At 57.1% G+C, this 230,686-nt stretch carries 161 protein-coding genes, 1 tRNA gene and 5 pseudogenes (1 of these 167 cut by a window edge); 65 read left to right on the forward strand and 102 right to left on the reverse strand.

Annotated features, from left to right (window positions below; translation table 11 throughout):
• Positions 1 to 1,843: 1,843 nt before the first annotated feature.
• Positions 1,844 to 2,158, reverse strand: a complete 315-nt coding sequence (locus E9954_RS25710; protein WP_136082173.1) for a sigma factor-like helix-turn-helix DNA-binding protein — start codon at positions 2,156 to 2,158, stop codon at positions 1,844 to 1,846.
• Positions 2,159 to 2,501: 343 nt separating this feature from the next.
• The gene (locus E9954_RS25715; RefSeq protein ID WP_136082174.1) at positions 2,502 to 4,715 is read right to left on the reverse strand and encodes a DUF5906 domain-containing protein; all 2,214 of its coding nucleotides are present in this window, start codon (positions 4,713 to 4,715) and stop codon (positions 2,502 to 2,504) included.
• Positions 4,716 to 5,319: 604 nt separating this feature from the next.
• On the opposite strand from E9954_RS25715, the gene E9954_RS25720 reads away from it, so the two are divergent.
• Together E9954_RS25720 and E9954_RS25725 are read left to right on the forward strand one after the other, a co-directional pair.
• Entirely contained in the window at positions 5,320 to 6,318 is a 999-nt protein-coding gene (locus E9954_RS25720; protein ID WP_136082175.1) for a hypothetical protein, read from the forward strand.
• Positions 6,233 to 6,970: an ISL3 family transposase gene (locus tag E9954_RS25725; protein WP_168442603.1), complete on the forward strand. Its 738-nt coding sequence runs from the start codon at positions 6,233 to 6,235 to the stop codon at positions 6,968 to 6,970. The genes E9954_RS25720 and E9954_RS25725 overlap by 86 nt, the downstream gene beginning before the upstream one ends.
• A 200-nt stretch (positions 6,971 to 7,170) precedes the next feature.
• Here E9954_RS25725 and corA (E9954_RS25730) read toward each other — a convergent pair whose 3' ends face one another.
• On the reverse strand, positions 7,171 to 8,229 hold the full coding sequence (corA, locus tag E9954_RS25730) for a magnesium/cobalt transporter CorA (protein ID WP_168442604.1): 1,059 nt from the start codon (positions 8,227 to 8,229) through the stop codon (positions 7,171 to 7,173).
• 144 nt (positions 8,230 to 8,373) lie between these two features.
• On the opposite strand from corA (E9954_RS25730), the gene E9954_RS25735 reads away from it, so the two are divergent.
• On the forward strand, positions 8,374 to 9,384 hold the full coding sequence (locus tag E9954_RS25735; RefSeq protein ID WP_136082178.1) for a DUF21 domain-containing protein: 1,011 nt from the start codon (positions 8,374 to 8,376) through the stop codon (positions 9,382 to 9,384).
• A 4-nt stretch (positions 9,385 to 9,388) separates the two neighbouring features.
• On the opposite strand, the gene E9954_RS25740 is transcribed toward E9954_RS25735, so the two are convergent.
• Positions 9,389 to 10,786 carry an alpha/beta hydrolase gene (locus tag E9954_RS25740; RefSeq protein WP_136082179.1) on the reverse strand — a complete coding sequence of 466 codons (1,398 nt, stop codon included), beginning with the start codon at positions 10,784 to 10,786 and terminating at the stop codon, positions 9,389 to 9,391.
• A gap of 228 nt (positions 10,787 to 11,014) precedes the next feature.
• Here E9954_RS25740 and E9954_RS25745 point away from each other — a divergent pair, with 228 nt between their 5' ends.
• Positions 11,015 to 11,557, forward strand: a complete 543-nt coding sequence (locus E9954_RS25745; RefSeq protein WP_136082180.1) for a lipid-binding SYLF domain-containing protein — start codon at positions 11,015 to 11,017, stop codon at positions 11,555 to 11,557.
• Positions 11,558 to 11,610: 53 nt separating this feature from the next.
• Here the strand turns inward: E9954_RS25745 and E9954_RS25750 are convergent, their stop codons facing one another.
• The 3 genes from E9954_RS25750 to E9954_RS25760 form a co-directional block, all read right to left on the reverse strand.
• Positions 11,611 to 13,578 (reverse strand): mechanosensitive ion channel family protein, encoded by a 1,968-nt coding sequence (locus tag E9954_RS25750; RefSeq protein WP_136082181.1) that lies wholly within the window; start codon positions 13,576 to 13,578, stop codon positions 11,611 to 11,613.
• 1 nt (position 13,579) lies between these two features.
• Positions 13,580 to 13,780: a hypothetical protein gene (locus E9954_RS25755; protein WP_136082182.1), complete on the reverse strand. Its 201-nt coding sequence runs from the start codon at positions 13,778 to 13,780 to the stop codon at positions 13,580 to 13,582.
• 67 nt (positions 13,781 to 13,847) lie between these two features.
• Positions 13,848 to 14,996, reverse strand: a complete 1,149-nt coding sequence (locus E9954_RS25760) for a cation:proton antiporter domain-containing protein (protein ID WP_168442605.1) — start codon at positions 14,994 to 14,996, stop codon at positions 13,848 to 13,850.
• 113 nt (positions 14,997 to 15,109) lie between these two features.
• On the opposite strand from E9954_RS25760, the gene E9954_RS25765 reads away from it, so the two are divergent.
• Positions 15,110 to 15,349: a hypothetical protein gene (locus tag E9954_RS25765; protein ID WP_136082184.1), complete on the forward strand. Its 240-nt coding sequence runs from the start codon at positions 15,110 to 15,112 to the stop codon at positions 15,347 to 15,349.
• Here E9954_RS25765 and E9954_RS25770 read toward each other — a convergent pair.
• From E9954_RS25770 to E9954_RS25835, 14 genes and pseudogenes are all read right to left on the reverse strand, one after another.
• Entirely contained in the window at positions 15,346 to 15,888 is a 543-nt protein-coding gene (locus tag E9954_RS25770; protein WP_136082185.1) for a porin family protein, read from the reverse strand. The two genes, E9954_RS25765 and E9954_RS25770, sit on opposite strands and share 4 nt — an antisense overlap.
• A gap of 121 nt (positions 15,889 to 16,009) precedes the next feature.
• A complete protein-coding gene (locus tag E9954_RS25775) occupies positions 16,010 to 16,675 on the reverse strand; it encodes a hypothetical protein (protein WP_136082186.1) in 666 nt (221 codons plus the stop codon).
• Between the two features lie 39 nt (positions 16,676 to 16,714).
• Positions 16,715 to 18,109: a DUF1214 domain-containing protein gene (locus E9954_RS25780; protein ID WP_222847318.1), complete on the reverse strand. Its 1,395-nt coding sequence runs from the start codon at positions 18,107 to 18,109 to the stop codon at positions 16,715 to 16,717.
• A gap of 172 nt (positions 18,110 to 18,281) precedes the next feature.
• A complete protein-coding gene (locus E9954_RS25785) occupies positions 18,282 to 18,806 on the reverse strand; it encodes an outer membrane protein (protein ID WP_136082187.1) in 525 nt (174 codons plus the stop codon).
• Between the two features lie 118 nt (positions 18,807 to 18,924).
• Complete coding sequence (locus tag E9954_RS25790; RefSeq protein WP_136082188.1) at positions 18,925 to 20,010, reverse strand: metallophosphoesterase family protein; 1,086 nt, start codon at positions 20,008 to 20,010, stop codon at positions 18,925 to 18,927.
• A 719-nt stretch (positions 20,011 to 20,729) separates the two neighbouring features.
• Complete coding sequence (locus E9954_RS25795) at positions 20,730 to 21,581, reverse strand: site-specific integrase (protein ID WP_136082189.1); 852 nt, start codon at positions 21,579 to 21,581, stop codon at positions 20,730 to 20,732.
• 37 nt (positions 21,582 to 21,618) lie between these two features.
• Positions 21,619 to 21,801, reverse strand: coding sequence for a hypothetical protein (locus E9954_RS25800; RefSeq protein ID WP_136082190.1), 183 nt, complete (start codon positions 21,799 to 21,801; stop codon positions 21,619 to 21,621).
• A gap of 69 nt (positions 21,802 to 21,870) precedes the next feature.
• A complete protein-coding gene (gene istB / locus E9954_RS25805) occupies positions 21,871 to 22,653 on the reverse strand; it encodes an IS21-like element helper ATPase IstB (RefSeq protein ID WP_136082191.1) in 783 nt (260 codons plus the stop codon).
• The gene (istA, locus tag E9954_RS25810) at positions 22,650 to 24,140 is read right to left on the reverse strand and encodes an IS21 family transposase (RefSeq protein WP_136078865.1); all 1,491 of its coding nucleotides are present in this window, start codon (positions 24,138 to 24,140) and stop codon (positions 22,650 to 22,652) included. The genes istB (E9954_RS25805) and istA (E9954_RS25810) overlap by 4 nt, the downstream gene beginning before the upstream one ends.
• 502 nt (positions 24,141 to 24,642) lie before the next feature.
• Positions 24,643 to 25,803: a Fic family protein gene (locus E9954_RS25815; RefSeq protein WP_136082192.1), complete on the reverse strand. Its 1,161-nt coding sequence runs from the start codon at positions 25,801 to 25,803 to the stop codon at positions 24,643 to 24,645.
• 393 nt (positions 25,804 to 26,196) lie between these two features.
• Positions 26,197 to 27,522 (reverse strand): annotated as a pseudogene (gene ltrA / locus E9954_RS33390) (group II intron reverse transcriptase/maturase).
• Between the two features lie 727 nt (positions 27,523 to 28,249).
• Positions 28,250 to 29,161, reverse strand: a complete 912-nt coding sequence (locus E9954_RS25825; RefSeq protein WP_136082193.1) for a nucleotidyl transferase AbiEii/AbiGii toxin family protein — start codon at positions 29,159 to 29,161, stop codon at positions 28,250 to 28,252.
• A complete protein-coding gene (locus E9954_RS25830) occupies positions 29,154 to 29,945 on the reverse strand; it encodes a type IV toxin-antitoxin system AbiEi family antitoxin domain-containing protein (protein ID WP_136082194.1) in 792 nt (263 codons plus the stop codon). Before E9954_RS25830 ends, E9954_RS25825 begins: the two co-directional genes overlap by 8 nt.
• Before the next feature lie 255 nt (positions 29,946 to 30,200).
• Positions 30,201 to 30,713 carry a DUF4143 domain-containing protein gene (locus E9954_RS25835; RefSeq protein ID WP_222847320.1) on the reverse strand — a complete coding sequence of 171 codons (513 nt, stop codon included), beginning with the start codon at positions 30,711 to 30,713 and terminating at the stop codon, positions 30,201 to 30,203.
• 317 nt (positions 30,714 to 31,030) lie between these two features.
• Between E9954_RS25835 and E9954_RS25840 the strand changes: the two genes are divergently transcribed.
• The 3 genes and pseudogenes from E9954_RS25840 to E9954_RS33555 all read left to right on the forward strand — a co-directional run.
• Positions 31,031 to 32,401, forward strand: a complete 1,371-nt coding sequence (locus tag E9954_RS25840; protein WP_136082196.1) for an ATP-binding protein — start codon at positions 31,031 to 31,033, stop codon at positions 32,399 to 32,401.
• A gap of 319 nt (positions 32,402 to 32,720) precedes the next feature.
• Complete coding sequence (locus E9954_RS25845) at positions 32,721 to 33,074, forward strand: hypothetical protein (RefSeq protein WP_136082197.1); 354 nt, start codon at positions 32,721 to 32,723, stop codon at positions 33,072 to 33,074.
• Positions 33,075 to 33,945: 871 nt separating this feature from the next.
• Positions 33,946 to 34,083: pseudogene (locus E9954_RS33555) on the forward strand (transposase); the annotation flags it as partial.
• 439 nt (positions 34,084 to 34,522) lie between these two features.
• Here the strand turns inward: E9954_RS33555 and E9954_RS25855 are convergent.
• The 5 genes from E9954_RS25855 to E9954_RS32900 all read right to left on the reverse strand — a co-directional run bounded on the left by E9954_RS25855 (position 34,523) and on the right by E9954_RS32900 (position 47,318).
• Positions 34,523 to 37,174 (reverse strand): hypothetical protein, encoded by a 2,652-nt coding sequence (locus tag E9954_RS25855; RefSeq protein WP_136082199.1) that lies wholly within the window; start codon positions 37,172 to 37,174, stop codon positions 34,523 to 34,525.
• A gap of 183 nt (positions 37,175 to 37,357) precedes the next feature.
• On the reverse strand, positions 37,358 to 38,539 hold the full coding sequence (locus E9954_RS25860; RefSeq protein ID WP_222847321.1) for an alginate lyase family protein: 1,182 nt from the start codon (positions 38,537 to 38,539) through the stop codon (positions 37,358 to 37,360).
• Between the two features lie 58 nt (positions 38,540 to 38,597).
• Complete coding sequence (locus E9954_RS25865; RefSeq protein WP_136082200.1) at positions 38,598 to 41,270, reverse strand: autotransporter outer membrane beta-barrel domain-containing protein; 2,673 nt, start codon at positions 41,268 to 41,270, stop codon at positions 38,598 to 38,600.
• A gap of 187 nt (positions 41,271 to 41,457) precedes the next feature.
• Complete coding sequence (locus E9954_RS25870) at positions 41,458 to 42,369, reverse strand: PEP-CTERM sorting domain-containing protein (protein WP_136082201.1); 912 nt, start codon at positions 42,367 to 42,369, stop codon at positions 41,458 to 41,460.
• A gap of 236 nt (positions 42,370 to 42,605) precedes the next feature.
• The gene (locus E9954_RS32900; protein WP_187357969.1) at positions 42,606 to 47,318 is read right to left on the reverse strand and encodes a hypothetical protein; all 4,713 of its coding nucleotides are present in this window, start codon (positions 47,316 to 47,318) and stop codon (positions 42,606 to 42,608) included.
• Positions 47,319 to 47,516: 198 nt separating this feature from the next.
• Here E9954_RS32900 and E9954_RS25880 point away from each other — a divergent pair, with 198 nt between their 5' ends.
• Positions 47,517 to 48,737, forward strand: coding sequence for an alginate lyase family protein (locus tag E9954_RS25880; RefSeq protein WP_136082202.1), 1,221 nt, complete (start codon positions 47,517 to 47,519; stop codon positions 48,735 to 48,737).
• Between the two features lie 478 nt (positions 48,738 to 49,215).
• Here E9954_RS25880 and E9954_RS25885 read toward each other — a convergent pair whose 3' ends face one another.
• The 4 genes from E9954_RS25885 to istA (E9954_RS25900) form a co-directional block, all read right to left on the reverse strand.
• A complete protein-coding gene (locus E9954_RS25885) occupies positions 49,216 to 49,599 on the reverse strand; it encodes a sulfatase-like hydrolase/transferase (RefSeq protein WP_136083041.1) in 384 nt (127 codons plus the stop codon).
• A 294-nt stretch (positions 49,600 to 49,893) separates the two neighbouring features.
• A complete protein-coding gene (locus E9954_RS25890) occupies positions 49,894 to 52,308 on the reverse strand; it encodes a glycoside hydrolase family 2 TIM barrel-domain containing protein (protein WP_168442607.1) in 2,415 nt (804 codons plus the stop codon).
• Between the two features lie 198 nt (positions 52,309 to 52,506).
• On the reverse strand, positions 52,507 to 53,289 hold the full coding sequence (istB, locus tag E9954_RS25895; RefSeq protein WP_136082204.1) for an IS21-like element helper ATPase IstB: 783 nt from the start codon (positions 53,287 to 53,289) through the stop codon (positions 52,507 to 52,509).
• A complete protein-coding gene (istA, locus tag E9954_RS25900) occupies positions 53,286 to 54,776 on the reverse strand; it encodes an IS21 family transposase (RefSeq protein WP_136082205.1) in 1,491 nt (496 codons plus the stop codon). The genes istB (E9954_RS25895) and istA (E9954_RS25900) overlap by 4 nt, the downstream gene beginning before the upstream one ends.
• A 408-nt stretch (positions 54,777 to 55,184) precedes the next feature.
• Between istA (E9954_RS25900) and E9954_RS25905 the strand changes: the two genes are divergently transcribed.
• Positions 55,185 to 55,541, forward strand: coding sequence for an IS110 family transposase (locus E9954_RS25905; RefSeq protein WP_136082206.1), 357 nt, complete (start codon positions 55,185 to 55,187; stop codon positions 55,539 to 55,541).
• Here the strand turns inward: E9954_RS25905 and E9954_RS32780 are convergent.
• The 6 genes from E9954_RS32780 to E9954_RS25930 form a co-directional block, all read right to left on the reverse strand.
• Complete coding sequence (locus E9954_RS32780; protein ID WP_168442608.1) at positions 55,538 to 55,675, reverse strand: hypothetical protein; 138 nt, start codon at positions 55,673 to 55,675, stop codon at positions 55,538 to 55,540. The two genes, E9954_RS25905 and E9954_RS32780, sit on opposite strands and share 4 nt — an antisense overlap.
• A gap of 621 nt (positions 55,676 to 56,296) precedes the next feature.
• Entirely contained in the window at positions 56,297 to 57,694 is a 1,398-nt protein-coding gene (locus tag E9954_RS25910) for an MFS transporter (protein WP_136082207.1), read from the reverse strand.
• A gap of 275 nt (positions 57,695 to 57,969) precedes the next feature.
• The gene (locus E9954_RS25915) at positions 57,970 to 60,261 is read right to left on the reverse strand and encodes a glycoside hydrolase family 3 N-terminal domain-containing protein (RefSeq protein WP_222847322.1); all 2,292 of its coding nucleotides are present in this window, start codon (positions 60,259 to 60,261) and stop codon (positions 57,970 to 57,972) included.
• 18 nt (positions 60,262 to 60,279) lie between these two features.
• A complete protein-coding gene (locus E9954_RS25920) occupies positions 60,280 to 62,028 on the reverse strand; it encodes an alpha-L-rhamnosidase-related protein (protein WP_222847323.1) in 1,749 nt (582 codons plus the stop codon).
• Between the two features lie 305 nt (positions 62,029 to 62,333).
• A complete protein-coding gene (locus E9954_RS25925) occupies positions 62,334 to 66,059 on the reverse strand; it encodes a BNR repeat-containing protein (protein WP_136082209.1) in 3,726 nt (1,241 codons plus the stop codon).
• Between the two features lie 81 nt (positions 66,060 to 66,140).
• Positions 66,141 to 67,163 (reverse strand): LacI family DNA-binding transcriptional regulator, encoded by a 1,023-nt coding sequence (locus E9954_RS25930; RefSeq protein ID WP_136082210.1) that lies wholly within the window; start codon positions 67,161 to 67,163, stop codon positions 66,141 to 66,143.
• Positions 67,164 to 67,870: 707 nt separating this feature from the next.
• On the opposite strand from E9954_RS25930, the gene E9954_RS25935 reads away from it, so the two are divergent.
• Positions 67,871 to 68,992: a site-specific integrase gene (locus E9954_RS25935; protein WP_136082211.1), complete on the forward strand. Its 1,122-nt coding sequence runs from the start codon at positions 67,871 to 67,873 to the stop codon at positions 68,990 to 68,992.
• 196 nt (positions 68,993 to 69,188) lie between these two features.
• Here the strand turns inward: E9954_RS25935 and E9954_RS25940 are convergent, their stop codons facing one another.
• From E9954_RS25940 to E9954_RS25950, 3 genes are all read right to left on the reverse strand, one after another.
• Complete coding sequence (locus E9954_RS25940) at positions 69,189 to 69,845, reverse strand: DUF1573 domain-containing protein (protein ID WP_168442609.1); 657 nt, start codon at positions 69,843 to 69,845, stop codon at positions 69,189 to 69,191.
• Between the two features lie 248 nt (positions 69,846 to 70,093).
• Positions 70,094 to 85,885, reverse strand: coding sequence for an immunoglobulin domain-containing protein (locus E9954_RS25945; RefSeq protein WP_136082213.1), 15,792 nt, complete (start codon positions 85,883 to 85,885; stop codon positions 70,094 to 70,096).
• 96 nt (positions 85,886 to 85,981) lie between these two features.
• Positions 85,982 to 87,319 (reverse strand): hypothetical protein, encoded by a 1,338-nt coding sequence (locus E9954_RS25950; RefSeq protein WP_136082214.1) that lies wholly within the window; start codon positions 87,317 to 87,319, stop codon positions 85,982 to 85,984.
• Positions 87,320 to 87,919: 600 nt separating this feature from the next.
• Between E9954_RS25950 and E9954_RS25955 the strand changes: the two genes are divergently transcribed.
• The 6 genes from E9954_RS25955 (at position 87,920) to E9954_RS25980 (ending at position 98,252) form a co-directional block, all read left to right on the forward strand.
• Positions 87,920 to 88,483: a hypothetical protein gene (locus tag E9954_RS25955; RefSeq protein WP_136082215.1), complete on the forward strand. Its 564-nt coding sequence runs from the start codon at positions 87,920 to 87,922 to the stop codon at positions 88,481 to 88,483.
• 12 nt (positions 88,484 to 88,495) lie between these two features.
• Positions 88,496 to 89,050, forward strand: coding sequence for a hypothetical protein (locus tag E9954_RS25960; protein WP_136082216.1), 555 nt, complete (start codon positions 88,496 to 88,498; stop codon positions 89,048 to 89,050).
• A 59-nt stretch (positions 89,051 to 89,109) separates the two neighbouring features.
• Complete coding sequence (locus tag E9954_RS25965; protein WP_168442610.1) at positions 89,110 to 89,961, forward strand: SIR2 family NAD-dependent protein deacylase; 852 nt, start codon at positions 89,110 to 89,112, stop codon at positions 89,959 to 89,961.
• A gap of 38 nt (positions 89,962 to 89,999) precedes the next feature.
• Positions 90,000 to 90,458: a M15 family metallopeptidase gene (locus E9954_RS25970; protein ID WP_222847324.1), complete on the forward strand. Its 459-nt coding sequence runs from the start codon at positions 90,000 to 90,002 to the stop codon at positions 90,456 to 90,458.
• A gap of 325 nt (positions 90,459 to 90,783) precedes the next feature.
• On the forward strand, positions 90,784 to 97,326 hold the full coding sequence (locus E9954_RS25975) for a hypothetical protein (RefSeq protein WP_136082219.1): 6,543 nt from the start codon (positions 90,784 to 90,786) through the stop codon (positions 97,324 to 97,326).
• Positions 97,327 to 97,343: 17 nt separating this feature from the next.
• Entirely contained in the window at positions 97,344 to 98,252 is a 909-nt protein-coding gene (locus E9954_RS25980) for a trypsin-like serine protease (RefSeq protein WP_246046751.1), read from the forward strand.
• Positions 98,253 to 98,478: 226 nt separating this feature from the next.
• Here the strand turns inward: E9954_RS25980 and E9954_RS25985 are convergent, their stop codons facing one another.
• The 5 genes from E9954_RS25985 to E9954_RS32785 form a co-directional block, all read right to left on the reverse strand.
• Complete coding sequence (locus E9954_RS25985; protein ID WP_136082221.1) at positions 98,479 to 99,177, reverse strand: hypothetical protein; 699 nt, start codon at positions 99,175 to 99,177, stop codon at positions 98,479 to 98,481.
• Positions 99,178 to 99,191: 14 nt separating this feature from the next.
• Positions 99,192 to 99,569: a hypothetical protein gene (locus E9954_RS25990; RefSeq protein ID WP_136082222.1), complete on the reverse strand. Its 378-nt coding sequence runs from the start codon at positions 99,567 to 99,569 to the stop codon at positions 99,192 to 99,194.
• 47 nt (positions 99,570 to 99,616) lie between these two features.
• Positions 99,617 to 100,090 (reverse strand): hypothetical protein, encoded by a 474-nt coding sequence (locus tag E9954_RS25995; RefSeq protein ID WP_136082223.1) that lies wholly within the window; start codon positions 100,088 to 100,090, stop codon positions 99,617 to 99,619.
• 19 nt (positions 100,091 to 100,109) lie between these two features.
• Complete coding sequence (locus tag E9954_RS26000; protein WP_136082224.1) at positions 100,110 to 101,507, reverse strand: hypothetical protein; 1,398 nt, start codon at positions 101,505 to 101,507, stop codon at positions 100,110 to 100,112.
• A 62-nt stretch (positions 101,508 to 101,569) separates the two neighbouring features.
• Positions 101,570 to 101,707: a hypothetical protein gene (locus E9954_RS32785; protein WP_168442611.1), complete on the reverse strand. Its 138-nt coding sequence runs from the start codon at positions 101,705 to 101,707 to the stop codon at positions 101,570 to 101,572.
• 1,139 nt (positions 101,708 to 102,846) lie between these two features.
• Here E9954_RS32785 and E9954_RS26005 point away from each other — a divergent pair.
• Positions 102,847 to 104,253 (forward strand): MotA/TolQ/ExbB proton channel family protein, encoded by a 1,407-nt coding sequence (locus E9954_RS26005; RefSeq protein WP_136082225.1) that lies wholly within the window; start codon positions 102,847 to 102,849, stop codon positions 104,251 to 104,253.
• Positions 104,253 to 105,470 carry a hypothetical protein gene (locus E9954_RS26010; protein WP_136082226.1) on the forward strand — a complete coding sequence of 406 codons (1,218 nt, stop codon included), beginning with the start codon at positions 104,253 to 104,255 and terminating at the stop codon, positions 105,468 to 105,470. The genes E9954_RS26005 and E9954_RS26010 overlap by 1 nt, the downstream gene beginning before the upstream one ends.
• A gap of 155 nt (positions 105,471 to 105,625) precedes the next feature.
• Here E9954_RS26010 and E9954_RS26015 read toward each other — a convergent pair whose 3' ends face one another.
• The 6 genes from E9954_RS26015 to E9954_RS26040 form a co-directional block, all read right to left on the reverse strand.
• Complete coding sequence (locus tag E9954_RS26015) at positions 105,626 to 106,780, reverse strand: S1C family serine protease (protein WP_136082227.1); 1,155 nt, start codon at positions 106,778 to 106,780, stop codon at positions 105,626 to 105,628.
• Positions 106,777 to 107,010: an exodeoxyribonuclease VII small subunit gene (locus tag E9954_RS26020; RefSeq protein WP_136082228.1), complete on the reverse strand. Its 234-nt coding sequence runs from the start codon at positions 107,008 to 107,010 to the stop codon at positions 106,777 to 106,779. The genes E9954_RS26015 and E9954_RS26020 overlap by 4 nt, the downstream gene beginning before the upstream one ends.
• 24 nt (positions 107,011 to 107,034) lie before the next feature.
• Complete coding sequence (gene xseA / locus E9954_RS26025) at positions 107,035 to 108,366, reverse strand: exodeoxyribonuclease VII large subunit (RefSeq protein WP_136082229.1); 1,332 nt, start codon at positions 108,364 to 108,366, stop codon at positions 107,035 to 107,037.
• Positions 108,366 to 109,145 carry a TIGR00282 family metallophosphoesterase gene (locus E9954_RS26030; protein ID WP_136082230.1) on the reverse strand — a complete coding sequence of 260 codons (780 nt, stop codon included), beginning with the start codon at positions 109,143 to 109,145 and terminating at the stop codon, positions 108,366 to 108,368. Before E9954_RS26030 ends, xseA begins: the two co-directional genes overlap by 1 nt.
• A 135-nt stretch (positions 109,146 to 109,280) precedes the next feature.
• Entirely contained in the window at positions 109,281 to 111,365 is a 2,085-nt protein-coding gene (locus E9954_RS26035) for a YfbK domain-containing protein (RefSeq protein ID WP_136082231.1), read from the reverse strand.
• A complete protein-coding gene (locus E9954_RS26040) occupies positions 111,362 to 111,934 on the reverse strand; it encodes an RNA polymerase sigma factor (RefSeq protein ID WP_136082232.1) in 573 nt (190 codons plus the stop codon). Before E9954_RS26040 ends, E9954_RS26035 begins: the two co-directional genes overlap by 4 nt.
• A gap of 169 nt (positions 111,935 to 112,103) precedes the next feature.
• Between E9954_RS26040 and E9954_RS26045 the strand changes: the two genes are divergently transcribed.
• The 3 genes from E9954_RS26045 (at position 112,104) to E9954_RS26055 (ending at position 115,992) form a co-directional block, all read left to right on the forward strand.
• Positions 112,104 to 113,198, forward strand: a complete 1,095-nt coding sequence (locus E9954_RS26045) for an AI-2E family transporter (protein ID WP_168442612.1) — start codon at positions 112,104 to 112,106, stop codon at positions 113,196 to 113,198.
• A gap of 1 nt (position 113,199) precedes the next feature.
• Positions 113,200 to 114,789, forward strand: coding sequence for a glycerol-3-phosphate dehydrogenase/oxidase (locus tag E9954_RS26050; protein ID WP_136082234.1), 1,590 nt, complete (start codon positions 113,200 to 113,202; stop codon positions 114,787 to 114,789).
• Between the two features lie 81 nt (positions 114,790 to 114,870).
• On the forward strand, positions 114,871 to 115,992 hold the full coding sequence (locus tag E9954_RS26055) for a sensor histidine kinase (RefSeq protein ID WP_136082235.1): 1,122 nt from the start codon (positions 114,871 to 114,873) through the stop codon (positions 115,990 to 115,992).
• Between the two features lie 132 nt (positions 115,993 to 116,124).
• Here E9954_RS26055 and E9954_RS26060 read toward each other — a convergent pair whose 3' ends face one another.
• Positions 116,125 to 117,693: a vWA domain-containing protein gene (locus tag E9954_RS26060; protein ID WP_136082236.1), complete on the reverse strand. Its 1,569-nt coding sequence runs from the start codon at positions 117,691 to 117,693 to the stop codon at positions 116,125 to 116,127.
• 268 nt (positions 117,694 to 117,961) lie between these two features.
• Here E9954_RS26060 and E9954_RS26065 point away from each other — a divergent pair, with 268 nt between their 5' ends.
• Complete coding sequence (locus E9954_RS26065) at positions 117,962 to 119,911, forward strand: leucine-rich repeat domain-containing protein (protein WP_168442613.1); 1,950 nt, start codon at positions 117,962 to 117,964, stop codon at positions 119,909 to 119,911.
• Here E9954_RS26065 and E9954_RS33725 read toward each other — a convergent pair.
• Positions 119,905 to 120,054: pseudogene (locus E9954_RS33725) on the reverse strand (magnesium chelatase subunit ChlI family protein); the annotation flags it as partial. The gene E9954_RS26065 and the pseudogene E9954_RS33725 overlap by 7 nt on opposite strands.
• 263 nt (positions 120,055 to 120,317) lie before the next feature.
• On the opposite strand from E9954_RS33725, the gene E9954_RS26075 reads away from it, so the two are divergent.
• Positions 120,318 to 120,701 carry a hypothetical protein gene (locus E9954_RS26075; RefSeq protein WP_136082238.1) on the forward strand — a complete coding sequence of 128 codons (384 nt, stop codon included), beginning with the start codon at positions 120,318 to 120,320 and terminating at the stop codon, positions 120,699 to 120,701.
• Here E9954_RS26075 and E9954_RS33955 read toward each other — a convergent pair.
• Positions 120,695 to 120,844, reverse strand: a pseudogene (locus tag E9954_RS33955) (magnesium chelatase subunit ChlI family protein); the annotation flags it as partial. The gene E9954_RS26075 and the pseudogene E9954_RS33955 sit on opposite strands and share 7 nt — an antisense overlap.
• A 351-nt stretch (positions 120,845 to 121,195) precedes the next feature.
• On the opposite strand from E9954_RS33955, the gene E9954_RS26085 reads away from it, so the two are divergent.
• The gene (locus E9954_RS26085; protein WP_136082239.1) at positions 121,196 to 121,588 is read left to right on the forward strand and encodes an IS110 family transposase; all 393 of its coding nucleotides are present in this window, start codon (positions 121,196 to 121,198) and stop codon (positions 121,586 to 121,588) included.
• Positions 121,561 to 122,178, forward strand: a complete 618-nt coding sequence (locus E9954_RS26090) for a transposase (RefSeq protein ID WP_136082240.1) — start codon at positions 121,561 to 121,563, stop codon at positions 122,176 to 122,178. The genes E9954_RS26085 and E9954_RS26090 overlap by 28 nt, the downstream gene beginning before the upstream one ends.
• Before the next feature lie 626 nt (positions 122,179 to 122,804).
• Here E9954_RS26090 and E9954_RS26095 read toward each other — a convergent pair.
• Entirely contained in the window at positions 122,805 to 124,133 is a 1,329-nt protein-coding gene (locus E9954_RS26095) for a KAP family P-loop NTPase fold protein (RefSeq protein ID WP_136082241.1), read from the reverse strand.
• 260 nt (positions 124,134 to 124,393) lie between these two features.
• Positions 124,394 to 125,929 carry a YifB family Mg chelatase-like AAA ATPase gene (locus E9954_RS26100; RefSeq protein ID WP_136082242.1) on the reverse strand — a complete coding sequence of 512 codons (1,536 nt, stop codon included), beginning with the start codon at positions 125,927 to 125,929 and terminating at the stop codon, positions 124,394 to 124,396.
• A gap of 212 nt (positions 125,930 to 126,141) precedes the next feature.
• Between E9954_RS26100 and E9954_RS26105 the strand changes: the two genes are divergently transcribed.
• From E9954_RS26105 to E9954_RS26115, 3 genes are all read left to right on the forward strand, one after another.
• Positions 126,142 to 128,172, forward strand: a complete 2,031-nt coding sequence (locus tag E9954_RS26105; protein ID WP_136082243.1) for a hypothetical protein — start codon at positions 126,142 to 126,144, stop codon at positions 128,170 to 128,172.
• 7 nt (positions 128,173 to 128,179) lie between these two features.
• The gene (locus tag E9954_RS26110) at positions 128,180 to 129,055 is read left to right on the forward strand and encodes a spondin domain-containing protein (protein WP_136082244.1); all 876 of its coding nucleotides are present in this window, start codon (positions 128,180 to 128,182) and stop codon (positions 129,053 to 129,055) included.
• 134 nt (positions 129,056 to 129,189) lie between these two features.
• On the forward strand, positions 129,190 to 131,610 hold the full coding sequence (locus tag E9954_RS26115; protein WP_136082245.1) for a hypothetical protein: 2,421 nt from the start codon (positions 129,190 to 129,192) through the stop codon (positions 131,608 to 131,610).
• Positions 131,611 to 131,624: 14 nt separating this feature from the next.
• Here the strand turns inward: E9954_RS26115 and E9954_RS26120 are convergent, their stop codons facing one another.
• The 3 genes from E9954_RS26120 to E9954_RS26130 are packed head-to-tail and all read right to left on the reverse strand — an operon-like array spanning position 131,625 to position 133,268.
• Positions 131,625 to 131,927, reverse strand: a complete 303-nt coding sequence (locus E9954_RS26120) for a hypothetical protein (RefSeq protein ID WP_136082246.1) — start codon at positions 131,925 to 131,927, stop codon at positions 131,625 to 131,627.
• A 14-nt stretch (positions 131,928 to 131,941) separates the two neighbouring features.
• Positions 131,942 to 132,721, reverse strand: a complete 780-nt coding sequence (locus E9954_RS26125) for an HD domain-containing protein (RefSeq protein WP_136082247.1) — start codon at positions 132,719 to 132,721, stop codon at positions 131,942 to 131,944.
• Between the two features lie 7 nt (positions 132,722 to 132,728).
• Positions 132,729 to 133,268 (reverse strand): hypothetical protein, encoded by a 540-nt coding sequence (locus tag E9954_RS26130; RefSeq protein WP_136082248.1) that lies wholly within the window; start codon positions 133,266 to 133,268, stop codon positions 132,729 to 132,731.
• A 245-nt stretch (positions 133,269 to 133,513) separates the two neighbouring features.
• Between E9954_RS26130 and E9954_RS26135 the strand changes: the two genes are divergently transcribed.
• Both E9954_RS26135 and aqpZ read left to right on the forward strand, forming a co-directional pair.
• On the forward strand, positions 133,514 to 134,494 hold the full coding sequence (locus tag E9954_RS26135) for an SEL1-like repeat protein (RefSeq protein ID WP_136082249.1): 981 nt from the start codon (positions 133,514 to 133,516) through the stop codon (positions 134,492 to 134,494).
• A 172-nt stretch (positions 134,495 to 134,666) separates the two neighbouring features.
• Positions 134,667 to 135,359: an aquaporin Z gene (gene aqpZ, locus E9954_RS26140; protein WP_136082250.1), complete on the forward strand. Its 693-nt coding sequence runs from the start codon at positions 134,667 to 134,669 to the stop codon at positions 135,357 to 135,359.
• Between the two features lie 551 nt (positions 135,360 to 135,910).
• On the opposite strand, the gene E9954_RS26145 is transcribed toward aqpZ, so the two are convergent.
• The 5 genes from E9954_RS26145 to E9954_RS26165 all read right to left on the reverse strand — a co-directional run bounded on the left by E9954_RS26145 (position 135,911) and on the right by E9954_RS26165 (position 139,896).
• The gene (locus E9954_RS26145; protein WP_136082251.1) at positions 135,911 to 136,243 is read right to left on the reverse strand and encodes a 4a-hydroxytetrahydrobiopterin dehydratase; all 333 of its coding nucleotides are present in this window, start codon (positions 136,241 to 136,243) and stop codon (positions 135,911 to 135,913) included.
• Positions 136,244 to 136,277: 34 nt separating this feature from the next.
• Complete coding sequence (locus E9954_RS26150) at positions 136,278 to 136,817, reverse strand: isochorismatase family protein (protein WP_136082252.1); 540 nt, start codon at positions 136,815 to 136,817, stop codon at positions 136,278 to 136,280.
• Between the two features lie 88 nt (positions 136,818 to 136,905).
• On the reverse strand, positions 136,906 to 138,255 hold the full coding sequence (locus E9954_RS26155; RefSeq protein ID WP_136082253.1) for a sigma-54-dependent transcriptional regulator: 1,350 nt from the start codon (positions 138,253 to 138,255) through the stop codon (positions 136,906 to 136,908).
• Between the two features lie 84 nt (positions 138,256 to 138,339).
• Positions 138,340 to 138,663, reverse strand: a complete 324-nt coding sequence (locus E9954_RS26160; protein WP_136082254.1) for a hypothetical protein — start codon at positions 138,661 to 138,663, stop codon at positions 138,340 to 138,342.
• Positions 138,664 to 138,723: 60 nt separating this feature from the next.
• Positions 138,724 to 139,896 (reverse strand): two-component system sensor histidine kinase NtrB, encoded by a 1,173-nt coding sequence (locus E9954_RS26165; protein ID WP_136082255.1) that lies wholly within the window; start codon positions 139,894 to 139,896, stop codon positions 138,724 to 138,726.
• Between the two features lie 82 nt (positions 139,897 to 139,978).
• Here E9954_RS26165 and E9954_RS26170 point away from each other — a divergent pair, with 82 nt between their 5' ends.
• The 4 genes from E9954_RS26170 to E9954_RS26185 all read left to right on the forward strand — a co-directional run bounded on the left by E9954_RS26170 (position 139,979) and on the right by E9954_RS26185 (position 146,073).
• Positions 139,979 to 140,284: a hypothetical protein gene (locus E9954_RS26170; RefSeq protein ID WP_136082256.1), complete on the forward strand. Its 306-nt coding sequence runs from the start codon at positions 139,979 to 139,981 to the stop codon at positions 140,282 to 140,284.
• 586 nt (positions 140,285 to 140,870) lie between these two features.
• On the forward strand, positions 140,871 to 143,231 hold the full coding sequence (locus tag E9954_RS26175; RefSeq protein WP_136082257.1) for a tail fiber domain-containing protein: 2,361 nt from the start codon (positions 140,871 to 140,873) through the stop codon (positions 143,229 to 143,231).
• Positions 143,232 to 143,242: 11 nt separating this feature from the next.
• A complete protein-coding gene (locus tag E9954_RS26180) occupies positions 143,243 to 145,636 on the forward strand; it encodes a tail fiber domain-containing protein (RefSeq protein ID WP_136082258.1) in 2,394 nt (797 codons plus the stop codon).
• Positions 145,633 to 146,073 carry a hypothetical protein gene (locus E9954_RS26185; RefSeq protein WP_136082259.1) on the forward strand — a complete coding sequence of 147 codons (441 nt, stop codon included), beginning with the start codon at positions 145,633 to 145,635 and terminating at the stop codon, positions 146,071 to 146,073. The genes E9954_RS26180 and E9954_RS26185 overlap by 4 nt, the downstream gene beginning before the upstream one ends.
• Positions 146,074 to 146,272: 199 nt before the next feature.
• On the opposite strand, the gene E9954_RS26190 is transcribed toward E9954_RS26185, so the two are convergent.
• From E9954_RS26190 to E9954_RS26205, 4 genes are all read right to left on the reverse strand, one after another.
• On the reverse strand, positions 146,273 to 148,042 hold the full coding sequence (locus E9954_RS26190; protein WP_136082260.1) for a cytochrome c biogenesis protein: 1,770 nt from the start codon (positions 148,040 to 148,042) through the stop codon (positions 146,273 to 146,275).
• Entirely contained in the window at positions 148,039 to 149,493 is a 1,455-nt protein-coding gene (locus E9954_RS26195; RefSeq protein WP_136082261.1) for a cytochrome c biogenesis protein ResB, read from the reverse strand. Before E9954_RS26195 ends, E9954_RS26190 begins: the two co-directional genes overlap by 4 nt.
• A 70-nt stretch (positions 149,494 to 149,563) precedes the next feature.
• On the reverse strand, positions 149,564 to 150,121 hold the full coding sequence (locus E9954_RS26200; protein ID WP_136082262.1) for a hypothetical protein: 558 nt from the start codon (positions 150,119 to 150,121) through the stop codon (positions 149,564 to 149,566).
• A 250-nt stretch (positions 150,122 to 150,371) separates the two neighbouring features.
• Positions 150,372 to 150,446 (reverse strand) — tRNA-Asn (locus E9954_RS26205).
• A 260-nt stretch (positions 150,447 to 150,706) separates the two neighbouring features.
• Between E9954_RS26205 and E9954_RS26210 the strand changes: the two genes are divergently transcribed.
• The 4 genes from E9954_RS26210 to E9954_RS26225 are packed head-to-tail and all read left to right on the forward strand — an operon-like array spanning position 150,707 to position 157,586.
• Entirely contained in the window at positions 150,707 to 152,203 is a 1,497-nt protein-coding gene (locus E9954_RS26210) for an NAD(P)-dependent oxidoreductase (protein ID WP_136082263.1), read from the forward strand.
• On the forward strand, positions 152,157 to 154,274 hold the full coding sequence (gene cobA / locus E9954_RS26215; protein WP_136082264.1) for a uroporphyrinogen-III C-methyltransferase: 2,118 nt from the start codon (positions 152,157 to 152,159) through the stop codon (positions 154,272 to 154,274). Before E9954_RS26210 ends, cobA begins: the two co-directional genes overlap by 47 nt.
• Positions 154,275 to 154,315: 41 nt before the next feature.
• Positions 154,316 to 155,539, forward strand: a complete 1,224-nt coding sequence (locus E9954_RS26220; protein ID WP_136082265.1) for a M20/M25/M40 family metallo-hydrolase — start codon at positions 154,316 to 154,318, stop codon at positions 155,537 to 155,539.
• 37 nt (positions 155,540 to 155,576) lie between these two features.
• Complete coding sequence (locus E9954_RS26225; protein ID WP_136082266.1) at positions 155,577 to 157,586, forward strand: ATP-dependent DNA helicase; 2,010 nt, start codon at positions 155,577 to 155,579, stop codon at positions 157,584 to 157,586.
• A gap of 133 nt (positions 157,587 to 157,719) precedes the next feature.
• Here the strand turns inward: E9954_RS26225 and E9954_RS26230 are convergent, their stop codons facing one another.
• From E9954_RS26230 to parS, 12 genes are all read right to left on the reverse strand, one after another.
• Positions 157,720 to 159,882 carry a S8 family serine peptidase gene (locus tag E9954_RS26230; RefSeq protein ID WP_136082267.1) on the reverse strand — a complete coding sequence of 721 codons (2,163 nt, stop codon included), beginning with the start codon at positions 159,880 to 159,882 and terminating at the stop codon, positions 157,720 to 157,722.
• Between the two features lie 69 nt (positions 159,883 to 159,951).
• Complete coding sequence (locus tag E9954_RS26235) at positions 159,952 to 160,119, reverse strand: hypothetical protein (RefSeq protein WP_168442614.1); 168 nt, start codon at positions 160,117 to 160,119, stop codon at positions 159,952 to 159,954.
• Positions 160,120 to 160,415: 296 nt separating this feature from the next.
• Positions 160,416 to 162,431, reverse strand: a complete 2,016-nt coding sequence (locus E9954_RS26240) for a S8 family serine peptidase (protein ID WP_168442615.1) — start codon at positions 162,429 to 162,431, stop codon at positions 160,416 to 160,418.
• Positions 162,432 to 162,610: 179 nt separating this feature from the next.
• Positions 162,611 to 162,859, reverse strand: a complete 249-nt coding sequence (locus tag E9954_RS33960) for a phenylalanine--tRNA ligase subunit beta-related protein (protein ID WP_407947777.1) — start codon at positions 162,857 to 162,859, stop codon at positions 162,611 to 162,613.
• A complete protein-coding gene (locus E9954_RS26250) occupies positions 162,759 to 164,717 on the reverse strand; it encodes a reprolysin-like metallopeptidase (RefSeq protein WP_136082271.1) in 1,959 nt (652 codons plus the stop codon). Before E9954_RS26250 ends, E9954_RS33960 begins: the two co-directional genes overlap by 101 nt.
• Positions 164,718 to 164,744: 27 nt before the next feature.
• The gene (gene pheT / locus E9954_RS26255) at positions 164,745 to 167,153 is read right to left on the reverse strand and encodes a phenylalanine--tRNA ligase subunit beta (RefSeq protein ID WP_136082272.1); all 2,409 of its coding nucleotides are present in this window, start codon (positions 167,151 to 167,153) and stop codon (positions 164,745 to 164,747) included.
• A gap of 141 nt (positions 167,154 to 167,294) precedes the next feature.
• Positions 167,295 to 168,590: a hypothetical protein gene (locus E9954_RS26260; RefSeq protein ID WP_136082273.1), complete on the reverse strand. Its 1,296-nt coding sequence runs from the start codon at positions 168,588 to 168,590 to the stop codon at positions 167,295 to 167,297.
• Positions 168,583 to 169,467, reverse strand: a complete 885-nt coding sequence (locus E9954_RS26265; RefSeq protein WP_136082274.1) for an ABC transporter ATP-binding protein — start codon at positions 169,465 to 169,467, stop codon at positions 168,583 to 168,585. The genes E9954_RS26260 and E9954_RS26265 overlap by 8 nt, the downstream gene beginning before the upstream one ends.
• On the reverse strand, positions 169,467 to 169,880 hold the full coding sequence (locus tag E9954_RS26270; RefSeq protein WP_136082275.1) for a GntR family transcriptional regulator: 414 nt from the start codon (positions 169,878 to 169,880) through the stop codon (positions 169,467 to 169,469). Before E9954_RS26270 ends, E9954_RS26265 begins: the two co-directional genes overlap by 1 nt.
• Positions 169,881 to 170,047: 167 nt before the next feature.
• Complete coding sequence (gene rpsD / locus E9954_RS26275; RefSeq protein ID WP_136082276.1) at positions 170,048 to 170,650, reverse strand: 30S ribosomal protein S4; 603 nt, start codon at positions 170,648 to 170,650, stop codon at positions 170,048 to 170,050.
• Positions 170,651 to 170,872: 222 nt separating this feature from the next.
• Entirely contained in the window at positions 170,873 to 171,334 is a 462-nt protein-coding gene (locus E9954_RS26280; protein ID WP_136082277.1) for an RES family NAD+ phosphorylase, read from the reverse strand.
• Positions 171,334 to 171,846 carry a type II RES/Xre toxin-antitoxin system antitoxin gene (gene parS, locus E9954_RS26285; protein WP_136082278.1) on the reverse strand — a complete coding sequence of 171 codons (513 nt, stop codon included), beginning with the start codon at positions 171,844 to 171,846 and terminating at the stop codon, positions 171,334 to 171,336. Before parS ends, E9954_RS26280 begins: the two co-directional genes overlap by 1 nt.
• Before the next feature lie 216 nt (positions 171,847 to 172,062).
• On the opposite strand from parS, the gene E9954_RS26290 reads away from it, so the two are divergent.
• Together E9954_RS26290 and E9954_RS26295 are read left to right on the forward strand one after the other, a co-directional pair.
• On the forward strand, positions 172,063 to 173,388 hold the full coding sequence (locus E9954_RS26290; protein ID WP_168442616.1) for an MFS transporter: 1,326 nt from the start codon (positions 172,063 to 172,065) through the stop codon (positions 173,386 to 173,388).
• 27 nt (positions 173,389 to 173,415) lie between these two features.
• Complete coding sequence (locus E9954_RS26295) at positions 173,416 to 173,982, forward strand: hypothetical protein (RefSeq protein WP_136082280.1); 567 nt, start codon at positions 173,416 to 173,418, stop codon at positions 173,980 to 173,982.
• 12 nt (positions 173,983 to 173,994) lie between these two features.
• Here E9954_RS26295 and ptsP read toward each other — a convergent pair whose 3' ends face one another.
• Positions 173,995 to 176,271 (reverse strand): phosphoenolpyruvate--protein phosphotransferase, encoded by a 2,277-nt coding sequence (gene ptsP / locus E9954_RS26300; protein ID WP_136082281.1) that lies wholly within the window; start codon positions 176,269 to 176,271, stop codon positions 173,995 to 173,997.
• 139 nt (positions 176,272 to 176,410) lie between these two features.
• Here ptsP and E9954_RS26305 point away from each other — a divergent pair, with 139 nt between their 5' ends.
• Positions 176,411 to 179,740 (forward strand): beta-ketoacyl-ACP synthase 3, encoded by a 3,330-nt coding sequence (locus E9954_RS26305; RefSeq protein ID WP_136082282.1) that lies wholly within the window; start codon positions 176,411 to 176,413, stop codon positions 179,738 to 179,740.
• 21 nt (positions 179,741 to 179,761) lie between these two features.
• On the opposite strand, the gene E9954_RS26310 is transcribed toward E9954_RS26305, so the two are convergent.
• From E9954_RS26310 to E9954_RS26325, 4 genes are all read right to left on the reverse strand, one after another.
• Positions 179,762 to 181,624, reverse strand: a complete 1,863-nt coding sequence (locus E9954_RS26310; protein ID WP_136082283.1) for a tetratricopeptide repeat protein — start codon at positions 181,622 to 181,624, stop codon at positions 179,762 to 179,764.
• Between the two features lie 14 nt (positions 181,625 to 181,638).
• Complete coding sequence (locus E9954_RS26315; RefSeq protein WP_136082284.1) at positions 181,639 to 183,468, reverse strand: SEL1-like repeat protein; 1,830 nt, start codon at positions 183,466 to 183,468, stop codon at positions 181,639 to 181,641.
• A gap of 14 nt (positions 183,469 to 183,482) precedes the next feature.
• Positions 183,483 to 184,796, reverse strand: a complete 1,314-nt coding sequence (locus E9954_RS26320) for an SEL1-like repeat protein (protein ID WP_136082285.1) — start codon at positions 184,794 to 184,796, stop codon at positions 183,483 to 183,485.
• Positions 184,797 to 184,977: 181 nt separating this feature from the next.
• On the reverse strand, positions 184,978 to 186,240 hold the full coding sequence (locus E9954_RS26325) for a tetratricopeptide repeat protein (RefSeq protein WP_168442617.1): 1,263 nt from the start codon (positions 186,238 to 186,240) through the stop codon (positions 184,978 to 184,980).
• 171 nt (positions 186,241 to 186,411) lie between these two features.
• Here E9954_RS26325 and E9954_RS26330 point away from each other — a divergent pair, with 171 nt between their 5' ends.
• Both E9954_RS26330 and E9954_RS26335 read left to right on the forward strand, forming a co-directional pair.
• Entirely contained in the window at positions 186,412 to 187,185 is a 774-nt protein-coding gene (locus E9954_RS26330) for an outer membrane protein OmpK (RefSeq protein ID WP_136082287.1), read from the forward strand.
• Positions 187,186 to 187,206: 21 nt separating this feature from the next.
• Entirely contained in the window at positions 187,207 to 188,502 is a 1,296-nt protein-coding gene (locus tag E9954_RS26335; RefSeq protein WP_136082288.1) for an NCS2 family permease, read from the forward strand.
• 109 nt (positions 188,503 to 188,611) lie between these two features.
• On the opposite strand, the gene E9954_RS26340 is transcribed toward E9954_RS26335, so the two are convergent.
• Positions 188,612 to 189,403: an SDR family oxidoreductase gene (locus E9954_RS26340; RefSeq protein ID WP_136082289.1), complete on the reverse strand. Its 792-nt coding sequence runs from the start codon at positions 189,401 to 189,403 to the stop codon at positions 188,612 to 188,614.
• 14 nt (positions 189,404 to 189,417) lie between these two features.
• Positions 189,418 to 190,026: a CPBP family glutamic-type intramembrane protease gene (locus E9954_RS26345; RefSeq protein ID WP_136082290.1), complete on the reverse strand. Its 609-nt coding sequence runs from the start codon at positions 190,024 to 190,026 to the stop codon at positions 189,418 to 189,420.
• A gap of 104 nt (positions 190,027 to 190,130) precedes the next feature.
• Between E9954_RS26345 and E9954_RS26350 the strand changes: the two genes are divergently transcribed.
• The 7 genes from E9954_RS26350 (at position 190,131) to E9954_RS26380 (ending at position 197,050) form a co-directional block, all read left to right on the forward strand.
• The gene (locus E9954_RS26350; RefSeq protein WP_136082291.1) at positions 190,131 to 190,394 is read left to right on the forward strand and encodes an AbrB/MazE/SpoVT family DNA-binding domain-containing protein; all 264 of its coding nucleotides are present in this window, start codon (positions 190,131 to 190,133) and stop codon (positions 190,392 to 190,394) included.
• Positions 190,395 to 190,582: 188 nt separating this feature from the next.
• A complete protein-coding gene (gene bioF, locus E9954_RS26355) occupies positions 190,583 to 191,746 on the forward strand; it encodes an 8-amino-7-oxononanoate synthase (protein ID WP_136082292.1) in 1,164 nt (387 codons plus the stop codon).
• Positions 191,747 to 191,995: 249 nt separating this feature from the next.
• Complete coding sequence (locus tag E9954_RS26360; protein ID WP_136082293.1) at positions 191,996 to 193,885, forward strand: carbohydrate-binding protein; 1,890 nt, start codon at positions 191,996 to 191,998, stop codon at positions 193,883 to 193,885.
• Between the two features lie 76 nt (positions 193,886 to 193,961).
• Positions 193,962 to 194,624 carry an alpha/beta fold hydrolase gene (locus tag E9954_RS26365; protein ID WP_136082294.1) on the forward strand — a complete coding sequence of 221 codons (663 nt, stop codon included), beginning with the start codon at positions 193,962 to 193,964 and terminating at the stop codon, positions 194,622 to 194,624.
• On the forward strand, positions 194,617 to 195,075 hold the full coding sequence (locus E9954_RS26370; RefSeq protein ID WP_222847326.1) for an ATP-dependent zinc protease family protein: 459 nt from the start codon (positions 194,617 to 194,619) through the stop codon (positions 195,073 to 195,075). The genes E9954_RS26365 and E9954_RS26370 overlap by 8 nt, the downstream gene beginning before the upstream one ends.
• A gap of 16 nt (positions 195,076 to 195,091) precedes the next feature.
• Positions 195,092 to 195,997, forward strand: coding sequence for a 30S ribosomal protein S6--L-glutamate ligase (gene rimK, locus E9954_RS26375; protein WP_136082296.1), 906 nt, complete (start codon positions 195,092 to 195,094; stop codon positions 195,995 to 195,997).
• 3 nt (positions 195,998 to 196,000) lie between these two features.
• Positions 196,001 to 197,050: a succinylglutamate desuccinylase/aspartoacylase family protein gene (locus tag E9954_RS26380; protein ID WP_136082297.1), complete on the forward strand. Its 1,050-nt coding sequence runs from the start codon at positions 196,001 to 196,003 to the stop codon at positions 197,048 to 197,050.
• Positions 197,051 to 197,056: 6 nt separating this feature from the next.
• Here the strand turns inward: E9954_RS26380 and E9954_RS26385 are convergent.
• Positions 197,057 to 197,782 (reverse strand): annotated as a pseudogene (locus E9954_RS26385) (carbon-nitrogen hydrolase family protein); the annotation flags it as partial.
• Positions 197,783 to 197,932: 150 nt separating this feature from the next.
• Between E9954_RS26385 and E9954_RS26390 the strand changes: the two are divergent.
• Positions 197,933 to 199,714, forward strand: coding sequence for an IS1634 family transposase (locus E9954_RS26390; RefSeq protein WP_136082299.1), 1,782 nt, complete (start codon positions 197,933 to 197,935; stop codon positions 199,712 to 199,714).
• On the opposite strand, the gene E9954_RS26395 is transcribed toward E9954_RS26390, so the two are convergent.
• Together E9954_RS26395 and E9954_RS26400 are read right to left on the reverse strand one after the other, a co-directional pair.
• Entirely contained in the window at positions 199,641 to 200,507 is an 867-nt protein-coding gene (locus E9954_RS26395) for a GNAT family N-acetyltransferase (RefSeq protein WP_136082300.1), read from the reverse strand. The genes E9954_RS26390 and E9954_RS26395 overlap by 74 nt on opposite strands.
• An 87-nt stretch (positions 200,508 to 200,594) precedes the next feature.
• Positions 200,595 to 200,960: an ion transporter gene (locus E9954_RS26400; protein ID WP_136082301.1), complete on the reverse strand. Its 366-nt coding sequence runs from the start codon at positions 200,958 to 200,960 to the stop codon at positions 200,595 to 200,597.
• Between the two features lie 198 nt (positions 200,961 to 201,158).
• On the opposite strand from E9954_RS26400, the gene E9954_RS26405 reads away from it, so the two are divergent.
• Together E9954_RS26405 and E9954_RS26410 are read left to right on the forward strand one after the other, a co-directional pair.
• Positions 201,159 to 202,316 (forward strand): MGDG synthase family glycosyltransferase, encoded by a 1,158-nt coding sequence (locus E9954_RS26405; RefSeq protein ID WP_136082302.1) that lies wholly within the window; start codon positions 201,159 to 201,161, stop codon positions 202,314 to 202,316.
• A gap of 1 nt (position 202,317) precedes the next feature.
• Positions 202,318 to 203,613, forward strand: a complete 1,296-nt coding sequence (locus tag E9954_RS26410) for a glycoside hydrolase family 1 protein (RefSeq protein WP_168442618.1) — start codon at positions 202,318 to 202,320, stop codon at positions 203,611 to 203,613.
• Here E9954_RS26410 and E9954_RS26415 read toward each other — a convergent pair.
• The 7 genes from E9954_RS26415 to E9954_RS26445 form a co-directional block, all read right to left on the reverse strand.
• Positions 203,600 to 203,812 (reverse strand): LapA family protein, encoded by a 213-nt coding sequence (locus E9954_RS26415; RefSeq protein ID WP_168442619.1) that lies wholly within the window; start codon positions 203,810 to 203,812, stop codon positions 203,600 to 203,602. The genes E9954_RS26410 and E9954_RS26415 overlap by 14 nt on opposite strands.
• 95 nt (positions 203,813 to 203,907) lie before the next feature.
• A complete protein-coding gene (gene corA / locus E9954_RS26420; RefSeq protein ID WP_222847327.1) occupies positions 203,908 to 205,038 on the reverse strand; it encodes a magnesium/cobalt transporter CorA in 1,131 nt (376 codons plus the stop codon).
• Positions 205,039 to 205,154: 116 nt separating this feature from the next.
• A complete protein-coding gene (locus tag E9954_RS26425; RefSeq protein WP_222847328.1) occupies positions 205,155 to 205,658 on the reverse strand; it encodes a sodium:calcium antiporter in 504 nt (167 codons plus the stop codon).
• 19 nt (positions 205,659 to 205,677) lie between these two features.
• Complete coding sequence (locus tag E9954_RS26430) at positions 205,678 to 206,535, reverse strand: mechanosensitive ion channel family protein (protein ID WP_136082305.1); 858 nt, start codon at positions 206,533 to 206,535, stop codon at positions 205,678 to 205,680.
• Entirely contained in the window at positions 206,532 to 207,350 is an 819-nt protein-coding gene (locus E9954_RS26435; RefSeq protein ID WP_168442620.1) for a DUF432 domain-containing protein, read from the reverse strand. The genes E9954_RS26430 and E9954_RS26435 overlap by 4 nt, the downstream gene beginning before the upstream one ends.
• Before the next feature lie 4 nt (positions 207,351 to 207,354).
• Complete coding sequence (locus E9954_RS26440) at positions 207,355 to 208,647, reverse strand: ATP-dependent 6-phosphofructokinase (protein ID WP_136082307.1); 1,293 nt, start codon at positions 208,645 to 208,647, stop codon at positions 207,355 to 207,357.
• Complete coding sequence (locus tag E9954_RS26445) at positions 208,644 to 209,555, reverse strand: mechanosensitive ion channel family protein (RefSeq protein ID WP_136082308.1); 912 nt, start codon at positions 209,553 to 209,555, stop codon at positions 208,644 to 208,646. The genes E9954_RS26440 and E9954_RS26445 overlap by 4 nt, the downstream gene beginning before the upstream one ends.
• A 116-nt stretch (positions 209,556 to 209,671) precedes the next feature.
• On the opposite strand from E9954_RS26445, the gene E9954_RS26450 reads away from it, so the two are divergent.
• The 9 genes from E9954_RS26450 (at position 209,672) to rdgC (ending at position 221,160) form a co-directional block, all read left to right on the forward strand.
• Complete coding sequence (locus E9954_RS26450) at positions 209,672 to 210,439, forward strand: methyltransferase domain-containing protein (RefSeq protein WP_136082309.1); 768 nt, start codon at positions 209,672 to 209,674, stop codon at positions 210,437 to 210,439.
• Between the two features lie 105 nt (positions 210,440 to 210,544).
• On the forward strand, positions 210,545 to 211,546 hold the full coding sequence (locus E9954_RS26455; RefSeq protein WP_136082310.1) for a transposase: 1,002 nt from the start codon (positions 210,545 to 210,547) through the stop codon (positions 211,544 to 211,546).
• Positions 211,547 to 211,555: 9 nt separating this feature from the next.
• A complete protein-coding gene (locus E9954_RS26460; RefSeq protein ID WP_136082311.1) occupies positions 211,556 to 214,171 on the forward strand; it encodes a DEAD/DEAH box helicase in 2,616 nt (871 codons plus the stop codon).
• A complete protein-coding gene (locus E9954_RS32905) occupies positions 214,168 to 215,112 on the forward strand; it encodes a helix-turn-helix domain-containing protein (RefSeq protein ID WP_136082312.1) in 945 nt (314 codons plus the stop codon). The genes E9954_RS26460 and E9954_RS32905 overlap by 4 nt, the downstream gene beginning before the upstream one ends.
• 44 nt (positions 215,113 to 215,156) lie before the next feature.
• A complete protein-coding gene (bioD, locus tag E9954_RS26470) occupies positions 215,157 to 215,867 on the forward strand; it encodes a dethiobiotin synthase (RefSeq protein WP_136082313.1) in 711 nt (236 codons plus the stop codon).
• Positions 215,864 to 217,111, forward strand: a complete 1,248-nt coding sequence (bioA, locus tag E9954_RS26475; protein ID WP_136082314.1) for an adenosylmethionine--8-amino-7-oxononanoate transaminase — start codon at positions 215,864 to 215,866, stop codon at positions 217,109 to 217,111. Before bioD ends, bioA begins: the two co-directional genes overlap by 4 nt.
• Before the next feature lie 84 nt (positions 217,112 to 217,195).
• Entirely contained in the window at positions 217,196 to 218,353 is a 1,158-nt protein-coding gene (locus E9954_RS26480; protein ID WP_136082315.1) for an ATP-binding protein, read from the forward strand.
• The gene (locus tag E9954_RS26485) at positions 218,350 to 219,996 is read left to right on the forward strand and encodes a TonB-dependent receptor plug domain-containing protein (RefSeq protein WP_136082316.1); all 1,647 of its coding nucleotides are present in this window, start codon (positions 218,350 to 218,352) and stop codon (positions 219,994 to 219,996) included. The genes E9954_RS26480 and E9954_RS26485 overlap by 4 nt, the downstream gene beginning before the upstream one ends.
• Before the next feature lie 63 nt (positions 219,997 to 220,059).
• On the forward strand, positions 220,060 to 221,160 hold the full coding sequence (gene rdgC / locus E9954_RS26490) for a recombination-associated protein RdgC (RefSeq protein ID WP_136082317.1): 1,101 nt from the start codon (positions 220,060 to 220,062) through the stop codon (positions 221,158 to 221,160).
• Between the two features lie 24 nt (positions 221,161 to 221,184).
• Here the strand turns inward: rdgC and E9954_RS26495 are convergent, their stop codons facing one another.
• The 6 genes from E9954_RS26495 to E9954_RS26520 all read right to left on the reverse strand — a co-directional run bounded on the left by E9954_RS26495 (position 221,185) and on the right by E9954_RS26520 (position 229,111).
• Positions 221,185 to 222,807, reverse strand: coding sequence for a GNAT family N-acetyltransferase (locus E9954_RS26495; RefSeq protein WP_136082318.1), 1,623 nt, complete (start codon positions 222,805 to 222,807; stop codon positions 221,185 to 221,187).
• Positions 222,808 to 223,398 carry a glycerol-3-phosphate acyltransferase gene (locus tag E9954_RS26500; RefSeq protein ID WP_136082319.1) on the reverse strand — a complete coding sequence of 197 codons (591 nt, stop codon included), beginning with the start codon at positions 223,396 to 223,398 and terminating at the stop codon, positions 222,808 to 222,810.
• 82 nt (positions 223,399 to 223,480) lie between these two features.
• The gene (locus E9954_RS26505; RefSeq protein ID WP_136082320.1) at positions 223,481 to 225,025 is read right to left on the reverse strand and encodes a B12-binding domain-containing radical SAM protein; all 1,545 of its coding nucleotides are present in this window, start codon (positions 225,023 to 225,025) and stop codon (positions 223,481 to 223,483) included.
• 51 nt (positions 225,026 to 225,076) lie between these two features.
• Complete coding sequence (locus E9954_RS26510; protein ID WP_136082321.1) at positions 225,077 to 226,693, reverse strand: FAD-binding oxidoreductase; 1,617 nt, start codon at positions 226,691 to 226,693, stop codon at positions 225,077 to 225,079.
• A gap of 3 nt (positions 226,694 to 226,696) precedes the next feature.
• Positions 226,697 to 227,887 carry a sensor histidine kinase gene (locus E9954_RS26515; RefSeq protein ID WP_136082322.1) on the reverse strand — a complete coding sequence of 397 codons (1,191 nt, stop codon included), beginning with the start codon at positions 227,885 to 227,887 and terminating at the stop codon, positions 226,697 to 226,699.
• Positions 227,888 to 227,896: 9 nt separating this feature from the next.
• Positions 227,897 to 229,111 carry an OmpP1/FadL family transporter gene (locus E9954_RS26520; RefSeq protein WP_168442621.1) on the reverse strand — a complete coding sequence of 405 codons (1,215 nt, stop codon included), beginning with the start codon at positions 229,109 to 229,111 and terminating at the stop codon, positions 227,897 to 227,899.
• A 226-nt stretch (positions 229,112 to 229,337) separates the two neighbouring features.
• Between E9954_RS26520 and E9954_RS26525 the strand changes: the two genes are divergently transcribed.
• Together E9954_RS26525 and E9954_RS26530 are read left to right on the forward strand one after the other, a co-directional pair.
• Complete coding sequence (locus tag E9954_RS26525) at positions 229,338 to 230,573, forward strand: beta-ketoacyl-[acyl-carrier-protein] synthase family protein (RefSeq protein WP_168442622.1); 1,236 nt, start codon at positions 229,338 to 229,340, stop codon at positions 230,571 to 230,573.
• On the forward strand, positions 230,570 to 230,686 hold the beginning of the coding sequence (locus E9954_RS26530) for an ATP-binding protein (RefSeq protein ID WP_136082325.1). Its footprint extends 2,394 nt past the window's final position; 117 of the gene's 2,511 nt are visible here — the first part of the coding sequence; the start codon lies at positions 230,570 to 230,572; the stop codon falls past the right edge of the window. Before E9954_RS26525 ends, E9954_RS26530 begins: the two co-directional genes overlap by 4 nt.

Genomic DNA, 230,686 nt, shown 5'->3' on the forward strand with positions numbered 1-230,686 from the left:
AGCGATGAAACGATGTGAAACGTCGTTTGGGGCCCCACACCCCCTACCCCCTCCCCTCGGGCGCGATTTGCCGCTACGCTGCCGTCTCTTCGAGCCAGCCTCACTGCGCAAGCTTGTGTCCAATGATTGGAAAGTTCCAATGGTTGGAAGTTTTTGGAAGGGGGCCCGGGGGAAACCTTTTTCCAATGTCTGGAAGTCCCACTTGCCCCGCAGGGTAGCCGCGGGGTGGCCTTTCCGAAGCGCGACGCTGGAGAATCGGAGAGCGAAGAACCGCCTCTCGGGCGGGGGCTTGGGGCGCGGACAGCGAGCCTGCGAGATGGACGCGCCAAGGCCGGGCGGGCGGGGGATGCGGTGGGTGTAGGCGTAAGCCGAAACCACGCGACCACGGCCGCCCCGCCCGACCGCCATAGCGCTATGTTGAAGGACCAGGAGGAAGGGGCCGGGGCGGGCGCGGTTTGGGCGTAAGCCGAAACCGTGACAGCTATGGGGCAAGGGGTGAGGCCGAAGGCCGAGGGGGAAGCGGGCGCCCCGCCGGGGGCTGCCCCCTTTTCCAGAGATTGGAAGTTTTCCGACGAAGGGCGCGGCACGTGTCGAGTGCGCGAGCCGTGCCAAGCCCGAAGCCTCCGAGCAACGCGAGAAGCAAGGCGGACTTAACAGAATGGGTTCTGTTTAAGCGAGCCGGGCGCAAGAAAGCGAAATGTGCGAAGCGAACGCATAATGCCGCATTATGCGACTTTGAGCGTTCCGAAGGATTCTGCGCCCGATAGCGAGCGGTTCCGCCGCCGCAGGTCAATGAGAGGGAACGCAGTGACCGTTGGAGCGCCCCGGCAAATTCCGGAAAGCGTATGCGTCGGAACTGCCGCCGGGGTGCGGCCGAAGGCTCCATAGCCCCGCAGGGCAGGCCGTAAGGCCCCCGGAGGAAGACCGGCCCGGGCGGCTGAAGGCGAGAAGGGAGTCTGCGACCGGAACGCCTTGAGCCGTTCGGATCAGCCGGGATTCCGGAGTGCTCTTGAAGCGCTTGAGCCGAATTTGCGTGGAGCTCCCCGTAGGGCTTGGCCGGGCGAGCTGGCGTAGCCTTGTTCGCCCGGCGAGCGGAACGCAAAGGCGGCTGAAGCGCGCCGTGGCGGGAGTAGCCGCCACCCACATCGCGCTGGCAAGGGAGAATTTGCGGGGGCCGGGAGCGTAGCTTGCGAAGCGGACGGACTGCGCAATTTCTTTCTTGCCCAGGGCGCGACGCACATCCCCCCGTTGCGGGGGGCTTGGGGGGGATCACCCGAAGCAGCGCGAGGTGGCGTTTGGGAACGAGTTTCCGCCCGGCGGAATGAGGTACGATTGAAGCCGGGGCGGAAGGGAGCGAGCAAATGACGCCTGGCGCTGCGGCGCGGGGTGGCGGGAGCAGCCGACACCCATACCGCGCTGACAAAGGAGAATTTGTGAAGGAAGCTGATTGAGGAGACCGGGAACGGACAGCGTACAGCGTAGCTGGCCGCTGGGAGTGGACGGGTCGACGATTGAAGCTGGATGAACAATTTCTTCTTTGGCTCAAGGCGCGGAGTACATCCCCCCGTTGCGGGGGGGCTTGGGGGGTACCCCGAAGCAGCGCGAGGTGAACTTTGTGGATGACGAGCCGGAAGGGAAAAGAGGAAATGTGCTTAGGGAGTCAGACCGAGCATCGTGCATGGAACATGCAAGCGATGCTTCGTTCTGACCCCGGCGCTTTCCTCTGCCCTGGAGGACCGGAAGGAGCAAAGGGCGCCTGGCGGTGCGGCGTAGATAAGCTGGAAACGTGAAATAAAAGCGGCATCGAACTTCCGCAGACCAACAGCATCAGCGCGCCCGGAGGTCACGCCCTACCCTTGCGACGGGATCGCTTAGCAACCTTTTCTGGAAAGAGAGGACGTAGTGCCGGCCAGTCGCGTAGTGCACGCTTGTGTCGCATCTCGGCGAGCTGGGTGGAGATACCGAGCTGTTCTCCAATCTCCCGATAGGTAGCGCCGAGAAAACGCAGCCCAACCACATCCCGCAACTCCGGATCGAGCATGAATACTCCCTTGATTAATTCGGTAAGCAGTTCAGCGGGGTAAAGTGCCCCCGGTGGGATTGGAGAATAAGCGGCAGATAATAATCCGGCTGCGGGTTGGGTATCGGTGTGTTTCATGATGGTCTCCTATGTTGAAGGTTATGTCAGCCGGAACTGACGTGATGTTGAAGCGGAGGGGCTCACAGCCTGACGTAAAACTGTGAAAACCGAAACGTCAGGAATGATGTCAGGCAGGAAACCCCTGCAAACAGGGCGTTCTGACATTCCTGACATTATTACTATTAATATATAAAGATATATAGAGGGAGGCTGAAACCCGCGCTGACGGCGTGAACCTGCAGAACCGGGAGTTCCAGAGACTTTTTTCAGCATGATGTCAGACGTCAGGACGTCAGTAGAACGGTGTAATGCTTCGCCCGGTCTATAGCGCCTGCCGTGGCGATACTGCCCTACCCAATGATTAGAATGGAACAACATTGGATTCCCCTCCGTTCATAAGGTTCTTGATATCGATGCACCACACTCGCTTGAACTCATGCCGCCGCTGTGTGATCGGATACCCCTGAGAAAAGAGTTTAGAGAGTTCCCGCCCTACCTGGCGGGTGGTGTATTTGGAAGCGATGCCGGCAAGGCCGTCGGTGTCGTTAAGCATCGCTGTCAAAAGATCTGTGGCGGAACCTTCCCAGGTGTCTTCCACCTGCCCCTCGAAAAACTTTAAGAGGACTTCGAGGAACGAATAGGCGCTGGATGAATGCCGGGCCGCTTCGAACAGGGAATCGTCACAATAGGTCTTCACGCCATAGCGTGTATCGCCGATGACTGCGTCCGGCGGTTGCCAGTCGAGCAGCCAACGTAGAAAGAACGGCAACTCTGCGGCAATGATGGATTCGACATCGCGCGGGAAGGTAAAGGTGTCTCGTTCCGCAATCCGGAAGAGGTTGATCTTGTCCCGATTGGAGAGATCGACGTCGGGCAGAATACGGATCGACTCGGGATCGGTATTGCACGTCACCACCACTCGGCCGTTCCATTCGATCAACTTGTCGACGCGGTATTTCTCGCGCACGGAAAAGGTGCGATTGGCGGCCATCTTCTTGATGAGGGCAGAGAACTTCAGATGGGACTTGTTATCCGTAAGCGGTACGACATCGTCGACCGCCCAAACGGCACTGGTGAAGAGATGGCTATTGAAGTTATCGTCTCCGGACAGGAATGAGCTGGCATCAATATGGCCGCCGAAGATGCGGGACAGGATCACATTGGAGAGCAGGGTTTTTCCAGTGTTTGGAACTCCGGCAAAGAAGGAGGCCTGCCCGGGGAGCATACGGCCGTCGAGCGCTGATTGATACCAGCGCTGCAGCCAGGCGTAGAAATAGTCGAGCTGTTCGGGTGGGTCGAAATAGCCACTGAAATAATCGTGCAGCCAGGGATAGGGGCAGGCACTGGGCGTTAGGGCCGGGGCATTAGGGGGCGATCCGAGGTCACGGCCCTCGGCTACAGTAGCCGGCGGGCCGCCGGCGGTACATTGCGGTGCGGATGATCCGGGGACACCGCCCCCGGCTACAACCTCTGCGGGTTGGAGGACATTGATGGTGGAGGTGTTGAGAACTCGGTCTGAACCGATCATAACGATGCCTTTGGGGCGGTGAACTAATGGAGCGGCGCAGGCGATGCGCTGGTGCTGAATAATACGCGTAAGTGCCTGCTCCACCTCGCTGTAATTTTCCCCGCGAGCGGGACTGCCGCGCAGGCCACGGTCGACCTTGAGGATCATGGCCATATCGGATTTGCAATAGGATTCCCAGTTGCCATCGGGAAGCTGCATCCAGCACTCGCGTCCATCAAAATAAATGTACGCAATGCTACCCCCGATCCGGTCAGCCACGAACTGTTTGACAAATTTTCTCCCCAGAATCGATGCCCACGGAACAAAGGCCTGCCCGCCGGTGAAACACTGCATCCCCGACTCGCGCACGATGGCCGCGGTCTCGTTGTCTGCATCGGGATCCCAAAAACGTGTACTACGTGCGCCAAAATCAAACAGCCCCTTCCAGCGACCGGGATACTGACGATGCACCTCTTCCTCAAGCACATCCATCGGAATGACCGGCCCCAGTTTGGGCCAGGCATAATTATGGGTAGATTCAATGGCCCACTGCATCATGAATGCGGAAGGGATTTCGTCATCTGACAACTTTTCCCAGTCGGTACCAGCCTCATAATACTTACAGGGATCTTCCAGGGCCTCGGCATCGAGTCCAACCAGCAGTTTGGAAAGCCGGAGTTTCTTTCTGATGTACCGCATGAGCTTTTTGGACAGCTCGTTGTTATGCAGCGGCAACGGGGATTCGAGTTTCCACAGCAGACGGGCCCCTCCGGAAAACGTGCGACAAATGTATTGAGGCCTGAAATCGGGACATCGCTCCAGAACGCTACCGCGCATGTGCTGATCAATGTTACCGTCATAATCCGCCACGATCCAATGAAGCATAACCGCCGGGTTGTTTTTGGAATCGATCCGGGCCCCGGCAACAAGACCTTCATAGCCGGAGTAGAACGTGTGCTCCACACTCGGGTTATTCCAACGGGCCTTGGGTGGTGCTTTAGTCGATATGTTCCAGGGAGAGCATTCTTTAGTTAGAGATGAGGCGAGGTTCGGTATTGAAAGTAGCATGGCATTCCTTTGGGTTCAGGCTTAGAAGGGACAACCCCCTTACCCAAAGTTGAATTTTCAAACGCTGAAAACCGGGCTGTCTGAACCTAACGAAACGACCTGAAACGGAATGATTTCATGAACAACACCATGAAAATGCGATGTTTAGATGCGATGCGAACGGCGAGAAGAGAATCATCAACGCTGCCGTCCTGTTGTCACAGAACCGTTTGAGTGGGACGCTGTTAATGAGATTCCACTATAGGGGCGTTTAAAGCACTTCTTCCAGAGAATCAACCTGTTCGGATCCTGCCCCGCAACCTAGGTGCCCAACCTTGACAACCCTCCTCGTCCCCATTAACTTTTTAGGATGAAATTGCTCTCAAGACCACCTTCCCGCGGCATGTACCCTAAACGACCCAGTAGCGCTATCAGATCATTCCTATACCGGTCACCTGCCTCTATTACCAGGTATGCGCTACTGTTTTTGGTGCTTCTCTCGGTGTTGTTGACCGGTTGCCGAATGCTTAATTCGGCGGCCACGGTGCCTCAGCGCACGGCCAATGTATTTTTCCCTGGAGGGCGATCGGTTCAACCTGATCCGGCGCACTTGCTGCAGAGCTTGATGAACTACTCGGATCGGTACAGCGCTCAAGTCAACCGGTCCGTGGATGAACTTACAGGTGTTGAAGGATCGCCCTTCGATGCGCGATCCGCCATCCAATTCAAGATCGATAACAGTCAGGCCACCCTGTCGATTGTTGCCAATGTGGATCCCTACGCAAGTCTGTTCGACATGGTCTCCTTCGTGACGCTGACACGCATGGTGTTGGAAGATCACTGGGTGACCGGTGAGAACGGACATCTATACGAGAATTGGCTCAACCGTACGCGTCGGCAGGAAACCAATCTCTGGGGAATCGTGGATCAGGTGCTTCGTCGGGAACAACAGGAGGAACTGCGGAAGGCCGTGGAGGACTACTACCGAGATAATCCGGATATCTGTCGCGCATTGCGGACTCAGCCACAGGAAATGGCATCCGCGATACCGAGAAGGGTGGGCTCCGTGGAGAACTCGCAGAATTTCTTTTCATTGGACCCGTTTGCGAGTCTCGATCCGGTCACCCGTGAGCTCACCGAGTCGCGGCTTTTCGCCAAACGGGCCACCTTCGTTCTCACACGCATGCCTGAATTGTTGCGGTGGCAAAGTGAGTTACTCCTGATGGATTCGACTGCACAGCCTGATGTCGCCCAAATGATCCGGAACTCAACGAGCATAAGCGAAAGCCTTGATCGGGCCAGCCGAGCGGTGGAAGCACTGCCTGATCACATCTCCTACGAGCGCGAAGCGTTGGTTCAGGCTCTGACAGATCAGCAGTCGGAACTCTCTGAGATCATCGAAACCGCCACCGCGATGTCGGAATCGATGACCGGTACAGTGACGAATACCATCAGACTAGTACAACTGTTCGGAGTCGGAGAGACCAATCTCGCTCTAGGCACGACCAGTACGAACAGCAATCCGTTTGATAACGGTGGTGTACCAGCTCGATGCCGGAGTACGTCGTCTAATTTACGTCGGCAAAAGCCGGACCACAAAAACACTGCTGAGATTCTTCTTTGAATTCGGTAAGGAACGCACTGCTGCGTTGAAGTTTATCTGCTCGGATATGTGGAAGCCGTATCTGAAAGTCATTGCCAAAAAAGCACCACAGGCACTGAACATTCTCGATCGGTTTCACATTGTCTCCCACCTAACCAAAGCGGTCAATCAGGTGCGGATAGAAGAAGTGAAGCGACTCAAAGACGAGGGCTACGATGAAAGTGTCCTTCGGCATACAAAATACTGCTTACTCAAGAACCCGGAAAACCTGACGCCGAAACAGGAGGCAAAACTCGACGACGCACTCAGCTATGATCTCAAGAGCGTGAGGGCTTATCTGCTCAAAGAAAGCTTTCAGCTTTTCTGGGACTATGACAGCCCGTACTGGGCAGAATGGTATCTGGATAAATGGTGCAAAAGAGCTATGCGTTCTCGGCTGGAACCAATCAAAAAATTCGTCAAAACAGTTCGTTCTCACCAGCCGCTGATCATGAACTGGTTCAAAGCAAAAAAGGCCTATTCATCAGGTATTGTCGAAGGAATGAACCGCAATGTGAATCTGGTAACGAGAAAAGCCTTCGGGTTTCGGAGCTATGAAGTGTTAAAAATCGCCCTGTTTCACACGGTGGGAGGGTTGCCGGAGCCGGAATCAACCCACCGATTCTGCGGATGAGGCTGTTTTATTAGGAAAAACCAATGCTTTCAGGGGTCCCTTAACCTGCATGAACACCTGACCCATTGGGCGCTAAGGATAAGTTACCAAGACAGGGGAATTAAGTGACCGGATAGTGTAGGCACTGCCATCCCGATATAGCTCGTAAAGATCCGGCAACTGAGGGCATTACCGGTATTGCAATCTGAAGGCAGTACGGCCTAAATCCATCTTTTACGCCTGAAAAAAATGAGCATGCTGACAGCCATGGCGATCATCACGGCCCAGGCAATACCGTACGCCCACGCTATTTTTAATTCAGGCATGTTTTCAAAGTTCATGCCGTAGACGCCCGCGATAAACGTGAGCGGAATAAAGATGGTGGCTATCACCGTAAGTACCTTCATGATTTCATTCATCCGGTTACTGACGGTTGTCATGTAGGTATTAAATGCCGACTCTGTCATGTCGCGCAGCATTTCCATCAGGTCAATGATCTGAATGGTGTGCTCATAGACATTCCGCAGATACGGCCCGAGCTTTTCGTCAACAAGCTCATGCTCCGAAAGTTCAAACCGGTTGGCGACTTCACGAAGCGGAAGCACGTTCTTGCGCAGCAGCATCATGGATTGTTTCAATTTATCGATATCCTGAAGCTGCTCGGGCCGGGCTTCGCCGATAGCCGAGGACTGTATCGTCTCTATCCGGCCACCCAGGTCCTCCAACATCGGGAAATATCCATCAACGATTACATCCATGATCGCATAGGCCAGATAGTCGCTTCCGCTTTTTCGAATGCGTCCCTTCCCGGAGAGAATGCGCTCGGCAACCGGGGCCAATACCGACCCATCCTGCTCGCAGAAAGACACGACCAGATTGTTACCGACGAACAGGCTTACCTGTTCTGAAGCAATGCTGTTATCAGCCGATTCGTGCAGCATGCGAAGGATCAGGAAAAGATAATCATCATGTTCTTCGAATTTGGAACGCTTGCCGGTGTTCAGTATATCCGCCAGAACCAACGCATGGATGCTGAATCGCTCTCCGATGCTCCTAAGCAATTCGACATTGCCCAATCCCGTGACATTGATCCACGTAATGGAATCGCGCGAAAGATATTCTTCGCAATCCCCGATGCTTCCGACCCTTTGCTCCGAAGCCTCTGCCTCTGTAAAATCAATAACATCGATACGGGTTTCCATTGCGTTCAGTCCACCAATATAAACCAACGATCCCGGAGGAAGCCCGGCCATTACTGAGCGCTTCTTAATCAACGCCATCCTACACCCCCATTCTTCTATGCTAATCAGAACCATACCTGTGCATATCATTCGGACAAGAGTAAAATACGTGCTGAAGACACAACTTGTGTTGACAGAACCACAACCAACCCCTAAGTCTTGGGGAAACCCGGGGAGGACGAGATGGCACCAGCTGCATTCACATGGATAGGGATACTCATTCTGATTATACAGTCGGGCACCTTCTCTGGGCTTAACCTTGCCATGTTCGGCATCAGTTCCCTGCGTTTAAAAACGCTTGCCAAAACCGGGAATAAAGAAGCGGCAGCCCTGATGGAGATGCGGAAGGACTCCAACTTTCTGCTCACCACTATCCTGTGGGGCAACGTAGGAACCAATGTCCTGCTTGCCATGCTTTCGGATTCGGTCATGTTCGGCGCTTTCGCCTTTCTTTTCTCGACCGTGGTCATCACATTCTGCGGAGAGATCATACCCCAGGCCTATTTTTCGCGACACGCCCTGCGCGTGGCCAGCCTGCTCTCCCCGGTGCTGCGCTTTTATCAGGTTCTGCTCTACCCCGTGGCCAAACCCTCCGCTGTATTCCTTGACAAATGGCTTGGTCAGGAAGGTATCGACTATATTTCCGAAAGAGAGCTGATCGAGGGCATTCGTCTACACATCAACTCCCCTGACTCGGAAATGAGCTCTGTGGAAGGCCTGGGCGCCATTAACTTTCTAAAGCTCGATGACTTGCTGGTGACGCAAGAGGGAGAGCCTGTTGATCCAGACAGCGTCATTCAACTGCCCGTATCTCAAGGACGACCCACGTTTCCCGACTACACGGCAGCTTCAGATGATCCGTTCCTGCGACAGGTTCAGGCGTCAGGCAAGCGCTGGATCATTATAGCGGGCGAGGAAGGTGCGCCATTATACGCACTCGATGCTTCAGCCTTCCTGCGCGCCGCCCTGTTCTCTTCCGGGAAAACAGATCCGATGGATCATTGCTGCGCTCCCATTGTGGTTTTCAACCGACAGACCAGCCTGGCCGATGTGCTGGGAATGCTGAAAGCGGCCCATCCGGATGACCGGCTTGAACATGATCTCATTCTGTTCTGGGGAGAAGATAAACGCATTATAACCGGGGCGGATCTGCTTGGTTATCTCATGCGCGGGATTACCAAAACAGCGGGTTGAGCCCTTAACGAGTGTCATTCATGTTGAGGGTGGGTGTTGACCCCGTTTCCCGCTTCATGCGGTCATATTTCGCGGCAAAGACCGGGTCTTCTTCTTTGATTGCATCCCAAAGGCGCGTGATATAATCAGGCGGGAATGAGTAGATAGGTGCGTCTTCCTGCATCACTAACCCGCGTTGTTTAGGAGTCAGGCCGTAATAGAGGGTCATCAGGACATCGCTGCTGACCCATGGGCTGCTCCTGAAATAACCGTGGCCTTTGCCCTTGGCTGATCCCTCTGCCTCGCTGACATTTACGAAGCTCAACCTGTCCTGTAGATCCAGCATGGCCTTACGCGATGCTGGATGCATCGCGTGGCCTCCAGCCCCCCACGTCTCACCCAGTCTTTCCTGGTGGGTCAGGAACCGGGCAAGTCCGAGCGCTTTGTCGGTAGGGGAAATATAAACCGTCATGTGCTGCACTACGTCGAGAATGCCATCCGCAATGTAGATGCCAAACGTATTCCTATCAAGATCGCTGCCGACAAGAATCACATTGCCGATGGGTACGTTTAAAGATCGTCGATCCTCTGGTCTCCCCTGATTCTTGAGCGCGAGTTGCTCCAGAACCCGCAGAACCAAACGGGTTCCGTTGCTGTAGCCAATGATGTGGATTTTCTCCACATCCGTCTGTTCGGCCAGTAATTCCAATAGCAGGCGCAGGTCGCGCGCAAACCCGACGGATGTATCACTGTCTTTGATGTAGGCAAACTTGCTGGGAGTCGAGGGCCAGGAATAGGCGATGAATGCGCCGTTGTAACCGAGAAAATGCCACAGCTCCGCCGATACCAGAATCGGATTTTCAAACGCCACTTTGTAGCCGTGCACATAGATGTACACATGCTTTTTCTTCGTATTGGAAAGTTGGCCGTTAACAGCAGCCACAAATTCAGGGGTTGCATCCTGAGGGCGTTCCGCTTCACTCAATACTTCTGTATCCACCCAAAAAGGCAGCGTATCCTCTATGACCCCCCATTCCTCAACGGTCGATATCTTGATCGGAAAGCGGTCAGCGCGCGACTTCAGCAAGGAAACTTCCCGGGCCATCTCCCAGGTAAAGTCCTTTTCGCCGAATTGAATTTCTGCCAGCCCTGCACGAAGTGCATATCCCGGTTCATTCAGATAAAACTTTTCTTTGTCTTTTTCGGTGCTGGGTTTTCGATCGGTGACGAACAGGATTCCGTTATGGGGTGCGGTACCGGGCTCTGGGGCTTCCGGCAGCGGATTGAGCAGTCCATCGCCATAGACGTCGGGCGCGGGCATGAGATCGATCTGGTCGACCGGCGGGCTCTTGCACCCGGCAAACAGCAGGACGCCCACCAAAACAGTCGGCACCAGGCTTGGAAGTCGACACCTATTCAACATGCACTTTCTCTCCCTAAAGTTGTGCCAGATGATAGGTAAATCCTGAATACAATGCAATGTTAATGAAATTGGGGGTTTCTGCTATTATATCGATGAAGAAACAATATCGCTGTAATTCCAATCCAAAAAAACTGTACAGGATTCCAAGGCAGGAATAGAGTTCCCTAAGTTTATTATGAGCGGCCATGAACGCTGTTCAATCAGGGAATACCCGTGACGGGAACAAACATGCTGAAAAGTTTCATCCTCATACTACTTATGTTCGCGGCGACGGGATGTTCCACGCTTACCGTTGATCGTCGTGCCGAGCTGGATCAGGAAGCGGTAGGGACTATCAATAAGCTGGCCGAAAACAATCCGGGTTTGGAACAGAAACTAAGCGATGCTTTGGGTTACGTGTTCCTGGGGTGCAGGACGATGAAGATAATTCCCTGGATCGGATGGGGTAGCGCGAAGGGTTTTGTCGTCGACAACGCGATCGGTAAACGAACGTATATCAAGGCTTCCAGGTGGGATGTCGGTGGTGGCTATGGCATACGCGACTACGATGTAATGATCGTATTATATGATCCCAAGCTCATGAAGAAAGCGTACACCGGAAAATGGAGCTTTGGTGCAGGAGCTGAGGCCACAGCGGGAACGGCAAGTGTGGAGGGCTCAAGCAGCCAGCTCGAACTCAACAAGAAATACGAGCTGTTCACTCTTTCCGAACGAGGAGCTTCCGTCACATGGACCGTGAACGCCATCCACTTCAAACCCTATAAAGACTGAGCACCACCGCGACTCGTGCGGCGCCACGTTGTGCGGCAGTTGCCTCTTTCATATTATTCCGGGCGTTCAATAGTAGGTGCCTGCGGCCAGGCCGCATGTCCAACAACGGTTCCGATCGTGAGCGGCCGTTTGTTATCACCGGCCAGGTGCAGCGTCTGCGTCGGGAAGGCAAAATCGATTCCCTCGGCGTTGAACCGTTCCTTGATCTGCGTGTTGATCCAGTCCGCGAATTCCTTGGAAGCCCAAAGTTCAGGCGGATGAAACCAGTAGTTGATCTCGATATTCAGGGAATCGGAGTTGAATTCGCTGAAATAGATTCGTGGCGGGAAGTCCGGCTGGTTGACCGCTTCGGCCGGATGAGGTTGCTGGCCGGGTGCATCCGCTTCTTTATCCGGCACGGTCAGGATTTCCTGCACGATCTGCACAGCACGACGAATCCTGTCCGGCGGAGTGTCGTAGGTGATGGCGATATCGAAGGTTCGGCGGATATAGGGCCGGCGACCGATGTTCTCGATCTCGATGGACGCCATCTTTTCATTGGGAATCACCATCAGGGGACCGGTCAGAAGACGAATCCGGGTAGACCGGAGGCCGATCGATTCCACATCACCTGTTTGTTCCAGTACTTTTAAACGCTCGCCTACCCGGTAGGGTGCATCGGCGAAAATCATGAAACTTGCGATAACGTTTTCGATCGTCGGCCGGGCTGCAAGCGCGATCGCCAGACCCCCGATGCCGACTCCGGTAAGGAGCGGCAGCAGGGAAACGCCGAGTCGGGAGAGGCCGTATACAAAAACCGCCGAGGCCAGGAAGAATCCCGTGACGCTGAAAACCGCCCGCAGATAGGATGCCTGTAATCCATCCGGGTCGATCTTTGGAGAAGAGATGATGCTCTCCGCAATGGAGCGCGAGATAGACAGGACGGTTGCCGAAACCAGCAGCCACCAGATCGGACCTAATACGATGATCATGGCCACCAGGACCGTGCCGCTGATATTGAGGTAATGATCCGTGAAAAAACGGATGATCAAAAGCGCCGCAGCAACGAGCACGTAGAACAGGATCTGCCTTCGCACACGGCTCAGGGGTGAGCGTAATGAGGCCCTTGTCACTAGCCATCGATAGGCTCTTATAGTCAGCATGTAGAAAAACAGGAAGAGGAGTGGAAGACCGATCCACTGCCATACGGTCATGGCAAGTAACCGCTGTCGCGACCAGTTCGGAAGCCAGTCCGCCCATTTCGGCGGCAGCAGCTTCCCCGGTGTACCGATATAGAAATCGAAAAAGCCTTCCGATACGGTAACTTCTTCCCTGTAGGGCAGATGCTTTGTCAGCTTGTAGAATCTCTTCAGATTATCAACCGTCTCGGGAGTGAACAGGTATTCTCCCTGACGCGGCCCTTCCTCGACACGGGCAATGACAATGGTCGTGTTGGGCAGTCGCCAGTGATAGGCGGGAGCCTGTTCCATCTCGATGGCTGCGGCATCAGGCACATCCTCCAATGGAGGAAGTTCAACCCGGTCCATAATTTCCTTCAGGCGCAAGGCGTTCTCATACGAAGCCTTTTGCCTAAGGGAGAGCGGGATTTTAGAGAGATTCAGGCAGGCAGCGGCCCTTTCCAGCTTTACCTGCGCAAGCCGGGCCCTCTCGCGTGCGGATTGAGGCGGGATCCATCCCGGAGCGGCCATATTTTCCTCGTGCGCCTCCATGAGCAGGTGATAGGAGCGGTTCATATTGGACATGAAGCTCGTTAGGGTTGCCCTCGGACTGGAGGTGTCCGGAGGCTTAAGCGGGTGCTGAGTCAGATCCTCGTCCGTCAGCAATACGCCTGGTGTGGATGCCGGTTTAAAAGGCGCCCCCACGGTGCGATGCGCAACCGGGCCAGCCAGGATCAACAGCACGCCCATCGACAGAATCATTTTAAACTGCATCCCTCTTGTCTCCATATTCATGGCCACCGCCCGTTTGTTCCTTTTTTCTGTACAACTACCCGGAGTCTGACTGGACATGCCGGCTGCCATTTCAGTTTCCTACCGGCAGGATCAGGATCGGTGCCGACATATGATCGGCGGCTCCGGCGATGCTGATCGACCATAGGGTGCGGACAAGCCTGAACTCCGTTTTTGTTTTCAAGTCGGCATCGTCGATCCAGAACCAATAGCCTCTGTATTTCACGGCGGGCGACTGGCTTTCCGATTTGCGGGCCGACAGCTTCATTTTCACGGAAGTTGCTCCGTCTTCCGGTTCAGTGCTGCAAATCCCACTGAAAAAATCATGATGGTGGTAACGATCAGGGAAAACACAACACGCGACAGGTTTTCCATGCCGGGAATTCCCATTGCATCGGAAGTGTGGCAAGCACCCCTGCGGCCAAACCCCGGGGAAGGCCCACCGTGAGCAGAAAAAACTGTTTGCGGGAAATCTGACTGCCACGCATTGCAAGTGCCACGGCAGGCATGCGGAAGGCTAACAGGAACAATGCAGCCAGGATCCCCAGTCCGATCAGGCGGGGTTCGGTTGGGAACAACAGCCCGATCAGGACAAAGAAAAAGGATTTAATCAGAAAGGTGATCTGTTGCTGAATGATGCGGCCGGTCTCCGTGCCTACAAAGACATCCGGTTGTGCTCCGGGAATGAGGCGGGGAACGATGAAGGCCGCATTGCCTACGGTCAACGAACTGGTAAGCACGGCGACGGCACCATTGCCCCCGGCCGAAACAGTTGTTCCGTATAGTGCAAGCATCCCTGCAAGAAAGAGCATGAAGCCGTGATCCTTACCTCTGAAAAAGGGATATGCCGGTATCATTATTGCAGCAAAAGCAATGCCTAGACCCACTCCTATACAGATCTGTCGACCCAGGGTCACGATTGGCTCGGAAACCCCTGAGGCTCCTTTCACAACCAAATCGATGGTCACCATGGTAACCACGACGCACAGGGCGTCGGTGGCCGATGATTCCACTTCCAGCGTGTGTGCCACAAGTTCGTCGACTCCGCCCTTCGAGACCGTCGGCATGATGATCAACGCGCTGGCTCCTCCCACAATCGCCCCCATCATCACCCAATAAACGAGTGAAGCTTCACGGACCCATCCGAGCGGGGTGACGATCAGGAAAAACAGACAAACGGCACAAACCGAAAGGATGAACCCGACAATGCCAAGCAACAATCCGCGCGGCGCAACGCGCAGCACTTCTTCCAGTTTAAGGCGGTACGCACCGCCCGCGAGAATAACCGTCAGGGCGATTGCACCAAAAAGCGGAACCGCAGGCTCGATTATATCGGGTGACACCAGCTTAAAAACCGGGCCCAATAAAATCCCGGCGCCCACCAGCCATACGACGTCGGGCAACCCGGTCTTCTCAAAAAATGACTCAGCGAAGGTTCCGAGCAATAATAGAAATGCAATAACAATCAAGGTCTGTGCAACAGGATCCATATTCGCCACTCCTATGTTTCTTTTCCGCTTTCTGACATTCCCGCAGTATTGCATATTTTGAATACGAGCATGCCTCCTCGTCCATCAGAACAGCCCAGGGCGTCAGGACGTCAGTGGTCACCAACGTGGCCGAGCATTGCGCCATCCCGATTCCTGCCCCGAACAACGCAAGCAGTCCACACAACACCTTATATTTTTTCGGCTTCATCCCGTTCCGCCTCAACGATTACTTCAGCTCAACCTTCTCCGCCTTAGGCGGAGTCCAGCCCTTCATCTGCTCCTGTTCAGACGTGAAGATCCGCGCCCGGCTGGCCGATTATGCATACGATCTTCGTGCTGTTATACCGCTTTAAAATGTCCAGGATGCACCAAGAGAAATATAATCCACATCCACATATTTCATGTCGAAACGTTCGTATTCCGCCCGAACGGCAACAGAGCTGATTTGAAAGCGCAAGCCGATGCCATACACCAGGTCGGTTCCTGTTTCATCCAGATACGACTGAAGGTAGTCTGACTCGCTTTTCCACCAAGCCGGACCCATTTTCCCAAACAAGCCGACCGGGCCGAGGTTTAAAGCACCGACCGCGAACAGATCCCAGGCCGTAACACCGATCTCCTGGTTTAAAATCTCCGCGTCCGATGCCGAACCGAAGTCGACATACGAACCTTCCACGCCTATATCAATCAATGGGATGATGCCGAAGTTGTATCCTCCGAATATCTTATAACCCAGGTCATCACCGTCAAAATCGACGCTCTGTGTTGAAACATTAAGCGCGGCAGCCCCAATGGACCCGCCAAGATACAACCCGCTTTTCTTACCCGCCAAGGCCGTATCCGCCATGATCAGAACATGCAGCACACACCCCAGCACCAATATTTTTTTCATCTCCTGTTTCTCCTTTCAGATTGTCCATTCATTTTTTATATATGTTATCCCTATTGTTGAGATTTATTGATATTGACATTGCATATCATCAACCTTCTCCGCGCGGGACGGCTTTCTGGCCTTAATTCATCTTTTCAACAGACAAAGCAACAACCTTCGTGATTTCAAAGACGACCTTTTCTCCAACACTCTGGCTTGTGAGCTCGACGTCCGGACGAACCTCCACCGTCTCGATGCTTCCATCCTGGAACGTCAGCGTGGCCGTGTGAGCCTCCAGATCGACCGCCGTGACCGTCGCCGTGGTACGGACCGCATCCGCCACCATGCCCCCCGGCTGCTCGCCTTTTTCTGCACGCATGGCAAGCACTGCTGCGCCATCATCTGCCGCGGAATTTTCATCGCCAAGATAGACCACCAGTTCCTCCTGCACGACGGCTTTTACACGATCCCCTTTCTGGATCTGGTCAAAATTAACCGCTTCCGGCCCCACCGTGATCCGCAGCTTTTCACCTCCAGGCATCAGCAGTGTGGCTTTACGCTCCTTTTGATTGATCGCCACCACTTCGGCATCCAGCGTCAGCGTATCAACGATGACGCCTCCCGGGATCCCCTCCGCAAACAGCACAGAGGTCGAGGCTTCCGCAGAGGGAACGACCTTGGGTGTCACGTTCTCAGAGCACCCGCAAAAGACGGTAACTGCAACCGCCAAAACCACACTTGATGTTATTCCATTCAATTTCATGATATTCATTTTCTCGTTTTTAATTATCCTGCGTATTTTTTTCACACTTCCACGGCGTAGTGCCGTTCAGGCTTCCCCGGACCGTCACCGGAGCATTTCCGCCTTGGGGGCCTGCCAGATTTCCATCTTCTTGAGGTCCGGCACATAGACCCTCATGATGGGGCCGATATCCTCGTCCTTACGATTGATCGGCAGCCAGTTTTCTTCTGGAACGCCTTCGGGCTTTTGAGCCGCTATGTAGATGGCAATACCCCCGTCTTGGTCAAGCTTCATGCCGGCGTTTTCACCCACGCTGTATTTTTTAAGGTCGTTGGGAATAAAGAATCCGTTCTGCAGGTCATAGAGTGTGACCGACCAGAACACCTTCGTTGGAGGAAGCTCGTCGGCAGTCATGCGGATCACGTAGTCGTGCATGGCATTCATCTGCTTTCCATCGGTGGTTGTCACGCCGGGATAGACCGCCTCGACGGCCGGCAGCCCGATCGGGCCGACAATGGACTGGAAGAGCAACAGGTCGAGGGTCATCTGGCCCTTTTCCAGAAACTTCCCGAAGAGTTCCCGCTTCTGAAACTCCTTGTCGGAGAGTTTGGCCATCTCCTCGGTGAAGATCCGCTCGGAGACCTTGCGGATCTTCGCGCCATCGACCTTCGTTACCTTGGCGGGGTCGTAGGGTTGGCTGGGCACGACACCGAGCGGCTCGTAGACAGCGAGCACCGCCTGGTCGAGCTCGTCGTCCGGATCGAAGGTGGTGTGATTGAAGACGAACTGCATCACTTCAAGCAGGTTGTTCTCGAAGATGTCCGCGTCCCGCTGACCAACCGCAGGGAACTCGAGGTCATCGATCGGCTTGGCTTTTCCTCCTTTGAACTCTGAGAGAGTGCGGATATTGACCTGCTCCATCTGCCCAACAATCCATTTAAAGCGTTTTTTATCCTTCGCATGAGGCATGATCCTCAGAACCGCCGAAATGAAGTCGCCGGAGCACTCGAAGATACGGTCGACCCCCTCGATGGACTCCCCTTTGTAACCTTCGGTCCGTTCGGTGTAGAACAGTATCTTCACGGGCTTCCTGAAGTCGCCGAGCCGTGTTGCCATCGGCACGTTGACGTAGTGGTCGTAGCCGGTGACCATCAGCGAGACGTAGTCCGAATCGAAGGCCGGCATTTCGAGGATCACCGGGTCCTTGCGCAGGACAAGCTGGGCACCGATGTAGAGCGTGTCGTTGTTGGGCCGCGCGATTTCCCGCATCGTGTGGTCTTTGAGCTGCGTATCGGCGTCCACCGTATTCCAGCCGCCCTGTTTCATCGCGAACTTATTGTTCACGTTATACATCGCCACGTACTGGTAGGAGCGTTTGACGAGATTTTCGATTTCAGTATTGCTGAGTCCGCTGCAATGTATGTCTCCTCCATGGCTACAACCGCTAAACAGAGCGAAGCCCAGAATAGCTCCGAGAATAAAAATGTAAGTTCCCTTCATTGCTTTCCCCTTTTTCTGATGTCACTACCGTTGGCAGGACGCTATTGCCTGTAGTCGAAACAGAAAATCTCTCCGTTCAGAAGCGAGGGGTTTCGCCCGGGACGAGACACCCGAAGGATATCCCCCTTGCCATATGGAAGAGTATTTCAGTCGTTGATCACGGTTCCAGGGCTTAGAATGAATAGCGGAATCCAAGACCCAACGAATGTCCTGTCAGCTGGAAAGTGCGCGTATTCGGTAGATAGTAATCACTGCTGAACTGATAGCGGTATTTAAAATCCAACATGACCTGTTTGCTGACCGGGAAGGCGATTCCAGCTCCGACCTGGCCGAGGAGGTTTCCATCACGCGAGGAAGAACTAAACCAATCTCCGGTGGCGGCGCTTCCATACCCGATGCCTCCCAGTACGTAGGGATTTACTTTGCTTTCCAGTTTAAAGTCGTAATACAGGTTCGCGAAAATGTCCACCATTCTGACCTTTTTAGACCCGAATTCCGCTTGATCCGCACTTAGTGCAAATTCGCCGCGCAGGGCTTCGGCAAGGGACATCCCGACGAATCCCTCAATAGAGAAGCCGGCATCATTGGCATCATTTATATTGAGGTAGTTTACTGCACCGCCCGCGTAGGTACCTTCGGCCTGGGCGATTGATGTTGTAGCGATCATGGCGAATAGTACTGTGATTTTTTTAAACATGGCATCTCTCCTGGTTAATGTATTTCATCTTTTCTCTACGCAGTGGCTCACAATAAAAACCGGTACCGGATGAATCTATCCGGATCCCGCTCTTCAGGAACGTTATGCTTCCTGATATTTATTTTTTCGATTCATCCGCCACCGCACCTTTGCGGTCGTAGGCTCCAAAGAGCGAGGGATCGAGGCCTTTGCGATCGAAGATGCCCTTAAGCGCAATATTCCCCATCTGCGGGCCGTCCTCTGTCATGGTCACCCACATGAGATGATCCACATTGCCGGGACCTTCGTGATGAAAGGAGGCGCCGGCAGGGCCCATGGTAATGTGTTCGTGACCGTCAATTTCATCGTAGTCGTAATAGTGCAGATGACCTGCAAAAAAGGTGTGGCCCCGGTTCTTCAGCAACTCTTGAATCGCTTTGAAACTATCCGCCGGATTTTCCCATGCCGGCTCATGAAGGAACAGGAAGGTCCAGCGCACATCTGGGTGGTCGGCGAGCGTTTGTTTGATCCAATCCATTTGCGCCCCGACAAACTCGACGGACTTTCCGAGTGCGGCGACCACGGATTCATCCGACATGAACTCAGCCAGCATCGCCTTCGCCTTCGCCGGGTCTTCGGTCTGCAGCCTGTTGTATAGCTCGAGCTTTTCCTTAATGCCCTCGGGGGCCTCGCGGGGCGGATCTTCGCTGTCGAGGACCATAAACAAAGTGTTCTTGTAGACGAAGTGATAATAGGAGGCGCCGTGTCGTTCGCACCATACTTCCTGCGCGGTTGTATTTGCAATATCGTGGTTTCCAGGCGTTCGGAAAAAAGGCATCTCCAGTTGGGCAAGCATGCCGTCAACTTCATCCCATTCGGCATTCAGCTCCGCCTTGTCGTCGCTGTAGCCTTCGATGATATCTCCCACGTTGATGACAAACTCAGGTTGCAGTAGATTTATCTGTCCTATGGCGAGCCGGAATGTCTCCTGGGCATTGGCGCCCCCGGTGCGGTCGCCGATGATGGCGAACTGAAAGTTATCGGGGTCGTTCTGGAAGTTATCCGCGCTCCACGGCTTCACATCCGGCAACGCAACACGATCATATTGGAATTCGGCAGTTCCGGACGTGTTCCCGGGTGTACTGCATCCGACTTGCAGGATTATACACGCTAGCGCTAAACCCATGATGCAGGCCGAGCTGGGTATTCTTTTTATCGTCTTCATTAGTATGATCTCCCTTGGTTGTTTTTCCGCCAATGTCAACGTACCTGCCTTTGTTCTAAATCAGGTATACTTCCGCACCCTTTAAGGCAGGGACACAGTGTACGGGATTTATTTGATATTTGACAAGCTGTTATGCTGTTTAAATTTTCCCAAACGCGGCAATGAAGTCACAGTCGTTTTCTCTGAAGCGATTTGCTGATGGGGAGCCATTGCCCGATTAAAAGAGTTCGGGGTTTCCACAGACTCCCCCCTCTTTTGATGGATAGACTCCTTAATAAGTCACGGGGGTATTTACTCAATTAGTTAAGTTGTGCCTTCTATCTTGAAATACCGAATTACTTGCAATGGCGGCGTGCTAACGACCAGTGACCGTTCAATAGAAATGAAGAACTCGGGATACATTGCACACTTTGGATTAACCTACGATTTCATCCGCTGAAGTGAAAGATTAAGGGGTGTGCAGAATTGACGTGCCCTTTAAACAAATTCAATCCAAGAGCGTGTCTTCAATCAGACCTTGAAGTCTAAAGCCACAAGGAAGCGTCTCGATTGCTGAGTGAGCAATTGATGGAGGGTCACTTACTCCAGCGCATTACATCGAAAACACTGTCTGTCTTTGATGAGATAGAACTCTCAGGCTGCGACAATGTAGTCATATTGTAGTTACTGCTCCGGCTGAATAACAGCCCCTGGACAAAAAGCCATCCCCTTTACTTCCGCTACGGTATCCCTTCCAATATCTCAAGAGCTTTCCCGATGGTCGCTTTCCAGTTTGTCGCGTTGGCTGTTCGCAATACCTCGGCGGCTTTTTCGGCGGGGGTAGCGACTGCGGAAGTAAGCATACTTGGCATACTGCGCTGGATGGCTTGCTTTAATTGGGCACGCTGGGGCTTGAAATAGTGCTCCATGACAATCTCAGCCGTGGCATGCCCGGTTACCTGCTGTACCAGCTCAAACGGAATACCGGAACAAAGCGCCAGCGTGATCCAGGTGGTGCGAAAGGAATGGAAATCGCGGATGGATGCCCTTCGCATCCCCTGTTCGCGCTCCGCATGAACACTGCCCAATTTAGGTGCACTGCTGCTTTCCGGCTTTCGTTTTTTGCCCCGGATAAAAGCTACACCTGTCGCCTTTTCAATTTCGTTCAAATAGGCCGATGCCGTTGCTTTACTGATCCCCACAAAGTCGGCTGATTTACACAGCGACTTCCCATCTAAGTAGGCACGGAGCATCTGTCGGGATTTTTCTCGCTTCTGATCGGTTACAATCGAATAAAAGTGTGTCTCCGCACGTTGCATAAGATCGTGACGATCATATTCATCGACCAGCATGGTCTGATCCGTTCCATTTTCATAATAGCCGATCCTTGCCAACACTTTCCGGAGACGGGCGGTCAGCATTTTGGGATTTCGCCCGTATTGATCCGCCAGCTCGGGGAATACATATTCCGATCCATTATTACGATGGGTCCGAATCACCTCACGCAACAAATCGGATACCGCGAGCAGTGCGGCCATGGCCACAGCGATCAACCGGTGGTCCACTAGGTAAAAGCCGGTGCCGAGTTTCATTGGCAGGTCTCCTTCATTGCACTCTCCGCATCGCAGATCATTCGCTCCCCCTTTCGTCCGCACTGCCGAGGCAGTCGGCCGAAATGACCGGCATGTGCAGTCCATAAAGGGTATTGAGAACCCCGGCCAGCGCGGCCTGGTCGGCGAGCCGACCTTCCAGTACGGTCTCGTAGGTTCCGTCGCCGCGGGTCAGGGTGTAAACGCCGGTTGAAAAGTGCACCGGGCGGCGGCCCAAAAGTGTAACACTTTTTCTTTAATTACCCCGCTTCCTTGCGGGTGTCAATTGCTCCTACGGTTTCTTTGTTTTCTGCCGCTGTCCCCGGCGGCGCAATGAGTCCTGCAACCTGAAGCTTTCACCATTGGCCTCGAGGATATGGACCCGGTGGGTCAGGCGGTCGAGCAAGGCTCCGGTAAGCCGCTGGGAGCCCATCACCTCCGTCCACGATTCGAAGGGCAGGTTGGTGGTCACCACGAGGCTGGTGCGCTCGTAGGCCCGACTGACGACCTCGAAGAGCAGTTCGGCCCCCATTTTGGAGAACGGAACGTAGCCGAGTTCATCGAGAACGAGCAGGTCGGAGCGCTCGAGTTGCTTGAAGAACCGGTCAAGCTGCCTTTCCTCCCGGCGTTCGAGCAACTGCGTGACCAGGGCGGTGACGCCGAAGAACCGCACCTTGAAGCCCATCTGGCAGGCGGCGAAGGCCAGGGCGGTGGCGAGGTGGGTTTTTCCGGTTCCGCTGTTGCCGATCAGCAGCACGTTCTCCCGCTCCTTGATAAACTCGCCATGGGCTAGTTCCCTCACCAAAGGCTGGTTGATCGAGGGCTGCTCCTCGAACCGGAAGCTGTCGAGGGTTTTCACAACGGGGAAACGGGCGGACTTGGGTCGGCGTTCGGCGGCCCGTTGTTCCCGGTCGAGGATCTCCTGTTCGATGAGCCGCAGCAAATAGGTCGAGTAATCGGCCCGTTCGGCTGGGCAGACCGAGGCCATCTTGCGGTGCTCCCTCAGGATACTTCGCAGCTTGAGCGTTTTGAGGTAGTGCTCCAGCAGTACGTGTGACGAGGTCTGTGCACTCATGCGCCCACCTCCTGTCCGAGCAGGCGATTGTAATCGGCCACATCTGCGCTGGCGACCTGCACGTGGCGTAGATGCTCGTGTCCATCCAGGTTGAACCGGGTGCATCGCCATTCCGGCCGGGGAATGAGGAACTGGGCAATGGCGTCTCGGGAGGAGGCCCCGCAACGCAGCCCCTGCTCAACGGCCCGGGCCAGTTCCTTGGGTGAATGCTTTTCGAGCAGACGCAGCACCTTGATGTACTCCCGGGTTCCTTCGCCATCGAGATCGGCCTCCAGCCTGCTGCGCAGATCCCGAAAGCAGGATGGCAGTTTCCAGTCTTCCAATGGCCGGGCGTGGTCGAGCCCGCCGGGCTTGCGTTCGAGCAGTGCGAGATAGTGCACGGGGTTGAAATGGACGCCGGCCTTGCCCCACAACCGGGGATGTTCGGCGATGCATTCATCGCCCCGGCAGACCACAATCCGGTCGATATAGCCCTTGACCACCGTTTCGTAGTGGGCGTAGCGCACGGGCACCGAATAATCGTTGCCGTCGAAACGCACGAGCGACAAGGAGCTGGCGGTGCAGGTTCGCACCCGGCAGGACTCGAACGGCACGACCGGCAGATCAATAAAACGGCCACGCTCATCGGCCAGCAACTGCCCCTTCGTTCCGTCCTTGCCCCGCAGTTTACGCCCAAGCTCCTCCCGGCAACGCTCTTCAAGCATGCGGTTGAGCTCATCAAAGCTACGAACCTCCGGCACCGGAACCATGAAGTTGGAACGAGTATAGCGCACCATCGATTCGACCACGCCCTTTTCGTTACCTCGGGCCACGTTGCAGAAGTGTTCCTTGAACAGATAGTGGCTCTGGAGCTGGAGGAACCCGTCGGTGAGCTTGCGTTGGTGGCGCTTCATCACCTTGGCCACCATCACCCGCTCGTTGTCGTAGCTGATACGGCAGGGTACGCCATCGAAAAAGGTGAAGGCCCTCACATGCCCATCCCAGAAAACCTCCGTGCAGATCTTTTCGTAGGCCTGCACATAAACCGCATCCGAATACGGCAGGCTCATCACAAAAAATGCGACCTTCCGAAGCTGGCCGTTTATTTTAGCGAGGGCATAGCCGAAATCCATCTGCGCCTCTCCGGGCCGATGGGCCAGCGGAATGTAGACATCCTTCAGACGCACCCGGGCGTTGCGCACGGCATCTTTCACCTGCGTATACCCGCCGGTGTATCCTTCCTCTTTCAGGCGATCAAAAATCCGCTTGGCCGTATGCCGTTGCTTTTTTGGCAACTCCCGGTCCTGCCGGAGAATCTCGTCGATCCGACCGAGAAACGGCCCGATCATGGGCTTCGGCCTCGGCTGGGCCATCCGGTATCCCGGAGGCTTGGGGTGCGCCAGAATCTTCTCCAGCGTCTTGGTGTGAATCCTGTACTCGGCCTTAACCTGTCGCTTGCTGACGCCTTCAACAAGCACCTTTCGTCTGATATCGGTCCACCATTGCATGTCTATGTACACTCCTTTACCTCCCGGTTCCGAAACGGTTAGGCAACCACGTTGCCCGATCCGTCCGGAAATCCGGAAGTTTTAGTTGGAGTGTTACACTTTTAGACCGCCCCGCCGCCCGGTGCACTTTTCAACCGGCGTTTACACTCAAGGCCTTCCTCCCGGCAATGAATATTCAGAGGAGTTTCTTTTAACGGGGACCTTGTTCTTCCTCCGTTTTCACCGAAACATGATACAAGCTGGATCGAGGCCTGGAGAAACAGGACGATACAGCACCGGGTCCGAATACCGCCCGATATCAATAACACTATCGATCCGGATGGATGCCAAGCTATGGCACTCACACCCCGATCTTGTAGCGGAAGTGGTCGAAATCCTGACGTGAAACAAGCTGAAAACTGCGGGGGAAACTTCGGGTTTTGATGAGAAAAAAGGGCTCTTCACGGATGTGCATTTTTTAGCGGCAATCCAAAGCCTCTTTGGAATTGAAAAAAGTAGCTGGTTAAAGCTCAGTCCCCTGATTCATGATGGAAATATACTGCGTATATGCATAAAGACGATTCCGCTTCTGGCCGGTCAGTTCTTTGACAATGCCCAGTCCTTCGAGTCGCTCAAGGCTGGTTCCAATGGTTGTCAGAGAAAGGCCGGTCTTATCCCTCAACCATACCGGCGAAGCAATGGGACGCTCCATCATGGCATGGTGCGTTACCTGTACCGAACCGGAGATGCGGCCAAGTTCCTGTATTCGTCTTCTATCTGTTTCCGCCAGAGCCAAAAGCCGCTGGACGGTGTCCACCGCCTGGGTGGCAGTTTCGATTACGGCATCGGCGAAAAAATCGAGCCAGGCTTCCCAATCGCCCGTTTGGCGGATCTCGTTCAGCAGATCGTAATAGCGTTGCCGGTGTGTTTTAAAGTATAGACTCAAATACAGCATGGGAGCCTTCAACACCTTGTCAGCACACAGCAGCAACGTGATCAGCAACCGCCCCAATCTTCCGTTGCCATCGAGGAATGGATGGATCGTCTCGAACTGGACATGGGCCAAGGCGGCCTTTAGCAAGGTCGGGGTATGTGCGGGCTGGTCGTGCAGGAAAAGCTCAAGCGCGCCCATGCACTCCTGCACATTTTCAGGGGAAGGCGGAACAAAAATAGCATTACCCGGCCGGGTTCCACCAATCCAGTTTTGGCTGCGCCGGAATTCGCCCGGCTGCTTTTCGCTCCCCCTCCCTTTTGAAAGCAGCTCGTTGTGCATCTCCCTGATCAAACGTAGCGAAAGCGGGAATCCCTCTTCCAAACGGGCAAGACCATGATTGAGCGCGGTAACATAGTTGCTCACCTCCTGAACATCATCCATGGGGACACCCGGTTGCTGTTCGAGTTCAAAAAGCAACAGATCCGAAAGCGATGATTGAGTACCTTCGATTTGGGAGGAAAGAACAGCCTCCTTCCGAATGTAGGTGTAGATGAACAGCGATGTTTCCGGGAGCAGGACGGAAACACTGTCCAGGCGGCCAAGCGCCAGCAATGCCTTGTCAAATTTTCCCCGCAGCTCGGGAGTCCAGTCAATCGGCGGATCGGGCGGCAAAGGCGAAGGCAGGAAAGCCTCCACCTTTTCGCCTACCGTCGAAACAGGTACAAACCTGCCCTGTAAATCTCTCTTCATGACGTACTCCATAACTTGGATTAACAAATTCTACTAATCCAAGATAATGCACTTAGTTAGATTAAGATCAAGGCCAGGTTCGCCATATTCCAAAACATGGATTAAGGAAACACATTAATCCAAGTTATCCTATTTATTGGATTAGCGAAAAGCCATTGATTTATCCTGATTTTAGTATCAGATCATGATTTCCCGGAATGGGGTGAGAGAATGGGGTTACTTCAGTCTTCGAGTAGGATGGGGACTCCGATAACTTAGGTCGATGTTTGTATTCTCTGTTGCCGCCTGCTTTCGCGGCGGTGCCACAAGATCTCTTCCTTATTATCGTTGTACCCCAACCCCTCTCAGAACCGGACAAGCAGCTTTCCCACATACGGCTCCTCGGCGTATCTTTCAGCATGCCTCCTCCCTACGGAACGGGTTCAGGTCTTTGCGGACTCTCACGACCGGCCAGTCCAGCAGGTCTAAAACCTGATTGAACTGTGCCCAGTTGTACCCCTTGCGCTGGCTCTTGCGGTTGAGCCATTTAAACAGGATCTGTGTAGCGCGATAGAGATAGGTACTGCATAGATCGGTGTTGTCCGTTATGGCGTAGTAGTTCAGATTCCCCATCACGCGGATGCGGGCCTGACGGATCATCTCTCCTTTTCTTAGTACACGCCGGGCCATGCGGGCCCAGTCGCTGAAATTGTGCAGGCTTTGCCCGAACTTTTTCCGACTGGTCCGACGCTTTACCTTGAAGTAGCCTTTTTTGGTTTTCCCGCAATAGTGCGTGAAACCAAGGAAGGGAAACCCTGAGGGTTTATGGCCTCGTGCCTGTGCATCCTGCCGGGCGAAACACCCGAACTCAATGCAGTGCGTCTTTTCCTCTGCCAACTCTAGACCGAACTCTTCGAGTCGTTCTTTTAGTTGACGATAGAATTGCTCCGCATCGGCTTTGTACCGAAAGCAGGCAAGAAAATCGTCGGCGAAGCGGAAATAATGTGCTTCGCCGTCGCATTGCCTGCGCACCCGTTTGCTGAACTATAGATCCAACACGTAGTGCAGGTAGATGTTCGACAGCAGTGGCGAAAGGATCGATCCTTGTGGCGTGCCTTCGTCGGTCGCGCTTACTAACCCGTCTTCCAGGATGCCGCTTTTGAGCATCCGAATGATGAGCCGGATCACGCGTTCATCGCCGATACGGTGCCGCAGGAATTTCACCAACCACTCTTGGTTCACTTTGTCGAAGAAGCTTCGAATATCCGCTTCAACGACGTAGCTGACTTTCTTTTGCTGGATCGTACGACCGAGATCATCCAAACATTGATGCGGATTGCATCCCGGCCGGTATCCATAACTGCTGTCTTCAAATACGGCCTCATAGATCGGCTCAAGCGTTTGCTTAACCGCCAGTTCAACAATCTTATCTTCAAAATTGCTGATCCCCAGCGGCCGACCTTTCTCCTGCCCCGCCTTCGGAATATAACTCCGCCGCTTCGTCCCCGGACGGTACCCCATCCGCTTGAGCCGCGCCGAAAGATCCCGAAGGTTTCCATCGAGGTTTTCCCCGTATTCTCTCTTGGTTACGCCATCCACTCCGGGAGCCTTGTCCGCTCCCAGTGTTCCGTAGCAGATCCGCAGGTTATCCTCATCACAGATATGATGATACAGACTGGTAAAAACCAGCGTTGGATCCTTGCAGGCCTTTTCGCTTATCCGCGTCAGATCGGTTGCCATGATTATTCTGTTCCTTGCATAACATTCATGTTTCTTCTTCTGCGGTCGATCTACCGTGAGGGGCTTCGCTCAGCGAGGGTTAGTCGCTTCATCGCTAGGCCATTGCGGCCCTCCGCCCCCCATCACTTGCAACGCGGCCATGAGCCGCTCTCTTTATTATATCGAACGACCTACTCGGGTACTGACCTCGCGGTCGCTTCCCCAAGAGCCTTGCACGTTGCTCGCCCGGTTAATTATCCATCGTTGTTCAGCTCGATGCAGTCTGGGACTCCGGGGTGTCGGTTTCGTACTGGTCATTATCGCACTCACCGCATGGCCTGCGCCCTTATAGAGAGGATCGGCACCTCCCAAAATTTCATTATTCTCGGAGCTGTGTTTCAGATTCAGGGCATACACCCTTCACCTCGCTGAACTCATTTCCTTTCCTTCTTCAGCCCAGAGGCCAAATTCAGTCATTCCACTACTGGGTGGATGACTACTCCTTACCCAGAGAGGCTTATCCAGCATGGCTGGACTCCTCCTCGATTGGTAACCATTGCCGGGTCACCCTATAAATTAATGATCAAGCCTCGTCGGCAAACAAAAACCCTGATGCCCGTGGGCCATGCAAAGGGGTTTTGCATGCGCAGAATCAGCCGTCATAAAGCTTCCAAAACAACTACCGCCCATCTCCGTATCTTTCCTTCGCCTGCCACGTGGATGCCGCAGGAATATATAAGCGTTTGGGTCAGAGTCGCAGAACCCGCTTGAGTTCGTCAACGGCTTGGCGGTGCTTGGCACTCTCCATGTTTCCGATATTGCGCAACTTCCACTGCAAGGCCGGCAGCTGTTCAAGATGTTCGATCGGAAGCCGGTTCCATTCGGGTGCGCCCATCTTGATCGACAGCAGGAAAAGCCGTTCGTTTTCGGTTAGCCGGTCATTCAGCTCCCTGACCAGACGGCGGCGCGTCTCGACGAGCGTCTCAACAGAAACGGGCTCACGCGCCATTCCTGCGAACTGGGCCGCATAGATCGTTGCCAGAGGCTGTTCATTCGGGTTGAGTAATTCCGCCATCGGGCGGGGATGCCCGGCCAGATAGACCGTAAAGGCCGAACGGATATCATCGGTCAACCCCGGGTCGCGAAACATGAGGTGGACATCGAACAGATCGCGCGGATGCTGCCGGTCGAGGGCGGCACAAATCTTGCCGCCATACAGATCCGCCTCGGAAAGAATGCGGCTCTCAACAAACCGTTCGAATTCCGCCTGGGCGGAAGCACAAAGGGTACGCGTTTCCGGCGGAAACAGAGCCCCGCGAAACACAAAGTTCGGTTCAACCTTGATCTGGGCATTCACGGCATTCACAACCAGCCGCCCCGTCACTCCGGCCACCGGCTGACCCTGAACCGTGGTTCCCGGCAGCTCCGCCTCTATCTCAACGGCAAGTTGTTCCAACGCGCCTGAAATCCCGGCCAGCGCATCTTCGCGTGGAACGAGTGGCAGGTAGGCCAAATCGATATCCACCGACAGACGCGGCATATCCTGAACAAAAAGATTCATGGCGGTTCCGCCCTTCAACGCGAAACAACCATGCTTTTGAAGTAAAGGCAAAACCTGCAGCAGAAGCTCCACCTGCTTGACATAGGTCCGGTTAAACATCGGCGTCCTCTTTTCGGCGCGGCACGGTGATCAACAGTTCGCCGTCCAGTTCGCCCCCTTCGTAAACCACGCGCTTTCCACTGCCCAGATCCACCGGATCCGGATCAATATATTTAAGCCAGGGATGCGCGCAATCTTTCGCCATCCAAAGAAACAGCCGTTTGACCCGCACGGACCGGCAGGCCTCCAGCAGTTTCTGAACCTCCTGCGGGCGCAACGATCCGAGTCCTTCAAATACGGTGCGGGTATGATCGAATGCCGCATTGTCGGCGATGCAATAGAGCATCTCGAAAGCCGCCCTTTCAGGCGGGGATACCCTGATCCGGAACCCCTTGTGCTCAACCGATGCCCAGGGCAGATTCCCGGACGAATCAAACAGATGGGCGCAACGATGCACGATTTCAACTCCCCAGTCCTTGACGGTAAACCAGGTCGGAAGCCGTTCGGAACCATCGCTGAACAGCAGAATGGAATCCTGCTCTCCCATCGAGAGGTAATGGCCTAGACCTTTGAGTTGCAACGCACTTAACCCTGCAACATGGACAGTCAATCCAAGCTGGCTTTGGAGGGTGTGGACCGCACCCTGCCAATCGACGCTATCCCCCGTGCGCATATAGGCGCCGCGCCCGACCCGCTCCAGCCATCCCGAAGCGACATATCGCCGGGCCAAATCCTTCGAGACTCCTTGGTCTGCCAGCCAAGCTGGCGTAAGCACGGTGCCCGGAACCAGATTTTGCAGCATCTGGTTTACTTTGCTTATTTTATGCGAACTCATGATTCGCATAACTAATTAAAAAACAAACCGCTGTCAATCCTTTGGTTTATATAATATCACCCTGGAGTACTAATAGACCGCTAATATACCTAAGAATGATCACAAAAGAAAAGCTACCAGTCCTGAATGGTGCTAAAGCTTCCATAACAGCCACTGCCCATCTCCGTATCTTTTCCTTCGCCTGTCACCTTGGCAACGTCGGCGCTTCCCATTAAAGATTTACCAGAGGCTTTCAAATATATATCGCTGCGCTCAGCGTTCGCGCTACGGCAATGGCAGAGCCTCTACGGCATAGAGCGGGAGCGATAGCAGTTCGAATCGGACTTCTTCAACCGAGTCCCCGGATCGCGCCTTGACGTCTACCATCATTTTTGATGGTGGATTCAAGTCAAAGCGGATGGCCTGCTCACTCCCTTTTTCCAACATAAACTGCTGAAGCGATTTCAGTGACCCGCTGGCTCCGGCCTTCACTTCAATGGGCATAATATGTGTTCCCTGCGAGATGACATAGTCGACCTCGGCATTGTTGGCCCGCCCTTCCCTCAGCCAGTAATTGAGCTGTGGCCTGCCTCGATCCAAATAGGCCAAATGCTGACCCACAAACTGTTCCGCCAGCGGGCCTTCATTCACCAGTACCTGCGCAGTTGCCTCCGATATGTCCTTCCACTGTCCGCCGCACAGGTAATTGACAATACCGACATCCATGAAGATCAGTTTGTAGACCTCATCCGAGGCCTCTGCCGCAAGCGGAACCCCCGAGCAATGAGAAGCGGTCACTTGCCGCAAAAAATGGCCGATGGGTCGCGTTGCCCCTAGATAATGGAGGTCTCCTAAACAGGTATCGAATCGCTCGCTCTCTTCTTCAGAACAAATGACATAAAGAACTGCTTAAAAGCGGTCGCCTGACAAAAAGGAACCTGTAAAATGATGATTTAGGGCTACCAATCATGCCTTCCATCGGTAGGTTATGATACCGATAACTCAATCATCCCGTTTTTTCTGGCATTTTTTGCACAAAACAACGCGTTGTAATTGACATGAAGAGTAAATTACAACACCATAATACCCGCAATATCACATAGGAGAACTTCCCGATGAAACGGTCTGTATCCATATTTCTCAAGGACTGGCTTGCCAACCCGAGCCGCAAACCCTTGGTCATGCGCGGCGCACGGCAGGTGGGAAAGACCTGGCTGGTTCGCGACCTGGCAAAAACAAGCTCCCGGGCACTTATCGAACTGAACTTCGAAAAACAACCTGAACTTGCAGAGCACTTTTTATCCAACGACCCCGCCCGGATCATCTCCGATCTGGAAGCGGATCTTGGTCTGGATATCCATCCCGACAATGCCATCCTGTTTCTGGACGAGATTCAGGCCGCCCCTGCACTGCTGGCATCCTTGCGGTGGTTTCGTGAAGAGATGCCGGAACTCCCGGTGGTTGCCGCCGGCTCCCTGCTGGACTTCACATTGAAAGAACATGACTTCAGCATGCCGGTCGGACGGATCATGTACTGCCATGTTGAGCCGCTATCTTTTTTTGAGTTCCTTGACGCATCGGGCAATGAAAAACTGCGCAAGACGCTGTGCACGGCCAGCAACACCGGAACCCTCTCCCCCCGTCTGCATGAACGGTCGCTGGAGCTCTTCTCTGAATACTGTATTACGGGCGGACTTCCGGAAATCATGGCGGCATGGGTGGAGGTTCGGAATGACGACCGGCGGTTGCAGCTCCAGCAGGATCTGATTGCCGCCTACCGGGATGACTTTAACAAATACAGAAAGCGCGTTCCCGCCGATCTGCTACGTCGTGTCATGGATGCGGTTCCCAAACAAATGGGAAGCAACTTTGTGTACAATCATGTGGACGCGGATTCCGGCCACCGCAATCTCAAACAGGCCGTCGAAATGCTGACGCTGGCACGAGTCTGCCATCGCATTGAGCACACCGCAGCCAACGGACTCCCCCTCGGAGCCGAAGGCAATCCCCGCCTCTTTAAAATGATGATGGTCGACATTGGAATCAGCACCGCTCAACTGGGACTGTCCAGATTGGAAGCTCGCAACCTGAACCAAACCGTTTGGGCCAACAAAGGGGGGCTGGCAGAACAGTTCGTCGGCCAGCATCTCCGCTGCCTGTTCAAACCCTGGGAAGAGCCGCGACTGTTCTATTGGCAGCGAACCGGCGGACGGCAGGGGGAACTCGACTTTATCTACCAGCATGGCCCGCACATCATTCCAATCGAGGTAAAAGCGGGTAGCGCCGGTTCGATGAAATCATTGCATGCATTCATGCAGAACAAGCAACTGCCTCTCGCTGTACGGCTGGACACCAATCCTCCCTCGGTTCAAGACCTGGACGTTCGCACAACAACCGGCGAGCAAGTCCGCTATCGCCTGGTCTCCCTTCCACTAACCATGACCGAAACTCTCTCCTCGGCAATTGAACGCTCCTTACCGCAGTAAAAGATATTTGAAAAATCCCGTCGGTTTTACCAGTCAGCAAGGGAAAGGTGTCCATCCTATAAAATGATGCTTCAGGGTTTCTGAATCTTGCCTTCCAGCGATGGGTTTACTTCTCGCCAAGAGTCAGTTTCTTTTTGGAGTCAATCTACTGCTGAAGGATAATCTTACAGTATTTTCTTTTGCCATCAGGCGTCAACGTAACCAGCAGAGACCTCTTGCGAAACAGGCAGCCAAAAAACACCTGAAAATTTCTCCAACTTTTTTCTAAACAGAAAAGGTGTCCGAAAAGGTGTCCGTCCTATAAATTAATGATCACGCCTTGGATGCAGGTAAATACCCCATGCCCGCGGATCATGAAAAGGGTTCTGCATACGCAGAGTCAGCTGCCGAATGCTTCCAAAAACAACCACTGCCCTTCTCCGCATCTTTTCCTTCGCTTACCACCCTGGCGAAGGTGGAGGATGATTTTTTCAGCGTGCGCTTTGCCCGAACCGCCGGGAAACAAACGCAATGGACGGCCTTCCTGCGAAAGCAGGGTATTCAGAATATCGCACCAAACCAATTTGAGGAGGTAGTCGCCCGATTGCAGACTTTTTTCCGTCCCATGGTTGAAGTTCAGATTGGCAACACACCCTTCGAATCAAATTGGGAACCCGGCGGACCGTGGCGCTAAAAGAGTTCGGGGGAAAGTTCGGGTTTCGTCCACAAACAACCACCCTGTTTCAACTAATTCCAACCTCACTTGACATCCAAAATAATTTATGTATCATGCTAGTTACAAGGTTGATATAGAAACTAAATGAGACGCCTTGTAAACTGCTTAAAATAGTGATGAATGCCTGTCACGCTGGAGGTTGCGAGTTCGAGTCTCGTCATCCTCGCCATTCTAGGGGCTTTCGTATTATGCGAAAGCCCTTTTTTCATTGGCTATTCTGCATATTTTCGGTTTTCGGCTTGGTTTTGATAGCGTTAGGGCCATTTTAGACAAAACTGACCACAAACGGGAACTTTTTCCGAGGGATAAAAACCGCGCTTCGCCCAATGTTACCAGGGAGTCCCACTATATATCATTGGGTTGAAAAACGCCTCATAACGGAAGTGCGTGTTGAGGCGGTCGGCCTGGCGGAAACAGATCATTTCTTTCGAAGGAAGGATGCCTGCCCGTCGCCCGGCATTGAAAAGGAGATCAAGCAGAATCACGTATAAGTGCCCGAAGGATCGCTCCCGCGACAAGTCGTTTGCCGAAACGTGAAGAACCCGCGCCATCCGTGGTCTTTGCATCGATTTAAAAAAACGGTTCTGCGTGTCGGTATCCGGCGGATCAAGTGAGCGGAGTGCGGGGTCAAGGAGGGAGAAGCACAGCCTGGATGCTGAAGGAGGCCTTGCGCAATATCTACTCCATGACGTACGACAGCACCACGGCCCGACTGGCCGTTAAACTTGGTGCGACAAGGCCGTGACCTCAGGCATTGCATGCCTGAAAACGTTGACCAAAACCAACAACAGGCACATCGAAGGAATCCTCGGACTGGCGGCACGGATCATTCACCAACGCAAGCGACGAGGGATTCAACCACAAGATCGGATGGCTGATGCGACAGGCCTACGGCTACCGCGACGACGAATGCCTCCATCTGCAGATCTACGACCTACCTCATCTGGCAACGCGACGGGATCTCTGAGACGCACTTCCCTGAACAACCAAATTTGATCGGGCTTGGAAGAATTCTGGAACCAAAATATGCCGAACGCCGGCGCGTTTTCCCTGGGCGAATTCCTATTGTGAATGTTACGAGGGCAAAACGAAAAGGGAGTGCCTGAACCACTTTTTTCTGCGTGGGTCTTGAGTAACTTGATTAGTGGTTGGCTTATTACAACGATCAACGGACGCATCAGGGAGTGGATATCGGAAACACGGTTCTTCGCCCAGACTTCACACCGACCGACAAAGGGGAGATTAAGCTAGAACAGCGGCTGGGCGGAATCATTTCCTACTACTACCGCGAAGCTGCCTGAACCTGCCCCGGCGAACATCATCAGCAACCGTCTCGCCGTTCAGCATCTGAAAAACAAGCAGGCGCCGCATCGCGGCGCCTGCTCTTTTTTTACGCGGACGTGGGCTTATTTTTCTATTAACCGCAGGAATTCAACATCGTTCGTTGCGGGAACGATGAACGGGCTCGAGACCCCGCCTGGAACATCGACCCAATCGCCAAACGTGAGTTGCGGCCGCGACTGCAGCTTGAAGCGGGAGTCTGTCCAAGTGAAGGTTATATCGCCGCCGTTCATTTCGCCCTCGAGGGTGGGCGGATTCGGCACATCGCCTTCCACGCCGACCTTGATCTTTCCGGTCGTGCCGGTGAACGCCGGGTTTGTTAAGTAGCTGTTGAGTTCCGCCACGGTATATTCGGCTTCCGCAAGCAGGTTCGTGCCGACGGTGACGTTGGCGATGATCCATGTGTTGCTGCCCAGCTCAACGACGGTGCCGGCGGAGTCGGCCACGGTCAGCGAGGTGTTGTTGGTGGATTCGTTCCAGTCGCCATCGATGGTCAGGCCGGCACCGGCGAACACTTCGATCGATGCGGGACCGGCCGCTCCGCCGCTCTCGAACCGCAACATGCCACGATGGCTCTGCCAGACACCGGAATAGGTATTGGACGGGCTCATGACATCGAATACCACGGTCGTTTCCGTGGAGCTACTCGAGGCCGTGGTGCGGAATATGCCATCGCCTTCGATCTGCGAATAGATGCGCAACCCCCGCGTGGCGGTAGCCGAATAGTATCCGGAAACCATCGTATATCCACTGTTAAGGATATGGCCGTCCATCTGGTTCGCCACATTTCCGGTTCCCGATGCGAGGGTCGGGAATTCCAACGTGCCGAAACCGGTGCCGCCCGAGAACCGCAAGTCGGCGATGGTCGTAACCGTACCGAGGTCTTCCTTGCCGCGCACCTGCACCTTGCCGCCAGCCAATACGGTAAGGGAGTCGCCCTGGAAAGCAACGTTTCCATCCGGGCTCTTCAGGTTGCCGGTCGAAGGTACGACATAATCGAATCCCGAGGTTGGCGCCATGTCGTTATCCCAGATCGTAGCCGAAGTCCAGGTCTGGGCCGAGGCAAGCACATCCATGTAAACCAGCGTATTGACCACGGTTCCCACCGTGAGCGTCCCGCTACCGGAGAAAACCGGGTTGGCGCCGAGCGCGTTGAGTTCGGTCGCGGTATAGGTGCCCGCTGCAACGGACGAACCGCCGAAGACCAGGTTGGAGACCGCCCAATCGTAGCCGCCCAGGTCAACGTTGGCGTTGGCGCTGTCGTTGACCGTCAGCGATGCGCCGGCTTCGGATTGGTTCCAATCGCCTAGAATGCGGAGCTTACCGTTGTTCAGCACTTCGATACTGCCTGTTCCGACCGCACCGGCATTGGCGAACTCGTTGGTGCCGCAGTAGACCACCCACGTGCCGGAAAACTCGTTCACGGCGTTGTCGATGTAGATGGTATGCGTCGATTCGGTATTGCTGTAGTACATTTCCACCTCAACATCCGGCTCGGTGTTGTAGACTTTGGAGAGCACGCGCAGGTCGCGGGTTACGCCTTCACTGGACATATAGCCCTGGAATCGCGAATCGGAGATTACATTGATTTCGCCATCGATCTTGCTTTCCACATCGTTTCCCGTGCCGGCAACCAGCACGCCGCCGTCCATGGTCAAATTATCCACCGAGATGACTTCCGAGCCGGTCACCTTCAACTGGAACTGGGTTCCCTCGCCGCGGATCGTCAACGATTTCCCCGGGAACGTGGCCGGACTGACCGGAGAGAAGAGGTAGTTGTTGGTGACATAATAATTATTGATATTGGTGGCCGCCACTCCATCGCTCCATGCGGTCGGATCCGTCCAGTTGACCTTATCGGAAACAAAGTAGACATCCCCGGGCGGTGCGGGGCCGGTGACGACCTCGATGGTGCCGCCGTTGACAAATACCGTATCGCCGAAGGTGTTGAGTTCCGCGGCGGTATAGGTTCCCGGCGGAACGCCAGCGCCGCCGAACGTCATGCTTTCAACCTTCCAGTTGGAATTGCTCAGGTTGATTTCCGAGGCTCCGCTGTCGCCGATGGAGAGCGTCGCACCTGCGGCTGACTGATCCCAATCGCCGCCGATCGTTAGGCCCGCACCGGCATTGATTGCAATGCTGCCCGTGCCGACCGATCCGCCCGTCGCGAAAATGAATGTACCGCGCGTCGCCGTCCAGTCGCCGCTGTATCCGCTGTTGTCCGTATTTTCAATTGCAACAAAGTGCGTGGTGCTGGCGGAAGACGCGCTCGTCGAGAGGTCTCCGGAACCACTGATTTCCGAAAGGATCCGCAAGTTGCGGGGGCCCGTTGTGCCCTGGGTTCCCCACCAGCAGGTAAACGCCGAGTCGGAAACCACATCAATCGTTCCATCCAGCGCAAAGGTAATGTTGGCCCCGGTTCCGGCATAGACAGCGCCCCCGTCCATGACCAGGTTTGGAACAACGAACGTGTTGACCGAATCCCGCAATTGCAGCTGGGAGCCGGTTAGGAGCGTAAACGAATCCCCGCCAAATGCGGAGCTCGCGTCGGACACCCGTAACCACAGGGTGCTCGTGTAGTCGTTTCCATTGGTCGGGGCAATGCCCGAACTCCAGGTGGAGCCTTCGTCCCATTCGGCCAGATTCACCAGCTGGGTCACCACATCGGCCTGCACGGCGGTCGCCAGCGCCATCCCCGCAATCATGCTTCGAACCATTATTCTACCTGTACCCTTCATCTTCCTACCTCCTGTTTGTGGATTAAATGAAACAACTGCTATTCATAGGATGTGACACTGTTTACATGTTGCCTGTTTTTTTTACAACCGGATGCCTATTCACATTGTTGAACCCTGGATTTCCCACATGCTTGAAACCGAAGCGGCTTCACGGTTGCCGGATTATTGGGCATCGACCCACAGCAACGGATGGCGGATGGGCAGATTGCGCAGCACTTCGTAGGTTTGCGGATCAGCCTCGAACCGCTTCCAGGTTTCGAGATAGGATGCGTCGGCGTATTCGCTCCCTGCAAAGAGCAGGAACGGATGGCGCACGGGCCACTCGTCCCAATACATCACGTCGGGCTCTTTGGGCCATGCGCTTTTATCCCGGACATAGGGCGCCATGAAACCGACGCCCAGTTTCATCCCCCGCCCATCCGCCAACTGGAACGTCCACAGGTTATCGTCTTCGGAGGAGGCCAGCTGGGCCACGCCGGCCATCGCATCGAGCACGAAAAGCGAATAACCGTAAGGTTTGGTGCGCTTCAGTTCCGCCGGGAAACCGCCCTCCGCGTTCATCATCCCGTCCACGTAAACCGTTTTGAACTGGTTGCGGATCCATTCCAGTTGCTCCGCGTCGCCCACCAGATCCGCAAACGCCGCGGCTTGCAGCGACCAGCAGACGCCGTGGTTGTTCGGATGCTGCTTTTCCTTCAGCCCATAGGGATGCGTGTTCAGCCACTTTAAATAGTCGCAAAACCAGGCCTTCACCGCCGCCTGATCCTGCTTGGCAAACGAAGGCGAGGCGCACAGCAATTTTGCGCCGCGCGCCACCTCGACCAAATGGATGGTGTCGATCACCCCGATGCTGCGCCCGGAGTGGCACCCCTTGATCGCCTGCCCATACAGCAGCGACGGATTCATCCGCGTTGCATCATCCACGAACCACGCCTTGAGATGCCCGACCGCCTTGTCCGCATAGCGTTCCTCGCCCGTAATCCGGTAGGCCGAAACCAACGTCCCGATCATATCGCTCAACCGGATCATCGACTGGCGGTGGGCGATGAAGTTCGCCGGGTTGGTTTGCCCATCACGGCGGACATACGGCCCGTCGGGATTTTTTGGATCCGGCCACCAATAATCGCCTTCCGAATAAAAGTCGTGGATCCCGCCCTCGCTGCGTTCGCAATGGTCGGCGGTCAAGGTGCGCGGCGCTTCGTTCATATAGCGCGCGGCCTTTTCCATGATCCGCGGTTTTTCGACCGCAACGATGTCGAAATCCGTTTTTCCGCCAATGCCCGAGAGAACGCACCCTGCGAGAACCACGATTAATAGCTGCACCTTCATGTCGTTATGCTTCATCGTAGGCTCCCTTGCTCCAAATCCCACACCTTTTGAACGCAACCCTTCAGCACGGGGCTTATTCCGCAATCAGGCGGAAGAAGCCGAGTTCATCTTCCGGCAGAACGCTGACGGGCGAGGTATCGCCGCCGGGAACATCGAACCAGTCGCCGGACGCGAGGCCGTTGGTGTTGCACTGCAACCTGTAGCCGCCTTCCGACCACGCGAAGGTCAGCTCGCCCCCGCCCCATTCCGTTTCCAGCATGGGCGGCACCGGCGTTCCGACCACGAGGGTTCCCGTTCCAGCGAAAACCGCGCCACCCAAAGCATTGAGTTCTGAAACGGAATACGTTCCATCTTCAAGGACTGTTGAGCCAATGGTTACGTTGGGCACCGACCAGGTGTAGGCTCCAAGGTCAACCCCTGCGGCGGCAGAATCAGCAACCGTTAGCGAGACCTCGTTGGTCGGTTGCCAGTTGCCCTGGATTTCGAGCTTGCCGGAACCGAGCACCTCGATCGAGGCCGCCCCGACCGCACCCGGGCTTTCGAAGACGAGCGTGCCGCGGTTGCTCATCCATAGGCCGGAGAAGGTGTTCGCGGGATTGTCGATCGTGGCGGAGTGTGTTGTGGATGCGCTCGATGCCGTGGAATAGAATGTTCCATCTCCGCCGATGGTCGCCGAGATCCGGAGATTGCGGGGGCCGGAATCGCTCCAATATCCGGAAAGGATGGTGTAGCCGTCGTTGAAGACCGAGCCCTGCAACACGTTGACGGTGTTGATTCCGGTTCCGGCGGCCAGGCTTACCGGCTGAGCTTCGGTTCCGCCGGAGAGGATCAGGTTGTTGATGGTGGTGGCGGCGCCGTATTCCTCTTTTCCGCGGAATTGAACCTTACCGCCCCCCTCGACGATGAGCGAATCGCCGGGGAACACGGACGAGCCATCCGGACTCGTGAGATTGCCGGTGGCGGGGACGACATAGGCGTATTCGCCCGACGGCGCGAGATCGTTGTCCCAGATGGTCGCCGTAGTCCAGGTTTGCGCCGAGCCGAGCACATCCATCGTGACCACGGGCACAACGGCCCCCACCGTAACCGAACCGGAGCCGGTGAATACGGCGTTGGCGCCCATGGCGTTGAGTTCCGCCGCAGCATATGTGCCTTCGGGAACATCGACCGAACCGAACGAAAGTTGGGCGACCACCCAGTCGTAGCCGCCGATATCGACCGACGCCGCTGCACTGTCGGCGACCGCCAGCGCCGCGCCGTTAAACGCCTGGTTCCAGTTTCCCTCGATTTTTAATTTGCCGTTGGCCTTCACTTCGATGTCCGCCGTGCCGACCGCGCCGGCATTCCGGAACAGAAGGGTTCCGGCGTTGCTGATCCATTTGCCGGCATAGGTATTGGCGGCGTTTCCGACAATCAGCTCATGGGTTGAAGAGCTGTTCGAGGCCGTGCTTGCAATCTCCCCGGCGCCACTGACCGCCGAACGGATCTCCAGGTTCCGCGCCCCGGCCGAGTCGCTCCAGTAGCCGCTGATCGTCGTGTTCGTTTGGATCTCGACCGTTCCATCGAGGATATTGGTAACGTCGGCTCCCGTCCCGGCAAAGAGGGTTCCACCCGCCATAACCAGGTTGGTGGCGGTAGCGACTGCGCCGCCCGTGGTGCGCACCTGAAGCTGCCCGCCGCTCTCGATCGTCAATGATCGGCCGCCGAAGACGGAGTCCGTACCGGGCGTGCGCAGGCGCAGATCGGTGACATAGTCGCAACTTGCGAGCGGCTCCCAGTCCGAATTCCATGTTGCACTTTCGCTCCAGCTCCCCAAATCAACCGTCTGCCGGAAGAGTTCGTCCTCGGGCGCCGAAGGGAACCAATCGGTCTGCATCAGACGGGCGCAACCGAGCTGGTGGTGCGGCGTGTCTTCGTTGCCGACTTCGTTCTCGTAGGTCGAAGGATCTTCGGTGGAATAGTTCTCAACAACGAAAAAATCGGGGAGTGCATCGTGATCCCGGAGAATCTGCACAAAGGCCTCGGTCTCTTCGTCATACTCTTCCTTGCTGTTGTTCGGCGACACGATGATGCCGACCGTATGGCCTTGGCTGTGCGCCCAGCCGATCGCATCCAGAATCCAGTCGTGGTATTTTTGAATGTTGGGATTGGCGTTGTTGATGCGTAAAAAATAGACGTGGGGCGGGATATCGATCGTCAACCCTCCCGAGGCTTCGATAAGCTGCTGGAAATCGGCGCGGTCGGAAACATAGTTGTTGTGCAGCTGCGTGTAGTAGGCCGCCATGTTCTGGTATTCGAAGGTGGGATAGATCGGCGTGGATGGATCGACGCCCTTGTCGTAGTAGGCCTGGATGGTCAGCTCCCAATCGGTCACGTCGGGAACGCGCGAACTTGAGAAGCAGTTTACGGTAATGAATTCCGCTTCAATGCCCCGGCTCAGATAGCGGCTCACATAGGCGTTTTGGCGCGCGGTGTAGTTGGAGGTCGTGTGCCCCATTTCAATGCCCCACGCGCGGTCGGCCCACAACGAAACGATAGCGTCCTTTTCCGCCTCGGTCGTATGATCGGTCCAACCTACGGAATGGATGAAAATATTTCCGCCGTCCCCCCGGTAGTCATCCGAGTTCGCCGCGACCGCCAGATCTCCGCATCCGGACACCCCGCCCGCATAGATCCGGGCCGACGCAATTGAGACCGATAGGAGAGCAAACAACAAAGCGTAAACAAAGCAACCGTTCAATTTCATGCAACACACCATACCCCGCTGTCGCATACGAATCCAACGCAACGACTGTTCACATTGTTGAAAGCAAAATGGGCATCCCCAGATCGGCGGGCAATGGGGAATAAGGGACATCGGGTAAAAGTGAAAAGCCGCCACATGGTGGCGGCTCTTCCTGCAAAAGGAAACGGTGCCGGGCACCGTTCGCGGACTAGATGGACAGACGGCGGATGAAGAAGACCGCCGTGCCCACCATGGCCACCAGCCCCAGGGTCGCCGGTTCCGGAATCACGGTGATGGTTCCCGTACCGGAAAAGACGGCGGCGTTGCCGGCCATGGCGTTCAACTCCGACACGGTGTAGGTGTCGTTGGCCAATAGGCCTTCACCATTGAGGTTGAATTCGCCTACCGTCCAGTCATAGTCCCCGACATTCACAAGGGCATTTGCACTGTTGGCGACATAGAGCGACGCTTCCGCGTCCCAGTCGCCGAGAATCGTCAGTTTCCCGTTGGCATTGACTCTGACATCCCCTGCACCAACAGCGCCCGCGTTGGCGAATTCCAGCGTGCCGACGTTGCTGATCCAAGTGCCCGAAAAATCATTCGCGGCGTTGGCAATGGTGAGCTTGTGCGTGGAACCGTTGTTCGAAGCAGAACTTTCAAGATCGGAGCTGCCGCTCACCTTTGAAAGGATGTTCAGGTTGCGGGCGTCGCCGGAAGTGGAGTTCCAATACCCGTTAAGGTTGGAGTCGGCGGTCACATTCATATTGCCATCCAGCGCAAAGGTAACCTCATTACCCGTTCCCGCATAAACGACGCCGCCGGCCATAATCAGGTCATCGACCGTGAAAGTACCGGACGTGTTGCGCAGCTGCAATTGCCCCGTAGATTCGATCGTCAGCGAATCGCCGCTGAACGTGCCGGCGGAACCGACCCTCAACTTCATGGAGGTCGTGTAGTCGTTCCCCACAGTCGGAACTCCGTCCGGATTCCAGGTGGAAGCCGTATCCCAATTTCCAAGATCTGTGTCCTGGCTTACCGTGTCGGCACTTGCCATGGAAGCGCAAATGACCGCAAGGACGGTTGCCACGCATTGCAGTTTAACCCACTGAGCTCTTTTCATTTTTTTCTCCGTTTTTATTTCCCCACTCGAAGCACGCTACCGCGCTAAGATCGAGCACATGGTGGACGGTATATATAAAACGGCGGGTCGAAGCCAACGGCGTGGTTATTCACATTGTTGAATCAAAAAAGCCAGCGCTACGGGCTAATGGCGCTCTTATGGAATAGGCACAACAACTTCCTGAACGAGCCGAACCGGGCCGAGCAGGCCGGAGGGAAGCCGCGTGCGATCCCGGCTCACTGCTCGATCAACCGATAGAAGCCCGCACCGTTGGTCGGGTTCAGATCAAACGGCGGGGTATCGCCGCCGGGCACATCGGACCAACCGCCCTCCGTCAAACTGGTTCGCACCTGCACCTTGAAGCCACTACCCACCCACGAAAAGGAGATATCGCCACCACTGATGCCGTGCTCCAGCAAGGGCGGATCCACCACACCGCCGCCGACCAACCGCGCCTGATAATTGAGTTGCGGACGCGTATCGGGCGGCCCTTCCACTCCACCTTCGGACATGGTGACGTGGGCGCGGCGAATGCTGTTTTTCCCAGCGGCGCTGTTCAGGCGCAGGAAGACATAGTGCCCGGCACCGACGCCACCGGCATATTGCGCGTTCAGGTAGTCGGTCAAGGTGATACCGTCTGCGGTGATGGTTCCGAACGCGGTGCTGTCGGTCAACACGCTGGCCTGGATAAGCGTCGCATCGGTCGCGTCGAGCGCGTTGGTCTGGCCATAGTAGTCGGTGCCCAACACGGAGGAGTCGCCACGTGCCCCGAGGCCGTAGAGATCGGTGTTCCGAAGGGTTCCATCCTTGTCGAAATAGTCGAACGAGAACGCAGCATTGACGAACGGATCTTCCGCGTTTCCGAGATCCGGAAGCTGGAAGACAAACACCGTTGCCCGGTCTACCCACGGATCCGATCCCCCCGTTCCAACCAACGAAGAGGTGGTTCCGTTGATGACGGTTCCGTCTTCCTTGATGCTGGCGTCGGCGGTTTCGCCATAGAGCGCGCCGCTGATCATCGAGATCTCCGCAACGGTCAACGTTCCGCTGCCGGTGAAGACCACGTTGGCGCCCAATGCGTTGAGTTCGGCCGCCGTATGCGTGCCGGCGGCCACGGCGACTCCACCGAACTCCAAACCGGAGACCGTCCACGCATAGATTCCGAGATCGACGGATGCGGTTGCCGAGTCGGCCACCGTCAACGTGGCCCCTGTCAGCCAATTGCCCAGAATCCGAAGCTTGCCGCTGCCGAGCACTTCGATATCCGCCGAACCAACCGCCCCCGCATTTTCGAAGACGAGCGTACCGCGGTGGCTTTTCCAAACACCGGAGAACGTATTGGCGGGATTGTCGATGGTGGCGGAGTGCGTGGTGGAATCGTTCGACGCGGTGGAATAAATGGTTCCGAAGCCGTCGATGGATGCCGAAAGGCGGATACTGCGCGGCCCGGTGCTGCTCCAATATCCGGAGAGGACCGTGTAGCCTTGGTTCAAGATCGATCCCCGAAGCACATTGACGGTATTGGCCCCGGTTCCGGCCGCGAGGTTCACCGGCTTGGCACTGGTTCCGCCGGAGAGGATCAGGTTGTTGATGGTGGTGGCGGCGCCGTTTTCCTCCATACCGCGGAACTGCACTTTGCCCCCGGCCTCTACGGTCAGGGAGCCGCCCGCAAACGAAACGGTTCCGTCCGGGCTTTTCAGGTTGCCCGTATCCGGAACGACGTACGCATATTGCGCGGAGGGCGCGAGATCGTTGTCCCAAATACTCGCCGTGGTCCAGGTCTGCGCCGACCCCAGCTCGTCCATCGTCACCGTGGTTACCTCGGGCACCACTCCGCCATAGAGGATCATCTCCTTGATGTCCGTCGGGGTGGAGTTGGCGTTGCCGCCGGCATCGGCGCCGGTCATCCACCAGTAGACCATGCCCGCATCGGAACAGTCGAACCGGTCGTCCTGAAACGAAACCACGCCATCCTGTTCGGCATACTTGAGCTGATCCCAAATCCAGGCGATTCCCGGATTCTCGTGCTCATAGGCCCAGTTCCACAGCCCGGTATCGATATAGACCTTCAGCCCGACATTCTGATCGCCGATCTGATGTTCCGTCACCCCGAAATCGAGAATCTGCTGCCAGGTAAAATAGTCGCCGCTGTCGTCGTTCGCCGGGTGGTGCGACACCACGTGCACATACGGAATCTTTGCTGGATCGGCGGCCTGCAGCGCATAGCCGATCACATCCGGCTCCCCGGCTTCGATAATCCACAGCGGATCGGCGGCGCTGGAAGCGTCGATGGCCGCCGTCAGGTTGGCCACGGCCTCCGTTTGGTTGGAGCGGCAGTTGTAATAATCCGAAAGGTTTCCGAACGGCCCGAAATAGGAGATTCCTTCCCCGCACAGCGCGTCGAGCTTGGCCTGGCGGCGCAGCTCGTCGGCCTCGCTGATTAACAGGCCTTCCCCCGAACCTGGAACCAGATCGCACGAGTGTGAAAGATGGACCAACCGATCTTCCAACCCGGCGCCGTTCAGGATGCCGAACATTACGGCGGTGGCGCCGATGTCGTCCGGGTCGGCCGAATTGCCGTCGGCGACAATCGCCAGGCGGCCCGCCGGCGGGAAATAGGTTGCCGAGGTCACGTAGCGGCTCCAAAATCCGGAAACACTGTCCGCGCCGTCGACATCGAAGATCCACCAGTTTTCCGTACAGTCGGAAAAATCCACCCCGCCGTCCGGAATGACGGAATAGGTGGCGCTGAAACCAGCGGCATCGATGATGGCGTCCGCTTCCGCCCACAGGCTCTGCGCCAGCGGGTTGGGGTTCGACGCGCTGGTGGCGGAGCTTAGCCACGAGGTCGCCTCCGAAACATATTTCGGCGTGTCAGGGCCGCGGTCCGCTTTGGTTGAATAGTCGCCGAAATCCACGTTGCCGTCATCGATCTGCCGATAGGTCGTCTGCGCCTGCACATAGGCCAGGTCCGCGTCCGTGGTCTGGTCTTCGTTCCAGGAGCTGTGCTGCACCACGATCACGTTTTCCTGAACAAGCGCTTCGGACACGCCTGCGGAAAGGAGCGCCGCGACCCAGTCGGCGGTAAAGTCGGACTGTCCGGCCTCTTGCACCCAGGCTTTTCCTCCGGCTTCAAGGATGGGTTGCACCTTGTCTTTGACGCGCGTTACCGAAGCCGACCAATCGGCGCTCGCGTCCGTCCAGTTGACGTTTTCCGTTCCGAAGGCGAGTTCGAACAGGCTGGTGGAATCAATGAAGGTGCCACTCTGCTCGCCGATTGCGCCCGCCACGCAGAAATAGTCCACGCCCGCCAGATCCTCATGCGCCAGCATGCAGCCCAGCGCCGCCTGCGCCATAATATCGTCCGCATCCGGTTTGGAATCAAACTGGGCAATCAGGATGTCGGACGCCTTGTTGAACTGGGTGCGCAGCGTGCCCGAGAAGAGTTCAATCGTCCGCCAGCGCCCGCGCGACCAGGCCGTTCCGGTGCCCTCCGCGATTTCCCCGTTGGTGTGGGTGTCGGACTCGATGGCAATGGTGTCGCCGTTTTCCAGCGCGATATCGTTCCAGACATACGGGTTCGGCTCCATGTTCAGCACGGAACCTTCGCCGATATATGGATTTTGGTAGGTCGCAACAACCGAGCCGTTCACCAGCAGACGATAGGTCGATTCGCCGTCCTCCTCGGTCAGCGTGGTGATACGCACCTGATAGGTGCCGGAATCGCCGCCGAACGTGCGGGAGGCCCGCGCAAACTTTTCGCGGTCGGCCACAACCGATGCGTCGATCGCCAACGCATCATAGGTCGCATCTTCGTAATAGTCCACTTCGCCGCCCGTGATGGACGGGAAATCCGTTAGCGCGTCGTAGGTATAGTCGGCGGACGCGTCACTTCTTTCCGACTCCGGTTGGCTGAGGCTCTCGGCGGTCGCTTCGTCCACCAGCTCGTGGCGGAACATGATGCGGTTGATCCTGAAATAGCGCGAGCGGCCGGAAACCACCAGCGTATAGGTTTCCCCGGCCTTGAAATCATACACGGCAACGCGCTTGTTTGAATCGCCGCCCGGATCGAGATTGCCGTTGCCGCCGGAAGAATCCTTGCCGTTCTCCCACTTCCAGGCATCCGCCGCCCCGCCGAAATATTTGGTATCGCTCTGCAGCAACGATAGCGATGCATTGTCGCCATGGCTATCCCACGGAGCGGGGCCCGCATCGTAGTCGCCTTCAACGCGCACATAGCAATCGTTCGCCACGTCGGTGCGGCCGTCGTGCGTCTCTTTTGCGCAATGCAGGTGCAGATAATAGAGCCCGCCTTGGTTGATCTTGAATTGATATTCGAGCGGCGAGGTGGCGGGTCCGGATTCATAGGTGTTGCCGTCAAACTTTAGATAGCCCGTGCCGGAATAGCCGGACAGCGCGGTTTTTTCCTCCCAAAGATCCAGCGGCGATTCCGTATTCTCCATCTCCATGATCACCAAACCGCCCTCTTCCAGATAGACCCCCTCGGCGACCGGCGTGGTGCCGCCGGAGTCGGTTACCGAAAAATGGATTGTCAACGCTATGCCGGCCGTGCCGCTTGCGCCGCTCCCGGTGTAGGGGGTCGCCGTGAGGGAATAGCTGCCGACGGACGGGGTCCATGCATCATAGTCGCCCGAAGTATCGCCCTTCAGTGCATAGGGCTGGACGGTTTCGGTTTGCGTGTGGGTTTCCGCACCGGACAGGTTCAATACCACACTACCGACCGGATCGGGATCGGTGTTGGCCCGGATGTTCAGGTTGCGCGTCGGCAAGGAAGCCAGATCAATCGAGGTTCCATCGACCAGCGGATCGTATCCGGCCATCGGAAGATCGGTGTCCGCATTGATCAACGTCAGGCTTGTCACCGCCTGTTGGGCAAATCCGCACACCGCCATCAAACAGCACGTCAGCGTCAAAATCATTTTTCGCATCGCTTCTCCTGGATTCTCTTTTTTCATTCACGGGCTGGGTCTGCATGAAAGAATATAGCACGCCCCACACGTTCATAACTATCCCACGTCACCGCACGACTGACAAAGCAGCAGGAATTCACATTGTTGAACCATCTGCAATAAAACATTTTCCCTCTAGGTTTGTTAACGTTTCAAACATTCCGTATAAGGTTAACCATGCAGAATCGTAGTCAGTTCATAAAGGCGGTCGCGCTGGTAGCCGGCGCACCGTACACGGTTTGCGCCGGGCGGAACCGTGCGCCGGAAACCTACTATCAGCCCGGGAACTGGCTGGCCCATTCCAAGGCGCAGATTGCCAAGAAAGACCCGCGATACCTTGCCGCCTTGCAACGGTTGATTGCCCAGGCGGACGAGGCGCTGAATGCCGGGCCGTTTACCGTGATGCAGAAATCGACCACACCTGCGAGCGGCGATAAACACGATTATATGAGCCAAGGACCCTACTGGTGGCCGGACCCATCCCAACCGGATGGGCTCCCATATATCTGGCGCGACGGCGAGGTGAACCCGGAAACCCGGACGACCGCCTCGGACCAAGTGCGGAAAAGTGCCATGGTCAAGGCGGTGGATTCCCTTGCGCTGGCCTACTATTTTACGGAAGACGAGCGCTACGCAAACCATGCCGCGCGTTTACTGCGGTTCTGGTTCCTGGATCCCAAGACGCGGATGAATCCCAACCTGAATTTTGGCCAAGCAATTCCTGGAATGGATACCGGGCGCAGCATCGGAATCATCGAAAGCGTCGGCTTCCTGAAGACCGCCGATGCCGCCGTTTTGCTGCAACCTTCCAAAGCGTGGAAACCCGTTGACCATGGCGGCCTGAAAGCGTGGTACCGCGAATACCTCCAGTGGCTCCTGGAAAGCCCGCACGGCAGAAAGGAAGGCCAGGCAACCAACAACCACGGCACCTGGTACGATGTGCAGGTCGCCTGCTTTGCCCTGTTCTGCGGCGACCGGGCAACGGCGAAAACGGTGCTGGAAAAAGCCGGGCAGGTACGCATCGCCAGCCAGATCGATGAAGAAGGCAAGCAGGAAGAAGAGTTGCGGCGCACCAAATCGTTTTCATACAGCATCATGAACCTAAAGGCCTTGTATGCCCTCGCACGCCTCGGGGAATCCGCCGGAATCGACCTCTGGAAATTGGGCGAAGGCGACCGCCCCTACCTGCAGGCTGCATTCGAGTTCCTGGCGCCCTACACCAACAAAGACCTCGAGTGGCCCTATAGACAGATCAGCACCGTGAAAAGCGCCTCCATGTATCCGCTCATCAGCCAGGCCTACATCAACTACCGGAAACCGGAATACCGCGACCTGCTCAAGCACCTATCGGAAGAAGACCTCTCCCAGCCGGAACTGTTGCTGTTCCCCGTTCCGTAGCGCGGATATCCGATCCACGTTTCCGCTTCCCGACATCCGCAAGAATCTTTTGACAGGATAACCGGATGGTCAGGATCGATGGGCAGTTGCTTTCGTGTCTTGAACGCAGTGAAGCAGGGAAATGCTGGGCTTCGATTCAATATGACGAATTAGGCGGCCTGACCATTTGTCCTTTCAATAATCCTTGATTCTAAGATTCATCGGCTGACCCCTTTTTGACCGAATCCGGCCTCATGGGTGCTTCCAACGGAGCGGGGGCTTTCCTGCCCCCGTCGGGCACAGGAATTTCCCTGTTCCCGTACAAGACAGGAATCGGCACCGTACCGCAGGCGGCCCGCCTGCCCCGCCGAACGGGCAACCACCGCGCGCCCCCAAAAGCCGCTCGCGCTCTTTTGCATCTACCCGGGCACTCCGACCCTTTTTCACAAAGATCAAAGGACCGACCCCTTTTTAGGCACTCGTCAACCAAAATGACGATTTAGGCGGCCTGACCCCTTTTCTTCCCGGAAGCAAACATTCCATAGCCATTATTTTTAAACAGTTCCGGCAACGTCGTCGTGCGGTCACGAAACTCATCCGTAAACACCTTCTCACTATAAAACGCGTAATGCCCCGACTTAAACGGCTCCATGCCGATAAGCAGTGCATTACGGCTCGGCGAACACCCGGGCGCGGAACAGTGCGCATTGCTGAAATTGACGCCCTTCCGCGCCAGGCGATCCATATTCGGCGTCTGCGCCGCCGGATGCCCCCCCAGAAAACCGGTCCAGTCGTTCATATCATCAATGGCAATAAACAGAATATTAGGCTGTTCCGCGGCACGAGCCGCACCGCCCAGTCCGACTGCCAGCATCAAGGCCATATAAATCGATTTCATATCACTACGTTCCCATTTAAGCGGTTAACCGAACAAGGTACCCTGTTTGCGGCATATCGTCCATTGCGGTTATCTCCAGTTCAGTAAAACCGGATTAACTACGAAGGCTCCAGGAACGCAAAGCAAGGTAGGGCGGCCTCGCTCGAGTGAGCCCACCTTGTCGAGGCCAACCCGGCTCACGTTGGCGAGGGCACCGCTTCAATTACAGCGAACAGTACGCACCGTCCGGCAGATAGCGGCGACGCCGTCGCGCGCACTCCAAGGCGGCTATGCCGCAAGTTATTGCTTCAGATTCAAAACAGCTGTTTCAAGCCCCGCGCCTTTGACGGTCAGCGTCAATGCGCCGGGATCGGTTCCGGTTTTAATGAGTGCCAGACAACGTCCCAGATAGGTCGGACGATTCGTGCAATTTAACCGGGAATTGACGACATCACCGTTTCCGTTGTTGAGTGCGAAAATTTCCGCATCGCCGCTGATTTCACAGGTGAGTTCTTTTTCGGAAAAGACCACCGGCCGACCTTCATCGTCCGTGAGTTGTAATTCCACCCGAACAAATCCGGCGGGTTTCAGGGACTCCGTATCTGCGGTCAGCTGTATGCGCGAGGCATCCCCTGCCGTCTTCACGGTCGATTCACACACCTCCGCGCCGGCGACCACGCCTTTGGCGGTCAGCGTTCCTTCCTCAAAGGCGATATCGCGCCATTTCATAATCCAGTTGGGCACATCCGCCAACTTTTGATTTCCAAGCCGTTTTCCGTTGAGGTACAGGTTCACCGAATCACAATTGCCGTACGTCACAGCGCTCACCGTCTCGCCGGCGGTCCGATTCCAGTTCCGGCTCAGCTTGGGGATTCCCCATGTCCCTTCAACCGTGTCGGGATTCTCCTCGTAAATGGCCAGATATACCATCGGCTCTTCCGTCCAGAAGGCTTCATACAGATAGGACTCAGGTCGTCTAAACTCAACAGCGTTGATCAGACCGCTGTTCCCGCTTGCATCTGGATAGGTTCTGGATTCACCCAGATAACCGATACCCGGCCATAGAAACACGCCCATGTTGTTATCATTTTCCAGCGCATCCAGCCAGGGACTGCGCTCTACACTGGCGAAGCGGACTTCCGGCGTACTGTTGAAGTAGCGATAGCTTTCGGTACTGAGAAAGGGTTTGCCCGGCTTTTTCTCGGCAATCATTTTGCACCACTGCTCGCCATAGTTCAGCGCGATCAAATCCATATACCGGCAGCTTTCGATGATGTCGTTCACCTTCCGCTCCACAATATTCCTGCCCTTATAATCCTTCCCGCGCTCCATGCCGGAAATAACCGGGCGGGTCGGGTCCAACGAGCGAACAAACGAAGCATAGGTCCGCAGGCCGTGTTTCTGGCCAAGCGATTCCGGCGGATGGTTTTCATTGCCGACACTCCACATGATGACCGACGGGCGGTTGCGATCCCGCAGGATCGTGGACTCAAAATTACGTTTCCACTCATCGCTGAAATGCGGATCAAAGAAAGAGACATCATAAAATGGCGAATCCTCCGCCAGGTTTGGTCGGTAGGTCTTGTCCCACTTGTCGACAAATTCATTCATCACCAGAAAACCCATTTCATCGCACAGATCCATGAATGCATCCGAAGCCGGATTGTGCGCGGTTCGAATGGCGTTGCAGCCCAGCGCCTTCATCTTTTCCAGCCGGAAGCGCCAGATGGATGCATCCGGAACCGCCGCCCCGAACGAACCCGCATCATGATGCAGACAGACGCCCTTCATCTTCAGGTTTTCCCCGTTCAGGAAAAACCCGCGCTCGGCATCAAATTCAATCGTACGAATCCCGAAAGTTGAGGGGTAGCGATCCAATACCACCTTGCCAGACTTCAGCACACTTTCCGCTCGGTAGAGGTGCGGCGTATCAACCGACCAGAGGTTCGGCTTTTTAACCGTAAGTTCCTGCCGGGCGGTCTTCTTTGCAAAACGCGAAGCCGAAACCTTGGAACGCTCAGTTGCGACCTCGCGGCCCTCCGCATCATAAATAATGGTTTCCAACACGATTTCTTTGGCCTCATCCATATTTTCAATGGTCGTCTCTATCGAAACCGTCGCCCGCTTTTTGCTCACCTCCGGCGTCGTAATGAATGTCCCCCACGTCGCTACATGAGTAGGTTCGAGAATTTTCAAATGAACATTACGATAGATCCCGGAACCTGAATACCAGCGGCAGTTGGGTTGGATGGAATTATCCACCTGGATGGCAATGACATTCTCTTTACCGCCATAATACAACAGTTCCGAGATGTCGTAAAAAAAGCTGGTGTAGCCGTCATGCTGCGTGCCGACATGATTATTGTTAATCCAGACCGCCGCGTTTTTATAGACGCCGCCAAAATGGATTTCGATATGTTTTCCGCGGTTGGCTTCCGTCATGGTGAACGTTTTGCGATACCACGCAATGCCGCCCGGCAGCCAGGCATTGCGCCCGGAGTTCGTTTCGGAAAAGGCGCTCTCAATGCTCCAGTCGTGCGGCAGCGTCACCTCCCGCCAACCGGAGTCGTCGAGCTCTGAGCTTTTATAGTCAAACCGGTCTTCCAGTTTAAATTTCCACCCGTCGTTGAACAGCGAAACCACGCGGGTATCCCCATCCGAAAACGCGGAGAAACCCAACAACACACAAACAGCTATCAATACGTACTTTTTCATTCCCATCACCCTTCATTTAAAACCCTGAAAGGCAGGGACCGCTCGCGAAGCCGTCCTACCAAACGTTTTAGTTTTCATTCATATCCGGCCCTTCAAGGCCCATCTGTAAACGCCGGTTGAAAAGTGCACCGGGCGGCGGCCCAAAAGTGTAACACTTTTTCTTTAATTACCCCGCTTCCTTGCGGGTGTCAATTGCTCCTACGGTTTCTTTGTTTTCTGCCGCTGTCCCCGGCGGCGCAATGAGTCCTGCAACCTGAAGCTTTCACCATTGGCCTCGAGGATATGGACCCGGTGGGTCAGGCGGTCGAGCAAGGCTCCGGTAAGCCGCTGGGAGCCCATCACCTCCGTCCACGATTCGAAGGGCAGGTTGGTGGTCACCACGAGGCTGGTGCGCTCGTAGGCCCGACTGACGACCTCGAAGAGCAGTTCTGCCCCCAGCTTGGAGAACGGAACGTAGCCGAGTTCATCGAGAACGAGCAGGTCGGAGCGCTCGAGTTGCTTGAAGAACCGGTCAAGCTGCCTTTCCTCCCGGCGTTCGAGCAACTGCGTGACCAGGGCGGTGACGCCGAAGAACCGCACCTTGAAGCCCATCTGGCAGGCGGCGAAGGCCAGGGCGGTGGCGAGGTGGGTTTTTCCGGTTCCGCTGTTGCCGATCAGCAGCACGTTCTCCCGCTCCTTGATAAACTCGCCATGGGCTAGTTCCCTCACCAAAGGCTGGTTGATCGAGGGCTGCTCCTCGAACCGGAAGCTGTCGAGGGTTTTCACAACGGGGAAACGGGCGGACTTGAGTCGGCGTTCGGCGGCCCGTTGTTCCCGGTCGAGGATCTCCTGTTCGATGAGCCGCAGCAAATAGGTCGAGTAATCGGCCCGTTCGGCCTGGCAGACCGAGGCCATCTTGCGGTGCTCCCGCAGGATACTCGGCAGCTTGAGCGTTTTGAGGTAGTGCTCCAGCAGTACGTGTGACGAGGTCTGTGCACTCATGCGCCCACCTCCTGTCCGAGCAGGCGATTGTAATCGGCCACATCTGCGCTGGCGACCTGCACGTGGCGTAGATGCTCGTGTCCATCCAGGTTGAACCGGGTGCATCGCCATTCCGGCCGGGGAATGAGGAACTGGGCAATGGCGTCTCGGGAGGAGGCCCCGCAACGCAGCCCCTGCTCAACGGCCCGGGCCAGTTCCTTGGGTGAATGCTTTTCGAGCAGACGCAGCACCTTGATGTACTCCCGGGTTCCTTCGCCATCGAGATCGGCCTCCAGCCTGCTGCGCAGATCCCGAAAGCAGGATGGCAGTTTCCAGTCTTCCAATGGCCGGGCGTGGTCGAGCCCGCCGGGCTTGCGTTCGAGCAGTGCGAGATAGTGCACGGGGTTGAAATGGACGCCGGCCTTGCCCCACAACCGGGGATGTTCGGCGATGCATTCATCGCCCCGGCAGACCACAATCCGGTCGATATAGCCCTTGACCACCGTTTCGTAGTGGGCGTAGCGCACGGGCACCGAATAATCGTTGCCGTCGAAACGCACGAGCGACAAGGAGCTGGCGGTGCAGGTTCGCACCCGGCAGGACTCGAACGGCACGACCGGCAGATCAATAAAACGGCCACGCTCATCGGCCAGCAACTGCCCCTTCGTTCCGTCCTTGCCCCGCAGATTACGCCCAAGCTCCTCCCGGCAACGCTCTTCAAGCATGCGGTTGAGCTCATCAAAGCTACGAACCTCCGGCACCGGAACCATGAAGTTGGAACGAGTATAGCGCACCATCGATTCGACCACGCCCTTTTCGTTACCTCGGGCCACGTTGCAGAAGTGTTCCTTGAACAGATAGTGGCTCTGGAGCTGGAGGAACCCGTCGGTGAGCTTGCGTTGGTGGCGCTTCATCACCTTGGCCACCATCACCCGCTCGTTGTCGTAGCTGATACGGCAGGGTACGCCATCGAAAAAGGTGAAGGCCCTCACATGCCCATCCCAGAAAACCTCCGTGCAGATCTTTTCGTAGGCCTGCACATAAACCGCATCCGAATACGGCAGGCTCATCACAAAAAATGCGACCTTCCGAAGCTGGCCGTTTATTTTAGCGAGGGCATAGCCGAAATCCATCTGCGCCTCGCCGGGCCGATGAGCCAGCGGAATGTAGACATCCTTCAACCGCACCCGGGCGTTGCGCACGGCATCTTTTACCTGCGTATACCCGCCGGTGTATCCTTCCTCTTTCAAGCGATCAAAAATCCGCTTGGCTGTATGCCGTTGCTTCTTCGGTAACTCCCGGTCCTGCCGGAGAATCTCTTCGATCCGGCCGAGAAACGGCCCGATCATGGGCTTCGACCTCGGCTGGGTCATCCGGTATCCAGGAGGCTTAGGATGCGCCAGAATCTTCTCCAGCGTCTTGGTGTGAATCCTGTACTCGGCCTTAACCTGTCGCTTGCTGACGCCTTCAACAAGCACCTTTCGTCTGATGTCGGTCCACCATTGCATGTCTATGTACACTCCTTTACCTCCCGGTTCCGAAACGGTTAGGCAACCACGTTGCCCGATCCGCCCGGAAATCCGGAAGTTTTAGTTGGAGTGTTACACTTTTAGACCGCCCCGCCGCCCGGTGCACTTTTCAACCGGCGTTTACAGCTGAATCCTCGAAAATTCTGCAATGTAAGATGTTCAATCATATTTTTGTGGCCAACGTTACTCATGACCCGATTGGGAATCAGACTCTGCCTTCAAAATCGGGCGTTGTCCAAGTAGGGTCGATGAGCTTGATACTCATCTAAGTCCTCTTAAAAGGACGGTTAATTCCTTAAGCTAAAGTTAGGTGCCTCCTTCGGGTCAAGGTTGCGGGCTCTCCGCACGAAGGCGGCTCCCAATGGACACTAATCGAAGGAGGCATGGATGAAGTATTACAAAACAACGACGAAATACAACTGCGGAATCGATCTGCATACACGGCAGATGTACATCTGCGTGATGGATCTGGATGGAAAGATCCTGGTTCACCGCAATATCCGGAACAACGACTTCGGCTTTTTCCTGAAGCTGGTTGAGCCGTACAAGGATGATCTGACGGTGACGTGCGAGAGCTGCTTTGTCTGCTTTGGATTGGCCGATGCCTGCGAGGATGCGGGGATCAATTTCGTGCTGGCCCATGCGTACTATGTGAAATCGATTGCGGCGAACAAGCATAAGAACGACAAGGAGGATGCCCGGGAGCTGGCCGAGTGCCTGCGGAAAAAGGGTCAGGCCGCCTAATTCGTCATTTCGGCTTTCAACTCCCATGGCAGGCCGTCTTTTGACTCCTCAACCGCCCGCACAACGGAAAGCGCCGACGCCGTCGGCGCACTCCAGGGCGGCTGCGCCGCAAAATTATTCTGCCACCAAATCATTCTGTCAAATAATCCGCCCACACCGTCCTTGCGTTTCCCAGCGCGATGCTTGACCGCCGTAGCCTTGGCGAAGGAGGTTTGCGGCGAATAACGATCCGGTGCGGCGGGCGGATCGGGTGGAATCGTTGCTGGAGGGACGCACGCCGTGCGCCCGGGCGGACAGCGTCCACCCCTCCACGAACGGCTCGGATGGAACCTCGCCCTCCAATATGTGGAGCGGGCTTTCTTGCCTGCTCATGGCCGGGCTGGACAGGATTTTGGCAGAATGATTCTCGGTGCGGACGGAGAGATTTTACAGGACGATTTATAACAGGACTATTTCCGGTGCGGACGGAGAGGTTTTACAGGACGATTAGCGACAGGACTATTTTCGGTGCGGATGAAGAGGTTTTACAGGACTATTAATGACAGGACTATTTCCGGTGCGGACGCAGGGGAAAATAGTGTTCATTCGCGGTTAAGCAAATGATCCTGTCATTCCATTATCCTGTCTTGTGAATTTTGCGCGCAATTGCTGCTCAATTGTGTGGCCATCACAACGCCTGCGATGCCTTGCTGGAGGGGCGGACGGCGTCCGCCCCTCCATGAAATACCCTTGCGGCGGCTCGCAGGTTAAATGTTCTAGAGTTCCCCTTCCGCATGCCGTCGCTCCAGCTCCTGTCGGACGCGGGCGGCGCGCTCGGGCGTGATGGGGAAACGGGCAATCAGGATGATCGCAATCAAAAGCGCGACGGCGGGAACGGCGCCGTGCATGACGCGCAGGCAAAAAATCGCATACGAAGATTGCTCAACCCCTAGCGTTGCGTCGAACCCCGCCGCGTTCAGCAGGAACCCGGTCAGCAATAGACCCACGGAAATACCGATTTTCAACACATATCCATAAACCGCGCTGAACATGCCTTCGCGCCGTGTACCGTGTTCGAGTTCATCCTCGTCGCAGATGTCGGCCACCATGGACGAGGTCAGGATCCAAAGGCAGGCGAGACCGGGCGACATCATGGCCAGGCTGAGCAGCTGTAGATACGGCGCGTCCGGGGTGTAGGTGAAATATTTACTGGCCGCGCCGCACATGGCGATCCCCAGCCCGGCCATCAGCACCCGTTTCTTGCCAAACCGGGAAGCGAACCAACTGATGATTGGTGATGCGATGATGCCCCCCATCAGGTGGTAGGTGCTCCCCGCGATACCGAGCATGGTGGAGGCGGCCTTTTTGTCGCCCTCGAAAATGTAGTAGATGTTGATGTAGATCCCCATCTGGGTGACCATGAACAATCCGAGGCAGCAAAGCACCAGCGCCAGCATCAGCAAACCGAAGGCGCGGTTCCGGAACGTGGTGGCCAGACTATCGAACAGGCGAAGCTTCCCCTGCGCGGCGACCTCGCGCGCAAACCGCTCCTTGCAGAATAGGGCAGGAACAACCGTCGTCAGGATGATCACGCCCGCGATAAACAACGAAACGCTGCGCATGCCGTCGAGCGTATCCGTAAAACAGTCCAACTGGGTGAACTTGAATTGCCATTGGATCAACAGCCCGGCAATGGCCGCGAACGCAAACTTGAACGCCATAATGCGCGTGCGCTCGTTATAGCTCGGACTCAGCTCGTAACCGAGCGCGTTGAATGGCACCGAAAAAACGGAGTATAACGTGTAGAAAGCCAGACTGGCGCCGAGAAACCAGAGAAAATAGCCCGTTTGCGTACTGACGAACGGGAAACGCCACAAAAGAATAAACAGCAATCCGCCGCCGATGCCCCCGACCAGCATGTAGGGCCGCCGCCGACCGAACCGCGTGCGCGTGTTATCGGAGATCGATCCCATGACCGGATCGGTGAACGCATCCCAGAGGCGCGAGATAAAGATCGCTACGCTGATCAGAACCGGATTGATCCCGAGGTGAATGTTCAGCACCTGGTTGGCCATGTTGTTGACCGCGTTCTGCATCAGCGTGTCGCCTACGCCGCCCACGCCAAACGCCGTCTTGCGCCAAACCGAAACCGCTTTATCCTGCTTTTGAGTCATGAAACCCCAATTCCGCAACACCCATTTCCGGAAACATTATCGACCGTAAAAACGCGAAGAAACAAAGATGCGGAACAAGCCTGTCCAACGCCCTTGCCTCCGTGCGGGAACCTTCTCCGGCATGAAAGTCAACTCATCCGCATACTCGTCGAAAAGCGCAAGGAATTCACGTGTGTTTTCGGGAAAGTTTTCCGAGAGGTTGCGGGACTCTCCGGAATCGTTGGCAAGGTTATGGATTTCGATCGGGGCATTCGAACCAATGAAATTCCACCGCCTCACCGCGCGGCTATGTTTTTTGAACCGTTAAGGCGGAAGGCAACGGTTTGATGATCCGCCGAGGATGTACCCACCATGACATGGTAGTCGCCCGGCTCCAGCGTCGGCTTCATATTCATGCCGGTAAAGGTCAGCATTTCCGGCGTAATTGTGAAGGCGACGCTTTGAGTTTCCCCAGGCTGCAATTCAATCTTCCGGAATCCCTTGAGCTCCTTGTCGGGACGGGTTACGGAGCCGATGACATCCTTCACATACAGCTGCACCGTTTCCTTGGCGGCATAGTTTCCGGTGTTGGTTACATCGACGCCTACCGTCAAACGACTGTTCGAATCCATCTCGGTTCCGGAGATTTCCGGTTCGCCGTATTTAAACGTGGAATAGCTCAAGCCATGGCCAAACTCGAACAATGGCCCCTTCTTGGAAAAGAGATAGTCCTTTTTATAGTTGATCTCTTTCTGGCTGTAATGGAAGGGAAGCTGGCCGATCGTGCGCGGCACGGTTACCGGAAGCTTGCCCGACGGGGAATAGGCTCCGTAGACCATGTTGGCGACGATCTCCTCCCCGAACTCGCTCAAGTCCCAGCAATCGAGAATGGCGTCGGCCTGCTCCGCAATCACATTGATCGAAAGCGTGCGGCGATGCTTCAACACAACGACAACAGGCTTGCCCAACGCTTTGATCCGTTTGACCAGTTCATCCTGGCAGCCCACGGGATCGATGCTGTTCCGGTCGCCGAGCCCCGCTTTGAAATAGGCCTCCTTGGCGGTATATTCATCTCCCCCGAGAAACAGTATGGAGAGGTCGGCATCCCTGGCCTGATTCACCATTTTTTCGATAATGCCATCGTCCACCTCAACAAGCTTCGGAATACCGGACTGTTCGTCGGTCAGGCAGAACCCCTTCATGGAGGAGAAGGTCACGCCGGGGCCGGCCGCTTTTTCAAACTGCTTTTCGGCTTCCTGGTCCAGCAACGGACCCAGCAACGCAATTTTTTTATGCTTCGCCCCATTCAGGGGCAGCAGCTGCTTTTTGTTTTTCAGCAGAATGATCGACTCCCGGTCCATGCGCCGGGCCAATTCGAGCGCGGCGGGCTTGCGGACTTCTTTCCCGACCTCATTGAGATCAACGTACGGATTCTCAAAGAGGCCGAGAATAAACTTCGTCCGAAGGACATGACCGACCGAACGGTCGATGAACGGCATGAGTCCCGGATCCTGATTCGCCATCTTCGTTAAATGCACATAGGCCAGGTCGCTGTATAAATCAATTTCCATTCCGGCCCTCAACGCCATTTCAACGGCGGCTTCGTGCGATTCGGCCACTTTCATGAAATCGTGCAGACGCGCAATGTCGTTGGAGTCGGAAACGATATAGCCCTTGAAGCCCCACTGGTTGCGGAGCACCTCGGTCAACAGCCATGGATTCGCATGGCTTGCCACGCCGTTCAGATCGCCGTGCGAAGCCATGATACCCAACGCATGGCCGCGCTGAACGGCCCCTTTGAATGGCGGAAAGATTTCATCGATGAGCGTCCGGTCGGAAATCTCGATGGCCGCAAAGTTGGACCCGCCGAGCACCTGCCCATAGCCCGCGAAATGCTTGGTCACCGCACCGATATGCGTCGTGTTCCATCCGGTTCCGCCATAGCCGCCCTGCACGCCCGTTACGGCGGCAACGATCATTTCGGTGGTCAAATAGGTATCTTCTCCGAGCGCCTCGCTCATACGGCCGAAGCGTGGATCGCGAACAATGTCCGCCTCCGGAGAATGGCACATGTGCATGCCGCGCAGGCGGGCCTCGCGCCCGATCACATCCCAAACGCTACGGGTTAGCTCCACATCCCAGGCCGCCGCCATGTTGATCGGCCGCCCGAACCGGGTGCAGCCCTCCGCATCGACCCCGTTATAGGATTCGGTAACGAACAGTGCCGGAATATTCAGACGGCTCTTTTCAACGATGTATCGCTGCAGCTCGTTGTTCAACTTGGCCGCGCGCAAGGGCGAAATCTCTTCCCCCGGATTCTTGATCCCCGCAATCCCGTGTTCCAGACGCCCAACCACATCCTCCGACAACACCATTTGGTCGTCGTCGGAAAATTCGATGCCCTTGTTTGCATGGAAGATCCGCATCTGGGCCACCTTTTCCTCCAGCGTCATCCGCGACAGCAAATCCTCGACGCGCTGATCAACGGGAAGTTTCGCATCCCGATACGGGAGCGATTCCTTCGCAAGGATCGCCAACGGCATGATCATGCAAACCCCCAGCACCCACTTAAACCGATCAACTGTCATAAAAAAAACCTCCAAACATCATCTGACTTCCAAAGCAATACGCCCTGTCACGGGCTCGTCCAAAATCCATCGGTCGCCCACCTTCGTCGCCTTCACCGGATCCTTCCGCTGAAAGACCCCCGTCGAGCCTTCGACTGCAGGCAGCTCCAGCCGCGCCCGGACGCCGTCCGGCACCGCGATTCCAATCCGAAACTTTTTGGCGCATTCCCACGTCACCCATACCGGGCCGCGCGGAGTCGGCACCTTGCCGGTCGCTTCCGAAAGGTTTCCGCACATGGGGCGGATGCGAACGGTGTTCCAGCCGGGTTCGAACGGCTGGACGCCCAGCACGTGGCGTGGCAACAGGTTGGCGGGCGCGGCGCCCCACGCATGGTTCCAATCCTGGTTCGGCTTATATTTCAGATCCCACGCTTCCCAACTGATCGTTGCACCGCTTTCAACCATATGCCTCCAGCTGCGATCGCCCTCGGCGGCGATCAGTTCCAATGCCGCGGCATCCGCACCGTTTTCAAAAAGCGCATCGAGAAAATATTGAGCGCCGTAGACCGAGCACCCCATGCCCTTGCCCGCTAGCCATTGCACGATTCCATCGCGCGCGCCATCGGGAACCAACCCGAACGCCAGCGGGAAAAAGTTGGCGTGCATGGCGGAATGATCCGTGCCGATGCCGTCGATGTAGAGCCCGGTCTTGGGATCGAGCAGCTTTTCATTAAACGTTCCGAGCGTGGTCTTCCACATGGCGCGGAACAAAAGTGCGTCGTTTTCCCGGCCGACCGCTTCGGCCAGCCCTGCCATCAATTCGAGCGAGCGCAAATGGAATGCATTGACGACCGTATTGACCGGGGTCATCACATATGCATCGCGCTCCATAGGCGGCCAGTCGACGATATCGTATTTATTGATCTGCCCTTTGTCGCTGACGATCAAGCCGTCGGGCCCGATCCGTTTCAGCAACAGCTTGCCCTTGAGCGCCTCGTAGCGCGGGGCGAGCCAGTCGGCATCGCCCGTGTGCATCCAGTCGGCATGGGCCATGAAGATCATATGCGGCCCCCACTCCGTCGGCCAGGTTCCGTTGATCATTAAATGGTCGTAGGTATCGCGCGCCATCTGGATGTCGGTATCGGTCGTATAGTGGCTGAGCTGATTAAGGTAGGCGTCGGCCTCGTAGGGAATGCGCTCGCGGTCGCCATCCACATAGAGCCCGGCAAAGGTGGTGGCCTTAATGGAATAGCGGCAGAATTCCCAGATGCGGTTGAGCATTTCGTCCGAACATTCAAACATGGCCGCATCATCGTCCCACGTTGAAGCGAACGCCGCTTGGCGAACAATCTGTTCAGGAAGAAGTTCCCCAGACCAGCCCTCGACCTCCAGCCAACGGAACGGCAGCACGACGCCCCACTCCGGCGGTGTCAGGATTGCCGCCGGATTCGCGCGGATCACGCTGACCTGGGAAGTATTGCGTTCGTCCGGTGGCGGCGCGGCGACCACGGGTGCTTTTCCTCTCAGCGCGACCGTGGTCTTGTTGTAACGAACCGTGCCCTCCGGCGTGCGGTTAACCCGGCCCTCGACAAAATCCTCGCCGAAATGAACGATCACTTCGCCGCGTGCCCCGTCGGGTGGAAGTAGCCGGACATTGCCGAACGCCACCTTTCCAAAATCGACAATATAAACTCCGGACGCATCCTTCGTGATCTCCACTGGCTTTTCATCCACCAGATGCACCGGCGCGGCATGAACCGCAACGCCAAGCAACAGCGCGGCGCCCAACCCCGCACATCCTATTCTTCTTCCTAAAAACATGCGGATAAAAATACAGCGGCCGGACTCCCCAGCCAATCCATGAGGATTTCACATTGTTGAAACAAAATGTGTAAGGCATTTCGCAAGTCGACGCCCCGCAGGACGATACGCCACCGTCCCGGCACGCATTATCACACCTTATGAGGTGTGATAAAAAAACACCCGAGGGAACGGCAGCTCTGTGGCTCCGTGTCCTCTGGCATAGCGGGTGGTTAAGCCCGCAGGCATCCAGCCTGCCCCGCCGCCATGCAGGGCTGTTCCCTACAAACCACTTAGGGTTCGACGAGGCGGAAGAAAGCGTTGGAGTTGGTGGTGGGTATGGCCATGGGCGATGCGGTGACGCCGGGAAGATCGAACCAGTCGCCGCTTGCGAGGCCATTGGTGAGCATCTGCACCTTAAGTCCATCGCCCTCCCAGATGAGTTCAAGATTTTCGTCGAACGCATCCAGGGAAAGTTCCGGAAGCCGGGTGCCGACGGTAATGGTTCCGCTGCCCTCGAACAGTGTGCTGCTCATCGCGTTGAGTTCTTCAACGGTATAGACGCCCTTGGAAAGATCCATCGATCCCAACTGCATCCCGGCCACCACCCAATGGTGGTTCCCCAGTTCGATGCTTGTGATGGAGGAATTGGCAACGGTGAGCGAAGCGCCGAGCCAGGACTGGTTCCAGTCGCCGTCGATCCGCAGCCCGCCGTAGGTCTCCACCAGGATATCCGCCGCACCGACGGCTCCGGCGGAGGTGAAATGAAGCTTCCCCCTGCGACTGATCCAAGTGCCGGAGAATGTGTTGCCGGGATTGTCAATGATCCACTCGTGGGTGGAGGCAGACGAGGACGCGGAGCCCGTGAGCGTGGCATCGCCCTCGACCAATGCGAGCAGCCTGATGCTGCGGGGCCCGCTCTCTCCCCAGTAGCCGGAAACGAAGGAATTCGCCACAACGGTAATGCAACCGTCGAGCGTGTTCGTTTCGTTGTTTCCGGTCCCGGCGTAGATCGTACCGCCCGCGAGAATCAAATCGGGCACGGTGATGATTTCGTTCCCGATGTTCCGCAACTGGAACTGCGAAGTCACGTCGCCGGACGGCAGGATGTAGAGGGCATCGCCTGGGAAGGTGGCGGTGGTCGATGGCGTACGCAGACGCATGTTCGCCGTGTAGATTTCCCCGGAAACAGGTACTCCGTCCGGATCCCACACTGCGGGATCGTCCCACGGGAGCAGGTCGGTGTCCTGCACGATGGCGCCCGCGATGGAAAGCCCGACGGAGATGTTGCCGCTGCCGGAAAAGACGGCATCGCCCAGGGCATTGAGTTGGTCGGCGGTGTATTCGCCTTCGCCCAGAGCGGTGTCGCCAATCGATAGGACGGCCACCTTCCAGTGGTTGGTGCCGATTTCCACCCGTGCGGACGGAGAGTTCGATACGGTCAGGGTTGCCGAAGAAAAGGATTGGTCCCAATTGCCGTGGATGGCGAGTTTCCCGTGATCGCCGACCACGATGGAACCCTTGCCCACCGCTTCGGCGCCTGCAAATTCGATGGTTCCGCTCTCGCTGATCCAAACACCGCCAAAATCGTTGGCGGGATTTTCGATGTAGAGCGTGTGGGTGGAGGCCTCCACGGACGCGAGGCTGATCAAATCGGAACCGCCGCTTATTTTCGATCGGATGCGCAGGCTCCTCGCGTCGCCGGTCGTATTATTCCAGTAGCCTCTCAAGTAGGATGCGGAGCGGACGGTGATGGCACCGTCGAGCGTACTTACGACCTCGCCGCCGGTTCCTGCATAGACCGTGCCGCCCTCAAGGATGAGGTCAGGGACGGTGACCACCGGATCGCCCGTATTCCGCAGCTGCAGCTGCCCTCCGGGGAGAATGGTTAGTGAATCGCCCAGGAATTCGGCCGTGGTGGTCGGCGTGCGCAGGCGCATGGTGGTTTCGTATTGGTTGCCGACGACGGGCACGCCATCGGGATCCCACGTTTCCGCCGTGCTCCATGTGCCGAGATCGACGTCTTGGACGACGAGATTGTGGACGGTCAGTGTGAAGCTTTCGTATGCGGTCAGGGCGCCGTCGCTTGCGCTGACCAGCACGCCGACGCTCCCCGAGGCGCCGGCAACCGGAACAAGCATGAGCGTTCGGCTGGTTCCGCTGCCCGAGATGGAGATGTCCGAATCCCGCAGGAGGCCTTGGTTGGACGAGGTGGCGGAAAGCAACAGGTCGTCCGGCGGCGTAAAGTCGTCGTGGACGGTGAGGGGAATGGAGATCGCTCCCTCCCCGGCGAATAGGCTTTGGTTCGGGATGGGTTCGATGACCGGAGGAAGGTCGATTGCCGTGGTATAATTCCAGACCGCGCCCGTCGCCACGCCGCCATCGCCGGCCACCTCGTCGATGCGCCAATAATACGTTGCAGGCTCCGAGCCGCCAGTTGGCGAAAACGAAGTTCCGGCCTGCTCGCCGTGGTATGCCATGGCCGCTTCATTCGTGCCCCAATACACCCGGTGCGCAACCGCGCCGATACCGGCCGTCCATTCCAGCGAATGATCGAACGCGACATCGTCCGCCCCATCGGTGGGTTCGGGCAGGATGGCGCGGGATGTGACATGCAGGTCGTGAATATACAGCGCGGAGGGCAGGCCGTCGAACGGCACCCCGTCGCCATAGTCCAACACGACCGAAGGGTTTTCCTGCCCGTAGACCGAAAGTATCCGATCCCGATCCCACCGGGTGAAATCGACACAGGCCTCGCCGCCGGTGCTCGGATCAATGATTTCATGGATCAGCGACCAGCTCCAGGCCGACATCGAGGCATTGGGCACACCCTTGTGGATGCTCAGCATGCCACCGCCGGTGTTGAAGAGAAACAGGTTGCCGTCGTCGTCGCCCAGCAGTTTCGGCCGTCCGCCCGAAAAGGAGAGGACTTCGCTGCTCCATACGCCGTCCACCGTCCGCCAGTAATGGTGGTAATACATGGTAGTGGTTCCATCCGCATAGTGCGGCAGCATGGCATGGACACGCCCGTCGGCATAGGCAAAGTGCGTGTTCTGGTTTTTCAGCCCCGAGTTGCGCGGAATGGAACCGATGTGCAGTCCCGGCGAATCGATGGAGATGACGGACGACGATCCGGTTTCCCCGATCAGCGTGCCGTCTGAATTGCGCCAGGTCCGGCCGTTGTCATCGCTGTAGGTATAGCAGAGATCATGGTTGTTGGTTATCGAGGTGCCGTTGAACTTATCGCGCCACACCCAGGAGCAATGCAGACGGTCGCCGGCATAGGCAATGCAGTTGAGATAGGGGCAGCGGTATGCGCTGGTCTCACCGCCCTCGGTATAGATGCCCTCGTCGCGCGCAACGAAGCGCCCGAGGCCGGGAGTCCAGTCGTGCGCCGCTCCGTCATATTCCTGGATCATGCCGTCGCCGTTGGCGGAGGTGACATAGCGGTAGTAGAGCATCAGGTTGCCGTTGGGCGCGGAGAAGAAGCGCGGATAGGTCACACGGTCGATCTTTCCGGCGGAACCCAGCGTGTCGGTCACCGAACCGAAAAGCGATGCATCCCACGCGAAGGTTTCCGGGTTGGAGGCCAGCCCCTGAACCGAGGCGCGGTAGTGCAGGTCCGATCCGTGGTGGTCGAACACCAGATGAATGGTCCCGTCCTTTTCGCAGATGCCGACGACGACCGCATTGTGCGTGTCGTGGACTTCGATCGAATAGTCCGTGAAGCGGATGGTTTCCCAGCCGCTACCGGGCAGCTTCCGCCGCGCCAGACAGACATGGCGGTTTTGGTCGTAGAAGGTTGCATATTGCCAACCGTTGAAGGTTGCCATTGGAAGCTGCTGATGGGTACGGCCGTTTATCGTGGTGCCGAACTTGGTGAGGGCGCCCGTGGCGAAATTGAGGGCATTGCTTTCCACCACCGACTCGACCAGTGGAACGATATCTACGGCTAACACCGATGAAACCAAAACCATAAGGGCAATACCCGCCCCCAAACCTTGCGCTATTTTCATCATCCACCTCAAATCGCCATGGAACCGCAAAACGGGATTCCGGGCAACGCCCCATGGATTCACATTGTTGACCCCCGCAGGGGCTCATACCCGGTAGCGCGCCGTCGATCCTGCATTCCAGTTTCCGCTCACGGTGATGTGGTGCGGCGAGCCCACCAACCCGAACTGGTTGTGGTGGATGCGCTCGAACAGCATTTCCAACGCGAGCTTGCCGCAGGCGCGGGCGTTTTCGACGATCCCACTGTATTCGCCATCCATAACGGCGGTGCCCACGGTCACCAGACTAATGTCGCCAGGCACCTTCAGCCCCATCCGGTCAAGCCATTCGAGCACCCGTTGGGGGCGGACGCAAATAATGGCGTCGGGTTGCGCTTGCTCGAACCACTTCGCAAAACTATCGAAGGAAGGCTCCGGATCGAGCCACGGCTCAAGCCTGTTTTTTTCGGGGGCGGCATACCGCCGCATAAGGTAGGCCGAAAGCCAACGGTTATCGTTCAGATACGGATACGGCGTCTCCATCGCGAACCCTACCTTTTCGAACCCATTTTCCCTCAGGATTCCGAGCGTGCTCTCCATGTTGCCGTAATAGTCGCCCCGGACCGAATCAATATTGAGGGATACTTCGTAGATGCCATAGCTGACCAAGGCCACATCGTGCCATTCATGGACCAACTTTTCACGATGTGCCCCTGCGGGCACGAGAATGGTACCGCGGATGCCCCGCGAGTAAAGGATGTCGTTCAACCGCTCCGCACTCATGCCCTTCTCACCGACCCAAAACATGTCGATCCGGATCCCGAGGTTTTGCGCCGCGTCCTCGCAGCCTTCGATAAACTTGCTGGTGTTGTATCGGCTCTTCCACTCGTCCGCCGTCTCCCCCGCCACGATCAGAGCAATGACCGGCAGGTCGTCCGGATTCCGACCGTTGCGACGCGCGCTCATCAGGGCGGATACATAGGGGTTTTTCCGGTAGCCCATCGCCTCGGCCGTCGTCTGGATTTTCCTGCGGGTTTCTTCGGCAATCTTCGGCGATTCACTCAATGCAAGCGACACCGTTGACGAATGAATCCCCAACTCCTTCGCAATATCCTGCATCGTGACCTTCATTGAAACCCCTTATGGAAATCTATTCACTCTACATATTTATCGGAAGACCGCTAGATCCATATTCACACATATTCCACGTCGCCCCTCTTGCAGCAAAGCCGAACCCTGCACCTAGTCGGCCCGGCTGGTCGGTTATGCGAACTCCGGCCCTTCCGAAACCCCAGTTTCCCGAACAGGATTTCGAACCTCTCCATCCGGTTTTTCTCGTTCCAGTTTCGGCTATGGAGGGGTTCGGAATCCTCCACTTCGATAAGTTTACGAATTGATTGAGTTTCCGAGGGCTACGGAAACATCTCCGATGCCGTATCATGTTGTCGGCGAGGTTGATTTGATTTATGGGATGCAAGGGTAGATGCAGAGTATTGCATCGGATCGCATGACCGGGGGTTTAGAAACGATACGCTGCAGATAAAGGCTTAACGGGATTGCGCAGGCTTGCAATTCGCCCCCTCCGACTGACTGTCATGCTGGAGGTTGCGAGTTCGAGTCCCGTCATCCTCGCCATACTTTAAAGGCCCGATCTTCGGATCGGGCCTTTTTTATTGCCTTTTTCGATAATTCCCAATGTTTACAGGGCCTAGATCGACCCCAACCGTTGTTTTACCGCGTTCGCTGCCGTGGTGTGCTGTGTGGCTTTGTGCTTGTCTTTCGACCACCAAAGAAGCTATATCACCACCAACCACCACCAGAAAGGCAAGGGTCTAGCCATGCCGAAACAAGCGGTTCTGCGAAAAATCGAACGCGACGACGGGCGCGCATCCAAGTTCGGAATCTCAATTCCGCAAAAGGGAAGCCGACCAAAGCGGTTGTTTTTCAAAACCGTGAGGGAGCGGGATATCCAGTTCAATAGGCTGAAGCGCGTGGCGCGCCATGAGGGGCACGATGTGCTGTCGGAGGTGTCGGCTTCAGATTTGGCCCTGCTAAAGGATTTGCGGGAAATCCTGGGCGAGCACGATCCGCGCGAAGCGGCGCGCTTCTTCATGGAGCAGAAGCACCCGAATTCAAAGACGACCATTGGCGAGGCCCTGCGGTTGTTCCAAGCGGATCAGGAACTGCAGAACCTGACGGAAACGCATCTGCACCAGCAAAACCATAAACTTGATATTCTGGCACTGGGCGTGGGCAAAGAGCGCCGATTGGTGGAAATCGCCCCGAAAGACATTACGGCCCTCCTCCGGGGGCTGGGGTTCGAACCGGTTACCCAGCGCGGCTATCAGGCCAACTGGATGGTCTTCTTTTCTTGGTGCGTGGCAAACCGGCTTTGCCCGGTGTCGCCGATGGCCGGCATGAAGAAAATCAAGGTGGTGCGTGGCGAGGTTGATTTTATGCAGGTGGCCGATGTGAAGGCGTTCTTCGGCAAGGCGGTCGAAATCCACAAGGAACTTGCCCCAGCGCTAGCGCTGGCGTTTTTTGCGGGGATGCGGTCAGCCTCGATCGAGCGAATGGTGCGCGACGATATCGATTTCGAACACCGCCGGATCCGCTTCCAGGCGCAACGACAAAAAACAAACAAGCGGTTCATGGTGCAGGGTTATCCGGACAACCTATGGGACTGGCTCGAACCGTGGCGAACGGAAAAGGAGCTGCCGCATTGGCCGGGCTCGACCTTCACCAAATACCGCAACCAAATCTATTCGGCGGCCAAGGTGCGGTTCCCAAACAATGCAGGGCGGCACAGCTTCTGTACCCACCACGTCGCCCTGTACGGGTCGGCCGACCGTACGGCCACCCTGCTAACGCACCGCGGCAGCGTGTCCACGCTTTACGACCACTACTGTGGATGCACCACCAAAGACGAGGCGGAGCGCTATTTCCAGATCATGCCGTAATCAAAAACCACCCTCTAGGCATTAAAGATGCGAAATACGAGGAAGTGAAGCTTCCTCTTCCGAATTGGGCCTATGAACTGATCAAAAACAGAACAGCAACAACTGGAAAGAAATCCAAAAGGAGCTACTGGCCGTTCAAGCATCTATCCAGCCATCCCAACAAATAGAAGGATGAGAAAAACCAAACCGCCCCAAGCTATTGCACATGGGCATAGATCATCAGCTCCTTTGCCTTGGCTTGGCCGGGAGGAGGTTCGGGAATAATGCGCACGAAGGAACGGATGCCTCGATCTGGAATTTTTCGGGTAATGGCCACTTCGTATTCGTAGCCTTCACGAATCGTTTTCAACTCCGCGGCAAGGTGCCCGTGCGACGACCGCACGGCCTGTAGCTTGATGGGTAGCTTATTATCGTTCACCAACCGAACGGACTTGGACTCGGCATCGTCACCCTGATGCCACGTCACCATTCGTGGCAAGATCCGGTATGCCTGCGGGATATTGACCTCAACCATCAGTTGGGCTCTGCGTCCATCACTCGTACGCACAGTGGTGGTTTTCTTTTGTTTCCCCGTCCGGTTCCGCAAATCCATCTTGATTTCCAGCAGCCCCTTTTCGCCGGGGACATAGGTCTCCTTGGCCATTCTGGAAGAGAGGCATCCGCAACCGGCCTTGACCTCCTGCAACGCAATGGTTTCTTCCCCGGCATTCTCAAACCGGAAAACGGCAGTAGCCGAAACCTGGCTTGGATGCACCTCCAGCGAGACCTTCTTCTGCTCCCATTCAAGTGACGCTTCGGCACTCAAAGAGAGCAGGAACATTGACACAAGGCAGACCCAACCATTTCGGCTCATAGAGCCGACGCTACACCCAAATATTCGTTGCTTTACATTCATTCGTTGCCTATCCCACAACATGTGGAATGAAAGCGGAGACACCGTCTCCGCACTCCATGGCGGCTACGCCGCAATCTTATACGGGCAGGCTGGGAAGCCTGCCCCACATTCACTTTCGTGTGTTTCGTGTATTTCGTGGTTCTCAACCATCTGATTTGAAAGCGGTGTCGCCCCTTGGTTGCCACCGCACTCCAAAACTTATTTTTTTACTCCGCCGGACGGCTGACCTGCACGTCCACCTTCATCAACCCGGAAGCGGATTCGATGTTGTTTGAGACCACGTTGAACGGCCCCTGGATTTCCGGCAGGGGCGTGTTGGTGCCGCCCGAAAGATCCATCACCACAGGCGTGTAGGTGCGTCCAGGAATCGATGGCTCCCATTCGACTACCCACGTGTTGCTGACCACCTCGTTGCGGGTGATGCGGAAATAGGACGCGGCATTGGTCGGCTCCGACCCGGCCACGAATTCCTGCCAGGTTGCGAATCCGTCGGCATCGGCGTCGTTGGTAATTGCCGCCGCAAAACCGGAGGTTATGCCATGATTCGCCATCCAGTATTCCGGCACTTGCACCGGCGCATTGGTTACCATGTTCGGGGCAAACTCAGCCGTGATCAGAATGTTGTCGGTAATGTTGTCCAGTTCAAGCAAGCCCGGCGTGCCCGCTGATATGCCGTTCGTCACCACATCCACTGTGTGGTGCCATGCGCGTGGGGCAATGGCAAAACTCAGCGAGTTGGAGCCATAGGTCACATACTGGATGCCCGAGGGCGAAATCGTACCACCACCGCTGGCGGTCGAAAGCACCACCCACTTCGGCGGAGACTGGTACAACTCGACTTCCAGCCTCAGCATGCCAACGGCAAGGCTGGCAGGAACCTTGACTGAATTGGCCGGCCCCTCCAGCGTTGCGAGGACTTCCGAGAACGGGCTGCCGAGAGCCGGCGCCTGCATCAGCTTGTAGCGCCGGTTCGCCACCGACGGCGTCCAGCTTACCAACAGATCGCCCTCCAGGTTGCGGATCTGCGTGATTCGGAAATAGGACGCCTTATTCGTTGGCTCCGATCCGGCCAGGTATTCCTTCCACGTCGCGAATCCATCGCCATCGGCATCGTTGGTGACCACCGTCGCCAGATCGTTCGTCCAGCCATATTCCGCGAGCCAGCGATGCGATACATCTACCGGCGCATTTGTTTCCATGGTCAGCGCAAACTCGGCTCGGATACCGATGTTGTCGGTAATGTTCGACAGCACCAGCGAATCCATCGCACCTGCGGAAACCCCGTTCGTCTTCACATCCGCCACGTGATACCACTCCTCAGGTGTTAGCGAGAAGCTCAGCGTGTTCGAACCATGGGTCACATATTGCAGTCCCGATGGACTAATGGTGCCGTGGTCGCCCGCAAAGGCCATCACGATCCACTGCGGTGGAGCATCCTTCATTTCCACCTGCAACCGCAACATGCCGCAATCATTGCTTGCCGACACTGTTGCCGAATTCGCCGGCCCCGTCACCGTCGCCAGCGACTCCGCATACGGCCCGCCCGGCGCACCGGCCTGCATCACCCTGTATTGCCGGTTGGAGACCGATGGCTCCCAACTGACCAGGAACTCACCACTCTCCAGCCTGCGGAATTCCGTGATCCGGAACTTCGACGACTTGTTTGTTGGCGAAGACCCGACCACATATTCCTGCCACGTCGCAAAACCATCCCCATCTGGATCATTGGTCACCGCCGCTGACAGGTTGTTCGTCCAGCCATGCTGAGCCAGCCACTCCTCCGGCACATCCGCCGGGGCATTCGTAACCATGTTCCGCGCAAACTGCGCATGCAGTAAACCATCCGCCTGCACATCGAAGAAGGTGTATGATGATACGGCACCTTTCGGTATCCCATCCGCCCATACCTCTTCAACATGCCAATATGGTTCCGGCACCATGTTGAAGATGTGATACGTACCTCCGAAGGCTATGATTTCCCCTTCTGGATCGACATGTCCCCCAGTACCTGAGGTCACCGTCAATTTATAGATCGGCACAACGTTGAACTCGAATTCCATAGCATGGTTCTGCGGGCGGACTCCTTGAAGGAGATTTACTTCGCCACTGGCCATTCCCAAAAGGACATCCACCACACCATCGGTATTTACATCGGAAGTGAACGGCCTGCTTCGGCTCGCACCTATCGGTACGTCCGCCAAACGAAACGCATGGGAATTCAGTCCATTGGCACCACCGAGATGCGCCCAAAGGTCTCCACCGCTATCGCCAACAGCCAGATCGGGCACAGCGTCACCCGTCAAATCCATCATCGATGGAGCGGCACGTCCACCCGCAACCGCCAGCGGGACATCGTCCGCTCCAATAAGAGAGAAAGCACTGCATGTATTCGAAGCAATACTGTATTCCAACACCTGGATACCGCCGTCCATCCTGCCAAGAAGAACTTCCTGATCGCCATCGGCATCCACATCAACTACATCCACCATGGCACGAGCCGCCAAGCTGTTTGTATTGCTCCAGATTTCGACTGCATCCATGGTTTGCCAGTTGTTGGATGCTTGCGAGATCATTTCATATAGCCACACACTGCCATCCGAGCGTCCCGTCACTAGATCGTCCACGCCATCCCCAGTAAGGTCAGCCAACCTGAAACTGACACCAAGGCAACCGTTTGCCGGAATCGTGAACGGAACATCATTAATCATGAGATGTTCGTAGGAAACGAACGAAGGAGTGTTCGTAGTCCCCTGATTTACATAAAGACGGATCATGGCATTGGAAGCCGTAGCCTTTTCGCCCACCAGCAAATCGGCAACGCCATCAGCATCAAAATCATACCAAACAGGTGCCGCGTACGCTTCGACGGTCGCCAACGTACCGCTGTTGGTGAATGACGGGACGCCGAAACCGACCGTTGGGGTATTCGAGGCCACGGCGAGGGCATTGCCCGCCAGATCGGCTATCAACCTGGAGTCCGCATAGAACAGTTTCCTACCATCCGAAAACTCATAATCCGTAAGATTCCAACTCAACGTATTCGATTGTGTAGCCCAGTCAAAGGTATCAGCTCCAGTGACCACCGACCCCGTCGGATTCCCGTCCTGCATGTCCATTATCCTGACGGCATTCTCGATCAACCCATTACCAATGAGCTCCGGCATGTTAACCGCTTCGGAGAACACGACATCGATTTTTGAAATGTAGACATAACCAATCTGGTTCGTAAGTCCGTCGATTCGAATATCGGTGATATACGGAGGTTCGGCATCCGCCGCCTCATGCTCCCATTGCACCGCCACCAGACCGCTGCCGCTTCTGCCGGAAAGCTTCTCATGCAGGCCGCCTAAATCAACGGAAAGTTCATAGGTTCCACCCACCGTTGCAGCCAACCCCGAAACCTCGAACTCGCGCGCACCGGTTTTCGCAATGGAAATACCGGCAACAGACAGGCTCGTTCCATCCAATGTCAGCGACAAGGACGCGGAAGTGAACTCCGCTTCGATGATTTCATCGCTGAAAACAATGGTCAACGCATCGACCGCCACTTCGGGATCTTCCGGAACTCCTGACAGTTCTGCCTGTAGGTCTATGTTGTCGATAAAGACCGGGAACCGACTGTCGCTCGTGTTGCCTGCCGCATCTGAACAGCGCACCAGCAGATCCAGATGTCCGCCACGATCAAAAGACAGAGGCACGTCAAGCAACGTGGACACCGGATCCAATTCCGCAAGCAGACTTGGATCGCCGACAAGCACCTCTTCATAGACTTCGACATGCAGATTCGTTTCGGGCAGGGTTGCCGCGAGTGAAAATGCATCCACAGCCGTAATGCCGTCGGAATCGGAGATTCCGGTATCCGGCGAAATGGACAGGTCTGCGAGTTCCTCTGGCGGTGTGTTGTCCGTATGCCAGGAAACGGATGAAAATCCCACGCCTGGATTGCCGGCGATGTCCGTGATGCTTCCTGCATTGAATACCACCTCGTAATGCCCGTCATCCATGGACAGTGCACCAAGACCGGAAACCAGATACGTTGCGTCATCGGTTTTTTCCAGGCTAGCCGTTCCTGCCACTCCAGGAACAGAAACAGAATCACGCAACAGGTCAATGGCCGCAAGGGAAACGGTGTCGTAGGGAATCGTCTCGCTGAATTCCAGACGGATGTTGTATTCGCCCTCAAGCCCGGCAGGAGGAACCTCCTTCACGAGCACTACTTCAGGTGGAACTCGGTCAATCGACCAACTCAGGGCAAAGACCACCAAGCCCGTATTACCCAGGGCACTTTCAACACCGCGTGTATCGATCTCAAGCCCATACAATCCGTTCGATTCCATGGAGCCGGAGAAACCATCGACTTCATAGAGCGTGTTCAGATCGTCGATGACGACAACGGATAGGTTGGAGATCGACTCCCCTTGAAGGGCAATATCGTCCGCCGTGAAAGATCCTGGTTCCAGCGGCTCCGAGAACCGCACAATGATCGAATCCACATTGGTGACGACAGCTCCCTCTTCAAGATTGAGCACTTCGACAACTGCAGGAGCCATGGACGCAGCAATCCACGAAATCGACTTGCCATGGGTTCCAGGATTACCGACCGGATCAGTGACGCCGGCCGCTTGAACCGTCAGTTCATAGTAACCATCCTGCACTGCCACGGCAGCAAGGTTGCCAATGCGGTAGCGCAACTCATCAATCCCAGAGACATTTAGATTGCTCACCGCGATCCCCGAACCCTGATGCCTCAAGGAAAGATCGGTGACCGTGAATGATGCCGGATCAATGGGTTCCGTAAACACCACATCAATCGAATCCAAGGCGGATGTCAGTACTTCTCCGCTGGCAATACCTTCGAACCGCTCAACCGCAGGTGGATTGGTATCGGTGGCCTCCCATTCAATCGTGTAGGTATTCGTTCCCGACAAACCAAACTCGTCCAGCAAATGCAACCGGTGTTCATATACCGGATCGCCCCCATCCGGCAATGTACGATCCGTCAACCAGCAATTCCGCAACGGGAGCTCACTGCCATCCGAGCGCATGATCTGGACGATTTCATAGTTGCCACCCCCCGGATCGGGCAAGGATGCATAATGCCAACCAGCGTCACCAGCCACTACCGTCACTATGGAAGTCGATACAATTCCAACCGGAGTGTTCGAGGCACTCGTGGTTGCATGGAATACGTCCGCAATGGTTCCATCCGGGAAATAGAGTTCATCCGGCAAGTCCTTCACGTCGCGAGCCGTCACGAGGAAAGATGGCAGATCATGACCATCCACCTCCACACTGCGGATCAACTCGTGAATATCCACGGATTCGATCAGGCTGATGTCCGGATTACCCGAACTGTTCAAATGCGTGAAGTTCGCATCCATGCTGGTAAAATGGCCTTGCAGGGAAGCCGTCAACCACCATTGCGCCAGCGCCGACTCCTGTGCCCCGATGTCGCCCAGGTTGACCTCTTCCAGTCCGATGGCTTCCTCGAAGCCATTCAACGCGGAATTATAAAGCGCGAAATCGATCAACAATCCTTTTTCGTTTTCCACAATCTGCGGCTGGGCGGAATCGATCCTGAAGTTATTCGCCGTCCCATAACCCTTGTTGCAAACCAGCACCGCCAATTCGGCAGGAACCATGGGTTCAACAACATCCTCCGTCAAAGGATCATCACCCATCACATCGCGCTGGAGGAAATAGTGAAGCTCCAGGTTCGGACATGGATTCACTTCCAACGCCACCGGGAATAAGTCCACAACCACCTGCTCGCCCGTGAACGGATCAACATAGGAAAGCGTGCCGCCGAAGCGATAGGTCTTCGCATAAACCGGCGCGGCACCGTGCTCTGGAATAAACAGGATGGTTGCCGCCCCCTCCGTATTGCCCGCCAAAGAACCGGTTCCATCAATGTCCGTCAAAGCAACCAACGACTCGGTCGAAATCTCGAACAGGTCATTACAAACATCGCCGTTCTCATCCGTCACCCTCAGCTCAAGCTGCACATCCTGCATGGCATCCGTTTCATGGCCGTTAAAGATCGTCAACACACCCTCGAACGCCTCGCGCGTCATCGTCGCCGTTTGCGTGATGTTCATAGAGACTTTTGCACAGACAGAACCTCTGTTTGCCTCAAGGAAGTTCTCAACATAGGTGTAGGCATCCTCAGCCATTTCAACGACATTCGAAAAACTCTCGGCAGTCGCAAAATCCATACTGTCGTTCATCGCGCTTGCATAGTTGCTCACCACCGCCATGTCGATGAAGTTGGTATTCCATCCCACTGGAAGCTGATAGCCATATTCATAGCCTGCATCCCAATAGTCGATGCTTCGGTTCCAGCGCTCCCCAAAGGCAATAATATCGGAGGACTCTACTTTGGATCCAATAAAGGAGCTTGATAGATTCTCCAGATCCTGAGCGGCAATCTTCTTGGTCTGCCCATCAAGCTTTGCAAGAAACTGACCATAGAATTCGCCTATGTAGTCTTCCCCTCTCCACTTGGAATCTCCGAAAACAAAATAAGTCATATCCAGATTGTTGTCCAAGAAGCTGATATAAGCTTCCAAGTAACTAGATATTTGCTCGAAATCATCACCCGATTCGTCGGCAGCAGAGGCAGGCAGCACATATATGTCACCAAAAGCCTGCATGGCAAATATATCGCCATTCTCCCCCATTGGAATAGTTGTTATGCGAGTACAACCTGCCACAGCATCAAATATCGATTTCACACAGGAAATCGCACTTCCACCAGGCAAAGAGCCAATTATCTCTCCCAAAACCTCTCCTGAGGCATAGTCCCAAAAGCACTGCCAAGGACTTCCATTTCCATTGAGAGCCTCCCGTTGACACGATAGATAGTCCCAAACAGACCAAACCATCCCAACTCCTGGCAAGCACCCCGTACTGGCTTTAAATAGTTGGCCAAAACATGGATCACACTCTGAGTCTTCGTGTAGTGGAGGGATTCCAGGCACTGTAATTTGTGATCCTGCTTCACCATTGCCCCCTCCATCACGATGGGGTGGCAAAACTGATCCAGAACCACCAGTATTAGGAGGTATAGGCGTAGGCCATCGTGATCCTCCATCTCCACCAGAGCCCGAAGAAGAACCCTTACAATGGTTGTAGGTGATTGGAATCGAGAATGCGAGTTCCCAATGACCATCTACAAACCAACCGGCACAATAGTAGACGTAATAAGTTTTAATGATTCCCGAACATGGTTTTGTGTCATCCGAATCGGAAGCCTCTGCCAGCGCTATTGACATGGGCTCGTCGGCGGGACGTTTCATCAGCACCGGCACTCTCACACTCGACTTGGCCGGTAGCACGCTGATCTGCGAAACCATGGATTCGAATTCATACCGAGGATGTTCCGGTAGGATGATGCTTACCTCATGCGCACTGATGAGACCATGGTTGTTGATTACCGCCTCGAAGACATGGGACTCGCCATAGTCAAGATCGGGCAAGGATTTCGGTACATCAATGGTGACCACGGGCTTGGGCACACTGGTTTCGTATTCGGTTTTCAACACAATCTCGTAACGATCCTCCAATTCCACTTTCTTGACTTCCCACCGATAGGTGATGGCCTGATAAGAGAGGAAGACGGTTTCCGCCGTTGTGCGTCCGGGTGCGATTTCGACTACACCGTTCCAAGAACTATGCCTGTTGGCGGACACCGCCACCGTATATCTCCCAACTGGCAAGTCGCTGACTTGGAAGGTGCCGTCGGGTGCCGTCATTCCCTGAGCAACGGTTGCTCCGGTGTAGGGATTGCGCACCTTGACGGTCGCGTTGGAGACGTGCGGAGAGGATTCGACATAGTAGGTATATTCATCCACCACGTCTATCAGCAGTCCGCCCGTTTCGTCGGAAACCGACTCGAAGCGGAACGGCACGCGGATGCCATCAGCATTTTCGGCGTTAATGGCAATGGAACCATTGAGCGGTGCGTTGAGGGGAACCGACTCATCAGCCTTGAGTTCAAGTGTAATGGTTGCAGACGCACCATTTGTCAGGTTGTCAATGTACTGACCACCAACCACGCGCATCCAATCCACGCTGGGAATATCAACAGAAACCAATCCGCTGTCACCTGCGCCGGCATTGTAAACCGAGAACTCGACCAGGCGCGGGATGTCCCGCGTCATGGTCGTGTCGAGCCTGGTTGGAACGGTTCGCAGCAAGGCATGCTCGCACTCGGAATAGAACCAGCACGGGATTTCCAAAACCACGCCCTCGTCCGTCGTGATCCGGATCAGGATTTTTTCATAGTCGCTGCCTTCGCTGACTGCGGTCGCCTCGACCGTGTAGCCCAGCGGAATGACGCTACCGCCCGGCAGGGTGGCTGGAAGGGTCAGTTCGAGATTACAGTTGGTCGGCACTTCAAGGATTTCGACACTCAGGTTGGTCAACTCCGCCTGACTTCGGTTGCGGATATTGATCGTGCCATTCGAGATGACATCGCCCACCGTCATATCCCAAATGATGTGCCCAGAACTTGTCCGACCCATTCCCAGGATTTCAAACGAATCCTGTTCGACGGTGGAGCCCAACCCCGGATAGCAGGCGCCGATAGAATAGTGCCCGGCCTCGCCCGGCAACGGAACAAACTCTGTCTCAAACAGTCCTTCGGCATCGCTCTGCACAGATATTACCCGGCGGATACCGTTCACCACCACATAGACATCCACATCCACGTTCGCGGCAGGAGACATGCCATCCGGAAGCGTTGCGCTTCCAGTAATTGGAATGACATCGGAATCCATCGCCGTTTCCACATCGGTTTCGGCTGAAGCCGTATAGGATGGACTAACCGACAACGTTGCTGACCAGGCAATGTTGTTGGCATCGTTCAGTTCCTTGACCAGCTTGTCCGGATCGGCCACCACGGCAATCCGGTAGTCGCCGGGTGTTAGCGGAGCCGTTGCCTGCGCAGTGATGGTCAGGTTGCTGCCCATCGGCAAAGCCGCCTCGGTTTGATATTCGAACATGAAGGTCGAAGAATTGACATAGTTCCCCGGACTGCAATGGATGGCCAGAGGCAGGCCAGCCCCCGCATCACGGAAACCAATATTGGCTAGGACGGCGCTCAATTCAAGTTCTTCCCCAGTCGTCAAAGCAACGGAAGCCAGCACATTGGAAACCACTAGATCGGGATGGTTTTGATCGCTCACCATTAGCCAGGTCGTACCGGAGGAATAGCCATCGGCATCCACATAGACCGATACCAGCTTGCCGCCATCCTCCACTCCGTCATCCAAGGTTTCCACAGGAACCTGAATGCTTGATGCGCCAGCGGGAATGACCGCATTCGTTGGGATCGTAACCTCATCCGGCTGATCGTGCGAAATCGCCACCGACAGCGGCTCGGTCAACGTCGTGTTATGCGTAATGGATAAGAGACCGGCGGCGTCCCTGCCCTCCGGCATGTTGGCCGGTGAAGCCGAAACGGACAAGGTTGCCCCGTCGTCATCCAGAATCCGCAAGTTAGCTTCAATCATTCCACCATCGGAAGGCGACCCCGTGCATCCGCACGAATCTATCACCACGCCACCGCTGACCAATACATCGCGATGTCCATCAACTACCGCATTGTCGATGGTGCCAATGGCAAACTGAACCGACTCCTCTCCATCGGCCAGCACAACCTCGGATGGAAGGATCAACGCATCGTCCTCCGATGCCTGAAGCTGGATGCGAACCTCCCCATTGGTCTGGCCAAACCGGGTCAGCGTCCCCATGCAGGCAAACAATCCTGCGCCTTCCGACACTTCTTCCGGAGACAATGTGAGATATGCACCCGGCACATCGTCGTCCTCAATTCGCAAGATTTGGTCAACAGAATCAAATCCAGTCGCATTTGCATGGATCAACACATCCAGATCAATCTCCGCAATTTCGTCATCAACCACCGTGCAGGCAAACGCGACCGACCCCGTATTGGCCGGAATGGTTACAGAGGCCGGAACCGTGCATTGCACATCGGACGAACTTTGCAGATAGACTGTCACCGGCTGATCCGTCACAAAGTCGCGCGTCACTGTTCCTGCCACAACTTCGCCTTCCACAGCATTGGTAGCCGAGAGAGCCATCGACAAAGACGGCACCTCGTTATCCACAACAGCAATAGTCCCCGACGAAGCAACATATCCTGCAGCGGAAACCATCAAATCCACGGTTTGGTCGCCATCCACCACGGCATCGTCATGGACAACCGCATAGAACACGGCGCTGTTCGCATTTGAAGAAATCACGACCGAAGCCGGCACCGAGATTTCATCTGGCGCAGAGGAGGCGACAGCAACGCTCAGATCATTGCTAAACGATCCTCCGCGACTGACGATGCAACGGATGTCACTACCGACCGCATTCTCCGCTATTTCATCAGCAGCCAGTTCCAGCAACAACTCGGGAATAACCGGTTCCGGCTGTTCCCGGATATACACCGTAACCGGGCCGGCACATGAACCGCCAAAAATCCCTGGGCGATCCTGGCAGAGCTGAACATGGGCAATGGATGGATCTTTATAACTACTGTAATATACGAGGCATTTGTATCTATTCCCTGGCCCACTGCTGCCGCCAACGCCATAACGCTGGTGCTCGCTACTGGGCGTGATATTGAAACTTCCCTCGCTGGTACCATCTGAATAGTAATAAGTCCCGTATAGATCCTTGCCGGAATTCCAATCCCACACGAGATCAGATACCGGGGTGCGGTACCATAACGGAGTACCGTTCTTGACATACAAGTATTCCCTACCCGTATCGGGATTTGTGTTGAGCACACTATCGGCAACCGTGGACGTAAGCTTAGTCCAGCCCCCGCCCGCCAGCGACATCAAACAGTAGGCATTGAACGGCTCCTCGCCAGCATCCCCGTCGGGATCGATCAAGTATTCGCCATCCTCGGTGAATCCTAGCTCATACAACTCCTGTGCCGATCCAACAATATCATGAACGGCCAGCACCGCATCCCGAGTATTGACAGACGTATCGACATTACTGACCACGCACCGATAGTTCCCGGAAGCACCAACCTGCACATTGGTCAAAACAAGTGTGTCGTTAGTTGCACCAACAATGTCCGAACCATTGTATTGCCACTGGTAACTCAATAGATATTTGTTCGTTGCAACAACAGCAAAGCTCAGATTCCGACCAACCAACGTCATTTGGTCTTGGGGTTCTGAAATGATCTGAGGCACCGAAATAGTTCCAACTTCTATACCATCAATGAACCATCCTGGGCCGTCGTAGCTATCGGCTATGTGCTGGAAGGCTATGCGGATACGAGCACCTGCATAGGAGGTCAAATCAAGAACAATTCTAGACCAGTCGCTTGAAGAGCGGCTCGGAGCCGTGATAGCTAAACTGCTCCAAGACGACCAGACGCCCGTCCCGCCATTATAGGCGGAAACCTGCACCTCGCCCCAGTCGTTCGCATATGTGTGTGTAGGATAGTTGTACCATTGCCAGAAACGGATCTGTAGACGCTCATCCCCCGAAACCGACGGCAGTACGATCTCAGGGCTTATCAGGCGACTGTCCGTGTAGTCGGGGTAGTTGCCGTTCAACACCGTCGCGGCAACCTTGCTCCCCGAATGGGCAGAACCCGGCCCGCTAGACGGAACACCGATTTGCCACAAGCCGTGGTCAGTATGCCAATCGCCCCAGCCGTCCTCGAACCCCTCAAACGACGACATCTCCGGAACGCCCTTCCAAATCTCTATATCATCGATGTACCAACCCGCGCCATTGTAGCTGTCGGCCGTATGCAGGAAACCGATCCGGATACGCTGGCCAGCGTAGGAGGTCAGGTCTAGCGCGATGCGCGACCACCAGCTTGAAGAGCGGTCGGTTGCCGTGACTGAAAGGCGGCTCCAGGACGACCAAGCACCTGTCCCGGCATTATAGGAGGAAACCTGTACCTCGCCCCAGTCGTTCGCATGGGTTGCAAAGGGATAGTAGAATGCCTGCCAAAAGCGGAACTGCAGACGCTCATCCCCCGAAACCGACGGCAGTACGATCTCAGGGCTTATCAGGCGACTGTCCGTGTAGTCGGGGTAGTTGCCGTTCAACACCGTCGCGGCAACCTTGCTCCCCGAATGGGCAGAACCCGGCCCGCTAGATGGAACACCGATTTGCCACAAGCCGTGGTCAGTATGCCAATCGCCCCAACCGTCCTCGAACCCCTCAAACGACGACATCTCCGGAACGCCCTTCCAAATCTCTATATCATCGATGTACCAACCCGCGCCATTGTAGCTGTCGGCCGTATGCAGGAAACCGATCCGGATACGCTGGCCAGCGTAGGAGGTCAGGTCTAGCGCGATGCGCGACCACCAGCTTGAAGAGCGGTCGGTTGCCGTGACTGAAAGGCGGCTCCAGGACGACCAAGCACCTGTCCCGGCATTATAGGAGGAAACCTGTACCTCGCCCCAGTCGTTCGCATGGGTTGCAAAGGGATAGTAGAATGCCTGCCAAAAGCGGAACTGCAGACGCTCATCCCCCGAAACCGACGACAGTACGATCTCAGGGCTTATCAGGCGACTGTCCGTGTAGTCGGGGTAGTTGCCGTTCAACACCGTCGCGGCAACCTTGCTCCCCGAATGGGCAGAACCCGGGCCACTTGTCGGTACTCCGACCTGCCAGACACCATTATCAATTTGCCAATCGCCCAAACCGTTTTCAAAGCCTTCGGGATTGTTGAATACCGGATCTCGGCTTGAGAGCGTGGCGGTTGTGCTGTTTGTTATTCCTGCCAGATTACTAACCACCACGGAATAGCTCCCCAGATGGTTGGTTTTCAGGGAGGTAATAGAATAAGTTGAGGCAGTTGCTCCGGGAATGTCCATGCCATCTAAGCGCCACTGGTAGGTTTCCGGCGAGAGGCTATCGGCAACCACGCTGAAGGATACGGGATAGCCCAGCGGCCAGGACTGGCTTTCGGGCTGGACTGTAATGACGGGCAGTGGAACCACCGTGATTTCCGCCACGGAACTGGTTACCGCACCATACGCATTGCTCACCACCACGCTGTAGAATCCGCTGTCGTTGGTCTGGGCGGTGGTGACGAACAGGGAGATGTTCGTTGCTCCGACAAGGATGTTTGTGCCATTGAATAACCATTGATAGTCAAGCGGCGCTGTTCCAACGGCGACGACACTTGATGTCATGTTACTACCGAGTGCCACATATTGGTCGTCTGGGTTATCCAAAATCGTAGGCGGGAGTGCATTCTTGCACATACCGGCAACTCCGGCAGCATAAACGGAAGCTATTTCGTTGGAGCTCAATGCAGTGTCGAACAGCATAACCTCGTCAACCAACCCGGGGAAATAATAGCCATCGCCACGTCGTCCAATGTAGAACGGAGCAGTTCCATCCCCGGTGTTGCCAGAGAAGGTGGTGTCTTCGCCCACCAAAACTCCATCAAGATATATCCGAGCAAACTGGCCTTTTCGCAGGGTTCCGACCACATGGTGCCATTGATTCGGAGCAACGCTCCCTCCGCTTGCCGCCGCATATCCAGACCCGCTCAAAGTCCATATCGAGAACCGAACCGAACCATCGTTCTTCAGATACAGCGCGTATTCCCATGCACCACTTGTTCCCTTGGCAATAAAAGGTCGTTCGGAGCTGGGCAACGACGGAACCTTTATCCAACCCATGACGGTCATTTCTCCATCCGCTCCAACGTGCGGACTATATAGGGATGAATCGGGTGCGGCGAAATAGTCGTTGGCGCCATCGAAGCTGAACGCCTCTGCGACAATACCCTGAAGGTTGGTCGCCCCGTTATAAAGCGTTCCGTGGTTTGTGCCGACGAGATTATCTGCATTCCCATCGCCAGGCCACCAAGCAACAATTCCATTGGGGCACTGAACACACGGTGTTGGAGGTTGCCCGCCATCCGACAAGACCGCCTCCATGCTTGGAGTGACACCAGCAAAGTTGCTCACTTCAACTACATAACTACCCAAATCATTAGTGCGAATGGGTGAAATTGTGTAGAAGGCACTGTTGGCACCCGGAATCACCTCTCCATCCTTTAGCCATTGGTATGCAATTTCTGTTATACTTGTTGCTGCCACGATAAACTGAACAATCGGAGAGCCAACAAGCATCGTTTGGCTCTGTGGTTGTTGCGTAATTACCGGAGGGGGAACCACGGTGATTTCGGCAACGGAGCTAGTGACGGAACCATATGCATTGCTCACCACCACGCTGTAGAATCCGCTGTCGTTGGTTGTAGCATTAACGATGGGATAGTTCGTTCCTGTTGCTCCTACGATATTCGTGCCATTGAAAAACCATTGGAAATTGAGGGGTTCTCCCCCAACAGCCCAAATGTTCAATGTGGAATTACTACCCAAGGCGACATAGGACTCCGCTGTCAACTCGACGATGGTTGGGGGATCAGTCGGCTTTACAAGGAACTCATAGGCTCCCAGATCCACTGAACCGGCAAGAATCCGGGGATTCCCATCAATATCGGTGGAGGTGGAAACATGGTTCGTACTTCCAGCATCGATGCAAAGAGAGTTGGCCATCAGACGGTAATCGCCGCCATCACCATACACGAACAAAGGATCATCGGAAAAGTTGTTGTTTCCAGCACCAATGCCTTGGACGCAACTATACGATACCGATGCGCCTCCAGTATACTGATACGACGAGTTTCCCCAGAGAATGCTGTTTACGATGCTACCCGTAAAACGCACGCCACCCGGCCTGTTGTTTCCGGCGATAGTGCAGTTCTCGATCAATCCATTCCCTGCATAGATTCCACCACCCGCACCATTGCTGATACGAGTACTATTGTTGACAACGATACAATTCTTCAGATCCAAGGTGGAACCGCAATAGATCCCACCGCCATATCCTCTCGCTCCATTCCCAATATTGCATCCACCGGCTCCGGCATTGTTGCCAAGGAATATGCAATTAGTAGCATGTAGATTCTTCGAGGTGTAGATGCCGCCACCACGACTGTTTTCACTCCCACCTCGAGATGATGCCGTATTATACAGCACCTCGACATTATCCATGAAAACATCTGAAGAAGAATAGATGCCCCCTCCATATGTTGTTGCATTGACTCCGCTGGAGCAGTTGCCCTGATAGTCTGAAATCACATTGTTTCTTACTTCGCACCGAATCAAGGACAAGGGGGCGGTTGTATGAATTCCGCCGCCTCGTGGATTATGTCCGTAGTAGGTGTTTTCATTGATCGAGCAGTCTTCGAGAGTGACCGGCTGTGATCCAGTTATTCTAATACCAGCCCCATATATCGCTTGATTATTCTTAACCTCACAATGCCGAAGGATCGGGCTGGCGTCATTGATTCGAATGCCACTGTTTTGGGATTTTTCCACGATGCAATGTGTCAACTCGCTATCATTCGTACTTGCAACGAAGCTGATCCCTTGCCACTTCGTGGCTGCGTTGGTCGAGGAGAAAACAATGGGCAGGTCTTCTGTTCCAATAGCATTCAAGCCACCGAATACATTGATTCCAAAATTCCCAACGGCTTCGATACGCACTCCAGGTTCTATAACCACATTCACCATGTCCACATCGCATGTCAGCAGATAGGGCGCCCCACTTGCATAAAGAGTCGCATTCGACAACGAAGAATAATTAATGGCTGACATTTGCACCGTCACCTCTGCAACGGAACTGGTGGCCACACCAAAGGCATTGCTGACCGCCACACTGTAGAATCCGCTGTCGTTGGTTGTGGCGTTGGTAATTGGATAATTTGTTTCCGTTGCGCCGGAAATCATTACCCCGCTTTCTAACCATTGGAAATAGAGAGGTTCTGCTCCGGATACCGTGATACTCAGCACCGCATTACTACCCAAAGCCACATATTGACCAACCGGATCCTCAACGAGGACTGGAGCATTGCTCTGCGCAAAGCAGACTGAACCCACGAACAGACCAACCAACACGACCCAACGAAACATTCCCTTCATCACAAGCCTCCCTAACACCTAATCTCTGTTTCCCTACATTTTAAGTCCTGAATCAGAATCGCTAAACTCCATTTGGAATACGCTCAATATCCATTTTCATTCGATCCGCCGCGTCCGATAGAACATGGGAATATCGGCCGGGCTGATGACCCATGGGCTGGCGGGTTGCGGCGAGACATCCAACCATGTTTCCGACGTTAGATTTGTTGTGGATTCGAGTATGCCGCTGTATTCGAGCTGCAACTGCCCCGTCCCAATGGATTCGAGTTGCACATGGGCGGAGGAGTCAATCATGACGGCATAAACGTTGCCGCCTGATCCAAAAGCATCCGTTGTAATGAGCGCCATGGCTTTCCCCTGAGAAGCACTCAAACCGGTGATAAAATCCATTGCACCCGCAACATCCGGGGAGGAGTCGATCACGAACGGGGACCCGAGCATATTCCCATCGGAATCTACATACTGCCCGTATGAAATATCGTCCACTCCCACTCCAAAATCGCTCGCAACCCACGCAAGCAGAAAATAGTCGCCGTCGTGCGCAAGACAGTGACCAACAGACATCTCGTTTAATGCATCGGACACCAAGTCCAGCTCGGGGCCGACTAACGTACCGTTCGGTAGCACCATTCGACCCTTCAGGTCAATATTCCCTCCTGTATGACTCCAAGCCGTCATAAAACGGCCGTCGCCGTATGCAACATTCAGACTCTCATAATAGAGTGAAGACGAGCCGAGCGTCAGTGTGCTGCCCATTGTCCCGTCAGATGAAACCAGCCTGCACTGAGGAAGGCTGTTCCCGTCCGAGCTTGTCATCCACCCCACAAGGTACTGTCCGCCGCCATAAGCCACCGACGCAATATCGTTAGCGAATGAGATTTCAACTTGAGAACCCAACGCACCGGAGGAGGAAACAAACCGCCCCTCTGTGCCTCCCCAATCAGTCCAGATCACAAAGAAATTTGTTCCATCGGAGGCAACATCGGGAAGATATTTATCCCCATCGAACGAAATGGCAAAAGCGCTGCCGACCAGCGTTCCCACTGTACTGATAAACTGACCGTAAACTTTGCCGCCGGACGCATGATCCACCCATACCATTAGGTATTTCCCCCCGCCAAAGGCCACAAACGGGGCTCTAAAGGGGGGAAGGTCGCCATCCGTAGGTGTGTGAATGAGTCGCCCGGTTTGGATCAAAGAGCCGATTATTAGGCCATCAGAAGACATCAACTGAGCGCAGGCTTCATCTGCATTGCCGGAAGAGCCCCGGACTGCCACCAGCCAATTGCTCCCATCGGTGGCGGTAGATTCCGAAAACTCATGCACCACCGTATCTGCGACCGGGATCAAGGCGCTGACGACACGACCCTGCACCTGTCCGATAGAAACCACGAATAAACCAACCGATACCGCCAGACGAACTTTCCCCTTCATCCCGAACCTCCCTATATGGCCTTACCTATAACTGGATACGCAGCAACCCATGGAACCTTTCACGACTTAGCTACTTATTTTTCTGTTTTGGTATCTAGGAAGGGGGTACGGGAAAACGCCTATGAAACAACGCACTTCCCCGCAAAACCATACCGCACCTCCCGATGATACGGGACAACGGTATCAGAAGATTATGACTACGACAAGGAATGCGATTCCCTTATTAAGACCGGCGCAAAATAATACATTATATATTTGATCATGATGTAGGAGATTCGAGATCATGCAGCAGGGTGCTTGGAAACATCATTCGAATACCGATCTATTCGCTTTGGTGCTCCGGCCCTCTCAGGTGCCGGCGGCTGAATAGATGATTTATGTCCCGTATGCCCAACAGATCCCACTTTGTAAACCGCGCGCCGAATTCGGTGAACGTCCTTAGCCGGAACCGATAGTATAAAGTACTAAATTCTATCCGTGATTTATATTGAATGCCTCCGAAAAGGGCGTAAGTAAAGTTCCAGTACAGATGGATTAAAGGAATCTGAGATAATCTAAAACAATCTTCTGCAAATGTGTAATCTTCTAGAGAAGCTGATATTGGAAGAAGTCGGGGGGAAGAATACCGCGATTCATGCATACGACGGCATCATTTGGAAGATTCGCACTGGTTTCCTGACTTTGCTGTTTGTGGGCTGGTCGGTACTGCTGAAATCCATCGCCGATGATCCTGGGCAGCCGATTAATCGACTTGGGATCCTGTGCATCGCCATGCTGGTCTTCAGTTTGTGCTTGGCGTTGGGCGCATGGCTTGTGGACATAAACTACCTCCATCGCAAATACCGGGTCATTCTGGCCTTGAACTCACTCACAGACAAAATCAAGGCGTCACCGGATGATTTGAGCTCCATACCTAATCGTTTGCTGCAAGTTTCGGGGGACAGTAGCGATAATCCCTATAAATGCGAGGGCTACAAACTGGCTTACAGGACAAGTCTGGGTGTGTTTTTCCTGCCCCCATTAATATTGTCTGTTGCCGCGGCTGTCATCATTTGCTTTGCGGGAAACGGCACTGCCCCACTTAAACCAAACACATCAACGACACCATCCCAAATGGAGACAATGAATACGTCGGGGAACATGATCGATACGAACCACACATAGGAGGCAGAAAAAATGAACCTTTTTAGTGATCTTATTGAGGTGCTCAGCAAAGTCTGCAAGGGACTGAAGGTATTGACCGATTTAACCAAGAAAGAACGTGAAAAATATCGGGATGTACTGGATGAGACATATCGCCTGATCGACACGACGCTCAATATGGTGATTATCCGTTTGGGCGACATTCTTCAAGAGGAAGACGATGTCTTTCTGAAAGGGGTCGAAGGCTTGGGCAATTATGATGACTGGATGAAAGCTGAACGCGAGTTCCGCCTGTGCAAGAGCCTCCGCGCAGCAGTTCGTGAAACCGAAACAATAAGAGACAAGCTCGCGGGGAAAATCAGTACTGCAGATTGGGATGCATTGCTAGGGCTGATGAATAATGTGCTTTGCACCGAAGGCGCGGTTGCGGGCTATATGTGCGATAAGTTTTGGGAGCTTTCCGACTCAGCCTATCAATCAGCCGATCTGGCTAATCTTAGAACGGGGGTAACCGATCTCCGCACAACGCTTGTCAAGGAACGGCAACAGCTTATCAAACAGGAAACTGAACTGTACGACATCCTATAGCAGAATATTGTTTTCTCTAGGTTGGCATGGTTGCAATACAGGATAAAGGGTTCGGGGCCATGGGAAAGCAATCATCGTCGGAAATCGAACACTGCACCGATATTCTGGAGAAAACACGGGGATTGTTGGTGATCTCGGGTGCTGGGATCTCCGCCGAAAGCGGCATACCCACTTACCGCGGCCCCGGTGGCATCTACGAGAATAACCCCGGACTACCACCGATGCTCAGCGCGGAAGGGCTGGCCAAAGATCCCGACCGCATCTGGAACCATTTCAACGAACTCCGCACACTCGTTGCCGGAGCGCAACCCAACCCGGCACACCGCATCCTGGCAAAATGGGAAACCGAACAACGTTTCCCCCGAATGCTGATAGCCACGCAAAACATTGATGGACTGCACCAGAAGGCCGGCAGCGGGCGGGTCAGCGAGCTCCACGGCAGCATGTGGCAGATGGCCTGCCCACGCACGGTCGATTATGCGGAAGACGAACAGTTCTCGGACGATTTTTCCGAAATGATGTCATCCGGAGGAAACGCCGACATCCTGCGGCGCTGGAGCGAGGAGAATAACCGCACCATCTGGAACGATCACCAAGTTCCGTTCTCCACCATTCCGCCCTACACCGATCCGGCAATTCGCCCCAACGTGCTCTTCTTCAACGAAGATTACGGAAACCGCCTCCTTTGGGTGGAGGACTTCATCCGGAAAGGCGTGGATACGGTGCTCGTAGTCGGCTGTTCCGGCGGAGTTGCCGTTCTGGATCGCCTGCTCAGACAATGCCGCAAAGAGAATCCCGCCTGCTCGATCATCAACATTAATCCCCACCAGGACTGCATTGAACACGCCCATACCTTCATTCATATGCAAGCCGGTTCTGCCATGGAACAAATCCAAACCTGCCTGAAATGAAAACCCCCCTACCCATTTTCACCGAAGAGAAAAATCTTATGGAACTCGAAGACGAGGGCCGCACCTTCCTGCTCCAGCCCAACACCGCCGAGTCCTGGAAGGCGATGAAGGCCAAAGCCGCAAGCGACGGCATCCATCTATATATGGTCTCCGCCTTTCGCAGCATCGAACGCCAATCCCAAATCATCGAAAACAAAAAGGCCAAGGGTATCCCGGACGACGAAATCTATGCCGTGAGCGCTCCGCCCGGTCGTAGTGAGCACCACACCGGCCGCGCCATCGACCTCAACACCGTCGATTGCCCCGTGTTGGAAGAAGAATTCGAAGACACGCCGGCCTTCGAATGGTTGCGGGAAAATGCCGCCAGCTTTGGTTTCACCCTTAGTTACCCGCGCAATAATCCATACGGAATCGCCTACGAACCTTGGCACTGGAAATTTAGAGGGAACCAAGCATTCGAGACAGCTCGTCAAAGTACCGAATCGGAACCACGATGAATCCGATGATCACCAGCACATGGTAATACTTGCAAAACCTGTCGAAAAATCGGGGCTTTGACCTCAGCAAAAAGGGCCGAACAAACAGCGTTGATCTTGGGCCTGTGGCCCGCGCCCCTCTCGACATATTCTACAACTACATGACACATTACACGAATGCACACTAAACCACTGATCGAAACTTTTAGATTCTGACCATGGTGGCTTGTTTGTTCGAAACAACTGTGGCAGAAGTAAAAATATAAAGAAACATGTCGCCTTGTATTCAAAGAATAGACATAGCGCATTTTATTAAGAGGTTCTTGCCTAAAGGAGTATGACAGCCATGAAACTATTAAATGCATTATCTCATACACCATTACTGAAGCCTGGATCAGAGCTCTCCAAGAAGTTCATCCTGATGCTATCACTACTGGCATTTTTCGTCTCTTATGCCCAAGCAACCGATGTTTCCGGCACGATCATCAGTGACACGACTTGGGAGCCCGCAGGCTCTCCATATGTACTAAGCGGAACAATTCGCATCTACCAGAACGCCACGCTAACCATCCTTCCCGGCACGGTCATTGACGGTGCGGCAGGTTCTTTGACCGTTGGCTACGACAGCTACAGTACGTCATCCCTTCGGGCCGGAACCCTGGATGCAGACGGCGCCACCTTTCTCGACTCCGCCACCGCGATCAGCGTGGAGGATAACGGCTCAGCATTGTTGAGCGGTTGCGAGTTCCGCGACACGAACACCCAGAGCTCCTACCCCATCTACTCCGAGGGCAGCCTCTCCTTGGACGGCTGCACAGTCACCAACTATACCTATCCCGTATACTGGAACCTCAATGACGTGAACGACCTTTCGTTCTCCGGGGCCAACGACTTCGCGGGATGCGGCTCCGACGGCCCCTATGTCGGAGGCAGCATCATCACGGACATGACCTTCTCGCCGACCGCGACCCAGAACCGGACCTATTTTCTTAGCGGCACGGTTCGAATCTACCAAAACGCCACGCTAACGATCCTTCCCGGAACGGTCGTCGACGGCACATCGGATTCGTTGATTGTTGGATACGACAGCTTCGGTACGTCGTCCCTTCGCCCCGGCTATCTCAACGCCGACGGCGCAATCTTTCTGGACGACAGCATCGCGGTCAACGTGGAAGACAGCGGCACCGCGGTGCTGGCCAACTGCGAGTTCCGCGACACGAACACCCAGAGCTCCTACCCCATCTACTCCGAGGGCAGCCTCTCCTTCGACGGCTGCACAGTCACCAACTACACCTATCCCGTGTACTGGTACCTCAATGACGTAAACAACCTTTCTTTCTCCGGGGCCAACGACTTCAACGGGTGCAGCTCCGACGGCCCCTATGTCGGAGGCAGCATCATCACGGACATGACTTTCTCGCCGGCCGCAACACAGAACCGGACCTATTTTCTTAACGGCACGGTTCGAATCTACCAAAACGCCACGCTAACGATCCTTCCCGGAACGGTCGTCGACGGCACATCGGATTCGTTGATTGTTGGATACGACAGCTTCGGTACGTCGTCCCTTCGCCCCGGCTATCTCAACGCCGACGGCGCAACCTTTCTGGACGACAGCACCGCGGTCAACGTGGAAGAAAGCGGCACCGCGGTGCTGGCCAGCTGCGAGTTCCGCGACACGGGCAGCCGGAGCTCCTACCCCATCTACTCCGAGGGCAGCCTCTCCTTCGACGGCTGCACAGTCACCAACTACACCTATCCCGTGTACTGGTACCTCAATGACGTAAACAACCTTTCTTTCTCCGGGGCCAACGACTTCAACGGGTGCAGCTCCGACGGCCCCTATGTCGGAGGCAGCATCATCACGGACATGACTTTCTCGCCGGCCGCAACACAGAACCGGACCTATTTTCTTAACGGCACGGTTCGAATCTACCAAAACGCCACGCTAACGATCCTTCCCGGAACGGTCGTCGACGGCACATCGGATTCGTTGATTGTTGGATACGACAGCTTCGGTACGTCGTCCCTTCGCCCCGGCTATCTCAACGCCGACGGCGCAACCTTTCTGGACGACAGCACCGCGGTCAACGTGGAAGAAAGCGGTACCGCGGTGCTGGCCAGCTGCGAGTTCCGCGACACGGACAGCCGGAGCTCCTACCCCATCTACTCCGAGGGCAGCCTCTCCTTCGACGGCTGCACAGTCACCAACTACACCTATCCCGTGTACTGGTACCTCAATGACGTAAACAACCTTTCTTTCTCCGGGGCCAACGACTTCAACGGGTGCAGCTCCGACGGCCCCTATGTCGGAGGCAGCATCATCACGGACATGACTTTCTCGCCGGCCGCAACACAGAACCGGACCTATTTTCTTAACGGCACGGTTCGAATCTACAAAAACGCCACGCTAACCATCCTCCCCGGAACGGTCATCGACGGCACATCGGATTCATTGATTGTTGGATACGACAGCTACGGCACGTCGTCCCTTCGCCCCGGCTATCTCAACGCCGACGGCGCAACCTTTCTGGACGACAGCACCGCGGTCAACGTGGAAGACAGCGGCACCGCGGTGCTGGCCAACTGCGAGTTTCGCGACACGGGCAGCCGGAGCACCTACCCCATCTTCTCCGAGGGAAACCTCTCGCTTGACAGCTGCACTGTCACCAACTATTCCTATCCCGTGCAGTGGAATTCAGGAAACCTTCAGACCTCCGTGTCCTGCGATTTTACCGACTGCACGTACGACGCAATTACAGTTGGTGCCAGCATGGTTGATGACTGGACATGGCACCCTGGCGCGACAGGAGGCCGCCCCATAAAGCTTCGCCAAACATTTACGATCAACGGCGGTGCGACATTAACCATCGAGCCGGGACTAACTGTAGATTGTGGCTCTAGCTATCTGAAAGTGGGATCATCCTCGGCAGGAGCACTGAATGCCATTGGCGTATTGTTTACCAGCAGCGCCTCACAAACATACCTGGTGTATCTGGATGACACCGGCGATGCCTATTTCCGGAACTGCCGATTCAACCATACCGGCTCCGTCGATGAGGCCATCAGGAACTATCGAGGACAACTCAATGTGCAGTATTGCAACCTTGAAGGGTTTGATACCGCCATTCACATCCTCTCCGGCACCACCACCACTACCCTCTGCAACAAGACTGATTTTTCGGGGAATACGAGCTACGCAATTAATAACGAAGGAACTGCAGAAGTTGACGCGAGCCAGTGCTACTGGGGTGCTGCCTCCGGCCCGGGGCCTGTCGGTACCGGTGACCCGGTAACCTTCAACATAGACTACGGCGAATTTTCAACCACGCCCTGCAGCGGAGGGGTGTTTGTCTTTTTTACCAACAACCTGCCGGCAGGTACTGCGCCAGGTGCCATCATGCTTGACTTTGCAGTAGATGGATCCGGCAATGTCGCACTTGACGCTTCAACGACATCAACGAATCACGATGTCATTGCCGCCGTAGATGCCTGGGATGGTTTTGCTGGCTACACAGGTTATACGCCCTCCTACGGAACCAGCTTCTTCATCGACATAACGGGCAGTGGCGACCTGCATTTGACAGATCAGGGAGACCACGGTGGACTGGGAGTTCAGGGAATGGATCAGAATAAGCTCGATGATCCGGGCAGTGAAGAGATCTACGCATCGCTGGATGCGTCCTATGCCCACGGACTGAATATTCTTAGCATGAGCTGGACTGATTGCAGCGGTGGAGAAGGAGTTCAGAGGGCACAACTGGATGCGTCCGCGAGAACCTATATCTATCCCATCGATATGCCGGAATCCAATGGAACATGGGATGTATCTGATTCGAATATTGTGGTGGTTGCCGGAGAAAGCCTTACCTTCGGCAACGATCATTCCTACATCAACAGCAACCCAGGATACGTCCTTGCCGGCTTCTCCTTCAATATCCAGTCGACAATGTTCGAGATTTGGGCGTCAGACCACGGCCTGTACGGCGAGGATGCTACGACGGATGCGGATCCGGATGGCGATGGACTCGACAACCAGGGAGAATTCAATGCAGGAACGGATCCAACCAATTCCGATGGTGACGGCGATGGCATTGCAGATGGAATTGAGGTCGAGCTCGGTATGGATCCCACAACAGCAGCGTTCGCAATCGGTTTGCCAATCAATCTTTATTCTGCGAATTGGTGGGATTCGAGCAACTCACTTCAAGTGGCCTGGCAGACAAGTCCCGGTTTTCGCTATGAGCTTCAGGCTTCAACCAACCTGTTCGATTGGTTCCCGGTTGAAGGCTACCCTGCCCTATCTTTGCGATATGCCGACTCATATGCCTTCAATGTAACTGAGAAAGCCGAATTTTACCGAGTAGTACAGTATGATGTCGAGCCCCCGGAAATTGATTCGTATTACCCTGCCGATGGAGGCTATGCCATTCCCCGGTTTGACACGATTTCCGTTGCGCTCAACGATTCCTCAGGAATCGACACTAACAGCATTCACCTGTCAGTTGGAGGCATTGGCACTTTTTCACTGGAAGATGCCCAGCTTTCCTACGGGAACGGCGTATTAACTTTTGATGGAGGTGGCGATGATGCATTGGGCTATTACGGAGAAGAGATCGTTGTTTCACTGATCGCCGCCGATGTCTTAGGGCAGGCAATGACCAATACGTGGTCGTTTGATCTGGAATTGGATTCCGTGGTCGATACCAACTTGTTTGTCTTTGGTTCTCCGGACGCCCAACGCTCAGGCCAACAAATCGGCTCCATTCCAACTCGAATTATCGCCGAGAAGATGGCGGGCGGTCCAATCCGGATGTCCGGCACTGCTGATTCATGGATGCTGGAACGAGTTGAACCAGGTGCTCTTGTGATTTCATACACCGGGCAGGCTCCCCTTTTTGCGATCGGCACAAAACTCGCCAATCTTACACCAGAGAGCGAGGAAGAAATATTCTACCGGGAAATTACCGGTATTTCCGATGATTCCGCCAATCAGTTATTAACACTATCCACAACGGAGATTACACTTACCGATATTGTCATGGATGGCACGATGGGCATCAGTGATAGCTCCGTACTGCTGGAACCAGATTTCAACGGAAACTTCACGAAGGCAATTGCAATAGAAAATATCGTGCAATTTAACGATGTGGGATTTTCCTTGGACGGATCTACGTACACAGTAAACCAAGCGGGAAAATATGAAGCATACCTGACGACTGGAAATGAGGAAATGACGGTCTGGAACAGTGGCCATGAATACATCGTTGATGGAGAAGTGGTCAGCTCAGCGGGCAGCATGCATGCTGATAATTGGGATGCTGTAAGCATTCAATTCCACGCTGACAGGCTCCATTTTCTACTTACTCCGAAACTAGTTACGAGACTACAAATCCGAGGTGGAGAACTGGAACGCTTTCTAGCAAAGGCCGTAGCAAATATTGATGCGGCGGCGGTATGTACTCTTGAGCTTTCAGCTCAATTTACCGACACCATCCAAGTGTTCGAGTTGCCGGAAAAGGCAAAACCGTCGGGGTGGCTATACCTAGGAAGCATTGGAGGATTCCTCCCGGTTTATGCCAAGATCCAACTAGGCATGACGGTCGATGCGGATTATGTGGCAGGGGGCTCTTTAACAATTCAAGGAGGTGTCGAGCTACCTATGGAAGCCGAATTTGGACTGAATTATAATTATGGTGAGTTTAAGGCCATCTCTGATTTTAGTGTCTCTACCGGGATCGTTCCCTTTGAAAACAGGCAGGAAATAACGCTTGGTGCCGGCTTAACGCTAAATCCCAGAGTTGAAATGCTGGTGTATGGCCTGGCTGGCTTGTCAACGGGTCCTAGCGTGCGCGGTGGATTCCGAATTGGAAACAGCAATGTTGAGGAGGAGTGGCGTGGATACGTCGATGCTAATGCCGCCTGGGTGTTAGAGACGGCCGGGATTGCTTTTGAAAGTCTCGGGTGGTCGGCCAATCTCTACGAGAACAATTGGAGCTGGAAAATCTTCCCGGATGATGAATTGGAGTTTACCAAGCAACCTGAGTCCATCACTGTAGTTAAAGGAGATGATGCCGGTTTCGACTGCATTACATCACCATTTGAGGGAGTGGAATACAATTGGTTCCAGAGGCTCTATAAGCACGAGTATGGATCGCCCCTATACAACAACTCCGAAGATTCTGCCTTCGTCATCCCAAACACCTCGAAAATGAGCCCCGGTTATTACTATGTTGAGGCGGAAATGGGCGAACAACGCATCACATCCGATGAAGCAATCCTAACCGTTCGTAGCGGTGATATGATCATGGTCTTTGTTGATGAAGCCGACAGTGTATATTACCCTAGCGGCACAGATAATTGGGATGCCGATGTAGAATGGTGGGCTGACCTCGTTAAAAAATATGGAGAGCCTGAACACGCTGCAGTCTATGAGGTTTCCGGCGATACGAGTGGCGACATTTTTCCGATTGGGCAAACAACATATCCATCAGGAATTGATAGTAGCTCAATTGCACGGAACCCTGCCTTTGAGCACTTGGTTTCTGCATACAACAGTTGTAAAGGCGGAAGTAATGAACTGCACCCTCGTGAAGTTGTTATCTGTATTGATACCTCCGGATCGATGACTCGTGTGGATATGGCTCCCGGTATAGATGAGTTTGAGGCATGGCTTGATAACGGAGGAACGAATGTGCCTGACCCTAACAACCCACTCGAACCGATTAAATGGCGCGAAGTTCATTTTGCTAATGAACGTTGGCTAAATCTGACGTGTGAGTGGTATAGGGACTATCGATTGCAACAGACAGGTGAGGTACTCGATGCATCAACATCCCAGTCTATACTTTCATCCGATTTTCAAATACCGGCCGATGCACAACAATAAGGATAAAGCTATTGAACATGCTTTGCCTTCTCAGGGTGGTTAAGATGCCAGCTATGCGGGTTATATATATTGTGTCGCTGCTCCTTCTGGCACCGCATGTATACGCGATCCTCGCAGGGGGGGAATTCTCTCTCCCCGATGATTCGCCATCCAGCCGCCTCGATACTGTGGATAGATATAGCTATGTAGGAGCTCTCGACATCTTGGCCGGCGGTTATAACTATCGTGGATCGGCAGTGGCGCTCTCAGAAAATTGGGTTCTGACGGCAGGGCACAATGTTGATTTCAATGACGATGGCTTAGTGGACGATGGGCTTGGCGTTGATCTTCATCTGCCGGGCTACGGTGTGTATACTCCCAGCAGTTACAGTATCCATCCTGATTTTACAGGTTTTTCCAATCCATCCATCCATCACGACCTTTCGCTGCTCTATTTTGACGATCCGTTGCCTGATCTTCTTTTTCCAACTCTTGGTGATTCCCTGGCACAGGATGCGACCGCAACGCTGGTCGGTTACGGCCGCTCCGGCTACGGCAGCTATGGGTACACCACATCGGCCTCACTTACAGACAGGCGCATTGGCTACAATGTGATTGATGATTTTCAGACCTCCGGGGACGGCATACTTTTTCGGTATGACTTTGATGATCCAAATACCGGGGACGGTTTAGGAAACAATATTGAAACCATCATTGGCCCGGGGGACTCCGGCGGCCCATTACTGGTCGGTGATTCACTGGTTGGACTAAATACCTTTACCGAAGGCTACGGAGGACTTTTCGGCGACATCGGCGGCGGAATATCTCTCAACAACGAGTGGGAGTGGATTGCCTCCACCACCGGGCTGACGGTGCCTGAGCCATCTAGCGTACTGCTGCTTGGAGTTGGAGTCATTACGGTTTATCTCTGTGGTCGCAAGAAATGAGGCGCTGTTTTCATTAAACCACTCCCCTTCACGGTTCATCATCCTCCACCGGAATCAACCGAGGTCCGACATCCCCGAAATTCTGTTCCAGGACTTCCTTTCCATCCGCACGCACCAGGAAAGTTCCATACCGCGGGTGCCGATCACGGACTTCATCCTGATTCATATCTGCACATTCACCTAATCATTACTGCCAACCTAGACTTTATTCCTATCTAGTTCTGAATCAAGCGGGTTCTGATAAACGCCGCGTTGTTGCTGGTGCCGGCACTGCCGGAATAGACCGGCGTCCAACTTTGCAAGTCGGTGCTGGTTTCCACCAATATCTCAACATCACCATTGTTGTCATCGGGTACCCATCGTAGCTGTCGAGTAACCTAGCCAATCCCTCTCGATTATTCCGTGTTAAGAAATCCGCCCCGAAAAAATGATCATCCTTAATCCTGCCCGTAGCCATGAGTGCGCCTCTAATTACGCATACGACCTGCGTGAGCAATTCAAAGTTGGATGCAATCTGGTGACCATATCCTGACTCCTGCTCTTCCCGGTCACTCGGTTGAGTATAACTCAGGATTTCCAGCTTGGCGTCATAAAGCTCTCGCACCGTTGCCAAGTGAATGAGCTGCAACTGGTGCTGTTGAATGAAATCCTCCAGGTGCTCGTTAATATCCATGGCAAGTATGGTGAGCATGTATGTTTCCGTCGCATTTCCCCGATGAGCCCCGCTGTTCTTCCTGTCTCTTTGGCTCTTGTCGGCACCAATGGTCTGGGGGCGCCAAAAGTCGCAGCGCTGCATGTCGGAACATGAATAGGCATTCAGAAGGTATTCGTCCACTGAGCCGCAACAGGAAAAGCGGCCCGCGATCCAGGTAGCCCATTCCTTCGGTGTTTTTTTCTCCTCCAACTTGTGCTCGATCGATTTCATTTGCTTCTTCCTGATCATTGCATACCTGCCAGTTCTTCAAGTTGTTCCAATCGCTTCTCCAGATCATCGACAGACTTCAGCTTAAACACCATATCCAGAAGATCTCGGGCTGCCGCCCGACGAACCGTCGGCTTATCCGACTCCAGCAAATCAATCAAGGTGTCCACCGCCTTCTGCATATGCGAAAGCAGGTTGCTCATCGCCGCGTCAGCCAGAGCCATCTGGCGGGAGCGGAGTTCATCACGGAATGGTTTCGATTCCTGGAGCCAGCGATAAATCTGCTTCGCCGACACCCGCGCCTCTTGCGCCGCCTGGGCAACACAGGAGTTGCTGATCAGGAAGGGCAGCACCCGCAACTGATTTTCACTCAAATCTGAGACATTTCTGGACATTATTACCCTCGGCTCGACTTGCATGGTATCCGATTAAATACAATCTGTTATAACGCGCGACCAACGGGAGGCATTCGTGTTGCGGCTGCATTCTTATTGGCCCTGATTTTAGCCGCTATGGAGAGAAGTGTATCTTGCTCAAATGCATAATGTTTATCCGCCCCAATGATGACCGGACAAGTCGCGGCCGCCTCAATCAACGCAATGTGGAGTATTGAAGATTCGGGACCATCATTAAACACACCTCTCTCTTCTGGCATATGCTGCAAAACGAAGCCGTGAAGTACGATTATACGGGTTACTACCGACATTACATAAGTTTTATCATCAAACCCGTATTCTCGAACGACAGATCCGCAAACAAGCACCATCATCCGGATACGGAATTCACTGTGCTCTGCCGGCGTCATATCATCCCAGTGCTTGGGAAGACCCTTGTTTAAATCACCCCAAGCAATGCTGCTCATCCGGCGGAACTCGACAGGTTCAACTTCGATTTGAGTGTCTACAGATTCTTCCATTATACTTTCTCCATTCATTTTAGTTCACGTCTTTCCATCCAGCTAGATCCGCCTCTAAATCCATCAGCTTTTCAAACAGCACCGAAGCATCGCAGTCGAACGGTTTCTGGTCATGCCGCTTCTGCTCCTGGATATCCTCCACAAACTCCACCAACACCCGCCGCACCTTATCGTCCGCCGCACTCGCGCCACCCGCCGCTATATTGATCCGGCCCAGCGCATACTTGAACAGGCTTTCCTGCCCGCCCTCCTCCTTGGCCGGGTTCGGCGGCTTGCCGTCCGGCGCAAGGTACAACATCCCGTCAATCAGGTCGCAATCGTGTACATGCACCGACCGGAACTCCACCAACTCATCCTTCGTACGCCGCGGGTGCGGATGCGTTCCATCCACCCAGCCCCGGTACACCTTACCCGACAACGACCGGTCGAAACCGCCCAGGCGTTGGTTTCGCCGCGCACGTCTCTTTCCGCCCGGCGTCGGAACTACCGCCGGCAGCCCGGCTACCCCGCCGCCCGACTTTCTACCTGCATGGCTGCCCCTGCCTTGACCAACGGGAATGGGTGGAGAATCGGGGTCAACGTGCACCTTCGGCGGCTCGCCCCCCCCCTCTCCCGCCGATGCGGTTCCTAGCCCCGCGCTAGCGGGGTTAGGGGCATCGCCCCCTATAGGATCTATAGGGATTTCAGAGAAATCCTCTCCTGCTATAGGTTCTATATCTTCTGTAGGAAAAGTCTCCGGCGCAGCCGGAGCTTCCGTCTCCTGCTCTCCTGCCTCTCCCGAACGAGGGGGGGGGCGAGCCGCCGAAGGCGGCGAGGGAAGATACTCACCCGAAACCGAAAGAACCCCGTCCTCGATCAACAATACACCGCCAGCTTCCAACAGCTCCACGATGCGCGGCATTGTCCGCACCGGACACTTCTTTAACTTTGCCCCGAGCCAATGGCACAGAGCATCCACCGTCCGGGGCTCCCCCGAACGCAAATACCAGCCAAGCAATTCTACCGATGCCGAAACGATCTCCTCGTCCGACCTCAGCGTCTTATCCTCGCTTGCACTGTTCTTCGACCGCTTCTTATCCGCCGCCCAATGCTTTAGATAAGGCCTACCCCGTTTATCGAACGACACTTCGTCGGCAGCCCGCAAGGCCGTCAGGTTCCGATCCACCGCAGCTATCCGCGACGGATTCATCCGCGCCAACCGACGCCGAACCCAATCCTTGTCCGCCTTCTGTCCCGTATCCGTGTAGACACAGCCATCACCCTTCACGCCCGCAGCATTCCGTTTCACCAGCATCTCCAACCGCGCCAGGCACGCCAATGCTCCGTCATCCAGCATCGGCATCCCCGCCTCGATCTTCCGGCGTATCGGATCCAGCGCCCAGATCACATGGTTTAGTTTTAGTTTTTTACTGCTCACCAAACATTCCTAATTATGTTCGCTCTTTATTATTGCTTTCGTACTCATCTGGGTTCCTAAACTCAGATTTCCCCATTGAATACATCGCGAACACTCCTTCCCGTGTATCTGACCGGATTGCTGAAGCCTGGATGCACCTTCAGGTAACCCTCGTACTGCAGCCGCTTCACCTGCTCATACCCAAGTTCAAGAATCCGCATAACCGTCTTCCGATCACAAATAGGTGGTATCACCACCTGCTTGACTATCGCTTTCTCGGTCGATTCAATTGTTAAATTCCGAGCCAAAAATCACCTCATTGGGACGCAACCTAGCACGCCCGCCGGGCTGCGCAAACACCCGCCCCCGTACTGTCGCCCCTGGATGGTTTCGCGATCGATTCAATTTCAAATTCCGGTCCATAATCACCTCAATTGGGGGGAACATAGCATCGTGGCGGCTCGGCTCAAACACCCGCCCCCGTACTGTCGCCCTGAGTGGTTTTGCGATCTGTTCAATTGTCAAATTCCGGGCCATAAATCGCCTCATTCGGGGAGCAACCTAGCACCGCCGCGGCCTGGTGGGAACACCCGCCCCCGTACTGTCGGAGAACTCATGGGAAACGTCTTTTCAGATCCAAATGAGTCTTCTTTTCGACACTTTTTACCGCGCCTCCAAGATAGAGCTTCCAAACTGGGTCTAAGCACTTGGTCGCCGGAAGGTCGGTAAGGATAGGGTGCAAGTGGGACTGAAAGATATTGGATGGGGAGCTCGGGCTAACCCGACACTTCAACTCTAAGCCTGAAAAGGCCAATTGCTTTTAGCGGAAAGGGAGCAATGGCCCTTTTACCCCCCGTCACCAAACCACTTGCTCTGGCTCCCACCAAGGAGAGCACACCTGAGGAAAGATTAAGTCGTATGACCGGCATATATATCGAAGTCCGTGCAAAGTACCGCAAAGCCTACAACTCCATCCGTGGCTGCTCGTACGGCAGTGTAATCCTCCCACAGATTTTCCATAACACCACCTATTAACCACCAATGAATTTATACGCTCATATTATTACATGAATCCAACTCCCGTCATCCTCGCCATACTTTAAAGGCCTGCAATTGCAGGTCTTCTTTTTGCCCGGATCTGGAGTCGCCAACCTTGAAGCAAGTCCCACAAAGGGTTTATTTCGTTTCGCATTTCCATTCCTGTGTCGCACATCCTTTTTTTCGCAGAACTGAAAAGTTTTCAGCATCATATAATTGGAATTAAGCCCTGAACGGTTCCGTAGCACGAGTGGCATGCAATCTGCTTCACTAGCCGGCGATGCATATGAACCAGTTAACCAACGAACGGGAGTAACCACTAATGAAGACCAAGATCAAACCGATAGTATCGTGGAGCATATGGGCTGGCGGCCTATCGCTCGTGATGGGTATTGTTACCCGAAACCAACTGCTCGCAGGCTTCGAAGCCGATGGCACGGGAATGAGCTTTGTCATTGCCGCCTTCTTCGGAGCCGGCCTGCTTCTTTCTTTCCGTGCCGCGAAACAGCTGCATTCCGAATGGGGAGTGCTGGCAAAAATCAGCGAGTCCAATTCGATTCCGGAATCCAAGGGGAACAAGGATCTCGCCTCGGTCTTCCAGCGGCTCCAGGAATATAAGGAAAAGGGCGAAACCGTTGATGTGTATACCGCCATCGACACCTACCACTCCAAACACAACTCCCGCGTACGTGTGGTTACGATCATGGCAGGTCTGATCATTTCCATGGGATTGCTGGGCACGGTTGTGGGATTGATCATGTCGATCTCCGGACTGGGCAGCATGGTCGAGAACATCGGCCTATCGCGCACCACGATGATGGAAGCGCTGAAGGCCACCGTATCGGGCATGGGCACCGCCTTCTACACCACCTTCTTCGGCGCCATGGGCGGCCTGATCCTGCGCGCGGTTGCGGTATCCCAGCTCAACTCCCTTTCGGAACTATGCGCGGAAGCGGCTGAATATGCCGGCAGCCACCTCGTGGCCAAGCTCGAAAGCAAGGAAGAGGAGCTCAACCAGCAGGTTTCGAAGGTTATCGACAGCTTCGGTGCCATGCAGAAGGAAATCGAATCCATTACGGTCAAGCTGACCGAATCGTTCGAAGCCACCATGAAGAGCTTCGGGAACTCGCTGACCGAAGCGGGCAACCACGCCATGGATGCCACCAAGGAATGCATCAACGGCATGACCGACCAGATGGCCGTGTTCGGCAGCGAAATCGGCAGCTCCTTCGGTACCTTCAACGAATCCATCGAGAAGGCCGGCGAAGATGTGCACGAAGCCTTTGGCACGGTGAAAGCCTCGATTGAAAAATCGGGCGAAGAGATGCACGACTCGTTTGGTGGAATCAACGCAACCCTGGCGACGTGCGGCGAAAGCGTGACCGAAGCCTTCGGCGGAATCAATGCAACCCTCGGCACCTGCGGCGAGGGCGTAAGCGAAGCCTTCGAGAGCCTCAACAGCTCCGTCCAGCAGGCAGGCGACACGGTTGCCGGCTCCCTGGCCGACTTCAAACTTTCCGTCGATGGCACTAGCCAGGAACTGAAGGGCGCGGTTGGCGAGCTGCATGGCGCCATCAGCAAGGCCACCGGCGAGATGGTCACCATGGCCAAGGCGAAGCTCGACAGCGAGGCCGTGGAAATTGCCGGGCACCTCTCGACTGCGGCCAACTCGATCCAGCAGTTCATCAGCCAGAAGACGACTCACGAAGCAACCCAGAAGGTGGCGTAATGCGTGCGGCAACCCGTCATGAAGCGCCCTCGGATTCCGAGGGCATCTATGAGTCCTTCTCGGACATGGTTCTTTGCACGGTCATCGTGTTGATCACCCTCGTGGTGGTGCTTGCCCTGAATGTGGTGGAACAGCTCAACGTCTATATCGAGCCGAACCACTTCAGCGGCGGGGCAACCCGCCCCTGGCTCTATGTCCAGGCCCAGAATGCGGACTATTCCAAGACGACGTCCGACCGCCTCGCGGTCGAGCGGGCCGTCTATGGGGGCCATCCGTTCGTGATGGTCAACCTGTTCAGCCCCTCGTCCGCCCATTCGGAAACGACCGTCAAGGACGGCCTCACCGTTTCGGCGAAGGAAGGGCAGTCGTTCCTCGGGCAGTGCGACCTCACGGCGTACAACTTCCTGCTGCTGGCGGCAGGCATCGAGCCCGGTTCGTTCCCGGTCGCCGGAAACCAGACCGCGCTCATGCTTCCGAAGTTTTCGCACAAGAGCATTTTGCTTGAGCCTGGAAAGGCCGACGGCTACGCCGCCACGCCCGACAACGAGCTGGCACTCAAGACGATGGCGATGGCCTGGCCGGTGTACGACCACCAGCTCTTCCCGCGCCGTGCGGCGAACGATTATTTGAACGCCCGTACCAAGATCTTCATCGAGGTGCTGGAGTCGGACGACGACGCACACCGCATCATGATCGGCCACAGCGTATTCACGTTGCCGCAGGACGTCGAGAACGGGCGCCTGGGTTGGCTGGCCGGCTTCTCGTCGGGTCTCACGGAGGTGGTCTATCTGGGCAAAGCCTGGAGCAGCCCCGCCGAGCACACCAACAAGCGCATCGACTTTTTCGAGAAGAGCGGATTCGCGGAAGCGGCAGAGGATTACCGCCGGTTCAGCTATCCGCAGGGCACCACTTCCGAGCAGGACAAATTGATGCGTCTGGCCACTACGGCCGGCAGCACGATGCCGGTCGAGCAGGAAGAGGAGTATGCCCGAGCGGCCGAAGCCCAGCGCAAGATCTCGGAGGCCATCGTCGATGGCTCCAGTGCCAAGGCCTATCTGCCGCCGTTGCTGGTTCATCGCGACGCCTGGAACGCCTATGCCGACTATTGCATCAAGACGGCAGTAGGCGGCACACCCCCGGAATGGCTGATGGGCGAGTTCCTCGAACCGCTCGGGTTCGACCAGGCCGTGGTTCGCGGACTTCGGCAGGATGGCTAGCCCGCTTGCGCGGGAAATCCCAACGAAGCAAAGCCGCTACCAACAGATGAAGGATGAACCACGAGGGATGAAGTCGCAGACCCGATTTCATAGTTCATCTTTCATACTTCATATTTAACTAACCGCCGTAGCATCGGTTGCTCCGGCGTTTTTTCTTAGTAGAGGGTAATGCCCGGAAACTCTTCAAGCTCCAGCTCAACCTCCTGCTTTTGTTCATTCAGCAGCAGAAGGAGTTTGATGCTTTTGCCCACCGACTTGTTGAAGATGATGCGCTTAACGTCGTATTCATCCTTCACCGGGATCCCGTCCACGGCAAACACGGCCGTCCCCGGCTGGAGGCTGGCCCGGGCCGCCGGGGTATCGGCAAAGACATCCGAGATGACCACGCTGGCGCCGTCGTAGATTCCCTTGTATTCCGTCCCGGTGGACTGGAAGAAACAACCGACCCACGGCCATTCATGCCGTTTTTTTTCGATGATGGAATTGGCGACACTGACCGCCAGGTTTACCGGGATGGCAAAGGCAATGCCCACCCCCTTCTTTTCGGCCTCGGTCTTGACGGCGGCATTCACGCCGATCAAACGGCCGTCCACATCGATCAAGGGGCCTCCGCTATTGCCTTCGTTGATTGCGGCATCGGTCTGGATGAAGTCTTCGTAGGGCAGGATTTGCACCCGCCGCCCTTTCTGGCTGATGTGCCCGACGGTCACCGAGCTTTGCAGGCTGAACGGCGAACCGATCGCAATGGCCACCTCCCCGACGCGCACCTTGTCGGAATCCCCGAATTCGACGGCCGGGCATAGCGGTTTTTTCGGTTCGAACTTCAAGACAGCCAGATCGGTCGCCTTATCATGCCCGATTTCGTGCGCCGGCAGCTTGGTTCCATCGTTCAAGACAATTTCGATGAACTCCGCCTTGTCAATCACATGCCAGCTGGTCAAGACATAGCCGTTCTCATCGATAATGATTCCCGAGCCTTCGCCCATGAGCTCTTCCCACTCGACCCGCCCCCATCCGGGGATAATGGGCCGGACTACCTTCTGCTGCCTCCCCGTGCGGATGACCACCACGGAGCACATCACCTTTTCCACGGCATCGGCGATGGCTTCGCTGTAGGTGCGTGCGGGGTTGTATTCGTCCACCGGGCGCTGCCGCGGCGAAAAACGGCTTTCGGGCACATGCATGACCGGCTCATGCTGCTCGACCGGCTCACCGGGCACAACCTGCTGCCGGCGGACGGCGGAGACCAATGCACTCAAAACCATCACCCCGCAGAACCCAACCAACATCCATCGATTGCGACCCATCATTCCTCAACCTCGAACGGGACTTGCTTCAGCTCGCCATCCTTCTTGACGAGCTTTTCGATCTTCTGCTCAACCTCGTTCAATTTCCTGGAACAGACCTCGACCAGCTTGGACCCCTCCTCGAAATGCCTGATCATCTCCTCGAGGCTCAGCTCGCCGCTCTCCATCTGCTCGACCAATTCCTCCAGCCGCTCCAGCGACTGCTCGAAATCCGCGCTTTTCTTTTCCGTCATCGTTCGTCTCCCAACCGGAGTTGCTTACTCTTTTCCTGTAACATTTGAAACCAATTTCCCGTCGGCGAGCAAGGTAACAAGGGGCTCGCCCACCTCGACCCCATCGGCGCTCCGCACCACCGTGCCATCGGGCTTGCGGGTCAGGCTGTAGCCGCGCCCCAGCACCGCCAACGGATTGAGCATGCGCAGCTGGCTCCCCAAACGCTGGAGCTTTTGGCGGTCGTGCTCGGCCTTGCGCTCCATCTGGTGCTGCATCACCATGCCCAGCTCATCCACCCGCTGATGCGCCTGCCGGACGCCGGATTGCAGCAGGTGCGCCATGCGGACATTCGCGTTCTCCAGCCGGCTCGCTTTTGCCTGCGCATCCAGCTTGAGCAAATCGGCCATGCGCGTTTCCATCGCCTGAACCGTCTGCCGGTATTGCTTCACCAAAGTCGCCGGCTCGCGGAACACATAGCTATGTTCCGCCCGGTTGAGCCGCAGCCGGAAATCCTGGCTCATCGTCTTCAGGCTTTGCTTCAGGCGCCGGTCATAGAGCGAAAGCGTGTCTTCAAGATCGCCCTTCTCGCGAACCGCCAGCTCGGCGGCGGCCGAGGGCGTCGGCGCACGTACATCCGCCACAAAGTCGGCGATCGTGAAATCGATCTCGTGCCCCACGGCGGAAATGACCGGAATTCCGGATTCAAAGATCGCCCGCGCGACAACCTCTTCATTGAACGCCCAAAGATCCTCGATCGATCCCCCGCCGCGTCCGACGATCATCACATCGATGTCGTTGCGGGTATTCAAATAGCGGATGGCCTTGGCAATGCCCAGCTCCGCCCCGGCTCCCTGCACCTTCGCGGGAATCAGCAGAATGCCGATGTTCGGGAAGCGCCGCGTCAGCACATTGATGATGTCGCGGATCGCCGCGCCCGTCGGCGAGGTGACCACCCCGATCTTCCTGGGCAGGATGGGCAACGGCCTCTTGCGGGCCTCGTCGAAAAGCCCTTCGTCCCGGAGCTTGGCCTTTAGTTTTTCAAACTGCTCCTGCAGGTTGCCCTTGCCCGCCTCCTCCATCTCGGAGGCAATCAGCTGATAGCGGCCGCTTGCTTCATACAGGCTCGGGCGCGCAAGCATCTGCACCTTCAGCCCATCCTTCGGCCTGAACCCCACAGCGGCATTGTCGCGGGAAAACATCGCGCACGAGACCGCGGCGGCTTCATCCTTGAGCGTGAAATACCAATGCCCGCTCGAGTGGATCGTAACCCGCGAGAGCTCGCCCTCCACCCACACTTCGCCGATGCCCCCCTCCAGCACCATCCGCGCCTTGCGGTTGATGTCGGATACGGAATAAAGCTGACGCTTTGCGCCCATTAAATCTCAATCCGGATCCGTTCAATGGAGTGGGCTTTTCCGGTCTTCATGTCCACATCGACGATGGCACCCTCGAGGGTGGGCTTGCCTTTGGCGACATCGAACTTGTGCGGGACACCGGTGAGGAACTTCGCGACCACCGGCTCGACCTCGCGCCCGAGGATCGAATCCTTGGGGCCGGTCATGCCGAGATCGGTGATGTAGGCCGTTCCCTTTTCAAAGACGGTCTCGTCGGAGGTTTGGCAGTGGGTATGCGTGCCGAAAACGGCGGAGACCCGGCCATCGAGGTAGCGCCCCATCGCCATGCGCTCGGAGGAGGCTTCGCCGTGGACATCCACAAAGATAACCGAATCGGAACCCAGTTGCCCGTTGAGCATGCGGTCGGCCATTTGGAACGGGCAATCATAGCCGGGTTGCATGAAAACCCGGCAGATCAGCTGCATGACCACCAGCGGCCCTTCCGGCGTGTCCACCCGAACAAAGCCCTTCCCGGGCGCACCCTTCGGAAAATTGGCCGGACGGATGATGCGCTCCTCCAGATCGATCCCGGCCACCATTTCCTTGGCATCCCAGGCGTGGTCGCCGAGCGTCACCACATCGGCGCCGGCATTGAGCAAGGCATTGGCGATCTCCGGCGTGGGGCCCCGCCCTGAAGCGGCGTTCTCGCCGTTGGCGATGATGAAATCCACCTGCCCCTCCTGCTTCATGCGCGCCGCCACCTGCGTGAAGGCATTGCGCCCCGGCTTCCCGACAATATCCCCAACCATTAAAACTCTCATCTGTTCTCTCCCAATAATTGGAACGGAGAATACATGAAAGCCCCTCGGTGTCGAGGAATCCGCACCTTCTCTTCCTGCTGCAAGCGTCTAATTAGAATTCACGGCCGTGAATTCTAATTAGACGCTTGCAGGGGGTTAGCGGTCGAGGAGTTGGGCTTTTTCGACGAGGCGGATGAACTCGGCGCGGTAGCCTTCTTCGTCGGCGCCTTTCGCGGCCTTGGCGCGGCGGAGGATGGCGTCGTAGTTGGCGGAGCCCTTGTGCTCGGAGTGGCGGAGCAGGAGGCCGAATTCGGCGACGGCACTGGCAAAGCCAATGTTGGGAGCCTCTTCCATGGCCAGGGCGGCGCTCGCGGCAACGGTTTCGGTGATGAGCTTGCTGACGTCGGCATCGGGCTGCTTGTAGCGCAACTTGACGGTCATCAGCTCATCGCTGGCGAGCAGCTTGGTCTTTTGGTATTTGAGCTTTCCGGCCACGGGGATTTCTTCGTCGGAACCGGCGGGGACGAGCTCGTAGAGCGCGGTGACGGTGTGGCCGGCCCCGAGTTCGCCGGCATCCTTCTGGTCGTTGTCGAAGTCTTCCTTGGCCAGGATGCGGTTTTCATAGCCGATCAGGCGGTAGGCCTTGACCTTGCGCGGATTGAATTCGACCTGCACCTTGACATCCTTGGCGATGGTGACGAGGGTGCCGCCCATTTCGCTGACGAGTACCTTCTTGGCTTCGAGGATGTCGTCGATGTAGGCATAGTTGCCGTTGCCTTGGTCGGCCAGTTTTTCCATCTTGGAATCCTTGTAGTTCCCGGTGCCGAACCCGAGCACGGTGAGGAAGATGCCGGACTCGCGCTTTTCCTCGATCAGGCGGGTGAGCGCGCCGTCGGAGCTGACGCCGACGTTGAAGTCGCCGTCGGTGGCGAGGATGACGCGGTTGTTGCCTTCCTTGATGAAGTTTTGCTGCGCGGTTTTGTAGGCCAGTTCGATGCCCGCGCCGCCTGCGGTGGAGCCGCCGGCGTTGAGGCGCTCGATGGCCTCGAGGATCCGGCCTTTTTCGGAAGTGGGTTCGAGCACGATTCCGGCGGCGCCGGCGTAAACCACGATCGAAACGCGGTCTTCGGGCCGGAGCTGTTCGACGAGCAGGCGCATGGCGGACTTGAGCAGGGGCAGTTTGGCCGGGTTGTTCATTGAATCGGAGACATCGAGCAGGAAGACCAGGTTGTTGGGCGGCAGATCCTTGGTTTCGATCTCCAGGCCTTGCAGGCCGATCAGCGCGAGCTGGTGCCCGGCGTTCCACGGGCAGTCGGCGAGCTCCATCGAGACCACGAACGGATCCTCGCCCTTGGGCTGGGGATAGTCGTAGTCGAAATAGTTGACCATCTCCTCGATCCGCACCGCGTCCGGAGGGGGTAGCCGGTTGCTCTGCGTCAGGAAGCGGCGGACGTTGGCATAGGCCGCCCGGTCGACATCGATCGAGAAGGTCGAGAGCGGATTTTCCATCGAGGCCTTGAAGGCGTTATCGACAATCCGGTCGTACTGCTCGGTGTTGAATTGGGCCGGGGTATCGCGCCAAACAGCGCCCCTGGCCAGAACTTCCTTTCCAACCACCACTGTTGACCCACTGAAGTTTCCGGCATGACCAAACGCAAGCCCATCCGTGGCAGCCACTGATTCAGCATATACGATCGGCGCCGGTTCGGGTGCGGTGGCCTGCGGGAATTCGGGCCCGGACTTGGCAACGATCCGTTTGCGGAGCGCGGGCTTGGGCATGGCCACCTTCTCCTTGACCGGAACCTTCAATTTCTTGAGTTCCATGCGGGGACCTTCCGGCACCGGAGCTTCGAAGGCGACTTCATCGGCGACGAAGGCCTTTTCCTCCTTTTGGACGACGTTGAATACGACGAGGCTGAGGCTGAGGAAGATGAATACACTGCAAGCCGCGGCGGTAACGAGGCCGGCGCGGAAGCGGGGGTTGAACCACCAGTCGGCCAGTGTCATGCGATGTGCGGACGGACGGTGCGGCAGATCCCGCCAGGCATCCAACCGTTCGGGGGCGGGCGCGGTTTCGAGCGCTTCGCCGAGCAGTTCGAGCGTGGAGCGCCGGGCTTCGAGCTCGGCGCGGCAGGAGGTGCAGGTTTCGAGGTGCCGATCCAGCGCCTGGAAATCGGTTTCGGATAGTTCGCCGTGGAGATAGGCGACGAGTTGTTTTTCAAATGGTTTGCAGTTTTTCATGACACCACCCCCGCCTGGCGCAGGCTTTGGGAAAGCTTCTTGGTCGCGTTGTGGATGAGGGTTCCAACATAGCCCTCGGAGCGTTTGAGAACGCCGGCGATCTCCTTGTAGGACATCCCTTCCTGGAGCCGCAGCACGAGCACCTCGCGTTCCTTGGGTTTGAGCGTGTTGAGGTGCCGCATCACGAGTGCCTGTTTTTCGTCGCGCTCGTGCTGGGCGCCGGGATCGTTCGCAAAGAGGTCGGCCTGCTTCGACTGGCGTTCGTGCAGGCTGCGCCGGCGGGATTCCCTGCGGATATAATCGACCGCGGCGTTGTGGGTGGTGCGGAAGAGCCAACCCTTGAGCTGGACTCCGCGAGCTGAGATTTTTTCGAGGTTTCCGTGCAGGCGGATGAAGGCTTCCTGCACGACATCCTGCGCGGCATCCTCGCTGTTGAGCACGCGGGTGGCGTAGCGCAACAGGGCGGTTTGATATTCTTGCATGGCGTCCTCCAACGTTGAGGGATTGGATATGGGGTGGGAGGGCTTGCTGGATTCCTGGCCCTTCACCTGTTTTTTCGAATCCATCATTCCCTTCTTCCCTTCTTCCTTTCATTCGCCAGCACCCGCTGGCAATGGGGATACGCCTGCCGCCGGGGGCATCTTTGCAAATGCCGGAAAAAAGTTCGCGGAAAAATTGTTGGCAAGATGGCAATCGTCTATGGTTTCGCCGTTCCATGAACCTTGGGGGAAGATACGCATGCCATTCAGTGAATACATCAAGCGCGTGCTGGCCACCGTATTGCTTCTCGCCGTGGCGACGGCGCTTTGGTCGACCCGCTCCATCCTGGTGCTGGCCTTTGCCTCAGTTGTCATTGCGATCGCGATTGCCCAGCCGATGCTGTTTCTGCAGCGGAAAGGGGTCAAGCGCGGGCTGGCGCTCGCCTTGGCGATTGGCTTCAGCTTTACGGCCATCACCCTGCTTTCGCTGTGGATCATCCCGACGCTCGGGAAAGGGGTTGGCGAGCTGGTGAACGAAGTCCCCGCCGCCGCTGAAAAGGCCAAGGTGGCCTATGGGGAGTGGTGGCATGCAACGCCTTCCGCCCAGGGCATCATGCCGAAGATTCCGGAGGCCAATGCCAAGGAGCCGCTGGATGCCAACGCCATCCGGAACGTGTTCAACTGGTTGGTCAAGTCCGGCATGGCGATTGCGCCCGACCTGCTCGGGGGGATCGGGATCATTGCGAGCATCCTGGTCAACCTGGGCCTTGTGTTGTTCATTGCCGTCTTTTTCCTGCTCGATCCCCAGAGCTATATCAAGGCCTTCCTCTACCTTGTCCCCAAAGACAACCACGAACGGACGAAGGAAATTGTCCGCACCCTCTATACCACGCTCACGAAATGGCTGAATGCCCAGCTCTTTTCCGTTACCGTGATCGTGCTGTTGGTCTGGTTCATTCTCGGCGTCATCCTAGGCATGCCCAACGCGATGGTGGTGGCGCTGTTCGCCGGCCTCGCCACGTTTATCCCGAACATCGGCGCCGTGCTACCGATCATCCCGATCGGCATCTTCACGCTGGCCTATGCCGACCCGGGCAAGCTACTCGTCTATATTCCCGTCTACCTCGCCATCCAATTCACCGAAAGCAACATCATCACCCCGCAGGTGGTGAAGGCGCAGCTCAACATTCCGGCCGGCTTCCTGATGCTGTTCCAGCTGCTGATCACCATGGCGCTGGGTGCGTTGGGGCTGGTGCTGGCCGTTCCGATCCTCGCCACCCTGATTGTCTTCGTCCGCGAGGTCTATTCCTACGACGTGCTGAAACTCAAAAACGTGAAAGTCCACATCGACTAACATGAGTGAATTGCGCACCCAGTGCATCGAACACGCCAAACGCGACATCCAGGATTGCCTGGTGATCGGCGCGGGAATCAACGGCGCCGTGGCCGCCGCCGCGCTGGCCGGCAAGGGGGCGAAGGTGACGGTGATCGACAAGGCCGACTTCGCCTCGTTCACCTCGCAGGAAAGTTCGAACCTCGCCTGGGGCGGCATCAAATATCTTGAGAACTATGAGTTTCCCCTGGTATGGGGATTGTGCAAAAGCCGCAACCAGCTGATGGATGCCTACCCCGGCCAGGTGCGGGAAATCCGCTTCTTCACCAGCATTGCCAAAGGCTTCCGGAAACCCAGGGTTCTGATCTATCTCGGCGCCCTGCTCTACTGGTTCATGGGGCGTTGCCGCACGCGGCCGCCGCGCCTGCTTTCGGTGGCCCGCATCCGCAAGGAGGCGCCGAGGGTGAACACCGCGCCCCTGGCCGGAGGGCTGGAATATTCCGACTGCTACTTTGTCGAAAACGACACCCGCTTTGCCTTCAGCTTTATCCGCAAGGTGCTGCAGAAGGGTTGCAACGCCATCAACTATATGGAACTGGTTTCCGGCGAGTGGAAAAACGGACACTGGGAATGCGCCCTGCGCGATCCTATTTCCGGCGAGGCCTTTTCGCTGCGGGCCAAAACGCTCGTCAACGCGGCCGGCCCCTACACCGACCGGATCAATGCCATGCTGCGGATCGACAGCCCCTTCAAACATATCTTTTCAAAGGGCGCGCACATCATTGTCCGGCAAATCACCAAGACCAACCACGTGCTAACCTTCTTTGCATCGGACGGCCGACTGTTTTTCATGATTCCCATGGGCAACCGCACCTGCATCGGCACCACCGACACACGCGTGGATAACGAGGTGGCCGAACCCTCCAACGACGATGTGGAATTCCTGCTGCAAAACGCCAACACCTTGCTGAAACTCGATCAACCGCTAACCAAGAACGATGTCATCGCCCAGCGCTGCGGCGTCCGCCCGCTGGTGGTGAAGAAGGAAGCCAACGTCGGCAATTCCGAATGGACGGCGCTCTCCCGCAAGCACGAGATCGACGTTCATCCCGAGCGCCACCTCTGCAGCATCTATGGCGGCAAGCTGACCGACTGCATCAATGTCGGCGAAGAGGTTACGGAAATCATCGAATCGTTCGGCGTCCACATGTTCCAATCGCTGGAATCCTGGTATGGCGAACCCTCGATCCAAAAGCGCAACCGCTTTGAATCCGAATGCCGGAAACACCAACTGGACGGGGAACAGATCGACCGGCTCTGGAGGCGCTATGGCAAGGAAGCCTTCCAATGCCTGGAAAAGATTCGCTTCAGTCCGGCCTTGGCCGAAAAAACGATGGGCGGCTTGCTGCGCGCCGAGCTGCACCTGATGGCCGAACGCGAAATGGTGGTCTGCCTCGACGACCTCCTGCGCCGCCGCACCCGCCTCGCGCTCACCGAACACCGCGCATCGCTGCGGTGCGATCCGGGGCTGGCCGAGGCCGCCAAAATCCTCTTCGGAAAGAACGCCGAAGCCGAGATCGAACGCTACTTCGGCCAACCGCTTCGGTCTTGAGTTCTCCTTTAAAGTTTTTGACACCGATTGTCGCGCGCAATATGCTACTTCCTTGAACCTGAGAGGCAAAGGGAGGACACGATGACGGTAAAAACCTTGTTTGCACCGGCGGAGCGGGCAACGCCCGAACAAGTTGAACACGATGCCCAGGTGCTGGCCCAGGCCGGCATCGTCGACCACATCACCCATGTGATTCCATCCATCCTGATGGTGCTCAACAAGGAACGGCAGGTGGTCTATTCCAACCAACGGCTCCAGGAATTCCTCGACGTTTCACCCGACCACGATGTTCTCGGATTGCGGCCGGGGGAAATCCTCGATTGCATTCATTCAACCAACGGTTGCGGTGGATGCGGCACCACCGAATTCTGCAGCCAATGCGGAGCAGTGAAGGCCATCCTGAAATCACAGGATGAGCAAGTCGGGGTCGAGGCCGAATGCCGGATCACCACCCAATCCGGCAAGGCATTGGAATTCAATGTCTGGGCCTCGCCCTACCACTGCGGGGATTCCGATTTCACCATCTTCACCATCATCGACATCCACAATGAGAAACGGCGGCAGGCGCTCGAACAGACCTTCTTCCACGATATGGCCAATGTGCTCATGGCCATCACCGGGCATTCGAAGCTGCTTGAAATGCCGCACGATGAAGAAGAAGCCGTTCACTCCATCGAAGCCATCCGGATGGCCAGCAAGGAACTCACCTCCGAAATCTGGTGCCATCGCAAGCTCCTTCAGGCGGAGCACGGGGAGTTGGAAGTGGAACTGAAGCCGGGAATCAATTCCCTCGTGCTCGTCAACGAACTCAGAACACTCTGCTCGGAGCGGAAACTGGAGCTGGACAGCAACTCCGAAGAGTTTGAACTCACCACCGACCGAACCCTGTTGTTCCGCGTTTTATTCAACATGGTGAAGAACGCCAACGAAGCAGCGGCCCTGGACGAGACGGTAACCATCAGCTGCCGGCGGGAGGACGACACCGGCATCTTCAGCGTACACAACCCCAACTACATGCCCCGCCCCGTCCAGTTGCAAGTCTTCCAGCGTTCGTTCACCACCAAGGGCACCGGGCATGGAGTGGGCTCCTACAGCATGCGACTGTTCGGCGAAACATTCCTCAAGGGCAAAGTCGGTTTCAGCACCTCGGAGCAAACCGGCACCACCTTCTACATCGCCGTGCCGCTGGAATATCCCGGTTGACCCCGACCCCCCAAAGCGTCTAATTAAAACTCACGGCCGTGAGTTTTAATTAGACGCTTTTCGTGATGGACGAGCGCGGGGTGTTGCGCGGTCGCCAAGGCCGGCGGCCCTCCACCCGGGTGGCTGGATTATTTAGAATGCCGAGCCATCGAGCAGCTGCGCCTTTTCGAGCAGGCGAATGAACTCGGCGCGGTAGCCCTCTTCGTCTTGCCCCTTGGCGGCCTTGGCGCGGCGGACGGTTTCCTTGAAGGAGGCGTCGCCCTTGTGCTCGGAGTCGCGCAACAGCATGCCGAATTCGGCGACGGCGGAAGCAAAGCGCAGGTTTTCGGAGGGGGCCGAGGACTGCATCTTGACCGAATGCGAAATCAGTTTGCTGGTGTCGCCATCCGGTCGCTTGTAGCGCAACTTGACCGTCATCAGGTCGTCGCTCGGGACGACTTCGGATTTTTGGTAGACCAGCGTTCCAGCCGCATGCACCGGTTCGGGGGAGCCGGCGGGAATGATTTCGTAGAGCGCGGTCACCGTATGTCCTGCGCCGAGCTCGCCGGCATCCTTCTTGTCGTCGTCGAAATCCTCGTTGGCCAGCATCCGGTTTTCATAGCCGACCAGACGGTAGGCCTTCACCTGCGCCGGATTGAATTCCACCTGGATCTTCACATCCTTGGCAATGGTCACGAGCGTGCCGCCCATTTCGCTAACGAGCACCTTCTTGGCTTCGAGGATGTCGTCGATGTAGGCATAGTTGCCGTTACCTTTGTCGGCCAGCTTTTCCATCTTGGAATCCTTGAGGTTGCCGGATCCGAATCCCAGCACCGTCAGGAAGACGCCGCTTTCGCGCTTTTCCTCAATCAGCCGCACCAGCTCGCCGTCGGAACTCGCACCCACATTGAAGTCGCCGTCGGTGGCGAGGATGACCCGGTTGTTACCGTTCTTGATCAAGTTGTCCTGCGCCACCTGGTAGGCCAGCTTGATCCCGGCTCCGCCGGCGGTGGAGCCCCCGGCCTGTAGTCGGTCGATCGCTTCGAGAATCTCCCCCTTGTCGGAAGTCGGTTCCAGCACGAGCCCGGCGGCGCCGGCATAGACCACGATCGAAACCTTGTCGGTCGGTCGCAGGTTATCGGCCAGCAGCTGCATGGCCTTTTTCAGCAGGGGCAACTTATCGTAGTTGTTCATTGAACCGGAGACATCCAGCAGGAAAACCAGGTTGTTGGGCGGCAGCTCGCCGAGCTCCACCCGTTGCCCCTGCAGGCCGATCATCGCCAACTGATGCTCCTTGTTCCATGGGCACTGCGCCAGCTCCATGCTTACGGAGAAGGGATCCTTTCCATCGGGCTGGGGATAGTCGTAGGAAAAATAGTTGATCATCTCCTCGATGCGCACGGCATCGGGCGGCGGAAGCCTGCCGTCGTTGAGGAAGCGCCGCACGTTGGCATACGACGCCGTATCGACATCGATCGAAAAGGTGGAGAGCGGGTTTTCCAAAGCCGTCTTGAAACCCGGTTCATCGATCTTGTCATACTGCTCCGTATTGAACGCAACGCCGCGACCAACGGAAGCCTTGGGCATAGCCATGAATTGCGCGCTATAGACCTCCCGCGAATATCCATCCGCCGGAGAACGCCCGCCCAACCGCGGTGTACTCACGCAACCAATCACCACCACGCTCAACACACCCACCGAAATCCATATCCACTGCTTCATCCCGAACTCCTTTCCGCATCTCCGTTCAACGCACACCCCGCCGCTTTAGTGCAACGGACATGGTGGATACGTTTGGGGAGAGGCGGGCCTTTGGCTTTTTCCCGAAAAACTCAGAGGCCAGGCGCTATCCCAGAGACCCGACCCTGAACCGCTGCTGAATATATGCATACACTTAACCCGTATTTATATATTAAATTTTATAGACGATTAAAGCACAAGGGCGTATTCCGTATGGATCATACGTATTATGCTTACAAAAGGAGATAGGATGAGTGTCAGTAATGAATGTTTGGGTGGTCGGCTGATCGGCGTAGTTTCTGCATTTTTTGTTTTCGGCACACCAGCAATGGCAGCAAGCGTGGATGACTTGAGCTATGTGACCAATGGCGCGGCCATTACGATCACGGATTGCGCCTTGAATGCCTCAGGCGAACTTCTTATTCCGGCGGAAATCGATCTTTTTCCGGTAACTGAGATCGGCGCAAGCGCCTTCCGCGATTGTACGGCCCTGGAACAGGTGATACTGCCGCCCAGCATCACCCATATCGGAGACTATGCCTTCCGCAACTGTGATGCGTTGGGCGAATTCACGGTGCCGGGCGGGGTTTCCAACTGGGGCGTCAACATCTTCCGCTCCAGCGACGGGCTGACCAATGTGGTCATTGAATCCGGAGCAACAGATCTTGCTGTGGGAATGTTTCAGTACTGCGGCAACCTGGCTCAGGTCTCGATTCCCGGCAGTGTAACCAACCTCGCCAAAGACGCTTTTTACGGTTGCGAAACCCTGAGTGCAATTACGATTCCCAACTCCGTTTCAGTCATCGGGGAGCAGGCTTTTTACGGATGCGAAGGATTGCTGCGTGTTGATTTGCCAAGCGGACTATCACGAATCGAGTACGGAACCTTTTACCAGTGTATCGCCATGACCAATGCGGTGATTCCTTCGACGGTCACCTACATTGGCGGCTCTGCGTTTAAATATTGTTATGACCTTGAGGACGTGACCATCCCGGAAGCCGTCACCACCATCGGCTACGAATCCTTCGTTCACTGCGAGAGTCTCAAACACGTTCAAATTCCAGATGGGGTAACGGATTTAACCGTCGCTTTCGTGAATTGCCCCAGTCTGACGAATGTGGTCATCGGAACGGATTTGACCTACCTCCATGGCAACAACTTTACCTATTGCTCGAACCTGACCGCAGTTGTGGTTGCCCCTTCCAACACCGCTTTCACAAGTTTGGACGGGGTGCTGTTCAACAAGGACATGACCACGCTAGTGATGTTCCCCGACGGGAAACCAGGCGATTACAGCGTGCCCGGCACCGTGGCGGACATCAAGGCAAGCGCCTTTGAAGACGCCGAAAGGCTGACCAAAATCGAGACCTCTGTCTTTTCTTATTGCCCCAACCTGACATCGATAGAAATTCCACTCAGTGTTACCTCAATCGGCAACAGCGCGTTCAGCCACTCCGGATTGCAGCGCATCGACCTACACTCCGGCGTAACCGACATCGGAAACGACGCATTCAATGCGAACAACCTGGAAGAAGTGACGCTTCACGAAGGCCTTGAATCCATCGGCAGCCGGGCCTTTGCCTATTGCCCTCTCCTGAAATCCATCACGATTCCGTCTACCGTGGATAATTTGGGTGCATACGGCGCCGCCTACTGCGGCACGCTAACGAATGCCACCTTCAACGGCAACGTTCCGGCCACCCTCGGATCCGCTCCATTCGCTTCGGCCTCTGCCGAGTTCAAGGTTTTCTGCTATGACGGTGCCATCGGCTTCACCACACCGCTTTGGAACGGATATCCATGTGAGTTCCTTTCCATGAAATCCTTCGGAACCTGGATCAATGCAATCATCGATCCGAATCAAACCAAGCCCGCTGACACCCCGGCAGGCGACGGCATTCCCAACCTGCTCAAATATGCCGCCGGCCTCGAGCCCGAGACAGGTTACAACGAAACCAACCTCTATACCTATGCATGGGAAGGCTCCGAATTGGTCGTGACCTACTATCAGGCAACCAATACGGTCGGCGTTGGGCTCTCGCCCATCGTGGCCGAGACCCTGATGGACGACTGGAGCAACGAAGGAATCGTCCCGGTCAATACCGGCGCATTTGATGCACTCGGACGGGCTGTCATGGAAGTCCGGCTGCCCTGCGATGACAGCACCGGCTTCCTTCGCATGGGAGCAATACATTATTGAGTCTGCCTGGTTAAACCCAAAGCTGCCGATCCAACGTCCGGTACTGTACGGGCGACTTTTAGGATGCGGTCGCAGGCGCGGGCGCTGAAGTTGAGGTCGGACATCGCGGTGCGGAGGATTTGCACGACACCAATATCAAAGGCCTGGTACCTTCGCCGATGAAAATCATCTCCGACATGGCGGTGCGGAGGATTCCCTTTGCATCAACAACAAAGGGCTGCCCCCTCACCCGCTTGTCTTGAATCTTGAGACCTGACCCTGCCGCCTCTTCAACGGCAACGTTCCGGCCACCCTCGGATCCGCTCCATTCGCTTCGGCATCTGCGGAGTTCAAGGTTTTCTGCTATGACGGTGCCATCGGCTTCACCACACCGCTTTGGAACGGATATCCATGTGAGTTCCTTTCCATGAAATCCTTCGGGACCTGGGTCAATGGAATCATCGATCCGAATCAAATCAAGCCCGCAGACACCCCGGCAGGCGACGGCATTCCCAACCTGCTCAAATATGCCGCCGGGCTCGAGCCCGAGACAGGTTACAACGAAACCAACCTCTATACCTATGCATGGGAAGGCTCCGAATTGGTCGTGACCTACTATCAGGCAACCAATACGGTCGGCGTTGGGCTCTCGCCCATCGTGGCCGAGACCCTGATGGACGACTGGAGCAACGAAGGAATCGTCCCGGTCGATACCGGCGCATTTGATGCACTCGGACGGGCTGTCATGGAAGTCCGGCTGCCCTGCGATGACAGCACCGGCTTCCTTCGCATGGGAGCAATACATTATTGAGTCTGCCTGGTTAAACCCAAAGCTGCCGATCCAACGACCGGTACTGTACGGGCGACTTTTAGGATGCGGTCGCAGGCGCGGGCGCAGAAGTTGAGGCCGGACATCGCGGTGCGCAGGATTTGCTCTGCACCAATGTCAAAGGACTGGTACCTTCGCCGATGAAAATCATCTCCGACATGGCGGTGCGGAGGATTCCCTTTGCATCAACAACAAAGGGCTGCCCCCTCACCCGCTTGTCTTGAGTCTTGAGACCTGACCCTGCCGCCTCAAAACCGCTCGTTATCTTCTGTATCAAACCCTTGTATTCTCAGCCTTTTCCAACGCCATTCGGAACCTCTTGGATGACCCTTAGTTCATCAAACACAAAGATCAAAGGACCCCTTTGCCAAAAATGACGATTTAGGCGGCCTGATAATCATAAAGAGGTTCTTTGAAATAAGCCTTGGTCGAGCGCAAACTATCCTTGGGTTAAACCACTAACTAAAGGAGCAGTTATGCAAACGACCAAAGCAAATGCACTATACGCAGGTGCCGACCTGCATGGAAACAATGTTTTCCTCTCCCTTTGTGATCAGGAGGGGAACACGGTGTTCCGCAAACGCGTGAAAGCGAACCTTGCGGCCGTCAATGCTGCGCTCGACCCGTTCTGGGATCGGATCGTGGCGCTGGGCGTAGAATCGACCTTTAACTGGTACTGGTTCGTCGATGGACTTCGCGAGAAAGACCGTAATGTAAAGCTGGGCAACCCGGCGAAGATGGAGCAGTACAAGGGGATCAAGATCACTAACGATCTGACGGATGCGGACTGGCTGTCCGAGCAGCTCCGGCTGGGTATCTTTCCGGAAAGCTACATCTATTCGTGCGCCGTCGGACACAGGTGCTGCTGAGCTTCGGCGGCCTGCTCGAACGCTATGGCCTGGATGCTCCGGGTGCGCGCAAGTTGGAACAGTGGACATTAAAAGATATTCAGGCCACCGGACTCGACGAATTCGTTCAGCTTCAGCTCGAAACCCTGCTTGAAGCCATCCGTGAGTCGGATCGCCTGGCGAAAAAGGTCGAGCAGCAGGTGCTGGCAGTCGCAAAACCGACAAAGCAATACCGACGGGCGCAGCAGGTTCCGGGAATCGGGGTTGCGCTGGGAATGCTTGTCGCCCTTGAGAGCGGGGATTTCAGCCGCTTCAAAAGCGCGGGCGACTACGCCTCCTACTGCCGGGCGGTAAAAAGTGAATGCAGTTCGAACGGAAAAAAGAAGGGTAAAAACAACGCGAAGAACGGCAACCGTTATCTCGCATGGGCATTCGTTGAGGCCGCAACCTATGCCGCGCGCTTCAACCCGCGCATCCACGCCTGGTACGAACGTAAAAAAAGAACGAGCGGCGTGCCGAAGGCGAAAAAAGCGCTGGCCTGCAAGTTGGCCAAGGCGATGTGGCATGTAATGAACGGAAAGGATTTTGATGAAAAGCTGATGTTTGGATAAACGGGATGCCGCCGGGAACCGGAAAAGGGTCTGGTAAAACCAACGGACTGATTGGAATCCGGCGGCGTCCCAACTCTATCGTTTGAAACGGGGTTGCCCCGTTGCCAGCCCCCAAGGGTCTGGAAACCCGGAGGACCCGCAGATGCGGGACCGAAGGCAAACCACTTTGACTGAATGGGCGGTGGACGGGTACAGAAGGTTTTCTGGTTCTGCAATAGCGGAATGGGGATGCGGCACAAAGCGCAGGTGGTTGCCTTCGCCGCCGGCATCCGAGATCCAGATGGGTGACTGAACAACCACGTGATGAATCACGCGGCAAACCACGCGACGAAGACCCTGATGGCAGCAAACGTTCAGCGATGGGGATTAACGTAGAACCGATCAACGAAAAGGGAAAATAAGCAGGTCGTTGAGAAACGACCATGGAAGGGTTTTTTGTGTTTGACCGGAACCTCTAATGGGTGACCCCTTTTCCCGGAACCTCTAATGGGTGACCCCTTGCTTGACCCCTTGCCCTGACCCCTTGCTTGTGGATAGCAGGGCGTGGTTGGCTCCTAGAGCTAGTCAGCAAATGTTTTCAACGATTCCAGTACGCCATATATTTGCAGGAACGGTGGCTCTTGGTGCTACATGTCGCCGAATGAGTCATACGCTTTCCTATACTCTTGCAGTTTTTGGTCAAAAGCTTCTTGGTCTCCATCGTCTTCTGACCACGAGCCCAATGCCTTGAACTCAGTCATTAGAACCTCATTTCCCACATTACAATATGCCCCTAGAAAGATTAAAGATGCCCACCAAAAGCGTCGCCGCTTACCGTCCGCATTGCCCAGATTTTTTTCTTCAAGCCAGTTCGTCATTTCCCCTATGGGCAAATGCCCTTTTCCTAGACGGTGGTACATGCCTTCATCAACCATGGACAACCCAACCAAAAACAGGGTTCCATATTTAAATCCCCACATCATCCTGCCGCTATTCGAATCATGTGCAACAGCTATAGCATGAGTAACAACCCGTGCAAATTCATGCAATTGTCGGGCATTAAGAGGTAGTCCTTTGTATAGCTCCATTCCAACCGTTGCCATTGATCTGTCAAATTCGGCAAACGAGCTTTTGGATTTCACGGCAAATGCATTTGGAGAGAAATACTCGATCATCATTTTCGAACAGAACTTATCTTGCTTGGAAACCACATGAACGGGCAGAGAGACATTTCGATGAGCATACTTCCGATAGTATTCTTCAAACTTCAGATCTTGCCCAAACATGCTTTTTACAGAGGAGGCTAGATGGTGCTTATCTACGCCCAGCACAAAGCTGAATCCTTGGATATCGAAGAAATGTTTTATGGTCTCCAAGAACTCGACAGCGTAATCAGGGCGGCAACGATCCAACTCATCAACGATGACTATAATGTGCTTATCCGAGTCTTCGGCTAACTTGGTCAACAGCACCTTTAATTCATCGAAAAGCTTCTGCCGCTCCCGATACACCTCAAAGCATGCATGACCAATGCCAACAGCCTCTGTTGACTCAGCCCTCTCACCTGCTTTGATAGCGTCAATTCCTGTAAATTTCTTAACGACATCGTTGCCGATTGAAAGGGCGAACTTCCCCAACTTCCCTGTCGTCTCCTTCAACTGGTCTGCTTTCTTCTCTTCATCCAGTCTCAAACCAGATATCAAGCCTGAAACTATTGCCAACAGTGCATCCCCCTGAAAATCAGACTCCCATGCATTCAACAGAACAATGTGTGGAGGGTCTTCCTTCCCCTCAAGATCATTTTTCCACATTTCAAGGAAGGTTGTCTTGCCGCTCCCGAACTCACTATTCAGGCTCAGTACAAAACTGCCCTCAACGAACTTGGATTCGACTTCGAGATATAGAGTCAGTTGGTCGGCGAATTCCTTCAATCCGAATTTATCGAAATCATCAAATGTCATGATTGCTTTACCCATTAATTTCCCCTCAACTTCCTACCCATAATGTTCTTCACGATGACATTCCCTTGGCTTGCCAACCTCTGGAATACGCCGAGTCCATACCGAGCACATCTCGATCCATACCCCGAAAACTTTTCCCCTCAAACAGATAACATTTTACGATTTCAGACCTCTGAACGAGCGAATAACTGTCATACTCCCGATGTCTTTCAGCGCGTTCCAAAAGAGGAAATTCAAGCCAAAGGGTCAGAACGCTTTTTTCGTCATTTTTCATATCAAACCCAAAGCTGCCGGTCGAGGGTGCGGTATTGGATGGCCTCGGAAATGTGGTGGGGTTGGATGGTTTCGGCGGCGGCGAGGTCGGCGATGGTGCGGGCGACTTTTAGGATGCGGTCGTAGGCGCGGGCGCTGAAGTTGAGGTCGGACATGGCAGCGCGGAGGATTTGCTCGGCGTCGGATTCCATGCGGCAGATTTGGTGGAGGGTCTTGCTGCGCATGTTGGCGTTGCAATGGGTGCCGGGTTGGTTCTTGTAGCGCTCCTGCTGGATTTCGCGGGCGCGGACGACCCGCTTGCGGATGGCGGAGGAGGGTTCCCCCTTTTCGAGCTTGGTGATTTGCTCGTAGGAGATGGCGGGGACTTCGACGTGGATGTCGATGCGGTCGAGCAGCGGGCCGGATATCTTGGAGCGGTAGCGGGCAATCTGCGTGGGCGAGCAGCGGCATTCGCGCTTGGGGTCGGTCTGGTAGCCGCACGGGCATGGGTTCATGGCGGCCACGAGCATGAAGCGGCAGGGATAGGTGACGCTGGCGGCGGCGCGGGCGATGGTGACTTCGCCGTCCTCGAGCGGCTGGCGCATCACTTCGAGGACGCTGCGCTGGAACTCGGGCAGCTCGTCGAGGAACAACACGCCGTTGTGCGCCATGCTGACGGCGCCGGGCATGGGATTGGTGCCGCCCCCGAGCAGGCCGGCATCGGAAATGGTGTGGTGCGGCGAGTGGAACGGGCGGGTGGCCACCAACGCCTGGTGCGACTTCAGCGATCCGGTTATGCTGTGGATCTTGGTGGTTTCCAAGGCCTCGTCGAGCGACATGGATGGAAGGATGGAGGGGATGCGTTTGGCGAGCATGCTCTTGCCGGTGCCGGGCGGGCCCAGCAGAAGCAGATTATGCCCTCCGGAAATGCCAACCTCGACGGCGCGTTTTGCAAACTCCTGCCCCTTCACATCGGAAAAGTCGTCCTCGTAGAGGCTGTTGGCCTCGAAGACGGATTGGATGTCGAGGTGGTAGGGATCGATCTTCTTGTCCTGGTTGAGGAAGTCGGCGGCTTCGCGCAGGTTGCGGACGGGAAAGACCTTGATGCCATCCACCACGGCGGCTTCCTCGGCATTTTCAACCGGAACCATGATGGCCTTGAGTCCGGCGTTGCGCGCCATGAGGGTGATCGGCAAAATACCGCGCACCTTGCGCACGGCGCCGCTGAGCGCAAGTTCGCCGACCACGCAAATACGTGGGAGCAGGTCGGCATTCATGTCGTCGAGCGCGGCGATGATGCCCAGCGCAATGGGGAGGTCGAAGCTCGGCCCCTCCTTTTTCATGTCGGCCGGGGCGAGGTTGATGGTGGTGCGGCCCATCGGCGGGCGGAAGCCGGAATTGATGAGCGCCGTCCAGACGCGGTCGGAGCTTTCCTTCACGGCGGCATCGGGCAGGCCAACAATCACGACCTTGGGCTCGCCATGCCCGGCGTTGACCTCGATCTCGACCGGATAGGCCTCGATCCCAACCACCGCACCAGAATTGACCTGTGAAAGCATTACGTCCCCCTTGCATTCCCTGTTGCACAAACGTGCAGACATTAAACCCTTTCCAATAAAACGGGGCTAGGAAAAAGCAAGGGGCTTCTTTGACGGGCCGCCCCATGCATTCCCTGTTTCATTATCATTTTTGTCATCTTTCTTGACCGCGCCAAATATCGGTGTAAAAACTCCTGTTCAGAGAACGAAATATAAAATCCGGGAGGAAAAAAATGAAACCGTTCCTGTGCTCCGCCCTGCTCCGCTACACACCCGGCCTGCTGGCCGCGCTGCTCATCCTTGCAATGCCTTTCACCGCCCAAGCCGAAGTTGCCTTCACCCTGGACCTGTGGCACGGCTATAGTTTTTATTATGGAGATGCTGCCCTCGTCGCCACCAATCCTGCACCCGCCACCTACCATCGCGTCGAATCGCACAACGGGCTTATTTGGCAGAATGCCGGAAACAACAATGACAGCAGTTCGTCCAACCTGAGCCTGACGAACGATCTTGCGGTTCTGATGAACGAAGTCACCAACGGTCTATGGACCCTGACGTTGAATTTCGGTGATGCCTCGCAACAGATATACACCTTTTCCGTATCCGCCGCCGGTGTGAATACAGGACTGTTCGGCACAGCAGATGTAACCTCCCCCGCCGATGGAACCACCGCGACCACCAACCAGCCGAATATTCAATGGACAGGGCCGAACTTCCCCGAGGTCTACGTTCAGGTCGCTGAAAACGATTTTCCGTATGCATTTGGTGGTTCAGCCACTCTGCCAGGTACGACCACCAACTGGACACCACCGGCTCCCTTATCCGCGGCCGAGCAATCCGTTCTGCTGATCTTCCGCACCAACGGCTACGCCGGCGTCACCTTCACGACCCCGACCGGCGGAACCGGATTGACCGGCTGGAGCGCCGTAGCCGACCTGAATACCTATGACTATTCCTCGTTCACCGTGCCCGGCGCGGCCGGCAATTCTGCTCTGGGTAATGCCGTGGATGCCCCAGAACTGACCTGGACGACCGGCGGCGATGCCGACTGGTTCGCCCAGGATTATGAAGTCTATGATATCACCACCAATGCTGCGCAGAGCGGGTTCATTGGCGTTTCCGGCACTTCATGGATTGAAACCACAGTCCAGGGACCGGGTACATTGGAATACGCCTGGGCAATTTTTGCCGACGAGTACGACTATGCGGAAGTCGAGTGGAATGGATTCCAGGAAAACTACCTTGAGTGGGATTGGGGCTGGGACACCGGCATCATTTACCTAGACCCGGGACCAAATACCATCCGGTGGACGTTCTACAACGATGATCCCACCGCCGGCGACTACGACGCGGCCTTCCTCGATGAAGTGGTCTACACGCCCGAGCCTCCGGAATACGATGTCGAATTCAACCTTCGGCTTCAGCGCAATTATCGAAACGGGACGACCTATTACCTCGCATTCCCGGACCTGCCCAGCGTCTATCCGCCGGCAGCCACGGTGCATGAAGTCGAATCACCAAACCAGCTGTTTACCGGCGGGGAAGGAAGCTCTTCATCCGCCAACCTGACTTCACTCGATGCCGTTCTCGACGAATGCACGAACGGTGTCTGGACGCTCTACCTCGACCGCGGCTCGCCTTATGAGGAACAATATACTTTCTCGATGAGCGTGCTTTCGCTGAGCACCAACGACTTCCCGCCGGTGGTGATTCTTGACCCGATAGACGGGGCGTCCGGGGTTTCAACCGATCCGAACTATATGTGGTTCGGTCCTCCTAGCTTCGATTCCCTGTTCGTTTTGGTGCGCGACAACGAAGCCAACAGCACCGTCGGATTTTCATCACTGTCGGCGCTGACCGCTTCCTGGGATGGTCCAACACTGGCAGAAGGAACAAATACCTTCTCGGCCACCTACACGTCGAATAACTTCATGGGGCTCGACTTCACCGAACCGTCCGGCGGCTATCCGCTGAGTTCCTGGTTTTCCACCGCAGAGATCAGCACAGCAGCCTCTTCCACCTTCATTGCATCATCGGGCTTCGTGCCGCTGCCGGTAACGATCTTCCCGCCTGTGCTCATCGGCGGCGACCTCGGCCTGTCGTTCCCCACGCAGTCGGGCGCGACACATTTTGTGGAATGGAGCACCAACCTGGTGACCGGCCCATGGCTGCCCGCCACCAACTTCCCCGGCGACGGCACCACCAACATGGTCACGCTTCCGGCCACCCACCCGGCGGCCTACTTCAAGGTGGAAACGGAGTAGCCATCATATGACTACGATGGATAAAACGAGCATACTCATCGGGGTGGCCTGTATCATCGGCCACTCCGCCTTACCCTCTTCAACGCCCGAGCTGGTAGGCATTGCACCGAGCAACAGCTTCGTCCAGTTGGAGTGGACGAACGGCTTTGCACCCTTCCAGGTGCAAGCCCGCACATCCCTCGTGGCGGGCGCATGGGCCAACCTCGGTAGCCCGACATTCTCGCGGTCGGCCACCGACAATGCGGGTTCGGAGGATACCGTGCTGTTCCGGGTCCTCGGCAGTACGGCGGCAGCGGATAGTGCGCAGTATAAGCTGACGTTCGATTCAACGTGGAGCGCCTCAACGCACCCGACCAACTTCCCCTCCCCGAACGAGCACTATTCCCCGCTCATCGGCGGAACGCACAACGCGGGCGTCAGCTTCTGGGCGCCGGGTGGGCAGGCAACGCCCGGCATAAAAACCATGGCCGAAACCGGGAATCCCAACCCGCTGGCGGCCGAGGTCAATTCCGCCATCACCGCCGGCACCGCCGAGTTTGTGCTGAGCGGCGGAGCCATGGGCACCTCCCCGGCATCGATTAACATGAGCTTCACGATCACCCAGAGCCATCCCTTGGCGACCGTCGTCACCATGATTGCACCAAGCCCCGACTGGTTCGTGGGGGTGCATGGGGCCAAGCTGTTTGTTGATGGCGACTGGATCGACGAGGCCACCTTCCCGCTGCTGCCCTACGATGCCGGCACCGACGATGGCACCACCTACACATCCGGCAACGCGCCCAGTAGCCCGCCCCAGCCCATCTTCCTAATCACCGGCTATCCGCTGGAACATAATGGATCGGTGGCACCCTTTGGAACTTTCACCTTCACCCGAATAAACTAGCCCGCCCCGCACGCCGGCAGCGATCATGACTACAATGATTACCTATCACTACTTTATATTACTTAAATCCTGGATGGGCTTGATCGCTGATTAATAAAGATTCATAATGCCCATCAACCAACCGGGAGGGTACTATGAAACAGGGTCGTTGTTTGATTGCCGGTGCTTTCGTTTCAGCCTTTGTGCTGGCTTCAATCCCCGTGCTAGGGGAAGTTCATTTCGAGCTCAACTTTGGCCATACGGGAAGCGACTATTATGCAACCGTCGAACTTTCGGCCACCAATCCGGCACCGTTCTCGGTCTACCGGGTCGAGTCGCCCTCCGGCCTCATCTGGAAAGAGACCGATGGCAACGGGAGCTCCGCAGGCGACACCTGGACGAACAACTTCCAGGGACTGCTGAACGAGTGCACCAACGGGCTGTGGACGCTGATCCTCAACCACGGTGAAATTTTGGCGGAAACCAACTGGTTCACGGTCGCCGCGACCGACCTGACGACCGCCACGTTTGGCCAAGCCATGTTCATCCACCCGACGTATGGCGAAACCGTCACGAACAACCAACCGACCCTCCTGTGGCTGGGGCCCTCGCACCTGCCCGAGCTTTATCTCCAGGTGGCCAATGGCGACTACTCGTTCTATGAATACGACCGGCCGGACAGCTCAACCACCAGCTGGATGGTTCCCTCCCCCATGCCCGACGGCTCCTACTCGGCATTGGTCAATTACGAGGACAAGGATTTCTTGGCCATGTCGGCCGCCGCCCCCACGAACGCCTCGGGCACCCTGGCCGGATGGAACACCAAGTTCGGCATCGCCAGCTATGACTATATCAACTTCACGGTCGCCACCCCCGCACCGCCTGCCCCCCCCACCTCGCTGGGCACCGCCCTCGAGGCCTACTATCTGCCCTGGACCACCGGCGGCGAGGCGGACTGGTTCGCGCAAACCAATGAAACATGGGATGGGATCGACACCGCCCAAAGCGGCGCGGTCGGACTCTTCGAAACCTCCTGGATCGAAACCACCGTCACCAACGAGGGCATCATGCAGTACTGGATGTATATCGATGCCGACCAGTCCGACTATGTGGAAATCACGGTCAACGGCAGTTTTTACGATTTGTATGACGGCTGGTACGGAGGCTGGGATTATTTTGATATTTACGGGCTCAGCGCCGGCGACACCATCCGCTGGACGTTCTACAACGATGACGACACGGGATCAGGGCAGGATGCCGCATTCCTTGACCGCGTGGAATTCGGCGACGACGAACTCGCACTGGCGGTTGATGCCCCGCAATGGACGTGGACTACCGGAGGTGAAGATGGCTGGTACCCGGAATGGTACGTGTCCCCGGCTGATATCGACACTGCAATGAGTGGGTACGTGGCGCCGCTTGGCGAATCCTGGATCGAAACCACCGTGGAAGGTCCCGGCACCCTTTCCTTTATGTGGAACATCGAAGTGATGGAAAACGAAGTGCTGATCTTCGAACTCAACGGCTCCGAACATGGCCGGATTGAAGGTTATCAGTTTTGGGCCCCCTACACCCTTGAACTGCCGGCCGGGCCCAACACCCTGCGCTGGACCTTCGTGAATGACGAAACGGAGATGAGTGGCCCCGCATTTCTCGATCAGGTTCACTTTACACCGGCCGCAACAGTGGAACCGGACTATGAAGCCGACCTGAACTTGAGGATCAGCCGCAATAAAAACGGAAACGATCCCGCGTATTACTCCGTCTATCCCTATATCGGTGATTATGCGCCCACGAATGCCGAGATCGAGGTGGTCTCCCCTAACGAAATCTGCCGTGGCACGCATTATGCCTACTGGCACAATGCCTTCACCAACCTGCAGGCAGCTATTGATGAATGCGAAGCCGGGCCCTGGACAATCTACTACGACCGCAATACACCGCAGGAAAAAACGTTCACCTTCACCGTTTCCCTGCCGACGCTGAACACCGGCGACCTGCCCCCCGTCAACATCACCTCCCCGGTACAGGATGCCGTCGGCGTGTCGCCGAATCCGGACTATACGTGGACGGGTCCGACAAATTATACCTCCATACGTGCAAACCTTTATAATGTTGAAGAGGGCGGTTATATCGGACACAGCCCATCCTTGCCCACCACGGCCACCGCGTGGACGAATGCCCCGACAGCGCCGGAAGTCACCAACCGCTTCACGGTTACCTACAACAATCATTCCTACTGGGACATCGAAATTTCCGAACCGCTCGACGCCTCATCCAACCCATTGTCGCAATGGAACGAATGGACCTGGCTGGAATCGGAGCACTGGATCACTTATGAAGTTGGCGGAATGGCCCCGCTGCCGGTCACAATGCTGCCCCCTCTGGTGATCGGCGGGAATCTCGGCCTGTCGTTTGTTTCGCAGTCAGGAGCCACACACTTTGTGGAATGGACCACCAATCTGGTGACCGGCCCATGGCTGCCCGCCACCAACTTTACCGGCGACGGCACCACCAACCTGCTCACCCTGCCCGCCACCAACCCGGCTTCGTTCTACCGAATCGAGACGCAATGATTCCCCGACACGGACTACTTTTCCAGCCGCCAACGGTCGTCGATGAGTGTCATATCGCCGGCCGGCAAGGTGGGGAAGGAGCAGTCCATGTGAATGATGCGTTCGCCATGGTCAATCCGGCGAGGAAAGATGGTTGGATCGAAGGAGAAGGCCGACTCCGGATCCCACGGGGTAATCGGCAAGACCTCCGCCAGGATTTCGGCGAGCACATCGTTCGTCTCGGCCTCGGCCGCTTCCTGCTTCACCGGTGTATCGCCGCACCCGGCGAGCAAAACCACAACTGCGACCAAGCTTCCTTGTCCGTTTTTGCCCATCATAAACAATCTCCCGGCTACTCCTGCCCAGCCACCGTCCGCAATTGTTCCAACACCTGGCCAACCTCGGGGATGTTCGTCGGCAAATGAGCCGAGAACTGGTCGATGATCCCGCGTTCGTGAATGATGGTGCGCGTGGCGGGATACCCCATCTGGTTGACCCACGAAAGGATCAGCAACAGGAAGTCGGCAAAGCAGTTCAAGTCGGTATAGGCCGGGTGATCGCCGGCCAGGATCCGCTCAGCCAGCCCGGGGCTGGGATCGCCCTCGAGGGTCAGGCCCATTCCGATTTCCGGATGCTCCCCGAGCTTATCGTTGATGATGGCATCGTGGACGATCCGGTAGATATCAAGCCGGTCGGCATCGCGGATGAGGTTGATCCAGCGGTAGTGGGCTTCGGGGAGATGTTCCGGAACGGTGCGGGCGTTGTGGTGCAGCACGCCGTCGAGCAGCGCAGCGCACAGCACCGGCTCCACCCCTTCGAGCAGGTTGCTTTCGCGGATGGCCTGCCAGCCCCTCAGACCGTGGTTGATCGACTTCGCATCCATGAAGGTGCCGTATTCCTCGAGCTGCGGAAAGCGGCCGATGTCGTGGAGCAATCCAAGCGCCTCCGCCGTGTTCACATCCTCGGGGCCCCACCCGTTCGCAAGGGCGAGATCGCGGCAGTTGCGGGCAACGAAGGCGCAATGCTCGCGCTTGAGCTCCATCATGTGCCGCATTTCGCCGGCCCGGGCGATATGGCGGTTGGCATAGTCAATGATATGCCGCCGGACGGCCTGGAGTTGGGCGCGGGTCATGACGGTCTTAGTAGACCAAGGCCCCGAGCAGAAGCAGCGCCACACCCACGGCGGTCTTGCCAAGTGCCACAACCTTGAACAGCGCGTCGTTGTCTAGGAAGGGCTGGAAAAACTTGCGGAAATACCACGGCGACATCAACAGGATGATGCCATAGATCACCAGGAAATACATGATCGCCACCAAAAACTGGAAGAAGGGCTGGCCGGATTGCGACGCGGTCTTGACGATCGGCACGGAGATCAGGCAGAGGAACCCGCCGAGGGCGCGCGGGGCGAGAAGCTCTTTCATGTAGTAGATGCTCGCACCGAAAACCCCAACCGCCATGAACGGAATATAGGGCTTGATGACATCCACCGCCCCCATGTTCATCGCGCCGGCCTCACGCGCCCCAAGAAAACAGCAGAGCGCCGTGAACACCCAGGCCGGCACCACGCTACGGGGAAACAACCCCGCAAAACGCTTAACGAGATCAGGGCGCAGAATGCCCACCAAACCACCGCCGGTGGCCATCAGGCCGATCAGTATCGCAATCCATTGCAAGCTCATTGACTACTCCGGAAATTCAATCCACAGGAAAAAGGTATTGGGTTTCAACAAACAGTGGATAGTGCAGGGAGCATTCCACCAGTTCAAGCTTCGAAACCAAAAAGGGAAACTGGCGATTATCACACCTCACAAGGTGTGATAATGGAAACGGCAGGGTTTCCATGGCCCTCTTTCTCTGCTAATAATGGAACAAATCCATGCATTGGCTTGGTTTTAGCTAGGCTTGGAGGGAACTTGGAGACGATATGAACGGGAAAAAAATTATCAAGTGGTTGGTGGTTGGCTCAGCGGCGGCAATCCTGCTGTCCGGTTGCGGAGGATCGACAGGCATGTCGGCGGACAGTGCGAATGCCAAGGGGCTCGCGTATCTGAACGGGGACGGGGTTTCGCCGGATGCTGCAAAGGCCGCCGAACTATTTCTCCAGGCCGCCGAGGCGGGCCATGGCGAGGCCATGATGAACCTGAGCACCTGCTACCTCTACGGCACGGGCGTCGAGGCCCATCCCGAAATCGCGTTCGGCTGGATCCAGAAAGCGGCCGATGCCGGCTACCCGAAGGCGCGGGCATACATTTCCATCTTCCACATCCAGGGCATTGGAACCCCGGAAAACCAGGAAAAGGCCATCACACTCCTGCAAGAAGAGTCGGCCGCAGGCAACCACCATGCCATGGCGATTCTTGCCAACTACTATGAAGTTGGCGCAGGTGTTCCCTTGGATCCGGCCAAGGCCATCGAGCTCCACCGCCAGGCGGCCAACCACGGGAACGTCCTTTCCATGTATTATCTTGGCCGCTGCTATTCCAAGGGCATTGCCGGCGTTGCGCAGAACCATGAAACGGCCGTCATGTGGTACCGGAAAGCGGCCGACGCTGGCTCGCTGGAAGCAACCGGCAAGCTGGGCGCCTGCTATGCCATGGGTACCGGCGTTGGAAAAGACGTCGACAAGGGACTCGGCCTGATCCGCGAGGCCGCCGAAGGCGGCGATGCCGACTCCATGCACAATCTCGGCGTTTGCCACGAACGCGGAATCGGCGTCCCGGAAGACCCTGCCGAGGCGGTTCGCTGGTATCGGCTGGGGGCCGAGGCCGGTTGCCCCGAGGCGATGTATAACCTTTCCACCTGCCTGGCCAACGGCAAGGGGGTTGAAAAAAATCCTGCGGAAGCGGAACTCTGGCGCACCAAGGCGAACGAAAGCGGAACGCCACTGAGAGGACGAAACAGCTGAAGCTAAAATTCTACGTGTTTTGGATAAACCGGGCGGCTTACCGTCCGGTTTTTTTTTCCTGAACCAACGATTGCCAAATAGAACCGATACGGTAATAGTTATTCCGTGCAAAAGGGAGTTGTCCTTATTCTTCTGGCGCACCTTTAAACTAAAGCGAACAAAAGGAGATGTCATGCAGCAATATGGAGCTGAATTCTTCGGCACGTTCTGGTTGGTGTTGGGCGGTTGTGGGAGCGCGGTTTTAGCGGCGGCTTTTCCCGAAGTAGGCATAGGGCTACTCGGGGTTTCCTTGGCCTTTGGCCTAACGGTGCTCACGATGGCCTATGCCATCGGCCACATTTCGGGCTGCCACCTCAACCCGGCGGTATCGGTTGGCCTGTGCGTGGGGGGAAGGTTCCCCGCGAAACAACTTGCGCCCTACATCATCGCACAAGTGCTTGGCGCCATTGCGGCTGGAGGAGTGCTCTTCGTGATCGCGAACGGTCAAGCCGGCTTCGACGCCGCAGCCAGCGGATTTGCATCCAACGGTTTCGGCGAGCATTCGCCCGGCCAATATTCCATGTTGGCGGCTTTGGTCTGCGAAGTTGTCATGACCGCCATGTTCCTCATTGTTATCATGGGCGCAACCGATGAACGCGCCCCGGCCGGCTTTGCACCGATCGCCATCGGCCTTTGCCTGACCCTGATCCACCTCATCAGCATCCCGGTAACCAACACCTCGGTAAATCCCGCGCGCAGCACCGGCGTTGCCGTGTTCCAGGGAGGATGGGCTCTCAAGCAGTTGTGGCTCTTCTGGATTGCCCCGATCATTGGAGCGGCCATCGGAGCCGTGCTCTACAAAGCCATCGGTAGCACCAAGGATTAGCTTTTCCCAGCCGTACCGATCCGGCCCGCTCCAGGTTTCTACCGGGGCGGGTTTTTTATATTAAGATGAATTTCCAACTTCGCCCATATGCCCCTTTTCAGGGTTCACGGCATGGAAGGTGCAAGGATATTTAGCCTAAATTAAGAAAGGCTAAATCATGAAAGTTATCCATGTAGTTATGCTCATTAGCCTCCTGTTCACCTTCGGATGCCAGAAAATCGACACAGCCCTTCTAGGTGGAAACCAAGATACCCAGGCCACCATCGAAGGGGACATCGATGCCTTGCAATTGTAGGATCGCCTGAGGATCCTGCGGCATTATTCCGCAACGCCATTTGAATTGATTCCGTCGGAAGAATCCCGGGAACAAACACCTCGGCCAATCCGGCGCGAAACACGGATGCAGCCATCCTCCATGGCGGATGGGCTCTTAAACCGTTGTGTCGGAGCCGGTATCTACAAAGCTATCGGCAGCACCAAGGATTGGTTTTCCCGGCCCGAACCTATCCCGCCCGATCCGGGCGGGGGTGTCACCCCGGACTGATCTTTTTTCATTTGGCACCAATCAAGGCGTCCAGCTTGGCGGCACAAATGAAGTCGTTGTTCGACAGCCCGCCGATAGCATGGGTTGCATAGGTGACCTTGCAGGTTTTATACCCTACCAAGAGATCGGGATGGTGATCCTCCCGATGCGACACATAGGCCGACGCGTTCACGAAGGCCATTGCCTCGTAATAGTTCCGAAAACCAAAGGTCTTGCTGATTTCGTTTCCCACGCGCTCCCAGCCATCCAACTCGGCAAGGAGAGCATCCGCCTGTTCCGGCGACAATGGATCGACGCCCCCTTCGCAAGGGGCGCACCGTTCATTTCTCAGATAACTCATGGAAGTTCCTCCGTTTAACGAAGGAACCATAGACCTATTTGATTAACTTGAGAAGCTCCTTGAAGCGCAGATCGGCCGCATCGCGCAACAGGGCAAACAAGGCGGTCTCCGTTGGGATCACCTGCGCCCCGGCAGCGCGCATCGCCTGCAACGCCAGCACTTTGTTTTCGGGTGCGCGCGAGGAAACGGCATCCGCAACAACAAACACCTCGCTTCCCATTTCCAAGAGATCGACGGCGGTCTGATAGACGCACACATGCGTCTCGATGCCCACCAGGATAAACTGCCGACGCCCCAGCCGTTCAAGCTGTTCCATGAACATCGGTTCACCGCAGCAACTGAACGCCGACTTGGAAACCACAACCTCATCGGCAAGCAACGATTTAAAGGGTTCGCTGGTCGGGCCTAGCTTTTCGGGAATCTGTTCGGTTCCAACAACCGGAACCTCCAGCAACTGCGCGCATTTCACCAACTTTTCCAGGTTGGCATCGAGCTCCTCTTTCCCGTCCATGATGCCATGCAGGCGGCCCTGCACATCGATGAATACCAAAACGGCTTCTTCTTTCTTAAGCATAGCTTCTCCTGATTTAGCTGCGATTCGTAATGCGTAAAAGAAGGAACCCGAAACCCTGCCAAGTCAATTACGCAATACGGATTACTCGTTACCCTATCTCATACTGATTCAATTTGCGGTGCAGCGTACGTCGGCTGATCCCGAGCCTTTCGGCCGCTTTCGTCCGGTTGCCGCCGGTCTTTTCCAGCGCCTGGATGACCATGCGCTTTTCCATTTCATCGACCGTCAACTCGGCATCGATCTTCACGTCGCCGCCACCCTGCGCCTGCTCGCGAACCTGCGCCGGGATGTCGGCCACATCCAACACCGTGCCGCGCGCCAGCACCACCATGCGCTCCACCAGATTACGCAGCTCGCGGATGTTGCCCGGCCAGCCGTAGGCCGAAAGCATTTCGTAGGCCGCCGGGGTAAAGCCTTCGATCCGTTTGCCGTTCTCCTCGTTGAACACGGCGAGGTAGTGGTTCAGCAGCAAAAGAATATCGTCCTGACGATCGCGCAGCGGCGGCAACGTGATGACCACGACGTACAAGCGATAGAACAGGTCTTCGCGGAAATCGCCTTCGTCCACCATCGTCTTCAGATCGCGGTTGGTTGCGGCGATCAAACGGGTATCGACGTCCACGGGCGTATCGCCGCCGACGCGCTCCACCTGCCGCTCTTCCAATGCCCTGAGTATCTTCACCTGCACCGAGGCGTCGATCTCCGAAATCTCATCGAGGAACAACGAACCGCCGTCTGCCTTTTCAAAGCGACCGACGCGCCGCTCCATCGCCCCGGTAAACGCGCCCTTTTCATGGCCGAACAATTCGCTCTCCAGAATATTCTGCGAAAGCGCCGCGCAGTGCACCGCCACGAACGCGCCTTTGCTACGGGGGCTCAACTGATGAATCGCCTTGGCCACCAGCTCCTTGCCCGTGCCGCTCTCGCCCTGGATCAGCACGGTTGCGCGCGACTGCGCCACCTGCCGGATCGTATCGAACACCTCCTGCATCGCGGAGGAGCGGCCAATAATGTTTTCCAGGCCATACTTGCTGTCGAGCTGCACCTTGAGCTGCTCGTTTTCCAGCTCGATCCTTTTCGCCTTCAGCACCCGGCCGAGCACCAGCTCCAGCTTGTCGAGGTTGATCGGCTTGGTCATGAAATCCGTCGCGCCGTGCTTCATCGCCTCGACCGCCAGCTCCACATCGCCATAGGCCGTCAGGATAATCACCGTCAGCTCCGGATGGTTCGCCAGCGCCCGCCGCATCAGCGCAATGCCATCCATCCCCGGCATGCGCACATCGCTCAAAAGCACATCGATCCGCTGCGCAGACAATATCTCCAGCGCCGCCGCCCCGTTCTCTGCGGCAAACACGAGATAGTCCCGCCGCAAGGCACGGACCAACCCGTCGCGCGCACTCTTCTCGTCGTCTACAATCAATACCGTCGGCTTGCTCATACATGTCCTTTTCCAACACGAAGTACGCAAAGAGCGCAAAACCTGAAAACCTTGCGCCAATCCGCAACCGCTTAAGATTTCCTTTTATCCACTCTTTACAGGTTTCTTCTTTATCCAAATATCCTGGGCTGAGTATTTGAACGAAATACCCACCTTCTCTTTTTCCAAATGGGTCAAAGAATATTCAATGAACCTCCCGGTAGACGGCCAATGAACTTTGTATTGCAGACGATCTCCATCCCACTTTACGTCGTATACCTCCGCCTTCTCACCGTCAAAGGTGTCAGTAACCGCTACTTTATACTCTCCCTTGGAAGTCGAGATGCGATGCTCCACATCCTCCATTAACGGATCGACAGACGTCCATCTCCCGACCAATCCTCGATATATCTCAACGTTAGCTGTCATAACCACTCCATCCACATATCAGTTCTGCTCTTCGCGCTCTTTGCGTCCTTCTGTAAAAAATCATTCCTGCTCCGGAGCTTCCAGCAAATTCAACCGCGCGTCCTCGCGCGGGAAGCGAAGCGTCATCCGGGTTCCGTGGCCGGGTTCGGAATTGATTTCGATCTCGCCGCCGTGGTCGCGCATGATGCGCTGGACAATCATCATGCCCAGCCCGGTGCCCTCGGCCTTGGTGGTGTGGTAGGGTTCGTAGATCGCGCCCAGCTTTTCCGGATCGATCCCGCTGCCGTTGTCCTCCACCACCACGCCGACAAACCGATCGGAAAGGTAGGTTTCGATCTTGAGGATGCCGCCATCGGACATCGCCTGCAACGCGTTTTTGACGACATTGAAAAACACCTGCTTCACCTGGGTTTCATCGACGGCAACCGCAGGAACGTCATCCGCAAAATCGGTCTCGACCAGCATGCGCCGATCCTTGATTTCGTGCTTCATCACGCCCAGCGTCTCTTTGATGAGCTCCTGCAACTTGTGCGGCATCCGCTCCGGGAGCGATGGACGCAACGCCTTGAGGAATTGGCGAATGATGGTGTCGAGCCGCCCCACTTCCTTCCGCGAAACATCAACCAGCTCCTTCAACTCGGCTTTGGCGGTCGCGTCCTCGAGATATCCGATCTCGCGGTCGAGCAGTTGCAAATGGATGTTGATGGAGTTGAGCGGATTGCCGATCTCGTGCGCAACGCCCGCCGCCAGCAGGCTCAGCGCATGCAACCGCTCCGACTCGATCGAATCGGCCGTGCTTTCGCGCTCGCGGGTCACATCGCGGAAGATCACCACCGCCCCCTCTTCCTTCTCATCGACCGCCCGGAGCGGGACGACATAGAATTCCATGAAGCGATGTTTCGGGTAGGTAATCTCGATCTCGCGCCGAACCAGCTGGCTCCATTCATATTCATCGAGGTCGAGCACCAGGTCCCAGTGGATATCCTTCAGGTAGCGCTCGATCTTCGTACCCTGCGCATCGTCGAGCTTAAAGCCCAGAAACTGCTCCGCCGCCCGGTTGGCATACGAAATCTGCGCCTTGGGATCGAGCACGATGATCCCCTCCTCCAACGCCTGGAAAATGGTTTCCATCAGCCCCTTTTCCCGCGCCAGACGGAGGAAATAGGTTTGCAGGCTCCCCTTGTCCAGATGATCCAAACGATCAACCAATTTATCAAAGAATCCCGGTTTCATGGGCACGACTGTGCCATAACGGCGCAGCCGATGCAAGCCGAACACCTTGCGACGTTATGGCGCATTTCACACCTTTAAAGGTGTGAAACAAGAGCGCGAATCCGCTACCGTTTGGGGCATCGCAGGATCCAACGACCTCTCCGCAACCACTGTGGATACTGTTGAAGTCGGCGCAACCATCACCGCCAGCAACCTCGACTTCGGCCACGGCTACAAATACGCTGTTCTACTCGAAGACGCTACCGTAAACGATTGGCTCTCGGCCGACAGCCCGCTCTTCCAACGCCTGGAAGGCAAGGGGGCAGACGACGGCAATCGGGCGAACGACTTTACCAACAAGGCTGATCCATTGAACGGCGGGTTCGGCGAACCAGCCCTACCCAATTAAATCCTGCATTTAGTCCCGCCTTCAGTCCCACCGCCAGTTTCTCTGGTTTTTTCATGCATTAGACTTCCGCAGAAACATCGCCTGAACCACTCTTGGCGCCCCTTATTTGCTCAGCAAATTGTCATTCGCGTTGCTCATGGCCATCCTTCGGCCGGTGGACGCAAAGCGAGCCCAACGAAACAAGGGCACCCGAAGCCGCACCTTGCCGGGTGTAGCGGCATTTCAACTAAGCTTGCGAAGACACGTAGTATAGCTGACGCGAAACGGCAGTGGAGTCCAAACGAGGCAGCCTTGCGGATTAGCCGCCCAAAGGCGGGTGTCTTCGTGCCGTCCACACCTCTTAGTGGCCAAAAAAACCGCACCGACCAATGCGTAATTGCGTCTGGCTTGTGAGGTGGTCACGGCCTTGTTGCTTCCAATGCATGGAAACCATGATGGGCTGGAACCCGGCAACTTGTTCTTTCGCTATGTAGACAAGGTTTAAATAACATATCCAAAAATATTATCATTCAATTCTTCATCTAATCTGCTTAGACTCCGCTCCGTTCTTGCGGAAGCGTAACCCAAATAATCGGGAGATATCGCCATGAAGAAGCATGTCATTTATTACCTACTTTCGGTGCTCTCCGGCACCGCCTTCGTTCAGGAAACCCAGGCCCAAAGCTCGGCGTTCACCTATCAGGGAAGGCTTACCGATGGAAGTACCCCCGCTTCGGGAAATTATGACTTCCGGTTTACCCTCTACGATTCCACGAACCTGCTCGGCGCCATCGTGGCCGGCCCCGTCGATCTGATGGCAATTCCGGTGAGCAACGGCCTCTTCACGGTGGCACCGGATTTTGGCGACGGCGTGTTTACCGGCGCAGACCGCTGGCTGGAGATCGGCGTGCGCAGCAACGGTACGGCTTCGGCCTTCACTGCCCTGTCTGCCCGCCAATCAATAACCGCCGCGCCTTATGCCTTGCACGCCGCATCAGTGAATGGTTCGGACATACTCGGGCTTGTGCCCAACAACCGGCTTCCGGGAAATCTGGTGCGCTCGGATGTGCCCCTGATTGAGTTGGAGAACCAGGTGATTTTTCGAGGGCCGGTGGAGTTCGACAATCCAAGCGGTCCTCCATTCGCCGTGGTTTCGGGTGCCGACATGGTTGCTGGACTGAATGCGGAACGGCTCGGAGACCGCACAGCCCAGGGATTCTGGCAGACAGGAGGTAATGCCGGCACAACTCCGGGTCCTGACTTCATTGGCACGACCGACAACCAGCCGCTGGAGTTCAGGGTGAATGGACTTCGCGCACTGCGCCTGGAATGCAACACCGAGTCAGGCGAAACCCCCGACGGGATTCCCGATGGTGCTCCGAATGTGATTGCAGGAGCGCCGAACAACTGGGTGGCGACCGGTGTTGTAGGAGCCACTATCAGTGGTGGCGGTGCCACCAACCGCTTCAGTTTTGCCGCTCCAAATTCTGTGCTCGTGGACTTTGGAACCATTGGCGGAGGGTTCGGAAACAGCATAGAGACTGCAGCTTTCGATGCCACCATTGGAGGGGGCGGAGGCAACAGGGTTGAGAGTTTCTCCCAGCAGGCTTCCATTTCAGGAGGCTGGAATAATAGGATTCTATCAGGAGCTGAATACACAACCATCTGTGGTGGTGGGGGAAACATGATCGGTTCAAATGCCGATGGAGGAACTATCGGCGGAGGAATAGGTAATGAAATCCAAACCGAAGGATATCCCCCGACCCCCTATGGAACGATAAGCGGAGGAAAAGACAATGTAATCCTGCCTTCCGCCTCGGGCTCGACCATAAGCGGAGGAGAAAACAATACCGTTGGAACCAATGCCCCGCACTCGACCATCGCCGGAGGCGAGAGCAACACGATTAAAACCGATGCGGGACATTCATTTATCGCGGGCGGTGAGGGTAATCTGATCGAGTCGGTAGCTACTTACAACACCATCGGCGGGGGTAGCTACAACAGTATTGGAACCAGGGCAGATGGATCGACCATCGGCGGGGGTGTGCAGAACAGGATGTATACCGCAGATAAAGCAACCATAGGCGGAGGAGAGTCCAATACGATTAACACCTATGCTTACGGTTCGACCATCAGCGGTGGCGCATCCAATATTATTGATACCGATGCTCAGTTCGCAACCATTCCAGGCGGATACCAGAACCATGCAGGGGGCTACTTCAGTCTTGCTGCCGGCCTCCGGGCAAAAGCCGATCATGATGGTGCCTTCGTCTGGGCTGATCATACCAACGCTGATTTCGCCTCCACCCGCGCCAACGAATTTGCCGTACGCGCCAACGGTGGAGTTCGGATTGACAGCGGCAGCGGACCGGGGATTACCCTGAACGCGGCGAACCGTCCCTTGGTCACGCGGCTGCACGATCCCTTTACCAGCGGGAATAATGAAGGCGCGGGGCGCTGGGGAGTGTTCATGGAACCGCACGCGCTGGTGCTGGGGATGCCCGCAATAGCCGGCAAGACAGTCCGGATCGGCAAGTACAATGCCGACAGCACCTATACCTCGCTGATGACCCTCGACCAGTCCGGCAACATGACCATCACCGGCGCCTATAGCCCGACCAGCGACCGCAACGCCAAGGAAAACTTCGCGGATATCAGCCCGGCTGAAGTATTGGAAAAAGTCGCCGCCCTGCCGATTTCAAGATGGAACTTCAAACAGGACGCGGGAGCTGAACACGTCGGCCCGATGGCGCAGGACTTCCACGCCGCCTTTGGCCTCGGAACGGACGATAAACATATCGCGACCGTCGATGCCGACGGTGTGGCGTTGGCGGCCATCCAGGGGCTGCATATGATTTTGAAAGAGAAGGAGGCCCGCATCTGCGAACTGGAAACCCGGTTGGCCAGCCTGGAAGTGCTGATACAGACCATGGGGTCGAATGTAGCGAACACCGAAAATCAGAAATAAGGAGAATCATCATGAACATACGCAAGGCATATCTGCTGGCCATGCTCGTTGGCGCGGCCGCAATTGTTGAAACCCATGCCCAGGGTACGGCCTTTACCTACCAGGGCCAGCTGACGGATGGCGGCAGTCCGGCCAACGGCCTGTACGACCTCTCTTTCGGAATCTTCGACTCAGATACGGCGGGCTCCTCTCTCGGATCGGTCACCGAAGCGGCGACGGTCATATCCAACGGTCTCTTCACCGTTTCGCTGGATTTTGGAACCGGTGTGTTCAACGGAGCGGACCGCTGGCTGGAGATCGGCGTGCGCAGCAACGGTACGGCTGCGGCCTTCACGACCTTGTCGGCCCGCCAGGCCGTGACCGGAGTGCCTTATGCAATGCGTTCCATGCAATCCGCGAGTGCGCTGACGGCGCTGAACGCGGATACGGCCTATACGGTAATCCCCGGCGCGATCGGAACCGACGCCCTAATGGGAAACTCGGTAACAACGGTCAAGATTGCCGATGGAACCATCCAGCAGTCCGACCTGAGCCCCACCCTCGCGTCGGGCACCTTCTGGCGACTCGACGGTAATGCGGGAACCACCCCCGGCACGCACTTTCTCGGCACCACCGACAGCCAGCCGCTGGAACTGCGCGTGAACGAAACCCGCGCGCTCCGGCTTGAGTGGGCCGGAGGGGCAAGCCCCAATATCATTGGCGGGTCGCGGGCAAACCAGGTCGGCTCAGGGATCATCGGCGCGACCATCGGCGGTGGTGGCTATGACGATGGGGATCTGGTTATGCCCAACACCGTGCTTGCGGAATTCTCGACCATCGGAGGCGGCATCTCCAACACCATCGCGGCCGATGCGCAATCCGCGGTCATCCCAGGCGGGGCGGGTAATACCATTTCCAACAGCGCAATTGCGGCGGTCATCGGTGGCGGAGGCGGCCATTCCATTGGAGCAGATTCCGCGTACGCGACCATCGGCGGAGGGGAAAATAACATGATCGGAACGGACTGCGATGGCAGTATCATTGGCGGGGGAGCCCTTAACATCGTTGCGGACTATTCTCCCTATGCCTGCATTGCTGGAGGCTGGCAAAATGCGATCCTTGATAACGTCAATTTTGCGAGCATTGGCGGCGGGGTGGGAAACCAGGCTGCAGATTCTGCCACGGTTTGCGGGGGGTCAGGGAATCGGGCACTTGGCATTGGATCGACGATAGGCGGTGGAGGCTATATGTATGATCTGATATTCACCGCCGGCAACACCTCTGCCGGCATCCTTTCCACTATTGGCGGCGGTTCGGCCAACTCAATAGAATCTGATAGCGTCTATGCCACCATCGCAGGGGGCCATAACAACATTGCTATGACCGGCGCTGACGGTGCCACCATCGGCGGGGGTTCGTACAACAGCATTCAGACCAATGCCCATCATGCCTTCCTCGGCGGCGGAGAGGATAACCACATCTACCAAGAAGCCGATCATACCTTCCTCGGCGGTGGCGAAGACAACAGCATCTCCTACTATGCCGATCACAGCGTGATCGGCGGGGGATACATCAACACCATCGGGGCCTATTCGGAGCATGCCACCATCGGTGGCGGTAAGCAAAATTTCATCTCGTCCAGCGCCGCTGGCGCCGTCATTCCGGGAGGGTTCCATAACACGGTGGCACCGGCTGCGTATAACGCCTGGGCGGGCGGTACCTACGCGGAGGCATACCACCCGGGTGCCTTTGTCTGGTCCGATGCCACGTATACCCCTTTTTATTCCACGCGTGCCAATGAATTCTCCATCCGCGCCAACGGCGGGGTGAGAATCGACAGCGGCAATGGTCCCGGAGTCAACCTTAACGCCGTGAACCGGCCCTTCATCACCCGAGGGCATGATCCCTTCACCTCCGGCAATTACCTGGGCGCAGGCCGCTGGGGTTTGTTCATGGAACCGCATAACCTGGTTGTCGGTATTCCAGCCATTGCGGGAAAGGCGTTCTACGTTTCAACCTATAACGCCGACAGCACCATCAACCAGAACCTGATGAACATCAATCAGGCGGGAACGGTGACCGCTACTGCCTTCAACCCCACCAGCGACCGCACGGCCAAGGAAAACTTTGTTGAAGTCAGCCCGGCCGAAGTATTGGAAAAGGTTGCCGCCTTGCCGATCACGCGCTGGAACTTCAGGCAGGATGCAGGCACCGAGCACATCGGCCCGATGGCGCAGGATTTCCATGCCGCCTTCGGCCTCGGAACGGACGACCGGCACATCGCGACCGTCGATGCCGATGGCGTGGCGCTGGCGGCCATCCAGGGGTTGAACCAGAAGCTGGAGCGGGAAAACGCGGAGCTGCGGCAACGGCTCGATCGGCTCGAGAAACTACTGGCTCAAAACCTGAACGGAGAGGTGCAATGAAAAAGCGGAAACAGACCATCGCGGCCGTTTTCCTGCCCTCTCTCGCGGCGCTTTGCGCGTGGGCCCAGTATTCCATCGACTGGCACACCATCGACGGCGGAGGCGGAACGAGCACAAATGGTCAGTATGAGGTGAGCGGCACCATCGGCCAGCCCGATGCCGGCAGCGCCCCCATGACGGGCGGCCCGTTTTCGCTCTCCGGCGGATTCTGGGCAATCTACGCGGTCCAAACCCCCGGGGCACCGTTTCTTTCCATTGTCATATCGGCCCCGACCGATGCCACGATATCCTGGAATCCGGACGATCCAGGGTGGGTGCTTCAGGAAACGCTTGATCTGACCTCATCGAGTTGGACCAACTCCCCAAGCGGCACGACCAATCCGATCGTGGTTCCAGCCTCGGTCCCGGAAAAGTTCTACCGGCTGTTCAAACCATGATCCCATGGCACGCGCGGGCGGTACCCATCACCGCCTGCTTTCCGAAAGCCTGGACGGCACTCAGGTTACGGGTTTCGGGATTGCCTTGAAAGCTCCCAATAGCATCTGGGCAGAAACTGGTTCCACCTTCACGACGGCACCGGCTCCAAAGACCTCTCCGCCACCTCCGCCGTCCTACTCGAAGACGCCACCGTAGAGGTTAGCTCTCGGACAACTGCCCGCTTTTCCAGAGCTTGGAAGGCAGGAGACCGGCGAAGACGAAGATGAGCTGGGTGATGACGAAAACCGTCAGGGCGAAGGTGGCGGAGTCGGTGAAGCCGTAGGAGTGCAAGCCGACGCTGAGCTGGTTGACGCCGAACCACGACCAGGCGGTGACCACGTTGCCGAAGACGGCCATGACGGCGAAGCCGCGGTGCTTGACCATCAGGCCATATTTCGCGTGAAGCATGATGGCGTTCCAGATGACGATCAGCAATGCGCCGTTTTCCTTGGGGTCCCATCCCCAGAAGCGCCCCCAGGAGTCGTCCGCCCAAAGGCCGCCAAGCACGGTTCCCACGAAGCTGAGCAGGAGCGCGAAGCAGGTGGTGCCGTACATCATGCGGTACATGCTGTCCTCGGTCTCCTCGTCGAGGCGGCGGGAGAAGAGCCCGGAGACAATGTAGAAGACGCCGATGGTTCCGGCCACGAAGGTGGCAACGTAGCCGAGGGTGATGGTGATGACGTGGGTGGCGAGCCAGAAACGGGTGTCGAGCACGGCGCGCATCTGCTGCATGGTGTCGCCATCGCCCGCGAGGAAGTGGGCGATGAGCAGCGTGGAGAACCCGGCAATGCCGCCAACCAGGTTGCCGATGCCCGCCGCCTTTTTGCGGAAGCCGAGTTCGAGGATGATGGCCGCGAGCACCGCGCCCCAGCCAATGAAGATGGCGGAGGAATAGAGGTTGGTGACGGGCGGATAGCCGGAAAGGAAGCTGCGTGCCACGATGGCGAAGGTGTGGGGGATGAATGCAACAACCATCAGCGTGAGGGCGGCCGAGAGCAGCCCCTGCTTGCGGAAGAGCCAGCCGAAGGCGCTGAGCACAAAGACGAGCAGGTAGAGCTGGGCGGCTTTCATGAAGGCGCTTAGGCGGTTGTAGAAAACCTCGAACGAAATCTTTTCGAACGCGGCGGGGTTTTCGGACTGCACCAGGGAGCCATATTGACCGAGCTGCTGGTTGAAGATGGCCGCATTGCCGTCGCGGTAGGCGGCGAGCATGACGCCGAAATGGATGCCGAGCGGATCGACTGAAACATTGTGCCCCGTGATGCCCTGCATGGAGGGGTGCGAGGCCAGCAGCACGCTCATCAACGGTCGCCAGCGCGGATTGCCGGAGGTGGGCGGAATGGCAAGCGGCAGGGAATAGTTTTCCAGTTGCATATAGCGCTGGGCGGTGGCGAGCAACTCATCCGGCGGGACGGTGGAGGGATCCTCGAAGGCACCGAGCACGTTCTGGAAAGTATAGAGCTTGTTGCCCAGCTTGATGACCTGGCGGTCGAAGAGGTCGCGGTCGCGGCTCTCCTTGGCGAAGGCGGCGCGGTAGGCGGCATCGAGCCGGCCGAGGGCGGGCATCAGTTCGTTGTAGGAATAGCGGAAGCCCTTGCGTTCCTCGAGGCCGAGGCTGGAGAGCACGTCGAGGTTTTCAATGCGGATCACCTTGTAGTCGGCCGCCTCCGGCCGCCCGGAAATATTGTCGAGCAACCACTCGACGGCGGAAAGCCTGCCTCCATCCGTACGGACGGTCTGTTTGCCGGAGACGATCGTGAGCAGGTTGCGCGCGAGGGTATCGATCGGCTTCTTGCGGCCTTCGTATTTTACGGGCAGGTGCGCGAAGGCGTTGAACTCGAAGCCCGCTTCCTTTTCGGGGCGGATGCCCCTCTGGAAAAACCAGAGGGCGAAAAGCACGACGATGGCGGTGGAAACGATGCGCTTCATGCCCGGCCTCCCTTCTGCGGGGCAGGCGGGACGCCTGCGGTACGGAGATAGCGGTTGAACGACTGAACGAATTGCGCGGCCATGCCAACGAAGACGATCATGCAGGAGAGATAGGGCACCATCCAGGTGTCGTTGCGGACAACCTGCAGGACGGTTCCGCCGTCGTCGGGCAGATAGCCGGATTGGTAGAAGGTGCGGCGGGCGTAGCGCAGCGGATTGTTCATCCAGATGCGCAACTCGCGTTCGACCCCGTCGCCTTCGTTGGTCAGCAGGATGCGGCTGGCGAAATCCTTGGGCGTCTGGGTGCCCTCGTATTTTTCGTGCACGAATTCGAGCAGCTTGATCGAGTAGGGATTTCCGCTGGGCGCCTTGGCATATTCGCGCTTGAAGCGGAAATAGGCGGTGTAGTCCTTGCCACCTGCGCTGAAGGTGGTCGGCATGTCCCACGAGCGGTTGACAAAGTTGGGGTAGAACCAGAGCGAGAGGATGTAGCGCCCGAGCGACGCCCCGCTCTCTTTATCCAGCAACTCGACATCCACGGCGGGCGCATTGCGGCCTGCGGTGGCACCGCTGGCCTCGCTTCGTTCCGCAACATAGAGGCGGGAGCCGTATCCCTGGTAGGCGGGATAATCGGAGAGCAGCCCTTGCGGAACATTCTGCAACGGCTGCGGCCGGGTGGAGTTGACCATGAAGCGGTGCACCTTCACATCGAACGGAAGCGCCGCGTCCTCGACGACCGCGCCGTCCTTCAGAAAACGCTGCGGGATGGAAGTGACGGTATCGTGGTCGGGGTGCGAGGTTTCGGTGAAGGCCAGCTCCATCTGCTGCGAGCGGTCGAGATAGTCGATGGTCTCGCCCTCCTTGATGGTCATGGTGGCCTCGACCGCGAAGATGGCGGTGAAGAATTCGCCGATGAGCAGGAAGAGGATGCCGGCATGCAGCAGCACCATGCCCGCGCGCTGGCGATAGAGCAGGACGCAGGCGATGTAGAGCACCACCGCCGCCGCAGTCCCCCGCCCCAGCCGAAGGAAGACCCGCCAGAAGGCGTCGTCTTCCGTGGCGGCGACGGAGGCGGTTCCCCAGCCAAACATGACGCCGACCACCACCAGCACACCGACCAGCAGCGCCACAATGCCCGCAGTCCGGCGCCCGCCCTTGGCGAGAATCTTGAAGGTGGCGGAGTGCACCGCAATCAGATTGATCGTCAGCAGGACGCCGATCAGGAAACCGCCCGGGAACGGAATGGCAATGTCCGGAATGTTGAGGTCGCGCGGGAAGAATACCGGCAGGTCGATCATGGCGACATAGCAACGGAAATATTGATCCATCACCGACCAGATGCCCTTATCGACCTGCGCCAGCGTACCCGCCAGCACCAGCACCATGGAAAGCGCCAGCAGCACCACCGTCAGCTTCAACGATTGGAAAAAAGAAATGACCTTGTTCAGCATGTTAACTCCAACCACGAATCTCCACTAATCGACACTAATTCCCCATGGAGGAAAAGCAGATTAGTGTGGATTAGTGGTTCAGCTTGAGGGATTCGAGGAAGTTGCGGATGTCGGCGGCATGGGCCTGGAGCTCCTCGACCGATCCCTTGGCGGTGAAATACCAGTATTTGGGCGCCAGATCAACGATGGCGGCAATGATGCCCTTTCCCGAATCGGGATTGTAGAGCTCGGCATAGTTGACCTCGTGCCCATCGGCCTTGAACGTCTGTAGATCCTTGGCAATATCCTCCGCCGATGCGGGGGCCAGGCCGATCTGCCCGCGCCAGCGGTTGACGTTGCTCGGCACGTCGCCCATGGAGAGGGAGATGAGATAGAAATCGACGGAGGTGCCTTCGATGGAATAGCTGACGATGCGCATTCCGGAGCCGGGCTTTTCCGTCCAGGTTTCGGGGACATCGGCCGAAAAGCCATTCGATGCCGGGGCGGCGGCGCGCATTTCCGGCGCCTTCATCTCCTGCTGGGCCGGGGCGGCGGTTTTTTCCTTGGCCACCTCGTAGGTTTCGACCTGATCACGACCACAGGCGGCAAGCAATGCCAGTATCGGGGCGAGTATCCATAGTTTATTCATATCGGTTTCCTGTTTGAAGGCTGTATCGACAACATACAAGCCCGCCCCGTTCAATGTCGATTAATATTATAACGTTAAAAGCATATACAACGGGCCCCATTATCTTCCGCTCCCCCGCTCCCTCCTCTCTGGCATTTCTTGTGTAGATCGTCCGATTCCTTCACCAACTAGTAGGAGGAAACAGAATGATGGGGGAAACGCCCAGAGAAAGAAAAAACCCTGCCATCATTGCTGACAACAGGGTTTAAAATGGCTCCGGCGGCTGGATTCGAACCAGCGACCAAGTGATTAACAGTCACCTACTCTACCGCTGAGCTACGCCGGAATTCTCGTAAGAGGCGAACAAGGTACAATAATCGCCGGGGAAGTCAACACCTTGAAAACAACTTTTTTCGGGCCTTTCCCGCATCATTTCCCGCGCCCCTTGCAAACGGGGAAGCAGGAGCGCACCCCGGGGGCGGGGCGCCATTTGCGGATTAAAACTATAATGTTTAAAGCCTATCTACTCGCATTGTTGGACGGGATGGCCCATGATTTGGCGGTTTGGCATAGTATGCCGTATTAAAAAGTGATACCAAAAGCAAGATGACAGAGAAGAACCACACCCTCAGCGGACTCCATATCAACCTTTTTCTTACCGGTCGCCCTTGCCTGGTGGTCGGCGGCGGCAAGGTTGCAACACGCAAAATCCAGATGCTGCTCGAAGCCGGGGCGAAGGTCGCGGTTGTCAGCCCCGACGTCTGCGGCGAGCTCGGCGGGCTGATTGAACACGGCCAGGTGACCCACACCGTCCGCAGGTTCGAGGATCACGACATTGCGGGAGCAACCCTCGTCTATGCCGCCACCAACAGCCGCGGCATCAACCGCAACGTGCTCGAGGCCTGCCGCGAAAAGGGCATCCTCTGCTGCTGCGTGGACGGAAACTGGGCACAAAGCGACTTTTCCACCCCGGCCACCGCGCGGCACGACAATCTGCTGCTGTCGGTTTCCTCCGGCGGCAACGATTGCCGCCAGTCGAAAATGGTCAAGAACAGCCTGGCGCGCCACCTCAAGATGATGGACTCCGCCCACCTCGTTGTGGTCGGCACCGACCACAACCACCTGACGGTGGAGGAGCGCGAGCCGTTCCACCTGACCGGGCACAAGTTCGAGCGCGCCGGGTTCATGATCATGCAGCTGTGGGGCATCCACGAATTCATGGTGCTCAACACCTGCAACCGCGTCGAGGTGATCGCCGTCGTTTCGGCGGAGACGGCCGAGAACGGCATTCTGCGCCACATCATGGGCTTCACCCAGCTCAAGGAAGACAAATACTACTTGAAGACCGGCAGGGAGGCCTTCGAGCACCTTTGCCTCGTCACGGCGGGCATGCTCTCGCAGACGCCCGGCGAAAACCACATTACCGCGCAGATCAAGGAGGCGCTCGAAACCGCCAAGATGCGCGGCTGGACGGGGAACATGATGCAGGAATGGATCTCCTCCGCCCTCTTTGTTTCGAAGGCGATCAAGAACGAGGTTTCCCCGTTGCTGCACAACTACGAGATCGAAGACCTCGCCCTGCGCTACCTCGAAGCCCACGGCAAGGAGCTCGCCCAATCCACCCTGATGGTGCTCGGCGCGGGGATGGTCGGCAAGGGGCTGGTCAAAGACAGCCTCTCCAGGGTGGGAAAGATTATCTGGTGCTACCACGTCAACAAGCCCGATGTCCCCGCCGACTGGAACGGCAAGGTTGAGCTGTGCACCTTCAACGACATGAAGAACCGCATCACCGATGCCGACACCATTGTCAGCGCCACCGATGCGCCCGGCCATATTCTTCATATGGCGCACGCCCCGTTCTTCAACCAGGAGCGTCCCGTCATGGTCATCGACCTCGGCATGCCACGAAACATCGACCCCGAACTCGACGACCTCTCCTCGGACGTCACCGTGGTTGATCTCGACGGGCTCAAATACTGGTATCGTCGTGAACTGACCGACATAAACGAGGTCCTCATCCGCAGCCGCGCCATCGCCGCCCAAAACAAAGAGCTCTATGAAAAAATCGCCAATAGTTTTAAAGGCGGGCACGCGGCCGAGTAGCCTGGCCCTTACGCAGACCCGCGGGGCGCTGGACCGGATCGAGGGCATGCTCGAAGAAATTGCCTTCGACATGGTGCCGATCACCTCGGTCGGCGACACCGACCGCACCACCGACCTGCGCGAAAGCCCGGCCGACTTCTTCACCCGCGAGCTCGACGAAGCCCTGCTGCGGGGCGAGGTCGACCTCGCCGTACATAGTGCCAAGGATCTGCCGGAGCCGATGCCGGGAGGGATCGACTGGTTCTGGCTACCCTGGCGCGAGGAGCCGCGCGATGCGCTCATCCTCGCCCCCGGCCGCACCATCGCCGACCTGCCAGACCATCCCGTCATCGGCGTCAGCTCGGAGCGGCGCGAGGCCTATTGCACCCAACGGTTCCCCAACGGTATCCAGAAAAACATCCGCGGCAACATCGAGGAGCGCATTGCGCAGGTCGACCGCGGCGACTTCGACCTGGTGGTGATGGCCGCCGCCGCACTGTTCCGCCTCGGCATCGAAGAGCGCATCACGGAATGGATCGAACTCGACGAGTTGGAGGTTCCCGAAGGCCAGGGCCACCTCGCCGTCACCTTCCGCGAGGGCGACGAACGGATGATGGCATTGCGTAGCCTGTTCATGCACGCGGTCACCTTTGCCGGCGCGGGCGTCAGCAACAAGGAGCTGTGCACCATCGCCACCCTGCGCGCATTGAAGCAGTGCAACATTTGCCTCTACGACTCGCTCATCGACGAATCCCTGCTCAACGAGCTTCCGCCGGGTGCCCAGAAGATCGACGTGGGCAAACGTTGCGGCGCACATTCCAAGGAGCAGCACGAAACCACCAAGCTGATTTGCGAGTGCGTGCGCCGGAGCAAGCGCGTGGTCCGCCTCAAGGGCGGCGACCCCGGCATCTTTGGCCGGTTGGCCGAAGAGACCGAAGCGCTCGAACAGCTCGGCATCCCTTTCCGCGTCATCCCCGGCATCAGCGCGCTGCAGGCCGCCACCACCGGAACGGGCATGCTGCTGACCCGCCGCAATGTTTCCCGCGGTTTCGTGGCGCTCACCCCGCGCAAGAGCGGCGGGGCCCTCGCCCGCTGCGATGCGGCGATGAAGGACACGCTTCCGGTCATCTACTACATGTCGATCCGCGCCATCGACCGCATTTCGGAACAACTGCTCGAAGACGGCCACCCGGCCGACACCCCCGCCGCCATCGTCTACAACGCGGGCGGCGAGGATGAGCGGATCTTCAAGCTGACGATCGGCGAGCTGCCGCGGCACGCGCAAGACCACTGCATCCGGCAGCCCGGCCTGATCCTCGTCGGCGACATTACGGCCCATGGCTACAAGCCCGATCTCGGCGCCTTGCGGGGCAAACGAATCCTGCTCACCTGCTCCGAATCCATCCAGCAAAAGGCGGTCGATCTCGTGCACGACCTCGGCGGCCACCCCATCCAATATCCGCTGATCAAACTGCAATGCAGACGTAACATCCCGCTTCGTTGCGATGGCTTCGATTGGCTGGTGGCAACCTCCCCCTCCTCCGTTCGCTCGTTCATGGAAATCGTGGCTCAACAACGGATCGACTTCCGCACCATCCCGAAAATCATGGTATGCGGCCGCGGCACCGCCGCCGAATTTGCGGAATACGGCATCCGCGCCGATGCCCAGCCGGAAGGCCACTTCAGCGCCGAAGCGCTCAAGGCCCTTGGCCACGAACTGCTGAAACCCGGCGACAAGGTGCTGCGCGTCCGCTCCGACAAAGCCGGCACCGATCTCGCCGATGCCCTGCGCACAACGGGCGCCGAGGTCGAGGACGCCATCATCTACGACAACGAACAGGTGGTTCACGACGAACTGCCGGAGTTCGATGCCGTCTTTTTCGCCAGCGCCTCCGGCGTGGAATCGTTCATTGCCCAATGGGGCGTTGAAGCGCTGAAGAACAAGACCACCGTCGTGATCGGCAAGCCCACTGCCGATGCCCTGGCGAACCATAACCTCGAACCGGATGTTCTTGCGGGGGAATCGACCATCCCCGGCGCCATCCAAGCGCTGGCGAAAAACTACGTTGCACAAATGGTAATTGATTCTTAATGGCCCTTTACACGGCCAGGGCTTCCATGTAGTGAGAATGCATGATGAATACACCAAAACTTCTTCTGGCCGTTGTTCTTGCATCCACCCTGCACGAGGGCAACGCCATCACGGTTTCGGATATCGTCGATGATGTAACGCTAGGCAGCTACTCGAACTTCCACAACAACCTGTTCGTTTCAACCGGGCACAGCCGCGGCTTCAGCCACAACGCCGGCCTGCGGGAACCGGCCTACCAGCACGACCTTGCCCGCGACTACATCGCCTCCAACCTCGTGGCCATGGGCTATGACACGCAACTCGATCCATTCCACTTTGAGTTCGATGGATACCAATACACCAACTGCAACAATGTGGTGGCCATCAAACCCGGCCTATCCGGAACCAACATCCTCGTGATCGGCGCGCATTACGATACGGCCGATCTCGGCAATACCGATGCACCGGTCACCAACACATGCCCCGGCGCGGACGACAATGCCAGCGGCGTGGCCGCATTGCTTGAGATCGCCACAGTGGTGAAAGAGTACACCTTCCGCGACACGATCTACTTCATCGCCTTCGATGGGGAGGAAAAGGGGCTGGCGGGCTCCACGCATTTCGTCGATACGCACACCACCGATGATCCATCCGAAACCAACGCCATCCTCCGCTCAACCATTGAGGGCATGATCAGCGTGGACATGATTGCCTTCAATCTGGACACCACACCGGACACGCTCCATGTGGAGGCGGATCCGAACCCGGTGCGCAACGGGCTTATCCAAGCCATAACGAACCACACCGGCATAGGGATCATCGAGTTGCCTCACATAGGGGCAAGCGATCATGCCCCGTTCCATGATGCAGGAATTGATACGGTACTCATTTTTGAGGGCGATTTCATGGATTTGTCCACGGGCTACCCACTAATCCTGAATACCATCATGCATTCCGACATGGACTCGACCGATACGCCGGGCGTGATGGACTACGACATCTGCACAGAAGTATCCAGGGCCATCGCCCACTTCCTCTGCGACCAGGCCGGCGTCATCCCCCCGGCCACGCTCGAACCGGCCATCGAAGGTGAAAGCACGCTTGAAGTCCGCTGGCAGTCCAGTCCGGGCGTCGATTATACATTGTATGGGGCCGACAGCCTCCTGCAGACCAACGGCTGGGATTTCATCCAACACATTCCGGCAACGAACACAACGACCGAACTCGCCGTCGAGCTGGATCTGACCACCGTTACACAACGCATGTTCAAGGTTCTGGGCGAGTAGGTATTGCCCCGCGCACCGGATGTTGTAAAGTGGGCCGATGATTTCCCTCGATCCAGTGCCGACCCCGCAGGCCGCAAAAATATCCGACCAGTTCTTTGAACCGGGCGGACTCTTCGAGCAGCACTGCACCGGAAGCGGGATCGATTTCGAGCTACGCCCGCAGCAGCAAAAGATGGCGCGCGCCGTGGCCGATGCGGGCGGTTTCGGCCACCACCTCGCGGTCGAGGCCGGCACCGGGGTCGGCAAAAGCTTCGCCTACCTCGTGCCCCAGATCCTCACCGCGCTCGAACACGAAACCCGCTGCGTCATCGCCACCTACACGATCACCTTGCAGGAACAGCTGATGCACAAGGACATCCCCTTCGTGCGCGAAGCCCTCGGCCGCGACTTCAAGGCGGTCATGGTGAAGGGCCGCTCGAACTATCTCTGCCTGCTGCGCCTCCAGCGCGCGCGCCGCACCAGCGGCGACCTGTTCGATGCCACCCGCGAGGGACAGCTCGACGCCATCTACGCGGCCGCCCAGGCCAGGAAGCTGGGCGATGGCTCCTACCAGGAACTCGACGAACAGCCCGACCACGAGGTCTGGGGCGCCATCTGCGCCGAGCACGGCAACTGCCCCGGCAAGCGCTGCCCGTTCCATAAGGAGTGCTACTACATCAACGCCCGGCAGGAGATGCAGAACGCGCAGGTGCTGGTGGTGAACCACTCGCTCTTCTTTTCCGAGCTGGCGCTGCGCGCCGAGGGCGCCGCGATGCTGCCGCCCTATGGCTATGTCGTCTTCGACGAAGCGCACCAGATGGAGCACGTCGCCTCGTCGCACCTCGGCATCCGCCTTTCGCTCTACCAGATCGACTACTGGCTGCGCCGCCTGCATTCCGAAAAGCGGCGCGGCCTGCTTTCCGTGCTCAAGGACGGCAAGGGCACCTTCATGGTCGACCAGATCCGCGAGTCGGCGGATCGGTTTTTCGAGGCCATCAGGGACCACTTCAAGCTGGGCCCCCAGAAAACCCAGCAGCGCGTCTTCGACCCCCCGCCCATCGAAACCGACCTCCCGCTAAAGATCACCAATCTCTGCATCCATCTCAAAACCGTTACGCAGACCACCGACAACGAGGATACGCAATCGGAGGTCAAATCGCTCCGCAACAAGGGGCTCGAGCTGCGCGACACCATCGAATCGTTTCTGAAGCAGTCGCTGGAGGGGCAGGTCTATTGGGTCGAGGTGCAGGGGCGCCGCCGCCTGCCGGTGCTCTATTCCGCACCGGTCGATGTTGGCCCGATCCTGCGCGAAGTGCTGTTCGAGGAAATCCCCTGCGTCATCATGACCAGCGCCACGCTGGCCGTCGGCAACAGCCTGGAATATTTCCGCCACCGCATCGGCGCGGACGAATGCCAGGAGCTGCGCGTGGGTTCGCCGTTCGACTATTCCCGCCAGATGCAGGTGCAGATCCCCATCAATATGCCGCCGCCCTCCGCGAACAATTTCGAGGAAAAGGCCGTAAGCGCCATCAAGCACTTCGTGAACGAAAGCCGGGGCCGCGCCTTCGTGCTCTTCACCAACGCCCGCTTCATGCGGAAGGTGGCCGACGAGCTGCGCTTCGACTTTGAGCTCGAGGGCTACGAATTCCTCGTGCAGGGCTCCGGCACACCGCCCAAGACCATGCTTGAAAAATTCCGCAACCACGATGCGGCGGTGCTGTTCGGCCTCGACCGCTTCTGGATGGGCGTCGATGTGCAGGGCGAGGCGCTGAGCAACGTCATCATCACCCGCCTGCCCTTCGCCGTGCCCGACCACCCGTTGATCGAGGCCCGTTTCGAGGCCATCGAAAAGCGCGGGGGAAACCCGTTCAAGGAATATTCCCTGCCCGAGGCCGTGCTCAAGTTCCGCCAGGGCGTTGGCCGCCTCATCCGCAGCGGCAGCGACTTTGGAACGGTCACGATCCTCGACAGCCGGGTCTGCAACCAGTGGTATGGCCGCCTCTTCCTCGAATCGATCGAGGACTGCCCCATCGAACAGGTCGAAGTGCCGGGGCTGGGGGACGATTAGAGCATTTCACGAATGAAATGCCGCAACCTGATGGAGGGACCGGTTCCACCCGGTCTTCCATTCGAGCGGGTTCAGTCGGGGTGGAACCCGACCCTCCACTTTTCTACGGCATCTCATTCGTGAACCGCTCTAGTCAGTCATCCATCCTCACGTCGATCTTGTAGTATTGGCCGAAACCGACGTGCTCCACGGAGTCGGTGAAGCTGTTGATGGGCCAGCGGAGCTCCCCGGAAATGTTGGAGAACGGGAGATATTTCAAGTGGTAGGTCCAATAGACGTTGTAGACGCGGCCGGGCATGCTGTTCCATTCCACGACGAAGGGCGGATGGCCGTCCACGGGCTGCAGCGACTCCACCGCGGCAATCCCGAATACGGAAGCGGGGTCGGTTGGATCGGTGCCGGCAATGTATTCGGCCAGGTTGTCGTAGCCATCGCCATCCGCATCGGCGGCGGCTTCGCCGCCGGTTGCGCTGGCAAAGAAACCCGCCTCCCAATTGTCCGGCAGGCCATCCCCATCCTGGTCGGCCATGAGGCCGCTGGTCAGCAAGGAATAGTGCTGGGTTCCATTCTGCAAAGCGCCCTCATGATCGACGGTGATCGTGTAGTGGCCACTTTCCGGAAACCCGATGTAGACCTGCTCCACGTTATCCACCTGGTTTTTCGCATGGGCGGTTGCATTGGCCTCCGGATCTTCGTAGCTCAATTGGAAGGGATGGAAGGTGCCTCCCGGACCGGTCACCTTGAGATCGAGATCGTTGACCAAGGCCGGGGTTCGGCTGTCGTGTTCCCAGGTTGAAGCCCCGGGCGGATCCGTCCAGCACAACGTCACCCGCACCGGCCCGCTGCCATCGGCATAGCAGACGTAGGCGTTGGATTCGTTGGTGGAGGACAGCTTGGCTTCCGTCAGCCGGACGGGATTTCCGTTGGAATAGTCCGCAAGCAGCTGCCCGGCCTTCAGGGTGTTCATCAGGCCCCAGCCAAACTGGTAGTCGGGGCCGGGGCGACCGAGGTCGTCCGCCGTATGGATGATCAATGCCTTGAGTGTGCTGGCCCGCATGGCCCCGCCGGGGAAAAGATCGTCGTAATAGTCCACCAGCAGGGCGGCCGATCCGCAGGCGTTGGGGCTCGACATGCTGGTGCCCGAGCGCGTGGCATAGGCATTGGTTGCGGTCTGGTTGCAGGAATAGAGCTGGTCGCCATTGGCCACGATGTCCGGCTTGATCCGGCCATCGTCGGCCGGCCCCCAGCTGGTGAAGCCCAGCAGGCTGACATTGGTGAGGGCGCGCTCCCCGTCCACCACGGCATCGGTCACGGCCCCGACCGTCAGGATGTTTTTCGCGTTGCCGCGGTAGGGGATCGAGTCGTAGCCGTTTTTATAGGCGCCATCGCCGCCGGGATGGATCGAGGCGTCGTAGATGGCGTTGGTCCAGGTGGTGCCGCCGTCGGGCGAGTAGTAGACCTTGGAACCTTCGGTCGGGTTGTCGTTGCGCTCGTTTCCGGCCGCTTTGAACGGCAGGAAGTAGGGGGCGTTATATACGATGCTGTCCCAGCTGCGCGTATAGGTGTTGTATTGCCCGAAGGCGGCCTCCGCCTCATCCTCATGGATGTCGCCCCACCAGTGGTAGCCCGACCGGCGCGTCCAGGGATTCGTCCAATAGGCATAGTACCACCCCGAAATGTAGCCGTAGGAATGGTTCGAGAGGTGTAGCTTGCCCGGCTGCCCCGCGGCGGAGGCGGCGGCGGAAATCATTTCGGAATCGTCGCTGTTCCAGTCGTAGGAATCGATTGCGGCGGAGGGCGCCATTCCCAGCGCATTGGTCACGATGCCGGAGGCGGCAATGGTTCCACCCACATGGGAGGCATGGTAGTGCGCCGAAACCACGTCCTGGGCCACCACCCGGTTGCCGAACTCCTGGTGGTTCGTCATCACGCTCCCCCCATCCCAAACCCCCACGACCACCCCCGCCCCATCCACACCGAAAGGCGCCGTATTCCGCACGGCATTCGCCGTTGTGGATATGGCGGCGTTCTTGTTGAACGTGGTGTTGAAGAGCGGCCGGCCATTCCGCAGGGCCATGATTTCGATGACGTTCCCGCCATCGTCGAACCGTGGCTCGATGCCCCGTTGCCACGCCCAGGCTTGCGCCTCGGCCTTTTCAAGCGCGGCGCGCCCGGCGGCTTCCTGCGCGCGGGAGGATCGGTCGGCCATGGCCTGGGCGGCCAGAAAAAACAAGGCCAGCCCCGCGGCTTCCAGGGGTTGGAATCCGGTCGAAGGTCTGGTTCTTCCCGTTTTCATCGAATATTCGCTCAATGCCACCTATGGGTAGATAGACACCGGACATCCGGGAACATTCAAAATCGGGACTCAGTCGAAGGGCAGCGTGATGGCCTCGCCGAAGGGCGTCCCGACCAGGGCCGTGATCTCGAACAGCATGGCATCGCCCCGCTCTTCCAAAGGCCGGGCCGGTTGCCGTGTTCCGGCCTCCGCCACCAACGCGGGCCTGGGGGGCGGAACGAGGGCGGGTGTATTCAAATTCAGTATCCCGGCGACAGAAAGCACCAATCCCGCGGAAACAATTGTACCAATGGCAATCATAAGCAACATGCAACCGGAACCTCTTCCGGCCAGCACTCGCTATAGATAGCCGCTTTTGTGCCAATAGTAAAGGTTTCTTGTGCCCTTCGCACGGAGTACAGCGAGATATCCCCCGCGCGCAGATGCCACGCATCTTACGACGGCCGTGGCGAGATGCGTGGCGCCATTTTGGGCAGGCCGGTTCTGGTGCTTGGAACAAGAGCGGCCAAGGGGAAGTCGGATCCGCAGGAAACCTACTCGCCGATCTTCACGTCCACCCGGTAGAAGATGGGGGAAACCGCATGGCTCACCGTGTCGGTGTAGCTGTTTTGGGAGGAGGGCAGATCCGTTGCATCCGGGAATGGAGCGAAGTCCACATATTTCAGGTTGTAGGTATAGCTGACGCTATAAACGCGCCCCTCTTCCGTTGTCCAGTTGACAACAAACGGCGTGCCGCCGGTGTGGTTGGCGGAATAGGAGGTGACCTTGAAAACGGAATTGGGATTGTTGGGAAGGGTGCCGGCAATATATTCGGTCAGGTTGTCGGTGCCATCGCCGTCGGAATCGGCGGTCGCCACTGCGCCCGTCGTACTGGAGAAATATTGCTGCTCCCAATAGTCGGGCATCTGGTCGCCATCGGAGTCGGAAGAAACGCCATCGATAAACAGGGAATAGCGTTGGGTTCCGCCGGACAGGGAAGAGCCTTCATAGTTGATGGTGATGGTGTAGATGCCGGGCGTCGGGCTGGCCACGTAGATTTGCTCCACATTGTCGACATCGTTGTCGCCGGTGGTTGCCGTTGCAGCAGGGCTCGCGTAGCTGAGCGTGTAGGGATAGCGCGTGCCCCCCGGCCCGGTGATGGTCAGATCGAGGTCGTTCACCAAGGCGGGCGTTCTGATATCGTCGCCGGATTGCGCGGTACCGGGCGGGTCTGTCCAACAGAGGGTGACCCGGAAGGGTTCCCCCGATGCGGAAACCACAAAACTATCGGACGGATTGGCCGTCGATGAGAGAGAATCCTCCCGCAAGCGATTCAGGCTGCCGGAGGCATAGTCTTCCAGCAACTGGGCCGCCGCCAAGGTATTCATCAGCCCCCAGCCATATTGGTAGTCGGGGCCGGCTCGACCAAGATCGGTCGCGGTGTGGATGATCAACCCCTTAAGCGTGCTCGCCCGCATGGCGCCGCCCGAAAACAATTCCTTGTAGTATTCCACCAGCAGCGCCGCCGACCCGCAGGCACTGGGCGAAGACATGCTGGTTCCGCTCAATGTGGTATAGTCCGAATCGTCGTCATCATCCGTTGAATACAGCTGATAGCCATTGGCGACGATATCCGGCTTGATGCGCCCATCGTCGGCCGGGCCCCAGCTGGTAAAACTGGTATAGGTCCCTGCGGAAGGATAGCGATTCCCCCCCGAGACCGCGTCATTGACCGCCCCGACGGTCATCACGTTTTTCCCGATCGCCTCGTGGGAGATAATGTCGTACCCCCCCTTGTAATAGCCGTCGCCCACAGGGCTGCTGCTTGATGTCCCGTCGGTTCGATCATTGCCGGATGACCAAAATGGCAAATAGTACTGGGCATTGTACAAGACCTGGTCGACCGTGCGCGCCTCTGAATTGTATTGCCCGAATTCGTCGCGGTTGTCGTAGAAGGTCCCCTGCGTCCAGCCTACGCCCTGGCCGTAGGAATGGTTGGAGAGATAGATCTTGTTTCCGGTCTGCCCCGGCGCGGTGGCGGCGGCGGTGGTCATTTCCGAAATATCGGAATTCCAATAGTAGGAGTGGATGCTGGCCGAAGGCGCCATGCCCTTGGCATTCGTCTGCACGCCCTTTGCCCCGATAGTTCCGGCCACGTGGGTGGCATGGTAGTGGGTGGTGGTGTAGCCGTCTTTTACCACCGCCCGGCCACTGTCGAACTCCTGGTGCGAAGTTCTGACGGCACCGGCATCCCACACGCCCACATTGATCCCCGCTCCATCGAGGTTATAGGGCGCCGTGGTGCGCACCTTGTTTGCGGCGGAGGAGATCGCGGCATTGGAGTTGTGCGTAATGTAGTAGACAGGTTTTCCGTTTCGCACCGCCATCAGCTCCATGACCTGGCGTCCGTCATCAACACGCATTGGCTTGTTGTTCGCCAGGGCCCAAACCCTTGCCGCTTCCTTGTCGGTAGAAGCCTTTTCGGCCAGCTGGAGGGCAAAGGCCTCGCGTTCGAAAGGCTTCTCTTCGAAAAGAGAAATCTGCTGAGCCTGGGATGCCGACGCTGCCATCAACAGAGCCCCGATCAATCTATGTGTATGATTTCGCATGGTTAAATTAAATACACGCGTTCCTTCGATAGCACGATTATAAAACATGTTCGTTTTTCTCACCTTCCCTTACGAAGCACCGTGTTGCCGTCCTACGCAATCGTCCAGCTCCTGGTGCACCTTGCAAAACTTCGTGTCGGTCAGGGTCGCTTCTCGGAGCGGTATACAAAGGTGTATGCCAAGCTCTTGTTTTCCTTCTCGATACCTTTGCCTTGGTAGACATCGAACAGGCCGAAACATTCAAGATTCCTTTTGCCCCTTGCATCTTCGCCAGCTGCCGCAGGTGTTTTATTCCGCAGTCTTGACTTCGACGCGGTAGAAAATGCGCGCTTCGGCATGGCTGACGGAATCGGTGTAGGAGTTCCTTGTGTACGGCAAGTCCACAGCATCCGGAAAGGGAGCGAACGGATCGTATTGAAGGCTGGAGGAGCGGCTAACGGTATATAGGCGCCCCGGCATGGTGTTCCAATCGATGGTGAACGGTGTTCCGGAGGTATGATTCGCCGAATAGGCGGTGGCCTTGAATACGGAACCGGCATCGTTCGGCACCGTGCCGGCAATAAACTCTGTGAGGTTGTCCGCCCCATCGCCATCCAGATCGCCGGACGGCAGGGCATTCGTATAGCTCCCGAAATACTGCAGTTCCCACTGGTTCGGCAGGCCGTCGCCGTCCGCATCGGCCGAAACCAGTCCCGTCAACCAATATTGCCCCAACGAGGCATAGGACGTATATCCGGTTGGAGGATCGACCAACGGGTTTCCGGCTCCGGTCGGCTTCACGTGGAGAAAATATTCTCCAGCCGGAACATATTGCGAAATGGAGGCATCCATCTCGAGAGGATCGTTGCTGGATGCGATCAAGTCGCCGGAACTGTTGTAGAGTTCAAGCAGCAGATCAAGGTTACCGCCCCATGTCCGGGTCGAGGCTCGATAGGTTTTTGCCTGGATCGTGATATCTCCCGCACCCGTCGAGAACACATAGACATCGGGATCGTCCGTTTCTTCGATTACCCCGCCATGCGAGACCGCGCCATCTGCCGCAACCCCGAGCAACGCGGCGGATCCATTCGCATCCCCGGCATCGTCAGGACGGTAGCCGGCCCGGGTTGAAACCTGGAGCAGGTCATCCTGGTCCGACTCGAAGGCATGGAGGTATTCCCCTTTGCTCCATTGCGACACATCGTCGCCATAGCCCGTCCCCATGATGGGCCCCCACTTGATGCCTCCGTTGACGTGGCCGCCGTAGTAGCCGTTCGTTACGGCGCCATCGCTCCACTTGTCGTGCTTCAGTGAAAAATTGTGCCCGAGTTCATGGGAAATCACCTCGGCGGCATTGGCTTCGTGGTAATCCTTGCACCAGGCTGGGGAATAGGCGTTCCCGGAATCGTAGGAATAGGAGGTCTTGCCAAAAACATTGACATAGGCCACCCCTCCCGCACTGGCATGAGGACAGTTTGTTCCGTTTGCATCGAGGCCGGGCGTAATCAACGCATGACCGGTCGTGGGCGTCCATTCCACCGGTTGCTCGGTGGTCACATCCACCTCGAACGGGGCGAAGTCTTCCGAAACCCGTTCCCAAATCTGCGTGATGAATGCCAATTCCAAAGCATTGAATGTTGTGCTGTCTCCATCCTTGTCGTAGGGAAGGCAATCCCACCGGTCAACGCCCCGCGAGTTGTTCCAGCGGGTGTTCTCAACCACATGGCCATCGAAATCCAGGAAGAGGATATTGTCGCTGCCCGGCCGGCTATGAAGGCGGATTGGCGTGGATACCGATACCAATGCGCCTTGCGCCGCCGAAAAACCCAACAACCCGGACTCCTTGGAAAGAGCCGCTTCCTCCATTGGAGCTCCGTCCCGTGGGATGAAAGAACAGACATAGTACAAGGCACCACCGCGATCAACCCGAAGGGAATCGATATCCGAGAGCAGGCACCGATCCTCCGCCAGCATCTTCAGAACCTCTTCCCGCAAATCGTCCGGAAGCTTTCCAACATCATTTCGGAACTCCCCGGCGGGAAGATCTTCCAACCGGATCAGCAAGTCTGGCGAAAAGGATTTCCGGGGCTGCCCAACGCGCCGGGAAAGATTCATCTGCTCAGCGGACGAAGCAGGTATGGGTTCATTATCGATAGCCCTTTGCGGCCCACTGCCAGTCTGCTTCCCGTCGAGCATTGAAAGAACCACGGCCACGAAGGCGAGCGAAAGAGCGGTGGCAAAGACGTACTGAATTGCTTTTTTCTTCATCCGTTTTGCCACTCAACATTCATTGGCCTAACTGTCACGCAGGCTGGCGCCGAGCTGCTGGCAGAGGAAGTCGGCCAGCTTTTGGTGCACCTTGTTAACCTTTTTGTCCGTCAGGGTCTGTTTGGCGGAGCGGTAGACAAAGGTGTACGCCAAGCTTTTCTTTCCGGATTCTATTCCTTTGCCTTGGTAGAAATCGAACAGGCCGAAGCATTCAAGGTTTTGCGGATTGGCCTTTTCAATGAGCGCCACCACATCCTCGTGCCGGACGGATTCGTCGAGGATCAGGGCGATGTCGCGGCTCATGGAGGGGAACTGCGCGAGGTCTTTGGTTTTCGAGATTTCGGAAACGTTTTTGAGGAGGGCTTCGAGGTTGATTTCGCCGGCGGCAACCGGGCCGGACAGGCGCCATTCGCCCCGCGCGGTTTTGTTGACGAGTCCCATGTGGCCCACGGTTTCATTATCCACCAGGATCGAAATCGCTTTGCCGGCCTCGTATTCCGGCCGGTCTTCGGCCTTGAACGAAACGGTGTCGAGCTTCTGGGCGGAGAGCAGTTTTTCAACCAGGCCTTTCATCCAGACAAACATTTCCTCGTCCTTCACCGGGGCGCGCTTTTCTAGCAACGAGCGGCCCACGGGGCCCATCATGCCGAGCGATACGGTTTCGGTTTGGACGGGAGCACCGTCGACGCGGTTGACCACGCGGCCGAGCTCGTAGAAGCAGGCCTCGTTGATCTGGCGCGAATGGTTGCGCCCCAGGCTCTCGACCAATTGCGGGATGAGCGAGGTGCGGATGACCGACTGATCCTTGGAGATCGGGTGCGGCAGTTCTTCGCGGCTCTCGCGGTTTTCCTTGTTGAAGAGGTCGAGCAGCGGATGGTTGACCAGCGTGTAGTTCATGATTTCGCCGACCCCCAGGCCTTGCAGCACATTCCGCAGGCCGGCGATGGCGCGCACGCGCGAGTCGTCGGCCTCGGGAATCACCTTGGCCAACGGGGTTTTGGCCGGAATATTGTCCACGCCATGAATACGGGCGATTTCCTCGACCAGATCCACCTCGCGTTCCAGATCCAGGCGGAACGCCGGAACCAGAGCCACGGCCGTCGATTTGGATTCGGTGCTTTCGATTCCGATTTCGAGCTTCCCAAAGATGGCGTTCATTTCGTCGGCACTGATTTCCGCACCGATCATGCGTTCGATGCGTTGGTAGCTGAACGGAATCTTGATCTGCTCCCGGGTGCCGGGATAGACATCGACGATGCCCTTGCAGAGCGTTGCGCCGGTGAGTTCGCAGGTGAGCGCGGCGGCGCGGCGGCTGGCCCACTCGACGGAATCGGTGTTGACGCCGCGCTGGAAGCGGTAGGAGGCGTCGGTGATCATTCCGAGTTTTTTGGCGGTATGGCGGATGGTCGAGGTTTCGAAGGCGGCGGCCTCGAGCAGGATGGTGGAGGAGTCGGCCTTGATTTCGGAATCGGCACCGCCCATCACACCGGCCACGGCGGAGGCCTTTTCAGCATCGGCGATCACCAGCATTTCTTCGGTCAGCTCGCGCTCGGTGTCGTCGAGCGTGTGCATCTTTTCGCCGGGCTTGGCGGTGCGCACGATGATCTGGTTGCCGGCGACGGTGTTCTTGTCGAAAGCATGCAGCGGGTGGCCGGTTTCGAGCATGACATAGTTGGTGATGTCGACCACGTTGCTGATCGGGCGGATACCGGCGGCTTCCAGGCGCTGTTGCATCCAGTCGGGCGAGGGGGCGATCTTGGCGCCCTTCATCACGCGGGCGGTATAGCGCGGGCACTTGGCTTCGTCGTCGATGCGGACGGAGATCTCGGCGTTGACGTCTTCGTCGGTCTCGTAAATCTCGATGGCGGGCATTTTCAGCTCGGTCCCATAAAGCACCGCCATTTCGCGGGCGACACCGAGCATGGAAAGGCAGTCCGGGCGGTTTGGCGTGATTTCGAGTTCGATGACGGTTTCCGGCGCGCCCCAAACCTTGACGAACGGGGTGCCCGGTTCGAGGCCGGCGTCGAGCACCAGCAGGCCGGAATGGTCTTCCCCGAGGCCGAGTTCGTCCTTGGCGCAGAGCATGCCCATGGAAACCTCGCCGCGGATCTTGGCCTTCTTCAGCGTGAAACCGCCGGGCAAGGTGGTGCCGACCGGGGCGAAGGGGTATTTGCCGCCAACCTCGACGTTGGGAGCGCCGCACACGACGCGCATGGTCTCTTCGGCGCCGTATTCAACAGTGCAGAGGCGCAGCTTGTCGGCCCCCGGATGCGGCTCGACCTGCGTCACCTGCCCCACCACGACGCCTTCGAAATCGGAGCCGATTGTTTCGATCGCCTCCACTTCCAGCCCCGCGAAGGTCAGCTTGTCGGCCAAGCCCTCGATGGTGTCCTCGAAATCAACATATTCCTTCAGCCAACTGACTGGTACTTTCATAACTATACTCCGATTGGAAAAAATGAGCGTTGTTTATATAGGTTGGGCCGTATTGGCTCAAGTTAATCGTAATTCGTAATGCGTAATTCGTAACGCCCCCGCTCTCGGAGCGAACCTACCCGCCCAACAACAAAACCCTCATCAAATCCGCTGACCGGGCATCTGCTTCGGGGCATAGGCGGCGGAACTTTCCAGGGCGCGGGGAATCGCCCATGTTCCAAGCGCGGCGCCGACGGCGCCGACCGCGAGATCCACCCAGCCCACAGCCGGCAGAAGATCGCCGATGCCCGACAACATCAGCCGCAACTGGATAATCAGCGCGAACGTCAGTAGAACGCCGTAGCCGAGCCGAAATCCAACCCGGTAGAATGCTGCGAGGCCAAGAAACACCACCGCGATGGCGTAGAGCGCGGACGCGGCGACAATCAATAAATGGGCAAATTCCCCGCTAGAAAAAACGACAAGCGCCATTCCAAGAAGCCCTCCGAGCAGAACGAGCATCGCGCACCTCATAATCTTCGCGGATAGCTGAATCCGGGACAGGGGCAGCGCCGCAAGGCTGCGCATCGATCCAGCAAACAACACCGAATACATGAAACCAAAAATACTCGCGAGCATGAAAAACATGCCGGCGAAAATACTGCCGCCCCGCCCGAAATCCTCTCCGCGGAATTTCCACCAAAAGAACAACGCGAACGCCGCCAACAACGCGAACAACCCCATTCCCGCCAACGCACAGCGCCCTTCCGGCGAACACGCGAGTTTTCCAAACAAACTATTTTCTTTTACTTCTCCGCGGTCGCCTCGTTCCTTTCCAAACCTGAGGTGGATCGTCTTTCCGTCCGCCATCAAGGGCGCGAGCCACCAACTCAATCCCGCGAACCCGAAGGCCATGGCGCAAACAAGAACGCGCCCCAAGGGCAGGAGCCAAAGTTTATCTATCGCGAAAACCGCGGTGATTAAAACCGCGATGAGTGGACTCATCACGACCGTGCCTTTTAACGGATTTTCATGAAGTTTAAGCGCATGCCCCAGCGGCATCGATACGGCCATCATCATCAAATACATCGACATGCCCAGCATCACTGGCGCGAAAGAGTTCATCCAGAAAGCCGTGTCGCCCACCACCGTTCGATAAATCCCCCACGGTAGCGTCGCGGCCAACACCATGAGCATTGGGGCAACCAAGCCGATGTAGAACGGGAAACGGCGCAAAAACGCGGGCTGAACCGGCAACGCCTGATGAACCCGAAAACTTCCGCCGGCGCCCGGCTTCATTTCCATCGCTATCGGCAGGCAGATCCAGATCACCGGATAAACCACGGACATCACCGAATCGACTTTCCCGTCGTAAAACGTCAGTCCGCAAAAAAGGAACATCAAGAGGCTCCCCCACCCCATGCGGCGCAGGTAGTGAAAAAAGATACGGCTATCCATCGCCGTTCTCCTCTTTCGCGAGCGCCACGAACAGGTCTTCGAGCGTCATGGGGGCAGAGGAGATTTGAGTCAAGCCAGAGCTGGCGAACCAGGCATCCAGATCCGCCGATTTGTCCACAACCGCTCGCACCCGGTCGCCTTCGGTATGCTGAACAATGAAACCCGGACGACCTTGCGGAAGCGTTCCACTTGCGGTGTAGTCGCAAAGGCAATAGCGTTGAACCACCTCATCGGTCGCGCCTTCGAGCAAGAGTTGTCCGTCCCGGATAAATCCGATCTGGTCGGTGAACCGTTCGAGATCGGAGAGGCCGTGCGATGAAATGAGTACCGTTCGATCCGAATCGCTCACGGCCGCCAGCAGCTCGCCGAAGATTTGCTGTTTGGAAACCGCGTCGAGTCCGATGGTCGGCTCGTCGAGCAACAACAGCTTTGGGCGATGCGACAACGCGACGACCAGTCCGAGTTTGATTTTTCCGCCAAAGGAAAGCGTCTTGATTCTGTCCGACGGTTTCAGTTCCAGCTTTCCCAGCAGCTCCGAGCAATAGGCGTCGTCCCATTCCGGATAAAACTTGCGGTAATAACGAAGCAGGCGATGGATCTTGCCCCACGCATCAAAATTCAGGTCGGGGCTGACATAGCCGATCTCCTGCTTCACGGCAACGACTTCGTTGCGATGGTGCTTTCCAAAAATGTAGATTGCACCGGCCTCCTCCTTGCCCATGTTCATGCAAAGATCGATGGTCGTGGTTTTTCCCGCGCCATTGGGGCCGATCAATCCGTAGATCGATCCCGTCGGCACATGCAGGTCGAGCGGCCCCAACTTAAACTTGCTACCAAAACTTTTTTCCAATCCCTGGATATCAATCGAGTATTCCATTATTCCCCGCTCCCTTTCTCCGAACGAATCGCCGTTCGGGACAGTTCAATGAATTCCTTTTCACCCATGCCTGCCTGAACGGCATCGCGCGCCGCCTTCCCCAGCAAAGCCAGCGCTTCCTTTTTCTTCGATTCGCGGCTTTTCGCCCCGCCATGGTCGGCCACGAAGGTGCCGATTCCTTGCTTGCGGTAGATGATGCCCTCTTTCTCCAGCTCCTCGTACGCCCGCTTGACGGTGATCAAACTCACCATGAGCGACTCGGCCAAACCCCGAAACGAAGGCAGACGGGTCTCGGGCGGCAACCGGCCGGCCGCGATCTCCCGACGGATCCCATCGACCACCTGCTGATAGAGCGCCCCGGAGGCCGCTGGGGTGATTGGCCCAATCTGAAAGGCTGGAGATTTCCTATCCATACCCTCTGTATATACACTCTATATACAGCAGGGCAAGCTTTTTTTAGACGGGATGCGGGATGCGGGATGCGGGATGCGGGATAACCACGAATCAATCGTCACGCATCACGCCAACAAAAAAACCGCCCCCGTGAAGGAGCGGTTTTTGCACTAACCGGGAGAGCCGATTAACGGGCGTAGTATTCCACAACCAGCGAGATTTCGCAGGTTACGGGAACTTCTTCCATGTTGGGCAGGCGGTTGAGTTCAGCCGTCAGCTCCTTGTCGTTGGCCGTGATGTATTCCGGCGTCTTGGCAACCTGCTGGGCCAGCACGAACGCGTCCAGATCCTTGGACTTTTCGCGAACGGTGATTTTGTCGCCGATTTTAACGGAGTAGGAAGGAATGTTCACCTTCTTGCCGTTCACGCGGAAATGGGCGTGGGAAACCATCTGGCGGGCCTGGTAGATGGAACGGGCCATGCCGGCACGCAGAACAACCACGTCCAAACGGCTCTCGAGCATCTGCATCATCACTTCACCGGTGTTGCCCGGCTTACGGGTGGCCTTCTCAAACACACCGCGAAGCTGCTTTTCGCTCATGTTGTACTGGTAGCGCAGGCGCTGCTTCTCGGTCAGCTGGCGACCGTAGTCGGACTGCTTGCCGCGGCGACGGTTCGGGCCGTGCTGTCCCGGAGGATTCGGGCGGCGTTCCAGGAACTTCTCGGATTTCGGGGACAGGGCAACGCCCAAACGACGCGCCTTCTTGATTTTCGGTCCAGTGTATTTCATTTTATTTCCTTTCGCTTCCCGTGTGCATCCCTGCAAATTAAGCCGGCTTTACCGGCCGCCCGTTTGGATTGTTCGAATCCGGGCGCTCGCCCCGCACCACGCGGTATTTGTTCCTGTTGGCGATGATCCTTCGGTCGGGATTCCGTTTTACGGGAAAACAGGCGGGCATTTATACAGGATCGCGGAATCGGGTCAACCCCGTTTGCCTGCAAAGTTTTGCGACTATTTGAGCAGGCGCGGATCGAATTCGAAGGGTTCCGGGGCGCCGATCCGGAGTTTGCCGAAGTTCGGATGGCGCGGGTTGATCAAATAGTTGCTCTCGCCGGGAATCAGAACACTGGGCACCTCCAGAACAACCGAGGATTGCCCTCGCACCCACCGATCGCCCAGCCCCTGCGTTGAAGCCGGTGGAGGGCAGTCGCGCCAATCGCCGGGCAAATCCTCAAAACCGAGGACGCTCAGCATACGCTTGTCGAAGCTCACCGGCATGCACAGGTAATCGCCCAGCAGTTCAGCGTCATCCACATGCACCAGAATCTCCAGCGCCGCGAGTGCCTTTGATTCCGCCGCATAGACCACCGGCACCCCCACCGGATTCCAGCGCCCACCGAACAGCCGCGCCCCCTCGCCCGAAAACGCATCGGCCACACGGCTCGGCGGAACGATACGCCAGGCAACCGGCATCAGGAAAAGACCCCGTGGGCAATCCGGCCGATCAGGTTAGCCACTTCCCGGCTGCCCAGCTCGGTATCCGCAAGATCCAGCGGCGGCTTGCCGCCGAAGTAGGAACGCGGGGCCTTCAGCCACCGCACCGCCTGCTCCCGCTCCCCGAACAATTCGATGGCACGGTTGAGCAGCTGCGCAACGCGATTGAAGCGCTCCGACTGATCCGCACTCAACCGCCCCTCCTGGATCTTCCGGTTCAGCGTCCGCTCAGCCACACCGGCCACCCGCGCGAGTTCTTTCCGGCTAATCTCCAGTTCCCGGCAAAGCGCATCCACAATCCCCGCCGGCAGCCCCGCCTTGATTTCAGCAACCTGATCCAGCGCATTCTCGGACTTCACCAGCTTCAGCTGCGGGATATCCGGCTCTACCACATTTAGTTTAACGGCATATTTCAATGCGGCTTCGTTCACGGCCATGGCTTCGGCCTCCCAGGTATAGGTTTCTTTCTTGATATCGACTTTTTCCTTCATTTCGCTCTCCTCAGCCACATGGCAACATATCAGATGCCATATGGCCTTCAAGCTTTTTTTGCCTGTTCCTACGGCGTGCAATGGCTCGTATTGGATGACATCCGAATGCAATCGTTTCGTGTTTCAGCAGAATGATTTTCCAGAACAGTTGCACTGCAAATTATTCTGTCCATAATCATGCGTCCCATTCATCCAGTTGCAGAGTCCCGTATCACCATGAAGAAACCATTTGAACAGATTCCATTCAGCCCCGCGCGCTGGCCGTTTTTCTACGGATGGATGATTCTGTTCTGGGGCATTGTGGGCATCATTCTCAGCGTCCCCGGCCAAACCACCGGGGTTTCCGCCTTCATCGAGCCGCTGATCAAGGGATTGGGCATCGGCCGGTTTGAAATCAGCGTGGCCTATATGGTCGGCACCTTTTCCAGCTCGTTCCTGCTCACCCCGGCCGGCAAACTGTTCGACCGCATCGGGGCGCGCTGGATGGCGTTTGTCTCCTGCTCCAGCCTCGGCTTCGTGCTTTTGCTACTGAGCCAGACCGACCACATCGCCGACGGCCTGGCAACCTTGCTGCCGGAACAGATCGGGCTCATTGGATTGCTCTCGTTCCTCTTTTTCCTGTTGCGCCTGAGCGGACAAGGTGTGCTGACGATGGCCTCGCGCAACATGGTCATGAAATGGTTCAACCACCACCGCGGCCTCGCCAGCGGCATCAGCGGCGCGGCGGTCTCGTTCGGTTTTTCAATCACCCCCACCATTTTCAGCGGAATGATCGGCCTGCATGGATGGTCGGGAACGTGGCTCATGCTCGGCATCCTGCTCATTCTCGTGTTTGCGCCCCTGCTGCTCATCTTCTTCCGCGACCATCCCGAAGCATCCGGCCTCGTGCCCGACGGGAAAAACCATGGAACCAGGAACGGGACGGAAGAGGTTGTCCGCCAGTTCACCCTTCCGGAGGCCCGCCGCACCTTCCCCTTTTGGGCCTTTGCCCTCACCATGGCCTTGCAGGCCCTCGTGCTCACCGCCACCACGTTCCACATCGAATCCATCTTCGAGCTCGCCGGCATGGAGGGCTCCAAAGGCTTTGCGATTTTCCGGCCCACGGCCTATGTCGCCATATCGGTCACCCTGCTCGGCGGGTGGTTGGTCGACCGCACCCAGCTGCGCTGGTTCCTCGCCACCATGTTGCTGGCGATGTCCGTCAATCTACTGGGCCTCATCCGGCTCGCCCCCGGCTGGCCGATCGCCTGCCTGGTTTTCGGCGGCGGCGTGGCCAACGGGCTGTTCGGCATTCTCATGAGCGTCACCTGGCCGCGCTACTATGGCCGCGAACACCTCGGCGCCATCAGCGGACTCTGCATGACCTTCATGGTCATCTTCAGCGCCATCGGCCCCGCCATCTACAGCGCCATCCTCAAGTTCGCCACCAACTACACCGCCGGCAACCTCGCCTGCCTCGCCTTCGCCCTCGCCCTGCTCGCCTGTTCCTTCTTCGCCCGAAATCCGCAAAATAGAAATGCATCGGAAATCCCTTTAGGCTAGTCTGCCTCCATTAACCAAAAGGAGCACATGATGAAACGGATTCTTGCAATGGCACTCTGCGCGGCGTTCTCGGCAAACGCCGGTCTTTTCGATAAGGATAAGAATGGCAGCTATACCGGCCTGAACGACCTCGCCAAGCAGGCCGATTCGGCTACGGCGGCGGCATCGAACGAATGGGCCAAGGCCAGCGCCAAGGGCAAGGACTCCTATGCCAAGGCGGTCGAGGAAACCCAAAAGGCCGTGGCGAAATACAATGTGAAGGCCGAGGACATCAAGGCCGACCTTGGCAAGTCGGCAGACGAAATTTCGGCCAAGATCGAAACCTACAAGCAGGAAAAGCTGCTCGCCTATGCCGAAAAGATCCAGATGCTCTATGAAGACAAAAAGACGGAGGTCGCCGACTACACCGCGAAGGTGAAGGATTTGAAGTGGACGGAAAAATGGACGTCCAAGGGCAAGGAACTCAAAGGGCAGCTGAAGGAATACAAAGGCCAAATGGACGCGCTGGGCGACCAATATGAAATCTATGCCGGCATGCTCAAGAACATGGGCGTCAACCTCTCCGACTTCGGGCTGGAGAAGGAGGTCGAGTAAAACCGACAGGTACTAGGCCTCTGCGGCGTCCACGAGATTGCAGTCGATTAGATAAGCTTCGATTTCGCTGATTCGCCCGAAATCGAGCATGGCGTTGGCCATCTCCTCCGCCTCTTCGAGCGAAATGGAGTTCACGAGGCGCTGGACGGTCAGGGCGTTGACAATATCGATGCTGAACCTTCTCAAACCGACACCAAGAAGGAAGGGTAGCATGCGGGGGTCTGCCGAAAGGTCACCGCAAATCGAGACATCCTTGCCATGCGTTTCACTCGCCGAAACAATCCGGTTGATGGCGCGCAGGATGGCGGGGTGGTGCGCCAGATAGAGCTTGGAAACCTGCTCGTTAGTCCGGTCGACGGCGAGCATGTACTGAATCAGGTCATTCGAGCCAATGGACAGGAAATCAGCCTCCATGGCCAGTTCATCGACCACCTCGACGGCGGAGGGCAGCTCCATCATGACGCCCAGTTGCGTGTCGCGGCTGAAGGGGATTCCCTCCTCCTCCAGTTCGTCCATGCATTCGTAGACGATGGAACGCGCTTCGACAAAATCGTCGACCGACGAAATGAGCGGGAACATGATGCGCGTTCCGCCACCGGCGCCGGCGCGTAGAAAAGCGCGGAGCTGCTGGCAGAAGATATCCCTGTTCTGCAACGAGAAGCGGATGGCGCGCATGCCGAGGAACGGATTGGCCTCGCTGACGTTGGAATAGTAGGAGAGCATCTTGTCGCCGCCGATATCCAGCGTACGGAAGGTGACGGGCTTCCCTTCCATCTGTTCAACGAGTTTCTTGTAGATGATGTATTGCTCTTCTTCAGGCGGGAAGTCGTTGCGGACAATGAACGGGAACTCGGAGCGGTAGAGCCCGACGCCTTCGGCCTTGAACTCGCGGGCGGGCTTCAGGTCGCTCAGCAGGTTGATGTTGGCGTAGATATGCACCCGTTCGCCGCACTTGGTTTTGGTCTTGGCCTTCATGTCCGAGGCGTTGTGCATGACCTTCCAGGCCTCGTCGAGTTCGCGGTATTTCGCATAGACCTCGGCACCGGGCCGCAGGTAGATGATCCCCTGCTCCGCATCCATCAGCAGCTCCTCGCCATCCGGAATACCGTCGGCCAGTTCGCGGCTGATCGCCACCATCGGGATGCCCAGCGACCGGCAGATGATGGCGTTGTGCGAGGTTACACCGCTACTGACAATGAACCCCTCCACGTTTTCGGCCGAAAGCTTGAGGATATCCGACGGCAGCAGTTCGTGGGCAATGATGATCTGGCTTCGGTAGTCGCACTCGCCGGCCTCTTCGTTGATCAGGTTCCGCGTCAGCCGGTTGCCCAAATCCTTAACATCGAGCACCTTTTCGCGGATGAGCGGCATGGAGCTCTTGGAGAACACTTCGACATATTCATTCACCACCGTGGCAATCGCCTTGAGGGCGGGGGTGCCGGTCTGGATCAGGTTCCCGATGCGACCGGTAAACTGCTCGTCCTCCAGGATCAGCAGGTGGGCACTGAAAATCAATACGGCGACATCGGCAAGGTCTTCGCTGGTTTGGCGTTGAAGCTGTTCAATCTGGGAGGCCGTTTTGCCGACGGCCGTTTCAAAGTCCTCGAACGAGTGCGGCGGGGCGTCCGGGTCGGGCAAGGCGCAGCTTTCGCTGTTCGCCGAATCCAGGGTGTAGGCCGTGCCGCGCGCCGTACCGGTGCTGGCCGACCGACCGCGCAAAATGCTTGCGGTGGTCACCTTCTTCGCCACGGGAACCACGGGGGCTTCCGCCTTGTCGCGCGCCTCCTTCAGGAGCTGCACGTTTTCGATCATGGTGGCCAGCTGCGCGGCGATCGCCCGCAAGGCCTTCACGTCGTTGGACGTGAAATAGTTGGTTTCGCGCGCCTGCACCACCAGCGCGCCAATGCGGCGAAGCCCGCGCAGGATCGGCACCGCCAGAAAAGCCTCGTATTCCTCTTCGTGGATCCCCGGGAAAAACTTATAGGAAGCACTCTGCGAGGCCGTTCCAACGCAGATCGGCCGAAGCTCGCGAACGGCCCGGCCCGTGATCCCCTCGCCCAAGCGCAGCTTGACGACCCCAATCGCGGCTTCGTCCAGCCCCTGGGTCGCGCGGAGGGTCAGTTGCCTGTCGTCCTCATCGTAGATATAGATCGAGCAAACATCGGCTAGCATATGCTTGGCCACGGACGTCACTACTTTTTGCAGCAACTCCTTGCGGTCCCGGCCATTTTCGGCCAGCGATATCAGCTCCGCGATATCGCATATTAGATCTACGTTCTTCTTTTTCATGATGCGGTTAGCAACTTAATAAGAAACAACATATCGGGGATCCTGTCGAGAGTCAAAGTCTAGAGATAATGCAATTTCCGCATCGACCTCCCAAATCGCCTTCCGTACTATTTTCGTTTAATAAGAAAGCCGGAAATTCATGAATACACCGTCCGCAGAACAGCTGCTCGAACTCTACCGCCCCATGGTAGCCTCGCGCTACACCGACCAACTGCAGTCCGCTGCAGCGCAACGGGGCGAGGTTTTTTTCTATATTCCTTCGTCGGGGCACGAAGCCTCCGCCGCCCTGGCGCCGCACCTGATCCAGGCCGACTGGCTGCACCTGCACTACCGCGACCGGGCCCTGGCCTACGCCCGCGGCGTCTCCTACGCAACCGTCTTCTACGGCCTGTTCTCCAAGGAAGAGTCCAACTCGGCCGGCCGCCGCATGCCCGCCTTCCCGTGCGATCCAGCGCTGAACATCCTCAGCACCCCGACGCTCGTCGGCAGCAACGTGCTGCAGGCCGTCGGCGTCGCCTCGACCATCAAGAACGACGAAGGCCACCCCTTCGTGCTCGTCTCGGTGGGCGACGGCGCCACCCAGCAGGGCGACTTCTACGAAGCCGTTGCCGAGGCCGTGCGCTCCAACCTGCCGGTGCTGTTCCTGGTCGAGGACAACCGCTTCGCGCTCTCCACCGTCACCAAGGGCAACACCTTCTATTCACTGCCCGGCGGCGAAGCCGACGCGTTCTACGGCCTGCCGATCCGCCGCATCGATGGTTCCGATGCCGCATCCGCCCACACCCGCTTCGGCGAGGTGGTCGGGCAATTGCGCGAAACGCGCGGCCCGCAGATTGTCGTATTCAACGTGGAACGGCTCGAAAGCCACACCAATGCCGACGACCAATCCGTCTACCGCACCGAAGCCGACCTCCGGCATGCGATGGAAAACGCCGATCCCTGCGCCAAGCTGCGCGACCACATGCTGGCCAACGGCGTCGATGCCGCCGCCATCCAGGCCGTTGAAGACGAGGTGAAGGAACAGGTCGATGCCGCGTTCCACCTTTCGCGCAAAGGGACCACGCCCACTGCCGAACCGACCGCCAAGAAGGCGCTGCCCGCCCCGCGCGAGGAATACCTCGGCACCGCCGAAGGCCGCGAACTCAGCATGCTCGAAGCCATGCGCGCGGCCCTCAGGATCCGGCTTTCAAACGATTCGAAAACCACCCTGCTGGGGCAGGACATCGAAGACCCGAAGGGCGACGTGTTCGGCCTCACCCGCGGACTTTCGCAGGCCTTCCCCGCACAGGTCAACAATGCCCCGCTCGCCGAAAACACCATTCTCGGCGTCGCCACCGGGCAGGCGCTCGCGGGCGGCCATCCGGTTGCGTTCATGCAGTTTGCCGACTTTCTGCCGGTGGCCTACAACCACATCCTTTCCGAGATCGGCGCCATGTACTGGCGCACCAACGGCCAATGGGAATCGCCGGTGCTCGTCATGTCGATCGCCGGCGGCTACCGCCCCGGCCTCGGCCCGTACCACGCCCAGACCATGGAGGCGATTCTCGCGCACGTGCCGGGCGTCGATGTCTTCATGCCTTCCACCGCCGCCGATGCCGCCGGCCTGCTCAACGCCATTGCCGAATCCGGGCGCCCTTCGGTCTTCCTCTTCCCGAAAAGCCTGATCAACGACCGCACCAACACCACCTCGGCCGACGTTGAAAAGCAGTATGTCCCGATCGGCAAGGCGCGCGTTGCCCGCGCCGGGCAGGACATCACCCTCGTCAGCTGGGGCGGTTGCATGCCCGTGGTCGAGCGCACCGCCGAGGCGCTGGCCGAAATCGGCCTCAATGCGGAAGTCATCGACCTGCGCACCATTTTCCCGTGGGACGAGGAAACCGTCCTCGCCTCCGCCCAAAAGACCGGAAAGCTCATCGTTGTCCACGAAGACAACCAGACGGCCGGCATGGGCGGCGAGATTGTTGCGGCCATCTGCGAAAAGACCGGCGGCGACGTGCAGGTGGCGCGCGTCACCCGCCCCGACACCTACATCCCCTACGATTTTTCCTGCCAGATCGAAGTCCTGCCCTCGTTCAAGCGCACCCTGGGCAAATGCTGCGAAATGCTCGACGTCGAACTCCACTGGGAAAAACCCGTCGAGGAGGAGGCCGGAACCGTCACCGTCAAGGCCATCGGCTCCAGCCCGTCCGACGAAACCATCACGGTTGCGAGCCTGCTTGTTGAAGTGGGCCAGGCCATCGCCGAAGGCGACCTGATTGCATCGGTCGAGGCCGACAAGGCCTCGATGGACATCACCTCCCCGGTTTCCGGAACGATTTCCGAGCTGCTTGCCGAAGAGGGCGACGTGCTGACCGTCGGCACGCCGATGGTCAAGATTGCCTCCGACGAGGCGGCGCAGCTCAAACCGCTCACCAAGGAAGAGCCCGGCACACCGATCATGGAGCGGCGGCGCAGCAGTACGGCCGACGTGCAAGCCGCCCCAACCAGCGGCCCGTGCGAACCGAAGCCGATCTATATCTCGAATATTACAACGGTTCTGGGTTCGCGCCACCTCACCAACGACGAGCTGCTCCAGGGCCATGGCGAATGGGATTCCGAAGCCATCCGCAAACGCACCGGCATCGAAAACCGCTACTGGATCGACGGCGATGAAAACGTGCTGACCCTCGCGGTCGACGCCACCAAGCAACTGCTCGAAAAAGAACAACTCCAGATTTCCGACATTGGCGCCATCATCTGCTCCACCGGCACACCGCTGGCCATGACGCCCTCGCTGGCGTGCAGCGTGCTGCACGAACTCAGCCCCGAAAAAGGCGAAGTGCTCATGCAGGCCCACGATGTGAATGCCGCCTGCTCCGGCTACATGTATGCCATGCAATCCGCCTTCGATTTCCTCACCAACGCCCCCGAAAAAAAGGTGATCGTCATCACCGCCGAAACCCTTTCGCCGATGGTCAACCACGACGACCAGAAGACGATGGCGCTTTTCGGCGATGCGGCGACCGCCTCGCTTGTGAGTTGCGAAAAGCGGCCCGGCAACGTGGGCGTGAAACTCAACCGCCCGTTCCTCTCCGCCACCGGCGTCGATGCGAAGGTGCTCTATGTCCCGAACATGGGCAGCGGCGAGGTGGTGGAAATGGAAGGCCTCACCGTCTTCAAGCTGGCCGTCCGCAAGATGATCGACATGCTCGACAATGCCTGCCAGGAACGCGGCATCACCGTCGAGGATCTCGACATGATCGTGCCGCACCAGGCGAACGAGCGCATCATCGAGGCCATCCGCAAGACCATCCATTGCCCGCCGGAAAAAATGTTCAACCATATCCGGAAATACGGCAACACCTCGTCGAACACCATTCCGATCGCCTTGACCGAGCTGATCCCATCCATGGACATCGATTCCAAGGTTGGCCTCACCGCCTTCGGCGGCGGCTTCACCTTCGGCGCCGCCGTGATCGAGAAGGTTTAATCAACCCTTTCGGCATTGGGGTCAGCCGGGCGGCAGGGTGCTCTTTTGGTAGTGTTCGAGATCGGTGGCGTATTGCGCGGAATGCCGCTGCTGAAGACGCTCGGTTTCGGTTTTGAGGGCTTCGATGGCGCGCATCTGGAACTCGACCGCTTTCGGGAAGTTGCCGTTGAGGGCGTAGGCCTGCGCCAGGACATCCCAGAACCGGTAGTTCTGCCGCGGCCAGACCAGCAACTTGGCCGCATATTCCATGGCGGCTTCCGGGTTGGCGTCCGTTTCGGTGTAGGTTCTTAGCACGCTGTGCAACGCCTCGGGGTGGCCGTTGTCGGCCGCCCGGAGCTGCCATTGCTCGGCCTGGGCGGAATCTTCCGGAACCCCGGGCAATCCTTTGCGGTAGTAGTGCCACAGGCTGTAGGCGGCATAGCCGTTGTTGGCGGAGGGATCGATCGAATAGGATTCCATGAACAGATCGAACGCCGCCTTTTGCTCGCCGTTGTTGCGGGCCTGGACGGCCTCGTCGACCAGATCCGCAGCCTTGCCCCGGCTGGGCCGTTGCTCCTTGGCGTAGGGATTCTTCGGAGGCTCCGCGCGTTTTGCCGCAACGGACGGGGTTGTGGTACTGGATTTTTTATTGAGCTCGCCCTGGATCCGCTCGAATTCCTTCTTCGCCGGCGCGTGTCCTTTCGCCATGGCGATGGCATAGCAATACATCGAGCGCTTCAAGCCTGCCGCGCGGATCACCTTGAGCTTTTCCTTATCCATGTTGTTGCCGACGCGCGATACGATTTCATCGATCCAACGTTCATTGCGCCGGCCCTCCTCGAAACACTCCTCCGCATCGCTATGCTCCAGCCGCTCCCAGACCTTGTCGAAATATGCCATCCGTTCCGCGCGGTCTTCCCCCAGCTCCACGCCCGCGTCTGTTGCGGTTGCGTAGCACTCGGCCGCCTTGATGTAATCGATCCCCGCCCCCAGGCCCAGCCAATGGCAGTCGCCCAGCTCCAGGGCGGCCTCGGCCGAACCGGCGGCCACCGCCCGCTCGAACCATTGCACCGCCTGATCCTCCTCCTGCTTTTCCAGGCACTGCCTGCCCTGCATATACAGGCCCCACGGCATGCCTTGGTCGGCGGCGGAAAGAATCCACACCTCGGAAGCCGCAACCGGCTCCGGGATGCCGCGCTTGTATTGCGCAATCCGCTCCTTGAAACCGGACGCCTGCTCCAGCGAGCAATACCGCACGGCATCGGACTGAAACTTGACCGCTTGGGCAAAATCCAGATTCCGTGCATGGGCCGCCGCCAGAATGGCGAGCGCGTCGGCATCGCGCGGATTCTTGCGGGCGACGGCGGAGGCATATTTCACGGCCAGTTCCCCATCGTGGAATTCGGGATCTTCGCAGCTCGCATAAATGCGCGCCAACCCTTCGCAGGCCTTGAGCGAGTTTTGGGCCACGGCCTTTTCATACCACGCGATCGCCTTGGCATAATCCTTCGCCGCCCCGGCGCCGGTTTCAAAGCAATGCCCGGCCCCGACCATCGCCGAAACATTCCCCTGCTCCGCCGCCTGCACGAACAATCCGCACGCCTTCGCCGGGTCGGACTCGAACACCGCCGCGCCCTGCCTATAGAGCGCGTCCGCGTCGCCGTGCACGATGCTGGTCGCCAGTAGCAACGCAAGCATGTAGGCCGGGTGCCCCACCCGGCGCGTGGTGTAACGGCTTCTATTGCTCCGGCGATTAAATAGTGAGAATTCCATGCGGCGGAACAATGGCCACAACGAGGCACGAAAAACCGGCAGGCCGGGTCTTTGTGTTTCCCGTTCCTTTGCGTGGCAATCGTCGCAACGTGTGGTCGCCGCATCCATAATGCACATCGATCCAATCCTCATAAGGCGGCCTTCCTTTAGTTTTCTTCCTGCTTGGGCTTCATGCCGATCGCCCAGGCCTTGCCTTGGCGGAACAGTTCGAGGCGGTATGCATACATTTCGAGGGTTTTGGCGGAACCGTTCGCTTCCTTCGCGAGTCCATAGGCCTTTTCCTGCGTCTTCACCGCCATGCCGAAATCGCCAGTCCGCGCATAGGCGCAGGCCAGGGTGTCGATCTCGTGATGGGAATCGCTAAGCTCAACGGCCATGAGCGCAAACCTCAAGGCCTTGGCGCCATCGTGGAACGGGGCGTTTCGGTTGCAGGAATAGAACATGGAAATGACGTTGCAGCCATAGCCATATTTCAGTTCGGCTGCCTTGAGCATCCAGTCCTCGGCCTTGGGCAGGTCCCGGATCGCCGGCGTATGCAGGTAGATGTGCCCAATCTTATACGCAAGCAGACCGTTTGCTTCTTCGCCGAAGGCTTTCTGCAGGATTTCGAGCGCCTTTTTCGGATCCTTCTTCACCCCATCCTTACCCTCCCGATATTTATCGGCCTCCCGGATTGCATCCTTGTAGGCGTTCCTCGGTGAAGGAGTTCGCCCAGTAGAAGCCGTCGATTGCATCCGAAGCGCGTCCGGATGACCCTTTTTTCGAGCCAAGGCAAAATAAAACGCTGCCATCTCGGGTTTCGGCTGAACGGTTACCGTGGTCGTTGTATACGTCGTGTTCCCATAGATATCGGAGCCGGAAGGCACTTCCGCCGAGTAGGTGTATCCATCCCGGGCTCTGACTCCCGCCGCCATGCAGTTTTTCGCCTCCCACTCGAAGCATTTAAGATACCTTACCCGAACGGGTGTTTTAGCCTTTTCATAGCAGTCGTGTTTCAGTGCCAATTTGTAGTATTCAGCCGCTTTGTCCAGATCGAGGAACGATCCCTCAGCGAAATAATAGACATCCCCCGCCAAGGCATACAGCGACAACTTTCCGGCGCCAATGGCTTTCTCGCACATCTGAATGGCCAACCTTGGATTGTATGCTTCACCCTTTCGATCCGCATATCGCTTGGCCATGAGTACCGTTGCCCAAAGGTTGCCGCGGTTCGAGGCCTCGAACACCCACGCTTCCGTGGCGACCGAAGGAATCGGCTCGTCGGCCTTCAGGCGTTCGATTTTACTGCGGATCTCCTTCGCCTGCTCAATGCTATCCACACTACGGGAAGCCTTGGTCGCCGACTCCAGTGCTTTGCCGAAGTCGAAATTCCGCGCATACGCTGCGGCCAAGAGAGCAAGCGCGTCGCCGTTGCGCGGATTCTTTCGAACACAGGCCTCGGCATATTTGACCGCCTTTTCGCCATCGTGGAATTCGGGATTTTCGCAACTCGCATAAATCCGGCCGAGGCCTTCGCAGGCCTTGAGCGAGTTTTGGGCCACGGCCTTTTCATACCACGCGATCGCCTTGGCATAATCCTTCGCCGCCCCGGCGCCGGTTTCAAAGCAATGCCCGGCCCCGACCATCGCCGAAACATTCCCTTGCTCCGCCGCCTGCACGAACAATCCGCACGCCTTCGCCGGGTCGGACTCGAACACCGCCGCGCCCTGCCTATAGAGCGCATCCGCGTCGCCGTGCACGATGCTGGTCGCCAGTAGCAACGCAAGCATGTAGGCCGGGTGCCCCACCCGGCGCGTGGTGTAACGGCTTCTATTGCTCCGGCGATTAAATAGTGAGAATTCCATGCGGCGGAACAATGGCCACAACGAGGCACGAAAAACCGGCAGGCCGGGTCTTTGTGTTTCCCGTGCCTTTTCGTGGCAATCGTCGCAACGTGTGGTCGCCGCATCCATAATGCACATCGATCCAATCCTCATAAGGCGGCCTTCCTTTAGTTTTCTTCCTGCTTGGGCTTCATGCCGATCGCCCAGGCCTTGCCTTGGCGGAACAGTTCGAGGCGGTATGCATACATTTCGAGGGTTTTGGCGGAACCGTTCGCTTCCTTCGCGAGTCCATAGGCCTTTTCCTGCGTCTTCACCGCCATGCCGAAATCGCCAGTCCGCGCATAGGCGCAGGCCAGGGTGTCGATCTCGTGATGGGAATCGCTAAGCTCAACGGCCATGAGCGCAAACCTCAAGGCCTTGGCGCCATCGTGGAACGGGGCGTTTCGGTTGCAGGAATAGAACATGGAAATGACGTTGCAGCCATAGCCATATTTCAGTTCGGCTGCCTTGAGCATCCAGTCCTCGGCCTTGGGCAGGTCCCGGATCGCCGGCGTATGCAGGTAGATGTGCCCAATCTTATACGCAAGCAGACCGTTTGCTTCTTCGCCGAAGGCTTTCTGCAGGATTTCGAGCGCCTTTTTCGGATCCTTCTTCACCCCATCCTTACCCTCCCGGTATTTATCGGCCTCCCGGATTGCATCCTTGTAGGCGTTCCTGGATGGAGGAGCTTGCGTCCGAAGCGCGACTGGAGGCCCCTTATCTTCCCAAACCACATCCTTTCCAAAGCCAGAGGGGATGGCGTATTCGCGCATCACGGGTTTGCCGGCGACCGTTGGCCCATAGATCCTGAAAAGCGCACCCTGCACATTGTCTTGCCGTACCTTCCGTTTCTTGGTGCTCGATCGGGGAATCGGATTTCCGTATATGTCGTAGTCCGTCCAGGTTTCGGTAACGGTTTCATAAACCTCCGCCAGGGATTCGGGATCCGTGCTACGGGTCTGTTTGTCGCGGTTCTCCAGAGTTCCAAAGTCGATCCTCCCGCCGACGCAACGCTTGGAATCCGCCTTTCCTGCATAGCCTTTCTGATCAATATAAACGCGGTACTCCACCCGCACGTCGTTGTAGGGGAATCCGCTTAGATTTTGCAGCATGACGTCGTAATGGACGTTGTCGGATCCCGTTGAACTCTCCTTCTTCATCTGGGCAGCCACCCGGAATTTTTCATTTTCGCAAAACAAGTTCCCGACAATCCACTCCTCGATATAAGGCTGGTCCTTCACCGCGAACGTACCGGGATTGATCCACACCTTGGCTCCGTTGTTGCGCTCGATGCGCAGTTGGTTGCGGGAGGGGTTGTATTCCAGAATCCGCGCCTCGATGACGCGCCCATCCGCCGCCGTGAAAATGCGGAAATCGCCACCGGCCTCCGCGAAACAGATGCCGGCGAACACCGCGAACATCAACCCTAGAACACCTTTCATCACCACCCCCATGGTTTGAATGCCAACAAGATAGCAGGGAGTTTTGCAAAAACCCGTAAGGACAGCAAGCCTTTGGGGCATCGGGCCCACCTGCCGGCATGACATTTTCAATGGAGGGCGAGGCGCTGTCCAAGCCTGCCCAGCCACCAGCGGAAGCTCGGACAGAGCCTCGCCCTCCAGCTTATTGCTTTCCAGGCACGGCCACTCGATCGAACCATTCGGTTGCGAGCTTCGGATTTTTTTCCACGCCGATGCCGTGGTGGTGGATCATGCCGAGGTTGAAGCAGGCCTTGGTGTCTCCGCTCTCCGCCAAGCCGGTCAGGTGCTTGAGCAGGACGCCGCTCTTTTCGGGCGAAAGCGGATTGTCGCTTTGGTCGGCGAGGTTGACGAATTCGCGCAGGTTGTCGATGGGATTGCCGCGGCCTTTGGCGGCCAGCTCCTTGGCCCACTCGAAGTCGGGTTTGCAGCCATGGCCGTAGAGTTTGGCGATGGCGGCGTAGGAGCAGGCGTGCCAGTGGGCCGGGTTTTGCTCGACGGCCTTGGCATAGTTGGCGAAGCCCTCTTCCAGCTTGCCCTGCTTTTCGAGGCTGCGCCCCCAGAAGATCAGGCTCGAAACATCCTTCGGACTCAGAATGTAGGCCTTTTCGAACTTGGCCGCGGCGGCGGGATAGTCGCCCATGTAGAAACAGCAGTTGCCCCACTGGATCCAGTTGATGGCGGTGTAGGGCTGCATTTCGAGCAGCTTGCCATAGACGCGATCCGCATCCTTGTAGCGTTCGAGTTTCTTGAAGGTGTTGGCCAGCCCCTGGTACGACCACGGCTCGGGTTCGAGCTCCACCGCCAGCATGCGGTGCTCGAGCGCCTTCCTGGGCTGGTCCAGATCGGTGGTCAGCAGTTTGGCATAGGTCTGGTGCACCATCACGGGCGCAACCTTCCACTCCTTGAGGATGCGCTTGAACTGCTTCTGCGCCATCTCCGCATGCTTGTCGTGGTAGCGCGCCTCGATGCCGTAGAGCCAGCGGACGAGGATTTCGTCGGGGTGCTTTTCGATCAGCTCCTCGAGGGTTTCGAAACCGGCCTCCACCATCACGCCCATATCCATGGGAACCACCGCGCCCGCCGCCCGCGAGACCACGGAAGCGTCGTCGAGCACATAGGCCTTCACGAGGGAATCGCGCGCGGTTTTCCAATCGAACCGGCTCCGCTGCATGACGCCTTTCAGGAACCACAGCCTCCGGCAATCCGGCACAACGCTGCAGGCCTCGGCCACCAGCCATTCGGCATCCTTTTGCCGCCCCTTGGAAAGATAGTCCATGGCCTCGGCATAGGCGGCCTGGGCATAGTCCGCCTGCGCGCCCCATTCGTCCGGAATCCCCTCGGTTCCCGCCGCGGAAACCCCCACGGCAAAACCTATTGCAACCCACCATGCCCTTCGCGTCTTCATCTCCACCCCGTTCCCGTAGACCGCACCAAAAAAACAGGGGTATGCTACCATGTATACCGGTCATTTCGAACCCAAACTTCAGGCTAGCCAGAGCCCGGGAATTAGAGGATAACGTGGGTTTCATCACATCCCGCCCCGGAGCGGCGGGGGTAACAGACAAGGAGAGATTCCATGAAACGCATCATTACCGCCCTCGTGGCCGCCAGCGCCGCATCCACCTTCGCAGGCGACTTTATCCAGTGGACCGACACCAGTGTGAGCCTGCTGGCCGGTACCGGCTTTGAGGTCGATCCCGAAGACCAGACCACCGTCACGCTCGAACACGCCAACGGCTGGGAATACGGGGACTTCTTCTGGTTCAATGATTTTATCTATTTCAATGGCGATCAAAACAGTGCCGGCGATGACGCATCTTACTATGGCGAAATCGCGCCGCGGTTCAGCCTCAACAAAATGACCGGAAAAGATCTTTCCGTGGCCTTCATTAAAGATTGGTTGATTGCCACCTGCTACGAATACGGGCGCGGGGTCAACCTGGATGAATACGGCCACAACATGCTTGTAGGTGCCGGGGTCGACCTCGATGTTCCGGGCATGGACTTTGTTCAGCTTAATGCTTACCAGCGTTTCGACCTTAAAGGCGGTAACGGCGAATCCATTCAGCTGACCGGCGTCTGGAAATATTCCCGGCCGATGGGCAAAACCACCTTCATCTTCGACGGCTTCCTGGACTGGGTGGTCAACGATGACGGACTGTACAGCAAGAACCTGCACTTTTGCCCGCAGGTCAAGTTCGACATCGGCACCCTCTGGGGCTGGAACCCGAACCGCCTCAACGTGGGTGTGGAATACGACTACTGGTCGAACAAGTACGGGATCAAAGACTCCAACGTGTTCCCGACCACACAGAGCGCCATCAGCCTGCTCGTGAAGTCCCACTTTTAAACCTTACAACCGGAGAAAACCATGCCTGGCTTATTCAAACTCAAAGAACACGGCACCGATACGAAAACGGAAGTCATCGGGGGAATCACAACCTTTCTGACGATGGCCTATATCATCTTCGTGAACCCGATGATCCTGAGCGAAACGGGCATGGATAAACCGGCGCTGATCACCGCCACCTGCCTGGCGGCGGCCTTGGGCACCTTCCTCGTGGGGCTCTGGGCCAATGTGCCATTCGCCATGGCGCCGGGCATGGGGCTCAACGCCTTTTTCACCTACACCCTCGTATTGGGGCAAGGCCTGAACTGGCAGACCGCGCTGGGCGTCGTTTTTGTTTCGGGCATCGTCTTCCTGGTGCTCACCGTGGTGGGCATCCGCGAAAAGGTGGTGACGGCCATACCGGTCGGACTCCGGATTGCCACCGCCGCCGGCATCGGCTTGTTCATCACCTTCATCGGCATGAAAAACCTGGGGCTGATCGTGGATAACCCGGCCACACTGGTTTCGATCGGCCCGCTCACCACGCCGGTGCTGATTGGCCTGGTGGCCCTGCTGGTGATCACCGTGCTCGAGGCCCGCAAGATCAAGGGCGCCATCCTCATCGGCATCGTGTTCGCCACCATCGTCGGCGCGCTTTTCGGCGAAGTCAGCCTGCCGGAAAAACTGGTTTCGGCCCCGCCGAGCCTGGCGCCGATCGCCTTCAAGCTCGATATTCCCGCCGCCCTGCAGTGGGGACTCGTGGGCGCGATCTTTTCCTTCATGTTCGTCGATCTGTTCGACTCCATCGGCACCATCGTCGCCTGCTCCTACGAAGCCGGCTACGTCGAGCCCGACGGAACGATCAAGAAGATCGACAAGGTGCTCGAAGCCGACGCCGTGGCCACCATCGCCGGCTCGCTGCTCGGCACCAGCACCACCACCACCTACATCGAATCCGCTTCCGGCATCGGCGACGGCGCGCGCACCGGGCTCGCCTCGGTGGTGACGGGTTCCCTCTTCCTGCTCGGCCTCTTCCTGGCGCCGCTCATCGGCGTGGTGCCCGGGTTTGCCACGGCGCCGGCGTTGATCATCGTGGGGGTCTACATGTTCCGAAACATCAAGGAGATCAACTTCTCCGACCTGAAGATTGCCGTGCCTTCGTTCCTTACCATGATCCTGATGCCGCTGACCTTCAGCATTGCCACCGGCCTGACGGTCGGCTTTCTCTCCTACATCCTGATTGCGGTCTGCTCCGGCGACTTCAAGAAGGTGTCGCCGGTCATGTGGGTGGTTGGGTTGCTCTCCGCCATCAACCTGGCCGTGAGCGTCGTCCATTAGGGTAATGCGTATTGCGTATTGCGTATTGCGTATTGCGTATTGCGTAAAACGGGAACAACTCCCCGCCTGCCGGGTCCATTACGAATTACGCATTACTCGTTACGTTTTTTTACCAAACCGTTTTCATCGAACCACCATCCACGGCGATGGTCTGGCCGGTGATGTAGGAGGCGGCGTCCGAAAGCAGGAAGGCGCCGAGACGGCCGAATTCCTCGATGGTTCCGTAGCGCCCCAAGGGAATGCCGAGTTCGTTTGCGGCCCGGACTTCCTCCACCGGCAACTCCCGGGCTTCGGCTTTCAGGGCATCCAGCGCCTGGACGCGGTCGGTATCGATCCGCCCCGGCATCAGGTTGTTGATGCGGATGTTTTCCGGCGCCAGCTGCTGCGATAGGCTCTTGGCCAAGCTGGTTACGCCGGACCGCATGACATTCGAAAGCAGCAGGAAATCGATCGGCTCCTTCACGGAAACCGACGTGACGGTGAGGATGGCCCCCCCGCCCACCTCGCGCATGGCGGGCAACACGGCCCGGATCATCCGGACCGAGCTCATCAGCGTCAGTTCAAAGGCGGATTGCCAGTCGGAGTCGGCAAAGTCGTCGAACGTTCCCGCGGGCGGGCCGCCGGCATTCACGACGAGACAATCGACGCCACCGAAGGCCTCGGTTGTGCTTTCGAGCCACTCGGCAATGGATTCCGGATTCGAAACATCCAGAATGTTGGGCAACACCTCCGAGCCGGTCTCCTCGGTTAAAACCTCGGCGGCATCGAACACGTCCGCCTCGGTACGGCTACCGATCGAAACCAAGGCCCCTTCGCGGGCCAGCTCGCGCGCGATGCCGTAGCCGAGCCCCCTGCTCGCCCCGGCCACCATCGCCACTTTTCCATGCAATCCAAGTTCCATTTTTCAACCTCCGTTCACTGCAACAAGAAACCAACCGCCACCACCACCCCGGCATCGGCGGCGGCGTGGGTCAGGATCGGCAGGCCGTAGCCCCCGAACCGGTCCGCCGCCCAGCGCCAGAACACCGAACTGCCCACCAGCACCCCGAAAACCAGGAAAAGCCACGGCCAATGGATCAGCTGGAACAGCACCAGCACGTGGTAGCCGGCAAACAGTAGATCCTGCCAACATAGCCAAACAAAACCTTCCGGCGCAAGGCCGCGCCAATGGATCTCCTCCAGCACCGGGTGGACGATGGAAAAGTAGGGAACCAGCAAAAGCCATGAAAGGCCGGTCAACCCGTAGCGCGCCATCCATTCCGGCAAGACGGTTTCCGATGCGGCAAACCAGGGCCACATGAAATAGACAATCGGTGCGGCAAATGCGCAGACCAGTACCGAAGGAATCAGTAACGGCGTCCGCATGCCCGCCCATGCCCGCTTCCAAACGTTCGGTCGGCGGCGCATCAACAGGAAGGCCACGATGCCCGCGTGATACAGCAGCACCGCCGTCCACGCACTGCGGAACAGGTACAGTCCAACCAGGACGGCCATATAGGGGACGAAGCCGGCAAATAGATTCATGGGGAAAGCTATAATCCATTTTCGGGGTTGCGCCAATTCCGTTTCTGCACTTGATCTTCAGCTCCCCGCATGCTTTCTTACTGGTAAGAAATGGAGAGCATCCAATGCAAAAACTCGCGACAACCAAAATGACGACCAAAGGACAGGTGGTTATTCCCGAAGCAATCCGCAAAGCCTTGCACCTTGAGGCCGGCAACCAATTCGTTGTTGTTGCCCATGAGGACACCGTGATTCTTAAAACCATCAAAGCCCCTTCAATTGATGAATTCAGGGCGCTGATGGACAAAGCCCAGGCACAGGCCAAAGCCGCGGGCATGAAGCAATCAGATATCTCCAAAGCGATTAAAGCCGTCCGGTCTGGAAAATGAGGGTCGTAATCGACACCAACGTTGCCATGTCGGCAATTTTCTTTGGAGGGGTGCCGAGAACTTTGAAGCCAATCAGGATAATGATTTGTAGCGGCGACAAGCACCTACTAAATGTGAATGGCTACAAAGGCATCGAAGTGCTCAAGCCCAAACCCTTTTCCGATAAATACCTCAAGGCTAAATAGATCATGTGTGAAGACTGGATACAACCCATACTCGACAGCGCGCAGGCGCAGGGGCTCGAACGGACGGCGCGCGTCTATCCCGAGGCCGGCGGCGTCATCAAGATCGATGGAAAGGAAGTGCTCAACTTTTCGAGCAACGACTATCTCGACCTCGGCCGCCACCCGCATGTGATGGATCGCGCCCGCGAAGCGCTCGACCAATACGGCATCGGCGCCACCGCCTCGCGGCTGGTGACCGGCACCCTGCCGATCCACGAAGAGCTGGAGGCCCGGCTGGCCCGGGAAAAGGGCTACGAGTCCGCCCTCGTCTTCGGTTCCGGCTATATGGCCAACGCCGGCACCATCCCTAGCCTCGCCGGGCGCGCCGACACCATCTTTGCCGACAAGCTGGTGCACGCCAGCATGGTCGACGCCTGCAAGCTCTCCGGCGCAAAACTGGTACGCTGGGCGCACAACGATGTCGAGGCCCTGGAAAAGCGGCTGGAGCAATACGCAGACACGAACGGCCGGAAGCTGATCATCACCGAATCGGTTTTTAGCATGGACGGCGACCTTGCACCGCTGAAGGAAATCGCGGCGCTGGCCGAAAAATACGGTGCGATGCTGATGGTCGACGAGGCACACAGCACCGGCACCTTTGGCGAAAACGGATCGGGACTGGTTCGTGAATTCGGGATTGAAAAAGCCGTAACCGTTTCGATGGGCACCATGAGCAAGGCGATGGCGGGCTATGGCGGCTACGTCGCTTGTTCCGAAAATCTGCGCAAGCTGCTGGTTAATTCCTCCCGCGCCTTCATCTATACCACCGCCCCGCCCCCGGCCGTCATCGGCGCGGCGCTCGGCGCGCTTGATGTCTTCGAAGCCTCCCCGCGCCTCGGCTACATCCTCCAGGCGAACGCGGCTTATTTTCGCAGCCTGCTCCACGAAGCCGGGCTCGACACCCTGCAAAGCCAAAGCCAGATCATCCCCATCGTCATCGGCGAAAACAAAAAGGCGGTCGCCATTTCGCAACGGTTGCGCGAGGAAGGCATTATTGCGGCCGCCATCCGCCCGCCGACGGTTCCGGCCGGCTCCGCCCGGCTCCGGATTTCCATCACCCTCGCCCACCTCGTCGACGACCTCGAACGCGCCGCCAAGCTCATCATCAAAGCCGTAAAAGAAAACTAGGGTTTTTCGAGTCCCCGACCTTACGAAAACTCTGATCAACGCTTGTATGCAGCATATGCCTCCCATGCCCGCCGGCTCTGGAACCATCAGCGCATAAAACGGCGTAACCGGCCTATTTACTGCGAGTTGCGCGTCATGAACCCCTGCTGGCACGCCCTGTGCGATTGGTGATCATAATAATCAGAGTTCGATCAACCAAGTCTGGGAGATAGACGAAGATCCACCGGGCGCATGAAGGAGATAATGGCCATGAAAAAAACAACCGCGGGATTCAAAGTCGGTATTGTGACGTCGCTGCTCCACTTGGGCTTTGCAGTATATCTCTGCAACATATTTTCACAATCAAACAGCAGTACGGCGGGACTGGTGTTCATCCCTTTGCTAATTCTGGATGCACCGATCATTTTCCTGCTTCAGTTTGCGGGCGGATTGCCTCCCCTGGTTCAGTTTGGAGTTCTGGGTTCGCTATTTTGGTTCCTGGTCCCCTGGCTTACGGGGCGTCTTATTGAGCGCAAGCGCCCCGATTGGCCGGGAGCGGCAAAATGCTTTAGCATCCTTGGAGTCATGGTGCTATTTCCGGTCGTCTCTTTTGTTGGAATTATCCCGTTGCAGTCGACCCTTTCAGATCGGGCAAGAAGGCCGGTTGAACTGAAAAAAAATCTGGGAGATGCCACTTCCGACAATCTTACACAGCGCGTGGTTTTCAGTGATAAGACTCTTCATCAGGGCATAACCTCCATTGATCATGGCCTCTGGAGATCGAATAGTGGGCCGGAGACGTTGGTATGCTTTAACTGGGGAATGGTGCTGCTGGACGATCAGTACGAGGAGCTTCGGCGGGTTGAATTCACCAACCACTATGTTTCAGTGCGCCCAGTGGGCATCGCTGATGCCGGAGACTGCCGGGTACTGGCACGCCGGCACTTTAAGTCCGCCACTTTGCTGGATTCGAATGGCGATGAGATTTGGAACCACGCTGAGCGAGCCGAGGGCGAGAGTGCCATCGACGGAGCCCTTAGCGGGGACATCGATGGGGATGGCGTGGCCGAGTTTGCTGTGAACCGTCGCTATAGGGAAGGGATTAAGCTACTGGACAAAAACGGTAAGACCCTGTGGAAGCATCCGGTCTCTTCACTGGGGCATATCGAGATGGCGGATGTCCGGGGCAACGGAAAGGAAGAATTCTTTTTCAAGGATGGCAGCAGCTTCACTACGTTGGATGCAAACGGGACGGTTGTTGACCGGCTAAAAATATCAAAGGCTCCCGAGGAGTTTGCGTTGGTTCAATGGCCGGGCATAAGAAACCGGCTCAATATTCTTTTGCCGGGAGAGAACAACATCAGGATCGCGGACATGAGGGGCCGCATCCTCATGGAGCTCGATGCTCCGGGATGTCGCACTTATGGAGAAGTCGATGCCGTTGCCGTCAGGTTCCGTAAGGATGAGCCGGCCCATCTGGCGGTTAGAAAGAACCTATCCCCGGATCTGGCCGTGCTCTATGTCTACGACGCCAACGGGACGCTGGTCTTTCAAAAGTCCGAGACAACAAGAAAAGGAATTACGCATCCTACCCTGACAGCAATATCAGCGGGGGATTCCTCCGAAGAGAGGCTGCTGGTTGGGCACTGGAATCGGCTTAAGGGGGCGCAATTGGTCGAGTACTCGCTGAACCCCGATGCAGAGGTCAAACCGCTTGAACAAACAACGGAAGCCGGCATCGCCCCTATGGTTTATGCAGAAGAAAACACTTCCCGGCTAGAGCTTCTTCCCCGGGATGCCGTGATTGAAGGTCGTATAAAACTCGAGGATAAACCTACCGGCCCATGCCTTGGCTATTGGGACTCCCCGGACGATTTCATCTGGTTCGATGTCTCCGGCCTTGGCGAAGGCACCTACAAGGTAATCGTGAACTATGCCGCTCCCTCCCAAAATGGAGGCGTCCTTTCAATCCAACTCAACGAGCGCATGTTTGAGCAGCACTTCAAACCTACCGGCGGCTGGAACACGCGTGCCGATCAGGGCATTGGCGTGATCGAGCATAAAGGCGGGGCATTGGCCATCACCCTGTCCATCAAGGAACCGAACCTGGAAAACTATGCGGTGATGAATTTCTTCTCCATGACCCTGGTAAGGCAGTAACGATTCCAACCCCAGGCCTCGGAACTAAACGGACTGCACTTGATCTATCTCCCACCGATCCTGTACTCCTGTCTTAATGAAAAACGTTCTACTCATAAGTGGATGGGCGCACGGCATCGAGGCCATCAAGCCCATGGGCGATGCGCTGGCCGGTCGCTTCGAAGTGCGGTTGACGACCGGGGCAGACGTGCTCGCCGCCCGATCCATTCCGGACTCCGATTATATCGTGACCGGCTCGATGGGCGGACTGCTGGCCATGGAGCTGCTGCCGGAGAGCTGCCGGAAACTGGTGCTCATCTCCTCCACCGCCAAATTCTGCGCGGCCGAGGACCACCCCTGCGGCACCCACGAAAAAATCCTCAAGCGCATGATTGTGCAACTCCAGCGCAATCCGGATGCCGTTTTGGCGGCGTTTTACAGGAACGTCCACCACCCCCACCCCTGCCACCCCTACGCAGGAGCGCAAGAACCTCTCGACTCGCTGGTGGCCGGGCTCGAGTATTTGCTGGCATCGGACGTCCGCGCGAAGGTTCCGACCCTTGGGGTCCCGACGTTGCTGCTGCACGGAGCGCAGGACCGGATCATCCCCGTCGGTGCGGCGGAATGGCTGCACGGGCAGCTGCCGGACAGCCGGCTGAAGGTCTTCGAAGACGACGGACATGCCTTGCCGGCCCACCACTTCGCCGAAACAATGAATGAAGTTCAGCAGTTCATAAACGAGGAAGATGAAAATGAATGAACCCCTCAAACTCGGATGGAGGGAATGGTGCGCCCTTCCCGAACTTGGAATCCCGGCCATCAAGGCCAAGGTCGATACCGGCGCAAAAACCTCCTGCCTGCACACCTTCTCGATCGAGCCGTACCAAGAGGACGGGGCTTCCCGTGTGCGCTTCAAGGTCCACCCGCTCCAGAAAAATGAAAACCTGGTCCTGGAATGCACCGCCGCGGTGAAGGATGAGCGGATCGTTAGCGATTCGGGCGGGCATAAAGAGTTGCGCTATATCATTGAAACCAAAGTTTTAATTGGCGATAAGTTCCGACTGATTGAGATGTCGCTCACCAACCGGGATTCCATGCGCTTCCGCATGTTGCTCGGTCGTCGCGCCATGGAAGAAAACACGCTTGTCGATCCGGCGGCTTCCTACCTCAACGGGAGACTCAGGGCCAAATCCCTGTACGGCCTCGTTTGAATTTGGAGAATACAAAATGAAAATCGCGCTACTGTCCCGGAATGCCAAACTCTATTCCACCCGCCGGCTCAAAGAAGCGGCGGAAGAGCGAGGGCATGACGTGCAGACCATCGACGTGCTGCGCGCCTACATGAACATTGCATCGCATCACCCGACCATTCACTACAAGGGCGAGGCCATCGAAGGGATCGATGCGGTCATCCCGCGCATTGGCGCCTCGGTGACCTTCTACGGCGCCGCCGTGTTGCGGCAGTTCGAGATGATGGGGGTCTACCCGCTGAATGAATCGGTGGCCATCACCCGCTCGCGCGACAAGCTGCGCTCCCTCCAACTGCTTTCGCGCAAGGGCATTGGCCTGCCGCTCACGGGCTTCGCCAGCAAGCCGGACGATATCAAGGATATGATCAAGATGGTCGGCGGCGCACCGCTGGTCGTCAAGCTGCTCGAAGGCACCCAGGGCATCGGCGTGGTTTTGGCCGAAACGCAAAAGGCGGCGGAAAGCGTGATCGAGGGCTTCATGGGCGTGAAGGCCAACATCCTGGTGCAGGAATACATCAAGGAATCCAAAGGCGCGGACATCCGTTGCTTCGTGATCGGCAACAAGGTCGTTGCCTCGATGCAGCGCAAGGCGGCGCCCGGCGAATTCCGCTCCAACCTCCACCGCGGCGGCACCTCGTCGCTGATCCGGATTACGCCGGAAGAACGTTCCACGGCGGTTCGCGCCGCCAAGATCATGGGGCTGAATGTTGCCGGGGTTGACCTGCTTCGCTCCAACCACGGCCCGGTGGTGATGGAGGTCAACTCCAGCCCCGGGCTCGAAGGCATCGAGAAAGCCACCGGGAAGGATATTGCCGGGCAGGTGATCGATTACATTGAGAAGAATGCCAAGGCGGGGAACACCAAAACCAAAGGGCAAGGCTAGCCCATGCAAGCGGCCATCACCATTGACGGTCAGGAAATCAAGGCAGGAACCCGCCAGTCCATCCATCTGCCGCTACCGGAATTCTACAACTATTCACCCACCACCATGACGATCCATGTGGTGCATGGCCGCAACCCCGGGCCCTGCCTGCTGGTGACGTCCGCGGTGCATGGCGACGAGATCAACGGCGTGGAGATCATCCGCCGCCTGCTGGGCCACAAATCAATCGAACGGATCAAGGGCACCCTGCTGCTGATCCCGGTGGTGAACGTGTTCGGGTTTGTGGCGCAGTCGCGCTACCTGCCGGACCGGCGCGACCTGAACCGCTCCTTCCCCGGATCGCCGAAAGGCTCCATGGCCTCGCGGCTGGCCAATGTGCTCATGACCGAAGTGCTGCCCCATTGCACCCACGTGATCGACCTCCATACCGGGGCCGTCGCCCGCGAAAACTTTCCCCAGATCCGGGCAACGCTCAACGGCAATGCCGAACTCGCGGCGCTCGCCAAGGCGTTCAATGCACCGGTGGTGCTCGATGCCGGCCTGCGCGACGGCACCTTCCGCAAGGCCGCCCATGAGCTCGGCATTCCATCGCTGGTCTACGAGGCCGGCGAGGCCCTCCGCTTCGACGAAGTCTCGATCCGCGCCGGGGTCGCCGGCATACTCAACATTCTGTCGCACCTCGGCATGGTCCGCAAACGGATGCGCCGGAAGGAGCACCATCCGCTCATCGCCAAGAGTTCATCCTGGGTGCGGGCCTCCCAGAGCGGCGTGGCCCGGTCGCTGGTCCCGCTGGGCGCGAAGGTTTCCGTCGGCGACGAGCTGGCCTACATCAGCGATCCCTCCGGCGGACACGAAGAGCTGGTGAAGAGTTCCGTGGCCGGGATCGTGATTGGCCGCACCCGGCTGCCGCTGGTGCACGAGGGGGAAGCGATTTTCCACATTGCGCGGTTTTCCCAAACCTCGGAAGCCGCCGAGTCGATCGAAAACTTCCAGGACGCCTTCGACCCGCTCACCGATACGGTGGAGAGCGAGGAACCGCCGGTGTTCAGCTAGGCGCCGCTACTCCGTTCCGGCCTGCACAATCCGGTACAGGTCCTTCCGCCGGTCCTTCATGTTGCGCACGCTGCCGCGCGAATGCAGTTCCTTGAGCAGGTCGAAGTCCAGATCGGCGATGAGCACCATTTCGGTGTTGGGCGTGGCCTCGGTCTTCACGGTGTTGGTGGGGAACGAAAAATCGGACGGGGTGAAGATGGCCGACTGCGCATACTGGATATCCATGTTGTTGACGTTCGGCAGGTTGCCGACCGCGCCGGCGATGACGACATAGCATTCGTTTTCGATGGCGCGCGCCTGGGCGCAGTGGCGCACGCGCATGTAGCCGTTCTGCGTGTCGGTCAGGAACGGCACGAACAGGATGTTCATCCCCTGGTCGGCCAGGATGCGGCAGACCTCCGGGAACTCGACGTCGTAGCAAACCAAAATGCCGATCCGGCCGCAATCGGTGTCGAACGCCTCGATGCGGTCGCCGCCGGACATGCCCCAGGCCTCGACCTCGGAAGGGGTCGGATGGATCTTGTGGAAGCTGTCGTAGGAACCATCGCGCCGGCAGAGGAACGAGACATTCAACAGGCGGCCGTCTTCGGCCACCTCGGGCATGCTACCGGTGATGACGTTGACGTTGTATGCCACCGCCAGCTCGAGGAACCGATCGCGCACCGGGTTGGTGAACTGGGCCAGCGCACGGATGGCCTTGGCCTCCGGCAGGTGGTTGTGCGGCGACATTAGCCCGTCTTTCGCTATTCGACCCTGAAAACGACTAATTTCGGGGGTGCGACCTCCGTTTTGCCCTTTATTTACCGGGGTGCGTGTTCCAAAACGGGCTGTAGTGCAGACCTTGCCCGTTGACGACTTTGTTTTCTATGGAAAAATAAGGGCATGTACTTGAGATGCCACAAGCGGTTGAAGGACGGTAAGGAACATCGCTACTGGAGTGTCGTGGAAAGTGTCCGCACGCGCCGGGGCGTACATCAGCGTCAGTTGCTCTATCTGGGTGAACTCAATGACAGCCAGCAGGCGCAGTGGTGTTCGGCCCTGGATGTGCTGGACGAGTCGCATGACTGCGTCAAGCAGATGAGCCTGTTCCCCGACGACCGGATGCCGCCGCCCGAGGTGTCCAACCCCGTCCAGATCCGGCTCAGCCAGATGACGCTGCGCCATCCCCGCCAGTGGGGCGGCTGCTGGCTGGCCATGGAACTCTGGAACCAGCTGGAACTCGATTCGTTCTGGGGACCGCGCCTGCCGGACAGTCGCAAAGGTACCGGATGGATCAACGTGCTTAAAACCCTTGTCGCCTACCGCCTGCTCGATCCGGGCAGCGAATGGCGGCTGCACCGCGACTGGTTCCGAAACAGCGCCATGGCCGACCTGCTCGGCGAGGACGATTCGGTGGCTGCCAAGGACACGCTCTACCGCTGCCTCGACAAGCTCTGCGAACATAAGGCCGGCCTGTTCTCCTTCCTGAAGCAACGGTGGGCGGATCTCTTCGGCGCCTCGTACGACGTGTTGCTCTACGACCTCACCAGCACCTACTTCGAATGCGACCCGCCGGAGGATGCCGACGGGCTCAAGCGCTTCGGCTACAGCCGCGACAAACGATCTGACTGTGTACAGGTCGTCATCGCGCTGATCGTCACCCCCGAAGGCTTCCCGGTCGCTTACGAAGTCATGCCCGGCAACACGTCCGACAAAACCACGCTGCCGGACTTCCTCCGCAAAATCGAAAAGCAGTACGGCAGGATGAACCGGCTGTGGATCATGGACCGCGGCATCCCCACCGAAGACGCCCTCGAACAGATGCGCGATGAAGGCGCGAGCTACCTCGTCGGCACCCCGCGCGGACGGCTCACCAAACTCGAGGACCAGCTCTTCGCCGAGCCGTGGAAAAAAGTGCAGGAACAAATCGAAGTCAAACTCGCCCGCGACGGCGAAGACCTCTACGTGCTCACCCGCAGCGGCGGACGGCGCGATAAGGAGCAATCCATGCGGCGGCGCAAACTTAAGAAGCTCTGGAAACGGCTGCACCAAATCAGCGGCATGAAGAACCTCAAGCGCGACGCGCTGCTGCTCAAGCTCGGCGCCGCCAGGCAGGACGCCGGAAAAGCATGGGGACTAATCGATATCCAGCTCCCCGAACCCCGACAACCCGTCACGCCCGACACCTTCACCTTCCGCCTCAACCGGCAGAAACTACGAAAGGCGCGGCGCGGCGAGGGAACCTACCTGCTACGCACCAACCTCACCGCCGGCAACCCCGAAGAGCTGTGGAAACAATACATCGTGCTCACCGAAGTCGAGCAGGCCTTCAAGGAACTCAAACACGACCTCAACATCCGGCCCGTCTACCACCAGAAAGACGACCGCATCGAATCGCATATCTTCGTCAGCTTCCTCTCCTACTGTCTGCAGGTCACGCTCAAGCAGCGGGCCAAGGTAAAAGCGCCCGGCCTCACGCCCCGCGCCATCCTCGAAAAGTTCAAAGCCATGCAGATGATCGACGTGCACCTGCCCACCACCGACGGCCGCAACCTGGTCCTGCCGCGCTACACCCAGCCCGAAAAGGATCTCCAGCTTCTCCTGCACCAGCTCAACCTGACGCTACCGGATCAGCCGCCCCCTCGGCTCGAGGAACTAAAAAATAAATGTAGTGCAGACCTATGAACAGAAATGGAATAAACAAGGCACTTTTACCCGTGAATAGCGAAAGACGGGTTAGCGGCGCGTTGAAGAATTCCGGGAAGAGCACGAAGTCGGCCTTGTAGTCGGAGACGGCATCGATGAAATATTCCGCCTGCTCCATCAGTTTTTCCACACTGGCGAACGGGCGCATCTGCCACTGCACCAGCCCGACCCGGACATCGGTGCGCTCGACATTGAGCACGGAGGGGTTGGGCTGGTAGTAGATGTTGTTCCACTCGAGCAGGGTGGCGAACTCGCGGCTTTCGACGTCCCCTTCGAGATAGTTCTTGAGCACCTTCTTCACATGGAAGCCGTTGGAGAGCTGGAAGCTCAGGGTGGAATCGTGGATCTCCTTGCCCTGCACCTTCTCGATGTATTCGCGCGGGGTCATTTCGTGCGCGAAGTTCTTGTAGTTCGGGATCCGCCCGCCCGCCATGATGGCGCGCAGGTTGAGGTTTTCGCACAGCTCCTTGCGCCCTTCGTAGAGCCGGCGGCCGAGGCGCATGCCGCGGTATTCGGGATGCACGAACACATCGATCCCGTAGAGCACATCCCCCTCGGAATCGTGCGTGTTGAAGGTGTGGTCCCCATGGATCTGGACATACGTATGGTTGTCGCCGAACCGGTCGTACTGGACAATGAGCGAAAGCGCGCTGGCCACCACCTTGCCGTTGAGCGTGATGCACAACTGGCCTTCGGGGAAAATCTTCAGCAGGCGGCGGATCTCCACCTCTTTCCACGAGCCCAGGCCGGTCTGCTCATAGGCCTTGTCCATGGAGCTGCGCAGATGGATATAGTCTTCGATTTCAAGGTGGCGGAGTTCGATGATGTCCTGGCTGTTTTATCCATGAAGAATTCCCGTTTATTGGTTGCGCGCTGGAATAGCGGTTGTTCCCGGCAATGTAAACAAGGAAAGTTGATTCACCAGGGAGGGATGCCAACGATTCCCCGCCGCCAGGTCGACCAAACCATAGAAGCTGAAAATAAACTTCGCCTTGCTTTCGGCGACCAGCAGGCGAAGCACATATTCAAGCGTGAAGATGGCGACCGTCGCCATTTCAATACCGTTCAGAATTCCCTGCATGCTTTCCGAAAGGTTGGGCAGGGTGTCGATCGAAAAGGTAACCAGCGAAACAAGGATCAAGCCCTGGACGGCAAACGCGAAGGCTTTCCCGGCAGCATGCTCGTTGCTGTTGACGATTTGATTAATGGCATCTTTGCTGATCATAGACCAATCTCCACGGTCGATAACGCCTGATTGTTGGCGAAGTTATATGAAGAGGCCCCGTCGAACATCGAGTAAACAAAGATGCCCCCTGCCCTGGCGAGTTGACTCAACTTGAATGATGCCAAAGCGGTGGAGGAGCATTGGATACGAATCGGTTCTATGGCAGGATGCCTTCCTGCATCTGGATAAGGAGACGCGATGAAAGTAATGATTCTCTATGCGAATGCCGGAAACGGGCACCGGCGTGCCGCGGAGGCGCTGGCCTCGGTTTGCGAACAAGACGACCGGTTTTCGGAAGTAAGGTTGGTCGATGCGCTCGAATACACCAACAAGGTGTTCGAGGAGCTCTATGCCAAGCTCTACATCGAAGCCGTGAAAAAAATACCGACCATCTGGTCCTATGCCTTCGATGAAACAGACCAGCCCTGGGAAAAGGAAAAGGGCCGCATGCTGCTGCACCGCCTGAACGGGCTGCCGCTGGCCCGGCAAATCAAAAAATTCCAGCCCGACCTCTGCCTATGCACGCACTTCATGCCGGCGGACATCATCTCAACCATGCTACGCAAGGACGACATCAACACGGATCTCGCCGTGGTGGTCACCGACTATTATGTGCATGCCACCTGGCTCGAGCCTTACATCAACAGGATCTATGTTGCGAAAGAGGAAAGCCGCGAACAACTGATCCGGCTGAATTTTCCGCCCAAACGCGTCAGGACGCTCGGCATTCCGATCGATCCGCTGTTTGAAGCGCCCGGCAACCGCGACGAGCTTTGCCGGAAACATGGCATTGATCCCGCCCTGCCGGTGGTCCTGCTTTCTGCCGGCGCCTTCGGGGTAATGACCGGAAGCGACATGGCAAACATGGTCAGTGGAATTACCTCCCGATGCCACCTCGTGATGGTTTGTGGAAACAACGCCAAGTTGAAGAAACAGATCGATGCCTACATCGCAGCCCATCCGGTCGAAAACATGCTCTTCCATACGCTGGGCTTCACCAAGGAGATGCACGAGTGGATGGCCATGGCCACGCTGTTCATCGGCAAACCCGGCGGACTGAGCACCTCCGAGTGTCTCGCCCTCGGCCTGCCGATGGTCATCTGGAACCCCATCCCGGGGCAGGAGGTCTTCAACACCATCTATCTGCTGGAAAACGGCGCGGCCATTGCGCCCGACAGCGTATCGACCCTCTCTTTCCGCATCGATGAACTGCTCAAGAATCCGGGAAAGCTCCAGCGGATGCAGGCCGCCGCCAAGGCGCTGGGCCGCCCGCACGCCGCGCGCGACATCGTCAACGACGCCGTCGAGCACCTCGATGAAGGGGTCGTGCGCATCTCCAGGTCCAAACAGGATTAACGTGCCGACGACCATGGATACCTTTCTGAAATTTCCCGAAAACTTCCTGTGGGGGAGCGCGGTGTCCGGGCACCAGATCGAGGGTGCCAACAAGCACTCCGACTGGTGGCACTGGGAGCTGGCCACCCCCGAACAGCCCGAATCCGGGAAGGCGGTCGACTACTGGAACCGCTTTGAGCAAGACCATGAGCTGCTCGCGGCCATGGGGCATCAGGCCTTCCGAATTGGGATTGAGTGGGCGCGCGTCGAGCCTCGCAAAGGAGAATTCGACCGCACCGCCATCGAGAACTACCGCCGGATGCTCGCCTCGCTTCGGCGGCATGGCATCCAGGTTTGCCTCACCCTGCACCATTGGGTGCTGCCGCGCTGGGTGGCGGAGCAGGGCGACTGGACCAACCCCGATACCGTTGAACAGTTCCTGCGCTATGTCGAATTCATCGTCGATGAACTCGGCGATTTCCCCGACCTTTGGATCACGCTCAACGAGCCGATGGTGGCGTTGCTCGCCGGGAATATTTCGGGCGACTTCCCGCCGCAGCGCCGCTCCATTCCCGCGTTCCGGACATGCAGCCGCAACATGCTGCGCGCCCATGCGGGTGCCTATGCCCTGATTCACAAGCGGCGTCCGGACGCCCGCGTCGGCATCGCCATGGCCTATCCATATTTGGAGGCGTGGGGAACTCCGGGACTGCGCGGTTGGTATGAGCGCCGGACGGAACACTTCACCCGCACGCTGCTTTTCCGGGCATGGGATCGCTCCGTCCATACCGGCCGGCTGCATCCATTTTTCGGGAAGGGGAAAATCGACGGATTGGAAGACTCGATCGACTTTTGCGGCATCAACTATTATTTCCGCATGTCGCTTCGTTTTTCACTGCGCAAATGGAACAAAGGTTTCCTCGACATCGATTCCATCCCGCGTGGAGTGGAAACCACCGACATGGGCTGGCAGATCTGGCCGGAGGGCTTGGCGCACATTCTTTCTGAAGTGTGGGCGCGCTATGGGAAGCCGATCTACATCACCGAAAACGGCATCGCCGATGCCGACGACCAAAAGCGTCCAGGCTACATGACCGGACATCTCAAACAGATCCACACCGCCCTGCAGGAGGGCCTTCCCGTTGAAGGCTATTTCCACTGGTCGTTCATCGACAACTTTGAATGGAAGGAAGGCTTTTCCATGAAGTTCGGACTGGTGGAAGTCGACCCCGCCGACCCGGAACTCAAACGCACGCCGCGACCCAGCGCACAGCTCTACAGCCGGATCATCCGTGACCGCGGGTTCACATCTTCCTAGGCGTTTTCTTTGACAGAGCGAAGGACAGCAGCAGCCCCGCCACCGCCCCCACCATGAAGGTAATCGTGAGTAACGCGGCACGCGGCATGGTGAAGGAGACAAACAGGAAGCGCGTCTCCACCGCCTGTGTGTTTTGGAACACCACGATCAACACGAGTAGGATCAGCGCCAAAGCGGCGTAGAGTTTTAGTTTGATCATGAAGCGTCCTCCTGTGTTGTATTGGCCAAGCATTTTATTCCTCAAGGATGGGTTGTCGACCTTCATCTGGCAACCGCCTATGCCCCGCCGCTGGATCAGAACCATTTCATGCGCCGGAAACCGTAGAGCATGCCGAGGGAGAGCGTCACCATGACGACCCAAAAAACGGGATAGCTGTATTTCCAGCCCAGCTCGGGCATGTGCTCGAAGTTCATGCCGTAGATGCCCGCCACGAAGGTGAGCGGAATGAAGATGGTGGCGATGATGGTGAGCACCTGCATGACCTGGTTGGTCTTGTGGCCCATGCTGGACAGGTAGAGGTCCTGCACGCCGCTGAGCATGTCGCGGAAGGTTTCGACGGTGTCGATCACCTGGATGGTGTGGTCGTAGAGGTCGCGCAGGTAGGCGGAGATTTTGGCCGAAAGCAGGTTGCTTTCGCCCCGCTCCAGCCCGCCGATGGCCTCGCGCAGCGGCCAGATGGCCTTGCGGATGTAGAGCAGCTCGCGCTTCTGGGCATAGAGTTCGTTCAGCAACAGGCTGTTCGGGTTTTCCATGAGAGCCTGCTCGATCCCCTCGATCTGTTCGCCGGTCTTTTCGAGGATGACGAAATAGTTGTCCACAATGGCGTCCATCAGCGCGTAGAGCAGATAGTCCGGCCCCATCTTGCGGATGCGGCCATGGCTTTGGCGCAGGCGGTCGCGGATTTCGTCGAACACGTCGCCCGCCCGTTCCTGGAAGGTGATCAGGCAATGCTTGGTGAGGATGAAACTGATCTGCTCGGAGTGGATCTCGCGGGCTCCGGGTTCAACGAACAGCATGCGCACCACCAGGAAGAGATAATCGCCGAGATCCTCCAGCTTGGGGCGTTGGGTGGTGTGCAGGATGTCTTCGAGTACCAACGGATGAATCCCGAACCCTTTCCCGATCCGGGCCACCGCCTCCGTGTCGTTCAGTCCGGTTACATTGATCCAGGAGACGGTGGCGGTATCCTTGAGCGCAAGACAGGCCTCCGTTGCGGCATCCGACTGTTCGGCGAGGGTGGCGGCATCAAAGTCCATCACGGAAATGCGCAACGGCTCCGCCTTCTGCTTCCCGGTGTAGACCATGGTTCCTGGCGGGGTGCCCTGCTTATCCGAAATCGTAATGAACAAGCGCTTCAATTGTTTTCCAGAGGCGGTCAAAAGATGGTTCATCTGCTGGTCCGCAACCTTGAATAGTTTGTTCATGGCTCCTGCCTTTCCGGAATTTTGTTCCAACCTAACACCTCTTGCCAACCCGGTTGCAAGTGCCATTCAGCGATTATTCCGCGCGCGCAGCGCCAGAATGGCCAGGGTGGCCATCGTCAGCGGAACGGCGAAATACAGCATCGTTGCGCTGAACAGGGGCAAGGCCTTGTGGTGGGATGCCGCCAAAAGGAGGTATAGGGTGTACGCCACATAGTACCCGAACAAGAGGCCCCCTCGCGCCGGCTGATGATGCCGCCGGTAAAGAAGACCGGCAGACACGCGAAGGAAACAACGATCATGATCGGCAGGTCGAGCCGGATAACCGCGGTCGAAACCTCAATCCCCGCCGGCGCAGCAATGCTGGAGAGCCCGAGCACCCCCATCAGGTTGAAGAGGTTGCTGCCCACCACGTTTCCCAGGGCAATGCCGGCCTGGGAGGAGAGCGCCGCCTTGATACCCACCGCCAGCTCGGGTGCGCTCGTGCCGAACGCCACGACCGTAAGCCCAATGACCAGGGGCGATATGCCAAAAACCGCGGCAAGGCGGGATGCCCCCCGAACCAGGGCTTCGGCACCGAGAACCAGCAGAACGAGACCGGCGATGAAGAGAACAATGGCCATGGGCGTTGCCAGCCGGGGGTCAGGAGGATGGCTGCGCGGGGCTTTCCGACGGCGCGGGGACGACATGCACGGGGAACGGCTTGGTGGCCTCCCCGGCGTAGAGCGTCCGGTGCGGGAACGGGATTTCAATCCCCTCTGCGTCGAACCGCTTCTTGACCTCCATGAGCAGGCTGTTGCGCAGGTTGACGTAGTCGGCCTTGGCAAACCAGGGGCCGAACAGGAACTCGAGCGCGGAATCGCCGAACCCCTTGAAAACCACAATCGGCTCCGGCTCGTCCAGGCAAAGCGGGTTGGCGTTGGCCACCTCCTTCAGGATACGGATGACCTTTTCGATGTCCTCCTTGTAGGCCACGCCGATCGGGATATCCATGCGGCGGATCGGGAAGCGGGTCACGTTGGTGAACGATCCCTTGATCAGCGTTTCGTTCGGAATGCGGATCAGCTGGTTGTTGAACGTGCGCAGCTGCACCGAGAGCAGGTCGATGGAAAACACGGTTCCGTGGTCGGTGCCGACATGCAGCACATCGCCCACGGCAAACGGGCGTTCCCAAATCAGGAAGAGCCCGCTGATGAGGTTCGATAGACTCGTTTGGGAGGCAAAGCCGATCGCCACCCCGGCAATGCCTGCCGCGCCAAGCAGCGTCCCCAGCTGCACCCCGGCCTTCTGCAACACCATCAGCACCACGATGGTGGAACCGAGGTAGACCACCCCCTTGCTCAACAGCATGATGGACTGCTCGCTGGTCTTCTTGCGGAGCCCCCGGCGAATCAGGTAGCCGACGAACCGCAGCAACGGAAGGCCGATGCCCAGCAACAGGACACAATAAACTATGGTTCCCTGGTGAACCGAAAACCACTCGCCGAACGATTCCGTCATGGCAGCTCCACCTTCTGTATAAGGTTATCGAACGTCTTGAGCAATGCACCGTGCCGCATGGCCTCGCGCGCCGACCCCACCTGGGCCCCGGCCCGGTCATACTCCGGTGCCCCCGAGGCGTAGACGATCCGGCTCCAGTTTTCCTCGCCGCGGTAGCTGACGCGCCCCTTGCTTGTCCAGAGCCGCGTTGCGCCCTGGAACACATTCAGGTATTGCGGACGCAGGCACAGCCGCTCGAATTTGAGCAGCTCCGACGATGCGTTGCGGACCTCCAGCGGAAAGACGGCGCGGTGCGCATGCGGCAGCAGTTCGGCAAGATGCCGTTTGGCCGTTGTTTTGAGCGCATAGCAAAGCTCGCCCTCGGTGGTCGGGCCGAACCAGGAATTCGAGAGGGTCATGGTCGGGATTTCCACTGCGGGATCCTGCCGGGCTCCATTGACGACGGCGATCCAAAGGGGAATGCCGATGAAGAACTGCACCGACTGCCGGGGCATCAGGGAAATCGGCATTTCGGGGCGGACGATGATCGGCCGGTCCGGCAGCCTCGGCAGGAACCGGAGGCTGTTGATCCCCTCGTCGATGATCCACCGCGTCCATTCGTTGTCGGGGTTGAGGGGTTCGTCCAGGGTTCTCACGAAGCAACGTTCGTCGCCACCCGCCACGGACTCGTGGGCCACATACCAATCCTGCATCCCGCGGTGGATCCGCATAAGCAGCGGCCCCACCGCGAATTCCAGCGTCTGGTTCCGTTCGAGCGCATGCGGCGCCCATAGTTTTGAATAGTCAAGCATCGGGGAAATATCCTGTTGATCCATGGGCTTACGCCCCTCCCGACAGGCAGGGCTGGCCCGTCGCTTCAAGTACCGTCCGCCAAAGGCTGCCGGCCGGGTTGATTCTCCGCCGGCCTTGGGTGACCAGCTCCAGTGGCACATGCACATAGTGCCCGCTCCAGCGGCTGACCATCATGCCCGTCCGTCCCGCCATGGCCGCATGCACGGCGGCATGCGCCAACCGGGTGCAGTAGATCCGGTCGGTGCCGCAGGCGGGTGCGGAGCGCACCGAATAGCCGGGGTCGAAATATTTCAGCTTCACCGGGGTGCCCTTTCCGGAAAAGTAGGCCGCGATCCGTCCGCACAGCAGTTCGCCAATATCGTCGTGTAGTTTGTTCCCGCTGGCATCGCGCCGCTCCTCCAGTCCTTGGAAATGCTCCTGCCCGGCGCCCTCGGCCACCACGAGCAGCACATGGTCTTTCCGCAGGAGCCGCTGCTCCAGATAGTCGAGCAACCCATCGGAACCCTCGAGCGCGAAGGGTACCTCGGGAACCAGCACCACGTTCGCCTCCAGCGAGGCCAGCGCCGCGCAGGCTGCAATGAATCCGCTGTCGCGCCCCATCACCTTGACAATGCCGATGCCCCGCTCGGTCGAGCGCGCCTCCACATGGGCATCGGTGATGACCTTCGCGGCGATGTCCACCGCCGTATCGAACCCGAACGACTGGTCGACCCACAAAATATCGTTGTCGATGGTTTTGGGAATCCCGACCACGGAAACCCCCTCGCACGCTTCCGACAGTTCCAGAACACCGCGCTGGGTTCCGTCGCCCCCGATCACGAACAGCTTGGAAATTCCGAGCGCCTTGATGCGTTCCGCCATGATGGAAACATCCTGCGCCCCGCGGCTGGTGCCGAGTACCGTCCCGCCGTCGCGGTGGATTTCGTCCACAGCGTCGGGCGTCAGTTCTACCGGCTCCAGCCCGCCGGGGGTCAGCCCGGCATAGCCATAGCGGATGCCCAGCACCCGTGGAACTCCGTAGTGGTGGTGCAGGCTCATCACCAGGCCGCGGATCACGTCGTTGAGCCCCGGGCAGAGTCCCCCGCAGGTTACAATGGCGGCGGTCATCCCCGCCGGGTCGCCCGTAATCCATTCGCGCGGCCCCGCGCGCTCGAACACGGTTTCGGCATCGTCCACGCCGGAGCCGATGCACGGGTAGACCCGCACCCGGTCGTGGGCGGTGCGGTAGCGGATGGCCGCCGTCGGGTCGCACCCCGCATAGCGAAGGGGCGACGCGAAACCGGCTTCGGCGGCAACGTGGATTGTTGTGTCGATGGTCATGCCTGGGTCTCCGTAGCGGCGGGCCGCGTTTCGTTGAGGCTATAGAAGCGGGTGGTCGGGTAGGCCAGATCGATGCGCGGCTCGGCGGCGAACGCATCGAGGATGTCCTCCCATATCTTCTGCTCCGTCCCGCGGCGCTGGCGCGGATCGACGAGGTAGCGGATGGTGAGCAACACCCCGGAATCCTTGACCGACGTGTAGACCGTCGGCGTCAGCTTGCCGGCCACGATCAAATATTTCCGGGCAGCCCGGCGGATTTGTTCCTGCGCCTTCGAAGAGAGATGCTCGGCATTCTCCTTCCCAATGCGCAACAGGATCTCCTTGGCGTGTTTCCAGTCGCTTTCGAACGTGATCAGCACCGGCACCTCGTTCCAGATATATTCAAAGCCGATATGCGAGTTGTGGCACGGCTCGCGCAAGGCCAAGCTGTTGGGAACATGGACGATCCGCCCCGTGCTCTGGTCGGCATCCACCCAATTGCCAACCTCCACAATGCTGAACTGGAAAAGACGGATATCGATCACATCGCCTTGCACATCGCCGATTTCGATGCGGTCCCCCACGCGAAACGGCTTGCGCGCCTCAATAAAGAAAAACCCCGCCATGTTGGCGATGGCATCGTGCAGCGCAACCGCCAAACCGGCGGAGGCCAAACCCAGGAACGTGCCGAGCGAGGCCATGCCCTTGAACCAGATGGAAGCCAGCATCGCCACCAGCACGAAGGTGTAGCCATAGGTGATCGTCTTGCGCACGTGGTAGCGCCGCTTGTCGTCGTCCACTTTCCGGCACACGACTTTCGTGGTGAGCATCTTTACGAGAAAGAGCACCACAACCGCAGAGAGGGTGTAGACCAGCTTCTCGGCCATGGGTTCCGAGAGGTTCAGGATTTCAGCAACTTCCGTAATCATGCGACCGCCTTATCATTCCCAACCACTATGCATCGACCGCATTTTCGACACAAGCTATGGATTGCATTGTCCATTAAAATGGCGCAAGGTGCGCGCCGAATTTTAGGAAAAATCCCATGATTGGAAACCGATTTTCAGCCGCAGCCGAAACCTACGACCGCCATGCCCGTCCGCAGTTGGCTCTGGCGCAATCCGTCGTGTCGATGCTGCCGGAAATCTACCCCGAACAAATCCTCGAACTCGGCTCCGGAACCGGCCAACTGACGCGCCTGCTCACCCAGCGCTTCCCGGAGGTACTGATCGACGCGGTCGATGTCGCCGAAAAAATGATTCTGCACAGCCGAGCCAAATTCGCCAAATTCCCACACATCAACTGGATTGTCGGCGATGCCCAGACCTATTGGGGCGGCGACCGCTATCCGCTGATTGTTTCCAGCTCGGCACTCCACTGGGTGGCCGACCTCCCGAAAACCTGCGAAAATATTTTCGAATGCCTCGAACCCGGCGGAACCCTCGCCCTGGGCATGATGCTCAGAGGCACCCTCAAAGAGTTGCATGAACTGCGCGAATCCATCGCCCCCGAAAAGACCCCCGATCTCACCTTGCCAACCTACGAGGAAACCAAGGCCTGCCTGCAGGAAGCCGGATTCCACCTCCAACGCCGCAAGCATTCCGAAGAGGAAATCGTATACGACGATGCCAAGGCCTTCCTCAAGGCCATCCACGAACAGGGCGTCACGGGCGGAAAAGTCAGCACCGGAAACGCCCCGCTCAACCGCTCCGAACTCAGCCAGCTCGTCGCCGACTACCAAGACGCCTACGCCTCCGACGGCGGCGTCTACGCCACCTACGAAACCGCCACCTTCCTCCTAACCCGGGATTAACCCCCGCTTGCCAACAACAATAGCAAACACTGATTCCATGGTCTCAATAATGTGACAGGCACATAATAGTTGACATGCGATAATCCGAGTGATATCCATCTCTCCATGAGAAAGCCTCGGATTCTTGGAACAGCGGAGGGCAACTATTACCACGTGATGTCGCGGGTGGTGGATCGCCGCTATGTTTTCGGGGAGGAGGAAAAGGAGTTTTTCCGATTGGCCATGCGAAAGCTGGAAGCTTTCACGGGAGTGCGGGTGCTTACGTATTGCATTATGTCAAACCATTGGCATGCGTTGCTGGAAGTGCCTACCCTAAAAGGGGTTGTCAACGATGAGCTATGTGAACGCATCCGCTCCTTTTATCCGAAACAACGGGCGAGTGCGATTTTAGAGGAATTCGAATGGGCAACAAAGCTTGCAGAGGAAACCGGAAGCGATTTGCGACTGGATGAGTTGAGACAACGGTATTTGTCGCGCATGTGCAATTTGTCGGTTTTTGTGAAGGAGCTGAAGGAGCGGTTTTCGAAATGGTACAACCGTCGGAACCATCGGCGGGGAACGCTGTGGGAAGAACGCTTCAAGAGTGTTTTGGTGGAAAATTCGGATAATGCAATTTCAACCATGGCCGCCTATATCGACCTGAATCCCGTCCGGGCGGGGTTGGTGGATGACCCGCGCGACTACCGCTATTGCGGCTATTCTGAGGCCGTTGGGGGTGGCGCGCGTGCCCGTCAGGGAATCGTATGCATCATGGAAATGCTGGGGCAGGACGCAAGCTGGAGGAAGGTTTCGGCGCAGTATCGGATGCTCCTCTTCTGTGCCGGCGAGGCGCGCGAAAACCGTACTGGCATGAGTCCCGAACGGGTCGAGAAAACACTGGCCGAGGGCGGGGAGTTGGATCGATTTGATTTATTGCGATGTCGCATCCGCTATTTTTCGGACGGAGTTGCGCTGGGCAGCCGGCTCTTCGTTGAAGAGGTCTTTGAAACCAACCGAACGTTGTTCAGTGAACGCCGGAAGGATGGCGCGCGCAAGATGCGCGGGGGCAACTGGAACGGATTATACAGCATGCGGTCTTTATCGCACGCCGTTGCCGCACCGACATAAAGATATTGCATGGAAACCTCCCTCCTTGAACTGAGTCCACACGGCATAATCATCTGCCGCAATCCCGAACATAAACCCCTCGCACCCTTCGCAGAATCGGATGCGGCAGGACTGGTTGCGCTCGCCGGAAACAAACTTGATTCCGGAACCGATGCCTCCGCCCTCTACTGGCGCGATTTCGGCAACCTTTTCCTGAAGGCGCTTTGCCACATACCCGAAGGCGAAGCGGTGGAGGTGCCGCCTCCTTCGGCCGCCGAGCTGGCGGAATGGGTGCTGAATGCCCCGCCGATGAAAGGCGCGGAATACCTTTCGCCGGAGGTGCTTTCCTACCTTTGGAAACGCATGGAGCAATGGACGCGGGAGCGGCAATCCGAATCAGGACTACCGGACTTCCTCGAAAAACATGCGCCTTTATGGTCGCGGGTTGGACGCGTAACACTGCACCTCGCGGAAAACAAGGGCGACCCCGAGTTCCCGTTTGCCTTCATGGCAACCTATTCCTCCGGTCTTTCCAAAGCCGGGCGCGTGCAGCAGCTACCGCTGGGCAAGGCGCTGAAGGAATATGCGGGCGCCAACAACAAACCCGCCCTGTTGAAGTTGCTCTCGCCCATCCATGCCGCCGCCAAAACCAATCCGTTGCTGGCCGACCTGGTGGAGACGGGCGATGTTTTCCATCCGCTCGTCTGGCTTCCGGAAGAGGCCTATGAGTTTCTGCAGGGCATCCCCGCCTACGAAGAAGCCGGGCTTCTGGCGCGCCTACCGAACTGGTGGAAAAAGAAAACGCGCCGCCCGCAGGTGGCGGTTACCCTTGGCGAAAAGAAAAAGGGAGGCCTGGGCATCAACGCCCTGATCGACTTCCGCCTGGAGGTGGTGGTCGATGGCCAGCGGCTGACGCGCGCCGAGATCGACGAGTTGCTGGCGGGTGAGGACGGTCTCGTTTTGCTAAGAGGCCAGTGGGTGGAGGTCGATCGCGAAAAGCTACAGCAGGCCCTTGCACACTGGGAGGCGCTCGAGCAGCACGGCGGCGTATCGTTTGCCGAGGGCATGCGGTTGCTGGCGGGAGCGCCCGCGAACCTGAAGGCGGAAGAAGAGCTGGAGGAGCACCGCGAATGGGCGTTCACCCAGCCCGGCGAATGGCTTGCCGAAACGCTCGACCAACTACGTGATCCGGAAAGGCTCGCCCCGCCCGAAACGCTCAACGCCAAGCTGCGCCCCTATCAGGTGGACGGCCTGAACTGGCTCTGGCTGTGCGCCAATGCGGGGCTGGGGGCCTGCCTGGCCGACGACATGGGGCTGGGGAAAACCATCCAGGTGCTCGCGGCGCTATTGCGTAAAAAGGCCGATTGCCCCGGCTCGAAACCCGCGCTGCTGGTCGTCCCCGCCTCGCTGATCGGCAACTGGAAACGCGAGGCCGCCAAGTTTGCGCCGTCGCTCAACCTGTTCATCGCCCACCGTTCCGAAGGCGGCGATCTGGATAAACCCGAGCTCTCCGCCGATTTGGTCATCACCACCTACGGCATGCTCAACCGCCTCGGCTGGCCGACCGAAACCGAATGGAGCTGGGCGATCCTTGACGAGGCGCAGGCCATCAAAAACCACTCCACGCGGCAGAGCAGGGCCGTCCGCGCGCTGAAGGCCGAGGCGCGCATCGCACTGACGGGGACGCCGATTGAAAACCGCCTGGGCGATTTATGGGCTTTGTTCGATTTCCTCAACCCCGGCCTGCTCGGAAGCGCGTCGCAATTCACCGCCTTCACGAAAGCGATCCAGTCCGGAAACCATGAGCACTATGCCCCGCTCCGGCGGCTGGTGAATCCCTACATCCTGCGCCGCCTGAAAACCGACAAATCGATCATTTCCGACCTGCCGGAAAAAACCGAGATGACCGTCTTTTGCGGGCTGAATCCCCCGCAGGCGAAGCTCTACAAGCAGTCCGTCCAATCCATGCTGAACGAACTCAAGGAGACGGACGGCATTCAGAAAAAAGGGTTGGTCCTGACCTACCTCATGCGCTTCAAGCAGATCTGCAACCACCCCGACCAGTTGACGGGCGCAGGCGAATATGACCCGCGGCACAGCGCCAAGTTCCAGCGGCTGGAGGAGCTCTGCTCCGAAATCGAATCGCGTGGTGAAAAGGTGCTCGTCTTCACGCAGTTCAAGGAAATCACCGAGCCGCTGGCCGACTGCCTGGCGGGCGTCTTCGGTCGCCAGGGCCTGGTGCTGCACGGCGGCACCTTGGTGAAGAAGCGGCAGGAACTCGTCGAGCAGTTCCAGCGCGAGGACGGTCCGCCCTTCTTCGTCCTATCCATCAAGGCCGGCGGCACCGGGCTCAACCTCACCGCCGCCTCGCACGTCGTCCACTTCGACCGCTGGTGGAACCCCGCCATTGAAAACCAGGCCACCGACCGCGCCTTCCGCATCGGCCAAAAGAAAAACGTGCTGGTGCACAAGTTCGTCACCTCCGGCACGCTCGAGGAAAAGATCGACCGCCTGCTTGCGGAAAAACAGCATACCGCCGATCAAATCCTTGAAGGCGGCGCGGAAAAAGCCCTTACTGAAATGAGCAACGAAGAGTTGCTCGCACTCGTGAGCCTCGACCTTGGGAAAGCGGAATCGGATCTATGAGCTGGGGATACTACAACGACTATGTGCCCGTTGCCGAACGGCGGCGGCAGGCGCTGAAGAAAATGGACAAGCTGCGGGACGGGGGGCTCGATATCCAGCCGATCGAACCGTTCAAGACACGCGGGATTGCAACGAGCTTCTGGGGCAAGTCGTGGTGCCAGCACCTCGAAAAGTTTTCCGACTATTCCAACCGACTGCCGCGCGGGCGCAACTATGTGCGAAACGGCTCGGTCTGCCACTTGGGCATCGAGGCCGAAACCGCCAAGGCGATGGTCAGCGGTTCGGAAATGTATGAACTCTCCATTCACATCGAACCGCTCTGCCCCAAAAAGTGGAACACCATCAAAAACGAGTGCAAAGGAAAGATCGGCTCGCTGATCGAACTGCTTCAAGGGAAAATCTCCGACGAAATCATGAAGGTGGTCACCGACCGCGACAACGGCCTTTTCCCGCATCCGAGCGAAATCCGCTTCAACTGCAACTGCCCCGACTGGGCGGAGATGTGCAAGCACGTCGCCGCCGCCATGTACGGCATCGGCGTACGGCTCGACACCGAACCCGAGCTGCTCTTCAAGCTGCGTGGCGTCAACCACGAGGAGCTGATCGCCGTCGAAGCCGCCATCGACGGCCTCGGCGCGGGGAAACGCTCGCGCCGCCGACGGACGCTCTCCGAAGAATCCGTCGCGAACGTCTTCGGCATCGATCTCGAAGAAGAGGTGGCCGAATCCCCTCCCCCCGCGCAACCGACTTTCGAGCCGACCGCCGCGGGCATCCGCGAACTGCGCAAAAAGCTCGGCCTTTCCCAAACCAAATTCGGCCATCAAGTCGATGTCAGCCAAGGCACCGTTACCCGCTGGGAAAACAGCACAGGAATGCTGAACCTCCAAAACCGCCATTTAAAAAGACTCGAAGCCCTGTTTAGCGAAACCTATCGAACCTAACCTTTCTTTGCGTTCTTTACCCACTTCTGCAATAAACTGGCTCCATGAACGGACTATTCATCACAGGAACCGACACCGATATAGGCAAAACGGCGCTCAGCGCATTGCTGCTGGCCGAGCTGCGTCGCCGCAAAATCAACGCAGCGCCCATGAAGCCGGCGCAGACGGGTTGCGAAGGCGGCGTTCCGGATTTGGACTATTCGCTTTCGATGGCACAAATGGCCGTGTCCGACGAAGATTACACCAACATGTCGCCCTATCGGTTCGAGCCGGCCTGCTCGCCGCACCTGGCCGCCGAGATGGCCGGGACGGAGATCGAGATTTCGGAGATGGTGATTGCCGCGCGAAAATTGGCTTCCGACTATGAATTCGTCATTGCGGAAGGCGCGGGCGGTGTGGTGGTGCCGCTCAACCGCCGAGAGACGATGCTCGACCTGATGCAGGCGCTCAAGTTCCCCATCCTGCTCGCCGCGCGCCCCGGCCTCGGTACCATCAACCACACGCTGCTCTCCCTCCGCGCATTGCGCTCCGACGGGCTCGATCTTGCCGGCATCGTCTTCGTCGCCAGCAAAGACCAGGAATTCACCTTCATCGAAGAGGACAACGGCACCACCATCGAACAGTTCGGAAAGGTTCCCGTCCTCGGAACCATTCCCTACTGCCCCCAACTCGCCGACCCCACCCCCAACTACAACGACCTCCCCATCCCCGTCGTCGCCGAAACCGAAAAAATCGTGAATCAGCTCGCCATATGACCAATAAAATCTTCCATCCCTACACGACGTTTTCCGCCTTGAAAAACACGTTGCCCAACATGGTTCGGGGCGAGGGGATTTATCTTTTCGACGATGCCGGCAACCGGTATGTCGATATCGTCTCGAGCTGGTGGGCGTGCGCCTTGGGGCATGGGCACCCGAAGGTGGTGAAGGCGATCCAGGAGCAGGCGGCGGTTTTGCAGCATTCGATTACCGGCAGCCTGACGCACCCGAACGTATTAGCACTGGCGGAGCGGCTGGCGGCGTTGATGCCGACGCCCGAGCGCCATTCGGTTTTTGCGAGCGACGGGTGCAGCGCGGTGGAGGCGGCGATCAAGATTGCGATCCAGTATTGGTACAACGTCGGCCAGCCGGAAAAGACGTGGGTGATCGGCATGGACCAGGGCTACCACGGCGATTCGATGGGCGCGCTGGGCGCGGGCTTCGTTGATGGCTTCCATAAGCCGTTCGAACATGCGGTGTCGCACCCGGCCAAGCTCCCCTTCCCGATCGACGGCGATTTCGAGCCTGGCCGGAAGGTGATCGAAGCGCACCGCGGCAAGCTGGCGGCGGTGATTGTCGAGCCGCTCTGCCTCGGCTCGGCGGGGATGAAGATCTATCCGGCGGATTATTTGAAAGAGCTGGCCGACTGCTGCGCGGAAAACGACGTGCTGTTGATTATCGACGAAGTGGCGATGGGCTTCGGGCGGACGGGCAAGCGCTTTGCGTTCAACCATGCCGGCATCGATCCCGACATGGTCTGCCTGGGCAAGGGCCTGACCGCCGGCTATATGCCGCTGAGTGCCTGCGTGGTGAAGGACAAGCTATACCACACCTTCACGGATGAAGGTGAAAAGGATTGCACCTTCTACCACGGAAACACCTATGCCGGGCATCCGATCGGCTGCGCCGCCGCACTGGCGGCGCTGGACATCTACGAAGCCGAAGGCACCGTCGAGCGCGGTGCCGAAATGGCGAAAAAGATGAAGCAGTGGATGCAACCCATGGCGGATCTTGAATGCGTGAAGGAGCTGCGCTTTCTCGGCATGATCGGCGTGGTGGAGCTGAAACCGGAAACCAAGCCGCTGATTCCGAAGATCAAGCAGTCGCTCTTTGAGCAGGGTTACCTGTTCCGCCCGCTCGGCACCATGTTCTACCTCATGCCGCCGCTGGTGATTTCGGACGACGAACTGAAAGCGGCCGTCTATGCCCTCCAGCAAACCATCGAGGATTTTTGCGAGTAGGTTGGGACTCTCTGCGGACATCGGAAGAACCGCGAACATTCTCCTTGCAATATGGGAGGCAGACTCCCAATTTACACGGAGATCATGATTGCAAGGCAACTCACTTCCGAAATCAGCGAACATCTGGATTATTTCCCGATCGTCGCCGTGATTGGGCCCCGGCAATGCGGAAAAACCACATTGGTTAGATCCATTGTTGAAAACCGGAAATCGGATGCACTGTATCTCGACCTCGAAAAGCCTTCCCATCTTGCCAAGTTGCAAGATCCGGAAATATTTTTGGCGCAGAACCGGGAAAAGCTGATCTGTCTGGATGAAATCCAACGGCGGCCCGACCTGTTTCCGATTCTGCGCAGCCTGTGCGACGAGAGCGGACAACCGGGACAATTCATCGTACTCGGCTCGGCATCGCCCGACCTGTTGCGGCAAAGCTCGGAATCGCTGGCGGGGCGTATTTCATATCTCGAGTTAACCCCGTTCATGGCGAGCGAATTGGACAACGCCAAACTCAACGATCTTTGGTTCCGCGGCGGCTTTCCGCGCAGCCAACTTGCGCCTTCGGACAAACTGAGCGAAGCTTGGCGGCAATCGTTCACCTCAACGTTTCTCGAACGCGACCTGCCACAACTTGGAATCAGGGTGCCGGCACCCAACATGCGGCGTTTCCTGCAAATGTGCGCCCATCTGCACGGCCAGCTATGGAATGCATCCAAGATTGGCGGGTCTCTGGGCGTTACCAACAAAACGATCAACCATTACCTCTCCATTCTTGAACAAACCTATCTTCTGCGCCGTCTCATGCCACTGGAGACCAACCTAAAAAAACGCCTGGTTAAATCGCCCAAGGTTTTCTTCAGGGACTCCGGTCTTCTTCACAGTCTTTTGGGCATCGCCAACCGTACGGATTGGTTCGGGCATCCGTCGTTTGGATCCTCGTGGGAAGGATTTGTTATCGAAAACCTGACGGCGAGCGCCAAGGATTGGGACCCTTTCTTTTTCCGTACGGCCGGAGGTGCAGAAATCGATCTCGTCCTTAAACGAGGAACCCGTTTGGTTGCAGTGGAAATCAAAGCCTCCTCCGCCCCGAAAATTCCCATTGGCTTCAAAAACGCCATTGAAGACATCGCCCCCGACAAAGCCTTGGTTGTTGCCCCGGTCAATGATCCATATCCGGTATCCTCCACGATCGAGGTTCATAACCTTGCCACCGCCATCCAAACCATCGAGGAGCTAGGCAAATGAAGCCGTTTCTTCCCGCACTGTTCCTTACTTCCTGTTGCCTAGCCGACTTCGCCGACCTGCGGACGATCGAGCACGGGCTGCGGGAGGACCCCGGGGTCGTGGTCAACTCCCAAGGGAAGGCGCAGCACGATCTTTCGATCCGGGGCAGTGGCTACACCGGGGCGGGCGTATCGCTCAACGGGCTGAACCTGAAGGTTCCCTATTCTGCGCACTTCGGTTCCGAGCTCCCCCTGCCGGGAAACCTTTTTTTGGAACCGGAGGTCCGGACCGGGCTGGACAATGCATCCGGGAGCCTGGCCGGAACGGTGGCCTACACCACCGCGCCCCGCGAAGAGCAGACGCAAGACTCGATGGGCCTGGGAAGCAAGGAGCAATACCAAGCCACGCTGTTCGGAAGCTCGGAATATTTTGGCGGCGTCATCGACTGGGAAAAGGCACGCAAGATCGACCATGGAAAGAACGACCTGGAGCGGGAGGACACGGGCATCTTTGTTCAGTTTCCCGCGGGCGGCTGGGTGTTCGACATCCTGTCTACCCTACGGACGAAGGAGTTCGGCGCACAAGGCTATTACGGGATTCCCAAGCAGGTGTATGCCGAACAGCGCACCGACGATTTCCTGACTTTTTTCAGCGCCACCAAAGGCGAGCTGGACGATGCCTTTTTCCGCACCAGCGCCAGCCTGCGCGAGTTCGATGACGAATATGCGATTCCTTCGGAGCTGTTTACCAACGAGGTCGTTTCCCGCCACGGCGCGGTTATGGCCGAGGGGCGGACGCTTGAGATCCAGCACATTGCACTCAACCTCCGGGGCGATCTGGAATATGAACGCATAAGCGGGGATGTTGGAACCCACGACCGGCTGCGCGGATCGGTGATGGTATTGCCGGAGGTCCGGTTCGAACGCGTGGTTTTCAAGGCGGGGTTGAATTCGGTGTTCCAATCCGATGAAAGTGCCGAGTGGCTCCCGCTGGCGGGCATCGACTGGCTTGCATCGGACAACGGCACGGTCTACGCGTCCTATTCCGAAACCGAGCGCCAACCGGATTACGAAACGCTGTATTACAACGGGCCCTACCGCACCGGGAACCCCCTGCTCGAGCAGCAGCACTCGCAGAATACGGAGCTGGGTTTCCGCCAGTTTCTTTCCGCAAGCCTGGATTGGAAGATCGCCGGGTTCCATCGACGGATGGACCATGCATCGGACTGGATAGGCGGGGTGGCGACCGACCTCGGCACGCTGAAGGTGGCCGGCATCGATACGGGCATCGGCTTTTATCCAACGGAAAACGTGCGCCTGACGGCCTACTACCAGTGGGTGCACAAAGACAACGAGCTCACCGGAGGTCTCTACGAAACCGACTATCCGGAGCACCTGCTGAACCTTTCCGCCCAGTGGCGCTTCCTCGATGAATATACCCTTCAATTCGCCCAAACCACGCGCTGGCAAACCGAGAACCCCGCCCGGACCGGCAGCGATTTTGGAGCCGAGGCGTCGCTGGGCTTGCATTGGGAGCCGCGCTTTGCCAACAATGTCCGCCTTTCGTTCCTGGTGGACAATCTGTGGGGCTCCAACTTCGAGGCCATTCCCGGCCTCGAACCGCGCCCCACCACCGCCTCCGCCGGGATGGCAGTGCGGTGGTAACTAACCACAAAGACACGAAGAGCACAAAGGCGCACTCGTGGCCAAATTAATTGAGGTTGTAAAATGGGTTTTGAAAAAGGTTCTGTGAGTTTCCGCATGTATTTCGCGTCGCGCGATTTGACGGTGGAGGATGTTGATAAGTTTGCCGCGCAGGCGCTGCCGCCGTTGAGCACGCTGGCCGAGGAGGAAGTCCACGGCTGGGTGGCCGGCCGCCACCTGCTGGACCGCACCATCACCGAGGAAAACGCCTTTCTCGGCGGCTACCTGCGCCTGACCCTGACGCAGGCCAAGAAAAAGGTGCCCACCTCCCTGCTCCAGGCCGAATGCGCCGTGGAGGAAATGGCCGTGATGGAGGCCGAAGACAAGCAATACCTCAACCAGCAGGCGCGCTCGGAAATCAAGAAGCAGGTCAAGGAACGTCTCCTGCCCGACATGCCGCCCCAACTCAAGGGCATCGATTTTGTCTTCGACGAACGCTCGCACATGATCTATGCCTCGGCCACCTCCGAAAAGCAGGTCGACGCCTTCGTGCTCAGCCTGATGCAAACCACCGGTTGCGGCGCCGAACCGGCCGACCCGGACACGATCGCCGCCAAGGCCGAAGGGGTCGATATCCAAAACTGGGGGCCGGCCAGCTTTTCGGACGAGCTCGAGGACGGCATGGTGGACGGCACCGCCGGCCGCGAATTCCTGATGTGGCTGTGGTATTGCTCCGAAAAACGCGACGGCCTCGTGCAGGTTCCGGACGTGGGCGAGATCGCCTACATGGTCGAAGGGCCGCTGACCTTCGTGATGGAAGGCAAGGGCGCGCACGAGATCACCCTGAAAAAGGGGCAGCCCATGCTTAGCGCCGAACTCAAAAGCGCGCTCATCAGCGGGAAAAAACTGAAGAAGGCCAAGGTCCAGTTTGCCCGCGGCGAAGAGGTGTTCGAGTTCACGTTCGATGCCGACGAGTTCATCTTCCGCAGCCTGAAGCTTCCGCAAACCGAAAACTTCGACCGTATCGGCAAGTTCCAGGAGCGCATGGTCTTCATGGAAGCCTTCCGCCAGTGCTTCTTCCACCTCTACCAGGAGTTCGTCAAGGAACGCGACGACGACAAGACCTGGAAAAAGACCAAGGAAGCCATGCGCCAGTGGGTCGCCGAGCGCCCGACCACGGCGTAAGGAAAAGCTCGTATACGAGCTTGTTTACCTTTTCAATTCCTTCTTGAGCAGGCGGACGAATTTTTCGGTCGGCTTGTGCTCGGCGCCCATCATGCAGGCCTGGATCCAATTGCGTTCAAGCAGGTAGTGGCTGCGGTAGCTGATCAGCACGCCATGCGCCTTGAGCTTGTCGCCGATGGTTTCCGACGAATGGATCTCGGGAAGCGCAATGGTGATGACCGCAGGCATGGCGCAGGCGTCGGCGGCCAGAATCGGCGCGTCGATTTCCGCGAGCTTGCGGCGGATGGATTTCGACCAGTCGCGGACTTCGGCGAAGCGCTTTTCCCAGTCGTGCGATTTAAGTGCGGCGAGCAAGGCGTAGACGAGGTTCGACTGGATGGTGAACGGGATGCCTTCGGCCTGCTGGTAGAGGCCGAGGTCGAGCGCGCAGGGGATATCGTCGGGCGCGGGTTCGAAATCGTGGTTGTGGAACACCATGGAGAGCCCGGAAATCGAGGCCAACCCCTTTCCGCTGGTTCCCGAAGCCAGATAGACTCCGGAAAGATCGACCGCGACGGTGCCGATGGAGCTGATGCAGTCCATGCAGAGCTTGATGCCTTTCTCGCCGCAAACCTGCTTATACATTTCGATGTCGTTGAGGACTCCGGTGGAGGTTTCGCAGTGGGTTCCCCATACCCATTCGATATCGGGGTGGTCGCGGAGTTCCTTTTCCAGATCGTGGCGCATGAAGGCCTGCCCCTCGGGGATTTCCAACGTGTGGAAAAAGAGCTTGGCGCCGTTGGCGTTCTTGACGAGCCTGCGCCCGAATTCGCCGCTGACGAGAATGAGGCCGGTCTTGCAAAGCAACGACAATTGCGCGGCGACGGCGTCGTTGGCCAGCGTTCCGGGCCCCATGAGGATTTCAACCTGCTGCGCCCCGGTGAGGTCGCACAGCAACCCGCGGGCTTTCTGGAAATCCTTTACGAAGGCGTCGCCTCGGTGGGAGCAGGGCTTTTCGTTATAGACCTCCTGCACCTGCTTGGCGAAATCGACCGGACCGGGCAGGAAGTTGAAGAGCAGGGTGTCGTCGTTGGCCAGCTCCGGCTCGTCCTTGGCGAAGGAGCGGGAGCGCCCTTTCAGGTCCTTGTAGGCCTCGAGCGTGAGATACATGGGCTGGTATTGCGCATCCTCGGTGCCGACGAGGGGGCCGAAGGGAACGAAACCGAGGAACTTGTAGAGCTTGATCTGGCGGACGGTGCCGGAAATCACGGCGAGGTCGTGCCCGCAGTCGATGGCATGCTGGACGAGCGTGGCGATGAGCCCCTGGGAGATGCGGGTGTAGCGGAACTCCTCCTCGACGGCGAGCAGGCGGATTTCGCACAGCGACCGGTCCGGGGGGAGGTAGGAATCGAGGTTGTCGAGCTTGCGGTCGAGCGAGAACGGGCGCTCGTCGCGAAAGGCGATCATACCGGCGAGGATTCGTTTTTCCTGATGAACGCAGATGATGTAGGTGTTCTGCTCGTGGAATTTATCGGCCAGCATCTTGTCGCGGTTGGGTTCGTGCTGCGGGATTTCCTCCACGAAGGTTTTATAGTTCAGCGCATGGACTCCCTCGATTTCCCAAGGTTGTTCCGCGATCTTGAAGATGAATCCATCGAGCAAACCCATTTATGCCTCCTTGGGGGGTAGTGCCTGGGCGAACGCCTTGCGGAGGCGCTCGCGGTGCGCGAAAAGTATGATGACCGAAGCGCCGGCCAGGGCAGCCACCGTGTGGCCGGGGAGCTCCACCGCGTAGGCCACCAGCGGCAAAAGTGAAAACGCCGCCAGCCCGCTAAGGATGAATCCGCGGCGGAACACCATCAGTACCCCGGTGAGCACGAGCAACAGCAAGGCAATGAAGGGATCGTAGGCGAGATAGGCGCCGATGGCGGTCGCAATGCCGCGCCCCCCGCGGAACTGCAACGGCAAGGGCCAGATGTGGCCGGCAATGACCGCAACCAGCACGAGCGAAACCGCGGGTTCGGCAATCTCGAACCTACGGGCGAGCATGATGGCCACAAGACCTTTAAGGGAATCGCCCAGCATCGTGACGATGAATCCTGGCTTGCCCAGCACCCGACCGACATTGCGGGCGCCAACCCCGCCGCTTCCGCACTCGCGGATATCCAGCTTTTCCTTGAACCGGACCAGATAATAACCGGTGCAGATTCCGCCTAGCAGATAGGCGACCAGGATACAGATGATGTCTTTGCCAGCCATGTCACACTCCCCAGTATTGGCATAGTGTTAACACTCTAACAGCGCACGAATCTTTTTCAACGCGCAATTGAAGATTCTTGGCCTAGCTCCCTGCCGTTTTGTGGCGGACTGCGGATTCGTACATCATTTCGTAGTTGGACTTTCCAACCTCGATGTTGGTGCGCTCGCGCAGGGCGGCATCGAGGCGGATCATCTGGAACACCCCGTCGGCGAAGTCAAGGCCGGTCTTGGTGCAGCGGAAATAGTTCGCGTCCGCGAGTTTGAATTTAAGGATGAGGCGCAGGAGCCAAGGCGCCTTTTTCAACAAGCGGTCGACCTGCTCCCGCTTGTCCATGCCGGCGCTGTTTGCAAACCGGGCGTAGACATCGGGGGCCTTGAGCTTGTAGTCGGGATCCTTGAGCTTGAGGTTGTAGCGTTCCGGAAACTGGTCCATGCGGGAATTGGGCAGGAGGGAGAAGGGGCCGAAGACCACCATGCCCGGCTCCATTTCGACGAGCAGCTCAATGAGCCGGTCGATATCCGCAACGGTTTCGTTGGGATTGAGCAGCATGAAGCTCCAGCAGGAATGTATGCCGACGCGCTTGCACATGGCCTCGGTTTCACGCATGACGTCGAGGTGGGGCTTGCCATACATTTTCTGCGTGCCCTCGTTCGCGCTTTCGCCTCCGAAGAAGAGGCTGACGCAACCGCTTTCGTGCGCTTGGCGGAGGGTCTCCTCCGCATAGTAGGGGCGGAGGCCTTTCCAGGTTCCGGGCCGGGCGTAGCCCGTCCACTCAATCCCTTTGCCGGCAAACAGTTCGCTGAGCATCTCCATGCGCGAGGTGGGGTAGATGGAGGGATCGGTGACGACCATGTGGCGGAAGCCGAGTTCGTATGCCCGGTTGATTTCCTTTTCGATCTGGTCGCGCTCCTTCGTTCGCCGTGTTTCATACATGGCGGGCATTTCGCAGAAGGGGCAGCGGTAGGCGCAACCGCGCGAGGTCTCGATGTAGGCCACCGGAATCAGGCCTTCATTGATTTCGAAGTCGGGGATGGGCAGCAGGCTGAGGTCTTCGAGCACGGCCGGTTTTTTTGAAAGGTGCAGTTTGCCGGAGGAATCGCGGCAATAGATGCCGTCCGCCGCAGGATCTTCGCGATCAACCATGGCTCCGATTTCATCCGCATTGCCTTCGTGGCGCAGGATGGTTTCCAGGGCAATTTCGCCCTCGCCATAGACGAGGAAGTCGACGTAATCCGCGAAGCGGCCGCCCGTTTTTTTGGCCTTTGCGAGACGGTAGAAATCCTCCCGGAGGTTCCCGAGGCTCGGCCCCCCGACGATCACGGTCTTTCCGGGGAGCGTTTCCTTCAGGCGCTGGGTGGCTTCCTGCACGGGGAAGTGGCTGGAGAAACTCAGGTAGAACCCGACGGCATCATAGTCGAACGCGGCCTTCAGCAAGCCCGCGACCCCGCCCCTATCCAAATCAAAGATGCCAACGCGGAACCCCTTGTTCTTGAGCCAGGAACTCAGCACCGGGATGGAAGGTTGCGGAAGATCCCGCACCATGTGGTAGCCATTGATTTCGTCGGCCTTGAAGAAGGCCTCCGCTCCGCCGACTATCGATTTGACCAATAAAAGACTGTTCGCCATTTCAGAAACCTCTCCGGGAATGTCCCCCCGCCGTTCACCAACATCTTAACTTCATACAAGGTTGTAGCGGCCGGGCGCGATAATATTGTTGGGATCGAGCACCTTTTTAAGATCGCGAACCGTTCGCCAGAACGGATCGTCTTCCCGGACTGTCCGCTCCATCGAGTTGATACCCACCCGATACGGGGGATAGCCCATTTCAGTGTAGCGCGCCTCCATCTCCCTAATGCACTCATGCGCCTTCGCCGCCCGGGCAGCGTCGCGGCGGTCGAAGGAGAGGCTCACAACGCCCTCCACCGCCTTGGCGTTGATCAGGTTGACCGTTATCCCGGCCTCGAACCCATGCTTGGAAAAGGTTTCGCGCGTGGCCTGCACAACCTGCCGCACGGCCTCGCCCGTCGCCGGGATGATCGGGCAGCAAAAGAGCAGGCCGCAATTGGAGTGGTCGGGGTCGATCTCGTCCAGGTGCTGGAAATCGCCGGCCGACCAATAGAAACATTTCAAGGCGACATCCGTGGTTTCGCAGCAGGTGAGTCGATAGATCGGTTCAACCGCCTTGAGCATCATGAGCTGTGTGCGGACGGCGGGAATAAAGGTCAGCCTTTCCGCAATCCGTTTTGCCACATCCACGACGACATCGGAGAGGAACATGGTTTTGGCGAAGCCCCCGACCGCCTTATGGATCTCCTTTTTCGCCAGCTTGAGCTGCCGCTTGGTGCCGAGGACCCCCAGCGAAGTGCTCCATGGGCCAAAGCCGCCCTGCTTCAGCATCTCGAGGGCCTTGGCCCGGGTCGCCTCGCCTTCCGGCTCGCCGGTTGCGGTCAATTCGTCGTAGAGCAACGGCGCGAGGGTTGCGTAGGTACGTTCGCGGCTCCCGATATGCGCAATGGTGTTCACCACCCCGCCCGAGCGCAACGCAACCAAGGCATCGATGAGCCGGGGAAAATCTTTTTCGTCGGCAATCTTGATGATGGCCGCCATATGGCTTTCGGGTTTCGGCATGAGATCGATGCAAGCCGATGTGACGATGCCGAAGTTGCCTTGCGGAAACAAACCGGAGAGGTCGGGGCCCACGCCATAACGGTATAGGTTTTGCGTTTTCGCCCCTTCGATGTGACCGAAACCGGTCTGGATCGTCTCCCCGTTTCCCAGCACCACCGTCAAGTTCGAGAAGCCTTCGGCACGGGGCTGGAAATAGCCAACGCCGCGGTCCATGGCATTGCCGATCAAGCTGGTGTCGGATGTCGATCCCGTCACGTTGAAGATGAGCGGAAGGTTGTTTTCCCTGATATGGTCCAACAGTTGCCGTTGCGTTACCCCCGGCTCGACGACCGCGTAGTGGTGCCGCGTGTTTACCTCGATGATCCGGTTCATCCCGGCCAAATCGACAATGGCCGCCCCGTCCTTCACCGGAAGGCGCGAGCCCATGCCCCACTGCTTCCCGCAGCTGATCGGATATAGCGGCACCTTGTATTCGTTCGCAATGGCCACAATACGCTGCACTTGTTGCTGCGTTGCGGGCTTCAGGACGGCAACAACATCGCGTTTGGAGGCACAGACCGTGCGGGTGTAGCTGGCCAGCTCCGTTGATTCGTGGATGACGGCATCCGCCCCCAACTCCCGCCTCCAGGTTTGGATGGCGGATTGCACGGAAGTGGGACTCGCCATGGTTTAGGCCTGAACCAGGGAATCGGGGCTGGAGAAGTAGCCCAGGGCCGTATGGGCCTGCGGCACGCGGACGGAAACGATGGTTCCTTCGCCCACCCGGCTTTCGAACTGGAGCGAGCCGCGATGCTCCTCAATCACCTTTTTCGTAATGAAGAGCCCGAGCCCCGCACCTTTTTCGATGGTTGCCGTGTTATCGAATGGCTCGAAAATCCAGCGCAGGCTCTGCGCATCCACCCCGCACCCGTTGTCCTTGACCTTGATATCAATATCATTGTTGCTGATTGCAAACAGAACAACGATGCAGGGGGAAGATTGCTGGTCCAAGGCCTCGACGGCATTGTCGATCAGATTCTGGAGCGCCCGCTTGACCTGCAGCCGCTCACCCAGCATTTCATACTGGTCTTCAATGCCCTCGACCTGCACCGAGAATGAAATGTCGGAATGGGCCGCGGCATCGCGGAAACAATCGTTGATCAGCTTTGGAAGGTTCAGGCGCTGAAGCTGCGAGAAATCGAAGCGCCCCAATGCCCGCCAAGACTCCACCAACTCGGCGCAACGCTCAACGTTGGTTTCAATTTGGTCGAGATATTCGTTCATCTCATCGGAGGTGGATTCCTGCTTTTCCTTCAGCTCATAGTTGAGCAGGTCAAGGTAGCCGCGGATAATCGTGAGCGGATTCCGCAAGTCCCGAACCAGCTCGGAGGAGGCCGCCCCGAGCGAGGTCAGCTTGTTGGTCTTCCCGACCTCGCGGCTGAGCGACTGCGTCATCTTGTTCAGCTCTTCCTGGGCCTGTTTCTTCCGCGAATGCAGCTTTGAGCGATCAACATATTTTTTAACAACCGCCTGGATTTCGTCGGTATCGAACGGTTTCTGGAGATAGTCGTTGGCGCCAAAGCGGATCGCCTGCTGGGCCGTGTCCAGGTCGCCGTAGCCGGTCAGCATAACAATGGAGACATTGGGGTTGATTGCACGGATTTCCTGCAACCCCTCGATGCCGCTCTTTTCCGGCATCCGGATATCCATGATCACGAGATCGGGTTCCTGCTCCCGGAGCAGCTCGACCCCGGCGTCCACGCGATCGGCCAGAAACATGTCGTAATCGTACTTGAGCACCATCCGCAGGCTTTCGCGCGGGCCGCGCTCGTCGTCGATCACCAACACCGTTCCCAACTTTTCCTTCGTCTCCGCAATCATGGTAGTTTCCTAAAAAGACAAGGAATATGTCACAGATGCCAGGTTGGAATCAACATCATAAGTGCCGTTCGCCGTTTCCCGGTCATCGTAGATGCTATAGGCATAACCCAAGTCCAGCGTGTGCATGCCCAGGGAGTAGCCAATACCGAAACTGAGGATGTGGCGATCAAGGTCGGGGAGCAAAGGCGAAGCTGAGCTATCGGGAATGGGAGACGGCAACCAGGTATAGCCCGAACGCACAGCCAAACCATCGATGATTTCCCAGTTGACGCCGGTGTTGATGGAGTAGGAATCGTCCCAGTTGTTTTCCAAGACGAGCTGGCTTCCTCCCGCATTGATTGTTTGCGTCTTGTTCACCGACCACTCCAACCACTCGAACAGAGCCTCCAGCTGCACGTTTCCGGGAAGCGCGATACCGTATCCGATTCCAATGGTGTTCGGATATTTTAGCGTGGTCTCGAACTCGCCGGTGTTGGGGTAGGAAGCCGCAAAGTCGCCTTTGTATTTCACATCCACGCGGCTGCGGTAGGTCAGCGCCACGCGCTGGTTTTCCGTTGGCAACCAGGTCAGGCCCACGTTGCCGCCAATGCCCCAGCCATCGCCGGAGCCCTCCACATCATATGGAGACATCGGATCGGCAACCGGATAAAGATTTGGAAAGAGGGCTTTCATGGAAAAATCCGAATAGAAAATATCGCCGCCGATGCCGAAATAGACAGAATCATGGAGCTTGAAGGAAGCCGTTGGATTAAAGTTCACCAAAAGAACCTCGGCCTCGTAGGGAACCGGCTCGGTTACACCAGTCATGGGGTTGACTAGGTCTGTCTTGTTCCAGGATACACTCTGGCCATACGGGGTGCTGATGCCTAAACCGACCACCAGCCCCTTCACGCCAACAGGCTGCGAGTAGAAGAGGTTCGGCAAGACATTCCAAGGATCATCCGACTTCAATTCATAGCCCGGAGCGGGTTCATAGGTGATTTCCGACTGGGCAAACGTTGCCGCCAACACCAAAGAATGATCTTCTTGCATGGCCAGGTTGGCCGGATTGTAGAAGATGGCCGAAGCATCGTCCACAAACGCCGAGTGGGCGCTGGATTTGCCGAGACCCTCCGCGGTCGGCGGTGGATTCCGATAGCCATCCGCGTAAACATCGCCGACCATGGCGATAGGCAACGCACTGAGCAAAACCATCCTACACAAGCGCTTACTATTTGTTTTCATATCTTCTCCCTTAGTTCGGCTAGTTGAATTTGAACCACTCAAGTGATAGCAACAGACGTGCCACTTGTCAGTAAGTTTTTTCGTCCATAGGTTGTGTAATAATTCTTGATATATACAACATATTGACATTTAATGTGTACAAATTTGTACAGGAATGGGTTGCGGGCTTTTTAAGCCGCTTGGTTTCCAGAGTCTGGAATACCAATTTCAACGGGGGTTCAGGCGCGTGATCGGCAGAAACAGAGTAGTCATTACCGGCTTGGGGGTGCTCGCCGCCAACGGCATTGGCAAGGAGGCCTTCTGGAAGTCCCTCCTAGCCGGCGAGTCCGGCATCGGCCCCATCACCCAGTTCGATGCGAGTGAAATACCTTGGCAGATTGCTGGAGAAATCGACGGCTTTTCACCAACTGATTTCATTGATCCGAGTCTTAAGCCCAAAAGACAAAGTAGAAATACACAGATTGCCGCAGCAGCCACCGTCATGGCACTTGAAGACGCAAAACTGTCCATGGATTCCTTGAAAAAGGTCGAACCCGTGCAAATCACACTTGGCATTAGCCTTGGGGGGCTCGATTTGGTGGAACAACACACACGAAGGCTTGTCGAAAAGGGAGCCATGAAGGGACTGCCGACGGTTTCCGCGTGTGTGCACATTATCGCGTCGAGTTTCATCTCCGCCCTCCTCAAAGTGAAGACACAGATCAATGTTGTTTCGAACAGTTGCACAGGCGGACTTGATGCAATCGCCGCTGGAGCCGCAGCGATTAGACGCGGCGAAGTGGAATTGGCGATAGTAGGAGGAACCGATGCTGTCATCATACCTTCGGTTGTTACAGGATTAGGTTTTGCTGGCATGTTGACCGACAGTCACGATAATCCTAAAACCATTAGCCGACCCTTTGATCTGACAAGGTGCGGAGGAGTGCTGGCGGAAGGCACGGGTATCGTGATCCTTGAAAGCCTAAATCATGCTCGAGAACGTGGAGCCCGGCAATATGCAGAAATCAGTGCCCATGGAACAGCAAGTGGCATCAACATGCAATTGCATGAGGGACTGGAAACCAGCATGCGGCGGGCAATGAGCAATGCAGGTCTCTATCCACAAGACATATCCAACATCAACGCCCATGGCACCAGCGATCCGGATTTGGATATTGCGGAAACCGTGGCGATAAAGAATGTTCTTGGGAGCCACGCTTATAATATCCCCATCAACTCCATTAAAGGATCAACGGGAAATCCTTTAGCCGCAGGCGGTGCCCTCCAGGTCATTTCCAGCTGCCTTTCAATGGAGGTCGGCATAATACCTCCGACAACGAACCTTAGAGTACCTGATCCCGATTGTGATCTTGATTATGTCCCCGAAACACCCCGCCACTTTGAACCTTCTGTTACGTTGATTAATAGCCATGGCACAGGCGGAGTGAACAGTTCTATGGTCTTGGAGAAAATTAAACAGTGATCCTAATCACACTACTTCTTATCTTGGCTATTGTGGTCAACCTTGGACTGGGCACTACGGTATACCTCACCAATCGGGCAAGAAAAGCGAACCAAAGTTATCTGGTTGCAACA

It is taken from the genome of Pontiella desulfatans (assembly GCF_900890425.1).
Classification (GTDB): domain Bacteria; phylum Verrucomicrobiota; class Kiritimatiellia; order Kiritimatiellales; family Pontiellaceae; genus Pontiella; species Pontiella desulfatans.

Excerpts from the sequence above, each read along its gene's own strand:
- E9954_RS26145 (WP_136082251.1), bottom strand. The coding sequence starts at position 136,243 with ATGAGTTATCTGAGAAATGAACGGTGCGCCCCTTGCGAAGGGGGCGTC.
- E9954_RS26445 (WP_136082308.1), bottom strand. The coding sequence starts at position 209,555 with ATGATTACGGAAGTTGCTGAAATCCTGAACCTCTCGGAACCCATGGCC.
- E9954_RS25815 (WP_136082192.1), bottom strand. The coding sequence starts at position 25,803 with ATGAAGAGAGATTTACAGGGCAGGTTTGTACCTGTTTCGACGGTAGGC.
- E9954_RS26055 (WP_136082235.1), top strand. The coding sequence starts at position 114,871 with ATGACGGTAAAAACCTTGTTTGCACCGGCGGAGCGGGCAACGCCCGAA.
- aqpZ (WP_136082250.1), top strand. The coding sequence starts at position 134,667 with ATGCAGCAATATGGAGCTGAATTCTTCGGCACGTTCTGGTTGGTGTTG.
- E9954_RS25985 (WP_136082221.1), bottom strand. The coding sequence starts at position 99,177 with ATGAAATCGATCGAGCACAAGTTGGAGGAGAAAAAAACACCGAAGGAA.
- E9954_RS26440 (WP_136082307.1), bottom strand. The coding sequence starts at position 208,647 with ATGACCATCGACACAACAATCCACGTTGCCGCCGAAGCCGGTTTCGCG.
- E9954_RS26320 (WP_136082285.1), bottom strand. The coding sequence starts at position 184,796 with ATGAAAGGTGTTCTAGGGTTGATGTTCGCGGTGTTCGCCGGCATCTGT.
- E9954_RS26460 (WP_136082311.1), top strand. The coding sequence starts at position 211,556 with ATGGAAACCTCCCTCCTTGAACTGAGTCCACACGGCATAATCATCTGC.
- E9954_RS25870 (WP_136082201.1), bottom strand. The coding sequence starts at position 42,369 with ATGAAAAGAGCTCAGTGGGTTAAACTGCAATGCGTGGCAACCGTCCTT.
- E9954_RS26330 (WP_136082287.1), top strand. The coding sequence starts at position 186,412 with ATGAAACGCATCATTACCGCCCTCGTGGCCGCCAGCGCCGCATCCACC.
- E9954_RS26305 (WP_136082282.1), top strand. The coding sequence starts at position 176,411 with ATGAATACACCGTCCGCAGAACAGCTGCTCGAACTCTACCGCCCCATG.
- istB (WP_136082191.1), bottom strand. The coding sequence starts at position 22,653 with ATGAGTGCACAGACCTCGTCACACGTACTGCTGGAGCACTACCTCAAA.
- E9954_RS25965 (WP_168442610.1), top strand. The coding sequence starts at position 89,110 with ATGGGAAAGCAATCATCGTCGGAAATCGAACACTGCACCGATATTCTG.
- E9954_RS26510 (WP_136082321.1), bottom strand. The coding sequence starts at position 226,693 with ATGGCGAGTCCCACTTCCGTGCAATCCGCCATCCAAACCTGGAGGCGG.
- E9954_RS25890 (WP_168442607.1), bottom strand. The coding sequence starts at position 52,308 with ATGAAAAAGTACGTATTGATAGCTGTTTGTGTGTTGTTGGGTTTCTCC.
- E9954_RS26035 (WP_136082231.1), bottom strand. The coding sequence starts at position 111,365 with ATGAAAAACTGCAAACCATTTGAAAAACAACTCGTCGCCTATCTCCAC.
- E9954_RS26365 (WP_136082294.1), top strand. The coding sequence starts at position 193,962 with ATGAAAAACGTTCTACTCATAAGTGGATGGGCGCACGGCATCGAGGCC.
- istB (WP_136082204.1), bottom strand. The coding sequence starts at position 53,289 with ATGAGTGCACAGACCTCGTCACACGTACTGCTGGAGCACTACCTCAAA.
- E9954_RS26165 (WP_136082255.1), bottom strand. The coding sequence starts at position 139,896 with ATGAAACCGGGATTCTTTGATAAATTGGTTGATCGTTTGGATCATCTG.
- E9954_RS26045 (WP_168442612.1), top strand. The coding sequence starts at position 112,104 with ATGCCATTCAGTGAATACATCAAGCGCGTGCTGGCCACCGTATTGCTT.
- E9954_RS26505 (WP_136082320.1), bottom strand. The coding sequence starts at position 225,025 with ATGGCGAACAGTCTTTTATTGGTCAAATCGATAGTCGGCGGAGCGGAG.
- E9954_RS26260 (WP_136082273.1), bottom strand. The coding sequence starts at position 168,590 with ATGGATAGCCGTATCTTTTTTCACTACCTGCGCCGCATGGGGTGGGGG.
- E9954_RS25745 (WP_136082180.1), top strand. The coding sequence starts at position 11,015 with ATGCTGAAAAGTTTCATCCTCATACTACTTATGTTCGCGGCGACGGGA.
- E9954_RS26085 (WP_136082239.1), top strand. The coding sequence starts at position 121,196 with ATGCAAACGACCAAAGCAAATGCACTATACGCAGGTGCCGACCTGCAT.
- E9954_RS26345 (WP_136082290.1), bottom strand. The coding sequence starts at position 190,026 with ATGAATCTATTTGCCGGCTTCGTCCCCTATATGGCCGTCCTGGTTGGA.
- E9954_RS26175 (WP_136082257.1), top strand. The coding sequence starts at position 140,871 with ATGAAGAAGCATGTCATTTATTACCTACTTTCGGTGCTCTCCGGCACC.
- istA (WP_136082205.1), bottom strand. The coding sequence starts at position 54,776 with ATGCAATGGTGGACCGACATCAGACGAAAGGTGCTTGTTGAAGGCGTC.
- E9954_RS25715 (WP_136082174.1), bottom strand. The coding sequence starts at position 4,715 with ATGCTACTTTCAATACCGAACCTCGCCTCATCTCTAACTAAAGAATGC.
- E9954_RS26310 (WP_136082283.1), bottom strand. The coding sequence starts at position 181,624 with ATGAGGATTGGATCGATGTGCATTATGGATGCGGCGACCACACGTTGC.
- cobA (WP_136082264.1), top strand. The coding sequence starts at position 152,157 with ATGAAAAAATCGCCAATAGTTTTAAAGGCGGGCACGCGGCCGAGTAGC.
- E9954_RS25910 (WP_136082207.1), bottom strand. The coding sequence starts at position 57,694 with ATGACTCAAAAGCAGGATAAAGCGGTTTCGGTTTGGCGCAAGACGGCG.
- E9954_RS32905 (WP_136082312.1), top strand. The coding sequence starts at position 214,168 with ATGAGCTGGGGATACTACAACGACTATGTGCCCGTTGCCGAACGGCGG.
- E9954_RS25865 (WP_136082200.1), bottom strand. The coding sequence starts at position 41,270 with ATGAAATTGAACGGTTGCTTTGTTTACGCTTTGTTGTTTGCTCTCCTA.
- E9954_RS26180 (WP_136082258.1), top strand. The coding sequence starts at position 143,243 with ATGAACATACGCAAGGCATATCTGCTGGCCATGCTCGTTGGCGCGGCC.
- E9954_RS26005 (WP_136082225.1), top strand. The coding sequence starts at position 102,847 with ATGAAGACCAAGATCAAACCGATAGTATCGTGGAGCATATGGGCTGGC.
- E9954_RS25760 (WP_168442605.1), bottom strand. The coding sequence starts at position 14,996 with ATGGATCCTGTTGCACAGACCTTGATTGTTATTGCATTTCTATTATTG.
- E9954_RS26435 (WP_168442620.1), bottom strand. The coding sequence starts at position 207,350 with ATGGATCAACAGGATATTTCCCCGATGCTTGACTATTCAAAACTATGG.
- E9954_RS25975 (WP_136082219.1), top strand. The coding sequence starts at position 90,784 with ATGAAACTATTAAATGCATTATCTCATACACCATTACTGAAGCCTGGA.
- E9954_RS25735 (WP_136082178.1), top strand. The coding sequence starts at position 8,374 with ATGGCACCAGCTGCATTCACATGGATAGGGATACTCATTCTGATTATA.
- E9954_RS25780 (WP_222847318.1), bottom strand. The coding sequence starts at position 18,109 with ATGAAGGGAACTTACATTTTTATTCTCGGAGCTATTCTGGGCTTCGCT.
- E9954_RS25960 (WP_136082216.1), top strand. The coding sequence starts at position 88,496 with ATGAACCTTTTTAGTGATCTTATTGAGGTGCTCAGCAAAGTCTGCAAG.
- E9954_RS26230 (WP_136082267.1), bottom strand. The coding sequence starts at position 159,882 with ATGAAAACGGGAAGAACCAGACCTTCGACCGGATTCCAACCCCTGGAA.
- E9954_RS26295 (WP_136082280.1), top strand. The coding sequence starts at position 173,416 with ATGATGAAACGGATTCTTGCAATGGCACTCTGCGCGGCGTTCTCGGCA.
- E9954_RS26060 (WP_136082236.1), bottom strand. The coding sequence starts at position 117,693 with ATGAAGCAGTGGATATGGATTTCGGTGGGTGTGTTGAGCGTGGTGGTG.
- E9954_RS25710 (WP_136082173.1), bottom strand. The coding sequence starts at position 2,158 with ATGAAACACACCGATACCCAACCCGCAGCCGGATTATTATCTGCCGCT.
- E9954_RS26380 (WP_136082297.1), top strand. The coding sequence starts at position 196,001 with ATGCAAGCGGCCATCACCATTGACGGTCAGGAAATCAAGGCAGGAACC.
- E9954_RS26040 (WP_136082232.1), bottom strand. The coding sequence starts at position 111,934 with ATGATGGATTCGAAAAAACAGGTGAAGGGCCAGGAATCCAGCAAGCCC.
- E9954_RS26210 (WP_136082263.1), top strand. The coding sequence starts at position 150,707 with ATGACAGAGAAGAACCACACCCTCAGCGGACTCCATATCAACCTTTTT.
- E9954_RS26500 (WP_136082319.1), bottom strand. The coding sequence starts at position 223,398 with ATGGCTGGCAAAGACATCATCTGTATCCTGGTCGCCTATCTGCTAGGC.
- E9954_RS32785 (WP_168442611.1), bottom strand. The coding sequence starts at position 101,707 with ATGCGGATTCTTGAACTTGGGTATGAGCAGGTGAAGCGGCTGCAGTAC.
- E9954_RS26220 (WP_136082265.1), top strand. The coding sequence starts at position 154,316 with ATGATGAATACACCAAAACTTCTTCTGGCCGTTGTTCTTGCATCCACC.
- E9954_RS32780 (WP_168442608.1), bottom strand. The coding sequence starts at position 55,675 with ATGATTTGGTGGCAGAATAATTTTGCGGCGCAGCCGCCCTGGAGTGCG.
- parS (WP_136082278.1), bottom strand. The coding sequence starts at position 171,846 with ATGAAGGAAAAAGTCGATATCAAGAAAGAAACCTATACCTGGGAGGCC.
- E9954_RS26185 (WP_136082259.1), top strand. The coding sequence starts at position 145,633 with ATGAAAAAGCGGAAACAGACCATCGCGGCCGTTTTCCTGCCCTCTCTC.
- E9954_RS26160 (WP_136082254.1), bottom strand. The coding sequence starts at position 138,663 with ATGACAGCTAACGTTGAGATATATCGAGGATTGGTCGGGAGATGGACG.
- E9954_RS26240 (WP_168442615.1), bottom strand. The coding sequence starts at position 162,431 with ATGGCAGCGTCGGCATCCCAGGCTCAGCAGATTTCTCTTTTCGAAGAG.
- bioA (WP_136082314.1), top strand. The coding sequence starts at position 215,864 with ATGACCAATAAAATCTTCCATCCCTACACGACGTTTTCCGCCTTGAAA.
- ptsP (WP_136082281.1), bottom strand. The coding sequence starts at position 176,271 with ATGAAAAAGAAGAACGTAGATCTAATATGCGATATCGCGGAGCTGATA.
- E9954_RS26270 (WP_136082275.1), bottom strand. The coding sequence starts at position 169,880 with ATGGATAGGAAATCTCCAGCCTTTCAGATTGGGCCAATCACCCCAGCG.
- E9954_RS25950 (WP_136082214.1), bottom strand. The coding sequence starts at position 87,319 with ATGAAGGGGAAAGTTCGTCTGGCGGTATCGGTTGGTTTATTCGTGGTT.
- bioD (WP_136082313.1), top strand. The coding sequence starts at position 215,157 with ATGAACGGACTATTCATCACAGGAACCGACACCGATATAGGCAAAACG.
- E9954_RS26495 (WP_136082318.1), bottom strand. The coding sequence starts at position 222,807 with ATGGGTTTGCTCGATGGATTCATCTTCAAGATCGCGGAACAACCTTGG.
- E9954_RS26015 (WP_136082227.1), bottom strand. The coding sequence starts at position 106,780 with ATGATGGGTCGCAATCGATGGATGTTGGTTGGGTTCTGCGGGGTGATG.
- E9954_RS25740 (WP_136082179.1), bottom strand. The coding sequence starts at position 10,786 with ATGTTGAATAGGTGTCGACTTCCAAGCCTGGTGCCGACTGTTTTGGTG.
- istA (WP_136078865.1), bottom strand. The coding sequence starts at position 24,140 with ATGCAATGGTGGACCGATATCAGACGAAAGGTGCTTGTTGAAGGCGTC.
- E9954_RS25825 (WP_136082193.1), bottom strand. The coding sequence starts at position 29,161 with ATGTTTAACCGGACCTATGTCAAGCAGGTGGAGCTTCTGCTGCAGGTT.
- E9954_RS26485 (WP_136082316.1), top strand. The coding sequence starts at position 218,350 with ATGAAGCCGTTTCTTCCCGCACTGTTCCTTACTTCCTGTTGCCTAGCC.
- E9954_RS25980 (WP_246046751.1), top strand. The coding sequence starts at position 97,344 with ATGCTTTGCCTTCTCAGGGTGGTTAAGATGCCAGCTATGCGGGTTATA.
- E9954_RS25770 (WP_136082185.1), bottom strand. The coding sequence starts at position 15,888 with ATGAAAAAAATATTGGTGCTGGGGTGTGTGCTGCATGTTCTGATCATG.
- E9954_RS25945 (WP_136082213.1), bottom strand. The coding sequence starts at position 85,885 with ATGAAGGGAATGTTTCGTTGGGTCGTGTTGGTTGGTCTGTTCGTGGGT.
- E9954_RS25970 (WP_222847324.1), top strand. The coding sequence starts at position 90,000 with ATGGAACTCGAAGACGAGGGCCGCACCTTCCTGCTCCAGCCCAACACC.
- E9954_RS26225 (WP_136082266.1), top strand. The coding sequence starts at position 155,577 with ATGATTTCCCTCGATCCAGTGCCGACCCCGCAGGCCGCAAAAATATCC.
- E9954_RS26110 (WP_136082244.1), top strand. The coding sequence starts at position 128,180 with ATGACTACGATGGATAAAACGAGCATACTCATCGGGGTGGCCTGTATC.
- E9954_RS26105 (WP_136082243.1), top strand. The coding sequence starts at position 126,142 with ATGAAACCGTTCCTGTGCTCCGCCCTGCTCCGCTACACACCCGGCCTG.
- E9954_RS25995 (WP_136082223.1), bottom strand. The coding sequence starts at position 100,090 with ATGGAAGAATCTGTAGACACTCAAATCGAAGTTGAACCTGTCGAGTTC.
- E9954_RS25915 (WP_222847322.1), bottom strand. The coding sequence starts at position 60,261 with ATGACAGTTGATCGGTTTAAGTGGGTGCTGGGGGTTTGCATGATCATG.
- E9954_RS26100 (WP_136082242.1), bottom strand. The coding sequence starts at position 125,929 with ATGCTTTCACAGGTCAATTCTGGTGCGGTGGTTGGGATCGAGGCCTAT.
- E9954_RS25785 (WP_136082187.1), bottom strand. The coding sequence starts at position 18,806 with ATGTTTAAAAAAATCACAGTACTATTCGCCATGATCGCTACAACATCA.
- E9954_RS26150 (WP_136082252.1), bottom strand. The coding sequence starts at position 136,817 with ATGCTTAAGAAAGAAGAAGCCGTTTTGGTATTCATCGATGTGCAGGGC.
- E9954_RS25720 (WP_136082175.1), top strand. The coding sequence starts at position 5,320 with ATGAACTACTCGGATCGGTACAGCGCTCAAGTCAACCGGTCCGTGGAT.
- E9954_RS25855 (WP_136082199.1), bottom strand. The coding sequence starts at position 37,174 with ATGGTTCGAAGCATGATTGCGGGGATGGCGCTGGCGACCGCCGTGCAG.
- E9954_RS26250 (WP_136082271.1), bottom strand. The coding sequence starts at position 164,717 with ATGAAGAAAAAAGCAATTCAGTACGTCTTTGCCACCGCTCTTTCGCTC.
- E9954_RS26190 (WP_136082260.1), bottom strand. The coding sequence starts at position 148,042 with ATGAAGCGCATCGTTTCCACCGCCATCGTCGTGCTTTTCGCCCTCTGG.
- E9954_RS26290 (WP_168442616.1), top strand. The coding sequence starts at position 172,063 with ATGAAGAAACCATTTGAACAGATTCCATTCAGCCCCGCGCGCTGGCCG.
- E9954_RS26115 (WP_136082245.1), top strand. The coding sequence starts at position 129,190 with ATGAAACAGGGTCGTTGTTTGATTGCCGGTGCTTTCGTTTCAGCCTTT.
- E9954_RS26360 (WP_136082293.1), top strand. The coding sequence starts at position 191,996 with ATGAAAAAAACAACCGCGGGATTCAAAGTCGGTATTGTGACGTCGCTG.
- E9954_RS26280 (WP_136082277.1), bottom strand. The coding sequence starts at position 171,334 with ATGCCGGTTGCCTGGCGTATCGTTCCGCCGAGCCGTGTGGCCGATGCG.
- corA (WP_222847327.1), bottom strand. The coding sequence starts at position 205,038 with ATGAACAAACTATTCAAGGTTGCGGACCAGCAGATGAACCATCTTTTG.
- rpsD (WP_136082276.1), bottom strand. The coding sequence starts at position 170,650 with ATGAAATACACTGGACCGAAAATCAAGAAGGCGCGTCGTTTGGGCGTT.
- E9954_RS26425 (WP_222847328.1), bottom strand. The coding sequence starts at position 205,658 with ATGGCCATTGTTCTCTTCATCGCCGGTCTCGTTCTGCTGGTTCTCGGT.
- E9954_RS26155 (WP_136082253.1), bottom strand. The coding sequence starts at position 138,255 with ATGAGCAAGCCGACGGTATTGATTGTAGACGACGAGAAGAGTGCGCGC.
- E9954_RS26065 (WP_168442613.1), top strand. The coding sequence starts at position 117,962 with ATGAGTGTCAGTAATGAATGTTTGGGTGGTCGGCTGATCGGCGTAGTT.
- pheT (WP_136082272.1), bottom strand. The coding sequence starts at position 167,153 with ATGAAAGTACCAGTCAGTTGGCTGAAGGAATATGTTGATTTCGAGGAC.
- E9954_RS26390 (WP_136082299.1), top strand. The coding sequence starts at position 197,933 with ATGTACTTGAGATGCCACAAGCGGTTGAAGGACGGTAAGGAACATCGC.
- E9954_RS25880 (WP_136082202.1), top strand. The coding sequence starts at position 47,517 with ATGCAGAATCGTAGTCAGTTCATAAAGGCGGTCGCGCTGGTAGCCGGC.
- E9954_RS25930 (WP_136082210.1), bottom strand. The coding sequence starts at position 67,163 with ATGAAGGTCACGATGCAGGATATTGCGAAGGAGTTGGGGATTCATTCG.
- E9954_RS26405 (WP_136082302.1), top strand. The coding sequence starts at position 201,159 with ATGAAAGTAATGATTCTCTATGCGAATGCCGGAAACGGGCACCGGCGT.
- E9954_RS26125 (WP_136082247.1), bottom strand. The coding sequence starts at position 132,721 with ATGACCCGCGCCCAACTCCAGGCCGTCCGGCGGCATATCATTGACTAT.
- E9954_RS25790 (WP_136082188.1), bottom strand. The coding sequence starts at position 20,010 with ATGAAGACGATAAAAAGAATACCCAGCTCGGCCTGCATCATGGGTTTA.
- E9954_RS25840 (WP_136082196.1), top strand. The coding sequence starts at position 31,031 with ATGAAACGGTCTGTATCCATATTTCTCAAGGACTGGCTTGCCAACCCG.
- E9954_RS26455 (WP_136082310.1), top strand. The coding sequence starts at position 210,545 with ATGAGAAAGCCTCGGATTCTTGGAACAGCGGAGGGCAACTATTACCAC.
- E9954_RS26010 (WP_136082226.1), top strand. The coding sequence starts at position 104,253 with ATGCGTGCGGCAACCCGTCATGAAGCGCCCTCGGATTCCGAGGGCATC.
- E9954_RS26020 (WP_136082228.1), bottom strand. The coding sequence starts at position 107,010 with ATGACGGAAAAGAAAAGCGCGGATTTCGAGCAGTCGCTGGAGCGGCTG.
- E9954_RS25830 (WP_136082194.1), bottom strand. The coding sequence starts at position 29,945 with ATGCGAATCATGAGTTCGCATAAAATAAGCAAAGTAAACCAGATGCTG.
- E9954_RS26370 (WP_222847326.1), top strand. The coding sequence starts at position 194,617 with ATGAATGAACCCCTCAAACTCGGATGGAGGGAATGGTGCGCCCTTCCC.
- E9954_RS26415 (WP_168442619.1), bottom strand. The coding sequence starts at position 203,812 with ATGATCAAACTAAAACTCTACGCCGCTTTGGCGCTGATCCTACTCGTG.
- E9954_RS26450 (WP_136082309.1), top strand. The coding sequence starts at position 209,672 with ATGATTGGAAACCGATTTTCAGCCGCAGCCGAAACCTACGACCGCCAT.
- E9954_RS26120 (WP_136082246.1), bottom strand. The coding sequence starts at position 131,927 with ATGATGGGCAAAAACGGACAAGGAAGCTTGGTCGCAGTTGTGGTTTTG.
- E9954_RS26030 (WP_136082230.1), bottom strand. The coding sequence starts at position 109,145 with ATGAGAGTTTTAATGGTTGGGGATATTGTCGGGAAGCCGGGGCGCAAT.
- E9954_RS25795 (WP_136082189.1), bottom strand. The coding sequence starts at position 21,581 with ATGAAACTCGGCACCGGCTTTTACCTAGTGGACCACCGGTTGATCGCT.
- E9954_RS25885 (WP_136083041.1), bottom strand. The coding sequence starts at position 49,599 with ATGGCCTTGATGCTGGCAGTCGGACTGGGCGGTGCGGCTCGTGCCGCG.
- E9954_RS26200 (WP_136082262.1), bottom strand. The coding sequence starts at position 150,121 with ATGAATAAACTATGGATACTCGCCCCGATACTGGCATTGCTTGCCGCC.
- E9954_RS25935 (WP_136082211.1), top strand. The coding sequence starts at position 67,871 with ATGCCGAAACAAGCGGTTCTGCGAAAAATCGAACGCGACGACGGGCGC.
- E9954_RS26050 (WP_136082234.1), top strand. The coding sequence starts at position 113,200 with ATGAGTGAATTGCGCACCCAGTGCATCGAACACGCCAAACGCGACATC.
- E9954_RS26520 (WP_168442621.1), bottom strand. The coding sequence starts at position 229,111 with ATGAAAACAAATAGTAAGCGCTTGTGTAGGATGGTTTTGCTCAGTGCG.
- E9954_RS25925 (WP_136082209.1), bottom strand. The coding sequence starts at position 66,059 with ATGATGAAAATAGCGCAAGGTTTGGGGGCGGGTATTGCCCTTATGGTT.
- E9954_RS32900 (WP_187357969.1), bottom strand. The coding sequence starts at position 47,318 with ATGCGAAAAATGATTTTGACGCTGACGTGCTGTTTGATGGCGGTGTGC.
- E9954_RS26395 (WP_136082300.1), bottom strand. The coding sequence starts at position 200,507 with ATGGACAAGGCCTATGAGCAGACCGGCCTGGGCTCGTGGAAAGAGGTG.
- E9954_RS26130 (WP_136082248.1), bottom strand. The coding sequence starts at position 133,268 with ATGAGCTTGCAATGGATTGCGATACTGATCGGCCTGATGGCCACCGGC.
- E9954_RS26095 (WP_136082241.1), bottom strand. The coding sequence starts at position 124,133 with ATGGGTAAAGCAATCATGACATTTGATGATTTCGATAAATTCGGATTG.
- E9954_RS26340 (WP_136082289.1), bottom strand. The coding sequence starts at position 189,403 with ATGGAACTTGGATTGCATGGAAAAGTGGCGATGGTGGCCGGGGCGAGC.
- E9954_RS26515 (WP_136082322.1), bottom strand. The coding sequence starts at position 227,887 with ATGATTGCGGAGACGAAGGAAAAGTTGGGAACGGTGTTGGTGATCGAC.
- E9954_RS26315 (WP_136082284.1), bottom strand. The coding sequence starts at position 183,468 with ATGAGGATTGGATCGATGTGCATTATGGATGCGGCGACCACACGTTGC.
- E9954_RS26265 (WP_136082274.1), bottom strand. The coding sequence starts at position 169,467 with ATGGAATACTCGATTGATATCCAGGGATTGGAAAAAAGTTTTGGTAGC.
- E9954_RS25940 (WP_168442609.1), bottom strand. The coding sequence starts at position 69,845 with ATGAGCCGAAATGGTTGGGTCTGCCTTGTGTCAATGTTCCTGCTCTCT.
- E9954_RS33960 (WP_407947777.1), bottom strand. The coding sequence starts at position 162,859 with ATGCTGTGGACTTGCCGTACACAAGGAACTCCTACACCGATTCCGTCA.
- E9954_RS26325 (WP_168442617.1), bottom strand. The coding sequence starts at position 186,240 with ATGAAGACGCGAAGGGCATGGTGGGTTGCAATAGGTTTTGCCGTGGGG.
- E9954_RS25905 (WP_136082206.1), top strand. The coding sequence starts at position 55,185 with ATGAAGTATTACAAAACAACGACGAAATACAACTGCGGAATCGATCTG.
- E9954_RS25860 (WP_222847321.1), bottom strand. The coding sequence starts at position 38,539 with ATGAAGCATAACGACATGAAGGTGCAGCTATTAATCGTGGTTCTCGCA.
- E9954_RS26135 (WP_136082249.1), top strand. The coding sequence starts at position 133,514 with ATGAACGGGAAAAAAATTATCAAGTGGTTGGTGGTTGGCTCAGCGGCG.
- rimK (WP_136082296.1), top strand. The coding sequence starts at position 195,092 with ATGAAAATCGCGCTACTGTCCCGGAATGCCAAACTCTATTCCACCCGC.
- E9954_RS26350 (WP_136082291.1), top strand. The coding sequence starts at position 190,131 with ATGCAAAAACTCGCGACAACCAAAATGACGACCAAAGGACAGGTGGTT.
- E9954_RS26335 (WP_136082288.1), top strand. The coding sequence starts at position 187,207 with ATGCCTGGCTTATTCAAACTCAAAGAACACGGCACCGATACGAAAACG.
- E9954_RS26195 (WP_136082261.1), bottom strand. The coding sequence starts at position 149,493 with ATGCTGAACAAGGTCATTTCTTTTTTCCAATCGTTGAAGCTGACGGTG.
- E9954_RS25990 (WP_136082222.1), bottom strand. The coding sequence starts at position 99,569 with ATGTCCAGAAATGTCTCAGATTTGAGTGAAAATCAGTTGCGGGTGCTG.
- E9954_RS26400 (WP_136082301.1), bottom strand. The coding sequence starts at position 200,960 with ATGATCAGCAAAGATGCCATTAATCAAATCGTCAACAGCAACGAGCAT.
- E9954_RS25750 (WP_136082181.1), bottom strand. The coding sequence starts at position 13,578 with ATGGCAGCCGGCATGTCCAGTCAGACTCCGGGTAGTTGTACAGAAAAA.
- E9954_RS26430 (WP_136082305.1), bottom strand. The coding sequence starts at position 206,535 with ATGACGGAATCGTTCGGCGAGTGGTTTTCGGTTCACCAGGGAACCATA.
- xseA (WP_136082229.1), bottom strand. The coding sequence starts at position 108,366 with ATGGGCGCAAAGCGTCAGCTTTATTCCGTATCCGACATCAACCGCAAG.
- corA (WP_168442604.1), bottom strand. The coding sequence starts at position 8,229 with ATGGCGTTGATTAAGAAGCGCTCAGTAATGGCCGGGCTTCCTCCGGGA.
- rdgC (WP_136082317.1), top strand. The coding sequence starts at position 220,060 with ATGGGTTTTGAAAAAGGTTCTGTGAGTTTCCGCATGTATTTCGCGTCG.
- bioF (WP_136082292.1), top strand. The coding sequence starts at position 190,583 with ATGTGTGAAGACTGGATACAACCCATACTCGACAGCGCGCAGGCGCAG.
- E9954_RS26075 (WP_136082238.1), top strand. The coding sequence starts at position 120,318 with ATGAAATCCTTCGGGACCTGGGTCAATGGAATCATCGATCCGAATCAA.
- E9954_RS26480 (WP_136082315.1), top strand. The coding sequence starts at position 217,196 with ATGATTGCAAGGCAACTCACTTCCGAAATCAGCGAACATCTGGATTAT.